Here is a 179,571-nt window from a genome sequence, read left to right as displayed (position 1 = left end):
AAACTCCGCATCGGAGCCTTTGAAGGCTCCGGCCCGATTTCTTCGAAGAAATCGGGGGATAGATGTTCCTGCCCTTCTTCCAGACCCTGCGCGAGGAAGGCGTCCCGGTCAGCCTGCGGGAGTTTCTGAGCTTTCTCGAGGCGCTGGCGGCGGGACTGGTGATCTATGATCCCGAGGGGTTCTACCACCTTGCGCGCCTGACGCTGGTCAAGGACGAACGCCACATCGACCGCTTCGACCGCGCTTTTGCGCGGGCCTTCTCGGGGCTGGAAGCCATCACTCCCGAGCAGGTGCTGGAGGCGCTGGACCTGCCACGCGACTGGCTGGAGAAACTGGCGGAACGGCATCTGACAGCCGAGGAACGCGCGGCGATCGAGGCCCTGGGCGGGTTCGACAAGCTGATGGAGACGCTGCGCCAGCGGCTGGCCGAGCAGAAGGGGCGGCATCAGGGCGGGTCGAAGTGGATCGGCACGGCGGGGACCTCGCCCTTCGGCGCCTATGGCTACAATCCCGAAGGCGTGCGGATCGGGCAGGACGAAAGCCGCCACCAGCGCGCGGTCAAGGTCTGGGACCGGCGCGAGTTCCGCAACCTGGACGGTGAGGCCGAGATCGGCACCCGGACGATGAAACTCGCGCTGCGCCGCCTGCGTCGCTGGGCGCGGGAAGGTGCGCAGGAGGAGCTGGACCTCGACGGCACGATCCGCGCCACGGCGGCTCAAGGGTGGCTCGACGTCCAGACGCGACCCGAGCGGCGGAATGCGGTGAAGGTGCTCCTCTTCCTGGATATCGGCGGATCGATGGACCCGCATGTCCGGGTGATGGAGGAGCTTTTCACCGCCGCGAAGGCCGAGTTCCGGCATCTGGAGGTCTTCTATTTCCACAACTGCGTCTACGAGGGGCTCTGGCGCGACAACCGGCGCCGCTGGGACCACCAGACGCCCACCTGGGATGTGATCCGCACCTACGGCGCGGACTGGCGGCTGATCCTGGTGGGCGATGCGGCGATGTCGCCTTACGAGATAACGCATCCGGGCGGGGCCAACGAGCACTGGAACCGCGAGGCGGGCGAGGTCTGGCTGCAACGGATCCGGGCGCAGTGGCCGCATCACCTCTGGATCAACCCGGTCGAGGAACGCGCCTGGGGCTATGCCCGGTCTACCGCCCTGATCCGGCAGATCTTCGAGGACCGCATGGTTCCGATGACGCTGGACGGGCTTGCGCGCGGAATTCGGGAGCTGCGATGAAAGCGCTTTTCATCACGTGGCGGAAGCGGCCGGTCCTGACATCGGCCTTCCTTCTGGCCTGCGCGGTGACGCTGTTCTTCGCCGGGCGACTGGTGTTCTTCACCGTCTACTGGAGCACGCACCGCGAGATGCCGGTGCAGGGCTGGATGACGGTGGGCTACGTCGCGCGGTCCTGGGGGCTTGAACCTCGCGCACTGGACGCGGCGGCTGGCCTGCCGGAACCCGAAGTGAAGGGGCGGCCGCAGCCGCTGGCCGAGATCGCGCGCGACCGGGGCGTGCCCTTGCCCGAGGTGATCGCCGAGGTCGAGGCCGCCATCGCAGCGCTGAAGGCCAGGTCGGAATGACTGACTGGCTCCTGGCACTGGTGCCGCAATACGGGCTGTGGCTTCTGGCCGCGACGACCTTCCTGTCATGCCTCGCCCTGCCCTTCCCGGCCTCGATCCTGATGCTGACCGCAGGAGGCTTTGCTGCGGCGGGGGACCTGGTGCTGTGGCAGGCGGTCCTTGCGGCCGCCACGGGCGCGGTGGCGGGGGACCAGCTGGGATTCTGGGCGGGACGCGGGTTCGGCACCCTGGTCCTGGCGCGGCTGCGGGCCGATCCGGGGCGCGACCGGCTTTTGGCGAAGGCGGACGCACTGATGGACCGCCGCGGCCTTGTCGCCGTCTTTCTTTCCCGCTGGCTGGTGAGCCCCCTGGGACCTTACGTGAACCTTATCGCGGGGAGCACGGGTTATGGTTGGCCGCGCTTCACGGCCGCCGGCGTGGTGGGAGAAGTCGTCTGGGCGGGGCTTTATGTGGGCTTCGGCTATGGCTTCGCGGGCAACCTTGAGGCGGCGACCGACATGCTGGGGTCGGTCCTGGGCATGATCGGCGGGGCCGGGGCGGTCCTTGCCCTTGGCTACTGGCTGTTCGTCCCGCCGCGCGGCGGGGTTTGAAGCCGTGCCGTCTGCGCATATATCCCGGACATGAGCGCGCTTCTTTTCTCGGTCCTGCTGGCGGTCGCCTACGCGATGCTGATGATGAAGTTTTCCGTCTGGCGGACGCGGAAGCTTCTGGATGAACGATCGAACCCGCTGCGCGACGTCCCGTTGCAGCAGTTGTCGGACCGGATGGCGACGGCGCTTGCGGTGCCGAAGATCGAGGTCCGCGTGTTCGAGGTCGAGGCGGTCAACGGCCTCGCCTCGCCCGACGGCCGGATCTACCTCACGCGCGGCTTTCTCGAGCAGCGGGCGCGAGGCGCGGTGACGGACGAGGAACTGGCCAGCGTCATCGCCCATGAGCTGGGCCATGTGGCGATGGGGCACATGCGGCGGCGGATGATCGACTTCACCGGGCAGAACGCGGTCTTCGTGATGCTCTCGGCGCTGCTGAACCGCTTCCTTCCGATCATCGGGATCTGGATCGCGAACCTGATCGCCTCGGCGCTGATGGCACGGCTCAGCCAGCGGGACGAGTTCGAGGCCGATGCCTATGCCAGTGCGCTACTGATCAAGGCGGGGATCGGGACCGGGCCGCAGAAGTCTCTGTTCCGCAAGCTCGAGGCGCTGACGCAGAACCGCGGACAGGGGATTCCCGCCTGGCTTCTGAGCCACCCGAGGACGGACGCCCGGATCGCGGCGATCGAGGCCAACGAAGCGCGCTGGATGGGGTGAGGGTCAAATTTCTTGAGTAAGAAATTTGGCAAATTCCTTGCTTAAGGAATTTGGGACCTAGATGCCCATCGCCTTGCCCAGCCGGTAAAGCCGCGCGCGTTTCAGGAGTGGCTTCAGGGGCTGCGGCTGGCCCGAGATCGCTTCGGCCTTCGCCCGCACCGCTTCGACGACCAGCGCCATCGTTTCGGGGTGGCGAGACTGCAGCTCCCACAGGAAGCCGTCGGGGTCGCGCCGGGTGATGCCCTCGGCGGCCAGGATGTGGCCGGGGAAATCCTGCGCGTTAAAGGTGACGATGGCATCCGCGCCGCTGGCGATGGCGGTGGCAAGAACGTGGACATCGTTGGGGTCGGGAAGAAGGAGACGCGCCTCGATCTGGGGGGCCCCGCGGATCAGGGCGCGCGGGAAGGCGGCGCGGAGCATGGCGGCCTCACCCTCGGCGATGGCGGGTGCATCCGGACCGAGTTTCGCGGTCGCCAGAACCCATTCCCGCAGGATCCGCTCCGAGAAGACCGGCTGGTAGAGCCCGGCCTCTGCCGCCCCCTGGAGGATCTCGCGCAGGATCGTGGGGTAAAGGACGCAGGCGTCGAGGACAGCCTTCGGCGCGCCTTGCACGGGCGTAGGGTGGGCAGGAATGCCCACCTTACCCGACCAGCCTGAAGGCCAGCGACTTGAGATAGGAGGACTCGGCCAGCTGCGGCAGGACCGGGTGATCGGGACCGGCAAAACCGGTGTGCACGATCTGCCCGCGCCGCCCGCCACGCCCGATCCCGCGCGCGCTGGCGTTGCGGAAGGCTTGCAGGTCGGCAGCATGGCTGCAGGAGCAGAGCACCAGATAGCCCCCTGGAGCGACCAGCGGCGCGGCCAGGCGCGCGATCCGCTCATAGGCGCGCAGCCCCGCTTCTAGCGCCGGTTTCGCGGGCGCAAAGGCGGGCGGGTCGCAGATCACAAGGTCGAATTGCGCCCCCTCGGCACCAAGCGTCTCGAGCACCTGGAAAGCATCGCCTTGCCGGGCGGCGAAGCGCTCGGCCATGCCCGATGCCTCGGCCCCCTGCCCGGCCAGAGCCAGTGCCGCGGCGGAGGCATCGACGGCAAGCGCACTTGTGGCACCGCCCGCCAGCGCCGCCAGCGCAAAGCCGCCGACGTGGGAAAAGACGTCCAGCACCCGCGCCCCGCGTGCCAGCCGGGCGGCGAAGGCGTGGTTCTCGCGCTGGTCGAAGAAGAGGCCGGTCTTCTGGCCACCCATCAGGTCGGCCATGTAGGTGGCACCGTTCATCGGCACCGGGATCGGCCCCTGGGGCGCGGTCCCGTGGATCACCGCCATCTCCTCGGCCAGCCCCTCGAGCCCCCGCGCACGGCCCGAGCCGTTCTTGATGACCGTCGCCACTCCCACGACCTTGACCAGCGCCGCGACAAGCGCGTCCAGATGCGCCTCGGCCCAGGCGGCGTTGGGCTGGACGACGGCCACGTCGCCAAACCGGTCGATGACGATCCCGGGAAGCCCGTCGGATTCGGCATGGACCAGGCGGTAGAAGGGGTGCGGATAAAGCCGCGCGCGATGATCCAGCGCGCGCGACAGGAGCGCGGCGAACCAGGCCTCGTCGACCTGCGCCTCGGGGTCGCGGTCCAGCATCCGCGCGATGATCTTCGACTTGACGTTGACCGTGACCAGGCCGAGCGGACGCCGCTCGCTGTCCTCCAGTACCGCGAGCGCGCCCGGCAGCAGTCCTTGCGTCCGCCGGTCGGTCACCAGCTCGTCGGCATAGACCCAGGGGAAGCCGTGGCGGATCGCCCGGGCCTCGGCCTTGGGTTTTAGCCGCACCACCGGGCGCGCGTGGCCCCGAGCTTCATCTTCCGACATGGCATTCCCTCCGGACGCATCCTCTGCCGCCCCTTAGCCGCTTTCGCGCCCGCCCGGAAGGTGACTTCAGCGCGGCGGCGTCAAAGGCCTTGCGGTGGCGGCACGGCCAAGACCGAGGGTGGCGATGCTCCGGACCGTTGTAGAATGCGCCTGCCTGGCCAATCCCGCCCTTTGTTGGCTTTTCGATCGGAAGCGGTAAACTTCGTGCCGACACCCTAGTATTGCGGTGATCTGCACATCGGTTGGCAGCTTCGGGGGGACCCCATCGCAACCCTTCGCGAAGGACTGCAGATCGCAGTTGTTAGCGCTAACAGGTGATGCTATAGCCGGACCGACATCATTTCCGCAGGGACGACCATGACATTGCACCCCACGATCGCCCGCGTCACCGACCGCATCCGTGCCCGGTCCGAGGCCGCACGCGGGCTCTACCTCGAGCGGATGGCGAAAGCCGTCTCGAACGGTCCGGTCCGCGCGCATCTGAGCTGCGGCAACCAGGCCCATGCCTATGCGGCGATGGGGGCAGACAAACCCGCGCTCGCCGAGGCGAAGGTCCCGAACCTCGGCATCGTCACGGCCTACAACGACATGCTCTCGGCGCACCAGCCGTTCGAACGCTATCCGGATTTGATCCGGGCCGCGGCGAAGAAGGCGGGGGTCACGGTGCAGGTCGCGGGCGGGGTCCCGGCAATGTGCGACGGGGTGACGCAAGGCCAGCCGGGGATGGAGCTGTCGCTCTTCTCGCGCGATGTGATCGCGCTCGCGGCAGGCGTCGCGCTAAGCCACAACTGCTTCGACGCGGCCCTGTACCTGGGCGTCTGCGACAAGATCGTGCCGGGCCTGATCATGGCGGCGGCGACCTTCGGCCATGTCCCGGCAGTGTTCGTGCCGGCAGGCCCGATGACGAGCGGAATCCCCAACGACGAAAAGAGCCGGGTGCGGAACGCCTATGCCGAGGGCAAGGCTACGCGCGAAGAGCTGATGGCGGCCGAGATGGCCAGCTACCACGGGCCGGGGACCTGCACCTTCTACGGCACGGCGAACACCAACCAGATGCTGATGGAGGTCATGGGCCTGCACCTGCCCGGCGCAAGCTTCGTGAACCCCGGCACTCCCTTGCGGGATGCGCTGACGGTGGCTGCGGTGGAGCGGGCGGCCGAGATCACGGCGCTTGGCAACGACTTCCGCCCCGCGGGCGAGATCCTGGACGAGCGGGCCTATGTCAACGGGATCGTCGGGCTGATGGCGACGGGGGGCTCGACGAACCTGGTCCTGCACTTGCCGGCGATGGCACGGGCGTCGGGCGTGATCCTGGACCTGCAGGACTTTGCCGAGATTTCCGAAGCCGTGCCCTTGATGGCAAAGGTCTATCCGAACGGCCTGGCCGACGTGAACCACTTCCACGCGGCCGGGGGGCTCCAGTTCCTGATCTCGCAACTCCTGGACGCGGGCCTCTTGCATCCCGACGCGAAGACGGTGGCGGGCGACGGGCTTGCCGCCTACCGGCAGGAGCCGGTCCTGGACGGAGGCCGCCTGACCTGGCGCGACGGGCCGAAGGCGAGCCTCAACGACAAGATCGTGCGGCCCGCCACGGACCCCTTCGCGGCTCAGGGTGGGCTGAAGCTTCTGACCGGCAACCTCGGGCGCGGGGTGATCAAGGTGTCGGCCGTGGCGGCGGAGCGGCATGTGATCGAGGCCCCGGCGCGGGTGTTCCACAGCCAGGAGGCTGTGAAGGCGGCGTTCAAGGCGGGCGAGTTCACGGGCGATACCGTCGTCGTGGTCCGCTTCCAGGGGCCGCAGGCCAACGGGATGCCGGAACTCCACTCGCTGACCCCGACGCTCTCGGTCCTGCAGGATCGGGGCCTCAAGGTGGCGCTGGTGACGGATGGGCGGATGTCGGGCGCGTCCGGCAAGGTGCCTGCCGCGATCCACGTCGCGCCCGAGGCTGCGGCGGGCGGGCCTCTGGCCAAGCTGCGCGACGGCGACGTGGTGCGGCTCGACGCGGTGGCGGGGACGTTGACGGTGCTGGCTTCGGACTTCGAAACCCGCACGCCCGAAGTCGCGGACCTCTCGGCCAACGAATTCGGGATCGGCCGCGAGCTTTTCGCCGCCTTCCGCCGCCATGCCGGGTCCGCTGACACCGGCGGCGCGCTCGTTCTTTGACCGGCGCACCCGGTCGCACCGTAGCTGCCTCCGGCGGGGATATTTTAGCAAAGATGAAAGGAATCAGAGGGTAGGATGACCGTGCGGTACAGGCGGGGACGCCGATGACCGCCAAAGGTGAAAGGCCCCCCGTCTCCCCCGGTGATCCGGCCCGAGATGGGTGTGCCAGCCCCACTCCCCTTGCCCTTTCATCTTTGTCCAAATATCCCCGCCGGAGGCTCCCGCACCAACCACCCCGCGCAACGCCGGGGCCTGAAGGAGCCGACATGACCCCCGCCCAGCAATCCGCCAAAGCCGCCGAGATCTGCCGCCTTGCCCCCGTCGTCCCCGTGCTGGTGATCGACGACCTTGCCCATGCCAGGCCCTTGGCGCAGGCGCTGGTGGCAGGGGGCCTGCCAGCGCTGGAGGTGACGCTGCGGACACCCGTGGCGCTGGACGCCATCCGGGCGATGGCCGAGGTGCCGGGTGGCGTCGTGGGGGCGGGGACGCTCTTGACCCCTGCCGACGTGAAGGCCGCGAAGGCGGCGGGGGCGACGTTTGGGGTTTCTCCCGGTGCGACGGACCGGATCATCGCGGCTTGCGAGGACGAGGGGCTGCCGCTTCTGCCCGGCGCTGCGACGGCCAGCGAGATCATGGTGCTGCTGGAGAAGGGCTATACGGTGCAGAAGTTCTTCCCGGCGGAACAGGCGGGAGGTTCGGCCTACCTCAAGTCCATCGGCTCGCCTATTCCGCAGGTGAAGTTCTGCCCGACGGGCGGGATCAGCCTCAAGATCGCGCCGGAGTACTTGGGCCTGAAGAACATCCTCTGCGTCGGCGGCAGCTGGGTGGCCCCGAAGGACGCGATGGCCAAGGGCGACTGGGCGGCGATCACGACTCTTGCAAGGGAAGCGGCCGCCCTGCCCCGCAGCGCCTAAGCGCCGAGGTTCTGGCGACCGGTGCGTCCCCCGCGGCGGCGGGGGGGCTCGGGCGCGGTCAGGGCCTGGTGCAGGACCGTGGTCATCGGGTGGTCGGGGTTGGGCGCGCCGTAGGTCGCGATCAGCGTGCGGACGGCATCTGTCACCGGAGCGCCCACGGGGATCGAGAGCGCCCAGTCCATGAAGATCGACCGGCATTCGCCGGGGGTGATCCCCTCGATCCGGTAGCTTTCCCGGACCAGGCCCTTGGGGTCCGCCTCAGCCAGTTCCATCGCCCGTCTCCCCATTCGCCGTCCCCACCAGCCGCGTCACCGCAGCCTCTGCACCCGCCACCGCCTGCGCCAGATCCTGCGCGAGCGTCGCTGCATCCTCCACCCCGGTTTCCCGGAGAAGGAAGGCGCGACCGCCCTCGCCCAGGCTGTCCCAATCCAGGGCCCGCTCGGAAAGTAGCCGCGCCGCCGCGTGCAGCCGCCACATCAGCCTGTAGGCTGACGTCAGCACCTGCATGTCCGAATCCGGCATCACGCGGCCCGCCGCCGAAGCGAGCTGGCGTTCGACGCTGCGGGCGGGGCTGCCCGATAGCAGGGCCACGGTCTGGGCGGCCAGTTCGATGTCCATGATCCGGCCGGGGCCGTTCTTTGCGTCCCACGCACCTTGCGCCGGTTTTGCGGCGGCCAGACGGGCGCGCATCTCGGCCACGTCGGGCTTCACGAGCGCCCCCTGCCCCTTCCGGACCAGAAGCTCGCGGCGGAAGGCTTCGACTTCGCCTGCGAGCGTCGGCTCTCCGGCCAGCACCCGGGCGCGGGTGAGCGCGAGGTGTTCCCAGGTCCAGGCCTCGGTTTCCTGGTAGGTGGTGAAGCTTTGGAGGCTCGTCGCCACCGGACCCGCGCGGCCCGAGGGGCGGAGGCGCATGTCGACCTCGTAGAGGCGGCCTTCGGGCATCTGGGCGGTCAGCGCCGTGACCAGCGCCTGTGTGAGGCGCGAGTAGTAGGGCCGCGTGGCCAAGGGGCGCGGGCCGTCGGAGCCTTCCGCCCCCTGGTCGTCGTAGATCACGATCAGGTCGAGGTCGGAGCCTGCGTTAAGCCGGGCTGCGCCCATCGACCCCATCCCGATGACGACGGCCCCTCGGCCTGGCATGGCTCCGTGCTTGCGGGCGAAGTCCCCTACCACCTCGGACCAGATGACCTGTACGACGGCTTCGGCCAGGTCGGCATATTGCTTGCCGGCCTCGAACCCGTCGATCAACCCGCGCAGGTGGTGCACGCCCACGCGGAAGTGCCATTCCTTCATCCAGCGCCGTGCCATGTCGAGGCGGCCCTCGTAATCCGGAGCGGTGGCGATGCGGGTCGTCAGTTCGGCACGAAGCGCGGCGGTTCCCGGCCAGTCGCCCCAGAAGCTGCCGCCGATCACGCCGTCCAGGACCGATGCATTCCGCGCGAGGTACTGTGCCAGCGCCGGGGCCGAGCCTGCGATGTCGATGATCAGGTCGATCAGCGTCGGGTTGGCCTCGAAAAGCGAGAAGATCTGCACGCCGGCAGGCAGCCTTGCAAGGAAGCCGTCCAGGGCTGTCAAGGCCTCGTCAGGGTTGGCAGCCCGTGCGAGCCCCTTGAGGAAACGGGGTCTGAGACGGCGGAAGATCGCCTGGGCGCGGTCCGACCGCAGAGCGGGATAGCTTTCCCAGGCGCGGGTGATCTCGCGCGCCTTGTCGGACAGTTCCGGCCCATCCTCGACCGCGCTCGGGGAGAAGAAGCCTTCGGTCAGGCGGTCGGTGCGGGCCAGCCGGTCCAGAAGGTCGCGGCGGAAGTCGGCCTCGGTCTGGCCGCAGAAGGCGGCGATGCGGGCAACGCCGTCCGGCGTGGTGGGCATCGAATGGGTCTGGGCGTCGTTCACCATCTGGAGCCGGTGTTCGACCTCGCGGTGGGCGCGGTAGAGGGTGGTCAGCTCCTCGGCGACTTCAGGCGGGACCCAGCCCTTGGCGGCCAAAGCAGCCAGGCCGCCGACGGTGGTGCGGTCGCGGAGCGAGGGGTCGCGGCCCCCGGCGATGAGCTGGCGGGTCTGGGTGAAGAATTCGATCTCGCGGATGCCGCCCGCGCCAAGTTTCATATTGTGGCCCTCGACCGTGATCGGCCCGTGCAGGCCCCGGTGGTCGCGGATCCGCAGGCGCATGTCGTGGGCGTCCTGGATCGCCACGAAGTCGAGGTGCTTGCGCCAGACGAAGGGGGTCAGCGTCTTCAGGAAGCGGTTCCCCGCTTGAAGGTCGCCGCCGCAGGGGCGCGCCTTGATGTAGGCGGCACGTTCCCAGGTGCGACCCTCGGCCTCGTAATAGGCCTCGGCCGCGGCCATCGAAAGGCAGACGGGGGTGACCGAGGCGTCGGGGCGCAGGCGAAGGTCGGAGCGGAAGACGTAGCCGTCGGTCGCGTCGGACAGGATCGCGGTCATCCGGCGGGTGACCTTGATGAAGGACGACCGGGCCTCCTGCTCCTCGCCCGGATAGCGGGTTTCGTCGAAGAGGCAGATGAGGTCGATGTCGGAAGAATAGTTGAGCTCCCCCGCCCCCATCTTGCCCATCGCCAGCGCCACCATCCCGCCAGCGGTGGCGGCGTCGTCGGGCGTGGCGCCGGGAAGCTTGCCGCGGCGGATTTCCTCGGCGACGAGGGTGGTGAGGCTGAGGTGGACGGCCTTGTCGGCCAGCCGGGTGAGCGCGCCCGTCACCTGTTCCAGCGGCCAGGCGCCACCGAGGTCGCAGAGGGCGGCGAGGAGGGCGACGCGGCGTTTGGCCTCGCGCAGGGCAAGCGGGAGGGCGTCGGAGGTAAGGGTATCGGCGCCGGAAAGGGTGGCTTCGAGGGCGGCTTCGGGGGCCTCCACCGCCTCGCGCAGCCACTCGGCCTCACGCAGCATGAGCCCGCGCAGGTAGGGGCTGCAGGCGGCAGTGGCGGACATCAGGTCCATCACCTCGGGTGCGAAGCCCGGAAGGTCCGCGCGCAGGTCGGCGGCGGCGGCAGGATCGAAGGGGATGGGCAGGCGGGTGATGCGGGCGGCGAGGGTCATGGGCGGACCTTGCTGCGGCGTGGCGAAAGGGTCAATGGGCGGACGGATTGACCGGGAGGCCCTTGGATGCTTGGGTCGCGGAAAAGCGGAGGTGGAGATGTCGAAATCGCTTGCGCGCGTGACGGCGGCCCTGCAGGCGGCCGGGATCGCCTCGGTCCCCGTGGAGGCGAAGGGCGAGATCCGGACGGCCGAGGCGGCAGCGGCCGATGCCGGGGTCACGGTCGACCAGATCGTGAAGTCGATCCTGTTCCAGGGTGAAAGCGGGCGGCTTTTCCTGTTCCTGACGGCGGGCGGCAATAAGGTGGACCCGGAGAAGGCCGCGGCTCTGGCCGGAGAGGCGCTGAGCCGAGCCGAGGTGGAGGTGGTGCGGGCCGTGACGGGCTTTGCCATCGGCGGGGTCGCGCCGCTGGGACACCTGACGCCCTCGCCCACTTTCATGGACCCCCGGCTGCTGGACTTCGCCGAGGTCTGGGCCGCCGCCGGAACCCCGCGCCACATGTTCAAGGTGGCACCAAGGGACCTGTGTGCCGCCACCAAGGCAAGGGTCGCGGACTTCACGGGATAAGCGGAAAGACGCCAGCCCCTTCCCAATGTGAAAATACTTCACATAGCCTCTTGCAGACATGTCAGACTGGGTCCATCTTCCCCCATGTGAAAGACGTTCACATAACTGGAGACCCGCCGATGTACATGACTTCCGACACCGCCCGGCCTGGCGGGATCCTCTACCCGCTGCGCCGCGCCGAAGCCTGGCTCGACGCCCGCGGCAAATGGGCCTGGATCGCCACGCTGATCCTTGGCTTCATCTTCGTCTGGCCCCTGGCGCTTGCGCTTCTGGCCTACATGATCTGGGGAAGAAAGATGTTCTCACGTTCCTGCGGCCACCGCCGCCACGCCAATGAGCACTCCTGGGGCCGTCACGCGATGCGGGCGGGCCAGCCTACCGGCAACCGCGCCTTCGACGACTACAAGGCCGAGGCGCTGCGTCGGCTGGAAGAAGAGCAGGAGGCGTTCGAGGCCTTCCTGCAGCGGCTCCGGACCTCGAAGGACAAGTCCGAGTTCGACAGCTTCATGGACGAGCGCGCCAAGGCGACCTCCGCCCAGGATGCCGCCGAAGCGAAGCCCGAAACCGGGGCGCGGCCGGGCGAATACTGACCGCCTGACGACGCACCCCTGCCCCGCCCGTGTCCCCGCACGGGCGGGTTTTCCTTTTGTGAAAAGCTGCGCTTGGCGGAATGGATTTGCCTTGCTAGGCTTGCGCCCATTCCAACCTCTTTCTCGGACCGATGCGCCACTCTCTTCCCCTGACGCCCCAGTTCTACGTGACGGCGCCGCAGCCCTGCCCCTACCTGCCGGGGCGGATGGAGCGGAAGCTGTTCACCGCGCTGCAGGGGGAACATGCGCAGAAGCTGAACGACACTCTGTCGAAGCAGGGCTTCCGTCGCAGCCAGAACGTGCTCTACCGCCCCTCCTGCGCGGAATGCTCGGCCTGCCTCTCGGCGCGGATCCGCGTCGCCGACTTTGAGCCGTCTCGGACGCAGAAGAAGGTCCTGAAGCGCGCCTCGGCCCTGAAGCGCAACGCGACCAGCCCATGGGCGACCGAGGACCAGTTCGCGCTGTTCCGCCGCTACCTCGACCACCGCCACGCCGACGGCGGCATGGCAGACATGGACATCTTCGAATTCGCCGCGATGATCGAGGAGACCCCGATCAAGAGCCGGGTGATCGAATACACCCGCCCGGCGACCGAGGGCGAACGCGGTCGCCCCCTGTCCGCCGTCTGCCTGACCGACGTCTTCGACGACGGCCTGAGCATGGTCTACAGCTTCTACGACCCGGACCTCACGGCCTACAGCCTTGGCACCTATGTCATCCTTGACCACGTCGCCATCGCGCGCGAGGCGGGGCTGCCTTATGTCTACCTGGGCTACTGGGTGCCCGGCAGCCGGAAGATGGGCTACAAGGCGGGCTTCTCGGCGCTGGAGATCTACAAGGGCGGCGAGTGGGTGCCGATGGGAGAGCCCTCGGACCATGCCGCCGATCTGCACCCCCTGTCGGTCGATCCGATCGCGGAGCAGGTGGCAAAGATCAGCCTGCCCGATACCCGGCTGTGACGTCGCGCATCTCGGCTCTGGCGCTGGTCGTGCCGGATTATGACGAAGCGCTCGCGTTCTACGTCGGCAAGCTGGGGTTCCGGCTGGTCGAGGATGTGGACCAGGGCCGCAAGCGCTGGGTGACGGTGGAGCCGTCGGGTGGCGGGGTGCGGCTGGTGCTTGCGCGCGCCGAGGGTGAGGCGCAGCGGGCCGCCATCGGCAACCAGGCGGGCGGGCGGGTGTTCCTGTTCCTGCAGACCGACGATTTCGCCCGCGACCATGCCGCGATGCTGGCCGCCGGTGTGACGTTCGAGGAGGAGCCCCGACACGAAGCCTATGGCAGCGTGGCAGTCTGGCGCCACCCCTTCGGCAACCGCTGGGACCTGATCGGCCCGCGCGCGGGCTGAAGGGGTGCCCGGAATTTTCGAAAATTCCGGCCCGATTTCTTTGAAGAAATCGGCTAGCCGCGCTGGCTGAGGACCAGCCCCACGGCCATCACGGCAAGACCCAGAAGCCGGGTGCCACTGACCGGGCGCGCGGCAAGGCCCATGAGACCCGTCGCGTCGATCACGGTGGAACTGACGATCTGGCCCAGAAGTACAAAGAGGATCGCGTTCCCCAACCCGAAGCGCGGCGCGACGAATGTGATCGACAGCAGGTAAAAGACCATCAGGCAGCCGGCCAAGAACAGGACCGGCGGCTGGCCGGGGGCCTTGGCCAGCGCCGCGCCCTGCCCCGTCACAAGAAGCACCGCCAGCGCGGTGATGAAGGCCACGGCACAGAGCACCGCCCCCGCCGCAATGGGCGAGCCGATCCGCTGGCCGAGCGCCGCATTCAGCGCGGCCAGAAGCGGGATCCCCATCCCGGCCGCAAACATCAGCGCCGCATGACGCAGACCGTCACCCATTCGACTTGGCCTTCGCCCGGAATTCCTCGACCGGGAGGCCACCGATCCCCCAATTCTCCAGCGGCACCTCGTCGATGACGACCACCGTCGTGGCGGGGTTCTTGTTCAGCACGCGCTGCAAAAGCTCGGTGACGCCGGCGATCAGCTCGGCCTTCTGCGCGGGCGTGGCCCCTTCGCGGGTGATCTTGATGTTGACGTAGGGCATTCACGCCTCCTTCCGGGATGACACCTTTGATAACACCTGGCCGCTCCCGTCCAGCCGAATGCGCATCCACAGGCACTGGCGGCAATCTCTGGTCCACCGGGTTACTTGCGGTAACGGATGGAATGACCTATCTCGTGGAGTGCAAACCGAAGGGTGCCCCATGACCCCGAAACAGCGCAAGAACCGGACGCCGCATCCGATGTGCCCGGTCTCGGACTGCGTGGCCTTCATCGGCGGGGCCTGGACGCCGAACATCATCTGGTATCTCTCCGCAGGCCCGCGCCGGTTCTCCGAACTGCGCCTCGACATCCCGCTTGTCTCGGCCAAGGTCCTGACCCAGCGCCTGCGCGAGTTGGAGGAGCGTGGCCTTCTGACCCGCGTGGTGATCGAAAGCTCGCCACCCGCCGTCGAGTATGCGCTGACCGATCTGGGGCAGGAGTTCATGCCGGTGGTCCGCGCCATTGCCGAGGTCGGCCAGCGGCTCAAGGCCCGGTCGGTCGCCGCCTGAGCCATCAGGGCAAAGGAAAGGGGCCGCACCTTGCGGCACGGCCCCCCCTTTGTCTGACGCCAGTCCGGATCAGCCGCGCGGACGGTTGCGGATCATGAAGGTGTCGTAGGTGTATTCGGCCACCTGGTTCCACAGGTTCGCCTCGTTGCGATAGGCCTGCTGGCTTTCGAAGATGGTCTTGAAGTCGGCGTTTTCGGCCGAGAGCTGCGCGTAAAGCGCATTCGAGGCCTCGAAGGCCTTGACCATCACGTCTTCCGGATAGGGACGGAGCTGTGCGCCGCCCGCGATCAGGCTGCGCAGGGCTGCCGGGTTCTTGTAGTCGTATTTCGCCAGCATGCTGAGGTTTGCCGTCGCGGCAGCCGTCGCCACGATCGCCTGGTAGGACTTGGGAAGTTCGTTCCACTTGGCCAGGTTGATCATGAAGTTCAGCGTCGGGCCACCTTCCCAGAAGCCGGGGTAGTAGTAGTAGGGCGCGACCCGGTTCAGGCCCAGCTTTTCGTCGTCATAGGGGCCGACCCATTCGGCCGCGTCGATGGTGCCGCGTTCCAGCGCAGGATAGATGTCGCCGCCCGGGATCTGCTGCGGCACGACGCCAAGCGCCTCCATCACCTTGCCGCCCATGCCGCCGATGCGCATCTTGACGCCCTGCAGGTCGGCGACCGAGGTGATCTCCTTGCGCCACCAGCCGCCCATCTGGACGCCCGTGTTGCCACCCGGGAAGACGTGCAGCCCTTCCTTGTTGTAGAAGGTGTTCATCATGTCGATGCCGCCGCCGTGGTAGTACCAGGCGTTCATTCCGCGGGCGTTCAGGCCGAAGGGCACGGCCGTGCCAAGCGCATAGGCCGCGTTCTTGCCCCAGTAGTAGTAGGAGGCGGTGTGGGTGATTTCCACCGTGCCGGCACCGACGGCATCCGCCGCTTCGGGCATCGGAACGATCTCACCGGCCGGGAAGGGCTGGATCTGGAAGTTGCCGTCCGTCGCGTCCGAGACGATCTTGGCGAACTCCTCGGCAGCGCCATAGATCGTGTCCAGCGCCTTCGGGAAGCCCGAGGTCAGGCGCCAGCTGATCTTCGGCGCGGTTTGCGCGATGGCGGGGGCAGCAAGGCCCGCGGCGAGGGTTCCCACGGCAGCCGTGGACAGGAAATTCCGTCTTTTCATATGATCCTCCCTTGGATTGGTGTGAAAGTTACTTCAGTCGCCGGCCGGCGCAGGGGCCGGGCCGAGGTCTAGGTCAAGTGCGGGTGGCTCAAGTCCCGGCATCGGCAGGGCATCCAGCTGTTCGCTGACTGCCGCATCGTCCAGAAGCACCTGTTCGGTGATGAAGCCGTCGACGATCCCCGGAAAGGCGATGATCAGCGCCACGAGGATGAGCTGCAAGCCGATCCAGGGGATCGAGCCGAGATAGATGTCGCGGGTCTTGATCTCGGGCGGGGCGATACCGCGCAGGTAGAAGAGCGCGAAGCCGAAGGGTGGGTGCATGAACGCCGTCTGCATGTTCACGCAGAGAAGCACGCCAAGCCACACAAGGTCGATGTCCAGCGCCAGCGCCGTCGGGATCAACAGCGGGATCACGATGAAGACGATCTCGAAGAAATCGAGGAAGAAGGCGATGAAGAAGATGAAAATGTTGACGAAGATCAGGAAGCCGAGCCGCCCGCCGGGGATGTGCGACAGGAGGTGCTCGATCCACTTGCCGCCGTTCACCCCCTGGAAGACCAGGCTGAACACCGTGGCGCCGACCAGGATGAAGATCACCATTGCGGTGATGCGCATGGTCTGGTCCGAGGCCTCCCACAGCATGGCGTTGCTGTAGCGCCGATGGGCAAGCGCAAGCAGGACCGAGCCCACGGCCCCCATCGCCCCGGCCTCGGTCGGGGTCGCAAGGCCCATGAAGATGGTGCCGAGCACCAGGAAGATCAGCACCAGCGACGGCACCATGCCCCAGGCCAGTTTCGCCGCCAGGGCTGCCCCGCGCAGAGTGCGGGCTTCCGGCGGAAGGGCCGGCACCTTCTTCGGCCGGAAGATCGAGACCAGGAAGATGAAGCCCGCGAAGAGCAGGATCTGCGCGATCGACGGGCCGATGGCACCCAGGTACATGTCACCCACTGGCACGCCCAGCTGGAAGGCCAGCACGATGAGGACAAGGCTCGGCGGAATGACCTGCGTGATCGTCCCCGAAGCCGCGATGACACCCGTGCCGATCCGCATGTCGTAGCCGTATTTCATCATGATCGGGATCGAGATCATCCCGATGGCGATGACGCTGGCGGCCACGGTCCCGGTGATCGCGCCCAGGATCGCGCCCACGAAGATCACCGCATAGGCGATGCCCCCCGGCACCGGTCCGAAGAGCTGGCCGAACCCTTCCATCAGGTCCTCGGCCAGGCCCGACTTCTCTAGCACCACGCCCATGAAGGTGAAGAAGGGGATCGCCAGCAGAAGGTCGTTGGACATGATCCCGAAGACCCGGCTTGGCAGGGCCTGCAGGAACTCCAGCCCGAAGTAGCCGACCTCGATGGCGATGAAGCCGAAGGAAAGTCCGAGCGCCGCAAGCGAGAAGGCTACCGGGAACCCCAGAAGCAGAAACAGGATCAGACCGGCGAACATCGTCGGCGCGAGAAGGCCATATTCAAGCATTCAGGCAGTCCTTCTCGTCACTGGACGGGTTTTTCGTAGCTGAGGTCGAGCGCGATATCCCCGCGCAACGCGGCAATGCGCCGGATGAACTCGGCAATCCCCTGCAGGGTCAGAAGCGTGAAGCCGATGGGCAGGAGGAACTTCGCCGGCCAGACCGGCAACCCGCCGGCATTGGCCGATCCTTCGCCGGCGCGGAAGCTGGCCCAAGCCCAGGGCCAGGCCATTTCCAGCATGATGAACATGACCGGGAAGAAGAAGACCAGGTAGCCGAACACGTCCACCCAGAGCTTCTTGCGCTGGCCGAGTGCCCCGTAGATCAGGTCGACGCGCACATGTTCGTTCAGCTTCAGGACATAGGCGGCCCCCAGAAGGAAGGTCGCCGCGAAAAGCTGCCACTGGATCTCGAGGAAAGCGTTCGACGACAGGTCGAAGAGGTAGCGGGACAGGGCGTTTCCCGCGCTGATTGCGCAGGCGACCGCGACCACGACAGCCGCGAGAATCCCGAAGCCCTTGTTCAGACGGTCAATACCGGTGGCCAGCGACAAAAGTCGTTTCAAGCCCAACCCCCCCATTGCGTGTGACCGTCTGTCGCGGTCTGTCGAAAGATAGTAGGGATGGGGTCGATCAAATCAAGCCCTATGCTTCGGTTATATTTGCACGCGAGGAAGCAACCGATGTTCAGCTATGTCTCGCTTGGCACCCGCGACCTTGCCAGCGCCCTGCGCTTCTATGACGCGGTTCTTGCCCCGCTCGGGCATGTCCGGATCGAGGACTACAACCCCGAGGACCGCTCGGCCGCCTGGGGGCTGGATGATCCCGGCCCGCATCTTTGGGTGACGCAGCCTTTCGACGGCGAACCGGCCACGGCGGGGAACGGGACGATGGTCAGCTTCCTGGCGGAGAGCCGGGCGGCGGTCGATGCCTTCCACGCGGCCGCCCTGGCGCATGGTGGCACCGACGAGGGCGCGCCGGGCCTCAGGCCGCAATACGGGCCGCACTTCTATGCCGGATATGTCCGGGACCCGGACGGCAACAAGCTGAACGCGGTCTGCTACCGTCCGGAGTAGGTCAGGCCGCCAGCCCCTCGGCCTGCAGCGCCTTCTGCACCGCCGGACGCGCGGCGATCTTGGCGCGCAGCGCCGTGATGCGCGGGAACTTCGCCAGGTCATGGCCCGCGAAGGCCGACCAGTTCGTCACCGTGAAGAAATAGGCGTCCGCCGGGGTGTACTGGTCGCCCGCGATCCATTCGCGGCTGGCCAGACGGTCCTCGACCACTTGCAGCCGTGCGTCCAGAAGCGCCATCTGCTTGGCCTTCGCTTCGCCTTCGAGGCCGTAGAAGAAGGGCGAATAGGTCTTGTGGATCTCGGTCGAGACATAGTTCAGCGCTTCGGCCAGGCGGGCGCGGGCCAGGGTCCCGACCGCGGGCAGCGAGCCGGGCGCCGCGCTGTCCATCACGTGCTGCATGATCGCCACGCCTTCGGTCAGCACCTCGCCGTTGCCAAGGTCCAGCGCCGGGACCGCGCCCCGCGGGTTGATCTGGCGGAACTCGGCCCCGCTTTCGGTCTTGCCCGCGCGGATGTCCACCTTCTCGGCAGAGAACTTCACGCCCGCTTCGTTCAGCGTGATGTGCGAGGCCAGCGAACACGCGCCCGGCGAATAGTACAGCTTCATGACAGTCTCCTTGCAGCGGGACCCTTCCCGCAGGTGGCCCCTGATACCGCCGCCCGGTCGCGCTTTCATCTGCCCATCGCCGCGCAATAACCGTGCCTTTTTGCGGGAATTGTCCGAAAGTTGCGCGCCACGGCAGCCCGCCGCAACAAAAGTTCAAAATATGCGCTATGAAGCGACATTTTCGTATTGCAAATCCGGTTGAAGCCCGGCATATCCGCCCCTACCTTACCGACCGAAACGTCAAGGGTGGTCCGAATGGCCAGACTTCTTGTCATCGTAGGAAGGAAGCGCATGGGCCGGTGACGGTTGACCATAGTGGTTCCCATGCGCCCCCGAAGGAAACTTCCGGGGGCTTTTTGTTGCGAAGGAAGCGGAGAAGAGCGATGTCGAAGCAGATGACCGGTGCGAAGATGGTGGTCCAGGCCCTGAAGGATCAGGGTGTCGAGGTCGTCTTCGGCTATCCCGGCGGCGCGGTGCTTCCGATCTATGACGAGCTCTTCCTGCAGAACGACATCCGCCACATCCTTGTCCGCCATGAACAGGGTGCCGTCCACATGGCCGAGGGCTACGCGCGCAGCACGGGCAAGCCCGGCGTGGCGCTGGTGACCTCGGGTCCCGGCGCGACCAATGCCGTGACCGGCCTGACCGACGCGCTGATGGATTCGATCCCGATCGTGGTCCTGACTGGCCAGGTCCCGACATTCATGATCGGCACCGACGGCTTCCAGGAGGCGGACACCGTCGGCATCACCCGCCCCTGCACCAAGATGAACTGGCTGGTGAAGGACACGGCGAAGCTGTCCGAGACCATCCACCAGGCCTTCCACGTCGCCACCCACGGCCGCCCGGGCCCGGTGCTGATCGACATTCCGAAGGACGTGCAGTTCGCCACCGCCGACTACACCCCGGCGGAAAAGGCCAAGGTCAGCCATTACCAGCCCCGAACCGAGGGCGACCGCGACCAGATCGCGCGCCTCGTGGAGCTGATGGAGACGGCCGAACGCCCGATCTTCTACACCGGCGGCGGCGTCATCAACTCGGGCCCCCGCGCCAGTCAGCTTCTGCGCGAGTTGGTGGCCGAGACGAATTTTCCCATCACCTCGACGCTGATGGGCCTTGGTTGCTACCCGGCCTCGGGCAAGAACTGGGTGGGTATGCTGGGGATGCACGGCCTTTACGAGGCCAACCTCGCCATGCACGGCTGCGACCTGATGATCAACATCGGCGCGCGGTTCGACGACCGGATCACGGGCCGGGTGAAGGACTTCAGCCCGAAGTCGAAGAAGGCGCACATCGACATCGACCCGTCCTCGATCAACAAGGTCATCCACGTGGACGTGCCGATCGTCGGCGACGTGACGAAGGTGCTGGAAGAGGTGCTGCGCCAATGGCGCGCGCGCGGGTCGAAGACGGACCAGCGCGGGCTGTCGCAGTGGTGGAAGCAGATCGACGAATGGCGGGCGGTGAAGTGCCTAGCCTACAAGAACTCCACCACCACGATCAAACCGCAATACGCGCTGGAGCGGCTGGAGGCCCTGACCAAGGGCATGGACCGCTACATCACCACCGAGGTCGGCCAGCACCAGATGTGGGCTGCCCAGTTCCTTGGGTTCGAAGACCCGAACCGCTGGATGACCTCTGGTGGCCTCGGCACGATGGGCTACGGCCTGCCCGCCTCCATCGGCGTGCAGATCGCCCACCCCGAGGCGCTGGTCATCAACGTGGCGGGTGAGGCGTCCTGGCTGATGAACATGCAGGAAATGGGCACCGCGATGCAGTTCCGGGCCCCGGTGAAGCAGTTCATCCTGAACAACGAACGCCTCGGCATGGTCCGCCAGTGGCAGGAGCTGCTGCATGGCGAGCGCTATTCCTCGTCCTGGAGCGAAAGCCTGCCTGACTTCGTGAAGCTGGCCGAAGCATTCGGTTGCAAGGGCATCAAGTGCGACGACCCCAAGGACCTGGACGATGCGATCATGGAGATGATCCGCTACGACGGCCCGGTGATCTTCGACTGCCTGGTGGAAAAGCACGAGAACTGCTTCCCGATGATCCCGAGTGGCAAGCCGCATAACGAGATGCTCCTCTCCGCCGACGCCGAGGCGTTCCGGTCGGGCGCAGTGCTGGTCTGATGCACAGTGTCCCCGGCTTGATCTCCGGGGACCAGTCCGCGCGCCTCAGGCAGGCAGAGAGACCATGACCCCCAGAGCCGACGCCCCCAGCCGGACGCGCGACATTTCGCTTGATGTTGCCAAGGGCGTGGGCATCATCCTGGTCGTGATAGGCCATGCCTGGCGCGGGCTGGAAGGTGCCGGGATGCTTGCCAACGCCTGGCTGTTCCGGCTGGTCGACCAGGTGATCTACAATTTCCACATGCCGCTCTTCTTCCTGCTGTCGGGGATCACCTTCCAGGACTGGGCGCTACGCCGCCCGGTGGGCGAGGCCGCGCGCAGCAGGGTGACCCGGCTCTTGTGGCCGCTGGCGCTTTGGACCTACCTCTTCACCGCCGCGCGGCTGGCGGTGGGGGATGCGGCCAACACCCAGGTTTCGGGGTTGGAGAGCCTGCTCTTCTTCCCCCTGCCCCCGCGCGACCATTTCTGGTTCCTCTGGGCGCTCTTCCTGCAGCACCTCGTGGTCCTGGCGCTCATCCGCTTCGTGACCGGCCCCTTGTCCGCCCCCGCCTGGGCGGCGCTGGCCACCCTGGTCGTGCTGGCCTCCAGCTTCACCCCTGTCGGCTTGAACGCCTGGACCGTCGGTGCCGCGACCTATGCCGGGGCCTTCCTGGCGGGTCTTGCCCTTGGCCAGACCGGCTGGAGACCTTCGGGCCCCCTCGCCTTCCTGATCGCCGCGGCGGTCTTCCTGGGCCTCCAGGCCGCAAGCTTCCGGCTTCCCCCCTCGCTTTTGACGGCGCAGGTCCTTGGCATTGTCCTGTCGCTGGCGGCGCTGGCGATGATTCATGTCCTGTCCAGCGGGCGCGCCAACGGCGGGCTGCGCCTGCTTGCCTATCTGGGCCTGTCCTCGATGGGCATCTACCTGGCCCACACCATCTTTTCCGCCGGCACCCGCGCCGTCCTGGGTCGCCTGACCTCCGACCTTTCCGCCCACATGATCCTGGGCACCCTGGCCGGGATCATCGGCCCCCTCCTCATCTACGCCGTCATCCGACGGATCGGCCGTCCCCAGTGGATCGGCTTCTGACCCCATAGCAAGAGAAGGCAGCACCCCATGTCCGCACTGAACATCAAGAAGGGCTCGACCAGCCACTCGGCCTACGACCTCCGCTCGGCGCTGTCCGAAGTCGAGGAGAGCCACACCCTTGCCGTCATCGTCGAGAACGAGCCCGGGGTCCTGGCCCGGGTCATCGGGCTTTTCTCGGGGCGCGGCTACAACATCGACAGCCTGACCGTGGCCGAGGTTGACCACACCGGCCACCGCAGCCGCATCACCATCGTGACTCGCGGCACGCCGGCAGTCATCGACCAGATCGAGGCGCAGCTCAGCCGCATGGTTCCGGTCCACGCTGTCCAGGACCTGACCGCCGAAGGCCCGTCCGTCCAGCGCGAACTTGCGCTGATCAAGGTCAAGGGCAAGGGCGACCAGCGGATCGAGGCCCTGCGCCTGGCCGAGATCTTCCGGGCCAACGTGGTCGACAGCACGCTGGAAAGCTTCGTCTTCGAGATGACCGGCACGCCCGAGAAGATCGACGCCTTCGCCGAGCTGATGCGCCCCCTGGGACTGGTCGAGATCGCCCGCACCGGCGTCGCGGGGCTGAAGCGCGGCGTCTGAGCCTAGCTGTTCCGCGCCGGATACAGGTAGTCGCGCGTCATGGGCACCGTGCCGCGCGCCTTGGCCAGCTGCAGCTGGTGGATCACCAGGTGCCCCTCGGCAAAGCCCAGCTCGGCCGCCTGCAGGTAATAGCGCCACATCCGCACGAAGCGGTCGTCCTGCAGCTGCCGCACCCGGTCGATGTTGGCGTCGAACCGCTTCAGCCACTCTTGCAGAGTTCGCTCGTAATGGCCGCGCCAGACCTCGAGGTCGGACAGGATCAGGCCTGTCCGTTCGACCACGCGCATCGCCTGGCTGATGGTCGGGCAATAGGCGCCGGGGAAGATGTACTTGTTGAACCAGGGCGAGATGGTGTCGGGCGGCGACCAGCGACCGATGTAGTGGATCAGCGCCACCCCGTCCTCGGGCATCAGGTCCGCGACCTTGCGGAAATAGGTCCGCAGATGCGGCAGGCCCACATGCTCCATCATGCCCACCGAGACGACGCGGTCGTAGGTCTCGGTCACAGTGCGGTAGTCCTGCAGGCGGAAGGTCACCTGACCCTCCAGCCCCGCCTCGCGGGCGCGGACCTTTGCCTCGGCCAGCTGGACCTCGGACAGGGTGATCCCGGTGACTTCGACCCCGTGGTCGCGCGCCAGCGTCAGCGCCAGGGTCCCGAAGCCGCAGCCGATGTCGAGGACCCGCATCCCCGGCCGCAACAGAAGCTTCCCGGCGATATGCGCCATCTTCGCGGCCTGCGCCTCGTCCAGGGTCATGTCGGGGCGGCGGAAATAGGCGCAGGTGTATTGCTTGGTCTCGCCCAAGAACTGGTCATAAAGCTCGGGCGAGATGTCGTAGTGATGGGCGACGTTGCGCCGCGCCACCCCCAGGCGGTTCCAGATTGCCCAGGACCGCGCACCTTTCGCCAGGGCCACCAGCTGCGGCAAGGGGGACGGCAGGCGGCGGCCGCGCGCGTTGCGCAAGGCGAAGGCCAGGAAGCTGCGCACATCGTCGCCGCGGATCGTCAGGCGGCCGTCCATATAGGCCTCGCCCATCGCCAGGTCGGGCCGGGCCAGGAATTTCCGAGGCAGGTCGGGATCATGCAGCGTGACAGAAGTCGCAGGAGGCCCGCCCGGGCCGAAGACCTCGGTCGAGCCGTCGGCAAAGGTCAGTTCCAGCAGCCCCGTGCGCACCCCCCGGCGCAAGAGCGCCGTCAAAGCCCGGTTCCAGTCCACCGCCCGCCCTCCTGCTTCACACGCCCAAAGCCGACAACGCGCGGGTTGCAGACCGGTTCCTAGCGGCCGGAGAACACCGGCGGGCGTTTGCCCAGGAAGGCCGAAACGCCCTCGCGGAAATCGGCGCTGGCGCCGCAGGTGCCTTGCAGCCGGGCCTCGACGGCCAGCTGCGCTTCCAGCGACTGGTCGAACGCCCCGCGCATCGCCTGCTTCAGCGCCGCATAGGTCCCGGTCGGTCCCGCCGCCAGTTTCGCGGCCCGGGCCTGGACGACCTCGGCGAAGCGGTCATCGGGGATAGCCTCCCAGATCATCCCCCAGGCCTCGGCCTGACGCGCCGTGACCGGTTCGGCCAGAAGCGCCGCACCCATCGCGCGCTGAAGGCCGACGCGACGGGGCAGGAAGCTGGTGCCGCCCGCGTCGGGGATCAGGCCGATCCGGGTGAAGGCCTGGACAAAGACCGCGCTGTCGCAGGCAATCACCAGGTCGCAGGCCAGCGCGAGATTCGCCCCCGCCCCGACCGCCGCGCCGTTCACCGCCGCGATGACCGGAACCGGTGCCTCGGTGATCGCGCGGATCATGGGCACGTATTCGTCATTCAGGATCGACTCGAAGCCCGCGGCCTCCAGCCCCGAGGCGTCGGTGAGGTCCTGGCCCGAGCAGAAACCGCGCCCTGCCCCGGTCAGCAGGATCACGCGGGCGGAGTGGCCGGCGCGCAGGGCCTCCAGCAGGTCGACGCGCATCTGCCGGTTCAGCGCGTTCATCACCTCGGGCCGGTTCATCGTGATCCGATGCACCCCGCCTTCGACCTCGATCTTCACCAGTTCCGACATCCGTCCCTCCCGCTTTTGGCCATGATGGACAAGCCCTGCACCCGCGCCAAGCCGGACGCGGCGTCACGGGAGAACGGAATGACAGTCCGTGCTGGGTGCTACTTCTTCAGGATTTCCTGCAGCCGCGTCTCTTCCTCGGGCGACAGGGCCACTTCGGGGGCGACGCGCCGCCGCCCTGCCGCGACCGCGACCGCGGTCCCGGCAAGCAGAAGCCCCGGCCCGGCCAGCCAGAGGACCAGGTTCACACCTTCCGCCGGAGGGTTGAAAAGGACACCCTCACCATAACGCGCGACGATGTAGTCCACGACCTGGTCGTCGGTGTCGCCCGCGACCAGCCGTTCACGGATGATGAGCCGAAGGTCGCGGCTGATGGGCGCGTTGCTGTCGTCGATGGTCTCGCCCTGGCAGACCGGGCAGCGGATGTCGCGGCTGATCTCGCGGGCGCGGGATTCCAGGACCGGATCGGCCAGCATCTCGTCCGGCTGGACTGCGCCGACCGGAGCGGCGGCCAGAAGGAACGCGAGAAGAAGCGCCGCGCGTCTCATTCCGCCGGAACCCCGGCCGGCACGCGACGCGCGCCCGCGGCGACCCGGTAGCGCCGGTCGGACAGGCTGAGAAGACCACCCAGCGCCATCAGGATGCAGCCCGCCCACAGCCAGTTGGCGAAGGGCTCGATATAGCTGCGGACGGCCCAGCCCCCGCTTTGCTGCCGGTCGCCCAACACCAGGTAGACGTCGCGCAGGAAGCCGTAGTCGATAGCGGCCTCGGTCGTCGGCATCTGCGCCACGGGGTAGATGCGCTTTTCGGGGTTCAGAACCGTGACGACCTCGCCGTTCCGGAGCACCGTCATCCAGCCCATCGTCGAGGTGTAGTTCGGCCCTTGCACCTCCTCGACCTTGTCGAGCCGCACTTCGTAGCGGCCGAGCGGGAAAGTCTCGCCCTCCTGCACCACGCGGATGTCCTCGATTTTCCAGGACATCATGGCCGAGACCGCGAAGATCGTGACGCCCAGGCCGAAATGCGCCGTGGCCTTGCCCCAGTCGGCCCGCGGCAACCGGCCAAGCCGGGCCAGCCGCGCGCCCAGCCCCTCGCGTCCCGTCCGGGCCCAGATGTCGGCCAGCGCGCCGAACCCGACCCAGGCGCCGAGCATCAGACCGATCGGCCCCAGTGCCGTGCGGCCCGTCTGCATCGCGAAGGCCAGCGCGCCAAGCGCCACGGCCAGGACCATGACCGGGATCAGCCCGCGCAGGGACCGCCCGATATCGCCACGCTTCCAGGCCAGCATCGCGCCCGGAGGCAGGATCAGCGCCAAGGCCACCATGAAGGGCGAGAAGGCCGCGTTGAAGAAGGGCTCGCCCACCGACAGGTCGCGGCCCAGCAACATTGTCCCGACAAGCGGCCAGATTGTCCCAATAAAGACAACAAACGCCGCCACCGTCAGCAGGATGTTGTTCGCCACCAGCGCACTTTCGCGGCTGACGAGGCTGAACACCCCCCGCGCCTCCATCACGCCGGCGCGCAGCGCGAACAGGATCAGCGCGCCCCCGGTGAAGAAGCCGAGGATCATCAGGATGAAGACTCCCCGCTCGGGGTCGTTAGCAAAGGCGTGGACCGAGGTGATGACACCCGACCGCACGATGAAGGTGCCGATGAGGCTGAAGCCGAAGGCCATGATCGCCAGGAGGATCGTCCAGGCCTTCAGGCTTTCGCGCTTTTCCACCACGATGGAACTGTGCAGCAGCGCCGCCGCCAGAAGCCAGGGCATGAAGCTTGCGTTCTCGACCGGGTCCCAGAACCAGAACCCGCCCCAGCCGAGCTCGTAATAGGCCCACCAGGACCCCAGCGCGATGCCGATGGTCAGGAACACCCAGGCCGCGAGCGTCCAGGGCCGCACCCAACGGCCCCAGGCCGCGTCCACCCGGCCCTCGATCAGCGCGGCCACCGCAAAGCTGAATGCCATCGAAAGGCCGACATAGCCGAGGTAGAGGAACGGCGGATGAAAAGCCAACCCCGGGTCCTGCAAGAGCGGGTTCAGGTCCTGCCCGTCCAGAGGCGGCATCGCCAGCCGCCAGAAGGGGTTCGAGGTGAGAAGCAGAAACAGCAGGAACGCGACCCCGATCATCCCCTGCACCGCCAGAACTCGCGCCTTCAACCGCGAGGGCAGCCCGCCCCCGAACGCCGCCACCGCCGCGCCATAGACCGCCAGGATCAGCACCCAGAGCAGAAGCGAGCCCTCGTGGTTCCCCCAGACGCCCGACACCTTGTACAGCATCGGCTTCAGCGTGTGCGAGTTTGAGACCACGACCGCAAGCGAGAAGTCCGACACGACGAAGGCCCAGGTCAGCGCCGCGAACGAGGCCGCGACCAGCACCATCTGCACCAGCGCCGCGGGCCCCGCCAGCGCCATCAGCCGCGCGTCCCCCCGGTGCGCGCCCCAAAGCGGCAGGGTCGACTGCACCAGCGCCACCATCAGCGCAAGGATCAGCGCGAAATGCCCAAGCTCGACGATCATCTGCCTCTCCTGTTGTTGGTCGCAATGATAGGCGCTGCGGCCGCCGGGGGAAAGGCCTGCGCCCTTCCGCCGCGCCGGCACGGCAGAATGACAGCCCCGGGCCGCCTCTCCCGCCGAATTGCCGGTTGCCACCCGGCGTCCGCCCCCGCTACACCCGGACCAAAGCAGGAGGACCCCATGCCCAAGACCATCCTGATCGGCGCGCCCATCGACAGCGGACAGAAGCGCCCCGGCTGCCTCATGGGCCCCGCCGCGTACCGCGTGGCCGGGATCGCCCGCGAGGTCGTGGCCGAGGGGCACGGGGTCGAGGACTGGGGCGACCTGAGCCTGTCGGACCTGAAACCCCTCACCTGCCCCAATCCTGTCGTGCACGATCTGGCCGAGACAGTCGCCTGGACCGAGATCCTGATGGACAAGGTCGACGACGCGCTGTCGCAGGGTGGCTTTCCGATCATCATGGGCGGCGACCATTCGCTGGCGCTCGGCTCGGCCGCCGGCGCTGCAGCCTATGCCGCGCGGCAGGACCGGCCGTTGTTCCTGCTGTGGCTAGACGCACATTCCGACTTCCACACGCCGATGACGACGACCTCGGGCAATCTGCACGGCACACCGCTTGCCTATATCGCCGGCCGCGATGGGTTCGACGCCTTCCCGCCCTTCCCGGCCCCCGTCCCCGCGCACCGCATCTGCATGTTCGGCATCCGCTCGGTAGACCCGGCCGAACAGGCCGCGATGCAGGAGCGCGACATCTTCATCAACGACATGCGCGTCATCGACGAGCGCGGGCTTGTCGCCCCCTTGCGAGAGTTCCTGGATCTCGTGCGGCGCGAGGGCGGGATGCTTCACGTTAGCCTTGACGTGGACTTCCTCGACCCCTCCATCGCCCCCGCCGTCGGAACCACCGTCCCCGGCGGCGCGACCTTCCGCGAGGCGCATCTGGTGATGGAGCTTCTGCACGAAAGCGGTCTGGTCACCTCGCTGGACCTCGTGGAACTGAACCCTTTCCTCGACGACCGGGGCATGACTGCCCGGTTGATGGTGGACCTGGTGGGCAGCCTCATGGGCAAGAAAGTCTTCGACCGGCCGACCCGGGCGAAATAGGCATTTGCCTAGAAATGACGGCATGTCCCTGATGTCAAAGATACATTTCGATGTATATATCTTTGTATATACAGCAGTTATCCACAACGAAAAGAACCTCGCCACACGCCATGATTGTTTCGAAAATGTGAGCTTCTTGCGCTGAGGAATTTTCGAACAATCCCTCACGGACATCGGAAATGTCGCCAAAGCGGAGACAACTTAGTGAATGCGGAACTCCCCCACGACGTTGCGCCATTCGCCGGGCGCGATCAGTTTGCGATGGGTGAAGCGCACCGAATGCAGCGGGCCCTCGATCTTTTCCTGCCAGAATTCGATGAACTGGAAAAGCTTGGGGTAATCCGGTGCCAGGTCATACTCCTGCCAAATGAAGCTGTTGAGAACATTGCGATAATCCGGCATCCGGTAGTACAACTCCGCCGTCGTCAGCCCATAACCTTTCAGCATCAGTTCCGTCTCGCGTCCGACCATACCCATCCTCCTTTCCGGTGGCCCATGACGGAATCATGACATCAGCCTGTCAAAAATCAACGAAAACAGTATGTTGGCACTCTTTGTTGATGGCTGCCAATCCGGGTACAAGCTGCCATTGCACCCCATAGCTAGGATGGTGTATCTTTCCGCCTGCTAAATCTTGATCCCGCAAGGAAGGCGCGCGCCCTCATGGCCGATACCCCGGAAGATACTGACAACAAAGAAGAAAACCCGGAGCGTCCCGTCCACCACGGCCCGCAGGTCGACATCGCGGCCGAGATGAAGACCGCCTATCTCGACTACGCGATGAGCGTGATCGTCTCGCGCGCGATCCCTGACCTTCGTGACGGGCTGAAACCGGTGCACCGCCGCATCCTCTTTGCGATGCACGAAAGCGGCAACACGCATGACAAGGCCTACCGCAAGTCGGCCCGCCCGGTGGGCGACACGATGGGGAAGTACCACCCCCACGGCGACTCGGCGATCTATGACGCGCTGGTGCGGATGGCGCAGCCGTTTTCCATGTCCCTGCCGCTTCTGGACGGTCAGGGGAACTTCGGCAGCATGGACGGCGATAACGCTGCGGCCATGCGCTATACCGAAGTCCGGATGGACAAGCCCGCGGCCTTCCTTCTGTCGGACATCGACAAGGAGACGGTCGATTTCCAGGACAACTACGACGGCAAGGACAAGGAGCCCACCGTCCTCCCCGCCCGCTTCCCGAACATGCTGGTCAACGGCGCCGGCGGGATCGCGGTCGGCATGGCGACGAACATCCCGCCGCACAACCTGGGCGAAGTGATCGACGGCACGCTGGCGCTCATCGAGAACCCCGACATCTCCATGGAACAGCTGATGGAGATCATTCCGGCCCCCGACTTCCCGACGGGCGGGCAGATCCTTGGGCGTTCGGGTGCTCGCAAGGCTTATCTGGAGGGCCGCGGCAGCGTCATCATCCGCGCCAAGACCCACATCGAGGAGCTGCGCAAGGACCGCTGGGGCATCGTGATCGACGAGATCCCGTATCAGGTCAACAAAGCCACGATGATCGAGAAAATCGCCGAGCTCGTCCGCGAAAAGCGGATCGAGGGCATCGCCGGAATCGCCGACGAATCCGACCGGATCGGCGTCCGCGTGGTGATCGAGCTCAAGCGCGACGCGACGCCCGACGTGGTGCTGAACCAGCTCTTCCGCTTCTCGACCATGCAGGTCAGCTTCGGCTGCAACATGCTGGCGCTGAACGGTGGCCGGCCCGAACAGCTGACCCTTCGCGATTTCCTCAGCCATTTCATCACCTTCCGCGAGGAAGTTGTCGCGCGCCGCACCGCCTTTGAGCTGCGGAAAGCCCGTGAACGCAGCCACATCCTTTGCGGCCTCGCCGTCGCCGTGTCGAACGTGGATGAGGTTGTAGCTACAATCCGCGCCTCCGCCGACCCGGCCGAGGCACGTGACAAGCTGATGACCCGCCGCTGGCCGGCCCACGACATCGCCGCGTATATACGCCTGATCGACGATCCATCGCACACGATCAATGAGGACGGGACCTACAACCTCTCTGAAGTGCAGGCCCGCGCGATCCTCGACCTCCGCCTCCAGCGCCTGACCGCGATGGGCGTGAAGGAGGTCACGGACGAACTGGAAGAATTGGCCGGGAAGATCAAGGACTTCCTCGACATTCTTTCCTCGCGCGAGCGGATCATGGCGATCATCTCGGACGAACTCCGCGAGGTCAAAGCCCTCTTCGCCGTCCCCCGCCGCACCGAAATCGCCGACTGGTCCGGCGACATGGAGGACGAGGACCTGATCGAGCGCGAGGACATGGTCGTCACCATCACCTCGGGCGGCTACATCAAGCGCACCCCCCTCGCCGAATTCCGCGCCCAGAACCGCGGCGGCAAGGGTCTCAGCTCGATGCAGACCAAGGACGACGACGTGGTTACCACGCTTTTCGTTGCGAATACGCATACTTGGCTCTTGTTCTTCACGACCGACGGCATGGTCTACAAGCTGAAGACCTGGCGCCTGCCGCTTGCGGGCCGCACCGCCAAGGGCAAGGCGCTGGTCAACATCCTGCCGATCCAGAACGGCATCACCATCGCCGCCCTGATGCCCGTGGATGTGCCGGAAGAAGACTGGGGCAACCTCCAGATCGTCTTCGCGACTTCGGACGGCGACGTCCGCCAGAACGACCTGTCGGACTTCACCAACGTCATGCGCAACGGCAAGATCGCGATGAAGCTGCCCGAGGGCGTCTCCCTGGTGAACGCGGCCATCGCGGATGAGAACGACGACATCATGCTCGTCACCGAAGCCGGCCGCGCCATCCGCTTCTCCACCACGGAAATCCGGGTGTTCCGGTCGCGCGAATCCACCGGCGTGCGCGGCATCCGTCTGGCGGACGGCGACCATGTCGTCTCGATGTCGATCATCCGCCACTTCGAGGCCACACCCGAGGAGCGCGAGGCCTACCTCAAGCAGCGCCGCCTGATGGCCGGGATCACCGAGGACGACACCGACGACGAGGAAGAACACGTCCCCGCCGGCCAGCTCTCCCCCGAGCGCTACGCCGAGATGTCGGCAGCCGAGGACCTGATCCTGACGGTCACGAAAGGCGGGTCGGGCAAGCTCTCCTCCTCCCACGACTACCCGGTCCGGGGCCGCGGCGGCATGGGCGTCAAGGCCATCTCCCCGGGCCCAAGGGGCGGCCGCATCATCGCCTCCTTCCCGGTCGAGACCTCCGACCAGATCATGCTCGCCACCTCCTCTGGCCAGTCGATCCGCACGCCGGTGGAGCAGGTCAGCTTCCGCTCGCGGTCGGCAGGCGGCGTGAAGATCTTCGCCATCGGCGCGGACGAGGAAGTCGTCTCCGTCGCCCGCGTCGCCGATCAGGGAGAAGAGTGATGGAGGCCTGGCTTGGCACGGCCGCCTTCGCGCTCTTCTTCGCGTTTGGCGCAATCCTCCTCGGTCGGTACCAGACGTCGAAATATCAGAAGTACCTCGGCCAGCACTCTGCGACGACGGAACAGATGCTGGAAGAGCAGCGCCGCACCCAAGAGGTCCTGACCCGGCAGACCCTGGCGCTGGAACGGATCGCCGTCGCCCTTGAAAAGCGCGCTTGAAGCCCGCCTTGCGGCCCTCGCGGCTGCGGGCGAGACCATGACCTACGGCGACCTCGCGCGGGAGCTCGGGCTGCGCATGGCCGACCTCACCGCCCGGCTGGAAACTCTGATGGAGGAGGACGCCGGCCAAGGCGCCCCCTTCCGCGCCGCGCTTCTTCGCCAAAGGCTTTCGGCTGACCACCTTCCGGCCCCCGGCTTCTTCCAGAAAGCTGCCGCCTTGGGCATCAGCGTCCTGGACCCCGTCGCTTTCGTCGCGGACCAGCGCGCCCGCCTGCGCTGATCTGCACCAGCGCACAAAAGCCCTGCCCCTGCACGGAATTTGCACAAAAGCGCATCCATGCAAGAAGCCGGCATCCGGCAATAGACCGGGACAACGCGCTCAAGGGATCATCATGGACCAGTTGAAAGCTTATTCGCCGCTCATCGCCCGCCTCTTCATCGGCGGCTTCTTCCTCCTCGCCGGCGTCGGCAAGATCGGCGATGTCGCCGGGACCGCCGGCTACATCCAGTCCGTGGGCCTGCCCGGCTTTCTCGCCTGGCCCGCGATCATCTTCGAGATCGCGCTCGGCCTGGCGCTGATCGTCGGCTTCCAGACCCGCATCGCGGCGCTGGCCGGCGCGGCCTTCTGCATCTTCACCGCCCTGTTCTTCCACAACAACCTCGCGGACCAGATCCAGATGATCATGTTCCTCAAGAACTTCTCGATCGCTGGCGCCTTCCTGATGTTCTTCGCCTTCGGTCCGGGCAAGCTTGCCCTCGACAAGGCCTAAGGACCACGGGCCGGGGCCAAGCGCCCCGGCTTCCCTTTTCCGGCAAACCGCCCTACATCGGCGGCATGACAGACCCCCTTCACATCATCGGCGGCGGCATGGCGGGCTCCGAGGCTGCCTGGGCCGCCGCGAACCTTGGCGTCCCCGTGGTGATTCACGAGATGCGGCCCAAGGTTGCCACCTTCGCGCACCGGACCGGCGATTTTGCCGAGATGGTCTGCTCGAACTCCTTCCGCTCGGATGACCACGAACGCAATGCCGTGGGCCTGATCCACTGGGAGATGCGGCAGGCAGGCAGCCTGGTGATGGAAATGGCGCACCAACACCGCCTTCCCGCCGGAGGAGCGCTGGCGGTGGACCGCGACCCCTTCGCCCGCGCCGTGACCGAAAAGCTGAAGGCGCACCCGCTGATTTCCACGTCCTATGAGGAAGTTACCGAACTCCCTTCATCTGGCCACTGGATCATCGCCACCGGTCCGCTGACCAGCCCGTCACTTGCCGAAAGCATTCGCGTAACTACAGGGGCCGACGCCCTGGCTTTCTTCGACGCCATCGCGCCTATCGTATATACAGACACCATCGACATGTCCGTGGCCTGGCTGCAAAGCCGCTACGACAAGGGTGAGACGGAGGACGAGCAGAAGGCCTACATCAACTGCCCGATGACCCGGGATCAGTACGAGGCGTTCATCGACGCGCTTCTGGCCGCCGAGAAGACCGAGTTTCACGAAGGTGAAACCGCCGGCTATTTCGACGGCTGCCTTCCCATCGAAGTCATGGCCGAACGCGGCCGCGAGACGCTTCGCCACGGCCCGATGAAGCCCGTAGGCCTGACCAATGCGCACCAGCCGGACGTGAAGCCCTACGCCGTGGTGCAGCTGCGACGCGACAACAAGCTGGGCACGCTGCACAACATCGTGGGCTTCCAGACCAAGATGAAATACGGCGCGCAAACCGCTGTTTTCAAGATGATTCCGGGGCTGGAGAACGCCAGCTTCGCCCGCCTTGGGGGCATCCACCGGAACACTTTCATCAACTCGCCCACGCTTCTTGACGCCCAGATGCGGCTGACGTCGCGCCCGTATATACGCTTCGCTGGCCAGATCACCGGGGTCGAAGGCTATGTCGAATCCGCCGCCATGGGCCTTCTGGCCGGGCGAATGGCCGCGCACGAGATACTCGGGCGCGAGCTTCCGCCGCCGCCGCCCGAAACGGCGATGGGCGCGCTCGTCACCCACATCACCGGCGGGGCCGAGGCGAAGACCTTCCAGCCGATGAACGTGAACTTCGGCCTCTTCCCGCCAATCGACGCCAAAAGCGGGCGTCGCGGCCGGCATGACCGCTACAAGGCCTATACAGACCGCGCGAAGCAGGCCTTCACCGAATGGCTTTCGTAACCCGCTTCGCGCCAAGCCCGACCGGCCCACTGCACCTGGGTCACGCCTATTCCGCGATCCTCGCGCATGACATGGCCCGCGCCGCCGGGGGCCGGTTCCTGCTGCGCATGGAGGATACCGACCTTGAGCGCTGCAGGCCCGAATGGGACGCGTTGATCCAGGAGGACCTGCGCTGGCTTGGCCTGGCCTGGGATGGGCCGATCCTGCGGCAGGCGGAGCATATCGCCAGCTACAACACCCGCCTGGAAACCCTTGAGACGAAAGGGCTTCTTTACCCCTGCTCTTGCACCCGGTCTGACATCCGCGCGGCCCTTGCCGCCCCGCAGGAGGGTGTGGCCTTCAATGTCTATCCCGGCACTTGCCGGCATCGTCCAATGGAAAGCCGCAAGTCGGGCGACGCTCTGCGACTGAACCTTGCGGCTGCGCTGGAGTCTCTTGCAGGCGTCGACCTTTGCTTCACCGAAACCGGACCCGCGCATTCCGGCCTTCACCGCGTCGATCCCGACCAGGCCATGCGCCAGATCGGCGACGTGGTCCTGTCGCGCAAGGGCGAGGACATCGTGGCCTATTTCCTTGCGTCAAGCTTCGACGATGCGGACCAGGGCATCACCCATGTGATCCGCGGCGAGGACCTCTTCGACTTCACGCCCGTCCAGGTCATCCTTCAGCATCTCTTCGGCCTGCCAACGCCCGTCTATCACCACCACCGCCTGATCCGGGACGATCACGGAAAGCGCCTCGCCAAGCGCGACGATGCGCGGGCGATCCGGAAGTACCGGGAGGACGGCGCAACCCCTGCCGACATCCGGCGCATGGTCGGGTTACCAAGTCCTTAACGCCCGCCGCCAAGTCCCTGATAGCAAAGGCAGCATCAGGAATGTCCACCGTGGACAGGGTCCATGAAGATGACCTCTTCCCCGTTCCGGACCGCCGTGTAGAAGCAGGATAGCCGGTCCGTGTGACAGGCCGGCCCCTCCTGCTCGACCAGCGCCAGCAGGCAGTCCCGGTCGCAGTCCACCCGCAGCTCCACCAGCCGCTGGTGGTGCCCCGAGGTCTCTCCCTTCACCCAGAACGCTCCCCGCGAGCGCGACCAGTAGGTCACCTTCCCCGTCTCCAGGGTCCGGCTGACCGAGGCCGCGTTCATCCAGGCGACCATCAGAACCTCGCCCGAGACGGCATCCTGCGCCACGCAGGGGATCAGCCCCGCGGCATCATACTTTAGTGTGGCCGGGTCGAAGGGCATGGGCTTCTCCTTGGCAGGCGGGCGCGCCGGGTCTACATACGAAGTCAGTCGAGGGATTACCATGAGCGACAGCGACCTCATCAAGCTCTACTCCGCCCGTATCCTGGGGCTTGCCGCCGACATCCCGCATCTCGGCCGCTTGCCCGCGCCGCAGGGAACGGCCCGGCGACGGTCGCCTCTCTGCGGGTCGACGGTCACCGCCGACGTGGTGGTCAAGGACGGCCGCATCGCCGAGTTCGCCCAGGACGTGAAAGCCTGCGCCCTGGGTCAGGCCTCGGCCGCGGTTTTGGGAGAGGTCGTGATCGGCCGCACCCTGCCCGAGTTGCAGGCCGCAAGGGATGCCCTGCGCGCGATGCTGAAGGACGGTGGTCCCGTCCCCCCCGCGCCATTCCAAGGCTATGAGGTCCTGGCCCCGGCGCGCGATTACAAGAACCGCCACGCCTCGATCCTGCTCGCGCTGGAAGCCGTCTGCGAGGCGATGGAGGCCGCACAGGCCGCCGCATGAAAAAACCGCCGCGCATCCGGGGAAGGATGGCGGCGGCAGTGGCGCGTCTGGGATGACGGTGGGCCAGGCGAGGCGGACCGTCAGCTTGGGGGACAGAGCGCGGGGCAGAAACCTCAGTGCAGGCCGGGCACGGACAGCACGGCGAAGAGCAAGACGAACAGCGACGCGACACCGACCAGATCTTCCATCGCGCCTTTCGGGGTGTGGCTCAGCAGGGTCTTCATGGCGTCTTTCATCGCGTCCTCCATGATCGTGTTGCTGAATTGTTCTCACATCCGAAACGTCCTGTAAAGAACTTTTTAAGAACATTCGTGAACAGACCGGAACGATGGGTCAGCCGACGCTCATCAGACGCAAGGCTCGGTCCTGGTCCATCAGCCACAGAAGCGCCCGTGCGGCCTTGCCACGCGGGCTGGACAGGTCCGGGTCATCCAACAGAAGCTTCCGGGCGTCGGATTGCGCCAAGGCCATCAGGCTCGCCTGCCGTTCCAGGTCCGCCACCCTAAAGCGCGGCAGACCGGACTGGGCGGTTCCGATCAGGTCACCCGCGCCGCGCATCGCCAGGTCTTCCTCGGCGATGCGGAAGCCGTCCTCGGTGTCCCGGATCGTGGTCAGCCGGCGCCGGCCGGTCTCGTTCAAGGGCGGCTGATACATCAGGAGGCAAGTCGACGCCGCCTCGCCCCGCCCGACCCTGCCCCGCAACTGGTGGAGCTGCGCAAGGCCAAAGCTTTCCGCCTGCTCGATCACCATGATCGTCGCGTTCGGCACGTTGACCCCGACCTCGATCACCGTCGTCGCCACCAGGACGGCGGTCTCACCGGCCACGAAGCGGGCCATGGCCGCATCCTTTTCGGCCGGCGGCATCTGGCCGTGCACCAGACCGACGCGGTCCCCGAGGGCCGCGCGAAGAACCTTGAAGCGCTCTTCGGCACTGGCGTAGTCGACGACCTCGGACTCCTCGACCAGCGGGCAGACCCAATAGGCCTGCCGCCCCTCGGCCACCGCCTTGCGCAGGTGGTCGACCACTTCGTCCAGCCGCTCGGCCGAGACCATCGCAGTGCGGATCGGCTTCCGGCCCGCCGGTTTCTCATCCAGGACGGAGACATCCATGTCGCCATGCGTGGCAAGCGCGAGGCTGCGGGGAATGGGCGTCGCCGTCATCACAAGGACGTCCACCGCAGCGCCCTTCGAGCCGAGTTCCATCCGTTGCGCCACGCCGAACCGGTGCTGTTCGTCCACCACGGCCAGGCGCAGATCCTTGAACGCGACGTCCTTCTGGAAGACGGCATGGGTCCCGACGAGGATCGGAATCCGCCCCATGGCGAGATCCTCGAGCTTCATCGCGCGGTCGGCCCCGCGGTCGCGGCCCGTCAGCAGCTCCAGCCGTACACCCGCAGCGCGGGCCAGCGGGGCGAGGCCTTCGAAATGCTGCCGGGCAAGGATTTCGGTTGGCGCCATCATGACGCCCTGGCCCCCGGCCTCGACCGCGATCAGCAGCGCCTGGAAGGCGACAAGTGTCTTTCCGGCCCCGACGTCGCCCTGCAGAAGCCGGTTCATCCGCAGGGGACGGGCCATGTCGGCCGCGATTTCCGAGACTGCGCGAACCTGCGCCCCCGTCGGCGCATAAGGCAGACTTTCCAGGACCTTGTCGCGCAAAGCTCCCGTGCCTTCAGTGCAGATGCCCTTGCCGCGCCGCAGGGTCGCACGGGCAATGGACAGTGTCAGCTGGTGGGCGAAAAGCTCGTCATAGGCGAGGCGCTGGCGAGCGGGATGGGTGAAGGCAAGCCCTGCCGCGCCCGTTGGCCCATGCGCCGCGTGCAGGGCCGCGGCCCAGCCCGGCCAACCCTCGCGCAGGATCAGCGCGGGATCGGCCCATTCCGGCAAATCGGGCAGCCGCGTCAGGGCCGCTTGGGCCGCCCTGCCGACCACACGCTGGGTAAGCCCCGCCGCCAGCGGATAGACCGGCTCATAGGCGGGGAGTTCGTGCTTCTCCTCCACCCGCAGGACGTGATCGGGGTGGACCATCTGGGCGATGCCGTCGAAGAACTCGACCTTGCCCGAAACGAGGCGACGCTGGCCGGTCGGCAGTAGCTTCGCCAAGGCCTCGCCCCGGGCATGAAAGTAGACCAGCAGGAATTCGACCCGCGCATCGCGGACATGGATGCGGTAGGGGCCGCCCTTCCGGCGCGGCGGCACATGCTGGCCGATCTCGACCTCGACCGTCAGGGTAGCGGGCGGCACCACCTCGCGCACGGATTGGCGCAGAGCGCGGTCGACGCCAGAATGGGGCAAGAGGTAAAGAAGGTCCTTTGGCCGGGTGATGCCCAGGCTCTCGAACGCCTTCGCGGCCTTCGGGCCGACCCCCGGCAGCGTCTCGATCCCCGCGAACAGGGGAAAAAGCGCTTCCGGCCGGCTCATCCGCCGATCAGCTCCAGCCAGGCGTCCTCGTCGATGATCTTCACGCCCAACCGTTCCGCATCCTTGGCCTTGGAGCCCGCGCCCGGCCCGGCGATCAGAAAGTCGGTCTTGGCGCTGACGCTGCCCGCGACCTTTGCCCCCAGCGCTTCCGCCCGCGCCTTGGCCTCGGCCCGGGTCATCTTTTCCAGCGTGCCGGTGAAGACGACGGTCTTCCCGGCCACCGGCGAGTCGACCTGCCCCCGTGCCGCGACGGGCTGGATCGACAGCTGCGCTGCCAGCGCGTCGATGGCTTCGCGCTCGGCGGGGTTCTGGAAGGCATCGACCAGGCTTTGCGCCATGACCTCGCCCACGCCGTTGATCGAGTTCAGCTCGGCCCATTCCGGCGTGCCCGGAGTGGCCTTGGCGATGGCGGCTTCGAACGCCTCCCACGTGTTGTAATGGCGTGCAAGAAGGCCCGCGGCGACCTCGCCCACGTGGCGGATGCCGAAGGAGAAGATCAGCCGGTCAAGCGGGATGGTGCGCCGCGCCTCGATGGCGGCGAACAGCTTTGCGGCCGAGGTTTCGCCGAAGCCTTCGCGATTTTTCAGTTTCTGCAGTGGGTTGGCGGTGTCTCTTGCAGCAAGGGTGAAGATGTCGGCGGGGGTCTTGACCGGCAAGGTCGGGTCCTTGAAGAACATCTCGACCTGCTTGGCGCCCAGACCCTCGATGTCGAAGGCGGCTCGGCTGACGAAGTGCTTCAGCCGCTCGACCGCCTGGGCCGGGCAGATCAGGCCCCCGGTGCAGCGGCGGACCGAGTCGCCCTCCTCGCGGTGGGCGGGGCTGCCGCATTCGGGGCATTCCGTTGGGAAAACATAGGGTTGTGCGCCATCCCTGCGACGGGAGAGATCCACGTCGGCGACCTTGGGGATCACGTCTCCGGCACGGTAGACCTGGACCCAGTCCCCGATTCGGATGTCCTTGCCGCCGCGGATCGTCTCGCCCCGGGAATCGCGGCCGGCGATGTAGTCCTCGTTGTGGAGCGTTGCGTTCTGCACCACGACGCCGCCCACCGTAACGGGGCGCAGTCGCGCGACGGGGGAAAGCGCCCCGGTGCGGCCGACCTGGATGTCGATGCCCAGAAGCTCGGTCCAGGCCAGTTCGGCAGGGAACTTGTGGGCGAGCGCCCAGCGGGGAGTGGAGGAGCGGAAGCCGAGGCGGGCCTGCAGGGCAAGGTCGTCGACCTTGTAGACAACGCCGTCGATGTCATAGCCCAGCGTGGAGCGCTGCGCTTCGATCAGGCGATAATGGGCCAGCATCGCGTCGGGTCCGGGGCAAAGGACGGTCAGCGGATTTGTCTGGAATCCCAGCAGCTTGAGCCGCTGGATGGCCTGGAACTGGGTGGCCGCCAGCGGTTCGGAATGGTCGCCCCAGGAATAGGCGAAGAAGCGGAGCGGCCGGGCGGCGGTGATCCGGGGATCGAGTTGGCGAAGCGATCCCGCGGCGGCATTGCGCGGGTTGGCGAAGGTCTTGTCGCCGTTGGCGGCCTGACGGGCATTCAGCGCGGCGAAGTCGGCGTGGGACATGTAGACCTCGCCCCGGACCTCGAGCACGTCCGGCACGTCGCCGGCCAGGCGCTGGGGGATGTCCGCGATCGTCTTCGCATTCTCCGTGACGTTTTCGCCCACCTCACCGTCGCCCCGGGTGGCGGCCTGCGCCAGCACCCCGCGTTCATAGCGCAGCGACAGCGACAGTCCGTCGATCTTCGGCTCGGCGGTATAGTGCAGCTCGCCCTGGAACCCGAGAAAACGTCGCACGCGGTCGTCGAATTCCGCCACTTCCTCGGCCGCGAAGGCGTTCTCGAGGGAAAGCATCCGGACGCGGTGCTGGACCTTCCCGAAGCCCTCGGCCACCGCAGCCCCCACCTGGTCCGACGGCGAATCCGCGCGCTTCAGGCCGGGGAACCGTACCTCGATGGCGGCATTCCGCCGCTTCAGCGCGTCATAGTCGGCGTCCGAGATCTCGGGCGCATCGAGCGTGTGGTAGGCGGTATTCGCAGCGGCGATGGCTTCAGCGAGCCGCGCGAGTTCCTGCCGCGCCTCGCCCTCTGTCAGCTGCTCGACCGCCTTCTCCACCATTGCCCGCCCCCTTGTTGCCCGAAGACGTTAGGCGGCGGGCCCGCGAAGGTAAAGATCAGGCGCTGGCGGCGAGACGGGCCTGCGCCCCGGCCGGATCGCGCAGCACGTAGCCGCGGCCCCAGACGGTTTCGATGTAATTGTCACCACCCGTCGCCTCGGCCAGTTTCTTGCGCAGCTTGCAGATGAAGACGTCGATGATCTTCAATTCCGGCTCGTCCATCCCGCCATAAAGGTGGTTCAGGAACATCTCCTTGGTCAGCGTCGTTCCTTTGCGCAGGGAAAGGAGTTCCAGCATCTGATATTCTTTCCCGGTCAGATGCACGGCCTTGCCATCGACATCCACCGTCTTGGCATCCAGATTGACCGAAACGCGACCGGTCTTGATGACCGACTGACTGTGGCCCTTGGACCGGCGGATGATGGCGTGGATGCGGGCGACCAGTTCTTCGCGGTGGAAGGGCTTGGTCAGGTAGTCGTCGGCCCCGAAACCGAAGCCTTTCAGCTTGTTTTCAGTGTCATCGGCGCCGGAGAGGATCAGGATCGGCGTCTCCACCCGCGCCTGGCGCACCTGGCGGAGGACTTCATGGCCGCTCATGTCCGGGAGGTTCAGGTCCAGAAGGATCAGGTCGTAATCGTAAAGCTTCGCCAGGTCGATCCCGTCCTCGCCCATGTCGGTGCAATAGACGTTGAGATTTGCATGAGTCAGCATCAATTCGATGCTGCGCGAAGTGGTAGGGTCGTCCTCAACAAGCAGAATGCGCATTCGTTAAATCTCCGCTCAGATGGTTCATCGTTAACGACTTTGGCGGTCAATGGTTAACGTTGGGTTACTATGCCAGAGCGTGAGTCGAATAACACTTAAAGTTGTCTGTATTTCTGGATCGCTGTGACTTTCAGGCCATCCTCGCCATGCTTGGCCACGGCTGAACGCCACAGGGCGAACTCTTCCTCCGACAGGGCATAGCGTTCCAGCGCCTCCTTCTCGGAAATCAGGCCATAGACCACCGCCCTGACCACCACCGCCTTGCGGCTTGCCACCCAGCGGCGGGTATCGGCGGGCGGCAGATCGGCCCGGGTAAGAATGCTGCCATCCGGCAGGGTCACCTGCCTGGGGCCATCGACACGCTTGAGAAACATCGCCGTTCCCTCTTTGGTTTCGTGGCAGGATGGCGGAACAGGCTTAATCAATCCTGAAACGGGGGATTGAGAGTGCACAGCATTTTCATATATTCCCCATCATTCCCGTAACCCGGACAATCGTCATGCCGCGCGACCTGCCGCTGAACTCCCTGGGCTTTGCCAAGCCCCCCGCCGAGACGCGGGTCGTCGTCGCCATGTCGGGCGGCGTCGACAGCTCGGTCGTGGCCGCGATGCTGGCCGAAGAAGGCTATGACGTCGTGGGCGTCACGCTGCAGCTTTACGACCACGGCGCGGCGCTGGCGAAAAAGGGGGCCTGCTGCGCGGGTCGCGACATCCATGACGCGCGCCGCGTGGCCGAGACGATGGGTTTCCCGCACTATGTGCTCGACTATGAGAACACCTTCCGCGAGGCGGTGATCGAAGAGTTCGCCGATGCCTATCTGGCGGGCGCGACGCCGGTGCCCTGCATCCGCTGCAACGAACGGGTGAAGTTCAAGGACCTTCTGGCCACCGCCAAGGACCTGGAGGCCGATTGCATGGCGACGGGCCACTATATCCAGCGCATGACGGGCGACCACGGGCCCGAGTTGCATCAGGCGGCCGATCCCGCGCGTGACCAAAGCTATTTCCTGTTCTCGACCACGCCGGAACAGCTGTCCTACCTGCGCTTCCCCTTGGGGCACCTCGCCTCCAAGGCGGAGACGCGGGCGCTGGCGGCCAAGTATGGGCTGCCGGTCGCGGACAAGCCGGACAGCCAGGACATCTGCTTCGTGCCGAACGGCAACTACGCCGCGGTGATCGAGAAGCTGCGCCCCGGCGCAGCGGACCCTGGCGAGATCGTGGACCTCGACGGCAATGTCCTGGGCGAGCACCGGGGCGTGATCCACTACACCATCGGCCAGCGCAAGGGCCTGGGGATTGGCGGCCTGGGCGAGCCTTTGTACGTCGTTAAGCTCGACCCAGAGACGCGGCGCGTCATCGTGGGCCCCAAGGCCGCGCTTTCGACCCGGATCATCCCGGTGCGCGAGATCAACTGGCTGGGCGACGCGCCCTTCGACAGCCGTCCCGAGTGGCATCTGAAGGTCAAGGTCCGCTCGACCCGCCCTCCACGCGAGGCGATCATCCGCCCGACGGGTCCGACCACCGCCAAGGTGGAACTGCTGTCGCCCGAGGACGGGGTCAGCGCCGGTCAGGCCTGCGTCTTCTACGCCCCCGAAGGCAGCCGCATCTTTGGCGGCGGCTGGATCTGGAAAGGAACCGCTTCGTGAAATCCCTGCTTCTGGCAGCGGCCCTTGCCCTGCCCCTGCCCGCCCTTGCCGAAACGCGCGAGGAGCGGGTGACAGCGGCAGCCGAATATGTCGAGCTGGCGCTGCAGGGCTTCGACATGCCCGCGATGATCGAGACGATGTACCAGCCGATCCTGCAACAGGTCGCGGCCAGCGGCCAGACCCTGACCGAGGACCAGGTGGCGCAGATCCGCCAGCTTTACCTCGACACCTTCACCGACCCGCTGACGAAACTCATGCGGGACCAGGCCGGGATCATGGCGGACATGATGACCCTGGCCGAGATCACCGCGCTGCGTGATTTCTATGCGACGCCCGAGGGCAAGTCGGTCATGGCGAAGCTGCCGCAGCTGACCGCCGCGCAGCAGCCGGGGATCATGGCGCTGATCAACGAGAACATGGAAAGTCTGATGCCGCAGGTCCTTGGCATCATCAACGGCGAGGCGCCCGCCCCGTAAGAGTGAATGAGGGGTGGTGACCCCTTATCCCTGGGGCAGGACCGACAGCACCGAACGCGCGGCGCGCAGGCCCGGGGGCTCTCCGCCCTTGCCCAGACGCTCCATCGTCAGGGCCATCGCCTGCTGCTGTGCCGCCGGGTTGGCCATCACCGCCTCCAGTGCCGGGGCGATCTTCTCGGCGCGGCAGTCCGGGCCGATGAACTCGGGCACCACGCGCGTCTCGCTGACCAGGTTCACCAGCGTCACCGTGTCGATCAGCGCTGCCCGCCGCATGAGCCAGAGCGTCAGCGGATGCATGTCGTAGGCGATGACCATCGGGCAGCCGTTCGCGGCAAGTTCCAGCGAGACGGTCCCCGAGGCCGCAAGCGCTACTGTGGCCGCCGCGAAGGCTCCGCGCTTGGCAGAGGGGTCCTGGATGATCTGCGGGCGCACGGCCCAGGTCGCGGTAAGCTCCTCGACCAGGTCCGCCACCCCGCGAACGGTCGGCAGGGCCACCCGCAGGTTCGTATGGCGCGCCTTCAGACGGGCGACGACCTCTCCGAAAACCGGCGCCAGCCGCGTCACCTCGCCCCGGCGTGACCCCGGCAGGGCAAGCAGGAGAGGCCCCTCGCCTGCAAAGGCGGCGGCCTCCGCAGCGGTGGCGAGCGGTTCGGCGACGACCGGGTGTCCCACGAAGTCGCAGGTCATGCCCGCTGCCGTCATGTAGGGTGGCTCGAAGGGCAGAAGCGCCAGGACATGGTCGATGACCTTCGCCATCCTCGCCGCCCGCCCCGGCCTCCAGGCCCAGACCGAGGGCGCGACATAGTGGATCGTCCGCATCCCGGGCTTCGCCGCCTTGACCAGCGCCGCGACGCGCAGTCCGAAATCGGGGGAATCGATCGTCACCAGCGCCTCGGCGCCGCTGGCCAGCGCGGCTTCGGCCGCCTCGCGAATGCGGCGCTTCAGGTGGAAGTATTTCGGCAGGACCTCGGCAATGCCCATCACCGAGAGCTCCTCCATAGGGAAGAGGCTCTCCATCCCTTCCGCCTGCATCAGCGGCCCTGCCACGCCGGCAAAGGCGACATTGGGCGAGAGAGCCTTCAGCCCCGCCATCAGTGCCGCACCCAAGCGGTCGCCCGAGGGCTCTCCGGCGATAAGGAAGAGCTTGCGTGGTTTGCTCATCGCAGGAATGGGTCCGCGATGCGCCGCTTCAGTGTCCGCGCGGCCCGCGATGCGCCGTCGCGGGTCATTCCCGCGACCAGAGGAACAGGCCCAGGTCGGCGGCCAGGCGCTGCATCTCGGGAAGATCCAGGCAAATGACCGAGCCCGCCTGGAAGGCAACTCCGCCAAGCCCTGCCGCCGCCGCGCCGCGCAACGTCTCGGGGCCGAGGGTCGGAAGGTCGATCCTGCGGTCCTGGCCGGGTTTCGCGGCCTTGTAGAAAAGGCCCCTGCCCCGGGCCGGATCCGGCCGGAGTGTCGTGATCCCCGCGACCTGGGCCAGAAGCGCGTCGGTGCCTGGCAGCGCCTCGACCCCCAGGCAAAGACCCTGAGCCACCACGGCGGCCTGTCCGACATCCACCGCCCCCAACGCCGCGACGATACCGGCGGCCCGCGCCGCATCGGCCTCGTCCCGCGGGGTGACGGTCCCGGCCAGGACGCCTGCGGGCGGCAGCAAGGCCGGGGCGATGTGCTCGACGCCCACGACGGTGAAGCCGAACTCCTCGAAAAGCTCGATCACCACGCGCAACGTGGCGTCATCGCCCTGCGCCATGGCCGCCATCAGGCGGGGCAGCAACCCGGCGGTCGCCTCGTCCAGAAGCGCGGGGTCCAGCCGGGGGCGCGTCACGGCACCGGCGAAGATCACCTGACCGATGCCGTCCCGTTCCAGGGCGCGCAGGAAAGGCACCAACCGTTCGACGCGGAAGCGCAGGTCCACGGTCAGCCCGTCGGGCGTGAAGCCGTCCAGGGCGGCGACGAGTGGGGCTTCCTCCATCGCGGCGGCAAGTGCAGCGGGCAGACGCCCCTGTCCGGCGATGATAGCGGTCCGCAAGGCGCTCACCGCCCGCCCTTGGGGGTCAGGAAGCTGCGGTCGGACTTCGACAGGATGAACTCGGCAATCTCGCGCACCAGAGCGCTGTCGCTTTCCTCGGACAGCTTGCGCGCCCGGTCGAGGAAACTCCCGTCTTCCTGCGCGAGCGTCTGGTACGCCGCGCGAAGCGCCGTGATCTCGGCCCGGTCGACGCCCCGGCGCTTCAGGCCGACGAGGTTCAAGCCATCCAGCTCTCCGCGCGGGCCCTGAACCAGGCCGTAGGGGATGACGTCGTTTGTGACCATCGTCACCGCGCCGATGATCGCGCCCTGCCCGATCCGGACCCATTGGTGGACACCCGAAAGCCCGCCAACGATCACGTCGTCGCCCAGGACGCAATGGCCTGCGATGGCCACGTTGTTGACCAGGATCACCCGGTCTCCGATCTGCGCGTCATGGCCGACATGGGCGCCGGTCATGATCAGGCAGTCATCCCCCACGCGGGTCACCCCGCCGCCGCCCTCGGTGCCGGTGTTCAGCGTGGCCGCCTCGCGGATGCGGCAGCGCTTGCCCACGACAAGACGGGTGCGCTCGCCGTTGTACTTCAGATCCTGCGGGACCTCGCCCACGGTGGCGAAGGGGAAGACGACCGACTCATCGCCGATCTCGGTCCAGCCGGTCACGACGGCATGGGACTTCAGCACCACGCGGGCATGCAGGGTGACTTCCGGGCCGACGACACAGAACGGGCCGATGCGGCAGCCCTCTCCGACGATCGCCCCGGGTTCGACCACGGCCGAGGGATGTACCTGTGCTGAGGGATGGATGCTCATGCCTTGGGCACGTCGAACATCGCCATGAAGGTCGCCTCGCAGGCCAGCTCACCCTCGACGTAGGCCTTGCCCTCGAACTTCCAGACCCGACCGCCGCCGCGCAGGGCCTTCACGTGAAGCTCGAGCACATCGCCCGGCACCACCTTGCGGCGGAACTTCACCCCGTCGACGCCCATGAAGAAGACCTTGGCCGCCTTGTCCACGAGATCCATCGACAGGCCGACCAGAACGCCCGAGGTCTGGGCCATCGCTTCGATGATCATCACGCCCGGGAAGATCGGCATTCCGGGGAAGTGGCCCTGGAACTGCGGCTCGTTCAACGTGATGCACTTGATGCCAACGCAGGATTCGTTGACCACGATGTCGCGCACCTTGTCGATCAGCAGGAACGGATAGCGGTGCGGGATGATCCGCTGGATCAGATCCAGATCGGCAGTCGTCACGGCGGTTGCATCCATCTTGTCGTTCCTTCGAATTTTGGCCCGGGCCTTCCGGTTTGACTACCAACTCACACTTCCCGAGACAAGTTCAGGGGTCGGGGTTCGTGGCCACGTCGCCCGGGGCTTCGTCCGACGGCGCAGTTGCCGGTTCAGCCAGGGCTGCATTCAGCTTGGCGATGGCCTCGTCGGTGATGTCGATGGCGGAAAGCGACACGATCACCAGCCGCTTGTCCAGGATCACCGTTGCCTGCCGTTCCCCCAGGATCTCGTTCAGGACGGGACCGGCAACCTGCAGGAAGGCCTTCCGCTCTTCCTCGCGTTTGGCGACGAGGGCCTGCGCCTTGGCGTCCTGTTCGGCCCGGATCCGTTCCACCTTTTCGTCAAATGCCGCAGCGCGAGAGGAGAATTCCTCGGGGGACAGGGACTTGCGCTGGTCGGTCAGCGCCTGTTCCTCGGCCACGAGCTCGGCCTGGATGCGCTGGTTCTCTTCCTCGAGCGCCGCCGTCGCGGCCCGCTCCCGCTCGATCGCGGCGCGGCCGAAATCGGATTCGAGGAAGAACTGGTCCTGGTCCAGCGTCAGCAGCGAACTTTGCACCTCCTGCGCCTGGGCTGCGGGTGCGCAGAGCAGAAGCGCGGCGGCCAGCAGCCCAAGCCCGGGGCGCGCCATCCTGCGCCACCCTGCCATCGTCAGAACCGGGTCGAGACCGTCAGGTCGAACGACTGTTCCCTGTCATAGTCTTCCTTCTGCACGGCCTTGCTGAAGTTGAAGCGCAACGGGCCGATCGGCGTGTTCCAGAAGACCGAGACGCCGACTGCTGCACGGGGAGTGAAGCTGTCGTCGATCGCCCCGCCGCCATCATTGTCCAGGCTCCAGACCGAGCCGACATCCAGGAAGGCACCGCCGGTGATCCCGTATTCCTCGGGCAGGCCAACCGGGAAGTCCGCCTCGAAGCGCGCGACGGCGAAGAAGTTGCCCCCAAGCGCATCCTGGTCCGTCGCCGCAAGGTCGCGCGGCCCGATGCCGTTCGGCTCGAACCCGCGGATCTTGCCGTTGCCGAAGAAGCGGTCGGTCACCCGCGTGGTGTTGTCGCCCAGCGAGGAGATCGCGCCGCCCTCGAAGATCGCGCGCAGGGTCACTTCCTCGTTCATCACCCGGGTCTCGGCCAGGGCCAGGGCCGTGGTCTCGATGTATTCGGTATCGCCGCCCAGGCCCGCGAAATCCTGACCGAAGCGCAAGAGGACCCCGCCCTTCGGGTTCAGGCCCGTGATGCGGTTGTCGTATTCGTAGGTATACCCGAGCGACACGGTGCTGAGCGCCCCGCGCGAGACTTCCTCGGCAATGATCGCCGAGTTGCCCGAGTAGTTGGACAGCTTGTCCTCGGCCACGCCGATGCGGAGGTCCAGGCTGGACTGTTCGCCCAGGGGGAAGCCGATCCCGGTGCTGAACCCGATGTTGCGCGTGTCGTAGGAGGCATAGTCGGATTCCGAGGTCCGATAGAAGCCGCCGATGGTGAAGCTCAGGTCACGGCCCAGAAGCGCGGGTTCGGTGAAGCTGAAGCTGGAGTTCTGGTTGTCCGATGCCGTCGAGACCGACAGCGACAGCCGCTGTCCGCGGCCCAGGAAGTTGGTTTCCGAGAAACCGACGTTGATCCCGGTGCCCGTGGCCACGGAATAGCTGAGGCCGAAGGAGAGCGAGCCGGTGGGCTGTTCCTCGACGTCGACGTTCACGACGACCTGGTCGGGGGCCGAGCCCTGATCGGCGTTCACCTGCGCGTCGGCGAAGAAGCCGAGTGCGCGGATCCGTTCGGCCGCCTGGCGGATTTCGCGCGGGTTGAAGGGGTCGCCTTCCACCGTCTTGAACTGCCGCCGGATCACCTGATCCAGCGTGGTGGTGTTGCCTTCGATGTCGATGCGTTCGACGAAGACGCGCTCACCGCGGACGATGGCAAACTGCACGTCCACCACCTGCCCGGCGGGATTGCGGGTGAGGCGCGGCTCGACGCGGATGAAGTTCAGACCCTTCTTCAGGGCCAGAGTCTCCATCCGGGTGATGTTGTTGTCGATCAGCAGCGGGCTGTAGGTCTGGCCAGAGCGGATCTTCTGCACCGCCTCAAACTCGGCGGCGTCCAGCCCTTCGACCTCGGACACGGTGGTGACCTGACCGATGTCGTAGGCCACGCCCTCGCGGATGGTGAAGGTCACAAAGGTGGCGTCCCGCTCACGCGAGAGCTCGGCGCTGGCATCCAGCACCTGGAAGTCGATGAAGCCGCGCGACAGGTAGAAGTCTGACAGGACCTTCTTGTCCAGCTCCAGCCGCTCGGCGACATAGGTGTCGCGCTGGATCAGGTTGCGCAGGAAACCGGCCTGTTTCGTCTCCAGCACCTGGCGCAGGCGGCGGTCGGTGAAGGCCTTGTTGCCGACGAAGGAGATGCGCTCGTTCTCGACGACGCGGCCCTCGGTGATCTCGAACACCAGGTCGACGCGGTTGTCGCTGCGGCGGATGATCTTCGGCGTGACCGTCGCGGCCAGACGGCCTGCCACGCGGTAGGCTTCCGCGATGGCGGCGGCGTCGGATTCGGCCTGGCTTGGCGAATAGATACGGCGCGGCTGCGACTGGATCAGTTCCGACAGACGCTCGTCCTTCAGCCGCTTGTTGCCCTCGATGCTGATGACGTTGACGATGGGATATTCCACGACCCGGATCACCAGGGTCGAGCCTTGCGGCACCAGTTCCACCGTCTCGAAGAGGCCCGAGTTCAGGATGCGCTGATAGGCGTCGTTCAGACCCCCCGCCGAGACCTCCTCGCCCCGGTTGATTCCGGCATAGTTCAGGATGGTCGCGGCATCGACCCGCTCGTTGCCTTCGATGGTCACGTTCGAAAACGAAAAGACCTGCGCAAAGGCCGGCGTGAGCATGGGTGCCGAAGCCGTTGCCGAGCCAAGGAAAACCGCAGTCGCCAGCAGACGCGCCCTAGACGTGGCCCTGAACGACCGCCCGTTGGCCGCGCTTTGGGTCATCCGCATGTTGCATCCTCGCCGTGTTTATCTGTTTCCGGATAGCTAACGGGAAAGCCAAGCTTTGTCAAAAGCCTGCGGTCCTTGTGGATAAGTTTGCAACATGTTGTGGCTTAAGGCAATCGGACGGCAGGTCAGGTGGCCCTGACCCGCCGCGCGCCGTTCCGTTACTGGCAGAGCAGATCGCGGCTGAGCCCGAAGAGCATGATGGTCAGCACAAGGCTGAGGCCCACGGTCGTGAGGATGCGCAGCGCCCGGTCCGAAGGGGCGCGGCGGGTCACCGCCTCGTAGGCGTAGAAGACGAGGTGGCCGCCATCCAGAACGGGGATCGGAAAGAGGTTCAGAAGCCCCACGCCGAAGGACAGGATGGCCAGCATCCCGATGAAGCTTTCCAGGCCATTGCGCGCCGCATCACCCGCGGTTTCGGCCATGCCGATGGCGCCCGACAGGTTGCAGCTGGAAATCGCGCCCTGGATCATGTGCCACAGGCCCGAGAAGGTGGTCGTCGTCATCAGCCACATGCTGCTGGCCGCCCCCGTCGCCGCTTCCCAGGGGCCGACGCTACGGACGGCGGGCTCGAAGAACATGCCGGAGTAAAGGCCCAGGAGATAGCGCTCGGTGAAGCCACCGTTGCCGTCGTCCACGGTCCGGATTCTGGGGGCAAGCGAGACCTCGAAGCTTTCGCCGTCGCGCCACACGGTCAGGTCCACGGGTGCGCCCTTGCTGGCACCTACGATTTCGGGCAGCTGGTCGAAATAGCGCACGTCCTGGCCGCCGGCCTTGAGGATGATGTCCCCCTCACGGATGCCAGCGTCCATCGCAGCCGAGCGGATCTGCACTTCGCCCACCACCGGCGCCAGCGGATGCGGGCCGTTCACGGTCAGCTCCTGATCGCCGCGCCGCACGGTGTAGGCCAGCTCGCCCTGCCCCTTCAGCGTGTCGGTGACCGAGCGGAAGGTTTCCCAGCTGGGTGTCACCTGACCCTCGACCGCCAGGATCACGTCGCCGGGCTGCAGGGTGGGTCCCTCGAACGGGAAGGCGCGAAGCGAGCCGACCGTGGGCTCGTCACGCGGGGCGCCCATCGCCAGCGCCAGGCCCACGAGCAGGAAGAAGGTCAGGATGAAGTTGAAGACGGGTCCCGCCGCCACCGTCGCGGCCCGTGCCCAAAGCGGTGCACCTGCCATCGTGTGCCGCCGTTCCTCGGAGGTGAGGCCCGAGACATCACCGCTGCGAACCGAGCTTGCATCGGCGTCACCCAGGAATTTCACATAACCGCCGAAGGGGATCGCGGCGAACTGCCAGCGGGTCCCGCGCTTGTCGGTGCGGCTGAAGAGGACCGGGCCGAAGCCGACGGAAAAGACCTCGGAATGGATCCCCGACCAGCGGCCGACGATGTAGTGGCCGTATTCGTGGACGAAGACGATCACCGACAGCGCGACGACGAAGAACACAAGGGTCCAGGCCGTGCCGCCAAGCGCCGCCACAATCGCTTCCATTACCGCTCTCCTGCCTGCGTCCGGGCAATTTCGCCCGCCTTTAGCCGTGCCAGATGGTCCACGGCCTGCACATCCTCAAGGGTCATGGCGTCATTTTCGTGGCCAAGATCGGGATCGAGCGCCTCAAGTGTTGCTTCGACCACGCCGCTCATGTCCATGAAACCGATCCCCCCCGCGAGGAAGTGATCCAGAGCGATTTCCTTGGCCGCATTGAAAGCCGCCCCCGCAAGCCCCCGCCGCGCCATGACGTCGCGCGCCAGCCGCAGCGCTGGGTAACGGGCGAGGTCCGGGGCGCGGAAGGTCATCTGGCCGATCTGCGCCAGGTCCAGGCGGGCGACGGGCAGGTGCGACCGCTCGGGCCAGTTCAGCGCGTAACCGATGGAATGGCGCATGTCGGGTACGCCCATATGCGCCATGATCGCCCCGTCGCGGTAGCCAACCATCGAATGGATGAGGCTTTCCGGATGGATGATGACCTCGATCTGGTCGGGGGCGACGCCGAAGTATTCCCGCGTTTCAATGACTTCCAGCGCCTTGTTGAACATGCTGGCGGAATCGATGGTGATCCGTTGCCCCATCGCCCAGTTCGGATGGGCAAGCGCCTCGGACACGGTGGCCCGGGCCAGCTGCTCCAGCGGCCAGTCGCGCAGAGCGCCCCCGCTGGCCGTGAGGATGATCCGCTCGACCGCCGACAGGTCCTCGCCCACCAGGGCCTGGAAGATCGCGGAATGCTCGCTGTCGACGGGCAGGATGCGCGCCTTGTGCCGTTCGGCCTCGGCCATCAGCAGGGGGCCGGCGGTTACCAGCGATTCCTTGTTGGCCAAGGCCAGCGTCGCCCCGTGGCGCAGCGCGCGGAAGCCCGGCGCAAGCCCCGCTGCCCCGACGATGCTGCTCATCACCCAGTCCGCCGGGCGGTCCGCAGCCTCGACAATGGCCGGGGTGCCTGCCGCCGCTTCGACGCCCGATCCGGCAAGCCGCTCGCGCAGTTCGTCAAGGCCCGAAGCATCAGCACAGACCGCCACTTCGGCGCGCAGCTCCCGCGCCATCTCGGCCAGACGCGCGATGTTGCGGCCCCCGGTCAGGGCAACGACGTGGAAGGCATCCGATCCGCCCGCCCGCCTGAGCAGGTCCACGGTCTGTTCACCGATAGAGCCGGTGGCCCCGAAGATCGACAGGCTGCGCACCCCTCAGCCCCCGAACAGCCCATGGACCGGGGCGACCAGCCCCAGCGCCAGGACCGCGACGACCGCGCCAATCAGCGCGTCGAACCGGTCGAGCACACCGCCATGCCCCGGGATCAGGTGCGAGGCGTCCTTGACGCCCGCCCGCCGCTTGACCCAGCTTTCCGCGATGTCGCCCAGCTGGCCCGCGAAGGCGACGAGGGCGGACAAAGGCACCAGCGCCCAACTTGCGCCCGTGACCAGCACCATCACCAGCCCGACCAGCGCCGCGCCGATCCAGCCCGCGATGGTGCCGGACCAGGTCTTCTTCGGGCTGACCCGTTCCCAGAATTTCGGCCCGCCGATCATCCGGCCCGCGAAATAGCCCAGCACGTCCGAGGCCACCACGACCGCCACCAGCCAGAGGATCACCGTGGTCCCGCCCGTTTCACGCAGGTCGATCAAGCCGTAGCCCGCCAGCATGATCGCCAGTGCATAGGACCCTGCCAGCCTCCGGTCCCGCCGAGGCGTCAGGATCAGCGCCACCGAGGGCACGGCAAGGAACAGCGCCGCGATGTCCGTGCGCAGAACCAGCGCCGCGAGCAGCGCCGCCGAGGCCGCCACCGCCAGCGTGACCGGCGAACGCCGCCGCTGCGGGGCGGTCATCGTCGCCAGTTCCCAGATCATCACCCCGGTCAGGGCCACCACCAGCGCAGAAAAGGCCGTCCCGCCCAGCCAGATTTCCACCGCGCCCACCAGCACCATCACGATGGCCGACAACACGCGTGTCCGCAGATCCGCCCATTTGCCCGACGGTGCGGGCATCTGGTCCATCATTTCAGGACCCCGCCGAAGCGCCGTTCGCGGTTCGAGAATCGCTGGACGATGTTGGCCAGTTCCTCGGGTCCAAAGTCGGGCCAGAGCGTCTCGGTAAATTCATATTCGGCATAGGCGGCCTGCCACGGAAGGAAGTTCGAGGTCCGCGTCTCGCCGCTGGTGCGGATCACGAGGTCCGGGTCGGGCAACCCGCCCGTGTCCAGCCGCTCGGCAAAGGCGGCCTCGGTCACGTGGCGCGGGTCGAGGATGCCCTGCGCGGCCGCCTCGGCAATCTTGCGGACCGCACGGACGATCTCGTCCCGGCCGCCGTAATTGATGGCCACGGTCAGGTTCAGCCGGTCAAGCCCCGCCGTCCGCGCCTCGATGCCGGCCATCATGCGCTGCAGCTTGGGGTCGAGCCGGCTGCGGTCACCGATGAAGCGCATCCGGACACCCGCCTTGGCCAGGCGGTCCGCCTCACGCTCGATATAGCGGGCGAAGATCGCCATCAGGCCCAGGACTTCCTCGGTGGACCGCTTCCAGTTCTCGGTCGAGAAGGCGTAGAGCGTGAGCCACCGGATCCCGAGGTCGGGCGCGGCCTTGACGATTTCCCGCACCCGCTCGGCACCCTTGCGGTGGCCGACGAGGCGCGCCCAGCCCCGGTTGGTGGCCCAGCGGCCATTGCCGTCCATGATGATCGCCAGGTGGTTCACGGGTCGCATCGCGACGCCCACCTGCAGGTCCTTCGACAATCGCCACCCCTCCACCAGCAGGTCAGACCTGCATGATCTCTGCCTGCTTGGCCTCAAGCGCCTTGTCGACGGCGGCGATCGCCTTGTCCGTCAGGTCCTGCACTTCGTCGGACCAGAATTTCTGGTCATCCTCGCTCATGCCTTGCGCCTTGGCCTTCTTGATCTGGTCCATCCCGTCGCGCCGGACGTTGCGAATCGCAACCTTCGCGGCCTCGGCATATTGCGCGGCAACTTTGGTCAATTCGCGGCGGCGTTCCTCGTTCAGCTCGGGGATCGGCAGGCGGATCAGCGGGCCGTCGGTCACCGGGTTGATCCCGATGCCGCTTTCGCGGATGGCCTTCTCGACCTTCGAGATCATGCCCTTGTCCCAGACGTTGATCACGACCATCCGCGGCTCGGGGACGTTCACGGTGCCCAGCTGGTTGATGGGCGTCATCTGACCATAGGCATCGACCTGGATCGGCTCGACGATCGAGGCCGAGGCGCGCCCCGTCCGCAGCGAGGCGAATTCCGTCTTCAGCGCCGCCATCGCGCCATCCATCCGGCGCTGGATTGCATCGGTGTCGATCTCGATCTCTTCATGGGCCATGGTGGTCTTCCACTCTCGTTCACGGTTCGACGCCCTTCATAACGGCGCGGCTGCGGAATTCAAAGGGCGACAAGAAACTGGGAACACACCACGAACCAAAGGAAGAACCAAGGGATGATCAGGACACCCAGATAGGCCCGTCCCGACCGCCGTGCGGCGCGCAGGTAATCGCTATCATACCGCATCGCCAACCATGATGCCTTGCGGCCCGTTTCGCGTCGCCACCGCTGCATCTCGTAGACGCTAAGGGCAATTGCCGGTCCGATCGCGATGAGAAATGTCAGCAGCGCGCCAAGCGCAGTCCACATCAGTCCTGCACCCGGGTATAGGTCCCCTGCCCCGCCAGGATCCCCCGGAACCCGCCGGGTTCGTCCAGCGAGAAGACGATGATCGGAAGGTTGTTGTCCCGCGCCAGCGCAATCGCGGTTGCGTCCATCACGCCCAGGTGCTTCTCGAGCACCTCGTCGTAGGTGACATGGTCGTAGCGCTTGGCATCCGCGTGTTTCTTCGGGTCCTTGTCGTAGACCCCGTCCACCTTGGTGCCCTTGAAGATCGCCTGGCAGGCCATCTCGGAGGCGCGCAGCGTCGCCGCCGTGTCGGTGGTGAAGTAGGGGTTCCCGGTCCCGGCTGCGAAGATGCAGACCCGTTTCTTCTCCAGGTGCCGGACGGCGCGGCGGCGGATGTAGGGCTCACACACCTGGTCCATCGGGATTGCGCTGATGACGCGGGTGAAAACGCCCAGGCTTTCCAGCGCCGACTGCATCGCCAGCGCGTTCATCACGGTGGCGAGCATCCCCATGTAGTCGGCCGTCGTCCGCTCCATCCCCTGCGCGCTGCCCTGCAGGCCCCGGAAGATGTTGCCGCCGCCGATGACCATGCAGATCTCGACGCCCATGTCGCGGACCGACTTCACCTCTTCGGCGATGCGCTGGACGGTCGGAGGATGCAGGCCGTAGCCCTGGTCACCCATCAGTGCCTCGCCCGAGATCTTCAGCATCACGCGGGTGTATTTGGTGGCTGTCTCCGGCATGGGACCCCTGCATCTCGTTTTATGTTTGGACTGGCGCGCAAAATGTCGCAAAACCGCGACGGGTTCAACCAGGGTTTCCAGTGCGCATCGACGGCATCTCACGCGAGGCTCCGGTTCTGATCGCGGGTCCGACCGCAAGCGGCAAGTCGGCGCTTGCGATGGAGCTTGCCGCGCGCGACGGCCGGCTGGTCGTCAACGCAGACGCCCTGCAGGTCTATGCCAACTGGAGGATCCTGACGGCCCGCCCCAGCGCGGCCGACGAGGCCGCGCTGCCCCATGCGCTATACGGCCATGTGGCGGGAGATCAGGTCTACTCGGTCGGGCACTGGTTGCGCGATGTGGCGCCGCTTCTGGACCGGCCCGTGGTCATTGTCGGCGGCACGGGCCTGAACTTCAACGCCCTGACCAGGGGCCTTGCCGAAGTGCCCGAGGTGCCGCCCGAAGTCCGGGCCGAGGCCGATGCCCGCCGCGCAGCCGAGGGTCACGCGGCTCTTCTGGCCGACCTCGATCCCGCCACCGCGGCCCGGATCGATCGGCAGAACCCGGTGCGCATCCAGCGCGCCTGGGAGGTCCTGCGGGCCACGGGACGGGGCCTTGCCGCGTGGCAGGCGGATACGCCCGCGCCGCTTCTGCCGCTTGCGGGTGTCGAGCCGGTGGTACTGGTGCCCGAGGTGGACTGGCTGAACGCCCGCATCGACCGGCGCTTTCACCAGATGCTCGCCGAAGGCGCGCTTGACGAAGCTCGGGCGAACCTGCCCGGCTGGGATCCGAAACGCCCCTCGGCCAAGGCGATCGGCGGAGCAGAGCTGATCGCCCATCTGCGCGGGGAACTGCCGCTGGAAGCCGCTGTCGAGGCCGCCACTCTGGCCAGTCGGCAATATGCCAAGCGCCAGCGGACCTGGTTCAGATCGAACATGAAGTCATGGAAGAAGGTTTCCCTTCCCTGACGGGGACTTGCACGCCGCAGTTGCAGCGCCTTTCCGCTTATCCACAGGCTTTTACACAGATTAATGGAACATCGGTGGACAACTCCGCCGGAAAGCGGTGGAATTCGCTTGGGTCTGCCAGCGGGCCCTGATTTACTGCCCCGGTCAGCGCCTCTGCCACAGGATCTGCCGCGAAATGTTGAAGTCCGCCCCTGCCTCGCAGCTTCGTCTCGTTGCCATTCCCCGCCTCGCCGCCGGGGGTCGCTGGCGCGTGGAAGCAATGCGCTCGCTGTCCGAACCCTGCCTTCTGTGGTTCACCAAGGGCCAGGGGCGCATCACGATCTCGGGGGTGACGCGCGGCTACACGGCACATAATGCGGTCTTCATCCCCGCGGGCGTCATGCACGGCTTCGAAGCCGGGTCGCAGGTGTTCGGGACGGCGGTCTTCTTCGGCCGCGATCCCAAGGTCGTCCTGCCCAAGGCGCCGCTGCACCTGCGCATCCGCGAGGTCCATGCCCAGCAGGAAGTGAACGTCCTGCTTGATTCGATCCTGCGCGAGTTGGAAAGCGACACGCCGGCGCATGAACGTGCGACCGAAGCCTATGTCGGCCTTCTGGGCGTCTGGCTCGAGCGGCAATCCAGGAAGGCCGACCCGCTGGAAAGCCCGCGCCAGGATGCGACGCGCCGGCTTGTCGCGCGCTATACCGCTCTGCTGGAGCGGAACTTCCGCACCGGCATGAACGTGGCGGACTTCGCGGCCGCGCTGGGCGTGACGCCCACCCACCTGACGCGCTGCTGCAACGCCGCCTGCGGCCGGCCGGCCAGCGCACTTCTGCAGGACCGCCGCATCTTCGAGGCCCGCAAGCTTCTGGCCGAGACGAAGATCCCCGTCGGCAAGATCGCCGAGCAGCTGGGCTTCAACTCGCCCGCCTATTTCACCCGCGCCTTCCAGCATCTGACCGGAAAATCGCCGACAGCCTTCCGGCGGGCGGGCTGACGGATTTTTTGCCCGGCCGGTAAAGGAATCGACAAATGGATGTCGGTTTTGGATGCCAAGGGTCGAAACCAGTCGTTGACGCACGGCCGAAAAAGATGCGCAATAGGCGTGGGGAGGTGCGGCCTGCATGGCTGCCGGATCATGCCGGAATCGGCTGGATCGCTGCGGGGTCATGATGGCAAGCGCTGCCGCGAACAACAGAAAAAAACCTGACAGGGAGACCAAGATGAAAGACATGATCCACGAGGCGGGCCTGCACTCGGCCGCGAAGATGTACGCCTCGGAATATGCCGAGGGCAAACTCAGCCGCCGCGAATTCCTGACCCGCACCACCGCGCTCGGCGTCTCGGCCGCCGCGGCCTATGGCCTGATCGGCCTGCCCGCCCCGGCCCAGGCGCAAGAGGCCAAGGTCGGCGGCGCGATCCGCGTCGCGATGGAAGTGAAGGGCACCAAGGACCCGCGCCTGGCCGACTGGCCGCAGATCGCCAACATCTACCGCGGCTGGCTGGAATATCTCGTCCAGTACAACAACGACGGCACCTTCGAAGGCCGGCTCCTGGAAAGCTGGGAAGCGAACGAGGATGCGACCCAGTACACCATGAAGATCCGTCAGGGCGTCACCTGGAACAATGGCGAGCCCTTCACCGCCGATGACGTCGTACGCAACTTCGCCCGCTGGACCGACGGCAACGTCGAGGGCAACGCGATGGCCTCGCGCTTCCCGGGCCTGGTGGACGAAGCCACCAAGACCCTGCGCGAAGGCGCGGTGGTCAAGGTCGACGACTCGACGATCCAGCTGAACCTCACCGCCTCGGACATCGCGGTCATCGCGAACCTGTCGGACTACCCGGCCGCCGTCGTCCATTCGTCCTTCCAGGACGGCCAGGACCCGGCAACGAACCCGATCGGCACCGGCCCCTACATCCCGCAGGAAGTCTCGGTCGGCCAGCGCGCGATCCTGGTCCGCGCACCGAACCACACCTGGTGGGGTGGGACCGCTCCCCTGGACCAGATCACCTATGTCGACTTCGGCACCGACCCGGCCGCGATGGTTGCGCTCTTCTCCTCGGACGAGGTGGACGCCAACTATGAATCCGTGGGCGAATTCATCGACATCCTCGACGGCATGGGCCTGGTGAAGGAAGAGCTCGTTACCGCCTCGACCATCGTCGTGCGGATGAACTCGTCCTCTGACCTCTACAAGGACAAGGCCGTCCGTTCGGCGATCCAGCTGGCGGTCGATCCCAAGGTGGTCCTGGAACTGGGGTACAACAACCTCGGCAAGACCGGCGAGAACCACCACATGTTCCCGATCCACCCGGAATATCCGGAGCTGCCGGCCCAGACGATCAACCCGGCGGGCCTGATGCCGGCGCTGGAAGCGGCCGGACTGAAGGATGCCGAGTTCGAGGTGATCTCGCTGGACGACGGCTGGGAATCGGCGACCACGGCTGCGGTTCAGGCCCAGCTCAAGGACGCGGGCATGAACATCAAGCACACCGTCATGCCGGGCTCGACCTTCTGGAACGACTGGCAGAAGTATCCCTTCTCCTCGACGACCTGGAACCACCGCCCGCTCGCCGTGCAGAACATGAGCCTTGCCTACACCTCGACCGGCTCGTGGAACGAAACGGCGATGGCGAACCCCGAGTTCGACGCGCTGATGACCGAGGCGCTGTCGATCGCGGATGCGGACAAGCGGCGTGAACTGGCGGCGAAGATGGGGACGATCCTTCAGGAAGAAGGCTACATCATCAACCCGTTCTCGCGGTCGCTGTTCAACCACCACAAGGAAGGCTTCCTGGGCCTCGCCCATCACCCGGCCTTCGAACATCACCACTACAAGTGGTCGATGGCCTGAACGGCCTGACCGGCTGAAAAAGACGAAGGGGCGCGCCCGTCGCGCCCCTTCCCGGGGGTGTTTTTCCAAAATCGAGGGACCGGCATGGGAGTGTTCGTGCTGAGGCGTCTTGGGGTCATGCTGCTGACCGCCATCGCCCTGACCTTTGTGGTCTTCTTCCTGACGAACCTGCAGCCGAACCTGGAAAAGCTGGCCCGGACCGAGGGCTCTGTCCGCATGACCGAAGAGGCCGTGCAGGACTGGATCGCCCAGAACGGCCATTCCGGGTCGGTCTTCCTGCGCTATGGCCAGTGGCTGGGCGTCGTGCCGGGCTGGACCTACACCGACGAGAAGGGCCAGATGCGCGGCCGCTGCTTCGAGATCGGCGATGACCCCGCAGCCGCTCCGACCTATTGCGGATTGCTGCAGGGAAACTGGGGTTATTCGACCTTCTTCAAGACGCCCGTGATGGACTCGCTGGGTGAAAAGCTCGCCGCCACCGGCTGGCTGATGCTGGCGGTGATGCTGGTCATGGTGCCGTCGTCACTAATCCTGGGGGTCCTGTCGGGGATGCGTGAGGGTTCGGCCACCGACCGGACGCTGTCGACCTTCTCCATCGCCTCGACCGCCACGCCGGAATACGTGTCCGGCGTCGTGCTGGTCGCGCTCTTCGCCACGGCGGCCACGGGCCTCTCACCGATCCTGGCCGAATACGGGCTGATCGAGCCGAAGAAGACCCTGTTCCTTGCCTCGGCCACCTCGGCGATGGACGACATCACCTTCTGGAACTTCACGCTGCCGGTCATGACCATCGCGCTTTACGGCATCGGCTACATCGCCCGGATGACCCGCGCCTCGATGACCGAGGTGATGACCCAGCAGTACATCCGAACCGCCCGGCTGAAGGGCGTGCCCTTCAAGACCGTGGTCATGCGCCACGCGCTGCGGAACGCGCTGATCGCGCCCTTCACGGTGATCATGCTGCAGTTCCCGTGGCTTCTGAACGGCGTCGTGATCGTCGAAAGCCTGTTCAACTACAAGGGCTTCGGCTGGACGCTGGTCCAGGCGGCCTCGAACAACGACATCCCGCTCCTGCTGGCCTGTTCGGTCGTGGCGGTGGTCGTCGTCCTGCTTACGCAGCTGATCTCGGACATCGGCTATGTCTTCCTGAACCCCCGCATCCGGCTGGCCTGAGGAGGTAACGCGCATGGACTTCCTCACCTGGACGGGAACGGCGGGAACGGTTCTGGTCCCCGTCATCCAGATCGCGGCACTGGTGCTGGCGGTGGCGCTGGTGGCCAAGCTGGTCTTCGTGCTCGCGGGCCTGGACGGGCCGGGGCTGCCGGGACCGGACGGCGCCGTCGCCGCCCGCGCCCCGGGCCTCTACGCCAGCCTGGTCATCCGCTACAGCTTCTTCGCGGCCCTTGCCGCCTTCGTCCTGATCCTGGCCGCCGGGGCCGTCATGCCCTCGCCGGTCGAGGCCGGCATCCTGGGTGCGATGGCCTTCCGGTTCTGGCCGGTGTGGCTTTGCCTTGCCGTGACCTTCGTCCTGTCGATCCGCTTCCGCCGTCGCCTTGGCCTTTACGGCAAGCTTTTCGATTCCACCGTGGGCATGATCGGCTTTGCCATTGTCATGTTCTGGGTCTTCACCGCGATCTTCGCCGACGTGATCATCACCCAGGATCCGTTCACGCAGCTTTCCGGCCTGAAGAACGATGTCCCCGGCGTGGCCGCGCCCGACAGCCCCTACGGCTGGTATCTTCTAGGAGGCGACCACCTGGCCCGCGACGTCTTCAGCCGCATGGTGATGGGCGCCCGCGAGGTGCTGAAGATCGCACCCGCAGCCACGCTTTTCGCCTTCATGGTCGGCATCACGCTCGGCCTGCCCGCGGGCTATTTCGGCGGGCGGCTGGACACGGTGATCTCGTTCCTTGCGAACCTCGTCCTCGCTTTCCCCGTCATCCTGCTCTTCTATCTTCTCGTCACGCCCGAGATCCGGGACACCGGCATCCCGATCGTGCTGGCGGGCCTGTTGTTCCTGTTCCCGATCATCTTCCTGACGGTCCTGTGGAACAGCCGCTACTACACCAACCCGCCGCAGCGGAACCTCTACGTCGGGATCACCCTGGTCCTTGGCCTCTGGGCCTATTCGGGACTTGCCTTCAACATGGACCCCCTCGGCGTCTGGTCGATGGAGCCGAACATGCTGAACGTCTTCGTCTCGGTCGTCTTCGTGAACTCGCCCGGCGTGTTCCGGATCGTCCGCGGCCTCGTCATGGACATCAAGGCGCGCGACTACGTGGCCGCCGGCCAGACCCGCGGCGAAGGCCCCTGGTACATCATGCTGTGGGAAATCCTGCCCAACGCCCGGGGGCCGCTGATCGTGGACTTCTGCCTGCGCATCGGCTACACCACGATCCTTCTCGGGACGCTCGGCTTTTTCGGCCTCGGCGTCTCACCGGACAGCCCGGACTGGGGCTCGACCATCGACGACGGGCGGAAGCTTCTGAACCTCTTCCCCCACCCCGCGCTTGCACCAGCCCTTGCCCTCATGAGCCTCGTCCTCGGCCTGAACCTCCTTGCCGACGGCCTGCGCGAAGAAAGCCTGAAGGATTGATGCCATGACCGATACCGCCTGGGACCCGTCGCAGCCGATCCTGGAAATCGAGCATCTCTCGATCTCGTTCTTCACACGCCTGCGGGAAATCCCCGCCGTGATGGACTTCTCCTGCAAAGTCATGGCCGGTGAGGCGATGGGGCTGGTGGGCGAATCCGGTTGCGGCAAGTCCACTGTCGCGCTGGCCGTCATGCGGGAACTGGGCAAGACCGGCCGCATCGTGGGCGGGTCGATCAAGTTCAAGGGCCGCGACCTGACCACGATGAGCGCGGAGGAGTTGCGCCACATCCGCGGCTCTGAGATCGCGATGATCTACCAGGAGCCGATGGCCAGCCTGAACCCCGCGATGAAGGTCGGCGCGCAGCTGGCCGAGGTGCCGATGCTGCATTCCGGCATGTCCAAGGCCGAGGCGTGGAAACTTGCCCGCCAGATCGTGGCCGACGTGCGCCTGCCCGACCCCGACCGCATCATCAACGCCTATCCGCACCAGCTGTCGGGCGGCCAGCAGCAGCGCATCGTCATCGCGATGGCCCTGATGGCTAAACCAGCGCTTCTGATCCTCGACGAGCCCACCACCGCGCTGGACGTCACTGTCGAGGCCGGGATCGTCGACCTGGTGAAGGAGCTGGGCGAGAAGTACGGCACCTCGATGCTCTTCATCAGCCACAACCTTGGGCTGGTGATGGACGTCTGCGACCGCATCTGCGTGATGTATTCGGGTGAGGCGGTGGAGACGGGGAATGTCGTCGAGGTCTTCGACGAGATGCGCCATCCCTACACCCAGGCGCTCTTCCGCTCTATCCCACTGCCCGGCGCCGACAAGAACGCCCGGCCGCTCATCTCCATCCCCGGCAACTTCCCCCTGCCCCACGAACGCCCGCCCGGCTGCAACTTCGGGCCCCGCTGCGACTATTTCCAGAAGGGCCGTTGCGACGCCGCCGAGGTGCCGATGTACCCGGTTCCCGACAGCGACCGGCACGAAACCCGCTGCTTCCGCTGGGCCGAGATCGACTGGGACGCGCCCCCCGCCAAGCGCGAGGTGAAAGAGAAGGCCGAGATCGGCCGCGTCGTCCTTAAGATGGAAGACCTGCGGAAATATTACTCTGTCTCGGGCGGTGCCTTCGGCGGCGGCACGAAGAAGGTCGTCAAGGCCAACGAGACGCTCAGCTTCGAGGCGCGCGAGGGCGAGACCCTGGCCATCGTCGGCGAATCCGGCTGCGGCAAGTCGACCTTCGCCAAGGTGCTGATGGGGCTTGAGACGGCGACGAGCGGCTCGATCATGCTGTTTGACGAGAACGTCCAGTCGACCCCGATCCAGAAGCGCAACACCGACACCGTCAGCCAGGTTCAGATGGTGTTCCAGAACCCCTTCGACACGCTGAACCCCTCGATGTCGGTGGGCCGCCAGATCATCCGCGCGCTGGAGATCTTCAAGTTTGGCAAGTCCGACGCCGAGCGTCACCAGCGGATGCTGGAACTTCTGGACCTCGTGAAGCTTCCCCGCGCCTTCGCCGAGCGGATGCCGCGCCAGCTGTCGGGCGGCCAGAAGCAGCGGGTCGGCATCGCGCGCGCCTTCGCGGGCGGGGCCAAGGTCGTCGTGGCGGACGAACCGGTCTCGGCGCTGGATGTGTCGGTCCAGGCCGCTGTCACCGACCTTCTGATGGACATCCAGCGCGAAAACAAGACGACGCTTCTTTTCATCAGCCACGACCTGTCGATCGTCCGCTACCTGTCGGACCGTGTCATGGTCATGTACCTGGGCCACGTGGTGGAGATGGGCACGACCGACCAGGTCTTCCAGCCACCCTATCACCCCTATACCGAGGCGCTCCTTTCGGCGGTGCCGATTGCCGACACCAAGGTGGAACGCAAGCGCATCGTGCTGGAAGGCGACATCCCCTCGGCGGTGAACCCGCCGCCGGGCTGCCCGTTCCAGACCCGCTGCCGCTGGAAGAGCCAGGTGCCCGGGGGCCTTTGCGAACGTGAAGTGCCGCCGGTTCAGGTGCTCGAGGGCGGCCACCAGATCAAGTGCCACCTCTCCCGCGAGGTACTGTCGAAGATGGAACCGGTCATCAAGATGGCCGCGGAATAGCCTGGCACGGGTACAGGGTGGGCGATCCAGCCCACCTTCCCTACCCGAGAATCGCCTTCACGTAATTCTCGGTTTCCGCATAGGGCGGGATGCCGTTGTAAGCCTCAACCGCGCCGGGACCGGCATTGTAGGCAGCAAGCGCCAGATCCCAGCTGCCGAACTTGTCGAACATCATCCGCAGGTAACGCGCACCGCCTTCGAGGTTCGCCTCGGGGTCAGTGATGTCGACGCCCAGAAGTTCCGCCGTTTCGGGCATCAGCTGGGCAAGACCCGTGGCCCCCTTGGACGACACGGCGATGACATTCCAGCCGCTTTCCTGCTGCACCAGCCGCAGGAACAGATCCTCCGGCACGCCATGCTTACGGGCGGCGGCCTTCGCCACCTCAAGATACTCGCCCTTGTAGCTGCCGCGATAGGCCGGGATCCCCTCGGCCGCCGCGGTCTCCTCGCCCTTCTTGTATTTGGGCGTGTGCTTCACGGAGCCCGAGTACTGCCGCTTCAGCTTCCGGTCGATCAGGTCGGCCTGTGATTCGAAGATCGCCGCCCGCGACTTGGTCGAACCGGAGAGGTTCAGCCCCTCGGCCATGACCGGGACGGACCCGCCAAGGATCAGCGCCGCAACCGCAATCTGGCAGACAACCTTCATCCGGACCTTCACCCCACGCGCCTGGCGCTGACGCGGCAGACTATAGCCGCTCGGCCCGGTTTTTCCAGACCGCAGTTCTGCGGCATTCCAGACCTTGCCGATGCCCGGTTGGTTGCAGCCGACGGGTAGCACGGTATAGGTTTGTTAACCATCCGCGGCGAAGCTGCCCGGGACATCTGCAAGGGAGAATCGCATGGCGGGGTCAGTCAACAAGGTCATCCTCATCGGCAACCTCGGCCGCGACCCCGAGGTGCGCAGTTTCCAGAACGGCGGCAAGGTGGTCAACCTGCGCATCGCCACGTCCGAAACCTGGCGCGACCGGGCCACCGGCGAACGGAAAGAGCGGACTGAGTGGCATTCGGTGGCCATCTTCAACGAAGCGCTGGGCAAGATCGCCGAGCAGTATCTGAAGAAGGGCAGCACGGTCTACATCGAGGGCGCGCTGGAAACCCGCAAGTGGCAGGACCAGTCCGGGCAGGACAAGTACACGACGGAAATCGTTCTGCGGCCCTACAACGGCAACCTCACCCTGCTTGGCGGCCGTGATGGCGGCGGGTCGGGCGGCGGTGGCGGCTATGACGACCGCGGCGGCTATGACGAAGGCGGCCAGGGTGGCGGGTACGGCGGCGGGTCGTCCTCGGGCGGCGGGCGCGGCGGCTTTGGCGGCGGATCCTCCTCGGGCGGCGGCGGTGGCCGCTCGGACATGGACGACGAAATCCCGTTCTGACCCACTGGTCCGGCGGCTCTGGACCTTGACCAGCCTAATCCCTATATAATCGGTCAACAACCCTTTCCGCCGGAACAAACCCATGCAGGATCAGACAGAGGGCGCGCCGCTCATCAAGCCCTCGACCACCGACCATCCGCTTTATCCGCAGATCGTCGAGGCCTGCCGGACGGTCTATGACCCGGAGATTCCGGTCAACATCTTCGACCTCGGCCTCGTCTACACGATCGAGATCGGTCAGGAGAACGAGGTCGAGATCACCATGACCCTGACCGCGCCGGGCTGCCCGGTGGCGGGCGAGATGCCGGGCTGGGTCGCGAATGCGGTCGAGCCGCTGCCCGGCGTGAAGCATGTCGATGTCAACATGACCTTCGACCCGCCCTGGGGCATGGACATGATGTCCGATGAGGCGCGCCTGGAACTCGGGTTCATGTAGGCCCATCAAGCCTTCAGACTTGATTTTTCGATTTTAAAGCCCTATGACTTGATGATCCTCGTCTCAAGTCTCAGGCCTTCATGACCCCTCGCCACAGCGCCATCCTGACCGGTGACCTCGTCGGCTCGACCAGCCGCCCCGCCAGCACGGTCGAACAGGCGATGGACGCGATCCGTGCAGCAGCGGCCGGGATCGCGGACTGGCAGGATCCCGCGCGTGATACCCGCTTCACCCGCTTCCGGGGCGACGGCTGGCAGATCGTGCTGGCCGAACCCAAGCTCTCGCTCCGCGCCGCGGTCGTCATCCAGGGCCGTCTCATGGCGCTGGGCCTCGAAAGCCGCATCTCCATCGGGGTCGGCCCGGCCCAAAGCCTCGGCACCGCCGACCTGTCCGACGCGACCGGAGAGGCCTTCGAACGCTCGGGCCGCGGGCTGGACCAGATGCCGGACAGCGCGCGCCTTGCCATCGACGGCGCCCCGGTCCTGGAAGAAGACCGCATGATCGCCGACCTCCTGGGCGAGCGCATGGGCCGCTGGACCGCCGCACAGGCCGAGGCGGCCGCAATGCAACTTGCCACGCCCGACCGCACCCCCACCCTGCAGGACATCGGCAAGACCCTGGGCATCAGCCCGCAGGCGGTGAACGACCGCGTGCGTGGCGCGGGCTGCCAGACCATTGCCTCTGTCCTGCGTCGGTGGGAAGCTGCGAAGCGCAACCAGGGGTGGAACGGGACGCCATGACCGAGACCTTCATCGCGCTGCTGTTCGCCCATACCCTGGCGGACTTCGTCTTGCAGAGCGACTGGATGGTCGCAAGCAAGCGCAATCCCCTGGCCCTGGGGCTGCACGGCCTGATCGTGGGTGCGACTGCGGTCGCGGCCACGGGCACTGTCCATCCCGCGCTTTTGGCCCTGGCCCTTGTCCATGTCGGAATCGACGTCGGCAAACTGATCCTCACATCGCAATGGAAAGGCTCTGCCGGCTTCGGGCCTTTCATGATCGACCAGGCGCTGCACCTTGTCAGCCTTGTGGCGCTGACGCTCTGGCTTCCGGACCTCTGGGCAAACGGGCTCTGGGCGCCGGGGGCGATCACCACCGGCGACGATGGGGGTATCCTTGGCACGGGCTTCTGGTCCGAGGAGATCGCCGTCCCGGTCAGCCAGCTGCCCGCCTTGATGGTCCTGATGACCGGCCTCATCCTCGCGACCCGCGCGGGCGGCTTCGCGGTCGGCCTGTTGATGGAGCCCTTCGCCCCGCATCTTGGCAAGGGGGACGCCTCGAAAAGCCTTCCCGGCGCGGGCCGAGTCATAGGCTATCTTGAGCGTGGGCTCATCTTTGCCCTGGTCCTCTTCGGCCAGGCGCAGGGCGTCGGGCTTCTCATCGCCGCCAAATCCATCCTCCGCTTCGGCGCGGTCAAGGACGACCGGAGGCTTTCGGAATATGTCATCATCGGCACCCTCGCCTCCTTCGGCTGGGCACTGATCGTGGCTTTCGCCACCCTTCACGCCCTTGCGCTTCTGCCCCCGCTTGGAATTCCGGCCGCGACGCCTTAGATTAGGCGTCAAAGGAGCACATCCATGTTCGGCATCCCCGGCAAAGCCGCCGTCACCTTGACCCCCGCCGCAACCCGCCAGATCGCGCGGCTCATGTCGCGTGAGGGGTCACAGGGCCTGCGCATCGGCGTCAAGAAGGGCGGCTGCGCGGGCATGGAATACACGATGGAATACGTCACCTCGGTCAATCCGCTGGACGAGGTGGTGGAGCAGGATGGCGCCCGGGTGATGATCGCCCCAATGGCCCAGATGTTCCTGATCGGCACCGAGATCGACTATGAGACGGGCCTTGTGGAAAGCGGCTTCAAGTTCCGCAATCCCAACGTGGTCGAGGCCTGCGGCTGCGGTGAATCGATCAAGTTCCGCGACGCCCCGGCGGCCTGACCCGCCTCTTTGGACGCATTGTTCTCGTTCTGCCGTCTTTTCCTTCGAGCGCTAACAGGCTAGGCGTTTGGCACCCTCAGAAGGATAGCAGACATGAAGAAACTCGCCGCCGGAAACTGGAAGATGAATGGCACCAAGGCCTCCTTGGCCGAGGTCACGGCGCTTCTTGCCGCCCATCCCGCCCCGGCCTGCGAGATGCTCCTTTGCCCGCCCGCCACGCTGATCGACCGCATGGCCGAGGCCGCGAAGGGTTCTCCCCTTCTGGTCGGCGCGCAGGATTGCCACGCCAAGCCGCAAGGGGCGCATACCGGCGACCTGTCGACCGCCATGCTGAAGGACGCGGGCGCGACACATGTCATCCTGGGCCACTCCGAACGGCGCACCGACCACGGCGAGACGGATGCGCTCGTCCGGGCCAAGGCGCAGGCGGTCGTGGACGCGGGCCTCGTCGCCATCGTCTGCATCGGCGAGACCGAGGCCGAGCGTGACTCGGGCAAGACCCTTGCGGTGATCGGCACGCAGATCGACGGCTCGATCCCGAACGGCGCAACGGCCACCAACCTCGTGGTCGCCTATGAACCCGTCTGGGCCATCGGCACCGGCCGCACGCCCACCCTGGCCGAGATCGCCGAGGTCCACAGTTTCCTCCGCGGTCGGCTGCGCGGCCTGATCGGGGAAGAGGCGAATGGCGTCCGGATCCTTTATGGCGGGTCGGTCAAGCCCTCGAATGCCACCGACATCTTTGCCGTTCCCCATGTCGACGGCGCGCTGGTCGGCGGGGCCAGCCTCAAGGCCTCTGATTTCGGCGCCATCGTCGCGGCACTTTCCGCCGCCTGACGACCTTGCCCTGTCGCGGACAGGCCAGCCCTGCCCGCGACCTCTCCCTAGGGTTTTCGCATGACAACTCTTGATCCGACGGCGCGACGTTCTCTCGTCGTCTCCAATCTCATATGCCTCGCCTCGATGGTGATCTGGGCCGCCGGACTTCCCGCTGCCGACCTCATCATCCCGCACATGCCGCCCGTCGCCCTGACCGCCTGCCGTGCGCTTCTGGCGGCTGCCGTGCTGCTCCCCATCTGGTGGCTGGTGGACGGCGGAAAGGCGGTCATGGGGGCCAACTGGCTGCGCGGCGCGTGGGTCGGCTTCGTGACCCTGGGCCTCGCCTCGTTCTTCGTCATCATCGCGCTTCAGTACAACGACCCGGTGACCGTCGCCATCGTCAGCGCGGTGATGCCCGTCATCGGGATCGTCCTGGAATGCGTGGCCGACAACCGCCCGTTCACCCGAGCCTTGGCCATCGGCCTCGTCCTGTCGGTGGCGGGTGGGTTGATCGCCGTGAACGGGGCCGAGGGCGAAGTCAGCTTCGGGATCGGCGTCCTGGCCGCCCTGGCCTCGGTCACCTTCTACACCTGGGGCTCGCGCGAGACGGTGAAGGCCTTCCCCGACATCACGCCGCTTGGCCGCAGCACCATCACCATCGCGGGCGGTGCCATCGTCGCGACCATCGCCGCGCTGGCCGACGGCGTGCTGCGGGATCAATGGCCCGACTGGGCGGCGATCGGCTGGGTCGAGTTCGGGGGTCTCGCCGCGTTCTCCATCGGCTCGATGGCCATCGCGCAACTCCTCTGGATCGTCTCGGTCGGCCGGATCGGCATCGGTGCCGCCTCGATGCACATGAATGCGGTGCCGTTCTACGTGATGCTGATGGTGTTCGTGGCAGGCGGCCCCTGGAACTGGTGGCAGACGCTTGGCGCGGGCATCGTCGTCACCGGAGCGGCCATCGCCCAAGGCCTGGTTGGCAAGGATCGGACATGATCGAGCTTTCGCAATCCCCGACCGAGCCCGCCTTTGTCCAGGACCCCTACCCCTTCTACGAACGCGCCCGTGCGGCCGGCCCGTTCTTCCACTGGACCGACTACAAGCTTGTCTGCACCGGCAATTCCGCCGCCGTGAACGCCATCTTCCGCGACCGCCGCTTTGGGCGCGAACCCGTCGAGCCGCCGGTCATCCCGCCGCACCTCGCCCCCTTCTACGCGGTCGAGACCCATTCGATGCTCGAGCTCGAGCCGCCCCGCCACACCCGGCTCCGCAATCTCGTCCTGCGCGCCTTCACCTCGCGCCGTATTGCCGGGCTGGCACCGGACATCACGGCGCTGGCAACGGAACTGGCCGCAGCCTGCCGTAAGGGCGAATTCGACCTTCTGACCGCCTTCGCCCAGCCCCTGCCCGTCCGCATCATCGCCCGGCTCCTCGGCGTCCCCGAGGAAATGGCGCCGGACCTCCTGAAGTGGTCCAACGCGATGGTCGGCATGTACATGGCCGGCCGCACCCGGGTGATGGAAGACAAGGCCGTCGCCGCGACTGAATCCTTCGTGGCCTTTCTCCGCGCATATGTCGAGGAGCGCCGCGCCCGCCCGGCCGACGACCTCATCACCCAGCTCATCGCCGCCGAAAGCGAGGGCGAGAAGCTCACCACCGACGAGCTGATCTCGACCTGCATTCTCCTGCTGAACGCCGGGCACGAGGCGACCGTCCACACCATTGGCAACGGCGTGAAGACGCTTCTGGAGACCCGCACTCCGCTTGCGGCCCTCGACCCGGAGAACGTCGAAGGCACGGTCGAGGAGATCCTCCGCTACGACCCGGCGCTGCACATGTTCACCCGCTGGGCCTATGAGGACATCGAGGTGATGGGCCACCAGTTCCGCCGCGGCGACCAGGTTGGCCTCCTCCTCGCCGCCGCGAACCGCGATCCGGGCGTCTGGGAGGACCCCGCGCGCTTCAACCCCGCGCGCCCGCCGAAACCGCTCGCCACCTTCGGCGCGGGCCTTCATTTCTGCGTCGGTGCGCCCCTCGCGCGCCTCGAACTGCAGATCGCCCTCCCGATCCTCTTCCAGCACCACCCCGGCCTGCGCCTGACGGCCCCCCCGGCTTACGCCGACGTCTACCACTTCCACGGGCTGAAAGAGCTTCGCGTGACCGCCTAACCCTTTCATCTTTGGACAAATATCCCCGCCGGAGGCACCTGAGGAGGAGGGCGCAAGCCCCGACGACGAGACAAAAGACTTGCGCGTCAGCGCTCCTTTTGAAACCCGCTCGTCACAGGGGCAGCACTGTCGTCGACTTGATCTCTTCCATGCTGAGAAGCGCCGTCACGTTGTAGATCCGCACTTCGGAAATCAGCGCCTGGTAGAATGTGTCATAGGCCCGCGCGTTCTTCACCCGCACCTTCAGGATATAGTCGATGTCCCCCGCCAGCCGGTGCGCCTCCAGCACCTCGGGCCGCTCGCGCAGCGCCTTCAGGAACTTCCGCTGCCACTCCGCCTCATGCTCCGAGGTCCGGATCAGCACGAAGAAACAGGCCTCCAGCCCCAGGGCCTCCGGGTCCAGGATCGCCGTCGTCCGGCTGATGACCCCCTGCTCGCGCATCCGGCGGATCCGGTTCCAGACGGGGGTCTTCGAGGACCCCACTTTCCGGGCGATTTCGTCCAGCGACTGCTCCGCATCCCCCTGCAGTTCCGACAGGATTTTCCGGTCCAGATCGTCCAGCGCGGCGCTCATTCCTGAATTCCCCTCTTTCGCGGAACACGGGTTCCCATCCCCCCCACTATCGGAACACGCGTCCTTATCTGCAAGGCTCCCTAGTGCCGGATGGGGAAAATATTCTATATTCCCATACAGGATTCCCCGACCGCCGAGGGCAAGATGAGCCGCCGCTTCACTCCGAAGATCGTGACCGCCAACCGCCTGCGCGAAGGCGATGTCGTCTACCTTACCGCCGACGACCGCTGGTCGCCCCTCCACCACGAGGCCGAGCTGATCGAGGACGAGGCCCACGCCCAGATGCGCCTCCTGCACGCCTCGGCCCAGAAACTCCTTGTGGTCGGCGCCTATCTGGCCGATGCAAAGCCCGGCGCAAAGGGCCCCGAGCCCACCCACTTCCGCGAGGAATTCCGCACCCGCGGCCCCTCGAACTACAACCACGGCAAGCAAGCCGATCTCGCAGGCTGACGCATGTATTCCTACTCCGACTTCGACGAAGCCTTCGTCCGCTCCCGCGTCGCGCAGTTCACCAACCAGGTCGAACGTCGGCTTGACGGCAGCCTGACCGAGGACGAGTTCCGCCCGCTGCGCCTGATGAACGGGCTCTACCTGCAGCTTCACGCCTACATGCTGCGCGTGGCGATCCCCTATGGCACGATCAGCCCGCGCCAGATGCGCCAGCTCGCCTATATCGCCGACACCTGGGACAAGGGCTACGGCCACTTCACCACCCGGCAGAACATCCAGTTCAACTGGCCGAAGCTGCCGGACGTGCCCGCGATCCTCTCGGCGCTGGCCGATGTAGAGATGCACGCGATCCAGACCTCGGGCAACTGCGTCCGGAACGTGACCGCCGACCACTTCGCCGGGGCCGCCGCGGATGAGATCGCCGACCCACGCCCCTATGCCGAGCTTCTGCGCCAGTGGTCGACCGACCACCCGGAATTCCAGTTCCTGCCCCGCAAGTTCAAGATCGCCATCACCGGCAGCCCGAACGACCGCGCCGTGACCAAGGCGCATGACATCGGCCTGCGCATGGTCCGCAATGCGGCTGGCGAGCCCGGCTTCGAGGTCATCGTCGGCGGTGGCCTTGGCCGTACCCCGATGATCGGCATGACCGTCCGCGACTTCCTGCCCGAGGCCGACCTGCTGCCTTATGTTGAGGCAGTTCTCAGCGTCTACAACGTGCTGGGCCGCCGCGACAACAAGTACAAGGCGCGGATCAAGATCACCCTGCACGAGACCGGCAAGGAAGAGATCACCCGCATGGTGGAGGAGGAGTTCGCCCGCCTTCGCCCGCTCTTCGGTGGCAACGACCAGAAGCTTCTGGCCGACATCCGCGCGGCCTTCGCGCCCCCGGCCTTCCGCAATGCACCGACCGACGCCTACGACGCCTTCTACAAGGCCGACCCGGTGTTCCGCGCCTGGGCGGACACCAACCTGACGCAGCACCGCAACGACCAGTATGCGATCGTCACGGTGAGCATCAAGGCGCATGGCGCGACCCCCGGGGATGCCACCAGCGACCAGATGAGGTTGCTCGCCGATCTGGCTGAAAAGTATGGCCATTCCGACCTGCGCATCAGCCACGAGCAGAACGTGATCCTGCCGCATGTCCACAAGTCGGACCTGCCCGCCCTGCACGCGGCGTTGGTGAAAGCTGGTCTCGGCACGGCGAACGTCGGGCTTCTGTCCGACATCATCGCCTGCCCCGGCATGGACTACTGTGCGCTGGCCACCGCCCGCTCGATCCCCGTCGCGCAGGAACTCGCCACGCATTTCGAGGCGCTGAAGCTGGAGCATGAGATCGGCCCGCTGAAGATCAAGATCTCGGGCTGCATCAACGCCTGCGGCCATCACCACGTGGGCCACATCGGCATCCTCGGCCTCGACCGCGCGGGCGTCGAGAACTACCAGATCACCCTTGGCGGCGATGGCACCGAGGACGCGGTGATTGGCGAAAAGACCGGCCCGGGCTTCGCCTACACGGAAATCGTCCCCGCCATCGAACGCATCCTGCGCGCCTATCTGGAACTTCGCACCGAGCCGTCCGAGACCTTCCTTCAGGCCTACAAGCGGGTCGGGATGGAGCCGTTCAAGGCCGCGCTCTACGACACGGAAGACGCCCAAGATGCCGCGTGACGGGCGCCACGAAGGCCCCGTGGCCGAACGGGTCGCCGCGCTGAACGCGCGCTACAAGCACCACTCGGCAACCGCCGTGCTGGAGCACGCGCTGAAGGACGAAGACCTGGGCCGCGTGGCGCTGGTGTCGTCCTTCGGGGCGGAATCCGTTGTGCTGCTGCACCTGGTCTCGGTCATCGCGCCCGAAACCCCGGTCCTCTTCATCGACACCCGGATGCTCTTCCAGGAAACGCTCGACTACCAGCGCGAGCTGGCCGAGAAGCTGCACCTCTGCGACATCCGCACGATACGCGCGAACCCGACCCGCGTCAGCTTCGAGGACCCGGACGGCACGCTCCACCAGTTCAACACCGACGCCTGCTGCAATGTCCGCAAGGTCGAACCGCTGGAACGCGCGCTCGCCCCCTTCGACGGCTGGATCACCGGGCGGAAGCGCTTCCAGAACGCCGACCGGGGCACCATCGACTTCTTCGAGAACGAGGGCGACTTCCGGATCAAGGTCAACCCGCTGGCCCATTGGGGGCGCGAGGACCTTGAGGAATACATGGTCGAGAACCGCCTGCCCCGGCATCCGCTGGTGGCCAAGGGCTACCCCTCCATCGGCTGCGCGCCCTGCACCAGCCCGGTGAAGCCCGGCGAGGACCCCCGTGCCGGACGCTGGCGCGGGCAGTCCAAGACCGAATGCGGCATCCATTTTATCGACGGCAAGGCCGTTCGGACCCCCAAGGAGAACGCGGCATGAGCGTGATCGTGACCGACGCGGGCTTCGCCCCCGCCCCCGAGCGTCAGGTTGTGGCGCTGGCCGACCTGACCGCCGAGGCCACTGCGGTGGACCTGTCCCACACCGATGACCCCTCGCTGCTGGAGGGCGCGCTGGACCGGCTGACGCTGATCCGTGTCGCTTTCCCGGCCTTCAACGACGGCCGCGCCTTCACGGTGGGCCGCAAGCTGCGGATGATGGGCTATAAGGGCCAGCTCCTGGCCCTTGGTCCCGTGATCGCCGACCAGTACGCCATGCTCCGCCGCGTGGGGTTCGACGGGGCCGAGATCCCGGACGAGATCGCCGCCCGCCAGCCCGAGGAGCAGTGGAAGTTCCGCGCCGCCGACTGGCAGGCGCACCACTATCAGGCCCGGCTCCGCGCCTGAGACCCACCCACCCCGAGATTTCGCCGCAGGGGGAAACCCTTCCCTTGCGGCGCCTGCTCGCTTATGGAGGCCACGAAGGCCATGACCGAGACGATGACAATGGACGCCGCCCGCCAGAAGCCCCACCTGCCCGACGCGCAGACCGTGACCTCGGTCCAGCATTGGACCGACCGTCTGTTCTCGTTCCGGGTGACCCGGCCGCAAAGCCTGCGGTTTCGCTCGGGCGAGTTCGTGATGATCGGGCTTCTCGGCGACAACGGGAAGCCACTTCTCCGGGCCTATTCCATCGCCTCGCCCGCTTGGGACGAGGAGTTGGAGTTCTACTCGATCAAGGTGCCCGACGGCCCGCTGACCTCGAAGCTCCAGCATATCCAGCCTGGGGACGAGATCATCCTGCGCCCCAAACCCGTGGGGACGCTGGTTCACGATGCCCTCATGCCGGGCAAACGGCTGTGGTTCCTGGCGACGGGGACCGGGATCGCGCCTTTCGCCTCGCTGATGCGGGAACCCGAGACCTATGAGAAGTACGACCAGGTCATCATGATGCACACCTGCCGCGAGGTGGCGGAGCTGGAGTATGGCCGGCGGCTGGTGGAAAGCCTGAAGGACGACCCGCTGATCGGAGAGCTGGTGGGCGACAAGCTGGTCTACTATCCGACGACGACCCGGGAACAGTTCCACCACATGGGGCGGGTCACGGACAACCTGTCCTCGGGCAAGGTCTTCGCGGACCTCGGCCTGCCGAAGATGAACCCCGCAGAAGACCGGGCGATGGTCTGCGGGAGCCTTGCCTTCAACGTCGATGTGAAGGCGATCCTGGAGGGGTTCGGGCTGCGCGAGGGGGCGAACTCGGACCCGAAGGAGTTCGTGGTCGAGAAGGCCTTCGTGGGCGACGGGATCTGACGCTGTCCACGGTGGACAAGATCTGATCACCCCATGAAATCAAGCCCTTGCGATTTTCTGTTAGGGTGGTGTTAACTTTTGGAAATGGGGCCGCAGGGGCTTTCCTGCGGCCCTTTTCCTTTGCCGCAATCACGCAAAGAAAAAGGCCGCGAGCATCGCCCGCGGCCTTCCGGTTTCGGCGAGTGCCGAAGGATTACATACCAAGCGCGGTCTTGACCTGCGCGATGGTGTCGGCGACCAGCGCCGGGTTGGCGCGGGCAGCTTCGACGGCGGTCTTCAGCGTGGTCTTGGTCGCGTCGTCGAGGGCCGAGCCATCGATCAGCGCCACGACGGCGTCAGCGTTGAAGTTCGCCGGGTCCAGAGCAGCGGCGGCCGCATCGGTCGCAGCGGCAGCGGCGTCGCCGGCAGCTTCCGTGGTCGCAGCAGCGGCGTCGGTCGCGGCTTCGGTCGCCTCGGTGGCGGCTTCGGTCGCAGCCTCGGTGGTCGCGGCAGCGGCGTCGGTCGCAGCCTCGGTCGTGGCAGCGGCGGCGTCGGTCGCAGCTTCGGTGGTCGCAGCTGCGGCGGCAGCGGCTTCGTCAGCGGCCTTCTGCGCTGCAGCGGCTGCCTCTTCGGCAGCCTTGGCGGCAGCCTCTTCGGCGGCCTTGGCGTCAGCTTCGGCCTGAGCGGCGGCGGCAGCAGCAGCTTCCGCGGCTTCCTGAGCCGGCTTGTAGCTGAACTGGTAGTAGCCGCCAGCGGCGAGAAGGACGACGATGGCGCCGATGATAACGGTTCTGTTCATGACTTATACTCCCATGACCGGAGCTAGCGCCCGGATGGCGCCCATATGGCAGCTTGGCCGGGAAATGAAAAGGGTGCCGCAGTGCAGCACGGCGAAAATCGCCGGAAACCTGCGGAAAACTGGAACTCCGGCGGGCTGCGCGGGTTGCAGATACGCGCGCCGACGTCTAGATTGCCGGGCGCAAATCAACCATCCAAGGACGACTACCATAGCCCGCAGACCGCACAATGCCCCGCCGCAACGCGAAACCGGTCCCCGCATCAACGACCGCATCCGCGCTCCGGAGATCCGCCTGATCGGCGCGGATGGCGAGAATGTCGGGGTGGTGACCCCCGCCCGCGCGATGCAGATGGCCGAGGAAGCCGGACTTGACCTGGTGGAGATCTCGCCCACGGCGGTTCCGCCGGTCTGCAAGATCATGGACTTCGGCAAGTTCAAGTACGAGACGCAGAAGCGCGAGGCCGAGGCACGCAAGAAGCAGAAGATCATCGAGATCAAGGAAATCAAGTTCCGCCCGGGCACCGACATCCATGACTACCAGGTCAAGATGCGGTCCGTGATGAAGTTCCTGGAGGAAGGCGACAAGGTGAAGGTCACGCTGCGCTTCCGCGGTCGCGAGATGGCGCACCAGGAGCTGGGGCTGGAGCTTCTGAACCGCGTCGCCGCCGATGTGGGCGAGGCCGGCAAGATCGAGTCGATGCCGAAGCTGGAAGGCCGGCAGATGGTGATGATGGTCGCGCCGAAGTAAACGGCCATCGAAGCCGGGACGACTGCGGGGGCTTCGGCCCCCGTTTCATTTTGCCTCGCGCAACCGTCCGCGGGTCGGGATTTCCTTCAGAAGGCCGCCGACCCCCATTCCCGCAATGTCCTGCGCGGTCACCGGAACGCCGCAGATCAGCCGTTCCATCACCCAGTCCGCCCCGTTGAGGGCCGGGCTCCGGACACATCCCGGCAGACCGATGACGGGTGTCCCCTTCAGGCTGCCGAGGAAGAGGAGGTTGCCCGGGTCCACGGGCATTCCGAAACGGTCGACCGAGCCCCCTGCCCTGCGGACGGCTTCTGGCGCCACGTCATGGGGATCCGACGTGGCCGAGGCGGTGAGGATCAGGATCAGTTCGGCCTCGACGCCCGCGAGGGTGGCAGCCAGGTCGGCTTCGCGGTGCGGGCTGTGGAGATGTGCCGTGAGGCCCGCCCCCAGCGCCTCGATACGACGGATGATGGCCTCGACACCAAGCGCCCTGGCGTTCGGGTCGGTGTGGGTCTCGACCAGGGCGACGCGCTGCAGACGTGGAGGATGAAGGCGAAGGGCCTCCCCTCCGGCGGCGCAAGCGGCGCGGACCGAGGCCTCGGCAACGCCGTAGGCGATGATCTTGACCGTCGCGGCCATTTCCCCAGCGGCAAGCCTTTGCCAGCGCGGCACGGTCGCAAGGGTGACCATCGGGTCTACGGCATTCAGCGCGTCCACCCGGTCGGCGCGCACCTCCAGCACCCCGGCACTGCGCGCATGGAGGTTGACGCGGCCCGTGCCGACGGGGCGGAGGTCGAGGCCTGCCGCTTCCGGGTCGGGGACCAGGGCCTGGGCGATGGCCAGGGCGGCGGCGTCCTCGTGCAGGTCGCTGGGGTCAAGGCGGGCGGCGATGACTTCGCTGCGGCCGATGGCCTGAAGCTGGACGATCTCGTCCGGGCCAAGGGTGCAGCCCTTCCGCAGGCGGCCTTCGGAAAGCGCGACGGAATGGGCGAGGATCGCGCCTTCCGCTTGCCAAAGGGGAACCGGGCCGAAGCGCATTACTTTCGCAGCACACTGGTGACCTGGGCCATGATCGAGACGGCGATCTCGGCCGGAGTCTTGGCGCCGATGTCGAGGCCCACGGGGGCATGGATCTTCGCGATCTGGTCGGGGGTGAAGCCCTCGGCCGTCAGGCGGTCGACGCGTTTCGCATGGGTCCGGGTAGAGCCGAGGCAGCCCAGGTAGAAAGCCGGCGAGTTCAGCGCGAAACGGATCGCGGGGTCGTCGAGTTTCGGGTCGTGGGTCAGGGTGACGATAGCGGTGCGGGCGTCGGGTCTGAGGGCCGCCAGCGCCTCGTCAGGCCAATCGTCGAGGATGGTCTCTCCCGGGAAGCGGTCCTGCGACCCGAAGGCCGCGCGGGGGTCGATGAGGGTGGGCGCGTAGCCGCAGGTGCGGGCGATCTGGAGAAGCGGCTGCGCAATGTGGACCGCGCCGATGACGATCAGGCGAAGCGGCGGGTTGTGGATGGCGATGAAGCGGCCGTCCTCTTCCATGCCAGAGCGGTCAGAGCGGAAACGGGCGTCGGCGGCGGGGTCTTCGCCGGGCTGGACGAGGCGTCTGTCCCAGGTGGAGGGGGTGGTGACGATGGCGGCGGCGTGGGGGGCGGCGCGGGCTTCGACGAGCTTTTCGAGGAGGGATGCGGGAAGTGCCTCAGAGCCGTCGCCGATGGGTTCGACCAGCACGCGGATCGTGCCCCCGCAGGCGAGGCCCGCGGCGAAGGCGGTCTCATCGTTGACGCCGAAGGTCAGCACGCGGGACTTGCGGTCCTGCAGCGCGTCGAGGGCCTCGGTGATGACGGCGCCTTCGACGCAGCCGCCGGAGACGGAGCCAAGCATCTCTCCTTCGCCCGAGATGGCGAGCTGGCTGCCCGCCTGGCGGGGGGCGGAGCCCCAGGTCTCGATCACGGTGGCAAGGGCGGCGCCTTTGCCGGCGCGGTGCCAGGCGAGGGCGGCTTCGGGGATCTGGTCGTGGGCGGCGGTCATGGCGGCGAGTATGCGTCCGGGCGGGGCGCGATGCCACCAAAATGAAGCGCCGCGGGGGATGCCCGCGGCGCGACTTTGGTATGGGGTGCGGGCTTAGCCGCGGTCGGCGGTGCGCAGGAGCGGCGTGATCACCCGGACCTCGACCCGGCGGTTGCGGGCTTCGCTTGCCTGGGTGTCGATCAGGAGCTCCGTCTCGCCATAGCCCTGGACGACCATGTTCTCCGGCGGGATGTCGAAGTATTCGGTCAGAGCCAGAGCCACCGACTCCGCGCGGCGGTCGGACAGCGCGAGGTTCATCGCCGCCTTGCCGGTTGCGTCGGTGTGGCCTTCGATCAGGAAGACCTCGCGCGGGTTCTCGTCCAGAAGCTCCTGCATGACGCGGCCGAGATCGGCGAGGTCACGCGCCTCCTCCGGCGGGATGGCGGCAGAGCCGGAGGCGAAGGTGACCGGCTCCACGTCGATGGTCGCGGCAAGCGCCCGCACTTCCGGGATCTCGCGGATCTGGCGGAGCGAGAACTTGCGGCCGGCGCTTTCGGCTTCCAGCGCGGCAAGCTCGCGCTTGAGGGCGAGGTCGTCGTCCTTGGCCGAGATCACGATGCGGCGCTTCGGCTGCGGCAGGTCGCGGATAACGACGACTTCCTCTTCGGCGAGATCGTCGATCAGCACGATCTCGCGACCAAGGTCGTCATAGGTCGCGCGGCGCAGGACGCGGCCGGTGGCCGAGCGGATGGTCACCACCTGCGTGCCGTCCGCGCGTTCCACGATGGTGCGGGTCGAGCCGTCGCGGAAGGTTTCCGTGCGCACGGTCGAGCCGGGGCGACGGATGATCGTGTCGTCGTCCTTGAGCACCCGGTAGGTGCCGTCGGGCTGGAGCACGATGACGCGGTCGCCGGTGTTCGACACGACGCGGCTTTCCCCCGGTCCCATCGTCGAGACGGTGGTCTCGGTCGCGGCGGCCTCGCGGTTGTTCTTGATGATCGCGCCGACGGCGAGGGCACCAAGCGCCAGAAGACCTGCCTTTTCGAGGTCGGAGAGACCGCTCTTGCGGCCATCGCCAAGCGCCTTGGGCGCGGCGGCGAATTCCTCGGCCGAGCTGCGGGCGGTTTCCTCGGTGATGGTCTGGGTCACGGCGGCCACGACCGATTCCGGGTTCGCTTCGGGGATCGGCGCGCCTTCTTCCGCCGGAGCGGCGGTCACCAGCTCGGCCGCGGCAAGCGTCGAGGGGTCAATTGCCGTCGGGTCGGCGGTCAGAAGTTCCGTCAGGCTTTCCACTTCGGTCTCGGTGACCTGCGGGGCTTCCACCGGCTCGACCTCGACAGCCGGGTCGGGCTCGGCAACCGCAAGACCGGCGGCAGGATCGACGATTTCGGCACCTTCGGTGAGGTTGAGCTCGGCCTCGGCTTCGGCCAACGCTTCGGCTGCAACGGCCGGGTCGACGGTTTCACCCGTGGCAGGGTCGGCGGCGACTTCGGCCTCGGCTTCGACCGTGCCCTCCACAGCAGTTTCGGCTGCGGCCGGATCTTCGGCTGCAGGGTCTTCGGTCACCGCCTCGGCCGCGGGTTCTTCGGCGGCAGGCTCTTCCGCGACGGGTTCCTCGGCAGCCGGCTCTTCGGCCACCGGTGCCTCAACGGCGGGTTCTTCCGCTACAGGTTCTTCGGCAGCCGGCTCTTCGGCCACAGGGGCCTCGGCAGCAGGTTCTTCGGCGACGGGCTCTTCCACCGCAGGCTCTTCGGCCACGGGTTCTTCCGCCACGGGCTCTTCGACCACGGCAGGCTCTTCCGCGGCGGGTTCTTCCGCAGCGGGTTCTTCGGTCACGACCGGCTCTTCGGCCACCGGTTCCTCAGCCGCAGGCTCTTCCGCAACAGTCTCTTCGGCAGCGGGTTCCTCCACGACGGGTTCTTCAGCCGGGGCTTCCTCCACGGCGGGTTCTTCCGCGGGCGCAGCCGCTTCTGCAGCCGCAGCTTCGGCGGCGGCGGCTTCGGCGGCGGCTTGCGCCTGGGCTTCCGCCTCGGCGGCGGCCTGAGCGGCGGCCTCGGCGGCAGCCTGTTCCTCGGCGGCCTTGGCCGCAGCGGCTTCCGCCTCGGCCTGGGCCTGCGCTTCCGCCTCGGCGGCGGCAGCCGCAGCGGCGGCGGCGGCGTCAGCTTCGGCCTGGGCCTGCGCCTGGGCTTCCGCCTCGGCGGCGGCAGCGGCTTCGGCAGCGGCGGCAGCCTCGGCATCGGCCTGGGCCTTGGCCTCGGCTTCAGCCTGGGCGGCGGCTTCAGCGGCGGCGGCCTCTTCCGCGGCGGCAGCGGCGGCGGCCTCGGCTTCAGCGGCGGCAGCAGCAGCGGCGTCCGCTTCCATCTGCGCGATGATCGCGTCCAGGTCGCAGGCCGCGTCAGCCGTCGGCACGCAAAGCACGGCGCCGTCCGGCCCCGTGACCGAGCCATCCTCGTTCAGCACCTGGGCGAAGCCAGGCATGGTGCCCAGGGGGCTGATCGCCACCGAAAGGGCCGTGGTGGATACCAGAAGCTTTTTCATCAAGCAGTCCTCATTCTAAGGGCGCGGGAGTAACGGACATGAATTCATCCGGTTCCCGGTGGGCCCGACACGCATCAACTAGGGGCACGGGGTGCTGATATGCCATATCACCGGCTTGCCAAGGCATAACTCGGCGGGAAGGCGCCTTACGTGCGGATTGCTGCCAGAAGCCGGTCGCGTTCGCCGTGGTCGGAAGGCTCTGAAATTGCTTGGCCAAGCGCTTCCAGCGAGGCGATGGAGTGGCCGGCGCGGAAGCTGTCGACATGGGGCAGGATCGCGCGGATGCCTTGCGCCCGGGGGGCGAAGCCCGTCCAGCGAAGAAGCGGGTTCAGCCAGATGAGCCTGCGGCAGGAGAGGTGGAGGCGTTCGACCTCCTTCGCCAGAAGCGCCGTGTCGTCGCGGTCGAGGCCATCGGTGATGAGGAGGACCACGGCCCCCTGCCCCAGCACGCGGCGCGACCAGTCGCGGTTGAAGGCGTGGAGCGATTGGCCGATCCGCGTGCCGCCTGACCAGTCCTGCGCTTCGCTTCCGGCGGCCTTGAGGGCGGCATCGACATCTCGGGCGCGGAGGTGTCGCGTGATGTTGGTGAGGCGGGTGCCGAAGGTGAAGGCGTGGACCTTCGCCCAGCCCTGGCCTTTGCGGTTGGCCACGGCGTGGACGAAGTGGAGGACCATGCGGGAGTAGTCTGCCATCGACCCGGAGATGTCGCAGAGGACGACGAGGTTCGGCCAGCGGGTGACGGGGGCCTTGTATTTGAGCCGGGTCAGTTCGCCGCCGTGGCGCATGGCCTCGCGCAGGGTGCGGCGGGCGTCGATGCGGGCGGTGAGGGTGGAGGCCTGGCTGCGCCGGGTCTTCAGCGGCTGAACCGGGAGGGAGAGCTTCGCCAGCATCCGCTTCGCCTCGGCGATTTCGGCGGCGGACATCTGTTCGAAGTCGAGCGTCTTGAGCCGTTCCTCGGCTGACATGGTGGCGGTGGCGTCGATCTCGATCTGGTCGCCTTCGGGGGTGTCGGTTTTCGGCGGTGGGGGGAGTTGCCCGTCGAGGAGCGCTTCGGCCGCGCGCTTCTCGGCGGCCTGGGCGGCGCGGTCCTCCTGCACGCCATGCACCTGGGGGAGCATCAGGGACATCATGTGGTCGAGGTAGCGCGGGTCGCGCCAGAAGAGCCGGAAGACCTGGGCGAAGAGGCTGCGCTCCTCGGGGCGGGAGACGAAGATGGCCTGGAGGGTGAAGTAGAAATCCTCGCGCCGGTCGAAGCCTGCGGCGGCGACGGCGTTCACCGCATCGAGCGTGCGGCCGGGGCCGACGGGGAGGCCCGCCTTGCGCAGCGCGCGGGCGAAATGGGCGATGTTGTGGGCGAGCTTGCCGTCCTCGGGGATCTCCAGGGCGGGATAGGTCGGGGACATGGGCTGACCCCGGGGGGGTTGAAACCCCCCCGACCCCCGGGGGGGTATTTTTGCAAAGTTGTAAAGTCATGCGGGGGCCACTTCGCGGTTGACCACGGTGAGGAGGCGTTTGGCTTCGGAGCCCTGCAGTTTCTGGATGTCGTCCTGGTACTTCAGGATCGCGCCGAGGGTGTCGGAGATGACCTCGGGCGACAGGGCGATGACGTCGAGGGCGAGGAGGCATTTGGCCCAGTCGATGGTTTCCGCGACGCCGGGACGCTTGAACAGGTCCTCGCGGCGGAGTTTCTGGACGAAGGCGACGATTTCCCGGCTGAGGGTTTCCTGCGCCTCGGGCGCGCGGGCGTGGAGGATGTCGAGCTCGCGGTCGAAGCTGGGGTAGTCGACCCAGTGGTAGAGGCAGCGGCGTTTCAGGGCGTCGTGCACTTCGCGCGTGCGGTTTGAGGTGAGGATGACGATGGGGGGTTCGGGGGCGCGGATGGTGCCAAGCTCGGGGATGGTGACCTGGAAGTCGGAGAGGGCTTCGAGGAGGAAGGCCTCGAAGGGCTCATCCGTGCGGTCCAGTTCGTCGATGAGGAGGACGGGCGCGCCGCCGGGTTGGGGGCGCATGGCTTCGAGGAGCGGGCGGGCGATGAGGTAGTCTTCGGTGAAGAGCTCGGTTTTCAGCTGGTCGCGGTCCGATGCGCCTTCGGCGGTGCGGATGGCGATCATCTGGGCGGCGAAGTTCCATTCGGCGACGGCGGAGGCGGCGTCGAGGCCTTCGTAGCATTGCAGGCGGATCAGGCGGCGGCCCAGGGCGGTGGCGAGGGTCTTGGCGATTTCCGTCTTGCCGGTCCCGGCTTCGCCTTCCAGGAACAGGGGGCGGCCGAGTTTGAGAGAGAGGAAGACCACAGTGGCCAGCGCGCGGGAGGCGACGTAGCCTTGGGCGGAGAGGAGGGTTTCGACAGCGTCGATGCTGGTGGGAAGGGCGGTCACGGGGCCTCCGGCTTTGCGCCAAGAGTGGCGGGTGGGGGTGCGGGGGTCAAGGCGGGATCGGTGGGGCGCGGGGGGGCACCTTGGTCGTAGGGAGAGAGCGGATTGTGCGGGAGTTGACTGCGGAGATGGCGGCGGCGGTGGTGGCGTTCGTGCGTGCCGTCTGGCCGGTGCAGGTGGAGGGCGAGCCGCCTTTGTCGGGATGGGACCACATGTTCTCGACCTCGTACCAGATCGCCTGCATGGCCTTGGTCGCCTTGGGCGAGGCGGAAGAGACGGAATGGGGGGCCAGACCGCGGCTTGAACCGCGCCGGCCGGAGGAGCTGCCGTTCTGGGAGGACATTGCGGTGGCCGTGCTTTGGCTGGCGCAGCAGCGGAACCTTCTGACCTACCGGCAGATGGATGGCGGCTTGCCACCCCCGCGCGGCGGAGGGTTCGTGGTGCAGCGGATCGGCGGTCCGCCTCTGCCGCCGCCAAACATCCTGGCCGGGCCTGGGTCGGGTCCCGCGCGGGCGGCGGAGGTGGTCATCCCGGCGCTGGAGGTGCTGGGGCTTCTGCGGGACGGGCGCTGGACCGTGGAGGCCGAATGCGTGTTCTGGCGCGGGGTGCCTGCGGTCTGGGGCCTGCGGTTCGACGGCGATCCACGGTTTCCTGCGGCGGTCGATGCTGCAGTGGCGTCGATGCCGATGGCGGTACGGGAAGAGATCGACGGGCTGATGCGGATCAGCGCGGCGGAGGTGGCGGAGGGCGTGGCACAGAGCGCTGCCGCAGCAGAGGAGGCGCGCGTGCGCTGGGGGCACGAAGCGCGGATCCCGCCGCCCCTGACCGAGGAGCAGGTGCGCCTGGGGTTGCCGATGCGGCGGGCGAATGCGGTGGACTGGGTCTTCTTCCGGCAGTGGCGGCTGGGGCGGGGGTGGCTGGACGCAGCGGGACAGGCGCGGAAGCTGGACATCTTCCATGACGGGCTTGCGATTGCGATGCGCAAGGCGGTCGTGGCGCGGCTTTATCCGGACGGGTTTGTCTGGGAATAGACCTCGGCCGCCAGCCATTCCCGCAGGGACCTGAGCGGCGCGCGTTCGGGGAGGGTGTTGGGCCAGACGAGGTAGTAGGAGCCCAAGGCGCGGATGGGGGGGCCGAAGATGGGGATGAGGCGGCCCTCGGAGAGTTCGCGTTCGATGAGGAAGGTGGGGATCAGGGCGGCGCCCATGCCGTGGATGGCGCCCTGGGTCAGGGTGGCGAACTGGTCGAAGAGCATGCCGGGCGGCCTGAGGCCGGGGTGGCCGTGGTGGGCGAGCCAGCGGCCCCAGTCTCCGGTGCGGCTTTCGAGTTGCAGGAGGGGGTGCGCCAAGAGGTCGGTGGCTTTCTCCAGCTTGGGGAAGCCGGGGGCGGCGACGGCGAGGACCTCTTCATCCATGAGTTTGAGGTAATCCACGCCGGGCCAGTCTTGGCGGCCGTAATGGATGGCGGCGTCGAAGGTGGAGCCTTGGAAGTCGAAGGGTTTGAGGCGGGTCGAGAGGTTGACGGTGACCCCGGGGTGCGTCTGGGCGAAGCGGGCCAGGCGGGGGGCGAGCCAGTGCATGCCAAAGGCGGGGAGGATGGCGAGGTTGAGGGAGCCTCCGGTCGGGTTGGCGCGGAGGGTGATCGAGGCGGAGGCGAGGAGGTGGAGGGCCTTGCGGACCTCGGCCACGTAGTCGCGGCCCGCGGGGGTGAGGCGCAGGCGCTGGCGTTCGCGGATCAGGAGGGGCACGCCGAGTTGTTCCTCCAGGCCCTGCAGCGCGCGGCTGATCGCGCCTTGCGTCAGGCTCAACTCCTTCGCGGCCTCCGACGCGGTGCCGAGGCGGTCAACGGCCTCCAGCGCCATCAGGGCGGGGATCGGCGGCAGATAGCGGCGGGGGAGCATTATGAGTTTCCCTCATGAACCCGTGCAAGGAGTTCGATAGCAGGCCCCTGCCCTTTCGTGCAATACTCCTGCCAACGCATGGAGGCCCAAGATGCTCGACACCCCGAAACTGAAAGCCAAGGACGCCCCCGATCTGGGCCGCTTCGACTGGGAAGACCCGTTCCGGCTGAACGACCAGCTGACCGAGGAAGAACGGATGCTGCGCGACGCGGCGCGGGACTATGCGCAAGGCAAGCTGCAGCCGCGCGTGGTGGCGGCCTACCGGGAAGAGCAGACCGACCCGGGCATCTTCCGCGAGATGGGGGAGATGGGGCTTCTGGGCGTGACGATCCCCGAGGAGTACGGCGGGCTCGGCGCGTCCTATGTGGCCTATGGGTTGGTGGCGCGGGAGGTGGAGCGGGTCGACTCGGGCTATCGCAGCATGATGTCGGTGCAGTCCTCGCTGGTGATGTACCCGATCTACGCCTACGGGACCGAAGCGCAGCGGATGAAATATCTGCCGAAGCTCGCCTCGGGTGAGTGGATCGGCTGCTTTGGCCTGACCGAACCCGATGCGGGGTCGGACCCGGCGGGAATGAAGACGACGGCGAAGAAGACTGCGAACGGCTATGTGCTGAACGGCGCGAAGATGTGGATTTCCAACGCCCCTATCGCGGATGTCTTCGTGGTCTGGGCCAAGTCCGAGGCGCATGGCGGCAAGATCAAGGGCTTCGTGCTGGAGAAGGGCATGAAGGGGCTCAGCGCCCCGAAGGTGGGGGGCAAGCTGTCGCTGCGCGCCTCCATCACCGGTGAGATCGTGATGAAGGACGTCGAGGTGGGCGAGGATGCCCTGCTTCCGTTCGTGGAAGGCCTGAAGGGGCCGTTCGGCTGCCTCAACCGGGCGCGCTATGGGATCAGCTGGGGCGTCCTGGGCTCGGCCGAGTTCTGCATGCATGCGGCGCGGCAGTATGGCCTTGACCGCAAGCAATTCGGCAAGCCCATCGCGGGGACGCAGCTGTTCCAGCTGAAGCTCGCCAACATGATGACCGAAATTTCGCTGGGGCTGCAGGCGAGCCTTCGCGTCGGGCGTCTTCTGGACGAGGCCAATGCGGCGCCGGAAATGATCTCGATCGTCAAGCGCAACAACTGCGGCAAGGCGCTGGAAGCCGCCCGCTGGGCGCGCGACATGCATGGCGGCAACGGCATCCAGGAAGACTTCCAGATCATGCGCCACATGGTGAACCTCGAGACGGTGAATACCTACGAGGGCACGCATGACATCCATGCGCTGATCCTGGGCCGGGCGATCACCGGCGTGCAGGCTTTCTTCTGATCCGGCCTACGTGCTACGTCTTTGGGCGTGGCGCGGGGTGGAGAGGGCGGATGCCTCCGGCGGGGATATTTGGGCAAAGATGAAAGGGCGGGCGCGGTGAAGATCACGGCCGTCCTTTGCGTTCGGAACGAGGGCGCGTTCCTCTTGGAATGGCTGGCGCACCACCGCGCCTGCGGGATCACGGATTTCCTGGTCTTTTCCAACGATTGTGACGACGGCACCGACGCGATGCTGGACCGGCTGGAGGAGCTGGGCTGGCTGACCCATCTCCGCAATCCGGGGCCGCATGGCGAGGGGCCGCAGTGGGCGGCGCTGAAGCAGGCGGACCGACACCCGCGGGTGAACGGGGCGGACTGGGTCCTGCCCCTGGACATCGATGAGTTCGTGAACGTCCACGTCGGCGACCGGACGATCCCTGCCCTGCTTGCGGCGCTGCCGGAGGCCACCGCGATCACGCTGACCTGGCGGGTCTTCGGCAACGCAGGCGTGGTGGAATATCGCGACGCACCCGTGACCGAGACCTTCACCCGCGCGGCTCCCCGGGTTCTGCATTGGCCCTGGCGGGCGCTTCTGTTCAAGACGCTGGTCCGGAACGACGGAAGTTATGGCAAGCTGGGCGTCCATCGGCCGCGGGCGCCGGATGCGGCAGGCATGGCCCGGCAACGCTGGTACGACGGTGCCGGCCGCCGCCTGCCGGCGGCTTTCCATCGGGGGCGCATCTTTTCCGACCTTGGCCGCGACCCCTATGGCCTGGTTCAGCTGAACCACTATCCGCTTGGCGCCGCGGAAAGTTTCGTCCTGAAGCGTGACCGGGGCCGCGCCGTCCATGCGGATGGCGGCCTTGATGCGGGCTACTGGATCGAGCGGAGCTTTGCGGCCGAGGAGGACAGGTCCATCCTGGGTCTACCGAGCGGCACCTTGCGCGCGGCGCTGCACGCGGATCCCGTTCTGGGCCCGCTGCACCGGGCGGCGGTCGCCTGGCGCAAGACCCGGTTTGCAGAACTGATGCGCGAAGACGCCTGCCGCAGCCTCTTCGGGCAGCTTCTGATGGCGGGACCGACTCGGGTCCTGGCCTCGGTCGAGGCCGAAGCGGTTTGGAAACCCTATATCGGTAGAAAATAGGCGTCGGAGAACAAATCGGGCGGAATTGCAACCGGAAGTTGTTCTCGCGCCGGATCGTTGCCACGGAATGCCCGTTCTGGCTGTGGTGACAGCAAATGTTTCCACTGCAAGGCCTTGTGGTGGCCGCAATCTGTCGCCAGAGTCACCCGGGACGAGCCCCCCACCATGCAGCACACCGACAGCTTCCCCATGACCACCGAAGTCCAGCCGCCCGACTGGCAGCGCCCGATGCTGGAGATTGCCGAGGGCGATGGTGACTTCCTGCCCCTGGGCGACAAGCATTACGCCTTCTTCGCCGAAGAACGGCCGCAGCTTCTGGTGACCTTCGAGGATGCGCAAAGCCTGCGGGAGCGCGAGGATAACCTGCCCGAGCATTTCGCGCTGGCGCAGAACCGGGGCTGGTCGATCCTGACCATCCTCGCCGAGGGCGAGACCTGGTGGCGCGACCCGGCGGTCTACCGCTATTTCGACCGGCTGGCCGATGACGGGTTCCTGGAGGATTTCGACCGCGTCGTCTTCTACGGGGCCGGGGCGGCGGGCTATGCGGCGGCGGCCTATTCGATCACGGCGCCGCAGGCGGAACTGGTGCTGGTGGCCCCCCGAGCCACGCTGGACCCGGCGCTGGCGGGGTGGGACGAGCGGCACCGGATCGCGCGGCGGATCAACTTTCGCGGCCGCTACGGCTATGCGCCCGACATGACGGAAAGCGCGTCGAAGGTCTGGCTGATCCACGATCCCCTGCACCAGCCCGATGCGATGCATGCGGCGCTCTTCCAGCGGCCCTGGGTGCATCCGCTGCACGCCCGCTACACCGGCGAGGGGACCGAGGACACCCTGCGTGAGATGAAGGTGCTGGACCGGATCCTCGAAGCGGCGATGGAGGGCAAGATGTCCGCCGAGCGCTTCTCCTGGCTCTGGCGCGGGCGGCGGTCGAACAGCAGTTACCTGCGGTCCGTCCTGGCGGCGGCGCGGCTGTCGGGACATCCGCAGCGCGAGATCAAGATCTGCCGGTCGGTCACTTCGCGGCTGAATGCCCCGAGGTTCGCGCGGCGGCTGGAAGAGCTGACGGGCGAGAAGGTCTAGTTGGCATAGGCCTCGACCATGCTGGTCAGGTGGGCGGTCCGTTCTTCGGTCAGGACCCGCATGCAGCCGTAGACGAGGAGCGGCTCGGCGCTGCCACCCTTGAAGGCATAGCCCTCGGCCTCGCAGGCCTTGTCGCGGAAGGTGATCCAGGCGCGCTGCGCCTCTTTCAGCGCCTGGGCTCCACCCTGTTCGGCGGCGGGCAGGTTGGCGTCCCAGTCCTGCAGAAGCGCCATCGCGCGCTTGTAGGCGGCGTTGAGGTCTGCGTCGGCGGCTTCCCAGTCCTGATAGGCGCAGGCGTTCAGGTCGACCTGGGCCATGGCATTGGCGCAGTCCACCTCCTGCGCAGCGGCGGGAAGGGTCAGGCAGGCGAGGACAAGGATGGGGCGCAGCATGGGGTCTCCGGTCTAGGCACGATCGTGGCTTAGTCTGCCATGCGATGCCACTGGAAACCGAGTCGGGTTTGCGTTACCTCGCCCCCATGCAACGGATCACCCTGCCCCGCCCCGACGACTGGCATCTGCACCTGCGCGATGGCGCGATGCTGAAGGCCGTGCTTCCCGAAAGCGCCCGCCATTTCGCCCGCGCGATCATCATGCCGAACCTGGTGCCGCCGGTGGTGACGCTGGACGATGCGGTGGCCTACAGGGAGCGGATCATGGCCGCCCTGCCCCCCGGCATGACCTTCGAACCCCTGATGACGCTGTATCTGACCGAGGGGACGGACCCGGCAGACGTCGAACGCGCGGCGGCCTCGGGGCTGGTGAAGGCGGTGAAGCTCTACCCCGCCGGGGCCACGACGAACTCCCATTCCGGGGTGCGGGACCTGACGAAGGTCATGCCGGTCCTGGAAACCATGGCGCGGATCGGATTGCCGCTTTGCACGCATGGCGAGGTGACTGACAGCCACGTGGACATCTTCGACCGCGAGGCGGTGTTCATCGACACCGTCCTTGACCCGCTGCGCCGCCGGTTGCCGGAGTTGCGCATCGTGATGGAGCATATCACGACCGAGGAAGGTGTCGCCTATGCGGCCGAGGGCGGGGACAACCTGGCAGCGACGATCACCACGCATCACCTGATCATCAACCGCAACCACATCCTCGCCGGGGGCATCAAGCCACACTACTACTGCCTGCCGGTGGCGAAGCGCGAGAAGCATCGGCTGGCGCTGCGGAAGGCCGCTACATCGGGTCCGCCCCGGTACTTCCTGGGCACCGACTCGGCCCCGCATGTCGACGCGCTGAAGGAACATGCCTGCGGCTGCGCGGGCTGCTTCACCGCCACGAACACGATGTCGCTGCTCGCCCACGTCTTCGAGGAAGAAGGCGCTCTGGACCGGCTGGAGGGCTTCGTCTCCCGTCACGGGCCGGCCTTCTATCGCCTGCCGGTGAACACCGCGACGATCACGCTGGAAAAGCGCGACGAGCCCTGCATCTGGCCCGAGAAGATCCTGGCCGAGCCCGGCGCCGTCACCGTCTTCCAACCCGGTTTCCCCGTCCATTGGCACGTCGTCGCCTGAGTTTCAAAGGACCGTCATGATCCCCTCCGCCTTCCCGCCCAAGGACGAAATCGCCCGCCTGACCGCCCGCGCGCTTCTGGAAATCAAGGCCGTCCACTTCAACGCCGAGACCCCCTTCACGCTGGCGTCCGGTCTGCCCTCGCCCACCTACATCGACTGCCGCAAGCTCATCAGCTACCCGCGCATCCGGTCCACGCTGATGGATTTCCTGGCCGTCACCGTGATGCGCGAGGCGGGTTTTGAGGCCTTCGACAACATCGCGGGCGGCGAGACCGCGGGCATTCCCTTCGCCGCGCTGGTGGCCGAACGCCTTTCCCTGCCAATGACTTACGTCCGCAAGAAGCCCAAGGGCTATGGCCGCAATGCCCGGATCGAGGGCGCGATGACCGAAGGCCAGCGGGTCCTTCTGGTCGAGGACCTGACCACGGACGGCGGCTCGAAACTGAGCTTCGTCGATGCGATCCGCGAGACCGGGGCCACCTGCGGCCACACGGCGGTGATCTTCTACTACGGCATCTTCCCGGACACCGAAGCGAAGCTTGGCGCGCATGGGGTGAAGCTGCATCACCTGTGCACCTGGTGGGACGTCCTGGCCGAGGCCCGCGCGCAGGGGTCGTTCGACGCGGGCACCCTGGCCGAGGTCGAAAGCTTCCTCAAAGCGCCGCGCGCCTGGCAAGAGGCCCGGAAGGGCTGATTCCCGACGGGACGGCTTCGCGGTCGGGGCGGAAGCAGCTACAAAAGTCTGTCGTGCCCCCAATTTGTGGCATCCCGCTTAATTGCGGTGGCAAGATGTGGTAGGCTGAATTCTGTGGAAAAGCGGCTTATGCACAGCTTTCCCCCAACCCATTCCACCGCGGGACGTGCTAGGCGGTGGGCACCAAAAAGCAGACAAGACGGCAGGGGGCAGAGATGACCGAGATCACCGCACTACGACCCGTGGGGTCGGGGTCCATGATTCCGTCGGCGCAGCCGCAGGCCGAGGACGTGCTGCCTCACAACATCGAGGCCGAGCAGCAGCTTCTGGGCGCGATCCTGACCAACAACGAGATCTTCGACCGGATCTCCTCGGTCGTGAAAGCCGAGCACTTCTTCGATCCGGTCCACCAGCGCATCTTCGAGGTCGCGGCGGCGCGGATCCAGAAGAACGCGCTGGCCTCTCCCGTGACGCTGAAGGCGTTTCTCGAGGATGACGCGGGCCTGAAGGAACTGGGGGGTCCGGCCTATCTGGTGCGGCTCGCTGGCGCGGCGATCTCGGCCTATGCGGCGCGGGACTATGCGCAGATGGTCTATGACCTGGCGGTGCGGCGCGAGCTGATCCAGCTGGGCCGGGACATCGCGGCGCAGGCGGCTAAGGTCGAGGTGGCGTCCGAGCCCAAGGACCAGATCATCGAGGCCGAACAGCGGCTTTACAAGCTGGGAGAACAGGGCGTCGCCGAACGGGGATTTCAAAGCTTCCTCAAGGCGGTAACGGACGCGGTTAACGTAGCCAATGCGGCCTACCAGCGGGATGGGGGTCTGGCGGGGATCTCCACCGGGCTGATCGACATGGACAAGAAGCTGGGGGGGCTGCATCCCTCGGACCTTCTGATCCTTGCCGGGCGTCCGTCGATGGGGAAGACCTCGCTTGCCACCAACATCGCCTTCAACATCGCCAAGGCCTACAAGAAGGGCCGCCTGCCCGACGGGTCGGAAGGCGCGGTGGAAGGCGGGGTGGTCGGGTTCTTCTCGTTGGAAATGTCGGCGGAGCAGTTGGCCGCCCGTATCCTCTCCGAGGCCGCCGAGGTCCCGTCGGAACAGATCCGCCGCGGCGACATGACCGAGGCCGAGTTCCGCCGCTTCGTCGAGGCGGCGAAGGCGCTGGAGGCCTGTCCGCTTTACATCGACGACACGCCCGCCCTTCCGATCAGCCAGGTCGCGGCGCGGGCGCGGCGCTTGAAGCGGACGCATGGGCTCGATGTGCTGATGGTCGACTACCTGCAGCTTCTGAAGGGGTCGTCCAAGGACAACCGGGTGCAGGAGGTTTCCGAAATCACTCAAGGTCTCAAGGCGATAGCGAAGGAACTTAACATTCCCGTCATCGCGCTGTCGCAGCTGAGCCGCGCCGTCGAAAGTCGCGACGACAAGCGGCCGCAGCTCAGCGACCTGCGGGAATCGGGGTCGATCGAGCAGGACGCCGACGTGGTGATGTTCGTCTTCCGCGAGGAATACTACCGCGAGCGGGAGAAGCCCGGCGACCACGAGCTCGAGAAGATGGCGCAGTGGCAGGCGCTGATGGAATCGGTCCACGGCAAGGCCGAGGTGATCATCGGCAAGCAGCGTCACGGGCCGATCGGGACGGTGGAACTGTCCTTCGAGGGCCGGTTCACGCGGTTCGGGAACCTGGCGAAACCCTGGCAGGGCTCGGGCGGGCCGGACGTCGGTTTCTAGGCTTTCGCGCGGATCGGATCGGCGAGGAGCCGCAACCCGTTCAGCACGACGAGGAGTGTCCCCCCTTCGTGCCCGAGGACGGCCAGGGGGAGCGGCAGTTCGAAGAACAGGCTTCCGGTCACCAGCACCAGCATCGCGCCGATGGCGATGGTCAGGTTCTGCCGGATGACGCTGGCGGCGCGCCGGGCCAGGCGGCGGGCGGCGGCGAGTTTCCGCAGGTCCTCGGCCATGAGCGCCACGTCGGCAGCTTGCAGCGCGACCTCGCTCCCCGCGACGCCCATCGCGACGCCCACATCCGCCCGGGCGAGAGCTGCGGCATCGTTCACGCCGTCGCCGATGAAGGCCACCTTGCCACGCTTGGCCGCTGCATCGACGAGCGTCACCTTGTCCCCGGGCAGGAGACCCGCATGGATTTCCGCCGGCGCAAGGCCAAGCCGTTCGCCGATCCGGGCCGCAACGGGGGCGCGGTCGCCGGTCATCATCAGGATGTCTGTGCGGCCCCCCGCCTTCAGCGCGGCAAGCGCCTCGGCGGCGGTGGTGCGGGGTTCGTCCGCCACGGTCACGGCACCCAGCACCCGCGATCCGCGACCAAGGATCACCAGCGTCTCGGCCCCGTCGGCCAGCTGCGCCAGCGCATCGGGCAGGACCGCACCCATCGCCGCAAGCATCCGCGCATTCCCGGCCCAGACCGGACCCTCGGCATCGGAGCCGGTGATCCCCTCGGAGGGATGCGCGCGGACGTCGCGGACGGGCAGCGGGCTGATCCCCCGTTCGGCCACCTCGCGTCGGATGGCCGCCGCAATGGGATGTTCCGAATGCGCCTCGAGACCGGCGATGAGCGCGAGGAACCCGGCCTCCTCGCCCTCCAGCGCCACGACATTCGTGACCGAGGCCAACCCCGTCGTCAGCGTCCCGGTCTTGTCGAAGGCGAAGGTCCGGACCTCGGCCAGCCCTTCCAGCGCCGCGCCGCCCTTGAACAGCACCCCGCCCCTGGCCGCCGCCGAGAGGGCCGACAGGATCGCTGCGGGGACCGAGATCACCACGGCGCAAGGTGAAGCCGCGACCAGAAGCGTCGCCGCGCGGTAGAGCGCCTCGCCCGGGTCATGGCCGAAATAGCGGAAGCCGAACCAGGAGAGGATGGAGCCCGCGAGGACCGCGATGGTGTAGCGCTGGCCGAACCAGTCCGAGAATCGCTCGGACGGCGATTTCATCGCCTGCGCTTCGGTGACGAGCTTGATCATCTGCGCGACGGTGCTGGTGGCAATCCCGCGCGTCACTTCGACAGTAAGGATGCCGTCCAGGTTCACCGTGGCTTCGTGCACCGGATCGCCCTTGGCCTTGCGCACCGGGGCCGATTCCCCCGTGACCGTGCTTTCGTCCAGGTGCCCCGCGCCTTCGGCCACGCGGCCATCCACCGGCACCCGCGCGCCGGGGCGCAGGATCACCCGGTCGCCGGGTTGCAGGTCCTCGACCGGGACCTCGACGACCCCTTCCGGCCCCTCGCGCAGCGCCGTTTCCGGGCGCAACTGCATCAGCGCCTCGACCGCGCGGCGGGCCTTGCCCATTGCCCGATGCTCCAGCGTCTGGGAGAGCGAGAAGAGCGCCAAGAGCACCGCCCCCTCCAGCGCCGCGCCCACCGCCGCGGCGGCCAGGGCGGCCACGACCATCAAAAGGTCTATGTCCAGCCGGTGGTCCTGCCAGAGTTCGGCCAAAGCCGTGCGCAGGGGTGGCAGGCCGCCGGTGAGGAAGGACAAGCCCAGGGCGGCCCAGACCAGGCCCTGCGGCAGCGGCTGGAGAAAGGCGTCGAGCGTCGCAATACCCAGGCCGATCCAGCACAGGATCGTCAGGTAGAGATCCGCGTCCTCGTCCGGCTGGGCATGGTCGTGGGCCAAGGCAAGTCTCCCGTGATGGCCCACCGTTGCTTAGCCCGCCGGAAAGGGCAAGCGCCCGCCCGGTGCCCGCTTTTCCCTTGACCCCGGCCCCGCCCCGGTCGAAACAGCCGCATGGCGAGTGGAACCCTGACCATTGATCTCGATGCGATTGCCGCGAACTGGCGCGCGCTGGACCGGATGTCCGGTCAGGGCGTGCAGACTGCGGCGGTCGTGAAAGCTGATGCCTATGGCCTTGGCGCAACGCGCGTGGCGCGGGCCTTGGCCAATGCGGGCGCGCGGCGGTTCTTCGTGGCGCTGGCCGAGGAAGGCGCAGCGGTGCGCCAGGCTTTGGGACGGGGACCGCAGATCGCGGTCCTGTCGGGCCACATGGCGGGCGACACCGAGATGATCCATGACCTGGATCTGACGCCGATGCTGAACAGCCTGGAGCAGATCACCCGCCACCTGGAATCGCTGCCGGGTCATCCGTTCGGCGTGCAGCTTGACACCGGCATGAACCGGCTGGGCGTCGAGATGCTGGAATGGCAGGCCGTGGCCCCGATCCTGGTCGAGGCGGGGCCGGAGCTCTTGATGAGCCACCTGGCCTGCGCGGACGAGCCCGACCATCCCCTGAACGAGTCGCAACTGGCGACATTCCTGGAGATGACCGAGGGCACCGGTCTGCCCCGCAGCCTGGCCGCAACCGGCGGCATCCTTCTGGGGCAGCGCTATCACTTCGACCTGACCCGCCCCGGGATCGGGCTTTATGGCGGCCTGCCCTACGAAGCCGCGATTCCCACCGTGACGCTGTCCTTGCCGGTGATCCAGACCCGCGAGGTCGCCCCGGGTGAGGCGGTGGGCTACGGTTGTTCCTGGGTCGCGGACCGGCCGTCGCTGATCGCAACCGTGGCCGCGGGCTATGCCGACGGGCTGCCACGGACGCTGTCGAACAAGGCACGGCTCTGGGACGGCGACACCCCCTGCCCGCTGGTCGGCCGCGTGTCGATGGACCTGATCACCGTCGACATCACCGATCTGCCCGAAGTGCCGAGGGCGCTGGACATCCTTGGTCCGAACCAGCCGGTCGATGCGCTGGCCGACATGGCAGGCACGATCGGCTATGAACTTCTGACCGCGCTCGGCCCCCGCTACACCCGCCGCTACCAGGAGCGTCCGGCATGATCGAGGCGACCCTCGGGTCCCTTGGCCGCCCGGTCCTGCAGGCTGTCGCGGCCGTCGGTCGGGTGGTGCTTTTCGCCGTCTCGGTCGTGGGGCATATCCTGCGCCCGCCCTTCTACCTGCGCGAGCTTGGGTCGTCGCTTCTGCAGATCGGCTGGTATTCCCTGCCCGTCGTCGGCCTGACTGCAATCTTCACCGGCGGGGCGCTGGCCTTGCAGATCTATGCCGGCGGATCGCGCTTCAACGCGGAATCGGTCGTGCCCTCCATCGTCGCCATCGGCATGACACGAGAGTTGGGGCCGGTTCTGGGCGGGCTGATGGTCGCGGCACGGGTGGCAAGCTCCATTGCGGCCGAGATCGGCACGATGAAGGTGACCGAACAGATCGACGCGCTGGTGACCCTGTCGACCAACCCGTTGAAATATCTGGCCGTTCCGCGCGTGGTGGCCGCGACCCTGTCGATGCCGGTCCTGGTCGCCGTGGGCGACGCCATCGGGATCATGGGTGGCTGGCTGGTCGGGATTACGCGGCTGGACTTCAACTCGGCCGCCTACCTGAAGAACACGGTGGACTTCCTGGAGGCCTGGGACATCGGCTCGGGCCTCGTGAAAGGCGCGGTCTTCGGCTTCATCGTGGCGCTGATGGGCTGCTACCACGGAATGAACTCGGCCCGCGGCGCGCAGGGCGTGGGGGCGGCGACCAAGGCGGCGGTGGTCTCGGCCTCGGTGCTGATCCTGGCGGCGAACTATATCCTGACCGAGGTGTTCTTCTCGTCATGATCGAGCTTCGGGATGTCCACAAGCGCTTCGGCGACAACCGGGTGCTGCAGGGGGTGAACCTGAGCATCGCTTCGGGTTCGTCGATGGTGATCATCGGCGGGTCGGGGACGGGGAAGTCGGTCCTCTTGAAGTGCATCCTGGGCCTGGTGCGCCCGGACCAGGGAACGATCACGCTAAACGGGCAGGATGTGACCAAGGCCGACCGCGACGCCTTCCTGGCACGCTTCGGGATGCTGTTCCAGGGCGGAGCGCTCTTCGATTCGCTCCGGGTCTGGGAGAACGTGGCGTTTCGCCTGGTCCGCGGCCCGAAGGCGCTGCCGAAGGCCCAGGCGCGCGAGGTGGCCATCGAGAAGCTGCGCCGCGTCGGATTGAAGCCGGCGGTGGCCGACCTCTACCCGGCCGAGCTTTCGGGGGGAATGCAGAAGCGCGTGGGCCTCGCGCGGGCCATCGCGGCGGAACCCGAGATCATCTTCTTCGACGAGCCGACCACGGGCCTTGACCCGATCATGTCGGGCGTCATCAACGCGCTGATCCGCGAGATCGTGGTCGAGATGGGGGCCACGGCGATGACCATCACGCATGACATGTCCTCGGTCCGGGCGATTGCCGACAACGTGGCGATGTTGCATGGGGGCGTGATCCGCTGGACCGGGCCGGTGGGCGAGATGGATGCGACGGATGATCCTTACGTGCAGCAGTTCATCCACGGACGCGCGGATGGACCCATCGAGAGTGTCCGGTGATCGGCAGGGGCGGCGATGAAGTACCTCAACCTCGCCCTGCTGATCCTGTTCCCCATCGCCTGGTTCGCGCCACTCCTGCGCGCCGCCCTTCTGCCGATCTTCGGGATGGACGAGATCAGCGTCATCACCGGGCTGCAAAGCCTGTGGGAGACGGACGCGGCCCTTGCCCTGGCCGTGACCTTCCTTGCCATCTTCGCGCCCTATGCCAAGACCATAGGCCTTGCGCTCTTGCACTGGAACCTTTTGTCGCCGAAGACCCTGCCGGTTCTGGAGATCCTGGGCAAGCTTGCGATGGCCGATGTGTTCCTGATCGCGCTCTACATCGTCATCGCGAAGGGCGCGGGCCATGTGACGATCGAGACGGCCTGGGGCCTCTACCTCTTCACCGGCTGCATTCTGGCCTCGATCCTGGTGTCCTGGAAATCGAAGACAGCGGCTTGAAACAGAACGATTTCTTTACAGAAATCGTGACGGAGCCTTCGAAGGCTCCGGTCCGGAATTTTCGAAAATTCCGGTGCTCCCAACGCCTTGATCCTGCCCAAAAGACCCGTCACTGTCCCCCACGATGAAACAGACCACCTCATTCACCTGCACTGTCTGCGGTGCCGCCTATCGCAAATGGGCCGGCAAGTGCGACGCCTGCGGCGGGTGGAACACCATCGTCGAAGAGGCGCCGCTGTCCTCGGGCCCGAAATCGCTGGGCGCGAAGGGTCGCCAGATCCCGCTCAGCGACCTTGCGACCGAGGAAGCCCCGCCGCCCCGCGCCTCGTCGGGGATCGATGAGCTTGACCGGGTCCTGGGGGGCGGACTTGTGCCTGCCTCGGCGATCCTGGTGGGGGGCGATCCGGGAATTGGCAAGTCGACTCTGCTTCTGCAGGCGGCGGCAAGTTTCGCCCGGAAAGGGCTGAAGTGCCTCTATATCTCGGGGGAGGAGGCAAGCGCCCAGGTCCGGATGCGCGCGCAGCGCCTTGGGCTGACCGACGCGGCCGTCCAGCTTGGCGCCGAAACCAACCTGCGCGACATACTGACGACGCTGGACGCCGAACGGCCTGCCCTTGCGATCATCGATTCCATCCAGACCATGTGGCTCGACAGCGTCGAGGCCGCGCCCGGCTCGGTCAGCCAGGTGCGCGCCGCTGCGCATGAGCTGGTGACCTTCGCCAAGCGCCGCGGCGTGGCAGTGATCCTGGTGGGCCATGTCACCAAGGAGGGCCAGATCGCCGGCCCTCGCGTCGTCGAGCACATGGTCGACACCGTCCTATATTTCGAGGGCGAGCGCGGCCACCAGTTCCGCATCCTGCGCGCGGTGAAGAACCGTTTTGGCCCGGCGGACGAGATCGGCGTCTTCGAGATGACCGGCGGCGGGCTGGCGCAAGTCCCCAACCCCTCGGCCCTGTTCCTGGCCAACCGTGACAACCCCGCCCCCGGCAGCGCCGTTTTTGCGGGAATCGAGGGCACCCGCCCCGTCCTGACCGAGATCCAGGCGCTCGTCGCGCCCTCGACCCTTGCCAGCCCCCGCCGGACAGTGGTGGGCCTTGACAGCGGGCGGGTCTCCACGATCCTCGCGGTGCTGGAGGCGCGCTGTGGCATCCCCTTTGCGGGGCTGGACGTGTTCCTGAACGTCGCGGGCGGCCTGCGGGTCAGCGAACCGGCGGCCGACCTCGCCGTGGCCGGTGCGCTGCTTTCCGCACGCGAGGACGTGGCGATCCCGCCCGACATGGTGCTTTTCGGAGAAATCAGCCTTTCCGGGGCATTGCGTCCGGTCGGCCAGACCGAAAACAGGTTGAAAGAAGCGTCGAAACTTGGTTTCTCACAGGCGTCCGTGCCGTCCCATTCGAAGATCGAAGGGGCCGGGGGGGTGAAGGTCCGACAGATCACCGATCTGACGGCGTTCGTGGGCGAAATGTTCGGGGCAGGATAAGCCCTTGGAAAAAAGAACGGGAATGGGGACGTAAGCGATGGAAAACCTGACCGCGGTTGATGGTGGTGCGGCACTCATCATCATCATTTCGGCCATTCTCGCCTTCTCGCGCGGCCTGGTGCGCGAGCTGATGGCGATCCTCGGCTGGATCGGTGCCGCCATCGCTGCCTACTACTTCGCCCCCGGCGTCCAGCCCCTGGTCAAGGAGCTGCCGGTGGTGGGCGAGTTCCTGTCCGACAGCTGCGAGCTGTCCGTCGTCGCGGCCTTTGCCGGCGTCTTCGTGGTGGGCCTGATCGTCGCCGCACTTTTCACGCCGCTCTTTGCCGGTGCGGTGCAGCGGTCGGCGCTTGGCGGGATCGACCAGGCGCTTGGTTTCCTCTTCGGGGCGGCGCGCGGCATCCTTCTGATCGCCATCGCCTTCATCGTCTACGACCGCGTCCTGGCCGGGCAGGAGATCGCGATGATCGACAACTCGCGCACCGCGCTGGTCTTCGCCAACTTCCAGGCCCAGATCGACCAGAACATCCCCTCGGACGCACCGGGCTGGATCGTCGACCGCTACAACGAGCTGACCAATGTCTGCGCTCCGGGCGGCGCCCCCACGATCCAGACTGCGCCCGAAGCTCCGGCGACCGAGGCTCCTGCCACCAATCCGTGATCCTGCACGTCGTTTCGGGGCGTGACAGCCCCGAGGCTCTGCCGTAAACACCGCGGCAACGCCAGAGGCACAGGATTCGGACGCATGGCCCCCTTCCGCTCGCACCCCTTCGATGACGACAAGCTGAAGGAGGAGTGCGGGATTTTCGGCGTGATCGGCGTGGCCGATGCGTCGAACTTCGTTGCCCTGGGCCTGCACGCACTGCAGCACCGGGGGCAAGAGGCGGGTGGGATCGTCAGCTACCACCCTGACCACGGTTTCAACTCGGCCCGCCGCTTCGGCTATGTGCGCGACAACTTCACCAAGGCCGAGGTGATGGACACCCTGCCCGGGTCGCTCTCGATCGGCCATGTCCGTTATTCCACCGCCGGGTCGAAGGGCGCGACTGCGATCCGCGACGTGCAACCCTTCTTCGGCGAGTTCTCGATGGGCGGCTGCGCCATCGCGCACAACGGCAACCTGACCAACGCCGCCGCGCTGCGCCGCGAACTGATCGAGCGCGGGTCGATCTTCCAGTCGTCCTCCGACAGCGAATGCATCATCCACCTGATGGCGCGGTCGATCCAGAAGAACCTGTCCGAACGCATCAAGGACGCTTTGCGCAGGGTCGAAGGCGCGTTCTCGGTGGTCGCCATGACCCGCACCAAGCTGATCGGCGTCCGCGATCCCCTGGGCGTGCGCCCGCTGGTGCTGGGCCGCCTGGGCGACTCGGGTTGGGCGCTTTCCTCGGAAACCTGCGGCCTCGACATCATCGGCGCCGAGTTCGTGCGCGAGATCGAGCCGGGCGAGATGGTGGTGATCGAGGGCAACAAGATAGACTCGACCCGGCCCTTCACGCCCGCGAAAAGCCGGTTCTGCATCTTCGAAAACGTCTATTTCTCTCGCCCTGACTCGATCATCGGCGGCCGCTCGGTCTATGAAACAAGGCGGCAAATCGGCGTGGAGCTTGCGCGTGAAGCCCCGGTGGACGCTGATCTCGTGTGCCCCGTGCCGGACAGCGGAACGCCTGCGGCCATCGGCTTCAGCCAGGAATCCGGCATCCCCTACGCAATGGGGATCATCCGCAACCAGTACATGGGCCGGACCTTCATCGAGCCCACGGACCACATCCGCAACATGGGCGTGCGGCTGAAGCTGAACGTCAACCGGGCGCTCATCAAGGGCAAGCGGGTGATCCTGGTCGATGACTCGGTCGTGCGCGGGACCACCAGCCGCAAGATCAAGGACATGATCCTCGAGGCCGGCGCGGCCGAGGTCCACTTCCGCATCGCCTCGCCCCCCACCGCCTGGCCCTGCTTCTACGGCGTGGACACGCCGGAACGCTCGAAGCTCCTCGCCGCAACGATGTCCGAGGATGAGATGCGCGACTGGATCGGCGTCGACTCCCTGAAGTTCATCTCCCTCGACGGCCTCTACCGCGCCGCTGGCGAGGCCCAGGGCCGCGACGCCGCCAACCCCAAATTCTGCGACGCCTGCTTCTCTGGCGACTACCCGGTCGCGCCTTCGGACAAGATCGAGGAAGGCTTCCAGATGAAGGCCGCGGAGTGAGCGCCGAAGTCGACGCCTACATCGCCGCCCTGCCCCCCGACCAGCGGGACGCCCTGACGACCCTCCGGGCCCGACTCAAGGCCCTTCTCCCCGACCACCTGGAAGTGATGTCCTACGCCATGCCGGGACTTCGCCAGCCCGGCCCCAAGGGCAAGATGGTCGTGGGATACGCAGCCTTCGCGCGTCACCTGGGCCTCTATCCCCATTCCGGCAGCGTGATCCCGAAGATCGACTGCGCGCCCTTCAGGACCTCGAAGTCCGGCGTCCTCTTTACCCCCGACCGACCCCTGCCCGACACGCTCCTGCGCCAGATCATCGAAACCCGCCAGGCCGAGATCGCTGCGGGATATGGTCGCAAGGCCTGAGGCCAAGCTGCCCCTTGCCCTTTCATCTTTGCCCAAATATCCCCGCCGGAGGCTTCGACGCCTGCCCAGAAGGACTGTCCCATGACCCAGAAGATCGCCCCCAGAGTTGCCCTCGTCACCGGTGCCTCGCGCGGGCTGGGGTCAGCCCTTGCCGAACAACTCGCGCTGCGGGGCTGGAACGTGGTGGCCGTGGCCCGCACCGTGGGCGGGCTGGAAGAGCTGGATGACCGGGTCAAGCAGGCCGGGCTGCCGGGCGCCGGGGCGCTGACGCTCGCGCCGATGGACGTGACCAACGACGACGCGATGCGGCATCTCTGCCGTAGCGTCCATGACCGCTGGGGCGGTCTTGACCTCTGGGTCCATGCGGCGATCCATGCGGCCCCGCTGGCCCCCACCGGGCACATCGACCAGAAGGACTGGGAGAAGTCGCTTGCCACCAATACCCGCGCCACCGGCATGCTGATCCCGATGGTCGAACCCCTGCTGCGCGCCCATGACGGCACCGCCCTCTTCCTCGACGACCCCCGCGCCGGGCAGCCCTTCTTCGGCTCTTACGGGGCCACGAAGGCCGCCCAGATGGCGCTGGCCCGCAGCTGGCAGGCGGAAAGCGCCAAGCACGGCCCCCGCGTCGTCATCGCCGAAGCGAAACCCCTGCCCACGGCCACCCGTGCCCGGTTCTTCCCGGGCGAGGACCGAAGCAAGCTTGCAGACCTGCAGGCCGAGGCGGCGCGGATTCTCGACACGCTCTAGGCCGGGGCCCCAAATTCCTTAAGTAAGGAATTTGACAATTTTCTTGCTTAAGAAAATTGGCCCTACCCGGCCAAAGCGCTGTCAATGGCCGACCAGAGGACCTCGACCGGCTCCACCCCCACCGACAGCCGGATGAACCCATCGGCCACCGCATCGCCCCAGCGCGCCCGGCGTTCGGCCGCGGTATGGACCCCACCAAAACTGGTGGCCTGTTCGATCAGCGGGCAGCGGGCGAGGAAGCTCTCCGCCGCTGCCTCACCTGCCAGTTCGAACCCGATCAGGAACCCGCCGTTGACCATCTGGCCGCCCACCGCCTTCTGCGAGGCATCCCCCGCCAGGCCCGGATAGCGCAGGCCCCGGACCTTTGGGTGCAAGGCCAGCCGCTCCGCGATCACCGCGGCCGAGGCACACATGCGGGTCAGGCGGACCTCCAGAGTCTCCAGCCCCCGGTGCACCAGATAGGCCTCGAACGGCCCGGGAACCGAGCCCGATTGCCGCCGCCACTCCCGCACCCGCGCCATCAGGTTGGCATCCCGCCCCGCGACATGGCCGAACAGCGCGTCGGAGTGCCCCGCCGGTGCCTTGGTATCTGCCGCTACCACGAGGTCCGCGCCAAGATCCAGCGGGCGCTGCAGCAGAGGGGTCATCGTGGTGTTGTCGCAGATCAGAAGCGCCCCGGCGGCATGGGCCTTGGTCGCCAGCGCCGCGATGTCGACCACGTCGAGGCCGGGATTGGACGGCGTTTCGATGTAGATGACCTGGAAACCGGAGAAGTCCGCCTGTTCCATCTCCAGCGTCGGGATCTGCACGACCTCGACCCCGTAGACCTGCAAGAGGTCGCGGCCAAGAAGACGGGTTACGTAGTAGCCATCCGAAGGAATCATCACCTTCGCGCCGGCCTTCAGGCAGCAGACCAGCGCCGCCGTGATCGCGGCCATTCCGGAGGGGAAGGAGACGACCTCGGCCGCTTCAAGGATCGAGAGCTGCGCCTCGACCGCGTCCCAGCTGGGTTGACCGGAACGGCCGTAGTAATGGGCTGCCCCCTGCGCCTGCGGCAGATGGAACGTGGTGGCGACGGAAATCGGCGGAACGACCGGCTCACCCAGCGACAGGCCCGCCTTGCGGTGGTGCAGAAGGCGGGCGATCAGTTCGTCGGTATCAGCGGTCATGTGGGCTCCTTGTCCGCGCTGGACGGGGTGGAGGCCCACAGCGAAATCAAGGACTTGACCGTGGGCATTTACCGGACCTTAACGGTCCGCCGCCGGTCACTCAAGCCGTGCCGGGAAACCGGGGGCGCGGAGGTCGGTCCCAAGCAGGTCCTCGAGCAGCTTGGCGATCATCGGCGACTGCGCCTCGCCGCCATAGGCCGCCTTGGCCGCGATGTAGGTCTGGTTCGTCATGCTGGCGAGGTCGAGTGGGACGCCAAACTCCTTCCCGAACCCAAGCGCAAACCCGAGGTCCTTCAGCGCCAGGTCGATGTTGAAGGCGATGTCGTAGGACCCGTTCAGGATCAGCGCGCCCTCGGTTTCATGGACGAAACTGTTTCCGGATGACGCCTTAATCGCGTGCCAGGCCTGGGCCAGATCAAGGCCCCCGCGCTTGGCCAGCATCAGCGCCTCCGACGTGGCCTTCAGGTGAATGAAGGCCAGCATGTTGGTGATCACCTTGATGATCGAGGACGACCCCAACGGCCCCATATGGAAGATCCGGTCGCCCATCGCCTGCATCGCCTTGTAGTGCAGGTCGTAAAGGTCCTTGTCCCCACCCGCGAGCATGGTGATCTTGCCCTGATAGGCCAGATGCACGCCGCCGGTCACGGGAAGCTCCATCATCCGAACGCCCCCTTCGGCGGCGATGGCGGCGAGCTTCAGCACCTCGTCCCGGCCCAGCGTCGACATCTCCACCCAGCTCGCGCCCGGCTTCATGTGCGGCAGGATGTTCCTCAACACCCGTTCCGAGACAGCCGGGGACGGCAGGCAGGTGATGACGTGGTCGACCTCGGCTGCAAGCGCCTCGGCGCTCCTGGCCAGCGTTGCGCCTGCCGCCAGCAGCGGCTCGGCAAGGGTCGGGTTCAGGTCGAAGACAGTGACCTGAAAGCCGTCCCTCACCAGGCAGCCTGCACAAGCCGCGCCGAGATTGCCAAGGCCGATGTATCCGTAACGCATTTCTTTTCCGCACCTTGCCTGGATTACTTGAAGTAGATGTTGAACCGCTTTCGAATAAGCGCGTCGATCTCGGGATCAATGCGCGACCCGGCCTTGGCAAGGATCGCATTCTTGCGCGCGATGGCCGTGTCGAGCAGCAGGGGCTTGCCCGCCTCGTTCCATTCCTTGGGCGACATGCGGTTGCCGACGTTGGGGTAGATGTATTCGGTCTGCATCAGTTTGAGCGTCTGCTCGGACCCGAGGTAATGCCCGGGACCACCCAGGCAGACGTCCTTCATCGCCTCGATGCTGGTCGAATCCGGCGTCACGTCGATGCCCCGCACCAGTCGCATCGCCTGACCCAGAAGGTCGTCCCCCAACACGAGCGATTCCAGGCAGAAGCCGAGGAGAGAAGCATGCATCCCGACCGCCTCGTAGCACATGTTGAGGCCCGCAAGCCCGGCGAGGGAGTTGGTGATCCCCTGCTCCCAGCCCGCCTGCATATCCGGAAGCTTCGAATCGCTGATACCCGACGCCGCCCCGCCCGGCAGGTCGTAGAACCGGTGCATCTGGGCGCATCCTGCGGTCAGGAGCGCCTGCTCCGCCGACCCGCCGGACATGGCGCCCGTTCTCAGATCGGAAACAAATGGCCAGGTCCCGAAGATCGCCGGAGCGCCCGGCTTGATCGCGTTCACATAGACGACGCCCGCGAGGCATTCGGCCACCGCCTGAACGATGGTCAGGGCGATGGGGGCCGGCGAGGTCGCACCAGCCTGACCAGCCGACAAGAGCAGCATGGGCATCCCGCGCCGGATGCAATCCTCCATCGTGATGCAGGACTCTTCGGCAAACTTCATCGGCGGAACGACAAAGCAGTTGGAGTTCGACACGAAGGGGCGTTCCAGCCACTTCTCCTCGCCGCCCGCCACCATGTAAATCATTTCGAAACAATCGGCGACATGGGACGGGTCGGAAAAGCTGGTCCCGACATGCTTCACGGTCCCTGACAGCGATCCATAAAGCGTGTTGAGATCCATCTCCCTGTTGTCGGCCACGTCGCGGCAGACCATCGTGCGCTGGTAGAAGTGGATGTTGTCCAGGTTGTCGACCAGGCGCGCCGCATCATACAGATCCTGAGCGGTCGAATCGCGGTACTCCAGCGTGATCGGATCGACGATATGCACCGCCGCGCCCGCTGTGCCGTAATGGACGTTGGTGCCGGAAAGGTGCAGGTCATGCTTGGGGTCGCGGGCATAAAGCGTGATGTTGCGCGCGGCGATGGCCAGCATGTCCTCGACCAGCGCACGGGGAAAGCGGATGCGGCCATCATCGCCCAGGATCGCCCCGGCCTCGGTCAGAATTTTGCGCCCGGATTCAGGGGCTTGGCTTAGACCAATCTGCTCCAGCGCGTCCAGGGCTGCGGCATGGATCTGCTGGACACCGGCCTCGGTCAGGGGCTTGTACTGACCTCCGGGAAGGCCCGCGCGGACCGGTTTCACATCATCGGCCAGGGGTGCGGACCGCAGGGCGACGCGCGCCTGTCGGCCACCCGCGCGACGGGTGCGCGCGGGTTCGCAGGTCTCGCCTGGCAGGTCGGAGAGGTCGGTCATGCCTTTACCCTTTCGGAGTTCGGATCGTGCATCGGAACGATGCTGGCGATGGCCGCGTGGCGCTGGCCCGCGACCTCGATTTCGTAGGTGGAACCCAGAATGTCGTCGTCGGTCTGGCCCTTCGCGGGGACGTAGCCCATTCCGACGGCCGACCCCAGGAAGTGGCCATAGTTGCCGCTGGTCACGGGGCCGACTATTTCCCCGTCACGGACAATCGCCTCGTTGTGGAACAGGAGCGGCTCGGGGTCCTTGAGCCGGAACTGGAGCATGCGGCGGTCGAGGCCGTGCTGTTCCTTGCGAAGGACCGCCTCACGCCCGAAGAAGGCCGGCTTCTTGCGACTGACGGTGAAACCGAGGCCCGCTTCCAGCACGTGGTCCTCGTCGGTGATATCATGGCCCCAGTGGCGGTAGGCCTTTTCGATCCGGCAGCTGTCCAAGGTATGAAGCCCGCAGAGTTTCAGATCGGGCGCGGCCTCCATGATCGCCTCGAAGACGTGGGCAGTCTGGTCGGTCGGTATATACAACTCCCACCCAAGCTCGCCCACATAGGTCACGCGATGGGCGCGGGCGAGGCCCATGCCGATCTCGATTTCCCGCGCTGTGCCAAAGGGATGTGCGGCGTTGCTGAAGTCGTTGGGCGAGACTTTGCCCAAGACTTCGCGCGCTTCCGGCCCCATCAGGCAGAGGACGGACTCGGCAGCGGTGACGTCGGTGATGACGGCGAAGTCGTCCCCGACATGGGCGCGCATCCAGGCGAGGTTGCGTTGCAGGGTTGCGCCGGGGACGACGGCGAGGAAGGCAGTTTCCGACAGGCGGGTGATGGTAAGATCGGCCTCTATCCCTCCGCGTTCATTGAGGAACATGGTGTAGACGATGCGGCCCACGGGGACGTCGACTTGCGCCGAGGAGATCCGGTTGAGGAAGGCGCAGGCGTCGCGGCCCTCGATCCTGATCTTGCCGAAGCTCGTCATGTCGAAGAGGCCCGCCTTCGTGCGGACGGCCATGTGTTCGGCGCGCTGGTTCTCGAACCAGTTCTGGCGTTTCCAGGAGTAGCGGTATTCCCGTTCCTGGCCTTCGTTCGCGAACCAGTTGGCGCGTTCCCAGCCCGCGACCTCGCCAAACACCGCGCCACGGGCTTTCAGATGCTCGTGGATCGGCGAGCGGCGGACGCCCCGCGACGTCACCACCTGGCGGTAGGGGAAATGGTCGGCGTAGAGCAACCCGAGCGTCTCGGAAACCCGCTCCTTCAGGTAGCGGCGGTTCTTCTGGAAGGGCTGGGCGCGGCGGATGTCGACTTCCCAGAGGTCGAAGGGCGGCTCGCCCTCGGTGATCCAGTGCGCCAACGCCTGGCCCGCCCCGCCAGAGGAGACGATGCCGATCGAATTGTATCCGGCGGCGATCCAATAGCCCTTCACTTCGGGCGCTTCGCCCAGGTAGTAGCGGTCGTCGGGGGTGAAGGATTCCGGCCCGTTGAAGAAGGTGTGGATGCCCGCGGTCTGGAACAGCGGCATGCGGTTCATCGCCTGTTCCAGGATGGGCATGAAGTGGTCCCAGTCCTCGGGCAGCGTATCGAACTCGAAGTCCTTGCGGATGCCCTCCATGCCCCAGGGCTTGGCCTTGGGCTCGAAGGCGCCGAGCATCATTTTCCCGGCGTCCTGCTTGTAATAGGCGCATTCGTCGGGGACACGGAGGACGGGCAAATCTCCAAGCCCGTCAACGGGTTCGGTGACGAGGTAAAAGTGCTCGCAGGCATGGAGCGGCAGGGTCACGCCGTTCTGCGCGGCAAGGTCGCGGCCCCACATGCCGCCGCAGTTGACGATGACGTCGGCCTCGATGTGGCCCGGCCCTTCGTCGGTCTCATAGTCCACGCCCGTCACGCGGCCACCAGAGGTCGTGACCTTGGTGACCAGCGTGTTCTCGTAGATCTTCGCCCCCCGCATCCGCGCGCCTTTTGCCAAAGCCATCGCGATGTTGGCCGGATCGCATTGTCCATCCAATGGCAACGCCACCGCGCCGACGACGCCATCGATGTTCAGGTGCGGATACTTGGCCTTCGCCTCCTGCGGGCTGATCTCATGGACCTCGACGTTGAAGATCCGCGCCACCGTGGCTTGCCGCAAAAGCTCCTCGTGCCGCTCTTTCGTGAGCGCGACCGAGATGGAGCCGACCTGCTTCATCCCCGTGGCGACGCCCGTCTCAGCCTCCAGCCCCCGGTAGAGGTCCGCCGAATACTTCGCCAGCCGCGTCATGTTCGCCGACCCGCGCAGCTGGCCGATCAGCCCCGCCGCGTGCCAGGTCGTGCCCGAAGTCAGCTTGCGGCGCTCCAGCAGCACCACGTCGGTCCAGCCTGCTTTGGCCAGGTGATAGGCCACCGAACAGCCCGAGACCCCGCCCCCGATCACCACCGCCCGCGCCTTGGTTGGAATTTCAGCCATTCCGTTGGTCTTTCATCTTTGCACAAATATCCCGGGGGTCCGGGGGCTGGCCCCCGGTCCGCCCGCCGTCACGCGCGGATGCGCTCGTTCTTCGCGTCCCAGGCCGGTCCGTCGGGCAGGACCGTGGCCTTCATCCGATCGCCGAAGATTTCCACTTCGACCTCGGTCCCCGGCACCGCGAGGTCCACCCGCAGCATCCCCAGGGCCATCGAATGCCCGACGCGGTAACCCCAGGCGCCCGAGGTCGTCTCACCCACAACCTGCCCGTTATGCCAAAGCGTCGACATGTAGGGCGCGTCGCACTCTCCGGCCTCGACCTTCAGACTGACGAAGCGCTTCTTCACGCCGCGCTGTTTCTCGGCCTGCAACGCGGGTTTGCCCGGGAAGTCATGCCCCCAGTCGATGAACCGATCAAGCCCGCCTTCCAGAAGCGTATAGTCGGTCGACAGATCGCCCTTCCAGGCGCGGTAGCCCTTCTCGATCCGCAAGCTGTTCAGCGCCTTCATGCCGAAGGGCTTGGCGCCGCCCGCGAGAAGCGCATCGTAGATCGCCGGGGCGTCGTCGCGGTCGCAGTGGATTTCCCAGCCGAGTTCCCCGGCGAAGGACACACGCACCAGCGCCACGTCGCGGCCGGCGACCTTCGCGGTGAACTGGACCGAGAGCCAGGGGAGCGTCAGGTCGGCCTCGGAGAGCCCAGCCAACAGCTCGCGCGCCTTCGGGCCGGTGACGATGAAGCAGTGGATCTTGTCCGACCAGTCCTCGAGCATGACGCCCGCAGGCAAGCCCTTGCGCAGGATGTCGGCGTCGTGCCCTTGGGCCACAGCGGCAGTGATGACGCCCACGTCGTCGTCGCTGGCGGGGATGCAGGTCATCTCGGTGACGATGCGGCCGCGGGCGTCGGCGAAGTAGATCAGTCCCATCCGCCCCGGCTGCGGCAGCTTCGAGGCCGTCAGCGAGGCCAGATGCGCCCGCGCGCCTGGCCCGACCAGCCGCAGGCGGGTGAAGCCCGGCAGGTCAAGGACGCCCACGCCATCCCGCACGGCCTCACATTCGGCCTTGATCCGCGGCTCCCACGGGCCGGCCCTGCCCCATGTCTGGGTGGACTCCCAGGAGGTGTCGTCGCCCGGCTGGGCGAACCATTCCGCCCGCTCCCACCCGTTGTAGGGCGCGAACTGGGCGCCGAGGGCTTTCAGCCGGTCATGCACCGGAGAGAGCTTCCGGTCCGGCGCGGCGGGCCAGCGGGCCATCGGGAAATGCATCCCGTATTCGTGGCCGTAAACCTCCATCCCCTTCTGGACGAGGTAGTCGTGATCCTCCCAGCCGTTGAAGCGGCGCGGGTCGCAGGACCACATGTCCCATTCCGTCCCGCCTTCCGTCACCCATTCCGCCAGCACCTTGCCCGCGCCGCCCGCCTGGCAGATGCCGAAGGTGAAGACGCAGGCCTCGAAGGCGTTGGGGACCCCCGGCATCGGGCCGATCAGCGGGTTGCCGTCCGGCGTATAGGGGATCGGGCCGTTGATGACCTTGGTCAGGTTCGCCTGCGTCAGAAGCGGCACGCGGGCCATCGCGTCGTTGATGTGCCACTCGATCCGTTCCAGGTCGTCGGGGAAGAGCTGGAAGCTGAAATCCTCGGGCATCGGGTCGTCGGGCGTGGCCCAATGCGCGCGACAGGGGTTCTCGTAAGGGCCGAGGTTGAAGCCCATCTTCTCTTGCCGAAGGTAGTAGGACGAGTCGACGTCGCGCAGGAGTGGAAGCTTGTGGCCGACCTCCTTCGTCCAGGCTTCCAACTCCGGGATGGTGTCGAAGAGGAGGTACTGATGGCTCATCACCATCATCGGCACGCGGCGACCGAACATGGCACCGACATGGGCCGCATAATAGCCGCCCGCGTTGACGACATATTCGCAGCGGACCTCGCCTTTGGGCGTGGAGAGCACCCATTCGGCACCCGTCCACTTCGCCGCCGTGACCGGGCAGAACCGTTCCACCCGCGCGCCCATCTGCCGCGCCCCGGCGGCCAGCGCCTGGGTCAGTTGCGCCGGGTCGATGTCCCCGTCATAGGGATCATAGAGCGCCCCGGTCAGGTCATGCGTCTCGACGAAGGGGTACTTCGACCGGATCTCATCGGGGCCAAGGATCGACAGGTCCATCCCCTGATAGCGCCCCATGCCGACGACGCGCTTGAACTCCTGCAGCCGTTCCTTGGAATGCCCCAGGCGCACCGATCCGGTCACGTGGTAGTTCATCGGGTAGTTCACCGCCTCGCCCAGGCCCCGGTAGAGGCTGGCCGAGTAGCGCTGCATGTTCATGATCGACCAGCTGGAGGAAAAGGTCGGCACGTTCCCCGCCGCGTGCCAGGTCGACCCGGCGGTCAGCTCGTTCTTCTCCAGCAGCAGCGCATCCGTCCACCCCGCCTTCGCCAGGTGATAGAGCGCCGAGGCCCCCACGGCCCCCCCGCCGATGATCACCACCCGAGCCTGCGCAAAATCCGCCATCGCCGCCTCCCTCAACCCCCTGCACTATCCGCCGCCACGCGCCCGCTTTCAATTCGGGCAGAGCCGGGGTATTGATCGACAAACCCGATCAAGCCTTTCACATTTGCCCAAATATCCTCTGGGGGTCCGGGGGGCGAAGCGCCCCCGGGGCCTGCCACAAGCGCCGCGGCCCATCCATGCAGATCGACCTCCTCGACACCTTCCTCGACCTCGCCGAGACGCGCAGCTTCCACCGCACGGCGGAACGCCTTCGGATCACCCAGTCCACCGTCTCGGCCCGGGTCACCGCGCTGGAGCAGGCCGTGGGCTCGCGCCTCTTCGACCGCTCGCGCGCGGGCACCGATCTCACGCCCGAGGGCAAGCGTTTCGAGCCGCATGCCCGGGCGCTCAGGCACGAATGGAACGAGGCGCGGCGGCGGATCCAGATCCCGCAGGGCGCGCAGCAGCTTCTGCGGCTCGGCATCCAGAACGACCTGGCGGCGGTCTACCTGGGCGACTGGGTGGCCGAGTTCCGCGCGGCCTTCCCGGAAACCGCCTTCTACATCGAGCCCGACTATTCCAACCAGATGTGCGCGGATCTACTGACCGGGATCCTCGACTTCGCGGTGATGTTCAGCCCCAAGCCCCATCCCGACCTGCATTTCGACAGCGTGGGCGATGTGACCTACCAGATGGTCTCGACCGACACCGCGCGGCTTGCGGACATAAGCCCAAAGCGCTTCGTCTTCGCCCATTTCTCTCCGGCCTTCGAGGAGATGCACCGCCAGACGACGCCCGAGCTGGCCACTTCGCCGGTGTCCGTTGGCCAGTCCGGGTCGGTCGTCTCGCTCCTGACGGCGATGGGCGGCTCGGGCTATGTCCTGGAGAAAACCGCGCAGGAGTTGATCGCGACGCCCCGCTTCATGGCGGTGGAAGACGCCCCGCCCCTGCGCCAACCGGTCTTTGCCGCGATCCACATCCGGCACCGCACCCTGCCGTTGCATCGCAGGCTGACGCAGCTCGTCGCCGGCCATTTCCGCGCGGGAAAGTAGGGGGGAGGTCCGCCCCTACCGTCAGAACTCCATCTGCACCCGATGGCCCGGTGCATGGGCCAGGCGGACCAGGGTGACCGGCCCGGCGACCCCGCGCGTCGTCCGTTCCGCCACCAGAAGCGCGGTCCCCGGCGGAACACCCAGCACCTCGGCCTCCCGCGCCGTGGCCGGTTCGGCAGTGAAGGCGATGTCGCCGGACACCAGGCTCACATGCGTCACCAGCCACTCATTCGCGCTCGTCCGCGCAAAGTCCGGCGGGGGCGAGGGCAGGACGGCCGGGTTCAGCCAGCGCGTCTCGAGCACGAAGGGGCGGCCCGCAGCCCGGTGGAGCGTCTCGAGGTAGCGCATCCCTTGTCCCTCTGGCAGGCCAAGCCGTGCCGCCACGGTGGCCGGCGCGGGGATCCCTTCGTCGGCCAGCAGCTGGAAGTCGTAGGCAAGGCCCCGGCCCAACACGTCGAGACGGATCACCGGGATCTCCAGCCGCGCCCGCCGTACCGGAAGGGCCGCCACCCGCGTTCCCGCCCGCTTCTTCCGCTCGATCACCCCCGCCTCGGCCAGCGCGGTCAGGGCGCGGTTCACCGTGGCCCGCGCCACGCCGAATTCCTGGGCCAGCGCCTCTTCCCCCGGGATCAGCGCACCGGGCGGCCAGTCGCGCGCCCGGATGCGACGCAGGACCTCGGCCCGGATGTCCTCCCAGCCGGTCAAAGCGCGTCCCGCAGGCGGCGCATCGTTGCGCGGAAGCGGGCCTCCACCGCGTCGCGGGCGATGTGGCGGCCCTGCCGGACGATGTGGCGGCCAGCGGACCAGAGGTCGGTCACCAGCCCGTCCCGGCCTGCGAAGACGAAGGCGTCAAGCAGCTGGTCGCCGTCGAACCCTTCCAGCCGCAGATCGCCGGCGTCCAGCGCCAGAAGGTCGGCCCACTCTCCCACCTCGATCCGCCCCCTTCCGCGACCGGCCGCCTTCGCCCCGCCTTTCGCCGCCTCCTCCCACAGAAGCCGACCCGTCGACCGCCCATCCGCCATCACCGCCCGCGCCTTGCGTCCAAGGCGTTGTGAATACTCCAGAAGCCGCAGTTCCTCGGCCAGGGAGATGCGGACATTCGAGTCGCTTCCGACCCCGAAACCCCCGCCCGCCGTCAGCCATCCCGGCCCATCAAAGATGCCGTCGCCCAGGTTCGCCTCGGTGATCGGGCAAAGGCCCGCCACCGCGCTGGTCCGCGCCAGCGCCGCGGTCTCTGCCGAGGTCATCTGCGTCGCATGGATCATGCACCAGCGCCCGTCCAGCGGCAGGTTCGCGACCGCCCAGTCCACTGGCCGCGCGCCCCAAGCGGCCTCGACCTCGGCCACTTCGGCAAGCTGTTCGGCGATGTGAATGTGGATCGGGCCTTCGGTCATCCCGGCCACCCGGTCCAGCGTCGCCCGGCTGACCGCCCGCAGGGAATGGGGTGCCATGCCAAGGACGGCGTCCGGCAAGCCGCTCATGGCTTTGCGCGCGCCCTCCAGCACCGTCGCATAGGTGTTCTGCGAGGACCCAAAGCGCAGCTGCCCGCCCGACAGCGCCCGGCCATCGACGCCCCCCTGTTCGTAGATCACCGGCAGGTGCGTAAGGCCCAGCCCGGTTTCCCCGGCCGCCGCAATGATCCGCGCCGACATCTCTGCCGGATCGGCGTAGGTGCCGCCGCCGACGGGGTGGTGGAGGTAATGGAACTCGCAGACCGCCGAGAACCCGGCTTCGGCCATCTCGACCATCGCCTGGGCCGCGATGGCCTGGACATCCTCGGGCGAAAGGCGGTCGAGGAAGCGGTACATCAGCGCGCGCCAGGTCCAGAAGCTGTCCTGCCCCGCCGTCCGCGCTTCGGTCAGGCCCGCCATCGCGCGCTGGAAGGTGTGGGAGTGCAGGTTGACCGGCGCGGGAAGGAGCACGCCGTTCCCCTGCCCCGCGACGCCCGTGGTAACCTCGGCGATCCGGCCCTGTTCGACGCGGATGCGGACGTCCCTGGCCCAGCCGTGGGGCAAGAGCGCAGTGGCAGCGTGAAGGATCATGGCGACTCGCTTGACTTGCATTATGTCTAGACATATTAGCCAATGCATCACGCATAAGGCAAGCCGATGCTCCTGACCCACGCCACCCTTGCGACAATGACCGGCGGTTACGGCCTGATCCCCGACGCCGCCGTGGCGCTGGAGGGGGACCGGATCGCCTGGGTGGGGCCGATGGCGGACCTGCCATTGGCCTATCGTGGGCTGGCCGAGCACGACTGCGCCGGGCGGCTGGTGACGCCGGGGCTGATCGACTGCCACACCCACGCGGTCTTCGCAGGCCACAGGGCGGTGGAGTTCGAGCTGCGGCTGAAGGGCGCGAGCTATGAAGAGATCGCGCGGGCCGGGGGCGGGATCCTCTCCACCGTGACCGCCACGCGGGCGGCGTCGGAGGAGGAGTTGCTGGCGCGTGCCCTGCCCCGTGTTGACCAGTTGATAGCCAGCGGCGCCACGACCATCGAGGTCAAGTCCGGCTACGGGCTGACCGTCGCGGACGAGTTGAAGATGCTCCGCGTGGCCCGCCGGATCGGGCAGTCGCGGCCGGTGACGGTGCGGACCACGCACCTCGCCGCCCACGCCATTCCGCCGGAATACAAAGGCCGCGCAACGGCTTACATCGCCGAGGTCGCGCTGCCGTCGCTCCGCCAGGCCCATGCCGAGGGGCTGGTCGACGCGGTGGATGCCTTCTGTGAAGGGATCGCCTTTTCGGTCGAGGAGCTGCAGCCCCTTTTCGCCGAGGCACGAGCTTTCGGACTGCCGGTGAAACTCCATGCCGAGCAGCTGTCGGACCTTGGCGGCGCGGCCTTTGCGGCGAGCCACGGGGCGCTGTCGGCAGACCATCTGGAATATCTCTCGCCCGAGGGTGTCGCGGCGATAGCGCGGGCCGGTACCGTGGCGGTCATCCTGCCGGGGGCCTTCTACACTCTGCGCGAGACCCAGGTTCCGCCCATCGCGGCGCTGCGTCAGGCGGGCGTGCCGATGGCGGTGGCGACGGACCTGAACCCCGGTTCCTCGCCCATGGCCTCGCTGCCGCTGGCGATGAACATGGCCTGCACGCTGTTCCGACTGACGCCGGAAGAGGCGCTGCTGGGGACCACCGCCCATGCCGCCCGCGCCCTTGGACTGGCCGACAGGGGCCGCATCGCGCCGGGTCTTCGGGCCGATCTGTGCATCTGGGATGCCGATCACCCGGCGGAACTGAGCTACCGCATCGGGGCCACGGCGCTCCACCAACGTATATACGGAGGCCGTCTTGGCTGAGATCCTCGTCCCCGGTCAGGTGACCCTCGCGCAGCTGGAGCGTATATACAGCCAGGCCCTGCCCGCCCGCCTGCATGACAGCGCCCGGCCGGGCATCGAACGCGCGGCCAGCCACATCGCGGCGGCGGCAAATGGCAGCGCGGCGGTCTATGGGGTGAACACGGGCTTCGGCAAGCTTGCAAGCATCAAGATCGCCGCGGAAGACACCGCTACGCTTCAGAAAAACCTGATCCTGTCGCATTGCTGCGGAGTCGGTGCTCCGATGCCCGAGGACGTGGCGCGGCTGATGATGGTGCTGAAGCTCTTGTCGTTGGGTCGCGGCGCCTCGGGTGTCCGGCCCGAGGTGGTGGCGCTGATCGAGGGGATGCTGGCGCAAGGCGTGACCCCGGTTATCCCGGACCAAGGCTCGGTCGGGGCCTCGGGTGATCTTGCGCCTCTGGCCCACATGACTGCGGTGATGATCGGTCATGGCGAGGCTCTGGTGGACGGTCAGGTGAAGCCCGGAGCTGAAGCGCTTGCCAGCAAAGGCCTTTCCCCGATCACGCTGGGCGCGAAGGAAGGTTTGGCTCTGATCAACGGGACGCAGTTCTCCACAGCTTACGCGCTGGCGGGCCTTTTCCAGGCCTGGCAAGCGGCGCGGGAGGCGCTGGTGATCTCGGCGCTGTCTACCGACGCGATCATGGGATCGACCGCGCCGCTGGAGCCGGAGATCCACACCCTGCGCGGACAGCCAGGCCAGATTGCCGCAGCTGCCACGATGCGCGCGCTGCTGGCGGGGTCGGAGATCCGTGAAAGCCACCGCGAGGGCGACACGCGGGTCCAGGACCCCTATTGCATCCGTTGCCAACCCCAGGTCACGGGGGCCGCGATGGATGTCCTTCGGATGGCCGCGCGGACGCTGGAGATCGAGGCGAACGCGGCGACCGACAACCCGCTTGTCCTGTCCGACGGCCAGATCGTCAGCGGTGGCAACTTCCACGCCGAACCTGTTGGTTTCGCTGCCGATATGATCGCGATGGCGGTGGCGGAGATCGGCGCGATTTCTCAACGCAGGGTCGCGCTGATGGTGGACCCGACGCTGTCCTTCGACTTGCCCGCGTTCCTGACGCCGAAGCCCGGCCTCAACTCGGGCCTCATGATAGCCGAAGTGACGACGGCCGCGCTGATGAGCGAGAACAAGCACCTCGCCCACCCGACGGTCATCGACTCGACCCCCACGAGCGCGAACCAGGAGGACCATGTCAGCATGGCCGCCCATGGCGCGCGGCGGCTGCGGCGGATGGTGAAGAACCTGAACGTGATCCTGGGCGTGGAGGCGATGTGCGCTGCGCAAGGCGTCGAATTCCGCGCGCCCTTGCGCACCTCGCCCCCCCTGCAGGCCGCGGTCCGGGCGCTGCGGACAGAGGTCCATGCGTTGGAGGAAGACCGCTACCTCGCCCCCGACCTGGCCAAGGCTGCCGCTTTGGTGGCTGAGGGGGCACTCTCGGAGGCGACGGGCGTCACATTGCCCGACCTTTCCCCATTTCATGTCTGAAAATATCCTCTGGGGGTCCGGGGGGCGACGCGCCCCCGGGGTCTCCCACCCCGCGATGGAGCCAAGAATGACGAACCCCCGCCACAACCTCCGCGACGTCTACCCGCCGACTGGCCCCGAAAAGACCGCCAAGACCTGGGCCGGCGAGGCCGCAATGCGGATGCTGATGAACAACCTGCATCCCGACGTGGCCGAGAACCCGCATGAGTTGGTGGTCTATGGCGGGATCGGGCGGGCGGCGCGGACCTGGGAGGATTTCGACCGGATCGTCGCGGGGCTGAAGGACCTGGAGGCAGACGAGACGCTGGTGGTGCAGTCGGGCAAGCCCGTGGCCATCGTGCGGACTCACACCGACGCGCCGCGGGTGCTGATCGCGAACTCGAACCTCGTGCCGCACTGGGCGACCTGGGCGCATTTCAACGAGTTGGATAAGAAGGGCCTGATGATGTACGGCCAGATGACCGCGGGGTCCTGGATCTACATCGGCACGCAAGGGATCGTGCAGGGGACCTACGAGACTTTCGCCGAGGCGGGGCGGCAGCACTATGGCGGGGACCTGAAGGGTCGCTGGATCCTGACGGGCGGTCTGGGCGGAATGGGGGGCGCGCAGCCCCTGGCGGCGGTGATGGCCGGGGCCTGCTGTCTGGCGGTTGAGGTCGACGAGACGCGGATCGATTTCCGTATTCGAACCCGGTATCTGGACGCGAAGGCCAAGACGCTGGACGAGGCCCTCTCTCTCATCGCGGAATGGACGGCGAAGGGCGAGGCGAAGTCGGTGGGCCTGCTGGGCAACGCGGCGGAGGTGTTTCCGGAGCTGCTCGCCCGGATGAAGGCCGGGGGTGTCAGGCCCGACATCGTGACCGACCAGACCTCGGCGCATGATCCGCTGCATGGGTATTGCCCCTCTGGGTGGTCGGTCGCGGAGTGGCGGGCCAAGCAGGAGACGGACCCGAAGGCCGTCGAGACGGCGGCAAGGGCCTCGATGCGGGCGCATGTCGAGGCGATGGTGGGGTTCTGGAATGCCGGGGTCCCGACGCTCGACTACGGCAACAACATCCGCCAGGTGGCAAAGGAGGAGGGGTTCGAGAACGCCTTCGCCTTCCCTGGGTTTGTCCCGGCCTATATCCGGCCGCTCTTCTGCAAGGGGATCGGACCGTTCCGCTGGTGTGCCCTGTCGGGCGATCCGGAGGATATCCGCAAGACCGACGCGGCGATGAAGCGGCTGTTTCCGGAGAACGCCCACCTGCACCGCTGGCTCGACATGGCGGGGGAGCGGATCGCGTTCCAGGGCCTGCCCGCGCGCATCTGCTGGATTGGCCTGGGCGACCGGCATCGGGCGGGGCTGATGTTCAACGAGATGGTGGCGAGCGGAGAGCTGAAGGCGCCGATCGTGATCGGGCGGGATCATCTGGACTCGGGGTCGGTCGCCTCGCCCAACCGGGAGACCGAGGCGATGAAGGACGGGTCGGACGCGGTCAGCGACTGGCCGCTTCTGAATGCGCTGGTCAACACCGCCTCGGGGGCGACCTGGGTTTCGCTCCATCATGGCGGCGGCGTTGGCATGGGGTTCAGCCAGCACGCCGGCGTGGTGATCCTGGCGGACGGGACGCCAGAGGCGGCGAAACGGCTGGAGCGGGTGTTGTGGAACGATCCCGCCTCGGGCGTGTGGCGGCATGCGGATGCGGGGTATGAGACGGCCATCCAATGCGCGAAGGACCACGGGCTGCGCCTGCCGGGGATCCTGGGGAACTGAGGCACTGGCGAACGTAGGGTGGGCGCATCGCCCACCCTACCGGGCCGCGCCAGGCTGAGACCGCGTCAAGTCCTGCTCGAAGCGCGGGCAAGCGCAGCGGAGAAAGCCTCAGCGCTCGGTCGCGCCTTTGCCGGCCAGGATCTTTGCCCTGCCCTTTTCGATGCGCGACAGCCGCGTGGCGGACGTCTTGGCGTCATTCAGAAACAGCGCCCAGCTTTTCTGGCGGCCGGGCGTCAGAGCGGCGAAAGCCTCGGCCAGGTCGGGGTCGCTGTCGAGGACTTCGACCAGTTCCGGGGGAAGGTCGACCTCGGCGGTCTCTTTCGGCGGCAGGAGGCCCTGTTCGGCATAGCGCATCGCCTGGGTCAGATAGGCGCGAATGACCGTTTCCAGGCGCGCGGGCCCGTCGGTGTCCGTAAAGCGGATGCAGTCGGCGTGACGGGTGTTCGGTCCCTGCTTTTCCAGGATGCCCTCCGGGTCCTGCATCAGGGCCGCATTCATGAAGGTAAGGCGAAAGTCGCCGCGGAAGGCTCCGAAGAGCGCAATGTTGCGGTCAGCGTGCATATAGCAGGGATGGCCCCATTTGGCGACCTCGACCAGGCCCGCCCCGCGGCAGATGCGGCGCAGGGTCAGAAGGCCCGGAAGCCAGAGACGGGTCGAGCAGTCCGGGGTGGCAAAGCGGTCGCAGCGGCCGCAGCCCTTGTCGAAGAAAATGTCAGGGTCGGTGATCATCACGCGGTCAGGCATCTGGACCTCCTGCCGGGCCAGTCTGGCAGGCTGGGGCGGGGGCGCAAGGCCCTTGGAGGGGAATCGGGCGGTTCCCGCCGCAACAACCCCCGGTTTAGCAGCCCATCGTTCGCCAAACCGCGTCATTCCACGCCAGCGCCACGATCTTTCCCCGGATTTCCCCGGAAGGGGTCACGGAGCGCACAACTTCGGCGTGTGTAAAGGTTAACAGAACCAAGTTAGGGAGAAGAAGATGGCCCGTTCCAAGTACATGCTGTCCTGGTGCTTCCGCGCAGTGTGGCGCGAGGATCCGACGCTTCGGCGCATCAGCTCTCTCGAGGCTTACCGTCAGGGTCCGGCCAAGCCGCCGGTTCCGGTCTTCGCCGCCCGCAAGACCCGTCTGGTCTGACACCGCCGTCCCGGCGGATCGGATACCTCTCCCCCCCGGGGAAAGGAGATGCCCCTGTCCTACTGCTGCGCCGGGACAGGGGCGTCGGTTTTCAGGCGACGCGCGGGTTCTTTCCCGCTTCGCGCCAGATCGGGTTCGACCAGGCCCGCCGACCGGCGGCGTCGATGACCGAGATGCGGACCCAGGGGCTGCCGAGCAGCCGGTCCAAAGGCACCTCGGCCCGGGTCATGGAATGGCCATGCACCCCCCGCGCCCCCGTCCCCCAGCCAAGCGCCACGACCGAGGCGGCGGCAGAGCATTCCACATAGGCCGTCTCGCCCTCGATCCGGACGTCATGGATCTGCGGACCCTGGCTGGCGTAGAAATCCCCCCGTTTCAGGGCGGCCAGCAGCGCTTCGGGCGTGTTCTCGGTGGCCTTGACCATGACCCAGCCGCCGAAATGGTCGGGTTCGTGGAAATGCGCGTCGTCGGTGGCGATGAGCGTGAGGCGGCGGCCTTCGGTCAGGAGGAGATCGGCAATTCCCGCCCCGTCCGGCCGGTCGCAGCCCGCGGCGCAGCCGTGGTTGTAGATCTCGACGGCATGGGCGGCTTCGATGGAGCGGGCATCGGCAAGCGTGAGGCCGGACCATTGCGGGTGCGCGATGGCAACGAAGGCTCCGGCGGCGACGGCGCGTGCGGCGATCTCGGGGCCGGTCTCTTGCCCGGGCTCTGCGATGAAGCTGGTCGTGGTGGGCGGCGCGAAGTCATCGGGCAGGCCCACGGCCAGGATATGCCAGAGTTCGCCGTTCGATTGCGCACCGGAATGAAGCTCGGCCCCGATGAGCGTGGTGAAGCCCGCGTCGCGGTAGGGGCGCGTGTCGGTCATCGGATAGCCGTAGATGCCGATGAAGTGGTCGGTGATCGCAAGGAAGTCGTAGCCCTCGGCCTTGTAGCGGCGGCAGACCTCTTCCGCCGAGAGGACGCCGTCGGAGTTGGTGCAGTGCGTATGCAGGTTGCCGCGCCAGAAACGTCCGGGCGCGGTGAAGGCGGAAGGGCGCAGCATGTTGATCCTCGTGCAACAGTTCGGCGAAACCTTGCCCGGTGACGCAAAACTCGGCAAGGGAATGTCGTGACTTCCGGTCGAAGATGCTATCTTTCTGCAATGTTTGGTTGTGTGAGGGTATCATGTCACTGGATCGTCTTCCGTCGGGCGAAGGTTCTTTCAAGGCGACGGAGGACGAGACGCGCGGTCTTGCCGCCCGAATGGCGGATCAGAGCGTGGCGGCGGCAGGCTTCCTGAAGGCGCTGAGCCACGAGGGGCGGCTGATGATCCTTTATCACCTCGCGGGCGGCGAGAAGTCGGTGACCGAGCTCGAGACGCTGCTTGGCCAGCGCCAGGCGGCGGTCAGCCAGCAGCTGGCGCGGTTGCGGCTGGAGGGACTGGTTGCCACCCGGCGCGACGGCAAGGCGATCTACTACGCGATCCGGGATGAACGGGTCATGGCGCTGCTGCGGATCCTGCCCGAGCTTTTCCCCGAGGCTGCCTGAGGCGCGCGCGGTCCTGGTGGGCGGGGTCTAGCCCCGTCCGATATAGGGCATGTCGCGGGCCATGATCGTCACGAAGGGTGTGTTCACCTCCAAGGGCAGGCTGGCCATGTGCAGGACCATGCGGGCCACGTGGTCCACGTCCATCACCGGTTCGACCCGGATGTCACCGCTGGCTTGCGGCACGCCCTTGGTGAACTTGGCGGCCATGTCGGTCAGGGCATTGCCGATGTCGATCTGCGCGCAGGCGATGTCGAAGGCACGGCCGTCGAGGCCAAGCGTGCGGGTCAGGCCGGTGACGGCGTGTTTCGACATCGTGTAGGGGGTCGAGCCAGGCCGGGGCACATGGGCCGAGATCGAGCCGTTGTTGATGATCCGCCCGCCGCGCGGGTTCTGCCGACGCATGATGCCGAAGGCTGCGCGGGCGCAGAGGAACATGCCGGTGATGTTGGTGCGGCTGACGTCGAGCCAGGTCTCGACCGGGATCTCGTCGATGGGCGCGGCGGGGGCCGAGATGCCGGCGTTGTTGAAGAGAACGTCCAGACGGTCGAGCCCGGCGAAGGCGGCTTCGACCTCGGACGGCTCGCCCACGTCGGCGGTCAGGATCCGGGCGCTGTGGCCGGCGGCGGTTTCCTCCAGCGTCTCGCGGCGGCGTCCCAGAAGGGTGACGTCCCAGCCCTCGGCCAGGAAAAGGCGGGCGGTGGCACGGCCGATGCCGGCGCCAGCGCCGGTGATGAGGATGGAGCGGGTCATGGGGCCTCTGTCAGGTATCCGTATTTGAGAAGCCAGAGTGCTGCGCGCCCCACGACGGCGGGCGGCAGTTCGCTGGCGGTGGCGATCTCGGCCTCGGTCGCGCCCTGGGGACCGGCGGCGGCATAGGCGGCGAGGATTGCAGCGATCCGGTCGGGACGGTCGACCAGGCGGCGGCGGACGGAATAGTTGCGCAGCGCAAACATCTCGGCCGGAGCGGGGGCGGGTCGGCCGGAGGCGCGGAGGCGGCGGTCAGCGGGCGCGAAGGCGGTGGGATAGTCGGCAAACATCGGGTCCCGGGCGGGCCCGCCGGGGACCCGGCCCGGCGGCACGGGCGAAAGCGCGGCCCCACCCCGCCCGCGGGCGTGGGCGAGCATCGCGGCCTGCTCGGCCCAGAGCGCCTGCATCGCGGGGATCACTGCCGACCAGTCGTAATGCTGGCGCGCCCTTGCCCGGCCCGCCGCACCCATCCGGGCCCGAAGCTCGGGGTCCAGCGCCAGCTTCACAAGCGCCCGGCTCAGCGCGCCAAGGTCCACGGGGGTCAGGGCGGAGACCTGGCCCAGGTACTGGACATAGCTGTCCGTGCCGCCGAGGTGGCGCTGGCTGAGATAGGTCGAGAGGCCCGCGCGCGGCAGTTCGGTCGGGATGCGGAAGCCCACCTCGGGCGTGACGGTGTCCTTCATCCCGTCCCAATCCGAGACGACGACCGGCAGGCCCGCGGCCATCGCCTCGATCGGGGCAAGGCCGAACGTCTCTTGCAGGTTGTCGATCGGGAAGACGAAGATGTCGCCGCCCGAGAGCGTGGCCTTGCGCTCGACCGGGTCGCCGCCGTCCAGGAGGTGATAGCTGCAGGAGGGCATGATGCGGGCGGCGGCCTCGGCGAAGGCGGCTTCCCAGAGCGGTTCCTTGAACTGGCCGCAGAAGACCAGGTGCAGCTTGCCGCCGCCCTGCGCCGAGACCTCGGCCGATGCGGCTTCGAGCGCGAGGAACAGCGGCAGGGGGTCGAACTTTTCGTCTGGCGTAAGGCGGGCGATGGTGACGGCCACCACGTCGCGCGCGCCTGCCCCGACCCGATCGCGCAGCCCCTGCCCCAAGGCCCGGTCGGGCTGGAAGTCCTTGCAGGAGATTCCAAGCGGAATGACCGGCAGCAGCGGTCGGGCGGGCAGCTCTGCCCCGGGGAAGCGCCGCGCGAGATGGGCCTCGGCCAGTTCCATCAACCGGCGGAGCGAGGCCTGGACGGCCCTGGAGGTGCAGATCACCGCATCCCAGGGCATCTGCGGCGCCGAGCGCAGGTCGAAGACAGTCTGCATCACATTGCGGGTCGCGGTGGTGTGGGTGATGCCGCAAAGCGCCCAGGCGGCGGCCCCATGCGCGGCCCGGCGCCAGCATTCGGTCGGAGTGATCGGCGCGGGGTAGGACACGATCTCGACCGGGGACAGGGCTGCCGGCGCGTCGAGCCGCACTGCCCGCACAGGGCGCGTCACGCCCTCGGACGCCGCGATGCGGGCGAAGGCGGCATGGTCGGCCTGGGCATGGGCAAGCGAGACGAACTCATCGACATCGGCATGGGCGAAGAAGCCGCGCAGGAAGCCCTCGCCTGCCACGCGCCGGCCGTTGATGCCGCGGACGGTCGGATCATATCCGTCGGACGTGTACCAGATGGCGGCGTTGGTGGCGGGCATGCGGGCCTTTTCCGGGCGGGACGCCTATTCGGTAGAGGCTGGCCTGGCATCCCGCAAGGGGATCACGCTGCGCGGGTCTGCAGCACCCGGTGCAGGAAGGCGGCGAGGAACACAGCGGTCAGGATCAGGATCACCGTGGGCGCCGGGGCGCTGTCGAGATGGAAGCTGGCATAGATCCCGGCGATCATGGCGAAAAGGCAGATCAGGGTCGCGACGATCAGCATGGCTCCGAAGCTGCGCACCAGGAGGAAGGCGATGGCCCCTGGCGCGATGAGAAGGCCGATGGCCAGGATCAGCCCCACCGAGGACAGCGTGGCCACGATGGTCAGGGACAGGATCGCGAGAAGACCGTAGTGGAGCAGGTTCGTCCGCAGCCCCGAGACCTGCGCCTGGGCCGGGTCGAAGGCATGGAGCATCAGGTCGCGCCATTTCAACGCAAGGACCAGGGTGACGGGAGCAGCGATGAGCGCGGCCGTCAGCAGGTCCGCGCCCCCTACCCCGAGCATGTTGCCGAAGAGGATGTGGTCGAGGTGGACATCCGTCGGGAAGGCGGTGATGAGGACGATCCCCGCCGCGAACATGGCCGAGAAGACGACACCCATGACGGTGTCGCGCTTGATGCGGCTGTTGTCTGCCAGCCAGCCGGTCAACAGCGCCGATCCGAGGCCGGCGGCGAAGGCTCCGACCAGGAGCGGCAGGCCCGCCATGTAGGCAAGCACGATCCCCGGCAGGACGGCGTGAGAGACGGCATCGCCCATCAGCGCCCAGCCCTTCAGGACCAGGAAACAGGACAAGAGCGCCGTGGGCGGTGCCACGATCAGCGCGATCAGGAAGGCGTTCTGCATGAACGGGAACTGGAAGGGCTGGATCAGGGTCTCGATCATGCGCGTGCCCTTCGTTTCGCGGCGAAGAGGCCGTGTTTCGGGGCGAAGAGGAAGGCCAGCGCGAAGAGCGCGGTCTGGAGAAGGACGATGACGCCCCCGGTGGCCCCGTCGAGGAAGTAGCTGAGATAGGCGCCGACGAAGCCGGTCGCGGCTCCGATCCCGGCGGCGAGGGTCAGGAGGCGGGGAAAGCGGTCGGTCAGGAGATAGGCGGTCGCGCCGGGCGTCACGACCATCGCGACGACGAGGAACGCGCCGACGGTCTGCATGGCGGCGACAGTCGAGGCGGAGAGGAGCGTGAAGAAGACGAGTTTCAGAAGGTCGGGTCGCAGGCCGATGGTGCGGGCATGGGCCTCGTCGAAGAAGGTGACCATGAGGTCCTTCCAGAGGAGAAGGAGGACGGCGGCCGAGATGCCCCCGATCAGGATCAGCTGCAGCGTGTCACCGGGCGATATGGCGAGGATGTTGCCCATCGTGATGGTCTGGATCGAGACGGAGGTCGGGTAGATCGAGATGAGGAAGAGCCCGAGGCCGAAGAAGCTGGTGAAGATGAGGCCGATCACGGTGTCCGTCTTCAGGCCGGTGCGGTTCGTCAAGAACAGCATGGCGGCGGCGGCAAGGCCGCCCGACAGGAAGGCGCCAAGCGCGAAGGGAAGGCCCAGGATGTAGGCGCCCGCCACTCCCGGCACGACGGAGTGCGAGAGCGCGTCGCCGATCAGCGACCAGCCCTTGAGCATCAGGTAGGCCGAGAGGAACCCGCAGACCCCGCCGACGAGCGCCGAGACCCACATGGCGTTGGTCATGTAGCTGTAGGCGAAGGGTTCAAGCATGGATGCCCTCGCGCGGGTCGGGGCGGTTTTCAAATTGAGCGCTGACGCGCAAGGCTTTTGTCTCGGCCTCTTGCGTGAAGGACGCAAGCGGCCTCGGAGGGCCTCCGGCGGGGATATTTGGGCAAAGATGAAAGGGCTGGGTCATTTGTCGCCCTTGCGGCCGTACTGGACGAAGGGGCGTTCGTCGTCGGTGAGGATCGAGATCTCGCGGCTGTCGTCATCCTCGTGCAGGTCGGTGCCGCCGAGGGTGAAGTGGCGAAGGACGCCGCCGAAGGCCCGTTCGAGGTTGGCGCGGGTGAAGGTGGTTTCCGTGGGGCCGTGGGCGAGGACGGTGCCTTTCACCAGCACGGTCCGGTCGCAGAAGTCCGGGACCGATCCAAGGTTGTGGGTGGAGACCAGCATCACGTGGCCCTCGTCGCGCAGGGTGCGGAGAAGGGTGATGATCTGCTCTTCGGTCTTCACGTCGACGCCGGTGAAGGGCTCGTCCAGGAGGATGATCCGGCCCTCCTGGGCCAGCGCGCGGGCGAGGAAGACGCGTTTCTTCTGACCGCCGGAGAGTTCGCCGATCTGGCGGTGGCGGAGGTCCTGGAGGCCCACGCGGGCAAGCGCCTGATCGACCTTGGCGCGGTCGATCGCGGTGGGGCGGCGGAGGAATCCCATGTGGCCGTAACGGCCCATCATGACGACGTCCTCGACGAGGACCGGGAAGGACCAGTCCACCTCCTCGGCCTGGGGGACGTAGGCGACGAGGTTCTGCCGGAGTGCCTCGCGGACCGGCATCCCGAGCAGGCGGATCCTACCGCGGGCGACGGGGACGAAGCCCATGATCGCCTTGAAGAGCGTCGACTTGCCGGCGCCGTTGACGCCGACAAGCGCGGTGATGGTGCCCCTGGGGATGGCGAAGCTGGCGTCCGTAAGGGCTGTCAGCCCGTTGCGGTAGGTGACGGTCACCCCTTCGGCGAAGATGCCTTCGCTGTCCGCCCCGCTTCGCCCTTCGTCGCGCATTTCACCCTCAGTCCGCCGGGGTCAGCCCCTTGGCGATGGTTTCGGTCGTGACCTTCAGGAGGTCGAGATAGGTCGGCACCGGCCCGTCGCCAGCGGAGAGGCTGTCGACGTAGAGGACACCGCCGAAGGCCGCGCCGGTTTCGCGGGCGACCTGTTCGGCGGGGTCGGAGGAGACGGTGCTTTCGCAGAAGACCGCCGGGATCTGATGTTCGCGCACGCCGTCGATCATCGCCTGGACCTGGCGGGGCGTACCTTGCTGGTCGGCGTTGATGGGCCAGAGATAGAGTTCGGAAAGGCCGAGGTCGCGGGCAAGGTAGCTGAAGGCCCCCTCGCAGGTGGCGAGCCAGCGGCGATCCTCCGGCAGGGCGGCGATCTGGGCTTTCAGCGGGTCGAGCGCGGCGCGAAGCTGGGCCTTGTAGGCCTCGGCATTGGCCGCATAGGTGGCGGCGTTGGCGGGATCGGCTTCGGACAGCGCCTTCTGGATGTTGTCCACGTAGATCAGCGCGTTGTCGACGCTCATCCAGGCGTGGGGGTTCGGCTTGCCCTCGTAATCCCCGCCCGAGATCGAAATCGGTTCGATCCCGTCGGTCAGGGTGGCGGAGGGGACGTCGCCGAGGTTCGTAAGGAACTGTTCGAACCAGCGTTCCAGGTTCAGCCCGTTCCACAGGATCAGGTCGGCATCCGAGGCGCCGACGATGTCCTGCGGCGTCGGCTCGTAGCCGTGGATCTCGGCCCCCGGCTTGGTGATCGAGACGACCTCGACCCCCTCTCCGGCCACGTTGCGGGCCATGTCGGCGATCACGGTGAAGGTGGTCACGACCTTGAGCGGGTCCTGCGCCTGAGCGGTCACGGGAAGCGCGGTCGCGAGGGTGGCAAGCAGAAGGAAACGGCGGGAAAGCGGCATGGGAGCTCCATCAGCCTTGTCACAGAGTAGAATGTAAATGAGAAGCATTTGCAAGAAGACAAGTCCCCCCTGCCCCTCTGTTGCCGACGGGTCAGCCGGAGGGGGGCAGGAATCGCGCGACGAGCGGGGCGAGAACCAGCACCACCAGGATCCGCGCCACATGGTGCAGCGCCACGAAAGCCACGTCGGCGTGGATGGCAAGCGCGATGAGGCCCATTTCGGTCAGCCCGCCCGGAGCGAGCGCCAGAAGCGCCTGGTCGAGCCCGACGCCGGCCACCCGGCCCATGGCAAGCCCCGCCGCAGCTGCAAGCCCCAGCGTCAGGATGGTGGCGCCAAGGCTGAGAATTCCCGCCCGGGCAAGGGTTGCCGGAGCAATCCCCAGAAAGCGGCAGCCCAGGATCGTGCCCAGCATCACCTGCGCTGCATTGACCAGAAGCGCGGGCGGCGCGCTTTCGGTTATCCCGGCCATGTGGACCGCGGCCGACAGGATCAGGGGACCAAGGAAGGTCGGCGCGGGCAGTCGCAACCTTATGCCCAGAAGTGCCCCGAGCACGGCCGACCCGATCAGGATCAGGGCATCGGCGGGCCCGAGCGCCGGCCCCGGCACCGTGGCTGCCGCACCGACGTCATGTCCCAGCACGATCCGGAACAGGAAGGCCATCAACGCGATGGTGATGACGATGCGCAGCGAGTGGGCCAGGACGATGGCCGGGACGTTGGCCCCGCGCGCTTCGCCGAACTCGATCATCTCGGTCAGCCCGCCGGGCATTCCGGCGAAGTAGGCGGTCGTCCAGTCCTGCCTCCCGACATGGCGGTAGAAGGGAACCACCAGCGCCGCCACCGCGACCAGGTAGACAAGCAGGATCACCAAGGTCAGGAGCATCTCGCCCAGTTGGGCAAGGACATCCGGCGTGAAGCGCGACCCGAGCAGCACGCCGATGACCGCGACGATGGTTGAACGGAGCCTTACCGGTCCGGCAACAGGCAGACCGGCGACCGAGGCGGCCATGGTCACGAAAAGCGCGCCCAGCATCCACGGCAGGGGCAGCGACAGCAGGTAGAACGTGACCCCGCCCAGCGTCCCCAGAGCCAGTCCTGCAGCTATTCGGGCCAAAGGCGGCACGGTCCGTCCATTGCGATTGCGAGGCGTTTGACGAAGCGCCGTGAGGTCTGCATGGCGCAAGCAGCGCGTACCACAGTCATGCCCCGCCCGCCAGCCACGCGCGCGGAGGGGCCGACACCCTACCTGAGCCACCCGTCAAGATCGCGCCCGATCAGGCTGGCCGTCTTGCGGACATCCTCGGCATAAAGCCCTGCGAGATAGCTCGCATCCTGCGCAGAAATCGACCCAAGATCCCGGCTCTTGATCGGCTGGATCACGGCCGGCGCTATGTTCTGCATGGGCCGACAGCCCAGAAAGGCGCAGATATCGTTCACGGCCTTTCCCGGTTGGACCGCCAGATCATCGGTCAGCAGGAAATGGCAATTTTCCCGCGGAAAGAGGTCAAACATGTTGGCAATCTGGCCGGCGTAAAAGCCCCGCTCGACATAGCTGTAGACGCGCCAGTCACGGGTCCTGCGTTCGCGTCCTTCCCGAATCGCCTGCGGGAACGGCAGGTCCTCGGCGTCTCGCGAAACCTCCATGCGCCAGTTTGACCATGCGCGCCGGATCGGATCACGAAGGATGGCAATCAACCGGATTTGCGGGTTGTAGACCCTGATCCGTTCCAGAAACCGGCGATGGAGCATGTAGGCCGGGGTGATCTCTCCACAAAGCTGCCCCGGCTCCGCTGCCGAAAAGACGGCGTCGTAATCGCTGTAGTCGGGGGCGGTCCAGTCACGGCTGTCGTCGTCAAAGAAGTGCACTTCCTTGGTGGCGGGCAGAAAGAGGTCGGGGTGTGTCACCAGGTGGTGGTGCAAGGTCGTCGTCCCGCATTTCTGCGCTCCGACGATGAGGAAGTCGGCCTTTGCCAAGAGAATGATCCTGAGGTGGTGCGCCGCACCAGTTGGACGGCGCAGCCTGGTGTGTGGACAGGGCAAAGCGATTCGCCAAGCCATGACGCGCGGTATATGAATGTGTTTATCTTTAGAGAGATCAATTGCCAGACCGTAGAAGGTTCAAGGCATCATGACGGGAACCACCACGCCGGCCCCCTCGGGAACGCTTTGGCTTCACGTAGGCACCCACAAGACCGGGAGCACGTCGATCCAGGAGGCTCTCTCGCGTCGCGCCGAAGGGCTGAACGAGAGGGGAAGGCGCCTTCTGCCCGAAGCCAATGCCTGGGCCCTGGCCAACCTCTTCCTGCGTCCCAATGTCTGCAGCGCCGCGCGGATGCTGGGAACCGCAGGGCCGGAGAGCCTGAAGGATTTCGACGAGGCAAGCGCACAGGTCGCCGTGGCCTTGCGGTCTGACCGGGACATGATCATCAGCAGCGAAGCGTTCTGCCTGATGCGCGAGGCGCTGGAAGCCTTCGCAATCCGCGCTTTCTTCCGCGCGCATTTTGCCCGGATCGTCCCGGTCGTGATCCTGCGGCGCGAAGAGGACTGGCGCAGATCGCGCGAGGACCAGTTGCGCAAGACCGGACTTTGGGAGCGGCAGAGAGGGCTAGCGGATCGTGATAGTGCGGATGGCAGCTGGTATTACGACAGAGGCGCCCTGCTGCGCTTCTGGTCGATGATCGGGTCTCCCCAGGTCATCGACTACGACGAGGCGATGGCCGCCGACGGGTCGATCCTGCCGGCTTTCGGACGCGCGATCGGTATGCCTGACCTGTTCGAGGGTCTGGATTTGCGGCTTAACTCTCGGTAGTAGAGGCCGCAGACTGAGGGCTTTTGCCTTCCGGCTGGCACCGCCTTGCAATCGCTGCCAGCCTGACACATGTAGAAGCGCAGGTCCTGCTGTACCCGTGAAGGAGTTCTCTTGATCCGAACACCTATCCGCCGGGCAAGAGGCACCGTCACGGGTAGTCTGCCGACAGCGTGCCGGATCTGCGGGCCGGGTGGCGGCCAGCGGCGGCCTGAAGCAGCATGAACATGCCCTTGCTGATCGAGGTAGACCCGCGCGCGCAGCCTGCCGGGATGTGCGGAACGACCGATTGTTCAGGCCCTCGCGCGGCCCGGACGACATGTGAATGAGGGTCATCGAGTGACCAAGCCTGCCGAAAACCCGTCGCTGGTTTCGGGCATCATGCGGGTCGTGCGGGAGAATTTCCCCGGCCAGCGGAAGCCCTACATCATCGCGATCCTGGCGATGGTCGTGGTGGCGGTCACCACGTCGGCGACGGCGTGGATCATGAGTGCGATCTTCGACGTCCTGTCCAAGGAGCCCCATGCCTACCCCGCCGCCGTGGTCGCGGCCGCCGTGCTGCTGATCTTCATGACCAAGGGGCTAGCGGGCTACGTGCAGCAGGTCTTCCTGAGCCGGGCCGGCAACCGGGTCGTCGCGAACATCCAGCGCAGGATCTACCGCAAGCTCCTGCAGCAGGAAGCCGCATGGTTCGACACGACAGAATCTTCCGACATCCTCATCCGGGTGACGCAAAGCGCCCAATCGGCGCGGATGGTCCTGGACACCATCGTCACCGGCTTCGTGCGCGATGCGCTGACCTTGCTGGGGCTCATCACGGTGATGGTCTGGCAGCATGCCTTGCTGTCGCTGATCTTCCTGGTGATCGGCCCTCTGGCGCTTCTGGGCGTGCGGGCCGTCCTGGGCCGGGTCCGCAAGATCATGGCGGCGGAACTGGTGTCCCTGACCGAGATCCTGAAGGTGATCCAGGAAACCTCGGCCGGGCTGCGTGTCGTGCGGGCCTTCGGGCTGGAACAGATCCTGGAGAATCGCATGGACCGCGCCGTCCGCGACGTGGAGCGGCGCTCGAACTCGATCATCCGGCTGGAGAGCGTGACCTCGCCGATGATGGATACGCTGGCCGGAAGCGCGATCGCGACCATCGTCCTTGTCAGCGGGCTGAGCCTGGGCTTCGGCGAAGCGGCTACGCCCGGCGAGCTGATGGCTTTCGTGACGGCCCTGCTGATGGCCTACGAACCGGCCAAACGCCTGTCGCGGATGCGCGTGTCGCTCGAGGCCGCCTATGTCGGCGTGCGCATGATGTTCGACATCCTGGACCGCCCGGATTCCATGTCCGACGCCGCGGACGCGGTCGATCTGTCGCTGAAGGCCGGCGAAGTCGTGCTGAAGGACGTCCATTTCTCGTACGACGGCACGCGCGAGATCCTGTCGGGCCTGTCGATCACCTTTCCCGCCGGACGCACGACGGCACTGGTCGGGCCGTCGGGCGGCGGCAAGTCCACCATCATGAGCCTTCTTCTGCGCCTTTACGATCCATCCGAAGGCAAGGTCGAGATCGACGGCGTCGATCTGCGGTCGATCACCCGCCGCTCCCTGCAGGAACAGACGGCCTATGTGGGCCAGAACACCTTCCTCTTTTCCAACTCGGTGCGCGAGAACATCCGGATGGGCCGCGGCACGGCCACGGATGCCGAGGTGGAGGCGGCGGCGCAGGCGGCCCAGGCGCACGAGTTCATCATGGCGCTGCCCAGGGGGTACGACACGCAGGTGGGCGAGAACGGGGTGTTCCTGTCCGGAGGCCAGCGTCAGCGCCTGTCGCTTGCGCGGGCCATCCTGAAGAACGCCCCGATCCTTCTTCTGGACGAAGCGACAAGCGCGCTGGACAACCGGTCCGAGGCCCTGGTGCGCGACGCCATCGCCGAGGCCACGAAGGGCCGCACGACGATCATCATCGCGCACCGTCTGTCCACGGTCATGGCGGCCGACGACATCGCCTACATCGAGAACGGGCGGCTTGTGGAACAGGGCAAGCTGGCCGATCTTCTGGCGGCGCCAAGCCGCTTTGCCGCGCTGTTCAAGTCGGAATTTGCGCATCCGTCGGAGGATCAGCAGGGGCAGTGATGCATTTTAGTCATTGAACTGCGGACATGCCGTGGGCAGCGGGCTTAACAGCGGTTCCGGTGGCTGAGATGCAGAGGCTGACAGTCCACCTAGTCCGAAGCGAGGATCTCATCGATCAGCGTGCTGTACTTTCGGCTTCTTGAAAAGAACAAGGCGAACGGCCAACGTTTAAGCTTTCGCGCAACGGTCCGTGCGGCAATCAACTTCGCCTTCGTGGTCGGATCTGGAAGTCCGCCCGCACAGCGCGCCGACTGAAGCTCGGCCTCAATAGACCGGACATGTTCACGAGCGTAGCGCGTGGCACTTGAAAGCAGATCATTCTGAAGCAGCAATCCCGAAGGATCATCCTGAAACTCCGAGTCGCGCGCCTCCCCGCGAGCGTCCTTGGCCAGATCCATGCTCTGCAACTGATTCCATATATCCAGCGCTTCCGCGCATAGCTCGCGGTTAGAGACTGGCAGGGGCTCTACTGTCTGCGTAACAATTTCCCGCTTGAACGTTTGTTCAACGTCAGCCGGAAAGAGTTCCATGCCAAACCGGTCCCGAACTGCGGCGGCAACATTGAAACCGGCTGCGAAGCCGGCGTGACTGATGACGACGGAACGGTCGGGAAACCTGCGCCGGGCATCCAGCAACTTGCGATTGTGGACAACCCAAAGCGCCAGCGCATGGTCAGGCTGGCGCAGAATTCGGGAGTTAAGATCCTCTTCCAATCCCAACGCCAATTCGCGCGCGGCTCTTCTGTATAAGGACCAACTACTCTCTACCGGCGAACGATAAAGGATGAGAGCGTTCAGGGTGGGATCAATACCCAGCCAGTGCTGCAGGAAGTGACAAACTCGGGGATCCTTGAATCCCCAGTTCAGCGTTCGGGCCGCGCGCTTCGCACAGTAATCCTTGATGAATGCGCGGTGCTTTCTGCCCATGGCGAGTTCGGTCCCCGTCATGGATGTCCAGTCCAGACCCGCTTTCTTAAGGACAGCTTCATGAAACCGCACAGGGGCCAAATCTTCGAAGTAACCGTCCGGATTGTATTTGTTCCCGCTCATCAGTTCGTCACCGGCGTGCAAACCGGACTGGCTGAGATGCTGCATGAGCGATGAAGAGCCACTTCTGTGAAAGCTCGCTACGACCAGACCCATCCCGCGTTTCTTCTCCGTGCCTTTCTGTTCATAATGGAACTGCAGCACGCGATTCAGCCCACAGGGCCAAGGCCGCCATGACTGCTGGGTATCCAGAGCACTGGTGAAACGCGCCTACTTGCGCATGATGAGACCAAACAACAGGCAACCGAACTCTACGTGGCCAGGTCGGTTCTTCGTGGCCAGGTCGGTTCTTCGTGGCCAGGTCGGTTCTTCACCACCTAAACACTAGGAAAGCCGTTCCACACGCGGGGTCGGTCGGTCACATGTTTGGCGCACCCGACAGGATTCGAACCTGTGACCTCTGCCTTCGGAGGGCAGCACTCTATCCAGCTGAGCTACGGGTGCCTGCGCCTGTCCTTAGCGGAAGGAAGCGGGGGTTTCAATGGCTATCGGAACGGTCGGGAACACCACCCGCAACGGAGGAAAAAAGAGACCAAAGCTCAGCCAGGGCAAGATGTTGACCGAATCGCAGGGTAACGGTCCTGTGGTGAAAGTCATGTCGCTTAAAGGAGTTCAAAGTGCGCCCGTTGTCCCAAAGCCTTTCCCGCCGGAAGTCTTCGCTCCTCCTTTCCCTGTCCAGCCTGGCCCTGCTCGCCGCCTGCGGGGGCGGAGAAGACGGCAACGACTTCTTCACGATCAGCCCCAATCCCGGTGGCTCCGGCATCTTCGGCAGCTACTTCATGGAGTCGATCACCGATGAGTGGCGGCAGGCCGCAGCCAACTTCCGCGAGAACAACCCGCGGTTCGTGTTTCAGAATGGCACCTTCTTCAACGGGACCGTCTTTGCCAACCCGCTGCACTCGTCGCGCGTCGACTATGCCCATGCGGTGGGTCTGACCGGCCAGGGCCAGGTGATCGCGGTGGTGGACGACGGGTTCCTCCAGGGCCATGAGGCACTGGCCGGAAAGATCGTTTCCACGACCGGCAATCCGGTGGTCGATGACCACGGCACCCGCGTCGCCTCGATCGCGGCGGGGAATTCCGAGACGATGGTCGGAGTGGCACCCGGAGCAGGCCTTATCCTGAGCGACTGGGGCTCGTCAAACTACGACAACCTTCGGCTTGCCGCCATCGAGGCCCGGAACCGCAGGGCAGTCGCGCAGAACAATTCCTGGGGCTTTGTTGACCAGGCGAAGGTTGCGTTACCAGTCACGCCCGAAAGCTTTAATGAGATTTTCGCCAATCCAGTGGGAGCTGCATGGCTTTCAGAACTGAGGTCCTACACCCTTGGTGCGCCGGGTTGGTCCGGCGGCGTTGTCGTGTTTGCTATCGACAACGTAGACAGAGGCATAGCCGGGCTCATGGATGCTCTGCCGGCGATTGACGGACAAGAGGATCTTGAACGGGGATGGATCGCCGCCGGCAACGCCATTCCGGTGTTCGATGACAACGGCGTTACTGCCGTGGCAAGCCTTGTATCCTCTCCATGTTACCAGTCCGCACCCTGGTGCATCATGGCTGATGGTTATTGGGTTTCTGCGACGGAAAGTGGCGGCTATAGCGGGAAGACGGGGTCCTCATTTGCCGCGCCTCAGGTCGCAGGTGCTCTTGCCCTGTTAGCCCAGGCTTTTCCCAATCTGACCCCGCATCAACTGCGGGCCCGCCTGCTGGCGTCGGCCGACAACACCTTCACTGGCTTCGCGAATGCCGGGACCGGCGTGGCCGACCTCGATCCCGGCGCCGGCGTGTTCAACCACACCTTCTCGAACGAGTTCGGCCACGGCTTCCTGGACATCCGCGCCGCGCTTCTTCCCATCGGCCAGACCACCCTGGCGATGGACGATGGTGCGACGGTCAAGACGCAGGACTATGCCTTCTCGACCGGGGGCGCGATGGGTGATGCGGTCCAGCGCGCGCTGGAGGGGATCGACGTGACCGCAACCGACGCGCTTGGCGGCGATTTCGAGGTCGCGGCGAAGAACTTTGCCACCGCCGCCGCGCCAAGCGATCTGGCGCAAACCCTGGCCGCGCGGTCCCTGGGCAAGGACTTCCGCAGCGCGCGGACGGCTCGGGTCAACCCGCTGTCGGACACCTTCGCCGCCCATCCCGGCCAGTCGCTGGAGCTGAACGGCCCCGACGGCGCCCGCGCCTCGGTCCTAGTGGGCGGGGCCGAGGATTATGGCATCGCGCTGTCGCAGCGGCTGGGCGATGGCGATGTCGCCGTGGATGTCGGCGTCAAGCTGGCACGCGACGGGGGCAGCCTGATGGGCTTCTCCGGCAGCGGCAATTCGGGCGGCGCCTCGATGGCGTCGCTTACGCTGGCGCTGTCGACCGACACTGGCGAGGGCGGGTTCTTCGCGCTTTCGGGCGAAATGGGCGTCGCCGATCTTGGAGCCACCACCGCGATCACCAGCGCGGGCCAGGCGCAGTTCAATGCCATCCGGCTAGACCTTGGCGGTCGGGACGTGCTGGCGTCGGGCGACAAGCTGACGGTCGGGGTGTCCATGCCGATTGCCGTGACTTCGGGCGGTGCCGAGATGCTGCTTCCCGCCTCCGGCGGGTCGGAAACCCGGTCCGTCGGCATCGACCTTGCGCCGGAAGAGCGGCAGATCGACCTGTCGATCAGCTATGCCGTGCCGATGAGCGACAACTCGGAATTCCTGATGGAAGTGGTGCGGGCCGAGAACTATGGCAACATTTCCGGCCTTACCGACAGTGCCGCGGTCATCGGGATGAAGTGGTCGTTCTGAACCGCCTGCCGGGCGGCGGGGCCTTCTGGCCCTGCCGTCAGGCGAAAAGCTCGTGCGCCAATTCCAGCGCGCTGACCAGCGCGTCGGCTTCCTCGACCGTGTTGTAAAGGCCGAAGGATGCCCGGCAGGACGCGGTGATCCCGAGGTGCTCCATCAACGGCATGGCGCAGTGGGTGCCGGCACGGACGGCGATGCCGCGCTTGTCGAGGATGGTGGAGATGTCGTGCGCATGGGCCGCCCCTTCCAGCGTGAAGGAGAAGATGGCCCCCTTCCCCGCCGAGTTCCCCTGCACGTTCAGCCAGTTGAGGCCCGCCAGCCGATCACGGGCATAGTCGCGCAGGGTGCGCTCATGCGTGGCGACATTGGCCATGCCGAGGCCCATCAGGTACTCAAGCGCTACGCCCAGCCCGATCTGGGGCACGATACCGGGGGTGCCGGCCTCGAACTTCATCGGCGGGTCGTTCCAGGTGACGGTGTCGCGGGTGACCTCGCGGATCATGTCGCCTCCGCCAAGGAAGGGGCGCATCTCGGCCTGGCGCTCGCGGCGGATGTAGATGCCGCCCGAGCCTGAGGGGCCGTAAAGCTTGTGGCCGGTGATGGCATAGAAGTCGCAGCCAAGCGCCTGGACATCGACCGGCATGTGCACTGCCGCCTGGGAGCCGTCGACGAGGACCGGCACGCCCTTTTCCCGCGCGCCGCGGCAGATCGCGGCCACGTCGACCACGGTGCCAAGGACGTTCGACATGTGGGTCACGGCGACGAGCTTCGTCCGGGGCCCGATCGCGTCGATCACCGCCTGGGGGTCGAGGTCGCCGTTCGCGTCGATCTCCACCCATTTCAGCACCACGCCCTGCCGTTCGCGCAGGAAGTGCCAGGGGACGATGTTGGCGTGATGCTCCATCACCGACAGCACGATCTCGTCCCCCGGCTGAAGGCGCGGGGCGGCCCAGGCATAGGAGACGAGGTTGATCGCCTCGGTCGTGCCGGTGGTGAAGACGATCTCTTCCTCGGACCCGGCGTTCAGGAAGCGGGCGAGGATGCCGCGGGTGGATTCGTACTTCTCGGTCGCGAGGTTCGACAGGTAGTGGAGGCCGCGGTGGACGTTGGCGTACTCGCCCTCGTAGGCGCGGGTCATCGCGTCGATCACCACGCGGGGCTTCTGCGCCGAGGCGCCGTTGTCGAGGTAGACGAGCGGCTTGCCGTTCACCTGCCGCGACAGGATCGGGAAGTCGGCGCGGATCTTCTGGACGTCATACATTGGCTATCAGGGCCTCCGGCCCGAAGAGAAGGATCATCACCATCGCCAGCAGGAAGCCTGCGGCAAGGGCGGTCAGCAGCATGACCAGGAAGACCATGCCGCGCGCGGTGAAGCCGTGCAGCTCGGCGATGAAGACGGTCATGAGCCAGAGGTAGATCCCGAAGCTGACCAGCCCGACGAGGCCTGCGACATCGGGCGAGATGGGCATGAGCACGAATTGCAGCAGCTGGAAGCCCAGCATGATCAGCTGCAGCCAGACGACGACCAGAAGCGCGTCGGCAAAGCTGCCCCGCCCACCGAAAGCGCGGCCCACCCGGTGCATGAGGAACACGGTCGCGGCCAGGAAGAGCCACTGGAACACTGCCGCCTGAATCGGGCTGCCGAGCATCAGCGCGCTGAACGGGTCCAGGCCTTCGGGGTTTCCGACATGCAGGCTTGCCAGAAGCGCCGAAAGGACGGCCACCAGCAGGAGGCCAGCGCTTCGGGCGCCCAGCGGCACGCCTTCGGCCAGAAGCGCCCGCGCGGCCCGCTGCGGGTCCTTAAGGGTCATCCGAGCCAGCTCGGCCATGCGCGCGCCAAGAGTCATCCGCGTTCCGCCTCGTGCAGGAGCGTGGCCCAAAGCCACAGGAAAGCCAGGCCGCCGATCCAGGTCACCGCCGACAGGGCCGGACCGGGGCCGATCATCCCGGCGACCAGCCCCTGCAGCAAAAGAAGCGGGCCGATCGCCGCCAGCGCCCAGAAAAGCGCGATGCGGGCCGAATACCAGCTTCCCTGCCCGCCGAATGCCCGTCCCAGAAGCCGGGAGAGCGCCGCGACCGCATAGGCGACCGGGATCAGGATCAGGACCCCGTAGGCCGTCGCAAGGATCCGGGGCAGCGCCGAAGGCTCACCCGCAAGGAAGGCGGCCCGGGCGGCAATGGGCCATTGGCCGACGAAGGCGAGGATCAGGAAGACCAGAAGCAGGCTGAATGCAAAGGGTTCGGATCGGCCGCGGGCGAGGTGCCGACGCAGCACCTCGCGCGGGCGGCGCCATGTGGCCACCATGTCCGTCGAGACGGTCATCCCCGGCCCCTCATCCTTTCGTGCCGTGGCGGGCCAGCCAGCGTTCCAGCCGGCCGATGATATCCTCGGCGATCGTCTCGTCCGCGATCTCCTGGATCGCCTCGGCCAGGAAGGCGAGCACCAGCAGCGCCTGCGCCGTCCGCCGCGGCACGCCGCGCGACTGCAGGTAGAAGAGCGCCGTCTCGTCGATGGCCCCCGAAGTGGAGCCGTGGCTGCACTTCACGTCGTCGGCGTAGATTTCCAGCTCGGGCTTGGCGAGGAACTGGCTGTCCTCGTCCAAGAGGAGCGACTGGCTGATCTGGTAACCGTCTGTCTTCTGCGCGCCGGGTTTCACCAGGATCTTGCCCTGGAAAACGCCGGTCGCGCCGTTCATCAGGACCTTCTTGAACACCTGGCGGCTTTCGCAGGCCTCGGCCGCATGGGTGATGAAGACGGTGTCGTCGTGGTGGAAGTCGCCGTCCCCGACCGTGGCGCCTGCAAGGTGGGCGCGGCCCTCGGCCCCGGCCAGTTCCACCACCGCCTCGTTGCGGGTCAGGCGGCCGTTGGCGGTCAGCGTGAAGGACCGCATCTCGGACCGGCTGCCGAGGCGGGCGAAGATATGCGTCACCGCGCGGCGCTGGTGATCGCGGCCCTGGATGCGGACATGGTGGAACTGCGCGCCGTCGGCCACGTCCACCTCCATCACCTTGGAGAAGCGCGCGGCGGCCGGGCCATTTTCCAGAAGCGTCAGCTCGGCGCCGGCCTCCAGCTTGATGCAGTGATGCAGGATCGCATCCGACGTGTCGGAGTCATGGACGTAGACCAGCGAGACCGGCTTGGCCGCCTTGCCCGTGACGTGGATCAGCACGCCGTCGGTCGCGAAGGCCGAGTTCAGGGCCGCGAAGGGGCGCGCAACCGGCGACTGACCCCGGGCCTCCAGGACGCCATAGGTGCCTTGCGCCCAATGGATGTCCTTGTTCCCCGCCTCGGCCAGCCGTTCGACGGTGACGCCGGACAGGCTCAGGTCGTCCGAGGAAGCAGGATCGAAGACCCCGTCGACGAAGACGATCTTGAGCCGGTCCATGCCATCGAAGGGGGCGGCCTCGTCCCCCGGTTCGAAACGGACAGCCACCGGCGCCTCGGGCGCATTCAGGCTGGCCGGATCGGTGTAGCGCCAGTATTCGTCGCGCCGGGCGGGCAGGCCCATGGCGCGCAGCCGGGCCAGCGCGTCGGTGCGGGCCGTGGCAAGCCACCCCTTGCCCGCCGGCAGGTCCAGCGCGGCCAGCCGGGCGGCCAGCGTGTCTTCCTTTGCCTTGGGCAGTGCCATCAGCCCACCTCGTTCAGGATGTCGGCATAGCCGTTCTGTTCGACTTCCAGCGCCAGCTCCGGCCCGCCGGTCTTGATGATCCGGCCCGCGGCCATGATGTGCACGACGTCCGGCTTGATGTGGTCGAGAAGCCGCTGGTAGTGGGTGATGACCAGGAAGGACCGCCCCTCGCTGCGAAGCGCGTTCACGCCATCCGAGACAAGCTTCATCGCGTCGACGTCGAGGCCGGAATCGGTCTCGTCCAGGATGCACATGCGGGGTTCCAGCATGGCCATCTGCAGGATTTCGTTGCGCTTTTTCTCGCCGCCGGAGAAACCGACATTGACCGGGCGCTTCAGCATATCGGCGTCGATCTTCAGGGTCTTGGCCTTTTCGCGGACAACCTTCAGGAAGTCGCCTGCGGACAGTTCTTCCTCGCCGCGCGCCTTGCGCTGCGCGTTAACGGCGGTGCGCAGGAAGGTCATGTTGCCGACGCCGGGGATTTCGACCGGGTACTGGAAGGCCAGGAAAAGACCCGCCGCGGCGCGTTCCTCGGGTTCCATCTCCAGAAGCTCCTGCCCGTCCAGAGTGGCGGAGCCTTCCGTCACCTCATAGCCGTCGCGGCCGGAGAGCACATAGGACAGGGTCGACTTGCCCGACCCGTTCGGACCCATGATGGCATGGACCTCGCCCGGGCCGATCTTCAGGTCGACCCCACGGAGGATCACCTTGTCCTCGTCCTCAAGTTTTACGTGCAGGTTGTTGATTTCCAGCATTTTTATGTCCTTCTGCGTCAGCGCGGATCGGTGAACCAGCCGATGGCCTGGGTGGCCATGTCGGGCGGGATCGCGCCGGGGGTGACGGTGAAGCGGGCCATGCGGCCCACCATTTCTTCCTTGCGGGCCAGGCGCTCGACCCCGTGGTAGTAGCGCCGCCTGAGGTAGTCATCGAAAAGCACCGTGACGGGCTTCGTCGCGCGAAGGAGCACGGCAACCAGGCAGGAGGCGCGGAACCGCCCGTCGATCAGCACCAGGTCGGGCTCGACGAAATCCGGCCGGTCCCAGACCGACAGGGCATAGCCGTGGAACTTGCGGAACTCGCGCGGCTTCATCGGGACGCCCCAAGGGCCGGTCGGGCCGACATCGGCCCAGTGGACATGCGCCTTGTCCGACAAAGAGGCGACGTGGTTGGCCATGCGTTCGGCCCAGTCCTTGTCGCTTTCCACGCTGAACACCGTCTTGCCAAGCTCTGCTGCAAGCACCGTCGAGCCGCCGCTGCCGTATTCAAGGATCGTCCCGGCCGCCTCGTAGTGGCGCACGAGGAACCGGCGCTCTTTCGGGGCGAAGGTCAGCGTGAAGCTGAGCTCCTCGGTCTCCTGTTCCATCTCTGCGTCCATGCCGCGCATGACCCTTGTTGACGGCGCCAGAACCCCTTCGTTCCGGAGCTCCCCTGTTTTCATGGCAATCTCGTCCAAGGCCGCCCGGACCAGACTGTCGACGCGGGCCTTGGCATCGGCCACGCCCGGCAATGCCATGAGCCGGTCGATTTCCCGCGTGACGGCCGCTTCCCAGTGAAGGATCGTCCGGTCCTCGGCCTCGTTGCGGTCGAAACGGTCGAAATAGGCGGGCGTGTGGCGCAGGTTCGGGCGGCGCGGGCCGGTCGAGACCATCCCCCTGCCCCGTGACGCCTTCAGGCGGAAGTGGTCCGGCGTGCGGACCGAGTAATGGTTGATCTGCGCCAGGTCCCAGCCGAATTCGCGCCGCGAGGAAAGGTTCGTGCGGCCCGTGTAGGGCTGCCGGGCAAGCCAGGGCGCGGTGCGCGGGTTCCGGGGGTCCAAGGGCTTGCCATTGCCGGCAAGGCAGTCGTCGGGTGTGACCTCCGCCCCTTCGACCAGACGCGGCAGGCCTGTGGAATTGGCCGAGAAGCCGGCGAACCTGCGGCCCGCGCGGAACAGGGGTTTTGTCTCCAGGTTGGCAACAAAGCCCAGCTTGGACGCGCCGACGAAATCCTCGGACAGATGGCGGCCAGAAAAGCTGTCGTTGCCGTTCGATCCGAAGAGCCGCCAGTTGAGCATCAGCCCATCCGCCTGGCCCAGACGCGCCACGAGGGCCTGGACGGTCCGGTCGCCGACGTGGACGTTGAGGAATTCATCGGCATCGAGCCAGAGATACCAGGTGTCGGGGCGATATCCGACCTCGGCTTCAAAGGCCTGCACGGCGGCTTCCTGCGGGGCTACGCCATGGCCGGGCGCGGTGCGCAGGAAAGTGATCTCTCCTGCCCTGGCCAGGGCCTCCAGCAGGTCATCCGAGCCGTCCGTTGATCCGTTGGAGACAATGACCACGCTGTCCACGCCGATCACGCGGTGGTAGGCCAGCCATTCCAGCACGAAGGGCCCCTCGTTGCGCATGGCCGAGACCAGAACGACCTCGGGCCGTTCCGCGTCCGGTTCCGCATGTGCAAGCGCCTGGGCCATGAAGGGTTCAGCCGACCGAGCCTTCCAGGCTGATCGCGACCAGGCTTTGCGCCTCCATCGCGAATTCCATCGGCAGGGCCTGCAGGACCTCCTTGCAGAAGCCGTTCACCACAAGGGCGACGGCCTCTTCCTCGTCCATCCCGCGCGAGCGGCAGTAGAAGAGCTGGTCGTCGTCCACCTTCGAGGTGGTCGCCTCATGTTCGACGCGCGAGGAATTGTTGCGCACTTCGATGTAGGGCACCGTGTGCGCCCCGCATTTGTCGCCGATCAGGAGACTGTCGCACTGGGTGTAGTTGCGGCTGTCCTTGGCCTTGGGGTGCATGGAAACCAGCCCCCGATAGGTGTTCTGCGCCCGGCCTGCGCTGATCCCCTTCGACACGATCCGCGACTTCGTCCGCTTGCCGAGGTGGACCATCTTCGTCCCCGTATCGGCCTGCTGGGCGTTGTTGGCGATGGCGATGGAGTAGAACTCGCCCTGAGAGTCATCGCCGCGCAGGATGCAAGAGGGGTACTTCCAGGTGATCGCGGACCCGGTTTCCACCTGCGTCCACATCACCTTGGCCCGGTCGCCCCGGCAATCGGCGCGCTTCGTCACGAAGTTGTAGATCCCGCCCAGCCCGTTCTCGTCGCCCGGATACCAGTTCTGGACGGTGGAGTATTTCACCTCGGCGTCCTTCAGGATCACGATTTCCACGACGGCGGCGTGCAGCTGGTTGGTGTCGCGCTTGGGCGCGGTGCAGCCTTCAAGGTAGCTGACGTAAGAGCCTTCGTCGGCGACGATCAGGGTGCGTTCGAACTGGCCGGTGTTTTCGGCGTTGATGCGGAAGTAGGTCGACAGCTCCATCGGGCATTTCACGCCCTTGGGGATGTAGACGAAGGAGCCGTCGGAGAAGACGGCGCTGTTCAGCGTCGCGAAGAAGTTGTCCGTGGGAGGGACGACGGAGCCCAGGTACTGCTTCACCAGCTCCGGGTGTTCCCGTACGGCCTCGGAGATCGAGCAGAAGATCACCCCCGCCTTTGCAAGTTCGGCCTTGAAGGTCGTGCCCACCGAGACGCTGTCGAACACGGCGTCCACCGCCACCTTGCGGGGCTCCGCTTCACCTTCAACTCCGGCCAGAAGCATCTGTTCCTTCAGCGGAATCCCAAGTTTCGCGTAAGTAGCCAGAAGCTTCGGATCGACCTCGTCCAGGGACTTCGGCTTCTGCGCCATGCTCTTCGGCTTGGCGTAGTAATACTGGTCCTGGTAGTCGATTTCCGGGTAGTTCAGCATCGCCCAGCGGGGCTCTTCCATCTTCTGCCAGCGGCGGAAGGCGTCGAGCCGCCAGTCGAGGAGCCATGCAGGCTCGCCGTTCTTCTGGCTGATGAGGCGCACGATGTCCTCGTTCAGGCCCTTCGGCGCATATTCCGTCTCGATCTCGGTTTCCCAGCCGTACTTGTACTTGCCGGCCATCGCCTGGACGGTCTCGATCGTCTCGCGGTCCACGCCTTCGCGCACCTCGGTTCCGTCGACAGTTTCCAAGACGTTCATCGGTTTTCCTTTCAGGCAGCCCGCGCGCGGGCCTTGGCATAGGCGGCGGCCCACACCCGGGCGAACCGCAGCACGTCGTCTTTCGTCACCCCCGGGCCGATGGAGACCCGGATCGCCTGCCCGGCAAGGGCTTCCGAAAAGCCCATCGCGGTCAGGACACGGCTGGCCCGCACCTTGCCCGAGGAACAGGCCGAGCCCGCCGAGACGGCGAAACCGGCCAGGTCCATCGCCATGACCTGAGTCTCCCCTTTCCAGCCGGGGGCAATCAGGCAGAGCGTGTTCGGCAGTCTAGGCAAACCATTCCCGACGGAAATAGTTTCTTTTGCCGCAGCCGACAACTCCGATTCTAGAATATTTCTAAGTTCGGCCACTTCGTCCCAGACGCCGTTGGCCAGATCCCGCGCGGCGGCCTCGGCGGCGGCGGCGAAACCGGCTATGCCGATCAGGTTCTCGGTGCCCGCCCTACGGCCCATTTCCTGCCCCCCGCCCTTCAGTTGCGGCGGAATGTCGATGCCCTGCCGGACGACCAGCGCGCCGATCCCCTTGGGACCGCCAAGCTTGTGCGCGCTGACAAGGCCCATGTCGCAGCCAAGCCAGTTGAATGCAATCGGGACCTTGCCGAAGGCCTGCGTCAGGTCGCTGACCGCCAGGCCCTGCGGCAGGTCCTGCAGGATGCCGGTCTCGGAATTCGCCAGCTGCAGCGCCGTCCGGGAGGGATCGCTGACCGCCACCCTGCCCTGTCCGTCAACGGGCAAAGTCGCATCGCACCAGGCGGCGACCGCGTCGTGCTCGACGGCTGCGCAGACCAGCCCGCGCCCCGCACAGGCCAGGGAGGCCGCCTCGGTCGCGCCCGAAGTGAAGACGATATCCGCCCCGTCGGCCCCCAGCGCGGCAGCAATCTTCGCCCGCGACTTCTCCATCAGCGCCTTGGCCGCGCGGCCCTCGGCATGGACCGAGGAGGGGTTGCCCACCACCTCCATCGCCGCGACCATCGCCGCCTTCGCCTCGGGGCGGAGGGGCGCGGTCGCGTTCCAGTCGAGGTAGGTCCGGTTCATTCCTCATCCACCACGCGGAAAAGCGAGGGGACGGCGGGGCAAGGGGTCAGATCGTTCTTCACCACGTCCGAAAGCCGCACCTGGTGCAGGAAGACGTAGACGTTGGCCGAAAGGCTTTCCCAGAGGCGATTGGTCAGCGACTGGGCGCGGGACCCGGACAGCCCGCCCGAAGCCCCTGCCCCGGTGTGCATCGCGTCCACCGTTTCCTCCACGGCCTCCATCACTTCACTGATGCGGATGTCGTTCGGGCTGCGCGCAAGCTTGTAGCCGCCGCCAGGGCCCCGCACTGCCTCGACAAGGCCCGCGCGGCGAAGCTTGACGAAAAGCTGTTCAAGGTAGGGAAGGCTGATGTCCTGCCGCTTGGAAATGGCCGCCAACGACACGAGGTCATCGCTTTTCGCCAGCGCCAGATCGGCCAGCGCCACCATCGCATAGCGTCCCTTGGTCGACAGCTTCATCCCGCCTCCTATCCCCACGGGGGAATCGCAATCACATTGACGCCGCGCGCGGGCGGCATTACCTCAGTCAAGCCCCGAAAGGGCGGGTCATGCCCGCTTTAGAACGGTTCTAGTTTGTCCGAGCGAAAGCGTCAAGAAATCGCTCCCGCATGAGAAGAGTGCAATGCCCGAAGTCATCTTCGCCGGCCCCGATGGACGCCTTGAAGGCCGCTATCATCCGCAAAAGGACCGCGACGCGCCGATTGCGATCGTCCTGCATCCGCATCCCGCTTACGGCGGGACGATGAACAACAAGGTTGTCTACAACCTTCACTACGCCTTCTACAACCTGGGCTTCACGGTCCTGCGCTTCAACTTCCGGGGCGTCGGTCGCAGCCAGGGCGAGTATGACCAGGGCATTGGCGAGCTGTCGGATGCCGCCAGCGCCCTGGACTACCTGCAGGCGATGAACCAGAACTCCAAGCAGTGCTGGGTCGCGGGCTTCAGCTTCGGCGCCTGGATCGGGATGCAGCTTCTGATGCGGCGGCCGGAAATCACCGGCTTCGTCTCGGTGGCGCCGCCCGCGAATCTGTACGACTTCTCGTTCCTCGCCCCCTGCCCGTCCTCGGGCCTGATCATCAACGGCACCGCCGACAAGGTCGCCCCGCCGAAGGACACCAAGACGCTGGTCTCCAAGCTGCATGAGCAGAAAGGGATCACCATCACCCATTCCGAGATCGAGGGTGCGGATCACTTCTTCAAGGATGAAGAGGCGCACATGAAGCCGATGATCCAGACGGTCAGCGACTACGTCCGCCGGAGGATGACGGAGGCGACCCGCTGATGGCCACGCTGCAGGAAATGGCCGACCAGTTGGCCGATGACGTCCTGGCCGCCGAGGCCGAGCTTGGCGACGACCGCTTCTACGAGAAGGTGGCCAAGGTTCTGATGGCCGCCTCGCCCACGTTCCAGGAGGCCTACATGACCTCGATCCGCGTGCGGCTTGCCGAACGCCGGGGGCGCGAGTTCCTGCAGCAGGCCCTGGCCGCCAAGCGCGGCGAGGTCGAGGAAGAACCGGTGGCCCCGGTCGACTTCGGCGGCATGGGCCATTGACGGACCGGCTGGAACGCCAGTTCGCCTTCCTGAACGAGGCTGACCGGCTGAAGCACGTCATGCGCGCGACGACCACCGTCGATGGCACTCGGCCGGAGAATTCGGGGGAACATTCCTGGCACCTCGCTTTGTATGCGCTGGTGCTGGCCGATCAGGCCGGGCCGGGGGTGGACATCAACCGGGTGATCCGGATGCTTCTGATCCACGACCTGGTCGAAATCGACGTCGGCGACGTGCCGATCCATTCGCAGAACGGCCAGGCGCATGGTTCTGTGGAGACGCAGGCTGCCGAGGCCAGGGCGGCGGACCGGATTTTCGGATTGCTTCCCAATGACCTCCGGGACGATCTTCGTGTGCTGTGGGAGGAGTTCGAAGCCGCTGAAACCCCTGACGCCCGCTTTGCCAAGAGCCTGGACCGCGTGCAGCCGGTGATGGCCAACCTGATGTCCGGTGGCGGGACCTGGACCACCTACAACGTGACCTTCGACCAACTGGAGGCCCGGGTGGGTTCCAAGATCGCCAAGGGCGCTCCTGCGCTTTGGGAGTGGGTCAAAGCCAAGGCCCGGCCCTGGTTCGGGTAGACTCCTCGTTCGACTTGGTCAGGGCGCCCCGGCGAGGAGTGACGCTTTCATCGACAAGCCGCCCCACAGGCTCTGCGGCATTTCGGTATACAATCGCATACCGGCCCTTCCCAGGCACCCGCTTTTCCGCTATGAGGCCGCCAGAGAATCCACAGGAGGCCGAGAATGTCGAAGATCAAGGTAGCCAACCCCGTCGTCGAGCTCGACGGCGACGAGATGACCCGGATCATCTGGGATTTCATCAAGAAGAAGCTGATCCTGCCCTATCTCGACATCGACCTGAAATACTACGACCTCGGGATCGAGGAGCGGGACCGCACCGACGACCAGATCACCATCGACGCGGCCAACGCCATCAAGCAGTACGGCGTCGGCGTCAAATGCGCGACGATCACCCCCGACGAGCAGCGGGTCGAGGAATTCGGCCTGAAGCAGATGTGGAAGTCCCCCAACGGCACGATCCGCAACATCCTCGGCGGCGTGATCTTCCGTGAGCCGATCATCTGCAAGAACGTGCCCCGCCTGGTGCCGCATTGGACCCGGCCCATCGTCGTCGGCCGCCACGCCTTTGGCGACCAGTACCGCGCGACGGATTTCAAGTTCCCGGGCAAGGGCAAGCTCACCATGAAGTTCGTCGGCGACGACGGCACGGTGATCGAGAAGGACGTCTACTCGGCCCCGTCGGCGGGCGTCTACATGGGGATGTACAACCTCGACGACTCGATCACCGACTTCGCCCGGGCGTCCCTGAACTATGGCCTGGTGCGGAACGTTCCGGTCTATCTGTCCACGAAGAACACCATCCTCAAGACCTATGACGGCCGCTTCAAGGACATCTTCCAGAAGGTCTTCGACGAGGAATTCGCCGAGGAATTCAAGAAGCGTGGCCTGACTTACGAACACCGACTGATCGACGACATGGTCGCCTCGGCGCTGAAATGGTCGGGCGGCTATGTCTGGGCCTGCAAGAACTACGACGGCGACGTGCAGTCCGACATCGTGGCGCAGGGCTTCGGCTCGCTGGGCCTGATGACCTCGGTCCTGATGACGCCAGATGGCAAGATCGTCGAAGCCGAAGCCGCGCACGGCACGGTGACCCGCCACTACCGCGAGCACCAGAAGGGCAAGCAGACCTCGACCAACTCCATCGCGTCGATCTACGCCTGGACCGGGGGCCTGAAGCACCGCGCGACGCTGGACAACAACGAAGCGCTGATGCGCTTTGCCACGACGTTGGAACAGGTGACGGTCCAGACGGTCGAGGATGGCTGGATGACCAAGGACCTAGCGCTCTTGGTGGGTCCGGACCAGAAGTGGCTGACCACCATGGGCTACCTGGAAAAGGTGGACGAATACCTGAACAAGGCGCTGAAGGGGTAAACGGTGCCACTGGCGTAGGGTGCGCTACAGCACACCATCCGGGGCCGGAGGGGAAACCTCCGGCCCTTTCCGTTACGCCCGATACTCCACCTGCACGAACCCGTTTCCCCAGGACCGCGCAGACACCAGTGTCAGGTCCACATCGCCCGCCCCGTGGCCCCAGAGCGGACGGCCCTGCCCCAGCAGCACCGGGATCAGCGTCACGATCACCCGCCGGACAAGCCCTTCGGCCAGGAAGCTCCGGATCGTCTGGCCGCCGTCGAGGTAGATGCGGCTCACGCCCTCGGCCGCCAGCTCTTCCAGCACTTCGCGAGGCGGTTTGCTGGTAACCCTGACCTGGTCCTTCAGCGCCTCGGGCACCGTCACGCGCTCCGGCGTCCGGCTCAGGACGACCACCGGGGTCTTGTAGGGCCATTCCGGGAAAGTCAGCACTTTCTCGAAACTTTCCCGCCCCATAACCATCGCGCCGATCCCATCCAGGAAGGCCGCATAGCCGAAATCGTCGCCCTCCGGCACCGGACGGCTGGTGAGCCAATGGATGTCCCCGTCGGGGCGTGCGATGAAACCGTCGAGACTGGTGGCAATGAACACTTCGGCCGATGGCAATTGCCCGGTCATGGTCGTCCTCCAATGGTGCGTTGCGAAAGACGGGCGGTCTAGCCGTGCAGCGCCAAGGCGTCAAGAACTTTACGGGAACGTAGTGCAGCCTTAGGACAGAATCATTGACTTTATTTGGGTCAGATTGTATGACCCATTTATTCGCAGGAGCCGCCGATGCCGGACCGTCCCGACCAGCTTTCCGAAAGCCCGCGCCACAGTGCGGTGGACGACGTGCAGGGGATCGCCTTCGGGGTGACGATGGCGGGCCTTGGAATGCATATCCTGACCCATATGGGCTTTGTCACGGGACAGACCACGGGGCTTGCCGTCCTGATCGCCCATTTCACCGGCCTGCCCTTCCCCGCCGTCTACTTCGCCGTCACCCTGCCCTTCCTGGGCCTCGCCTGGAAGCGCTTGGGGCCGCGGTTTGCCCTTCGGACCCTTGTCACCACCGCCGCGCTCTCCGCCCTGGTGGCGGTTCTGCCGAACTGGCTAGAGCTTGGCCGGATCGAGCCCGCCGTGGCCGCCGTCCTCTTCGGCCTTCTCTTCGGCATCGCGGCGCTGGCGGCGATCCGCCACGGCGGCAGCTTCGGGGGCCTCTCCGTCCTCTGGATCGAGCTCCAGGACCGGACCGGCTTTCCCGCGGGCCACGCACAGCTTCTGTCGGACATGGTGATCTTCGGTCTTGCGGCCCTTGTTATGCCCTTCGACACGCTGGCCTACAGCTTCCTTGGCGCGGCGGTCTTTTCGCTCTTTCTCGCCGTGAACCACCGCCGCGACCGTTACATTGCGGCCTGAGCGGGCGGGTCAAAGGTTAAGATTTCCCGAACGAAGATCGACAACCCATTGATATCTTTATGGTCCCATGGTTTGTCCACCGTGGACAGATTTGCCCCTCTGGCCAGCCGACGGAAAACCCTGTAAGGCCCCGCCAACCCTATAGGACGGACCCCATGGAACTGCGCAACATCGCGATCATCGCCCACGTCGACCACGGCAAGACCACGCTGGTGGACGAGCTTCTGAAGCAGTCGGGGGCCTTCCGCGACAACCAGGCGGTTTCCGAACGCGCCATGGATTCCAACGACATCGAACGCGAACGCGGGATCACCATCCTGGCCAAGTGCACCTCGGTGGAATGGAACGGCACCCGGATCAACATCGTCGACACCCCCGGCCACGCCGACTTCGGCGGCGAGGTGGAGCGGATCCTGTCGATGGTGGACGGGGTCTGCCTTCTGGTCGACGCCGCCGAAGGCCCGATGCCGCAGACGAAATTCGTGCTGACCAAAGCGCTGGCACTCGGCCTGCGGCCCATCGTGGTGCTGAACAAGGTCGACAAGCCCGACGCCGAACCCGACCGCGCGCTGAACGAGGTGTTCGACCTTTTCGCCAACCTCGGCGCGACGGATGAGCAGCTGGACTTCCCCCATGTCTACGCCTCGGGCCGCGCGGGCTGGGCGGACATGGAGCTTGACGGACCGCGCAAGGACCTGTCGGCCCTCTTCGACCTGATCGTCCGCCACGTCCCCGCCCCGAAGGTCCTGGCCCGTGTCGATGAGCCGTTCTCGATGCTGGCCACCACCCTCTCCGCCGACCCCTACCTCGGCCGAATCCTGACAGGCCGCGTCGAATCCGGCCGCATCGGGACCGGCACGACGCTGAAAGCCCTGTCGCGCGATGGCGAGCGGCTGGAGCAGTTCCGGGTGACCAAGATCCTCGCCTTCCGTGGCCTGTCGCAGACCCCGATCGACGAGGCCGTCGCCGGGGACATCGTGACGCTGGCCGGCATGACCAAGGCCACCGTCGCAGACACCCTCTGCGCGCTTGACGTGGACACGGCGCTGCCGTCGCAGCCCATCGACCCGCCGACCATCACCGTGACCTTCGGCATCAACGACTCGCCTCTGGCGGGCCGCGACGGCAACAAGGTCCAATCCCGCGTCATCCGCGACCGCCTGATGAAAGAGGCCGAGGTCAACGTGGCGATCAAGGTCGCCGACACCCCCGGCGGCGAGGCCTTCGAGGTCTCGGGCCGCGGCGAACTCCAGATGGGCGTGCTGATCGAGAACATGCGCCGCGAAGGGTTCGAGCTGTCGATCTCGCGCCCCCGCGTCATCATGAAGGACATCGATGGCGTGCGGCATGAGCCGATCGAAGAGGTCATCGTCGACGTGGACGACGAATACTCGGGCGCGGTCATCGACAAGCTGACCGGGGAACGCAAGGGCGACCTCGTGGAGATGAAGCCCGCGGGCGTCGGCAAGACCCGGATCATCGCGCATGTGCCGTCGCGCGGCCTCATCGGCTACCAGGGCCAGTTCCTGACCGACACGCGCGGAACGGGTGTGCTGAACCGCATCTTCCACGGCCACGCGCCGCACAAGGGCCCGATCCAGGGCCGGCGGCAGGGCGTGCTGATCTCGACCGAGGCCGGGGTGTCGGTGGCCTATGCCCTGTGGAACCTGGAAGAGCGCGGCCGCATGTTCATCGGCCCGCAGGAGCAGGTCTATACCGGGATGATCATCGGCGAGCACTCCCGCGACAACGACCTGGAAGTGAACCCGCTGAAGGGCAAGAAACTGACCAACGTCCGCGCGAGCGGAACGGACGAAGCGGTCCGTCTGACCCCGCACATCAAGATGTCGCTGGAAGAGGCGATCGCCTATATCGACGACGACGAGCTGGTGGAGGTCACGCCGAAGATCATCCGCCTGCGGAAGCGCGAGCTGGACCCGAACGAGCGGAAGCGGGCGTCGCGGAAGGAGTGACGTCAGAAATCTGTCACAAACCCGTGGCACGCTGCGGGCGATGTCAGAGACGACCGTCGAGCTTGCCAATGTGCACTCCACCGCCAAGCGGATGGTGCTGGGCGTAATTGGCCTCGGCGTCGCTGTCTTCCCGATCTGGGACCTCTGGCCGGGATTTGCCTCCCTCTCCCTGGTGTCGCCGGTGTTCTGGATCATCGGGTTGGGGGCTGCCGGCATAGGCATGGCTTTGCTTGCCGCGGCGATCTTCGGGCCTTCGGTCGTGCTCCGCATCGGGCCGGAGGGTATCGTGCTTCATCATGAGAGTCCTCTGCGCCGCAGCGCCAACCGGCTTCCACCAGAGGCTCTGGGTCCGATCCGGGTCGAGCGGCATGAGTGGAGCGAGGGGCCGGCCACCTGGCGCGTGACGGTGGGGCTCAAGGGCTCGAAGCCCTTGGTATCCGAGGATTTTCGCGATCCCGCCGGAGCCGAGCAATTGGCGGCCCGCCTGGCATCGGCCTTGGGCCGGTCGGTGTAGCAGTCAGGCCGCGGCAGCCAGCCTGCAGGGCAGGAAATCCTCGACCATCGCAGTCTCGCCGTCGAAGGTGCAGAAGCTGGCGGGCGGGACTTCCTCCCAGCCGTGCTCCTCGGCTTCCAGGGGTTCGGAGACCACCGCCCTGCCCTGCCGGCTGTCGGACCAGCGGTGATAGAGCGATGGCGCCGCGTCGTCGGTGGCGTAGCGCACGGCATAGAGGCGCTGGCCGTCCGACAAGGCCGCCGTCATCCGCAGATGCGGGGCCGTGCCCTTCTGGCGGGCGAGGCGGATGAACCTTGCCGCCGCCCGCTCCAGGGCACCACGGGGGTCGGCATCCAGCCCCTCGGCCAAGGCCACCAGGAAAAGCGCCTCGCTGTCGGTCGCGCCTTTGCGGTGCGGATAAAGATGCTCTGGGATCATCATGTCCGCATCGCGGCGGAAGGCGTCATAGCCGCCGACCTGGCCGTTGTGCATGAAGCTCCACTTGCCATGCGTGAAGGGATGGCAGTTGTTGCGGCTGGTGGCAGTGCCAGTCGAGGCGCGGACATGGGCGAGGAACAGGTGCGACTGGACCTGCGCTGTCAGGCTTTTCAGGTTCGGGTCCGACCAGGCCGGCAGGACGTCGCGGAAAAGGCCGGGTTCAGGCTTCGCGCCGTACCAGGCGATGCCAAAGCCATCGGCGTTGATCGCCGTGTGGCATTGGGTGGCGCAGTGCGACTGGTGGATCAGCGAGTGACCGGGGCGGCTCACGATCTCCTCCAGGAAGATCGGCGCGCCGGTGTAGGCGGCCCAGCGGCACATCAGCCTGCCCTCGTCGAATGGATCATCTGCCCGGCCCTTCTTTTTCCGCAAGTCTAGCAGAAATCGAACAGGCCGGGGAAGTCAGTGCCGACAATTTGAGGAAAACCTTACTCGATCTCCTCGACGACCATCAGGTCCCGGGTGCTGGCGCCCTTCGCAAAGGCCAAGGCGGCCTGGTAGGCGGGGGAGTTGTAGCACTCCACCGCCTTCTCCAGGCTCGGGAAGCGGGCGACGACGTTGCGCGGGCGGTCGTTGCCTTCCAGCTGGACATAGCGGCCACCGCGGGCCAGGAAGACGCCGCCGTGAGCCGCAATGGCCTCGGTCGCGCCCTTGGCGTATTTCGCGTAGGCCTCGGTGTCGGTGACGTGGACGTGGGCGATCCAGAGGGCGGTGGGCATCTCAGGCTCCAATCGCGGCTTCGGCCGCCTTGATGGCCGCATCGGCCTGGGCGATATCCGCGCCCCCGGCTTGTGCGAGGTCGGGACGGCCCCCGCCGCCCTTGCCGCCAAGGGCTTCGGCTGCGGCCTTGACCAGCGTCACGGCGGAGAGCTTCGCGGTCAGGTCCTGGGTGACGCCTGCGGCCACGGCAGGTTTCGCGCCGGTGTCGGCAATCAGCAGCACCGCACCCGAACCGAGGCGGGCCTTCATCTCGTCGATCAGCGCCGGAAGGTCCTTGCCCGAGACGCCCGAAAGCACTTGAGCAACGAACTTCACTCCGTTGATTTCCTTGGCTTCCGGGCCTGCGGCCTTGCCGCCCATCGCCACCTCGCGGCGCAATTGCGCGACCTCGTTCGCCAGCGCCTTCCGTTCCTCGAAGAGCGCGCGAATGCGGTCGGCAAGCTCGCTGGCCGGGGCCTTGATGATCGCCGCGATGTCGTTCAGCCGTGCGTCCTGCTGGCGCAAGTGGTCCAGCGCGGCCTGCCCGGTCAGTGCCTCGATCCGGCGGACGCCGGCCGAGGACGCGCTTTCTGACAGGATGACCATGGACCCGATATCTCCGGTGCGGGTGACATGGGTGCCGCCGCAGAGTTCCAGGGAGTAGGTCTTGCCGTCCGTGCCCTTGCCCGAGCCGTCCAGCGTACCCATCGAGACGACGCGGACTTCCTCGCCATATTTCTCCCCGAACAGCGCCTGCGCGCCGATGGCACGGGCGTCGTCGGGGGTCATGATCCGGGTCTCGACGGGCGAGTTCTGGCGGATGAAGGCGTTGACCTCGGCTTCGATGGTTTGCAGGTCCGGGGCGGAGATCGCCGCCGAATGGCTGAAATCGAAGCGCAACCGGTCGGCGGCGTTGAGCGAGCCCCGCTGGGCCACATGATCGCCGAGGGTCCGGCGCAGCGCCTCATGCAACAGGTGCGTCGCCGAATGGTTGGCGCGGATCGCCGAGCGGCGGCTGTGCGCGACCTCCAGCTTTGCCGGTTGTCCTTTCAGAACAGTGCCTTCCGTGACCTTTGCAATGTGGATGAAGACCCCGGCAGCCTTCTTCACATCGGTCACTTCGGCAGTGCCGGTCTGGGTGCGGATCAGGCCCGCATCGCCCACCTGGCCGCCGGATTCGGCGTAGAACGGGGTCTGGTTGACGACAATCTGGACGGTCTGGCCGGTCTGCGCATCGCCGACCGCCGCGCCGTCACGGACCAGCGCGGTGATCACGCCCTCGGCCGTCTCGGTGTCGTAGCCGAGGAATTCGGTCACGCCATGCTCTTCCGCCAGGTCGAACCAGATCTTCGCGTCCCCGGCAGCCCCGGTGCCCTGCCAGGCCGCGCGGGCCTTGGCTTTCTGTTCCGCCATCGCCGCGTCGAAGCCCTGGACGTCAACTTCACGCCCCTTCTCGCGCAGCGCGTCCTGGGTCAGGTCGAGCGGGAAGCCGTAGGTGTCGTAAAGCTTGAACGCCGCCGCGCCCGGCAGAGCCGCGCCTTCGGCAAGGCCGGACAGTTCGTCGTCCAGAAGCCGCAGGCCGCGGTCGAGGGTCTGCTTGAACTTGGTCTCCTCGGTCCGCAGCGTCTCTTCGATCAGCGACTGGGCGCGGCTGAGTTCCGGGTAGGCACCGCCCATCTGGCGGACCAGTGCCGGGACCAGGCGGTGCATCACCGGGTCCTGGGCACCCAGCATGTGGGCGTGGCGCATCGCGCGGCGCATGATGCGGCGGAGGACGTAGCCTCGGCCTTCGTTCGAGGGCATCACGCCGTCAGCGATCAGGAAGGAGGTCGACCGCAGGTGGTCGGCGATCACGCGGTGGTGGATTTTTCCCGGCCCGTCAGGGTCTTGGCTGGTGACGTTCGCGCTGGCCTCGATCAGGCTGCGCATCAGGTCGGTGTCGTAGTTGTCGTGCTTGCCCTGCAGCAGCGCCCCGATCCGTTCCAGCCCCATGCCGGTGTCGATCGACTGCATCTCCAAGGGAACCAGCCGCCCGTCGGCGAACTGTTCGTTCTGCATGAAGACGTTGTTCCAGATCTCGATGAACCGGTCGCCATCCTCTTCGGCCGACCCCGGAGGGCCGCCCCAGATCGACGGGCCGTGGTCGTAGAAGATTTCCGTGCAGGGGCCGCAAGGACCCGTCGGTCCCATGCGCCAGAAGTTGTCGTCACTGGCGATGCGGATGATCCGGTCGTCGGTCAGGCCCGAGACCTTCTTCCAGATCCCCGCGGCCTCGTCATCGGTGTGGTAGACGGTGACCAGAAGCTTGTCCTTGGCCAGGCCGAAGTCCTTGGTCAGAAGCTCCCACGCGAAGGCGATGGCCTGTTCCTTGAAATAGTCGCCGAAGGAGAAATTTCCCAGCATTTCGAAGAAGGTATGGTGCCGCGCGGTGTAGCCCACGTTGTCAAGGTCGTTGTGCTTGCCCCCGGCCCGCACGCATTTCTGGGCGGTCGTGGCGCGCTTGTAGTCCCGCGTCTCGACGCCGGTGAAGAGGTTCTTGAACTGCACCATGCCCGAGTTGGTGAACATCAGCGTCGGGTCGTTCCGCGGCACCAGGGGCGATGAGTCCACCACCCGGTGGTCGTTCCGGCGGAAGAAGTCCAGGTAGGTGGAGCGGATGTCGTTCAGCGAGGCCATGTGGGGGCGGTCCTTCGGGCGAAAACGGAAATTCGGTCCCCCATGTAGCCCCCCCCGCGGGGCCTGTCCACGGGTCAGCCTTTCGCTCAAGGAAAAAAGGCGTCTAGCGCAGGACTTCCACAGCGTCGCCGTTGCGGATCAGGCCGTCCTGCTCGATGGAACAGAGGACGCCGCGCAGGCGAAGCGTCGGGTGCGCACGGACCCAGTCAAAAGCGGCCTCGCCGTGGCGCACCTTCCACTTGGTGCAGGCGTCGTTCCAGACCTCGGAGACGCGCAGGACCGCCGTCCCGACCCCGAGCAACGTGCCGGTAGGCAGGTTCGCCTCGGTCATGTCGAGATCGCAGACGAAGGTATCGCCGGGATGGACCACGTTCTCGCGGTCTCGCCAGATAAGGTCCAGCACCCGGCGCGGCAGGATCGAGACCTGGATGCCGGGGTGGCCGCTGCCATCGGGAAGCTTGAGCCAGGGGGTAGTGCCCCAGCGTTCGCCGGGAATGCCCTGCGCCTTGGTGACCGTGATCTCGTCGACAAAGCGGCGCTGACCAAAGTCGGGACGCAGGCACAAAAGTTCGACCGCGCTGCCGGTTTTCGGTGCGGACAGCACCCCCGGCAGCGCGGCCATCAGCTCGTCATGGGTGACGTGACCGGTCACTCGTCCAGCACATCGCCGGAGTCTTCCCCAGCCATCGTGAAGTCCAAACCGTTGGCAGCGCGGATCTTGTCCTCAATCTCCAGCGCGACGGAGGGGTTCTGCTTCAGGAAGGACTTGGCGTTCTCACGCCCCTGCCCGATGCGTTCGTCCTTGAAGGAGTACCAGGCGCCCGACTTCTCCACGACGCCGGCCTTGACGCCGATGTCGATGAGCTCGCCAGTCTTCGAGATGCCTTCGCCATACATGATGTCGAATTCGATCTGCTTGAAGGGCGGCGCGACCTTGTTCTTGACGACCTTGACGCGGGTGGTGTTGCCGACGACCTCTTCCCGGTCCTTGATCGCGCCGATGCGGCGGATATCGAGGCGGACAGAGGCGTAGAACTTCAGCGCGTTGCCGCCGGTGGTCGTCTCCGGGTTGCCGAACATCACGCCGATCTTCTGGCGGATCTGGTTGATGAAGATCACCATGCAGTTCGACCGGCCGATGGAGGCGGTGAGCTTCCGCATCGCCTGGGACATGAGGCGCGCCTGGGAGCCCATCTGCATGTCGCCCATGTCGCCTTCGATTTCCGATTTCGGCACCAGGGCCGCGACGGAGTCGACCACGACCAGGCTGACCGCGCCGGAGCGGACCAGCGTATCCACAATCTCCAGCGCCTGTTCGCCGGTGTCGGGCTGCGAGATCAGAAGCTCATCCAGGTTGACGCCCAGCTTCTTGGCGTACTGCGGGTCGAGCGCGTGTTCGGCATCGACGAAGGCGCAGACGCCGCCCTTTTTCTGTTCCTCGGCAACGACGTGCAGGGTCAGCGTGGTCTTGCCCGAGCTTTCGGGCCCGTAGATCTCGATGATGCGGCCTTTGGGCAGGCCGCCGATGCCAAGCGCGATGTCGAGACCCAGCGAGCCGGTCGAGGTCGCCTCGATCTCCATCGCCGGGCTGTCGGCGCCAAGGCGCATGATCGAGCCTTTGCCGAACTGCCGTTCGATCTGCGCGAGCGCGCTTTCCAGCGCCTTCGACTTGTCCATATCCCGCTTGCCCCCGAGGTCGAGAAGGTTAGCCACCGCCATGTCGTTCTCCTTATTTCATAGCCGCATGATGGCGGCAACCACGCCCTGTGTTCCCCAAGTGTTCTTGCACTTATGCAAACAAAAAGGGAACATTTCAACTCAAATCTCGCAGTGGCAGTTTGGGCGCGGTTTGGTTAAGGGAGTATTGACGAAAGCCCGGGACAACCGGGCGCTGTGCGGGTTTTTTGGGGGAAAGGGCCGGTCATGCTGGTGTTCTGGGAGCAGAGGCTTGCGTTTCTGGCCACACCCAAGACCGGGTCCACGGCAATTGCCGCGGCGCTCGAATCGCTGGCGGCGGTGTCGATCCAGCGGCCTCCGCTTCTGAAACATACGACGGTCCATCGCTATCGGCGGTTCATCGGACCCTTCCTGGAGGCCGCGTCGAAGGATACGTTCACCGTGGTCGCCCTGATGCGCGAGCCGGTGGACTGGCTGGGGTCGTGGTACCGCTTCCGCCAGCGCGAGGAGACCGACGCGGGGAAGTCGACGAAGGGGATGAGCTTCGACGACTTCGTGCAGGCCTGGTGCGAGGACTCGCGGCCGGACTTCGCGGACGTGGGCAGCCAGGGCAAGTTCCTGCGGCCCCGGCAAGGGGTCGGGGTCGACCGGCTCTTCCGCTATGAGGAGATCGACAGCTTCGTCCATTTCCTGGAGGAGCGGCTGGACTGCGAGATCACCCTGCCCCGCCTGAACGTCTCTCCCCCCGGAGCGACCGAGCTGACCGCCGCGACCGAGGCGCGGCTGCGCGAGGTGGCGGCCGAGGATTTCGCCCTTTACGCGACGCTGATCCCTTAGGCGCGGGGTTGCCGGTCGGGTGTTCGGGGCATGACAGGCGCGTGGAAAGCGGCTACCTTTGCCGGCAAGGGGCCTTGAGACCCCAATGAGGCATGAAAGGGCGGTAAAGATGACCGACATGATGATGACGCGGCGCGGGCTTCTGCTGGGGGCGGGGGCTTTTGGGCTTGCCGCCTGCAACAACGGGATCGGGTCGAACGGGGCGAGCCAGATCGAGGCGAGGGTCGCGGCGACCGAGGAGTTCCTGTTCAGCCAGTATCCCGGGACGCGCGACCTGGCGGGCCGGGCGGCCGGTGTCCTTTACATGCCCCTGATGACCGAAGTTGGCGCCGGGTTCGGCGGGGCCTTCGGGCGCGGCGCGCTGCGGATACAGGGGGCGACGGTCGACTACTACTCGGCCGCCAAGGGCTCGTTCGGGCTGCAGATCGGGGCGCAGCAGTATGCCCATGCCCTGTTCTTCATGTCCCCCGAGGCGCTGGAATCCTTCCGTCGGTCGTCGGGCTGGGCGGCGGGGGCAGACATCCGCTATGCCTCGCCCGAGGAAGGGGCCTCGATCGGCAAGCAGACGACCGAGCTGGACGAGGTGATTGCGATGGTCTTCGGGCAGCAGGGGCTGATCGCGGGGGCCTCGCTGGCCGGGATCAAGTACACCCGGATCATTCCCTGAAATCTGTCCACGGTGGACATTTTCGGATTGTTCAATGACGTCCGCACGTTAAGCGCGGACGTTAACTTTTTGGAAAGGGTGCAGAGGTGGGGTGGAACCCCACCCTACTTCAGGCGCCGGATCAGGCTGGAGGTGTCGTTCCGGCCCCCGCCCATCAGCTGGACATCCTTGTAGAACTGGTCGACCAGGGCGGTGACGGGCAGCCGCGCTCCGATCTCGTCGGCGGTCTGAAGACAGATGCCAAGGTCCTTTCGCATCCAGTCCACGGCGAAACCGAAGTCGAACTTGTCCTGAAGCATCGTCTTGTGGCGGTTGACCATCTGCCAGGAGCCCGCTGCCCCCTGGGAGATCACCTCCACCACCTTTTCACCGTCCAATCCGGCCTTCTGGCCGAAAGCCAGCGCCTCGGACAGGCCCTGCATCAGGCCAGCGATGCAGATCTGGTTCATCATCTTGGCAAGCTGCCCTGCCCCGCTTTCGCCGATCAGGCGGCAGATGCGGGCGTAGGCGGCCATCACCGGCTCGGCCTTTGCATAATCCTCGGGCGAACCGCCGCACATGATGGAGAGCTGCCCGTTCTCGGCCCCCGCCTGCCCGCCCGAGACCGGCGCGTCGACGAAATGGAGGCCAAGCGCCGTGGCCTCGGCGGCAAGCTTCCGGGTGATCGTGGCCGAGACGGTGGTGTGGTCGATGAAGACCGCGCCCTTCCCCATGCCGGAGAACGCGCCGTCCGGGCCGGTAGCGACCTGGGCGAGATCGTCGTCGTTGCCAACGCAGGCCATCACGAATTCGGCACCCGTTGCGGCCTCGCGCGGGGTGACGGCGGCGCGGCCCTTGTGGCGGGCGACCCAGGCTTCGGCCTTGGCGGGCGTGCGGTTGTAGACGGTGACCTCGTGCCCCTTGGCGGCAAGATGCCCGGCCATCGGGAAGCCCATGACTCCCAGCCCCAGAAATGCAACTTTCGCCATGCGCGCCCCCCTGCTGTTGCCCTTGATCCAAGCTTGGACTAGGAACCGATCGCGTTCCCGCCGTCAAGGACAGCACCGATGTTGACCGCCTTCCGCTGGCTGATCCGGATCGTTTCGGGGGTGATCGCCCTGGGGGTCATCCTCGCCCTCATGGCCTATTACATCCTGTCGCGGTCGCTGGTGGACTATGACGAGGACTTCACCGTCCCCGGGATCACCGCCCCGGTCGAGATTGTGCGCAACAACGACAACGTCCCGCATATCTTCGGCAAGACCGACGAGGACGTCTATTTCGCCCTTGGCTTCGCCCACGCGCAGGATCGGCTGTGGCAGATGACGATGCTGCGGCGGACGGCGCAGGGGCGGCTTAGCGAGCTGTTCGGCCCGGCCACGGTGAAGGTCGACGAGCTGATGCGGCGCTATGACCTTTACGGACTGGCGCTGCAATCGGCCGAGGTGCAGGACGAGGCGACGACGCGGGCGCTGGAGGCCTATGCGGCCGGGGTCAATGCCTGGATCGGCGAGGTCAACAAGGGCGCACGGGGGCGCGGCGCGCCGGAATTCTTCCTGTTCGAGCCCGAGATCTCGGTCTGGGCGCCGGCGGATTCCATCGCGATCCTGAAGCTGATGGCGCTGCAGCTGTCGAGCGCCTTGCAGACCGAGGTGCTGCGGGCGCGGGTGTCGCTCCTGTTGCCGGACGAGCGGCTGGCCGACATCCTGCCCGATGATCCCAGCCAGGGCGTCGCGGCCCTGCCCGACTATGCCAGTCTGGTGCCGGGCGTGCCGCCCTTGATGGCACCGGTCCACTTCGCGATGGGGCCCTTCTCCCCGGTCGCCGAGCCGGGGATGGCGGGGGCGTCGAACTCCTGGGCGGCGATGCCGGAACGGTCGGCGGCGGGCGGAAGCCTTCTGGCCAACGACCCGCATCTGGGGCTGACGGCCCCGACGATCTGGTATCTTGCCCGGCTGGAGCTGGCCTCGGGTGGGGTGATCGGCGGGACGATCCCCGGCGTTCCCGTCGTTCTGGTCGGCCGGTCGGACAGACTGGGCTGGGGGCTGACGACGGCCTATGTCGACGACCAGGACGTGGTGATCGAAACGCTGAACCCGGACAATCCCGAGGAATACCAGACCCCGGACGGCTGGGCGCGGTTCGAGAGCCGCCAGTCGATCATCGAGGTGAAGGATGCCGAGCCGGTCACGGTGACCCTGCGCTGGTCGCGGAACGGGCCGATCCTGCCGGGGGGGCATTACGAGCTGGGCTCGATCACGCCAGCGGGCCATGTGGCCGCGATCAGCTGGACGGCGCTGTCGGGCGAGGACCGGTCGATCAGCGGGGCGATGGCGCTGATGCGGGCGGGAAGCATCCCCGAGGCGCTGGAGGCGGGCCGGCAGGTGGTGGCCCCGGCGCAAAACCTGATGCTGGCCGACGGGACGGGCATTGCGCTGCAGGTCGTAGGCGCGCTGCCCGCGCGCGATGCGGGCCACCCGTCGCAGGGCCGCTTGCCGGCACTGGGATCGGATGCGCGGGTGGGCTTCAAGGGCGTGCTGCCCTACGAGGACAACCCGAGGGTGGTGAACCCGACCTCGGGCCTCTTGGGCAACACCAACAACAAGACGGTGGACCGGCCCTTCCCGATGCATGTGAGCTTCGACTGGGGCGATACGCAGCGGATCCAGCGGTGGCTCACGCTGATGAAGGCGCGCGAAGTGCATACGCGGGAAAGCTTCATCGAGGCGCAGCTCGACACGGTGAACCCCACGGCGCGGTCGCTTCTGCCGCTGATCGGGGCGGACCTCTGGTTCACCGGGGAGGCGGCGCCCGAGGGCACTCCGGAACGTCTGCGGCAGCGGGCGCTGATCCTGCTGGCGGAATGGAACGGCGAGATGAACGAGCATCTGCCCGAGCCCCTGATCGCCGAGGCCTGGCTGCGGGCGCTGATGAAGCGGCTGATCCAGGACGAGCTGGGCGAGATGTCGGAGACCTTCACCCATATCTCTCCGGTCTTCATCGAGCGGGTCTACCGCAACGTGGGCGGGGCCAGCGTCTGGTGCGACGTGATCCAGTCGGCGGCGGTGGAAAGCTGCACCGATATCGCGCGGATCGCTCTGGACGAGGCACTGTTGCAGCTGACCGAGCGGTATGGCGCCAACCTGGAAAGCTGGCGCTGGGGCGATGCGCACCAGGCGACGCATGACCACCCGGTCCTGGGCGAGGTGCCCTTCCTCAAGTATTTCGTGAACATCCGGCAATCGACCAGCGGCAGCGACGACACGCTGATGCGGGGGGTCACGCGGGGTGAGGGGCCGGAGCCCTATCAGAACGTGCACTCCGCGGGGTATCGGGGGGTCTATGACTTCGCCGACCCGGACAGTTCGGTCTTCATCACGGCGACGGGCCAGTCGGGCCATCCGCTGAGCCGGCATTACGACGACCTGGGCGAGCTTTGGCGGCGGGGCGAATATATCCCGATGTCGCTTGACCCGGAGTTGGCGCGGGCGGCAGCGGCGGGGGTGATGGTACTGACACCGGAGGGACAGTGACCGGGGTTCCGACGCTGCGCACGGCGCGGCTGGTGCTGCGGCAGGCGGTCTGGGCCGATCTGGAGGCCGTGCACCGCTTCATGTCTGACCCGCGCGCGATGCGCTACTGGTCGCGGCCCGAGCATGAGACTCTGGAAGAGACGCGGCATTGGCTGGGCTTCCTGGTGGACCAGGCCCCGGACGGCCGCGACTGGCTGGTCGAGAAGGACGGCGCGGTCATCGGCAAGGCCGGGGCCTGGGCTTTGCCGGAGATCGGCTTCATCCTGCATCCCGACCATTGGGGCCGGGGTCTGGCGCAGGAGGCGATGGGCGCGGTGATCGGGCATCTGGAGGCGGAGTTTCCGGGGATCGGGCTTACGGCGGAGGTCGATCCGCGCAACGGGCCCTCGCTGCGGCTTCTGGCGCGGCTTGGGTTTCGCGAGACGCACCGGGCCGAGCGGACCCTTCTGTGGAAGGACGAATGGTGTGACAGCGTCTACCTTGCGCGGTCCCCCGGGGAGTGACCTTCGCACGTGGGTCGGAGCGGTTTTCAAATGGAGCGGCATGCGCCGCAAGCCTTTTGTCTCGCGCTTTTGCGTGAAGGACGCAAAAGCGCTCGGGAGCCTCCGTCGGGGATGTTTGGGACATGAAATGATCAGGTTCGCCGTGTTCGGGTGAACGTCCAGGTGGCCGTGGCGAGGAGGAGCAGAAGGGCGACAGGCGTGTGAACCGGGTGCAGGAAGAGGGCGCGCAGGGGCTCGGACCAGCGCCAGGTCGTGCCGAAGTCGACCGCGAAGGGCTCGATCATGACCATGGCGGCCCAGAGCCAGAGGAAGGCGATGGGTGGCAGGGCGAGCCAGCGGAGGTGGAAGCGGCGGGCGAGCGCCGCCACAAGCGGGATGGGCAGGGTCGTGGCAAGTGCGGTCAGGGCGAGGTCGGGGACTGTCACCGTGAGGCCGGGATGGAGCGGGAAGCCTTGACCCAGGTAGTCGCCGGGAATGCCGAGAAGCGCGTGGAGGAGAAGCGTCCCGGCGGCGGCGGCCCAGAGGGCGACAAGGCGAAGGATCATCGCTCCCCCTGCCCCGGTTTGTGCCCCTGGCAAGTCGCGGATGCCTCCGGCGGGGATATTTGAGCAAAGATGAAAGCGCGGGAGTTGCCGGGAACTGGGTCCCGCGCGGGTGCGGGCACCGTGGGAGTGTGACGGGGACAGCGGTTCAGGGGCACGTGGGATCGGCTGGGAACGGAGCGCGCGCTGAGCCGGTCGCGTCGCCGCATCGGGTCAGATACGGCGGAAGCGGTTCTGTTGGCGGGCGGTCCAGCGGACCGTGAGATGCCAGCCGTCCTCGGCCTCGGTCTCGTCCTGCACGACGTTCTGGTCATGGAGCCAGGCGCGCTTGCGGCCGTCGGAGAAGGGGATGGTCAGAGCCGCCTCGGTCCGGTCGGCGTCCAGCGTCGCGGTGATGAGCGTGAGTAGGCGGTCGACGCCTTCGCCGGTCAGGGCCGAGACGGGAAGGACGCGGGGGCGTTGGGCTGCCTGGGCAGCCAAGGCCTCGCGCTGGGAGGCATCAACGAGGTCGAGCTTGTTCCAGACCTCGATCTGCGGCGTATCCTCGCCGACGCCAAGCGAGGTCAGGATGTCGGCCACGTCGGCGGCCTGTTCGACCGTCTCGGGGTGCGAGATGTCCCGGACGTGGAGGATGAGGTCGGCGGAGAGCACCTCTTCCAGGGTAGCGCGGAAGGCAGCGACGAGTTGGGTGGGCAGGTCCGAGATGAAGCCCACGGTGTCCGACAGGATGATCTTCGCGCCCGAGGGCAGCGTCACACCGCGCATGGTGGGGTCGAGCGTGGCGAAGAGCATGTCCTTGGCCAGGACCTCGGCCCCAGTGATGCGGTTGAAAAGCGTGGACTTGCCGGCGTTGGTGTAGCCGACGAGGGCCACGATCGGGAACGGCACCTTGGCGCGGGCGGCGCGGTGGAGCTCGCGCGTCTTGACCACCTGTTCCAGCTGGCGGCGGAGGCGGACCACCTGGTCGTCGATGGCGCGGCGGTCGCTTTCGATCTGCGTCTCGCCCGGGCCGCCGACGAAGCCGAACCCGCCGCGCTGGCGTTCGAGGTGGGTCCAGGCGCGGACAAGGCGGGTGCGCTGGTAGCTGAGGGCCGCGAGTTCGACCTGCAACACACCCTCGCGCGTGCGGGCACGGTCGGCGAAGATTTCCAGGATCAGCGAGGTCCGGTCGAGAAGCTTGACCCCCCATTCCTTTTCCAGGTTGCGCTGCTGGACCGGCGAGACCTGCCCGTCGACGATGACGAGGTCGATGTGGTCGGTCTTGAAGCGGGCCTTCAGCTCTTCGACCTTGCCGGACCCAAGGAGCGTGCCGGGATGGGTGCGCGCGAGGCGGACGACTTCAGAGCCCTGGACGTCCAGCTCGGGCAAGGCGGCGGCAAGGGCCACGGCCTCGGCCAGCCCATGTTCGGGCAGGCGGCGCGCACTGGCGGACTTCAGCGCCGGGTGCAAGACATAGGTCCGCGTCGGCTGCGCGGCAGTGTCGCGCAGGCGCTGGCCCTCACGTTGCGGAATGAGGTCGTCGTCGTCCTGAGGCTCGCGGGAGATCAGTCTTCCCCTTCGTAGAGGCTGATCGGCGCGCCCGGCATGATGGTGGAGATCGCATGTTTGTAGACGAGCTGCGATTGCCCGTCGCGGCGCAGAAGCACGCAGAAATTGTCGAACCAGGTGATCACGCCCTGCAGCTTGACACCGTTGATCAGGAAGATCGTCACCGGGACCTTTGCTTTGCGGACATGGTTGAGGAAGGCGTCTTGCAGGTTTTGCTTGTCAGCGGCCATCGTTGTTGTGCCTTGTTTTTCTATCGCTTCACTGTCGCGTCGTGGTCGTTCTTCGTTGCCCTGTTCCTGCCGCTTGTCACGGCTGATCCGAGTATGAAGTGCCCGGGCGGGAGTTTCCAGCGCAAAAATCAGGCTGTTAGGGGGCGCAGACTAGCTGCGGCCGCGACCGGGCAGGATGAGCGCGAGAAGCGCCAGCGTTTCCAGCCGGCCGACGACCATCGCGATGCCCAGGATGATCTTCACGTGATCGCTGAGGTCCTGATAGGCGATGGGGTCTGCGGCACCAAGCTCGGCCAGCTGTCCGGTCGTCGTCAGGGCGGCAATGGCGAGGACCATCGTTGGTTCAAAATCCACCCCGGCCAGCAGCAGGAGGGCTGCCACCACGGCGATGGAGGTGGCGAAGAGCATGAAGAACACCCAGGCGAATTGCGCGCCCTCGCGCCGCATCCGGCGGGCGTCGGGTCCGCCCCGGCCGATGGAGTTCGGGTGGATGATCTTTTCAAGCTCGCGCTCGCCGTGGCGCAGAAGCGCGTAGACGCGCAGAAGCTTCACGCCCCCCGCTGCCGTGGCAGTCCCCCCGCCGATGATGGCGAGACCAAGGAGCACCAGCCCGGGCGTGCCGATGCCCGACCATTCGGCTGCGGTCTGCCAGTCCGACGAGACATAGCCGGTGGTGGTCAGGAAGGACGTGGCGGTGAAGAGGATGCCCCAGAACGAGGGCAAGGCTGCCTGGGCGTCGCCCTCGGTCTCGGTGGCGACGAACCAGTGGCGCAGGAAGAGGATCAGCGTCACGGTGAGGACAAGAAGGGCGGCAAGGCGCAGCTCGGGGTCCTGCAGGAGCGGGCGGCGGTTTTCGGCCAGGCGGGTGCCGGGGAGCGCGCGGCGGGTGATGGCGAAGGCGAAGCAGAGGAAGATCAGCATCTCGCCCGCAACGCCGGAGCCTGCGTCCTGGAAGGCGGTGCTGCCGGTGATGCCCGAGGTCGAGAGCGTCCCCATCGCATGGATGAGGGCAGAGATGCCGCTTTCACCCAGGACCAGAAGGCCGCACCAGAGGAGGAAGGTGATGGAGCCGTAGACGGGGAAGAGGAGAAGCGCGAAGCGGGTCAGGCGGAAGGCCGGGTCGGCGGCACGGGCGGCCTGGGCCGTTCCGACCCCGGTGCGACCCGGGACGCGGCCGGAGGAGACCTCGGTGCCGCCAAGGTTCAGCGGCGCAAGGATCGCATAGGCCGCGAGGATCACGAGGAAGCCGCCGAACCAGCCCACCGTGGCGCGCCAGAGATGGATGGGGTCGGCCAGCCGGTCGGGCGGGTAGACCGAAGCCCCCGTCGTGGTGAAGGCCGAGATCATCTCGAACCAGGCGTTGACCATGGAGGTGTCGGGCAAGGCCTCGCGCAGGGGAAGTGCCAGGGCGAAGGGAAGGACGGCATAGGCCAGGACCAGCGCCGCGAGGTGGCTGCGGGAGGGATCGCGGGGCGAATAGGCGGCCGTGGCGATGCCAAGCATCACGGTAAGGACCAGGAGGATCAGCGCGGAATAAAGGAAATCGCGGGCATGTTCGTGGTCGTTCACGCCGATGGCATAGACCGCCGGCACCAGCGCAATGACGCCCGACAGGCCGAGCAGCACGACCAGGAGCGGCAGTTCTGCCAGCCGGGCCAGCATCAGAAGAAGTCGATCGAGACTTGCAAGAGGCGCTCGACCTCGGGCACGTCCTTGGCCATGGCGAAGAGCGCGATGACGTCGCCGGTCTCGATCCGGAGATCCCCGGTGGGTTTCAGGACCTTGTCGCCCTTCATCACGGCCCCGACGAGGACGCCTTCGGGAAACTCGATGTCGCGGACGAGGCGGCCGGCCAGGGGCGAGGTCGACAGGACCTGCGCCTCGATCATCTCGGCCTCGGCATCGCCAATGGAGTAGACGGCGCGGACGCGGCCGTGGCGGATGTGGCGCAGGATCGACGAGACGGTGGTGGCGCGGGGGTTGATGTAGGCGTCGATGTCGAGCGGCGCCATCAGGGGCGCGAGGGTGGGGTCGTTCACCAGCGCGATGGTCATCGGGCAGCCGGCCTGCTTGGCGCGGACGGCGACGAGGAGGTTCGTCTTGTCGTCGTCGGTCACCGCGAGGATCGCGTCGGCCCGGTCGATGGAGGCTTCCATCAAGAGGTCGATGTCCATGCCGTCGCCGTTGAGGACGATGGTGCGCTCCAGCCCGTCGGCGGCGGCTTCAGCTGTGGCACGGTGCTTTTCGATGATCTTGGCGCGGATGCGGTCGGTCCGGGCCTCCAGCGCCCTGGCGACCGCCAGACCCACGTTGCCGCCGCCCACGATGACCACGCGTTCCTGCTTTTTGGTTTTCTTGCCAAAGATTTCCAGGGCGCGGTTCACGTCCTCGAAATGGGTGAAGACGTAGATCTGGTCCTCGGCATAAAGCTGGTCGCCGGGGTCGGGCGCGAACAGGCGATCCTCGCGGCGGATGCCGACCACGATGGCGCGGAGGGTGGAGAAGAGCTCGTTCAGCTGGCGGAGCGGGGTGTTGAGGACCGGGCACTCCTCGGTCAGCTGGATGCCGAGGAGCTGGGCGCGGCCGTTCATGAAGCTTTCGGTGTCAAAGGTGGCCGGCGCGGCAAGGCGCTGGAGCGCGGCCTCGGCCACCTCGCGTTCCGGGGAGATCACCACATCGATGGCCAGGCCATCCTGGTTGGTCAGGTTGCCGTAAAGCGGGTCGAGGTAGTTCTGCGCCCGGATGCGGGCGATCTTGCGGGTGACGTTGAAGACGACATGGGCCACCTGGCAGGTGACCATGTTCACCTCGTCCGAATGGGTGGCGGCGATCAGCATGTCGGCATCCCGCGCCCCGGCCTTGGCGAGCGTGTCGGGGTGGCTGGCGAAACCCACGACGCCCTGGACGTCCAGAGTATCGGTCGCGCGGCGGACGAGATCGGCGTTGGTGTCGACAAGGGTGACGTCGTTCTTCTCGCCAGAGAGGTGCCGGGCGATCTGCCAGCCGACCTGCCCCGCCCCGCAGATGATGACCTTCATCCGTTTCCCCGCGTTCCGCCGTCTGCGCCTGAATGTCAGATCGGGGCCGGAGGGTCAATGATCGGGGGCAAGGGCAGCGATGGCCTCAAGGCAGGCGGGGAGGTCGGTCAGGACGTCGCGGTTCGGCAGAAGGAGAACGCGGAAGCCCTTCTGGGAGAGCCAATGGTCACGCTCGATGTCGCGCTGGGAGCCCTGACCGGACCCGTCGGCTTCGATGATGAGGCGGTGGTCGGCGCAGTAGAAGTCCGCGATGAAAGGTCCGATGGGAACCTGACGGCGGATTTTCAGACCCAGAAAGCGGCGGTTGCGCAGCGCGGACCACAGGGCACGCTCGGCTGGGGTCATCTTCCTGCGCATATGCCTTGCGCGGGCCTTGGACAGGTCGGTCTGCTGCATGGATGCCCCCTCACCCTGACCCTCTCCCCCGGCGGGGAGAGGGGACGCCTGGGGCGAGCGTTGCGCATCTACGGTAAAGGTCCGGTTAACCCGACAGCGGCCGAGACGGGCGAATTTGCGGTGGGCAGGCTGGTGAATGACCTTTGCCACCGGGCGCAACAGGTCCCCTCTCCCCCCCGGGGGAGAGGGTTAGGGTGAGGGGGAGAGGCGCTACTCCTCGAACTCGCCGAACCCCCTGCCCCCGCGCGTGGAACCGACGACGCCCAGCGACTTCAGCTTCCGGTGCAGGGCGGAGCGTTCCATGCCGACGAAGCTGGCCGTGCGGCTGATGTTGCCGCCGAAGCGGTTGATCTGGGTCAGGAGGTATTCGCGCTCGAACAGCTCGCGCGCCTCTCGCAAGGGAAGGGTCGCGATGGTGCCGGAGAGGGAGAGGGCGCTTTCCGCCTCGGCCTTGGGTTCGTTGCCGGGGATCTCCGACGCTTCGATGGGACCGGTCCCGTCGCCGAGGATCAGGATACGCTCGATCACGTTGCGCAGCTGGCGGATGTTGCCGGGCCACGGCAGCGTCTGCAGGACGGTGTCGGCCTCGTCCGACAGGGTGCGGTTCGGCAGGCCTTGGGTCTTGTGGAACCAGTCGATGAAATGGCGGGTCAGTTCGGGAACGTCCTCGCGCCGGGCGGAAAGCGAGGGGACGGCGATGGGCACGACGTTCAGGCGGTCGTAAAGCTCCTGGCGGAAGCGGCCCTGACTGATCTCGGCGCGCAGGTCGCGGCAGGTGGAGGAGATGACGCGCAGGTCGACGCGGACCTTGTCGGCGCCGCCGACGCGGGTGAACTGCTGTTCGGTCAGGACGCGGAGGATCTTGGACTGGGTGCCCAAGGGCATGTCGGCGACCTCGTCGAAGTAGACGATCCCGCCGTGGGCCTGTTCCAGAAGGCCGGGTTCCACGCCGCGTTCCGGGGTCTCGCGGCCGAAGAGGACCTCTTCCATCCGCTCGGGCTCGATGGAGGCGGAGGAGACGGTGATGAAGGGGGCTGCCGCGCGGTTGGAGTTCATGTGGATATAGCGCGCGGCCATTTCCTTGCCGGTCCCCGGCTCTCCCGCCAGCATGACGCGGGCGTTCGACTTGGTCACCTTGTCGAGGTTCCCTTTCAGCGTCTTGAAGGCCAGCGAGGAGCCGACCATCTCGGCCGAAGTGACGTCGCGGCGGCGAAGCTCCTGGTTCTCGCGGCGCAGACGGCTGGTTTCCATCGCGCGGGCTACGACGACCATCAGCTGGTCGATGTTGAAGGGTTTCTCGATGAAGTCGTAGGCGCCCTGCTTGATCGCGGCGACGGCGATTTCAATGTTTCCGTGACCGGAGATAATCACCACTGGGATGTCAGGATTGTCGCGTTTCACCGTCTTCAGGATGTCGATTCCGTCCATCCGGCTGTCCTTGAGCCAGATGTCGAGGATCATGAGGGATGGCGGATCGGCGTTGATCTCGGCCATGCAGTCGTCGGAATTGGCGGCAAGGCGGGTCTGGTAGCCCTCGTCCCGCAGGATGTCGCCGATCAATTCGCGGATGTCCTGTTCATCGTCGACGATGAGAATGCTCATGACTGGGCCTCTTTCTCGGTGGGCTTTTCGGCTTTGAGAGGAATGTGGGTGCGCGAGCGTTTGCGGAGGGCGCGGGGCAGCCGGATCTCGGCCATCGCGCCGGGATGGTCGTTGCCGCCGAAGACGGGGGCGTCGAGAAGCGCGAGCGAGCCGCCGTGTTCCTCGATGATCTTCTTCACGATGGGCAGGCCAAGGCCGGTCCCCTTTTCGCGGGTGGTCACATAGGGTTCGAAAAGCCGCGCGCGGTCAGGGGGCAGGCCGGTGCCGTTGTCGCTGATCCGGATCACCGCTTCGGTCTCGTCACTGGAAAGTGCGATGCGGATTTCCGGTACGAAGCCTTCGGGCTTTGATTTTTCCTGATAGGATTCAATCGCTTCCCCGGCGTTCTTTATCAGGTTCGTCAACGCTTGTCCGATCATGGTGGCGTCGAGGTCAAGGTGGAGCTCTTCGTCCGGGATGTCCTTGACGAAGCGCACGCCGGGCTGGCCGTTTTCCTGCAGAAGAACCGCGCCCTTCAGAAGCGCGACGAGGTCGCAGTCGCGGCGGTCGGGTTCGGGCATCCGGGCGAACTTGGAGAATTCGTCGACGATCCGGCGCAGGTCGTTGGTCTGGCGGACGATGACGTCGGTGTATTGCTCCAGGTCCTCATGGTCGCGGACCTGGGTGGCGAACTTGCGCTTGATGCGTTCGGCGGAAAGCTGGATGGGCGTGAGCGGGTTCTTGATCTCATGCGCGATCCGGCGGGCGACGTCGCCCCAGGCGGCCATGCGCTGCGCGCTGACGAGGTCGGTCACGTCGTCGAAGGCCACCACGTAGCCCTCGAGGTCGCCGGCTTCGGACCTGCGGGTGGACATGCGGACGAGGAGGCTTTCGAGCTTGCCCTTGCGGGTCAGGCGGACCTCTTCCTGGACCGCGTTGGTGCCCGCGTCGCGGAGCCGGTCGAAGAGAGGTGCAAACTCCGGGACGGCGGCGGCCAGCGGCATGTCGGACTGGCCGTCAGCGAAGTCGAGCAACTTCTCGGCAGCGCGGTTCACGAAGTCGATGTCGCCATCGGGATCAAGGCCGATCACCCCTGCGGTGACGTTCGACAGCACGGAGTCGAACAGCCTCCGCCGGGTTTCGGTCTGGGCGTGGCTTTCGACAAGCGCCTCACGCTGGCCTTTCAGCTGGCGGGTCATCTGGTTGAAGAGACGGCCCAGGGAAGCGATCTCGTCATCGCCCTCTTCTTCGGTGACCTGCACGTCCAGGTCCCCGCCCCCGACCCGTTCGGCGGCCCCGGCCAAGCGACCCACGGGGCGCGACAGGCGTTCGGCGAACCAGAGGCCCAGCCAGATCGCGGCCAGGATCAGGATCATCGCGAAGCCGAGGTAGATCAGGCCGAAGTTGAACAGAAGCCGCCCGCGTTCGGATTCAAGCTGGTTGTAAAGCTGGACGGTTTCCTGCGTTTCGTCGAGCAGCGACAGGATCGAGCCGTCCACCGTGCGGGTGACGTAGAGATAACGGTCGGTGTAGCTTTCCAGGAAGATCAGCGCCCGGAATTCGTTGTTTGACCAGTCCGGGATCAGGACCGTGTTCCCCTCGCGCGCAAGACGCAGGTGGTCTTCGGTCAGGGGTTCGAAGTCGAAAAGGTAGGACCGTTCGCCGCGTGTCTTCAGCGCGCCGGTCCCGTCTACCAGGTAGGCCTCCTTCAACCCGCGCTGGATGACCTGCTGCGCCTGGGACAGAAGGGGGCGCAGCTGGTCGTCGCGCAGGAAGGGCGTGCGGCGCTTGGCGTCGTTGAGGTAGCCCGCGAGCGTCACTGCGTCGGCAGCCAGGTCGTCGCGCTGCACCGCCTCGTAAGCCTGGGCGGCCGAGAGCGAGGAGCCGACGACCGACCGCACGCGGTCCGAGAACCAGCCCTCGAGACCGATGTTGATCGACAGGACCGCGAAGACAGCGACGAGGACCGTGGGTATCAGCGCGATCAGCATGAAGACGCCCGAAAGCCGCAGGTGCAGCCGCGACCCGGCGGATTTGGAGCGGCGATCGGCGATCAGGCGCACGACGCGGGCCAGGACGAGGGCGGCGATGACGAGGACGTAGATCAGGTCGGCAAGAAGGATCAGCCGCAGGACCGGCGAGGCGGCGCTGGTGTTGATCGAGCCGAGGGCGAGGAAGGTCGCGACGGCGAGGACGGGGCCCAGGAAAACAAGGCCAAGCGTTACGGCCGTCTGCACCCTGCGCTGCCGCCGCAGCCGGGAAAAGCGATGCCAGACATCCCTGCGAACGGCCTGATCCACCCTGCCCCGCGCGTCACCCGGTGGTATGTCCACCCAGCGCCACTATATCTAGTTGAGTGCCCGGGTGAAACCGGAAAGACACATTCAATGTGGCTGATCTACATCAACTTGCGGCGACGGGTCACGCGGATGTCGAGATCGGTGATCTTCTTGCGCAGGGTGTTGCGGTTGATGCCCAGCAGGTCGGCGCATTTCGCCTGGTTTCCGGCGGTGGCATCGAGCGCGATCTCGATCAGCGGCAGCTCCACCTCGCGCAGGATGCGCTGGTAGACGCCGGGGGGTGGCAACTGGCCGCCATGCAGGTCGAAATAGCGTTTCAGGTGGCGCGCGACCGAGGCGGAAAGCTTGTCGCCGGACCCTGCCCCGGCCATTGGCTCGGGACTGGGTTGCTGGCCCAGAACCTGCTCGACCTCGGCGCGGGCGATGTCGGTCTCGGAGGCGGTCACCAGAAGGCGCCGGATGGTGTTTTCCAGCTGGCGCACGTTGCCGGGCCAGGAATAGGCGCGGATCAGGTCGCTTGCGCCTTGCGACAGGCGGCGGACGGTGCCCAGGTCGCGCTCGCCCCGGGTAAGGAAATGTTCGGCGAGAAGCGGGATATCCTCGACCCGTTCGCGCAACGAGGGCACATGCAGCGTGACCCCGCCAAGGCGGTAGTAGAGGTCCTGGCGGAACTGGCCGGCTTCCATGCGCGAGGAGAGGTCGGTCTGGCTGGTGGCCATGACGCGGGGTGCCTTGTCCCCCAGCATGTCAAGCATCCGCACCACCCGGGCCTGGGTGTCGGCGTCATAGTCCGCGACCTCGTCGAAGACGATCGACCCGCCGCGCGCCCGGGACAAGAGGCTGGCCGGGCCGTCCACGCCCTGCAGGTCGGCAGCCTGGGCCACGACGAAGGGAAGCGTGCGGCGGTCCGAGAAATCGTGGATCGCGCGGGCGATGAGCGACTTGCCGGTGCCGGATTCTCCGGTGATGAGGACGGCGAGTTCGGTGTTCATCACGCGGGCGACAAGGCGGTAGAGCGCCTGCATCGCCGGGGTCCGGCCGACGAGCGGCAGGTCATCCCCGGCCTCGCGCGCCGGAACCACGACCTTGGGCGCGCGGCGCTTCTGGTCCAGCGCCTTGGCCGAGCGCTTCATCAGGTCGGGCAGGTCGAAGGGCTTCGGCAGGTAGTCGAAGGCCTCGGCCTCGGCGGCCTGGATCGCGGTCATGATGGTGTTCTGCGCCGAGATGACGATGACCGGCAGGCCCGGGCGCATCTTCGATATCCGCGGCAGCGCGTCGAGCCCGTTGCCATCCGGCATGATGACGTCCGAGATCACCAGGTCGCCCTTACCCTCTTCGACCCAGCGCATCAGCGTCATGAGGGACGAGGTCGCATGGACCTTGCATCCTGCCCGCGTGAGAGCCTGGGTCAGAACGGTGCGGATCGTGCGGTCGTCGTCGGCGACAAGGATGGTGCCGTCCATCTAGCGGGACTCCTTCTTCTTTTCGCGGGGGGCCATGGGCAGGGACACGCGGAACACGGTGCGGCCGGGGGTGGAATCGACGGTGATCCAGCCCTCGTGGTCGGTGATGATCTTCGAGACGAGCGCGAGGCCGAGGCCAGTGCCGTTCTCGCGGCCCGAGACGAAGGGTTCGAAGATGTTGGCGGCGATGTCGGGCGGGATGCCGGGGCCATCGTCGATGATCTCGACGTTCAGGGGTAGCGCGCGGGACGGGCCGTCGGCCCGTCGGAGGCGCAGCGAGAGGTCGTAGAAGGTGTGAAGCCGGATCGTCCCGCCCGTCTTGCAGGCCTCGGCCGCGTTCTTGATGAGGTTCAGGAAGACCTGCATCAGCTGGTCGCTGTCGGCGAAGGTGGGCGGCAACGAGGGGTCGTAATCCTCGGTGATGGTCATGTGGGCAGCGAAGCCCACCAGCGCGGACTTGCGGGCGCGGTCCAGCGCGTCGTGGATATTGACGGGCTTCCGTTCCGGCGGGCGGAGGTTTCCGAACTGCTCCACCTGTTCGAGAAGCTTCACGATCCGGCGGGTTTCCTCGACGATGAGGTCGGTCAGCTCCTGGTCCTCGGGCGTCAGGTTCATCGACAGAAGCTGCGCCGCGCCCGAGATGCCGGCGAGCGGATTCTTGATCTCGTGCGCCAGCATCTCGGCCATGCCGATGGCAGATCGCGCGGCGGTCTTGGCCCCCATCGAGCGGCCGAGGCGGTCGGCCAACTCGCGCGGGGAGAGCATCAGCATCACGATGCCCGGGTTGTCGTGCATCGGGGCGAGGTGGATGGTGCACTGCAAGGGCGGGCGTTCGCCGGTCGTCACGTCCACGTCGTTGATGTTCAGGGCCGACTGGTTGGCGCGGACGCGGGCCAGCACCTCGTCCATGGGCGCGTCGATGGCGAGGCGGTCGAAGACGGGCTGGTCCTTCAGCGCCTTGGCCGAGGCGTTGAGGAAGGTCTCGGCCGCGGGGTTGGCTTCAAGGATGCGGGCCCCGGTGTCGATCAGGAGCGTGGGCAGGGGCAGAGAGGCCCAGATCACGCCCGGCACCGGGTATGGCATCCGGTAGGGCGTCATGCGGCCAGCTCCAGTTCGGCGAAGGCCTGTTCGATGAGCTGGATCACCTCGGCCGGGTCGGTGGAGGTGAGGATCGCCTCGCGCGCATGGGGGAGGCCCGCTTCCTCGAGGTACCAGCCAAGGTGCTTGCGGGCCATGCGCAGGCCAAGGTCGCGGCCATAGAAGGTGAGCATGTCCTCATAATGATCCAGGATCATGCGCCCCCGCGCGCCACCGTCGGGGATCTTCGGCGCGGGCGTGCCGTAGAGGTCATGGGCGACCTGGGCGAGTTTCCAGGGGGCGCCCTGCGCGCCGCGGCCGATCATCACGCCATCCGCGCCGGAGAGGCGGAGGGCCTCCTTCGCGGTGGCGGTGTCGGTGATGTCGCCGTTGGCGATGACGGGGATCGTCACGGCCTCTTTCACGGCGCGGATCGCGGACCAGTTGGCATTGCCCTTGTAGAACTGGCAGCGGGTGCGGCCGTGGATGGTGATCATCCGGATGCCAGCGCTCTCGGCGCGCTTCGCAAGCTCGGGCGCGTTGTGGAGCGTGTCGTCCCAGCCGAGACGGGTCTTCAGGGTGACAGGGACCTTCACGGCCTTCACCACCGCTTCGATCAGGGTCAGCGCGAGGTCGAGGTCGCGGAGCAGCGCCGAGCCGCAGAGGCCCGTGGTCACCCGCTTCGAGGGGCAGCCCATGTTGATGTCGATGATCTGCGCGCCCTGCCCTTCGACGAACTTCGCGCCCTCGGCCATCCAGTGCGGGTCGCGGCCGGCGAGCTGGACGGAGGTCGCCTGTTCGCCGAACCCGAGTTCCGCCCGGGCGCGGGCTTCCGGCTGGGCGCGCACGACCTCGGCGGAAGCCACCATCTCGCTGACCACAAGCCCTGCGCCGAAGCGGGCGACGAGACGGCGATACGGCAGGTCGGTGATTCCGGCCAGGGGGGCCAGGAAGACCGGAGGGGACAGCGAAAGCGGGCCGAGAGGCAGGGACAAAGCCTTATCCTTGTGCAGTTGATGAAGTGCTAGCCCCAGCCGGTGAAGGGACCAAGGCGGGGCGGTGCGATTATGACTGAAAAACATGCGCTGCACAAATTTTAGGCATCTGCAGGTGCGAAGCGCCAGATTGTCATGCAGGAGCGGCTGCATTACGCAAGGAGCAAAGGAAAGGCCAGCATGCAGACAGCCGTCATCATCGTCGCCGCCGGTCGCGGCAGCCGCATGGGCGGCGAAGTGCCGAAGCAGTGGCAGATGCTGGGGGACAAGCCGGTGCTGGCACACACGCTGGCGGCCTTTGCGGGAATGCGGGTGGTGCTGGTGATCCACCCCGACGACCGCGCCCGGGCCGAAGGTCTGGGCGTCGAGTTGGTCGAGGGCGGGGCGACGCGGGATGCGTCGGTCCTAGCGGGCCTCAAAGCGTTGGAGGGCTCGGGCGTCGAGGCGGTGCTGATCCATGACGGGGCGCGGCCCCTGGTGTCGCGCGCGCTGATCGACCGGCTGGTCAAGGCTCTGGAGAGCCACGACGGCGCGGCGCCTGCCCTGCCGGTGACCGATGCGCTGTGGCGCGGGGCGGAGGGGAAGGTTGCGGGCACGGTGGACCGGGCGGGCCTCTTCCGGGCGCAGACGCCGCAGGCCTTCCGCTTCGCGCCCATTCTGGCGGCACATCTGGCGCATCCGGGCGGGGCGCTGGATGATGTTCAGGTTGCCCGGGACGCAGGCCTTGACGTGGCGATCGTCGAGGGCGAGGAAACCAATCTTAAACTCACCTATCCCGGCGATTTCGCCCGGGCCGAGGCGATCCTGAAGGGGCAGTCGATGGATGTGCGGTTGGGCAATGGCTATGACGTGCACGCCTTCTGCGAGGGCGATCATGTCTGGCTGTGCGGGGTGAAGGTGCCGCATGGGAAGGCGCTTCTCGGCCATTCCGATGCCGATGTGGGGATGCATGCGCTGACCGACGCGATCTATGGTGCCCTGGCCGAGGGCGACATCGGGCGGCACTTCCCGCCCAGCGACCCCCAGTGGAAGGGCGCGGCGTCGCACATCTTCCTGGCCCATGCCATCGGGCTTGCCCGGTCGCGGGGCTATGAGCTTGGCAACTGCGACGTGACGCTGGTCTGCGAGCGTCCGAAGATCGGCCCGCATGCCCTTGCAATGCAAGCGGAATTGGCGCGGATCATGGGGGTGGAGGCAGGCCGCGTGTCGGTCAAGGCCACCACGTCGGAACGGCTGGGGTTCACGGGGCGCGAGGAAGGCATCGCGGCCCTGGCGACGGCCACGCTGGTGAAGGCATGAGCACGCTTGTCGCGACCTTCTGCGGGGCGGGATACCTGCGGCCGGCTTCGGGCACCTGGGCCAGCGCGATCACGGTGGCGCTGGCGGTGGCGGCCTATCAGGCAGGCTGGGCCCTGGCCGTGCCGGCGGGCGCGGTCCTGGCGACCGTCCTCGGCTTCTGGGCCGTCCCGCGCTACCTGGCGGCAAAGGGCGGCGAGGATCCGTCTGAAGTCGTGATCGACGAGGTTGCGGGTCAGCTTCTGGCGCTGTCCTTCACGGTGATCCCGCTCTGGCAGCACGGGGTTGCGGACCTGTTCCTTGGCGCCTGGCCCGGCTGGGTCGCGCCGTTCCTGTTGTTCCGTCTGTTCGACATCTGGAAACCCTGGCTCGTCGGCCGGGCGGACCGGATGGGGAACACTGCGGGGGTCATGCTGGACGACCTCTGGGCCGGCCTTTTCGCCGGAATCGTCTCGGTCGCGCTGGCCGGGGTCTATCACGGAGTGGTGCAGCCGTGGCTGGGGTAGATGTTCCCGATCTTCTGCGCCAGGCGCGCTATTGGGGATTGCGGATCGCCACTGCGGAAAGCTGCACGGGCGGGATGGTGGCGGCGGCGCTGACCGATGTGGCGGGATCGTCCGACGTTTTCGAGCGGGGGTACGTGACCTATTCGAACGCTGCCAAGGTCGAGCTTCTGGGGGTCAGCGAGGAAACGCTTGCCGAAGCCGGGGCCGTGTCCGAGGCCGTCGCGCGCGAGATGGCTGAAGGGGCACTTACCCGGTCGGCGGCAGATATCGCCGTGTCGATCACCGGGATTGCCGGCCCCGGCGGGTCCGAATTCAAGCCGGAAGGCCGCGTCTGTTTCGGGCTGGCGCGCAAGGGCCGGGAGACGCGCGTCGAGACCGTGGAGTTCGGTGCCCTGGGCCGCGCCAAGGTGCGCGCGGCCGCGACCGGACATGCGCTGGGGCTGCTGGTCGCGGCGCTGGACTAGGTCAGGGCGGACCGGAACTGCATCAGGGGTGCAGGGCGAAGAACTTCAGAATCTCGGAATTGGCGTCGATCTCTTGCGTCTTGCCACCCGACTGGCGCGCCTTGCGACCTCCGGGCCAATGGTGGGCACCCCCCTCGACCGTCATCAGCCGTAGCACGACCCGCCCCCGCGCCTGGTAATCGGTCACGAGGACCGCGGTCCCGTCATCCTTGCGGTCGATGCTGCGCGAGGTTTCGGACAGCACGCCTCTCCAGGGGGCCAGGAAGGCCTTCACGACCGACTCCACGGAGGAG

Annotated in this window: 175 protein-coding genes and 1 tRNA gene; 84 read left to right on the top strand and 92 right to left on the bottom strand. The window is 66.6% G+C overall.

All coding sequences use genetic code 11. The features are described 5' to 3' along the window. The first annotated feature begins 62 nt into the window (after nucleotides 1-62). Genes ACE3Q6_RS12620 through ACE3Q6_RS12605 form a run of 4 tightly spaced genes read left to right on the top strand, consistent with a single transcriptional unit; the run spans nucleotide 63 to nucleotide 2,895 of the window. Nucleotides 63-1,244 (top strand): VWA domain-containing protein, encoded by a 1,182-nt coding sequence (locus ACE3Q6_RS12620; protein WP_374432668.1) that lies wholly within the window; start codon nucleotides 63-65, stop codon nucleotides 1,242-1,244. Beyond that, nucleotides 1,241-1,588 carry a hypothetical protein gene (locus ACE3Q6_RS12615; RefSeq protein ID WP_374432666.1) on the top strand — a complete coding sequence of 116 codons (348 nt, stop codon included), beginning with the start codon at nucleotides 1,241-1,243 and terminating at the stop codon, nucleotides 1,586-1,588. Before ACE3Q6_RS12620 ends, ACE3Q6_RS12615 begins: the two co-directional genes overlap by 4 nt. Continuing rightward, complete coding sequence (locus ACE3Q6_RS12610; protein WP_374432664.1) at nucleotides 1,585-2,178, top strand: DedA family protein; 594 nt, start codon at nucleotides 1,585-1,587, stop codon at nucleotides 2,176-2,178. The genes ACE3Q6_RS12615 and ACE3Q6_RS12610 overlap by 4 nt, the downstream gene beginning before the upstream one ends. Nucleotides 2,179-2,208: 30 nt before the next feature. Then, the gene (locus ACE3Q6_RS12605) at nucleotides 2,209-2,895 is read left to right on the top strand and encodes a M48 family metallopeptidase (protein WP_374432661.1); all 687 of its coding nucleotides are present in this window, start codon (nucleotides 2,209-2,211) and stop codon (nucleotides 2,893-2,895) included. Between the two features lie 57 nt (nucleotides 2,896-2,952). Here the strand turns inward: ACE3Q6_RS12605 and ACE3Q6_RS12600 are convergent, their stop codons facing one another. Together ACE3Q6_RS12600 and ACE3Q6_RS12595 are read right to left on the bottom strand one after the other, a co-directional pair. Next, a complete protein-coding gene (locus ACE3Q6_RS12600; protein ID WP_374432657.1) occupies nucleotides 2,953-3,507 on the bottom strand; it encodes an RSP_2648 family PIN domain-containing protein in 555 nt (184 codons plus the stop codon). A 28-nt stretch (nucleotides 3,508-3,535) separates the two neighbouring features. Beyond that, nucleotides 3,536-4,753 (bottom strand): RSP_2647 family RNA methyltransferase, encoded by a 1,218-nt coding sequence (locus tag ACE3Q6_RS12595; RefSeq protein ID WP_374432653.1) that lies wholly within the window; start codon nucleotides 4,751-4,753, stop codon nucleotides 3,536-3,538. Nucleotides 4,754-5,110: 357 nt separating this feature from the next. On the opposite strand from ACE3Q6_RS12595, the gene edd reads away from it, so the two are divergent. Then, the gene (gene edd / locus ACE3Q6_RS12590; RefSeq protein WP_374432649.1) at nucleotides 5,111-6,916 is read left to right on the top strand and encodes a phosphogluconate dehydratase; all 1,806 of its coding nucleotides are present in this window, start codon (nucleotides 5,111-5,113) and stop codon (nucleotides 6,914-6,916) included. Between the two features lie 266 nt (nucleotides 6,917-7,182). Continuing rightward, nucleotides 7,183-7,830 carry a bifunctional 4-hydroxy-2-oxoglutarate aldolase/2-dehydro-3-deoxy-phosphogluconate aldolase gene (locus ACE3Q6_RS12585; RefSeq protein ID WP_374432646.1) on the top strand — a complete coding sequence of 216 codons (648 nt, stop codon included), beginning with the start codon at nucleotides 7,183-7,185 and terminating at the stop codon, nucleotides 7,828-7,830. On the opposite strand, the gene ACE3Q6_RS12580 is transcribed toward ACE3Q6_RS12585, so the two are convergent. Together ACE3Q6_RS12580 and ACE3Q6_RS12575 are read right to left on the bottom strand one after the other, a co-directional pair. After that, on the bottom strand, nucleotides 7,827-8,102 hold the full coding sequence (locus ACE3Q6_RS12580) for a hypothetical protein (protein ID WP_374432644.1): 276 nt from the start codon (nucleotides 8,100-8,102) through the stop codon (nucleotides 7,827-7,829). The genes ACE3Q6_RS12585 and ACE3Q6_RS12580 overlap by 4 nt on opposite strands. Then, nucleotides 8,089-10,878 carry a glutamine-synthetase adenylyltransferase gene (locus ACE3Q6_RS12575; RefSeq protein WP_374432641.1) on the bottom strand — a complete coding sequence of 930 codons (2,790 nt, stop codon included), beginning with the start codon at nucleotides 10,876-10,878 and terminating at the stop codon, nucleotides 8,089-8,091. The genes ACE3Q6_RS12580 and ACE3Q6_RS12575 overlap by 14 nt, the downstream gene beginning before the upstream one ends. A 97-nt stretch (nucleotides 10,879-10,975) precedes the next feature. Here ACE3Q6_RS12575 and ACE3Q6_RS12570 point away from each other — a divergent pair, with 97 nt between their 5' ends. The 4 genes from ACE3Q6_RS12570 (at nucleotide 10,976) to ACE3Q6_RS12555 (ending at nucleotide 13,378) form a co-directional block, all read left to right on the top strand. Then, nucleotides 10,976-11,443 (top strand): YbaK/EbsC family protein, encoded by a 468-nt coding sequence (locus ACE3Q6_RS12570; RefSeq protein ID WP_374432639.1) that lies wholly within the window; start codon nucleotides 10,976-10,978, stop codon nucleotides 11,441-11,443. Nucleotides 11,444-11,562: 119 nt separating this feature from the next. Next, nucleotides 11,563-12,033 carry a DUF2852 domain-containing protein gene (locus ACE3Q6_RS12565; protein WP_374432637.1) on the top strand — a complete coding sequence of 157 codons (471 nt, stop codon included), beginning with the start codon at nucleotides 11,563-11,565 and terminating at the stop codon, nucleotides 12,031-12,033. Between the two features lie 131 nt (nucleotides 12,034-12,164). Further along, entirely contained in the window at nucleotides 12,165-12,992 is an 828-nt protein-coding gene (locus ACE3Q6_RS12560; RefSeq protein WP_374432635.1) for an arginyltransferase, read from the top strand. Further along, entirely contained in the window at nucleotides 12,989-13,378 is a 390-nt protein-coding gene (locus ACE3Q6_RS12555; protein ID WP_374432631.1) for a VOC family protein, read from the top strand. The genes ACE3Q6_RS12560 and ACE3Q6_RS12555 overlap by 4 nt, the downstream gene beginning before the upstream one ends. Before the next feature lie 53 nt (nucleotides 13,379-13,431). Here the strand turns inward: ACE3Q6_RS12555 and ACE3Q6_RS12550 are convergent, their stop codons facing one another. After that, nucleotides 13,432-13,878, bottom strand: coding sequence for a DMT family transporter (locus ACE3Q6_RS12550; RefSeq protein ID WP_374432629.1), 447 nt, complete (start codon nucleotides 13,876-13,878; stop codon nucleotides 13,432-13,434). Continuing rightward, complete coding sequence (locus ACE3Q6_RS12545; protein WP_374432625.1) at nucleotides 13,871-14,083, bottom strand: 4-oxalocrotonate tautomerase family protein; 213 nt, start codon at nucleotides 14,081-14,083, stop codon at nucleotides 13,871-13,873. Before ACE3Q6_RS12545 ends, ACE3Q6_RS12550 begins: the two co-directional genes overlap by 8 nt. Before the next feature lie 160 nt (nucleotides 14,084-14,243). Between ACE3Q6_RS12545 and ACE3Q6_RS12540 the strand changes: the two genes are divergently transcribed. Next, on the top strand, nucleotides 14,244-14,591 hold the full coding sequence (locus ACE3Q6_RS12540; protein ID WP_374432623.1) for a winged helix-turn-helix transcriptional regulator: 348 nt from the start codon (nucleotides 14,244-14,246) through the stop codon (nucleotides 14,589-14,591). A gap of 69 nt (nucleotides 14,592-14,660) precedes the next feature. On the opposite strand, the gene ACE3Q6_RS12535 is transcribed toward ACE3Q6_RS12540, so the two are convergent. From ACE3Q6_RS12535 to ACE3Q6_RS12525, 3 genes are read right to left on the bottom strand one after another with little or no spacing between them, the layout of a single operon-like run. Continuing rightward, entirely contained in the window at nucleotides 14,661-15,749 is a 1,089-nt protein-coding gene (locus ACE3Q6_RS12535) for a TRAP transporter substrate-binding protein (protein ID WP_374432621.1), read from the bottom strand. A 33-nt stretch (nucleotides 15,750-15,782) separates the two neighbouring features. Next, a complete protein-coding gene (locus ACE3Q6_RS12530; protein WP_374432618.1) occupies nucleotides 15,783-17,228 on the bottom strand; it encodes a TRAP transporter large permease subunit in 1,446 nt (481 codons plus the stop codon). A 17-nt stretch (nucleotides 17,229-17,245) separates the two neighbouring features. Next, nucleotides 17,246-17,785 carry a TRAP transporter small permease subunit gene (locus ACE3Q6_RS12525; RefSeq protein WP_374432615.1) on the bottom strand — a complete coding sequence of 180 codons (540 nt, stop codon included), beginning with the start codon at nucleotides 17,783-17,785 and terminating at the stop codon, nucleotides 17,246-17,248. A gap of 117 nt (nucleotides 17,786-17,902) precedes the next feature. Here ACE3Q6_RS12525 and ACE3Q6_RS12520 point away from each other — a divergent pair, with 117 nt between their 5' ends. Beyond that, nucleotides 17,903-18,295 carry a VOC family protein gene (locus ACE3Q6_RS12520; RefSeq protein WP_374432613.1) on the top strand — a complete coding sequence of 131 codons (393 nt, stop codon included), beginning with the start codon at nucleotides 17,903-17,905 and terminating at the stop codon, nucleotides 18,293-18,295. A gap of 1 nt (nucleotide 18,296) precedes the next feature. Here the strand turns inward: ACE3Q6_RS12520 and gstA are convergent, their stop codons facing one another. Beyond that, a complete protein-coding gene (gstA, locus tag ACE3Q6_RS12515; protein ID WP_374432610.1) occupies nucleotides 18,297-18,899 on the bottom strand; it encodes a glutathione transferase GstA in 603 nt (200 codons plus the stop codon). Nucleotides 18,900-19,282: 383 nt separating this feature from the next. On the opposite strand from gstA, the gene ACE3Q6_RS12510 reads away from it, so the two are divergent. The 3 genes from ACE3Q6_RS12510 (at nucleotide 19,283) to ilvN (ending at nucleotide 22,682) form a co-directional block, all read left to right on the top strand. Beyond that, on the top strand, nucleotides 19,283-21,028 hold the full coding sequence (locus ACE3Q6_RS12510; protein WP_374432609.1) for an acetolactate synthase 3 large subunit: 1,746 nt from the start codon (nucleotides 19,283-19,285) through the stop codon (nucleotides 21,026-21,028). Nucleotides 21,029-21,092: 64 nt separating this feature from the next. Continuing rightward, nucleotides 21,093-22,094: an acyltransferase family protein gene (locus tag ACE3Q6_RS12505; RefSeq protein ID WP_374432606.1), complete on the top strand. Its 1,002-nt coding sequence runs from the start codon at nucleotides 21,093-21,095 to the stop codon at nucleotides 22,092-22,094. Between the two features lie 27 nt (nucleotides 22,095-22,121). Then, nucleotides 22,122-22,682: an acetolactate synthase small subunit gene (gene ilvN, locus ACE3Q6_RS12500; RefSeq protein WP_374432603.1), complete on the top strand. Its 561-nt coding sequence runs from the start codon at nucleotides 22,122-22,124 to the stop codon at nucleotides 22,680-22,682. 2 nt (nucleotides 22,683-22,684) lie between these two features. Here ilvN and ACE3Q6_RS12495 read toward each other — a convergent pair whose 3' ends face one another. From ACE3Q6_RS12495 to ACE3Q6_RS12480, 4 genes are all read right to left on the bottom strand, one after another. Next, nucleotides 22,685-23,896, bottom strand: coding sequence for a class I SAM-dependent methyltransferase (locus ACE3Q6_RS12495; protein WP_374432597.1), 1,212 nt, complete (start codon nucleotides 23,894-23,896; stop codon nucleotides 22,685-22,687). A gap of 59 nt (nucleotides 23,897-23,955) precedes the next feature. Beyond that, nucleotides 23,956-24,726, bottom strand: a complete 771-nt coding sequence (locus ACE3Q6_RS12490) for an enoyl-CoA hydratase-related protein (RefSeq protein ID WP_374432593.1) — start codon at nucleotides 24,724-24,726, stop codon at nucleotides 23,956-23,958. Between the two features lie 98 nt (nucleotides 24,727-24,824). After that, nucleotides 24,825-25,271, bottom strand: coding sequence for a cytochrome c-type biogenesis protein CcmH (locus ACE3Q6_RS12485; RefSeq protein ID WP_374432591.1), 447 nt, complete (start codon nucleotides 25,269-25,271; stop codon nucleotides 24,825-24,827). Then, nucleotides 25,268-27,238, bottom strand: a complete 1,971-nt coding sequence (locus ACE3Q6_RS12480; protein ID WP_374432589.1) for a heme lyase CcmF/NrfE family subunit — start codon at nucleotides 27,236-27,238, stop codon at nucleotides 25,268-25,270. The genes ACE3Q6_RS12485 and ACE3Q6_RS12480 overlap by 4 nt, the downstream gene beginning before the upstream one ends. A 177-nt stretch (nucleotides 27,239-27,415) precedes the next feature. Between ACE3Q6_RS12480 and rocF the strand changes: the two genes are divergently transcribed. Further along, nucleotides 27,416-28,339, top strand: a complete 924-nt coding sequence (gene rocF / locus ACE3Q6_RS12475; RefSeq protein ID WP_374432586.1) for an arginase — start codon at nucleotides 27,416-27,418, stop codon at nucleotides 28,337-28,339. Nucleotides 28,340-28,540: 201 nt separating this feature from the next. On the opposite strand, the gene ACE3Q6_RS12470 is transcribed toward rocF, so the two are convergent. After that, nucleotides 28,541-28,810, bottom strand: coding sequence for an usg protein (locus tag ACE3Q6_RS12470; RefSeq protein ID WP_374432700.1), 270 nt, complete (start codon nucleotides 28,808-28,810; stop codon nucleotides 28,541-28,543). Between the two features lie 192 nt (nucleotides 28,811-29,002). Here ACE3Q6_RS12470 and gyrA point away from each other — a divergent pair, with 192 nt between their 5' ends. The 6 genes from gyrA to gluQRS all read left to right on the top strand — a co-directional run bounded on the left by gyrA (nucleotide 29,003) and on the right by gluQRS (nucleotide 34,935). Next, nucleotides 29,003-31,714: a DNA gyrase subunit A gene (gyrA, locus tag ACE3Q6_RS12465; RefSeq protein WP_374432584.1), complete on the top strand. Its 2,712-nt coding sequence runs from the start codon at nucleotides 29,003-29,005 to the stop codon at nucleotides 31,712-31,714. Beyond that, a complete protein-coding gene (locus ACE3Q6_RS12460; protein ID WP_374432582.1) occupies nucleotides 31,714-31,932 on the top strand; it encodes a hypothetical protein in 219 nt (72 codons plus the stop codon). The genes gyrA and ACE3Q6_RS12460 overlap by 1 nt, the downstream gene beginning before the upstream one ends. Continuing rightward, nucleotides 31,916-32,212: a hypothetical protein gene (locus ACE3Q6_RS12455; protein ID WP_374432580.1), complete on the top strand. Its 297-nt coding sequence runs from the start codon at nucleotides 31,916-31,918 to the stop codon at nucleotides 32,210-32,212. The genes ACE3Q6_RS12460 and ACE3Q6_RS12455 overlap by 17 nt, the downstream gene beginning before the upstream one ends. Nucleotides 32,213-32,324: 112 nt before the next feature. Further along, the gene (locus ACE3Q6_RS12450; RefSeq protein WP_374432577.1) at nucleotides 32,325-32,702 is read left to right on the top strand and encodes a DoxX family protein; all 378 of its coding nucleotides are present in this window, start codon (nucleotides 32,325-32,327) and stop codon (nucleotides 32,700-32,702) included. Nucleotides 32,703-32,767: 65 nt separating this feature from the next. Continuing rightward, nucleotides 32,768-34,099: a methylenetetrahydrofolate--tRNA-(uracil(54)-C(5))-methyltransferase (FADH(2)-oxidizing) TrmFO gene (gene trmFO, locus ACE3Q6_RS12445; RefSeq protein WP_374432574.1), complete on the top strand. Its 1,332-nt coding sequence runs from the start codon at nucleotides 32,768-32,770 to the stop codon at nucleotides 34,097-34,099. Beyond that, a complete protein-coding gene (gluQRS, locus tag ACE3Q6_RS12440) occupies nucleotides 34,087-34,935 on the top strand; it encodes a tRNA glutamyl-Q(34) synthetase GluQRS (protein WP_374432570.1) in 849 nt (282 codons plus the stop codon). The genes trmFO and gluQRS overlap by 13 nt, the downstream gene beginning before the upstream one ends. Nucleotides 34,936-34,970: 35 nt before the next feature. Here gluQRS and hisI read toward each other — a convergent pair whose 3' ends face one another. Continuing rightward, nucleotides 34,971-35,342 (bottom strand): phosphoribosyl-AMP cyclohydrolase, encoded by a 372-nt coding sequence (gene hisI / locus ACE3Q6_RS12435; RefSeq protein WP_374432569.1) that lies wholly within the window; start codon nucleotides 35,340-35,342, stop codon nucleotides 34,971-34,973. A 61-nt stretch (nucleotides 35,343-35,403) separates the two neighbouring features. On the opposite strand from hisI, the gene ACE3Q6_RS12430 reads away from it, so the two are divergent. Continuing rightward, nucleotides 35,404-35,847: an iron-sulfur cluster assembly scaffold protein gene (locus ACE3Q6_RS12430; RefSeq protein ID WP_374432568.1), complete on the top strand. Its 444-nt coding sequence runs from the start codon at nucleotides 35,404-35,406 to the stop codon at nucleotides 35,845-35,847. 113 nt (nucleotides 35,848-35,960) lie between these two features. On the opposite strand, the gene ACE3Q6_RS12425 is transcribed toward ACE3Q6_RS12430, so the two are convergent. From ACE3Q6_RS12425 to ACE3Q6_RS12405, 5 genes are all read right to left on the bottom strand, one after another. After that, nucleotides 35,961-36,083: a hypothetical protein gene (locus ACE3Q6_RS12425; RefSeq protein ID WP_295076065.1), complete on the bottom strand. Its 123-nt coding sequence runs from the start codon at nucleotides 36,081-36,083 to the stop codon at nucleotides 35,961-35,963. Nucleotides 36,084-36,180: 97 nt separating this feature from the next. Beyond that, nucleotides 36,181-38,265 carry an ATP-dependent DNA helicase RecG gene (gene recG / locus ACE3Q6_RS12420; RefSeq protein ID WP_374432567.1) on the bottom strand — a complete coding sequence of 695 codons (2,085 nt, stop codon included), beginning with the start codon at nucleotides 38,263-38,265 and terminating at the stop codon, nucleotides 36,181-36,183. Continuing rightward, nucleotides 38,262-40,379, bottom strand: coding sequence for an NAD-dependent DNA ligase LigA (gene ligA / locus ACE3Q6_RS12415; RefSeq protein ID WP_374432566.1), 2,118 nt, complete (start codon nucleotides 40,377-40,379; stop codon nucleotides 38,262-38,264). Before ligA ends, recG begins: the two co-directional genes overlap by 4 nt. Before the next feature lie 55 nt (nucleotides 40,380-40,434). Then, nucleotides 40,435-41,142 carry a response regulator transcription factor CtrA gene (gene ctrA, locus ACE3Q6_RS12410; protein ID WP_374432565.1) on the bottom strand — a complete coding sequence of 236 codons (708 nt, stop codon included), beginning with the start codon at nucleotides 41,140-41,142 and terminating at the stop codon, nucleotides 40,435-40,437. A 95-nt stretch (nucleotides 41,143-41,237) separates the two neighbouring features. Then, entirely contained in the window at nucleotides 41,238-41,516 is a 279-nt protein-coding gene (locus ACE3Q6_RS12405; RefSeq protein WP_374432564.1) for a DUF1153 domain-containing protein, read from the bottom strand. A 125-nt stretch (nucleotides 41,517-41,641) separates the two neighbouring features. On the opposite strand from ACE3Q6_RS12405, the gene mnmA reads away from it, so the two are divergent. Both mnmA and ACE3Q6_RS12395 read left to right on the top strand, forming a co-directional pair. Then, the gene (gene mnmA, locus ACE3Q6_RS12400; protein ID WP_374432563.1) at nucleotides 41,642-42,787 is read left to right on the top strand and encodes a tRNA 2-thiouridine(34) synthase MnmA; all 1,146 of its coding nucleotides are present in this window, start codon (nucleotides 41,642-41,644) and stop codon (nucleotides 42,785-42,787) included. After that, on the top strand, nucleotides 42,784-43,263 hold the full coding sequence (locus ACE3Q6_RS12395) for a DUF2059 domain-containing protein (protein ID WP_374432562.1): 480 nt from the start codon (nucleotides 42,784-42,786) through the stop codon (nucleotides 43,261-43,263). Before mnmA ends, ACE3Q6_RS12395 begins: the two co-directional genes overlap by 4 nt. Before the next feature lie 24 nt (nucleotides 43,264-43,287). Here the strand turns inward: ACE3Q6_RS12395 and lpxB are convergent, their stop codons facing one another. From lpxB to pyrH, 13 genes are all read right to left on the bottom strand, one after another. Further along, entirely contained in the window at nucleotides 43,288-44,424 is a 1,137-nt protein-coding gene (gene lpxB, locus ACE3Q6_RS12390; RefSeq protein ID WP_374432560.1) for a lipid-A-disaccharide synthase, read from the bottom strand. 64 nt (nucleotides 44,425-44,488) lie between these two features. After that, nucleotides 44,489-45,301, bottom strand: a complete 813-nt coding sequence (locus ACE3Q6_RS12385; RefSeq protein WP_374432559.1) for an LpxI family protein — start codon at nucleotides 45,299-45,301, stop codon at nucleotides 44,489-44,491. Continuing rightward, nucleotides 45,298-46,104, bottom strand: coding sequence for an acyl-ACP--UDP-N-acetylglucosamine O-acyltransferase (gene lpxA, locus ACE3Q6_RS12380; RefSeq protein WP_374432558.1), 807 nt, complete (start codon nucleotides 46,102-46,104; stop codon nucleotides 45,298-45,300). The genes ACE3Q6_RS12385 and lpxA overlap by 4 nt, the downstream gene beginning before the upstream one ends. Further along, nucleotides 46,101-46,562: a 3-hydroxyacyl-ACP dehydratase FabZ gene (fabZ, locus tag ACE3Q6_RS12375; RefSeq protein WP_374432556.1), complete on the bottom strand. Its 462-nt coding sequence runs from the start codon at nucleotides 46,560-46,562 to the stop codon at nucleotides 46,101-46,103. The genes lpxA and fabZ overlap by 4 nt, the downstream gene beginning before the upstream one ends. 70 nt (nucleotides 46,563-46,632) lie before the next feature. Beyond that, complete coding sequence (locus tag ACE3Q6_RS12370; RefSeq protein WP_374432555.1) at nucleotides 46,633-47,211, bottom strand: OmpH family outer membrane protein; 579 nt, start codon at nucleotides 47,209-47,211, stop codon at nucleotides 46,633-46,635. A gap of 20 nt (nucleotides 47,212-47,231) precedes the next feature. Continuing rightward, on the bottom strand, nucleotides 47,232-49,562 hold the full coding sequence (gene bamA, locus ACE3Q6_RS12365) for an outer membrane protein assembly factor BamA (protein ID WP_374432698.1): 2,331 nt from the start codon (nucleotides 49,560-49,562) through the stop codon (nucleotides 47,232-47,234). Nucleotides 49,563-49,726: 164 nt separating this feature from the next. Further along, on the bottom strand, nucleotides 49,727-51,055 hold the full coding sequence (rseP, locus tag ACE3Q6_RS12360) for an RIP metalloprotease RseP (protein WP_374432554.1): 1,329 nt from the start codon (nucleotides 51,053-51,055) through the stop codon (nucleotides 49,727-49,729). Beyond that, nucleotides 51,055-52,239 carry a 1-deoxy-D-xylulose-5-phosphate reductoisomerase gene (dxr, locus tag ACE3Q6_RS12355; RefSeq protein ID WP_374432551.1) on the bottom strand — a complete coding sequence of 395 codons (1,185 nt, stop codon included), beginning with the start codon at nucleotides 52,237-52,239 and terminating at the stop codon, nucleotides 51,055-51,057. The genes rseP and dxr overlap by 1 nt, the downstream gene beginning before the upstream one ends. Nucleotides 52,240-52,242: 3 nt before the next feature. After that, the gene (locus ACE3Q6_RS12350) at nucleotides 52,243-53,049 is read right to left on the bottom strand and encodes a phosphatidate cytidylyltransferase (RefSeq protein ID WP_374432695.1); all 807 of its coding nucleotides are present in this window, start codon (nucleotides 53,047-53,049) and stop codon (nucleotides 52,243-52,245) included. Beyond that, a complete protein-coding gene (gene uppS, locus ACE3Q6_RS12345) occupies nucleotides 53,049-53,753 on the bottom strand; it encodes a polyprenyl diphosphate synthase (protein WP_374432692.1) in 705 nt (234 codons plus the stop codon). The genes ACE3Q6_RS12350 and uppS overlap by 1 nt, the downstream gene beginning before the upstream one ends. Nucleotides 53,754-53,805: 52 nt before the next feature. Next, on the bottom strand, nucleotides 53,806-54,372 hold the full coding sequence (gene frr / locus ACE3Q6_RS12340) for a ribosome recycling factor (RefSeq protein WP_374432550.1): 567 nt from the start codon (nucleotides 54,370-54,372) through the stop codon (nucleotides 53,806-53,808). 59 nt (nucleotides 54,373-54,431) lie between these two features. Next, on the bottom strand, nucleotides 54,432-54,680 hold the full coding sequence (locus ACE3Q6_RS12335) for a hypothetical protein (protein WP_374432549.1): 249 nt from the start codon (nucleotides 54,678-54,680) through the stop codon (nucleotides 54,432-54,434). After that, entirely contained in the window at nucleotides 54,680-55,402 is a 723-nt protein-coding gene (pyrH, locus tag ACE3Q6_RS12330; RefSeq protein WP_374432548.1) for a UMP kinase, read from the bottom strand. Before pyrH ends, ACE3Q6_RS12335 begins: the two co-directional genes overlap by 1 nt. Before the next feature lie 80 nt (nucleotides 55,403-55,482). Between pyrH and miaA the strand changes: the two genes are divergently transcribed. The 6 genes from miaA (at nucleotide 55,483) to ACE3Q6_RS12300 (ending at nucleotide 63,874) form a co-directional block, all read left to right on the top strand. Beyond that, entirely contained in the window at nucleotides 55,483-56,349 is an 867-nt protein-coding gene (gene miaA, locus ACE3Q6_RS12325) for a tRNA (adenosine(37)-N6)-dimethylallyltransferase MiaA (protein WP_374432547.1), read from the top strand. A gap of 175 nt (nucleotides 56,350-56,524) precedes the next feature. Next, a complete protein-coding gene (locus ACE3Q6_RS12320; protein ID WP_374432546.1) occupies nucleotides 56,525-57,325 on the top strand; it encodes a helix-turn-helix domain-containing protein in 801 nt (266 codons plus the stop codon). 226 nt (nucleotides 57,326-57,551) lie between these two features. Then, complete coding sequence (locus ACE3Q6_RS12315; RefSeq protein ID WP_374432545.1) at nucleotides 57,552-59,186, top strand: ABC transporter substrate-binding protein; 1,635 nt, start codon at nucleotides 57,552-57,554, stop codon at nucleotides 59,184-59,186. Nucleotides 59,187-59,270: 84 nt separating this feature from the next. Then, nucleotides 59,271-60,359, top strand: a complete 1,089-nt coding sequence (locus tag ACE3Q6_RS12310; protein WP_374432544.1) for an ABC transporter permease — start codon at nucleotides 59,271-59,273, stop codon at nucleotides 60,357-60,359. 13 nt (nucleotides 60,360-60,372) lie between these two features. Beyond that, entirely contained in the window at nucleotides 60,373-61,782 is a 1,410-nt protein-coding gene (locus ACE3Q6_RS12305) for an ABC transporter permease (protein WP_374432543.1), read from the top strand. A gap of 4 nt (nucleotides 61,783-61,786) precedes the next feature. After that, entirely contained in the window at nucleotides 61,787-63,874 is a 2,088-nt protein-coding gene (locus tag ACE3Q6_RS12300) for a dipeptide ABC transporter ATP-binding protein (protein ID WP_374432542.1), read from the top strand. A gap of 40 nt (nucleotides 63,875-63,914) precedes the next feature. Here the strand turns inward: ACE3Q6_RS12300 and ACE3Q6_RS12295 are convergent, their stop codons facing one another. Next, nucleotides 63,915-64,520 carry a lytic transglycosylase domain-containing protein gene (locus ACE3Q6_RS12295; RefSeq protein ID WP_374432541.1) on the bottom strand — a complete coding sequence of 202 codons (606 nt, stop codon included), beginning with the start codon at nucleotides 64,518-64,520 and terminating at the stop codon, nucleotides 63,915-63,917. A 193-nt stretch (nucleotides 64,521-64,713) separates the two neighbouring features. On the opposite strand from ACE3Q6_RS12295, the gene ssb reads away from it, so the two are divergent. The 8 genes from ssb (at nucleotide 64,714) to ACE3Q6_RS12255 (ending at nucleotide 70,606) form a co-directional block, all read left to right on the top strand. Further along, on the top strand, nucleotides 64,714-65,247 hold the full coding sequence (gene ssb, locus ACE3Q6_RS12290; protein WP_374432540.1) for a single-stranded DNA-binding protein: 534 nt from the start codon (nucleotides 64,714-64,716) through the stop codon (nucleotides 65,245-65,247). A gap of 82 nt (nucleotides 65,248-65,329) precedes the next feature. Next, nucleotides 65,330-65,683: an SUF system Fe-S cluster assembly protein gene (locus ACE3Q6_RS12285; protein ID WP_374432539.1), complete on the top strand. Its 354-nt coding sequence runs from the start codon at nucleotides 65,330-65,332 to the stop codon at nucleotides 65,681-65,683. Nucleotides 65,684-65,763: 80 nt separating this feature from the next. Next, complete coding sequence (locus ACE3Q6_RS12280; protein WP_374432538.1) at nucleotides 65,764-66,423, top strand: hypothetical protein; 660 nt, start codon at nucleotides 65,764-65,766, stop codon at nucleotides 66,421-66,423. Further along, nucleotides 66,420-67,235, top strand: a complete 816-nt coding sequence (locus tag ACE3Q6_RS12275; RefSeq protein ID WP_374432537.1) for a DUF3307 domain-containing protein — start codon at nucleotides 66,420-66,422, stop codon at nucleotides 67,233-67,235. Before ACE3Q6_RS12280 ends, ACE3Q6_RS12275 begins: the two co-directional genes overlap by 4 nt. Before the next feature lie 24 nt (nucleotides 67,236-67,259). Beyond that, nucleotides 67,260-67,619, top strand: coding sequence for a HesB/IscA family protein (locus ACE3Q6_RS12270; RefSeq protein ID WP_374432536.1), 360 nt, complete (start codon nucleotides 67,260-67,262; stop codon nucleotides 67,617-67,619). A 93-nt stretch (nucleotides 67,620-67,712) separates the two neighbouring features. Next, nucleotides 67,713-68,456 carry a triose-phosphate isomerase gene (gene tpiA, locus ACE3Q6_RS12265; protein ID WP_374432535.1) on the top strand — a complete coding sequence of 248 codons (744 nt, stop codon included), beginning with the start codon at nucleotides 67,713-67,715 and terminating at the stop codon, nucleotides 68,454-68,456. 60 nt (nucleotides 68,457-68,516) lie between these two features. Continuing rightward, the gene (locus ACE3Q6_RS12260) at nucleotides 68,517-69,434 is read left to right on the top strand and encodes a DMT family transporter (protein ID WP_374432534.1); all 918 of its coding nucleotides are present in this window, start codon (nucleotides 68,517-68,519) and stop codon (nucleotides 69,432-69,434) included. After that, nucleotides 69,431-70,606 carry a cytochrome P450 gene (locus tag ACE3Q6_RS12255; RefSeq protein ID WP_374432533.1) on the top strand — a complete coding sequence of 392 codons (1,176 nt, stop codon included), beginning with the start codon at nucleotides 69,431-69,433 and terminating at the stop codon, nucleotides 70,604-70,606. Before ACE3Q6_RS12260 ends, ACE3Q6_RS12255 begins: the two co-directional genes overlap by 4 nt. 112 nt (nucleotides 70,607-70,718) lie before the next feature. On the opposite strand, the gene ACE3Q6_RS12250 is transcribed toward ACE3Q6_RS12255, so the two are convergent. Then, complete coding sequence (locus ACE3Q6_RS12250) at nucleotides 70,719-71,180, bottom strand: Lrp/AsnC family transcriptional regulator (protein ID WP_374432532.1); 462 nt, start codon at nucleotides 71,178-71,180, stop codon at nucleotides 70,719-70,721. Between the two features lie 144 nt (nucleotides 71,181-71,324). On the opposite strand from ACE3Q6_RS12250, the gene ACE3Q6_RS12245 reads away from it, so the two are divergent. The 5 genes from ACE3Q6_RS12245 (at nucleotide 71,325) to ACE3Q6_RS12225 (ending at nucleotide 75,353) form a co-directional block, all read left to right on the top strand. Beyond that, a complete protein-coding gene (locus tag ACE3Q6_RS12245; RefSeq protein ID WP_374432531.1) occupies nucleotides 71,325-71,630 on the top strand; it encodes a DUF2849 domain-containing protein in 306 nt (101 codons plus the stop codon). 3 nt (nucleotides 71,631-71,633) lie between these two features. Continuing rightward, nucleotides 71,634-73,304 (top strand): nitrite/sulfite reductase, encoded by a 1,671-nt coding sequence (locus tag ACE3Q6_RS12240; protein WP_374432530.1) that lies wholly within the window; start codon nucleotides 71,634-71,636, stop codon nucleotides 73,302-73,304. Further along, complete coding sequence (locus ACE3Q6_RS12235; RefSeq protein ID WP_374432529.1) at nucleotides 73,294-74,046, top strand: phosphoadenylyl-sulfate reductase; 753 nt, start codon at nucleotides 73,294-73,296, stop codon at nucleotides 74,044-74,046. The genes ACE3Q6_RS12240 and ACE3Q6_RS12235 overlap by 11 nt, the downstream gene beginning before the upstream one ends. Beyond that, on the top strand, nucleotides 74,043-74,450 hold the full coding sequence (locus tag ACE3Q6_RS12230) for a DUF934 domain-containing protein (RefSeq protein WP_374432528.1): 408 nt from the start codon (nucleotides 74,043-74,045) through the stop codon (nucleotides 74,448-74,450). The genes ACE3Q6_RS12235 and ACE3Q6_RS12230 overlap by 4 nt, the downstream gene beginning before the upstream one ends. An 81-nt stretch (nucleotides 74,451-74,531) precedes the next feature. Then, nucleotides 74,532-75,353, top strand: coding sequence for a ferredoxin--NADP reductase (locus ACE3Q6_RS12225; protein ID WP_374432527.1), 822 nt, complete (start codon nucleotides 74,532-74,534; stop codon nucleotides 75,351-75,353). A 193-nt stretch (nucleotides 75,354-75,546) separates the two neighbouring features. Here the strand turns inward: ACE3Q6_RS12225 and ACE3Q6_RS12220 are convergent, their stop codons facing one another. Further along, on the bottom strand, nucleotides 75,547-76,131 hold the full coding sequence (locus tag ACE3Q6_RS12220; protein WP_374432526.1) for a hypothetical protein: 585 nt from the start codon (nucleotides 76,129-76,131) through the stop codon (nucleotides 75,547-75,549). Nucleotides 76,132-76,339: 208 nt separating this feature from the next. On the opposite strand from ACE3Q6_RS12220, the gene infC reads away from it, so the two are divergent. Beyond that, the gene (gene infC / locus ACE3Q6_RS12215; RefSeq protein WP_374432688.1) at nucleotides 76,340-76,879 is read left to right on the top strand and encodes a translation initiation factor IF-3; all 540 of its coding nucleotides are present in this window, start codon (nucleotides 76,340-76,342) and stop codon (nucleotides 76,877-76,879) included. 45 nt (nucleotides 76,880-76,924) lie between these two features. Here the strand turns inward: infC and ACE3Q6_RS12210 are convergent, their stop codons facing one another. The 5 genes from ACE3Q6_RS12210 to ACE3Q6_RS12190 all read right to left on the bottom strand — a co-directional run bounded on the left by ACE3Q6_RS12210 (nucleotide 76,925) and on the right by ACE3Q6_RS12190 (nucleotide 83,792). Beyond that, nucleotides 76,925-77,917, bottom strand: a complete 993-nt coding sequence (locus ACE3Q6_RS12210; protein WP_374432524.1) for a molybdopterin-binding protein — start codon at nucleotides 77,915-77,917, stop codon at nucleotides 76,925-76,927. Further along, entirely contained in the window at nucleotides 77,917-78,900 is a 984-nt protein-coding gene (locus ACE3Q6_RS12205) for an XdhC family protein (protein ID WP_374432523.1), read from the bottom strand. Before ACE3Q6_RS12205 ends, ACE3Q6_RS12210 begins: the two co-directional genes overlap by 1 nt. A 93-nt stretch (nucleotides 78,901-78,993) precedes the next feature. Continuing rightward, nucleotides 78,994-81,417 (bottom strand): OmpA family protein, encoded by a 2,424-nt coding sequence (locus ACE3Q6_RS12200; protein WP_374432522.1) that lies wholly within the window; start codon nucleotides 81,415-81,417, stop codon nucleotides 78,994-78,996. 146 nt (nucleotides 81,418-81,563) lie between these two features. After that, nucleotides 81,564-82,820 (bottom strand): VWA domain-containing protein, encoded by a 1,257-nt coding sequence (locus ACE3Q6_RS12195; RefSeq protein ID WP_374432521.1) that lies wholly within the window; start codon nucleotides 82,818-82,820, stop codon nucleotides 81,564-81,566. 66 nt (nucleotides 82,821-82,886) lie between these two features. Further along, nucleotides 82,887-83,792, bottom strand: coding sequence for an AAA family ATPase (locus ACE3Q6_RS12190; RefSeq protein ID WP_374432520.1), 906 nt, complete (start codon nucleotides 83,790-83,792; stop codon nucleotides 82,887-82,889). 104 nt (nucleotides 83,793-83,896) lie between these two features. Here ACE3Q6_RS12190 and ACE3Q6_RS12185 point away from each other — a divergent pair, with 104 nt between their 5' ends. After that, nucleotides 83,897-84,820 (top strand): hypothetical protein, encoded by a 924-nt coding sequence (locus ACE3Q6_RS12185; RefSeq protein ID WP_374432519.1) that lies wholly within the window; start codon nucleotides 83,897-83,899, stop codon nucleotides 84,818-84,820. Here the strand turns inward: ACE3Q6_RS12185 and ACE3Q6_RS12180 are convergent. Continuing rightward, complete coding sequence (locus ACE3Q6_RS12180) at nucleotides 84,793-85,689, bottom strand: LysR substrate-binding domain-containing protein (protein WP_374432518.1); 897 nt, start codon at nucleotides 85,687-85,689, stop codon at nucleotides 84,793-84,795. The genes ACE3Q6_RS12185 and ACE3Q6_RS12180 overlap by 28 nt on opposite strands. Nucleotides 85,690-85,780: 91 nt before the next feature. On the opposite strand from ACE3Q6_RS12180, the gene ACE3Q6_RS12175 reads away from it, so the two are divergent. The 3 genes from ACE3Q6_RS12175 to ACE3Q6_RS12165 all read left to right on the top strand — a co-directional run bounded on the left by ACE3Q6_RS12175 (nucleotide 85,781) and on the right by ACE3Q6_RS12165 (nucleotide 89,206). Next, entirely contained in the window at nucleotides 85,781-87,001 is a 1,221-nt protein-coding gene (locus ACE3Q6_RS12175; RefSeq protein WP_374432517.1) for an acyl-CoA dehydrogenase, read from the top strand. Between the two features lie 96 nt (nucleotides 87,002-87,097). Then, the gene (locus ACE3Q6_RS12170) at nucleotides 87,098-88,123 is read left to right on the top strand and encodes a glycosyltransferase family 2 protein (protein ID WP_374432516.1); all 1,026 of its coding nucleotides are present in this window, start codon (nucleotides 87,098-87,100) and stop codon (nucleotides 88,121-88,123) included. A gap of 165 nt (nucleotides 88,124-88,288) precedes the next feature. Then, complete coding sequence (locus tag ACE3Q6_RS12165) at nucleotides 88,289-89,206, top strand: phosphoadenosine phosphosulfate reductase (RefSeq protein WP_374432515.1); 918 nt, start codon at nucleotides 88,289-88,291, stop codon at nucleotides 89,204-89,206. Here ACE3Q6_RS12165 and ACE3Q6_RS12160 read toward each other — a convergent pair. Beyond that, nucleotides 89,203-89,598, bottom strand: coding sequence for a lysozyme inhibitor LprI family protein (locus ACE3Q6_RS12160; RefSeq protein WP_374432514.1), 396 nt, complete (start codon nucleotides 89,596-89,598; stop codon nucleotides 89,203-89,205). The genes ACE3Q6_RS12165 and ACE3Q6_RS12160 overlap by 4 nt on opposite strands. Before the next feature lie 86 nt (nucleotides 89,599-89,684). Between ACE3Q6_RS12160 and pyrC the strand changes: the two genes are divergently transcribed. The 3 genes from pyrC (at nucleotide 89,685) to ACE3Q6_RS12145 (ending at nucleotide 93,152) form a co-directional block, all read left to right on the top strand. Beyond that, complete coding sequence (gene pyrC, locus ACE3Q6_RS12155) at nucleotides 89,685-90,725, top strand: dihydroorotase (protein WP_374432513.1); 1,041 nt, start codon at nucleotides 89,685-89,687, stop codon at nucleotides 90,723-90,725. 16 nt (nucleotides 90,726-90,741) lie between these two features. After that, complete coding sequence (locus tag ACE3Q6_RS12150; protein ID WP_374432512.1) at nucleotides 90,742-91,419, top strand: orotate phosphoribosyltransferase; 678 nt, start codon at nucleotides 90,742-90,744, stop codon at nucleotides 91,417-91,419. Between the two features lie 215 nt (nucleotides 91,420-91,634). Further along, nucleotides 91,635-93,152: a replicative DNA helicase gene (locus ACE3Q6_RS12145; RefSeq protein WP_374432510.1), complete on the top strand. Its 1,518-nt coding sequence runs from the start codon at nucleotides 91,635-91,637 to the stop codon at nucleotides 93,150-93,152. On the opposite strand, the gene ACE3Q6_RS12140 is transcribed toward ACE3Q6_RS12145, so the two are convergent. Continuing rightward, nucleotides 93,149-95,044 (bottom strand): heavy metal translocating P-type ATPase, encoded by a 1,896-nt coding sequence (locus ACE3Q6_RS12140; protein ID WP_374432509.1) that lies wholly within the window; start codon nucleotides 95,042-95,044, stop codon nucleotides 93,149-93,151. The two genes, ACE3Q6_RS12145 and ACE3Q6_RS12140, sit on opposite strands and share 4 nt — an antisense overlap. Before the next feature lie 111 nt (nucleotides 95,045-95,155). On the opposite strand from ACE3Q6_RS12140, the gene alr reads away from it, so the two are divergent. The 9 genes from alr to ACE3Q6_RS12095 all read left to right on the top strand — a co-directional run bounded on the left by alr (nucleotide 95,156) and on the right by ACE3Q6_RS12095 (nucleotide 102,966). Then, entirely contained in the window at nucleotides 95,156-96,205 is a 1,050-nt protein-coding gene (gene alr, locus ACE3Q6_RS12135) for an alanine racemase (protein ID WP_374432508.1), read from the top strand. Beyond that, nucleotides 96,202-96,981 (top strand): MlaE family ABC transporter permease, encoded by a 780-nt coding sequence (locus ACE3Q6_RS12130; protein WP_374432507.1) that lies wholly within the window; start codon nucleotides 96,202-96,204, stop codon nucleotides 96,979-96,981. Before alr ends, ACE3Q6_RS12130 begins: the two co-directional genes overlap by 4 nt. Further along, a complete protein-coding gene (locus ACE3Q6_RS12125) occupies nucleotides 96,978-97,724 on the top strand; it encodes an ABC transporter ATP-binding protein (RefSeq protein WP_374432506.1) in 747 nt (248 codons plus the stop codon). Before ACE3Q6_RS12130 ends, ACE3Q6_RS12125 begins: the two co-directional genes overlap by 4 nt. 15 nt (nucleotides 97,725-97,739) lie before the next feature. Further along, the gene (locus ACE3Q6_RS12120) at nucleotides 97,740-98,165 is read left to right on the top strand and encodes a paraquat-inducible protein A (RefSeq protein WP_374432505.1); all 426 of its coding nucleotides are present in this window, start codon (nucleotides 97,740-97,742) and stop codon (nucleotides 98,163-98,165) included. A 124-nt stretch (nucleotides 98,166-98,289) separates the two neighbouring features. Continuing rightward, complete coding sequence (radA, locus tag ACE3Q6_RS12115) at nucleotides 98,290-99,645, top strand: DNA repair protein RadA (protein WP_374432502.1); 1,356 nt, start codon at nucleotides 98,290-98,292, stop codon at nucleotides 99,643-99,645. Nucleotides 99,646-99,682: 37 nt separating this feature from the next. Continuing rightward, nucleotides 99,683-100,303: a CvpA family protein gene (locus tag ACE3Q6_RS12110; RefSeq protein ID WP_374432500.1), complete on the top strand. Its 621-nt coding sequence runs from the start codon at nucleotides 99,683-99,685 to the stop codon at nucleotides 100,301-100,303. An 84-nt stretch (nucleotides 100,304-100,387) separates the two neighbouring features. Next, on the top strand, nucleotides 100,388-101,851 hold the full coding sequence (gene purF, locus ACE3Q6_RS12105; RefSeq protein ID WP_374432499.1) for an amidophosphoribosyltransferase: 1,464 nt from the start codon (nucleotides 100,388-100,390) through the stop codon (nucleotides 101,849-101,851). Then, a complete protein-coding gene (locus tag ACE3Q6_RS12100; RefSeq protein WP_374432497.1) occupies nucleotides 101,848-102,216 on the top strand; it encodes an iron chaperone in 369 nt (122 codons plus the stop codon). The genes purF and ACE3Q6_RS12100 overlap by 4 nt, the downstream gene beginning before the upstream one ends. An 81-nt stretch (nucleotides 102,217-102,297) precedes the next feature. Further along, a complete protein-coding gene (locus tag ACE3Q6_RS12095) occupies nucleotides 102,298-102,966 on the top strand; it encodes an SDR family NAD(P)-dependent oxidoreductase (RefSeq protein ID WP_374432496.1) in 669 nt (222 codons plus the stop codon). Nucleotides 102,967-103,028: 62 nt separating this feature from the next. Here the strand turns inward: ACE3Q6_RS12095 and ACE3Q6_RS12090 are convergent, their stop codons facing one another. From ACE3Q6_RS12090 to ACE3Q6_RS12070, 5 genes are all read right to left on the bottom strand, one after another. After that, entirely contained in the window at nucleotides 103,029-104,135 is a 1,107-nt protein-coding gene (locus tag ACE3Q6_RS12090) for a cystathionine gamma-lyase (protein WP_374432494.1), read from the bottom strand. Between the two features lie 96 nt (nucleotides 104,136-104,231). After that, nucleotides 104,232-105,131, bottom strand: a complete 900-nt coding sequence (locus ACE3Q6_RS12085; RefSeq protein ID WP_374432493.1) for an NAD(P)-dependent oxidoreductase — start codon at nucleotides 105,129-105,131, stop codon at nucleotides 104,232-104,234. Nucleotides 105,132-105,154: 23 nt separating this feature from the next. Further along, a complete protein-coding gene (locus tag ACE3Q6_RS12080) occupies nucleotides 105,155-106,720 on the bottom strand; it encodes a trimethylamine methyltransferase family protein (RefSeq protein WP_374432492.1) in 1,566 nt (521 codons plus the stop codon). Further along, nucleotides 106,717-109,155 carry an FAD-dependent oxidoreductase gene (locus ACE3Q6_RS12075; RefSeq protein ID WP_374432491.1) on the bottom strand — a complete coding sequence of 813 codons (2,439 nt, stop codon included), beginning with the start codon at nucleotides 109,153-109,155 and terminating at the stop codon, nucleotides 106,717-106,719. Before ACE3Q6_RS12075 ends, ACE3Q6_RS12080 begins: the two co-directional genes overlap by 4 nt. 68 nt (nucleotides 109,156-109,223) lie before the next feature. Next, on the bottom strand, nucleotides 109,224-111,650 hold the full coding sequence (locus tag ACE3Q6_RS12070) for an FAD-dependent oxidoreductase (protein ID WP_374432490.1): 2,427 nt from the start codon (nucleotides 111,648-111,650) through the stop codon (nucleotides 109,224-109,226). 176 nt (nucleotides 111,651-111,826) lie between these two features. Here ACE3Q6_RS12070 and ACE3Q6_RS12065 point away from each other — a divergent pair, with 176 nt between their 5' ends. Continuing rightward, the gene (locus tag ACE3Q6_RS12065; protein WP_374432489.1) at nucleotides 111,827-112,681 is read left to right on the top strand and encodes a LysR family transcriptional regulator; all 855 of its coding nucleotides are present in this window, start codon (nucleotides 111,827-111,829) and stop codon (nucleotides 112,679-112,681) included. A gap of 21 nt (nucleotides 112,682-112,702) precedes the next feature. Here the strand turns inward: ACE3Q6_RS12065 and ACE3Q6_RS12060 are convergent, their stop codons facing one another. Together ACE3Q6_RS12060 and ACE3Q6_RS12055 are read right to left on the bottom strand one after the other, a co-directional pair. Then, on the bottom strand, nucleotides 112,703-113,386 hold the full coding sequence (locus ACE3Q6_RS12060) for a GntR family transcriptional regulator (RefSeq protein ID WP_374432488.1): 684 nt from the start codon (nucleotides 113,384-113,386) through the stop codon (nucleotides 112,703-112,705). Next, nucleotides 113,383-114,723, bottom strand: coding sequence for a formimidoylglutamate deiminase (locus ACE3Q6_RS12055; RefSeq protein WP_374432487.1), 1,341 nt, complete (start codon nucleotides 114,721-114,723; stop codon nucleotides 113,383-113,385). The genes ACE3Q6_RS12060 and ACE3Q6_RS12055 overlap by 4 nt, the downstream gene beginning before the upstream one ends. Before the next feature lie 66 nt (nucleotides 114,724-114,789). Here ACE3Q6_RS12055 and hutI point away from each other — a divergent pair, with 66 nt between their 5' ends. The 3 genes from hutI to hutU all read left to right on the top strand — a co-directional run bounded on the left by hutI (nucleotide 114,790) and on the right by hutU (nucleotide 119,267). After that, nucleotides 114,790-115,980: an imidazolonepropionase gene (hutI, locus tag ACE3Q6_RS12050; protein WP_374432486.1), complete on the top strand. Its 1,191-nt coding sequence runs from the start codon at nucleotides 114,790-114,792 to the stop codon at nucleotides 115,978-115,980. Next, on the top strand, nucleotides 115,973-117,514 hold the full coding sequence (gene hutH, locus ACE3Q6_RS12045) for a histidine ammonia-lyase (RefSeq protein WP_374432485.1): 1,542 nt from the start codon (nucleotides 115,973-115,975) through the stop codon (nucleotides 117,512-117,514). The genes hutI and hutH overlap by 8 nt, the downstream gene beginning before the upstream one ends. Before the next feature lie 67 nt (nucleotides 117,515-117,581). Further along, a complete protein-coding gene (gene hutU, locus ACE3Q6_RS12040; RefSeq protein WP_374432484.1) occupies nucleotides 117,582-119,267 on the top strand; it encodes a urocanate hydratase in 1,686 nt (561 codons plus the stop codon). A 108-nt stretch (nucleotides 119,268-119,375) separates the two neighbouring features. Here hutU and ACE3Q6_RS12035 read toward each other — a convergent pair whose 3' ends face one another. Beyond that, nucleotides 119,376-120,011: a YdeI family protein gene (locus tag ACE3Q6_RS12035; protein ID WP_374432483.1), complete on the bottom strand. Its 636-nt coding sequence runs from the start codon at nucleotides 120,009-120,011 to the stop codon at nucleotides 119,376-119,378. 232 nt (nucleotides 120,012-120,243) lie between these two features. Between ACE3Q6_RS12035 and ACE3Q6_RS12030 the strand changes: the two genes are divergently transcribed. After that, nucleotides 120,244-120,399, top strand: coding sequence for a hypothetical protein (locus ACE3Q6_RS12030; protein ID WP_374432482.1), 156 nt, complete (start codon nucleotides 120,244-120,246; stop codon nucleotides 120,397-120,399). A 91-nt stretch (nucleotides 120,400-120,490) separates the two neighbouring features. Here ACE3Q6_RS12030 and ACE3Q6_RS12025 read toward each other — a convergent pair whose 3' ends face one another. Then, on the bottom strand, nucleotides 120,491-121,441 hold the full coding sequence (locus ACE3Q6_RS12025; RefSeq protein WP_374432481.1) for a CehA/McbA family metallohydrolase: 951 nt from the start codon (nucleotides 121,439-121,441) through the stop codon (nucleotides 120,491-120,493). Nucleotides 121,442-121,641: 200 nt separating this feature from the next. Between ACE3Q6_RS12025 and ACE3Q6_RS12020 the strand changes: the two genes are divergently transcribed. Next, nucleotides 121,642-121,926, top strand: a complete 285-nt coding sequence (locus ACE3Q6_RS12020) for an ArsR/SmtB family transcription factor (protein WP_374432480.1) — start codon at nucleotides 121,642-121,644, stop codon at nucleotides 121,924-121,926. 27 nt (nucleotides 121,927-121,953) lie between these two features. Here ACE3Q6_RS12020 and ACE3Q6_RS12015 read toward each other — a convergent pair whose 3' ends face one another. From ACE3Q6_RS12015 to ACE3Q6_RS11980, 8 genes are all read right to left on the bottom strand, one after another. Beyond that, the gene (locus tag ACE3Q6_RS12015) at nucleotides 121,954-122,676 is read right to left on the bottom strand and encodes an SDR family oxidoreductase (RefSeq protein ID WP_374432479.1); all 723 of its coding nucleotides are present in this window, start codon (nucleotides 122,674-122,676) and stop codon (nucleotides 121,954-121,956) included. Next, nucleotides 122,673-124,355: a glycosyltransferase family 4 protein gene (locus ACE3Q6_RS12010; RefSeq protein ID WP_374432478.1), complete on the bottom strand. Its 1,683-nt coding sequence runs from the start codon at nucleotides 124,353-124,355 to the stop codon at nucleotides 122,673-122,675. The genes ACE3Q6_RS12015 and ACE3Q6_RS12010 overlap by 4 nt, the downstream gene beginning before the upstream one ends. Nucleotides 124,356-124,417: 62 nt before the next feature. Then, nucleotides 124,418-125,239, bottom strand: a complete 822-nt coding sequence (locus tag ACE3Q6_RS12005; protein WP_374432477.1) for a metal ABC transporter permease — start codon at nucleotides 125,237-125,239, stop codon at nucleotides 124,418-124,420. Beyond that, nucleotides 125,236-126,066 carry a metal ABC transporter permease gene (locus tag ACE3Q6_RS12000; protein ID WP_374432476.1) on the bottom strand — a complete coding sequence of 277 codons (831 nt, stop codon included), beginning with the start codon at nucleotides 126,064-126,066 and terminating at the stop codon, nucleotides 125,236-125,238. The genes ACE3Q6_RS12005 and ACE3Q6_RS12000 overlap by 4 nt, the downstream gene beginning before the upstream one ends. 141 nt (nucleotides 126,067-126,207) lie before the next feature. Next, nucleotides 126,208-127,071 (bottom strand): manganese/iron ABC transporter ATP-binding protein, encoded by an 864-nt coding sequence (locus ACE3Q6_RS11995; RefSeq protein WP_374432474.1) that lies wholly within the window; start codon nucleotides 127,069-127,071, stop codon nucleotides 126,208-126,210. Between the two features lie 7 nt (nucleotides 127,072-127,078). Next, nucleotides 127,079-127,975, bottom strand: coding sequence for a metal ABC transporter substrate-binding protein (locus ACE3Q6_RS11990; protein ID WP_374432473.1), 897 nt, complete (start codon nucleotides 127,973-127,975; stop codon nucleotides 127,079-127,081). A gap of 91 nt (nucleotides 127,976-128,066) precedes the next feature. Next, nucleotides 128,067-129,089, bottom strand: coding sequence for an AbrB family transcriptional regulator (locus ACE3Q6_RS11985; protein WP_374432472.1), 1,023 nt, complete (start codon nucleotides 129,087-129,089; stop codon nucleotides 128,067-128,069). Nucleotides 129,090-129,217: 128 nt separating this feature from the next. Next, the gene (locus ACE3Q6_RS11980) at nucleotides 129,218-129,949 is read right to left on the bottom strand and encodes a sulfotransferase (protein ID WP_374432471.1); all 732 of its coding nucleotides are present in this window, start codon (nucleotides 129,947-129,949) and stop codon (nucleotides 129,218-129,220) included. Between the two features lie 154 nt (nucleotides 129,950-130,103). On the opposite strand from ACE3Q6_RS11980, the gene ACE3Q6_RS11975 reads away from it, so the two are divergent. Then, nucleotides 130,104-130,784, top strand: a complete 681-nt coding sequence (locus ACE3Q6_RS11975) for a hypothetical protein (protein WP_374432470.1) — start codon at nucleotides 130,104-130,106, stop codon at nucleotides 130,782-130,784. A gap of 336 nt (nucleotides 130,785-131,120) precedes the next feature. Continuing rightward, the gene (locus tag ACE3Q6_RS11970; protein WP_374432469.1) at nucleotides 131,121-132,902 is read left to right on the top strand and encodes an ABC transporter ATP-binding protein; all 1,782 of its coding nucleotides are present in this window, start codon (nucleotides 131,121-131,123) and stop codon (nucleotides 132,900-132,902) included. A gap of 89 nt (nucleotides 132,903-132,991) precedes the next feature. Here the strand turns inward: ACE3Q6_RS11970 and ACE3Q6_RS11965 are convergent, their stop codons facing one another. Together ACE3Q6_RS11965 and ACE3Q6_RS11960 are read right to left on the bottom strand one after the other, a co-directional pair. After that, nucleotides 132,992-134,092, bottom strand: coding sequence for a hypothetical protein (locus ACE3Q6_RS11965; RefSeq protein ID WP_374432468.1), 1,101 nt, complete (start codon nucleotides 134,090-134,092; stop codon nucleotides 132,992-132,994). 223 nt (nucleotides 134,093-134,315) lie between these two features. Then, nucleotides 134,316-134,392 (bottom strand) — tRNA-Arg (locus ACE3Q6_RS11960). Nucleotides 134,393-134,565: 173 nt separating this feature from the next. Here ACE3Q6_RS11960 and ACE3Q6_RS11955 point away from each other — a divergent pair. Further along, the gene (locus tag ACE3Q6_RS11955) at nucleotides 134,566-136,737 is read left to right on the top strand and encodes a S8 family serine peptidase (RefSeq protein WP_374432467.1); all 2,172 of its coding nucleotides are present in this window, start codon (nucleotides 134,566-134,568) and stop codon (nucleotides 136,735-136,737) included. A gap of 37 nt (nucleotides 136,738-136,774) precedes the next feature. On the opposite strand, the gene ACE3Q6_RS11950 is transcribed toward ACE3Q6_RS11955, so the two are convergent. Genes ACE3Q6_RS11950 through ACE3Q6_RS11910 form a run of 9 tightly spaced genes read right to left on the bottom strand, consistent with a single transcriptional unit; the run spans nucleotide 136,775 to nucleotide 145,856 of the window. Further along, a complete protein-coding gene (locus ACE3Q6_RS11950; RefSeq protein ID WP_374432466.1) occupies nucleotides 136,775-137,995 on the bottom strand; it encodes a cysteine desulfurase in 1,221 nt (406 codons plus the stop codon). Beyond that, the gene (locus tag ACE3Q6_RS11945) at nucleotides 137,988-138,563 is read right to left on the bottom strand and encodes a YIP1 family protein (RefSeq protein ID WP_374432465.1); all 576 of its coding nucleotides are present in this window, start codon (nucleotides 138,561-138,563) and stop codon (nucleotides 137,988-137,990) included. The genes ACE3Q6_RS11950 and ACE3Q6_RS11945 overlap by 8 nt, the downstream gene beginning before the upstream one ends. 14 nt (nucleotides 138,564-138,577) lie before the next feature. Further along, nucleotides 138,578-139,057, bottom strand: coding sequence for a YIP1 family protein (locus tag ACE3Q6_RS11940; protein WP_374432463.1), 480 nt, complete (start codon nucleotides 139,055-139,057; stop codon nucleotides 138,578-138,580). A gap of 10 nt (nucleotides 139,058-139,067) precedes the next feature. Continuing rightward, complete coding sequence (gene sufD / locus ACE3Q6_RS11935) at nucleotides 139,068-140,363, bottom strand: Fe-S cluster assembly protein SufD (protein WP_374432462.1); 1,296 nt, start codon at nucleotides 140,361-140,363, stop codon at nucleotides 139,068-139,070. Further along, nucleotides 140,363-141,118 carry a Fe-S cluster assembly ATPase SufC gene (gene sufC / locus ACE3Q6_RS11930; protein ID WP_374432461.1) on the bottom strand — a complete coding sequence of 252 codons (756 nt, stop codon included), beginning with the start codon at nucleotides 141,116-141,118 and terminating at the stop codon, nucleotides 140,363-140,365. Before sufC ends, sufD begins: the two co-directional genes overlap by 1 nt. A 17-nt stretch (nucleotides 141,119-141,135) precedes the next feature. Next, the gene (locus tag ACE3Q6_RS11925) at nucleotides 141,136-142,815 is read right to left on the bottom strand and encodes a glycosyltransferase family 2 protein (protein WP_374432460.1); all 1,680 of its coding nucleotides are present in this window, start codon (nucleotides 142,813-142,815) and stop codon (nucleotides 141,136-141,138) included. A 7-nt stretch (nucleotides 142,816-142,822) separates the two neighbouring features. Continuing rightward, complete coding sequence (sufB, locus tag ACE3Q6_RS11920; protein ID WP_374432459.1) at nucleotides 142,823-144,343, bottom strand: Fe-S cluster assembly protein SufB; 1,521 nt, start codon at nucleotides 144,341-144,343, stop codon at nucleotides 142,823-142,825. Between the two features lie 11 nt (nucleotides 144,344-144,354). Further along, on the bottom strand, nucleotides 144,355-145,398 hold the full coding sequence (locus ACE3Q6_RS11915; protein ID WP_374432458.1) for a cysteine desulfurase family protein: 1,044 nt from the start codon (nucleotides 145,396-145,398) through the stop codon (nucleotides 144,355-144,357). Beyond that, nucleotides 145,395-145,856 (bottom strand): Rrf2 family transcriptional regulator, encoded by a 462-nt coding sequence (locus tag ACE3Q6_RS11910; protein WP_374432457.1) that lies wholly within the window; start codon nucleotides 145,854-145,856, stop codon nucleotides 145,395-145,397. The genes ACE3Q6_RS11915 and ACE3Q6_RS11910 overlap by 4 nt, the downstream gene beginning before the upstream one ends. A gap of 163 nt (nucleotides 145,857-146,019) precedes the next feature. Here ACE3Q6_RS11910 and ACE3Q6_RS11905 point away from each other — a divergent pair, with 163 nt between their 5' ends. The 4 genes from ACE3Q6_RS11905 to ACE3Q6_RS11890 all read left to right on the top strand — a co-directional run bounded on the left by ACE3Q6_RS11905 (nucleotide 146,020) and on the right by ACE3Q6_RS11890 (nucleotide 148,909). Continuing rightward, nucleotides 146,020-146,679 carry an alpha/beta hydrolase gene (locus ACE3Q6_RS11905; protein ID WP_374432456.1) on the top strand — a complete coding sequence of 220 codons (660 nt, stop codon included), beginning with the start codon at nucleotides 146,020-146,022 and terminating at the stop codon, nucleotides 146,677-146,679. Beyond that, a complete protein-coding gene (locus tag ACE3Q6_RS11900) occupies nucleotides 146,679-146,948 on the top strand; it encodes a hypothetical protein (protein WP_374432455.1) in 270 nt (89 codons plus the stop codon). Before ACE3Q6_RS11905 ends, ACE3Q6_RS11900 begins: the two co-directional genes overlap by 1 nt. Then, nucleotides 146,945-147,529: an HD family hydrolase gene (locus ACE3Q6_RS11895; RefSeq protein ID WP_374432454.1), complete on the top strand. Its 585-nt coding sequence runs from the start codon at nucleotides 146,945-146,947 to the stop codon at nucleotides 147,527-147,529. The genes ACE3Q6_RS11900 and ACE3Q6_RS11895 overlap by 4 nt, the downstream gene beginning before the upstream one ends. A gap of 165 nt (nucleotides 147,530-147,694) precedes the next feature. Further along, nucleotides 147,695-148,909, top strand: a complete 1,215-nt coding sequence (locus tag ACE3Q6_RS11890) for an NADP-dependent isocitrate dehydrogenase (RefSeq protein WP_374432453.1) — start codon at nucleotides 147,695-147,697, stop codon at nucleotides 148,907-148,909. A 72-nt stretch (nucleotides 148,910-148,981) separates the two neighbouring features. On the opposite strand, the gene ACE3Q6_RS11885 is transcribed toward ACE3Q6_RS11890, so the two are convergent. Then, nucleotides 148,982-149,527, bottom strand: coding sequence for a dihydrofolate reductase family protein (locus ACE3Q6_RS11885; protein WP_374432452.1), 546 nt, complete (start codon nucleotides 149,525-149,527; stop codon nucleotides 148,982-148,984). A gap of 156 nt (nucleotides 149,528-149,683) precedes the next feature. Here ACE3Q6_RS11885 and ACE3Q6_RS11880 point away from each other — a divergent pair, with 156 nt between their 5' ends. The 3 genes from ACE3Q6_RS11880 (at nucleotide 149,684) to ACE3Q6_RS11870 (ending at nucleotide 152,794) form a co-directional block, all read left to right on the top strand. After that, nucleotides 149,684-150,307 carry a YitT family protein gene (locus ACE3Q6_RS11880; RefSeq protein WP_374432451.1) on the top strand — a complete coding sequence of 208 codons (624 nt, stop codon included), beginning with the start codon at nucleotides 149,684-149,686 and terminating at the stop codon, nucleotides 150,305-150,307. A gap of 155 nt (nucleotides 150,308-150,462) precedes the next feature. After that, on the top strand, nucleotides 150,463-152,280 hold the full coding sequence (gene typA, locus ACE3Q6_RS11875) for a translational GTPase TypA (RefSeq protein ID WP_374432450.1): 1,818 nt from the start codon (nucleotides 150,463-150,465) through the stop codon (nucleotides 152,278-152,280). Nucleotides 152,281-152,320: 40 nt separating this feature from the next. Continuing rightward, the gene (locus ACE3Q6_RS11870; protein WP_374432449.1) at nucleotides 152,321-152,794 is read left to right on the top strand and encodes a hypothetical protein; all 474 of its coding nucleotides are present in this window, start codon (nucleotides 152,321-152,323) and stop codon (nucleotides 152,792-152,794) included. A gap of 3 nt (nucleotides 152,795-152,797) precedes the next feature. On the opposite strand, the gene ACE3Q6_RS11865 is transcribed toward ACE3Q6_RS11870, so the two are convergent. The 5 genes from ACE3Q6_RS11865 to recA all read right to left on the bottom strand — a co-directional run bounded on the left by ACE3Q6_RS11865 (nucleotide 152,798) and on the right by recA (nucleotide 158,365). Continuing rightward, on the bottom strand, nucleotides 152,798-153,592 hold the full coding sequence (locus ACE3Q6_RS11865) for a class II glutamine amidotransferase (RefSeq protein ID WP_374432448.1): 795 nt from the start codon (nucleotides 153,590-153,592) through the stop codon (nucleotides 152,798-152,800). A gap of 107 nt (nucleotides 153,593-153,699) precedes the next feature. After that, nucleotides 153,700-153,990: a DUF1330 domain-containing protein gene (locus ACE3Q6_RS11860; RefSeq protein ID WP_374432447.1), complete on the bottom strand. Its 291-nt coding sequence runs from the start codon at nucleotides 153,988-153,990 to the stop codon at nucleotides 153,700-153,702. A 1-nt stretch (nucleotide 153,991) separates the two neighbouring features. Continuing rightward, nucleotides 153,992-156,646 (bottom strand): alanine--tRNA ligase, encoded by a 2,655-nt coding sequence (alaS, locus tag ACE3Q6_RS11855; protein ID WP_374432446.1) that lies wholly within the window; start codon nucleotides 156,644-156,646, stop codon nucleotides 153,992-153,994. A gap of 103 nt (nucleotides 156,647-156,749) precedes the next feature. After that, nucleotides 156,750-157,268, bottom strand: a complete 519-nt coding sequence (locus ACE3Q6_RS11850) for an MOSC domain-containing protein (RefSeq protein WP_374432685.1) — start codon at nucleotides 157,266-157,268, stop codon at nucleotides 156,750-156,752. Between the two features lie 26 nt (nucleotides 157,269-157,294). Then, nucleotides 157,295-158,365, bottom strand: a complete 1,071-nt coding sequence (gene recA, locus ACE3Q6_RS11845; protein WP_374432445.1) for a recombinase RecA — start codon at nucleotides 158,363-158,365, stop codon at nucleotides 157,295-157,297. A 204-nt stretch (nucleotides 158,366-158,569) separates the two neighbouring features. Here recA and ACE3Q6_RS11840 point away from each other — a divergent pair, with 204 nt between their 5' ends. Both ACE3Q6_RS11840 and ACE3Q6_RS11835 read left to right on the top strand, forming a co-directional pair. Further along, on the top strand, nucleotides 158,570-159,160 hold the full coding sequence (locus ACE3Q6_RS11840; protein WP_374432444.1) for a hypothetical protein: 591 nt from the start codon (nucleotides 158,570-158,572) through the stop codon (nucleotides 159,158-159,160). 118 nt (nucleotides 159,161-159,278) lie between these two features. Further along, nucleotides 159,279-159,827: a YSC84-related protein gene (locus ACE3Q6_RS11835; RefSeq protein WP_374432683.1), complete on the top strand. Its 549-nt coding sequence runs from the start codon at nucleotides 159,279-159,281 to the stop codon at nucleotides 159,825-159,827. A 104-nt stretch (nucleotides 159,828-159,931) separates the two neighbouring features. On the opposite strand, the gene ACE3Q6_RS11830 is transcribed toward ACE3Q6_RS11835, so the two are convergent. After that, the gene (locus ACE3Q6_RS11830; RefSeq protein WP_374432443.1) at nucleotides 159,932-160,795 is read right to left on the bottom strand and encodes an NAD(P)-dependent oxidoreductase; all 864 of its coding nucleotides are present in this window, start codon (nucleotides 160,793-160,795) and stop codon (nucleotides 159,932-159,934) included. Between the two features lie 78 nt (nucleotides 160,796-160,873). On the opposite strand from ACE3Q6_RS11830, the gene ACE3Q6_RS11825 reads away from it, so the two are divergent. Further along, nucleotides 160,874-163,339, top strand: a complete 2,466-nt coding sequence (locus tag ACE3Q6_RS11825) for a penicillin acylase family protein (protein ID WP_374432442.1) — start codon at nucleotides 160,874-160,876, stop codon at nucleotides 163,337-163,339. Then, on the top strand, nucleotides 163,336-163,842 hold the full coding sequence (locus ACE3Q6_RS11820) for a GNAT family N-acetyltransferase (RefSeq protein WP_374432441.1): 507 nt from the start codon (nucleotides 163,336-163,338) through the stop codon (nucleotides 163,840-163,842). Before ACE3Q6_RS11825 ends, ACE3Q6_RS11820 begins: the two co-directional genes overlap by 4 nt. A gap of 131 nt (nucleotides 163,843-163,973) precedes the next feature. On the opposite strand, the gene ACE3Q6_RS11815 is transcribed toward ACE3Q6_RS11820, so the two are convergent. The 11 genes from ACE3Q6_RS11815 to dusB form a co-directional block, all read right to left on the bottom strand. After that, nucleotides 163,974-164,387 (bottom strand): hypothetical protein, encoded by a 414-nt coding sequence (locus tag ACE3Q6_RS11815; RefSeq protein WP_374432440.1) that lies wholly within the window; start codon nucleotides 164,385-164,387, stop codon nucleotides 163,974-163,976. A gap of 210 nt (nucleotides 164,388-164,597) precedes the next feature. Then, a complete protein-coding gene (gene hflX / locus ACE3Q6_RS11810; protein ID WP_374432680.1) occupies nucleotides 164,598-165,896 on the bottom strand; it encodes a GTPase HflX in 1,299 nt (432 codons plus the stop codon). A 32-nt stretch (nucleotides 165,897-165,928) separates the two neighbouring features. After that, the gene (gene hfq / locus ACE3Q6_RS11805; protein WP_008028786.1) at nucleotides 165,929-166,162 is read right to left on the bottom strand and encodes an RNA chaperone Hfq; all 234 of its coding nucleotides are present in this window, start codon (nucleotides 166,160-166,162) and stop codon (nucleotides 165,929-165,931) included. Between the two features lie 150 nt (nucleotides 166,163-166,312). After that, the gene (locus ACE3Q6_RS11800) at nucleotides 166,313-167,824 is read right to left on the bottom strand and encodes a potassium transporter TrkG (RefSeq protein ID WP_374432439.1); all 1,512 of its coding nucleotides are present in this window, start codon (nucleotides 167,822-167,824) and stop codon (nucleotides 166,313-166,315) included. Beyond that, on the bottom strand, nucleotides 167,824-169,200 hold the full coding sequence (gene trkA, locus ACE3Q6_RS11795) for a Trk system potassium transporter TrkA (protein WP_374432438.1): 1,377 nt from the start codon (nucleotides 169,198-169,200) through the stop codon (nucleotides 167,824-167,826). Before trkA ends, ACE3Q6_RS11800 begins: the two co-directional genes overlap by 1 nt. Nucleotides 169,201-169,254: 54 nt before the next feature. Next, complete coding sequence (locus tag ACE3Q6_RS11790; RefSeq protein ID WP_374432437.1) at nucleotides 169,255-169,596, bottom strand: endonuclease domain-containing protein; 342 nt, start codon at nucleotides 169,594-169,596, stop codon at nucleotides 169,255-169,257. Nucleotides 169,597-169,806: 210 nt separating this feature from the next. Continuing rightward, nucleotides 169,807-171,198 (bottom strand): sigma-54-dependent transcriptional regulator, encoded by a 1,392-nt coding sequence (locus ACE3Q6_RS11785; RefSeq protein WP_374432436.1) that lies wholly within the window; start codon nucleotides 171,196-171,198, stop codon nucleotides 169,807-169,809. Beyond that, complete coding sequence (locus tag ACE3Q6_RS11780; RefSeq protein WP_374432676.1) at nucleotides 171,195-173,477, bottom strand: ATP-binding protein; 2,283 nt, start codon at nucleotides 173,475-173,477, stop codon at nucleotides 171,195-171,197. The genes ACE3Q6_RS11785 and ACE3Q6_RS11780 overlap by 4 nt, the downstream gene beginning before the upstream one ends. 98 nt (nucleotides 173,478-173,575) lie before the next feature. Beyond that, on the bottom strand, nucleotides 173,576-174,940 hold the full coding sequence (locus ACE3Q6_RS11775) for a response regulator (RefSeq protein ID WP_374432435.1): 1,365 nt from the start codon (nucleotides 174,938-174,940) through the stop codon (nucleotides 173,576-173,578). After that, nucleotides 174,941-176,038 carry a nitrogen regulation protein NR(II) gene (locus ACE3Q6_RS11770; protein WP_374432434.1) on the bottom strand — a complete coding sequence of 366 codons (1,098 nt, stop codon included), beginning with the start codon at nucleotides 176,036-176,038 and terminating at the stop codon, nucleotides 174,941-174,943. It lies immediately after the preceding gene. Then, on the bottom strand, nucleotides 176,035-177,006 hold the full coding sequence (gene dusB, locus ACE3Q6_RS11765; RefSeq protein ID WP_374432673.1) for a tRNA dihydrouridine synthase DusB: 972 nt from the start codon (nucleotides 177,004-177,006) through the stop codon (nucleotides 176,035-176,037). The genes ACE3Q6_RS11770 and dusB overlap by 4 nt, the downstream gene beginning before the upstream one ends. Before the next feature lie 186 nt (nucleotides 177,007-177,192). Between dusB and ACE3Q6_RS11760 the strand changes: the two genes are divergently transcribed. The 3 genes from ACE3Q6_RS11760 to ACE3Q6_RS11750 are packed head-to-tail and all read left to right on the top strand — an operon-like array spanning nucleotide 177,193 to nucleotide 179,278. Beyond that, complete coding sequence (locus ACE3Q6_RS11760) at nucleotides 177,193-178,311, top strand: bifunctional 2-C-methyl-D-erythritol 4-phosphate cytidylyltransferase/2-C-methyl-D-erythritol 2,4-cyclodiphosphate synthase (protein WP_374432433.1); 1,119 nt, start codon at nucleotides 177,193-177,195, stop codon at nucleotides 178,309-178,311. Continuing rightward, on the top strand, nucleotides 178,308-178,814 hold the full coding sequence (locus ACE3Q6_RS11755; protein ID WP_374432432.1) for a phosphatidylglycerophosphatase A: 507 nt from the start codon (nucleotides 178,308-178,310) through the stop codon (nucleotides 178,812-178,814). The genes ACE3Q6_RS11760 and ACE3Q6_RS11755 overlap by 4 nt, the downstream gene beginning before the upstream one ends. Next, the gene (locus tag ACE3Q6_RS11750) at nucleotides 178,802-179,278 is read left to right on the top strand and encodes a CinA family protein (RefSeq protein ID WP_374432431.1); all 477 of its coding nucleotides are present in this window, start codon (nucleotides 178,802-178,804) and stop codon (nucleotides 179,276-179,278) included. Before ACE3Q6_RS11755 ends, ACE3Q6_RS11750 begins: the two co-directional genes overlap by 13 nt. Before the next feature lie 22 nt (nucleotides 179,279-179,300). Here the strand turns inward: ACE3Q6_RS11750 and ACE3Q6_RS11745 are convergent. Further along, nucleotides 179,301-179,571 (bottom strand): hypothetical protein (locus ACE3Q6_RS11745; protein ID WP_374432430.1); only part of this gene is annotated, 271 nt, incomplete at its 5' end.

The organism is Tabrizicola sp., assembly GCF_041913445.1.
In the GTDB taxonomy this organism is placed as follows: domain Bacteria; phylum Pseudomonadota; class Alphaproteobacteria; order Rhodobacterales; family Rhodobacteraceae; genus Tabrizicola.
Note: the sequence above shows the minus strand (reverse complement) of the source record. Positions and strands in the feature narration are given on the sequence as shown.

Bases quoted from the DNA above. Each gene is read 5' to 3' on its own strand.
- ACE3Q6_RS12620 (WP_374432668.1), top strand. From the start codon at position 63: ATGTTCCTGCCCTTCTTCCAGACCCTGCGCGAGGAAGGCGTCCCGGTC.
- ACE3Q6_RS12615 (WP_374432666.1), top strand. From the start codon at position 1,241: ATGAAAGCGCTTTTCATCACGTGGCGGAAGCGGCCGGTCCTGACATCG.
- ACE3Q6_RS12610 (WP_374432664.1), top strand. From the start codon at position 1,585: ATGACTGACTGGCTCCTGGCACTGGTGCCGCAATACGGGCTGTGGCTT.
- ACE3Q6_RS12605 (WP_374432661.1), top strand. From the start codon at position 2,209: ATGAGCGCGCTTCTTTTCTCGGTCCTGCTGGCGGTCGCCTACGCGATG.
- ACE3Q6_RS12595 (WP_374432653.1), bottom strand. From the start codon at position 4,753: ATGTCGGAAGATGAAGCTCGGGGCCACGCGCGCCCGGTGGTGCGGCTA.
- edd (WP_374432649.1), top strand. From the start codon at position 5,111: ATGACATTGCACCCCACGATCGCCCGCGTCACCGACCGCATCCGTGCC.
- ACE3Q6_RS12585 (WP_374432646.1), top strand. From the start codon at position 7,183: ATGACCCCCGCCCAGCAATCCGCCAAAGCCGCCGAGATCTGCCGCCTT.
- ACE3Q6_RS12580 (WP_374432644.1), bottom strand. From the start codon at position 8,102: ATGGAACTGGCTGAGGCGGACCCCAAGGGCCTGGTCCGGGAAAGCTAC.
- ACE3Q6_RS12575 (WP_374432641.1), bottom strand. From the start codon at position 10,878: ATGACCCTCGCCGCCCGCATCACCCGCCTGCCCATCCCCTTCGATCCT.
- ACE3Q6_RS12570 (WP_374432639.1), top strand. From the start codon at position 10,976: ATGTCGAAATCGCTTGCGCGCGTGACGGCGGCCCTGCAGGCGGCCGGG.
- ACE3Q6_RS12565 (WP_374432637.1), top strand. From the start codon at position 11,563: ATGTACATGACTTCCGACACCGCCCGGCCTGGCGGGATCCTCTACCCG.
- ACE3Q6_RS12560 (WP_374432635.1), top strand. From the start codon at position 12,165: ATGCGCCACTCTCTTCCCCTGACGCCCCAGTTCTACGTGACGGCGCCG.
- ACE3Q6_RS12550 (WP_374432629.1), bottom strand. From the start codon at position 13,878: ATGGGTGACGGTCTGCGTCATGCGGCGCTGATGTTTGCGGCCGGGATG.
- ACE3Q6_RS12545 (WP_374432625.1), bottom strand. From the start codon at position 14,083: ATGCCCTACGTCAACATCAAGATCACCCGCGAAGGGGCCACGCCCGCG.
- ACE3Q6_RS12540 (WP_374432623.1), top strand. From the start codon at position 14,244: ATGACCCCGAAACAGCGCAAGAACCGGACGCCGCATCCGATGTGCCCG.
- ACE3Q6_RS12535 (WP_374432621.1), bottom strand. From the start codon at position 15,749: ATGAAAAGACGGAATTTCCTGTCCACGGCTGCCGTGGGAACCCTCGCC.
- ACE3Q6_RS12530 (WP_374432618.1), bottom strand. From the start codon at position 17,228: ATGCTTGAATATGGCCTTCTCGCGCCGACGATGTTCGCCGGTCTGATC.
- ACE3Q6_RS12520 (WP_374432613.1), top strand. From the start codon at position 17,903: ATGTTCAGCTATGTCTCGCTTGGCACCCGCGACCTTGCCAGCGCCCTG.
- gstA (WP_374432610.1), bottom strand. From the start codon at position 18,899: ATGAAGCTGTACTATTCGCCGGGCGCGTGTTCGCTGGCCTCGCACATC.
- ACE3Q6_RS12510 (WP_374432609.1), top strand. From the start codon at position 19,283: ATGTCGAAGCAGATGACCGGTGCGAAGATGGTGGTCCAGGCCCTGAAG.
- ACE3Q6_RS12505 (WP_374432606.1), top strand. From the start codon at position 21,093: ATGACCCCCAGAGCCGACGCCCCCAGCCGGACGCGCGACATTTCGCTT.
- ilvN (WP_374432603.1), top strand. From the start codon at position 22,122: ATGTCCGCACTGAACATCAAGAAGGGCTCGACCAGCCACTCGGCCTAC.
- ACE3Q6_RS12490 (WP_374432593.1), bottom strand. From the start codon at position 24,726: ATGTCGGAACTGGTGAAGATCGAGGTCGAAGGCGGGGTGCATCGGATC.
- ACE3Q6_RS12485 (WP_374432591.1), bottom strand. From the start codon at position 25,271: ATGAGACGCGCGGCGCTTCTTCTCGCGTTCCTTCTGGCCGCCGCTCCG.
- ACE3Q6_RS12480 (WP_374432589.1), bottom strand. From the start codon at position 27,238: ATGATCGTCGAGCTTGGGCATTTCGCGCTGATCCTTGCGCTGATGGTG.
- rocF (WP_374432586.1), top strand. From the start codon at position 27,416: ATGCCCAAGACCATCCTGATCGGCGCGCCCATCGACAGCGGACAGAAG.
- ACE3Q6_RS12470 (WP_374432700.1), bottom strand. From the start codon at position 28,810: ATGGTCGGACGCGAGACGGAACTGATGCTGAAAGGTTATGGGCTGACG.
- gyrA (WP_374432584.1), top strand. From the start codon at position 29,003: ATGGCCGATACCCCGGAAGATACTGACAACAAAGAAGAAAACCCGGAG.
- ACE3Q6_RS12460 (WP_374432582.1), top strand. From the start codon at position 31,714: ATGGAGGCCTGGCTTGGCACGGCCGCCTTCGCGCTCTTCTTCGCGTTT.
- ACE3Q6_RS12450 (WP_374432577.1), top strand. From the start codon at position 32,325: ATGGACCAGTTGAAAGCTTATTCGCCGCTCATCGCCCGCCTCTTCATC.
- trmFO (WP_374432574.1), top strand. From the start codon at position 32,768: ATGACAGACCCCCTTCACATCATCGGCGGCGGCATGGCGGGCTCCGAG.
- gluQRS (WP_374432570.1), top strand. From the start codon at position 34,087: ATGGCTTTCGTAACCCGCTTCGCGCCAAGCCCGACCGGCCCACTGCAC.
- hisI (WP_374432569.1), bottom strand. From the start codon at position 35,342: ATGCCCTTCGACCCGGCCACACTAAAGTATGATGCCGCGGGGCTGATC.
- ACE3Q6_RS12430 (WP_374432568.1), top strand. From the start codon at position 35,404: ATGAGCGACAGCGACCTCATCAAGCTCTACTCCGCCCGTATCCTGGGG.
- ACE3Q6_RS12425 (WP_295076065.1), bottom strand. From the start codon at position 36,083: ATGAAAGACGCCATGAAGACCCTGCTGAGCCACACCCCGAAAGGCGCG.
- recG (WP_374432567.1), bottom strand. From the start codon at position 38,265: ATGAGCCGGCCGGAAGCGCTTTTTCCCCTGTTCGCGGGGATCGAGACG.
- ligA (WP_374432566.1), bottom strand. From the start codon at position 40,379: ATGGTGGAGAAGGCGGTCGAGCAGCTGACAGAGGGCGAGGCGCGGCAG.
- ctrA (WP_374432565.1), bottom strand. From the start codon at position 41,142: ATGCGCATTCTGCTTGTTGAGGACGACCCTACCACTTCGCGCAGCATC.
- ACE3Q6_RS12405 (WP_374432564.1), bottom strand. From the start codon at position 41,516: ATGTTTCTCAAGCGTGTCGATGGCCCCAGGCAGGTGACCCTGCCGGAT.
- mnmA (WP_374432563.1), top strand. From the start codon at position 41,642: ATGCCGCGCGACCTGCCGCTGAACTCCCTGGGCTTTGCCAAGCCCCCC.
- lpxB (WP_374432560.1), bottom strand. From the start codon at position 44,424: ATGAGCAAACCACGCAAGCTCTTCCTTATCGCCGGAGAGCCCTCGGGC.
- lpxA (WP_374432558.1), bottom strand. From the start codon at position 46,104: ATGAGCATCCATCCCTCAGCACAGGTACATCCCTCGGCCGTGGTCGAA.
- fabZ (WP_374432556.1), bottom strand. From the start codon at position 46,562: ATGGATGCAACCGCCGTGACGACTGCCGATCTGGATCTGATCCAGCGG.
- ACE3Q6_RS12370 (WP_374432555.1), bottom strand. From the start codon at position 47,211: ATGGCGCGCCCCGGGCTTGGGCTGCTGGCCGCCGCGCTTCTGCTCTGC.
- bamA (WP_374432698.1), bottom strand. From the start codon at position 49,562: ATGACCCAAAGCGCGGCCAACGGGCGGTCGTTCAGGGCCACGTCTAGG.
- rseP (WP_374432554.1), bottom strand. From the start codon at position 51,055: ATGGAAGCGATTGTGGCGGCGCTTGGCGGCACGGCCTGGACCCTTGTG.
- ACE3Q6_RS12350 (WP_374432695.1), bottom strand. From the start codon at position 53,049: ATGGACCAGATGCCCGCACCGTCGGGCAAATGGGCGGATCTGCGGACA.
- uppS (WP_374432692.1), bottom strand. From the start codon at position 53,753: ATGCGACCCGTGAACCACCTGGCGATCATCATGGACGGCAATGGCCGC.
- frr (WP_374432550.1), bottom strand. From the start codon at position 54,372: ATGGCCCATGAAGAGATCGAGATCGACACCGATGCAATCCAGCGCCGG.
- ACE3Q6_RS12335 (WP_374432549.1), bottom strand. From the start codon at position 54,680: ATGTGGACTGCGCTTGGCGCGCTGCTGACATTTCTCATCGCGATCGGA.
- pyrH (WP_374432548.1), bottom strand. From the start codon at position 55,402: ATGCCGGAGACAGCCACCAAATACACCCGCGTGATGCTGAAGATCTCG.
- ACE3Q6_RS12320 (WP_374432546.1), top strand. From the start codon at position 56,525: ATGTTGAAGTCCGCCCCTGCCTCGCAGCTTCGTCTCGTTGCCATTCCC.
- ACE3Q6_RS12315 (WP_374432545.1), top strand. From the start codon at position 57,552: ATGAAAGACATGATCCACGAGGCGGGCCTGCACTCGGCCGCGAAGATG.
- ACE3Q6_RS12310 (WP_374432544.1), top strand. From the start codon at position 59,271: ATGGGAGTGTTCGTGCTGAGGCGTCTTGGGGTCATGCTGCTGACCGCC.
- ACE3Q6_RS12305 (WP_374432543.1), top strand. From the start codon at position 60,373: ATGGACTTCCTCACCTGGACGGGAACGGCGGGAACGGTTCTGGTCCCC.
- ACE3Q6_RS12300 (WP_374432542.1), top strand. From the start codon at position 61,787: ATGACCGATACCGCCTGGGACCCGTCGCAGCCGATCCTGGAAATCGAG.
- ACE3Q6_RS12295 (WP_374432541.1), bottom strand. From the start codon at position 64,520: ATGAAGGTTGTCTGCCAGATTGCGGTTGCGGCGCTGATCCTTGGCGGG.
- ssb (WP_374432540.1), top strand. From the start codon at position 64,714: ATGGCGGGGTCAGTCAACAAGGTCATCCTCATCGGCAACCTCGGCCGC.
- ACE3Q6_RS12285 (WP_374432539.1), top strand. From the start codon at position 65,330: ATGCAGGATCAGACAGAGGGCGCGCCGCTCATCAAGCCCTCGACCACC.
- ACE3Q6_RS12280 (WP_374432538.1), top strand. From the start codon at position 65,764: ATGACCCCTCGCCACAGCGCCATCCTGACCGGTGACCTCGTCGGCTCG.
- ACE3Q6_RS12275 (WP_374432537.1), top strand. From the start codon at position 66,420: ATGACCGAGACCTTCATCGCGCTGCTGTTCGCCCATACCCTGGCGGAC.
- ACE3Q6_RS12270 (WP_374432536.1), top strand. From the start codon at position 67,260: ATGTTCGGCATCCCCGGCAAAGCCGCCGTCACCTTGACCCCCGCCGCA.
- tpiA (WP_374432535.1), top strand. From the start codon at position 67,713: ATGAAGAAACTCGCCGCCGGAAACTGGAAGATGAATGGCACCAAGGCC.
- ACE3Q6_RS12260 (WP_374432534.1), top strand. From the start codon at position 68,517: ATGACAACTCTTGATCCGACGGCGCGACGTTCTCTCGTCGTCTCCAAT.
- ACE3Q6_RS12255 (WP_374432533.1), top strand. From the start codon at position 69,431: ATGATCGAGCTTTCGCAATCCCCGACCGAGCCCGCCTTTGTCCAGGAC.
- ACE3Q6_RS12250 (WP_374432532.1), bottom strand. From the start codon at position 71,180: ATGAGCGCCGCGCTGGACGATCTGGACCGGAAAATCCTGTCGGAACTG.
- ACE3Q6_RS12245 (WP_374432531.1), top strand. From the start codon at position 71,325: ATGAGCCGCCGCTTCACTCCGAAGATCGTGACCGCCAACCGCCTGCGC.
- ACE3Q6_RS12240 (WP_374432530.1), top strand. From the start codon at position 71,634: ATGTATTCCTACTCCGACTTCGACGAAGCCTTCGTCCGCTCCCGCGTC.
- ACE3Q6_RS12235 (WP_374432529.1), top strand. From the start codon at position 73,294: ATGCCGCGTGACGGGCGCCACGAAGGCCCCGTGGCCGAACGGGTCGCC.
- ACE3Q6_RS12230 (WP_374432528.1), top strand. From the start codon at position 74,043: ATGAGCGTGATCGTGACCGACGCGGGCTTCGCCCCCGCCCCCGAGCGT.
- ACE3Q6_RS12225 (WP_374432527.1), top strand. From the start codon at position 74,532: ATGACCGAGACGATGACAATGGACGCCGCCCGCCAGAAGCCCCACCTG.
- ACE3Q6_RS12220 (WP_374432526.1), bottom strand. From the start codon at position 76,131: ATGAACAGAACCGTTATCATCGGCGCCATCGTCGTCCTTCTCGCCGCT.
- ACE3Q6_RS12210 (WP_374432524.1), bottom strand. From the start codon at position 77,917: ATGCGCTTCGGCCCGGTTCCCCTTTGGCAAGCGGAAGGCGCGATCCTC.
- ACE3Q6_RS12205 (WP_374432523.1), bottom strand. From the start codon at position 78,900: ATGACCGCCGCCCACGACCAGATCCCCGAAGCCGCCCTCGCCTGGCAC.
- ACE3Q6_RS12200 (WP_374432522.1), bottom strand. From the start codon at position 81,417: ATGAAAAAGCTTCTGGTATCCACCACGGCCCTTTCGGTGGCGATCAGC.
- ACE3Q6_RS12195 (WP_374432521.1), bottom strand. From the start codon at position 82,820: ATGTCCCCGACCTATCCCGCCCTGGAGATCCCCGAGGACGGCAAGCTC.
- ACE3Q6_RS12180 (WP_374432518.1), bottom strand. From the start codon at position 85,689: ATGCTCCCCCGCCGCTATCTGCCGCCGATCCCCGCCCTGATGGCGCTG.
- ACE3Q6_RS12175 (WP_374432517.1), top strand. From the start codon at position 85,781: ATGCTCGACACCCCGAAACTGAAAGCCAAGGACGCCCCCGATCTGGGC.
- ACE3Q6_RS12165 (WP_374432515.1), top strand. From the start codon at position 88,289: ATGCAGCACACCGACAGCTTCCCCATGACCACCGAAGTCCAGCCGCCC.
- ACE3Q6_RS12160 (WP_374432514.1), bottom strand. From the start codon at position 89,598: ATGCTGCGCCCCATCCTTGTCCTCGCCTGCCTGACCCTTCCCGCCGCT.
- pyrC (WP_374432513.1), top strand. From the start codon at position 89,685: ATGCAACGGATCACCCTGCCCCGCCCCGACGACTGGCATCTGCACCTG.
- ACE3Q6_RS12150 (WP_374432512.1), top strand. From the start codon at position 90,742: ATGATCCCCTCCGCCTTCCCGCCCAAGGACGAAATCGCCCGCCTGACC.
- ACE3Q6_RS12145 (WP_374432510.1), top strand. From the start codon at position 91,635: ATGACCGAGATCACCGCACTACGACCCGTGGGGTCGGGGTCCATGATT.
- alr (WP_374432508.1), top strand. From the start codon at position 95,156: ATGGCGAGTGGAACCCTGACCATTGATCTCGATGCGATTGCCGCGAAC.
- ACE3Q6_RS12130 (WP_374432507.1), top strand. From the start codon at position 96,202: ATGATCGAGGCGACCCTCGGGTCCCTTGGCCGCCCGGTCCTGCAGGCT.
- ACE3Q6_RS12125 (WP_374432506.1), top strand. From the start codon at position 96,978: ATGATCGAGCTTCGGGATGTCCACAAGCGCTTCGGCGACAACCGGGTG.
- ACE3Q6_RS12120 (WP_374432505.1), top strand. From the start codon at position 97,740: ATGAAGTACCTCAACCTCGCCCTGCTGATCCTGTTCCCCATCGCCTGG.
- radA (WP_374432502.1), top strand. From the start codon at position 98,290: ATGAAACAGACCACCTCATTCACCTGCACTGTCTGCGGTGCCGCCTAT.
- ACE3Q6_RS12110 (WP_374432500.1), top strand. From the start codon at position 99,683: ATGGAAAACCTGACCGCGGTTGATGGTGGTGCGGCACTCATCATCATC.
- purF (WP_374432499.1), top strand. From the start codon at position 100,388: ATGGCCCCCTTCCGCTCGCACCCCTTCGATGACGACAAGCTGAAGGAG.
- ACE3Q6_RS12095 (WP_374432496.1), top strand. From the start codon at position 102,298: ATGACCCAGAAGATCGCCCCCAGAGTTGCCCTCGTCACCGGTGCCTCG.
- ACE3Q6_RS12090 (WP_374432494.1), bottom strand. From the start codon at position 104,135: ATGACCGCTGATACCGACGAACTGATCGCCCGCCTTCTGCACCACCGC.
- ACE3Q6_RS12085 (WP_374432493.1), bottom strand. From the start codon at position 105,131: ATGCGTTACGGATACATCGGCCTTGGCAATCTCGGCGCGGCTTGTGCA.
- ACE3Q6_RS12080 (WP_374432492.1), bottom strand. From the start codon at position 106,720: ATGACCGACCTCTCCGACCTGCCAGGCGAGACCTGCGAACCCGCGCGC.
- ACE3Q6_RS12075 (WP_374432491.1), bottom strand. From the start codon at position 109,155: ATGGCTGAAATTCCAACCAAGGCGCGGGCGGTGGTGATCGGGGGCGGG.
- ACE3Q6_RS12070 (WP_374432490.1), bottom strand. From the start codon at position 111,650: ATGGCGGATTTTGCGCAGGCTCGGGTGGTGATCATCGGCGGGGGGGCC.
- ACE3Q6_RS12065 (WP_374432489.1), top strand. From the start codon at position 111,827: ATGCAGATCGACCTCCTCGACACCTTCCTCGACCTCGCCGAGACGCGC.
- ACE3Q6_RS12055 (WP_374432487.1), bottom strand. From the start codon at position 114,723: ATGATCCTTCACGCTGCCACTGCGCTCTTGCCCCACGGCTGGGCCAGG.
- hutI (WP_374432486.1), top strand. From the start codon at position 114,790: ATGCTCCTGACCCACGCCACCCTTGCGACAATGACCGGCGGTTACGGC.
- hutU (WP_374432484.1), top strand. From the start codon at position 117,582: ATGACGAACCCCCGCCACAACCTCCGCGACGTCTACCCGCCGACTGGC.
- ACE3Q6_RS12035 (WP_374432483.1), bottom strand. From the start codon at position 120,011: ATGCCTGACCGCGTGATGATCACCGACCCTGACATTTTCTTCGACAAG.
- ACE3Q6_RS12030 (WP_374432482.1), top strand. From the start codon at position 120,244: ATGGCCCGTTCCAAGTACATGCTGTCCTGGTGCTTCCGCGCAGTGTGG.
- ACE3Q6_RS12025 (WP_374432481.1), bottom strand. From the start codon at position 121,441: ATGCTGCGCCCTTCCGCCTTCACCGCGCCCGGACGTTTCTGGCGCGGC.
- ACE3Q6_RS12020 (WP_374432480.1), top strand. From the start codon at position 121,642: ATGGCGGATCAGAGCGTGGCGGCGGCAGGCTTCCTGAAGGCGCTGAGC.
- ACE3Q6_RS12015 (WP_374432479.1), bottom strand. From the start codon at position 122,676: ATGACCCGCTCCATCCTCATCACCGGCGCTGGCGCCGGCATCGGCCGT.
- ACE3Q6_RS12010 (WP_374432478.1), bottom strand. From the start codon at position 124,355: ATGCCCGCCACCAACGCCGCCATCTGGTACACGTCCGACGGATATGAT.
- ACE3Q6_RS12005 (WP_374432477.1), bottom strand. From the start codon at position 125,239: ATGATCGAGACCCTGATCCAGCCCTTCCAGTTCCCGTTCATGCAGAAC.
- ACE3Q6_RS12000 (WP_374432476.1), bottom strand. From the start codon at position 126,066: ATGCTTGAACCCTTCGCCTACAGCTACATGACCAACGCCATGTGGGTC.
- ACE3Q6_RS11995 (WP_374432474.1), bottom strand. From the start codon at position 127,071: ATGCGCGACGAAGGGCGAAGCGGGGCGGACAGCGAAGGCATCTTCGCC.
- ACE3Q6_RS11990 (WP_374432473.1), bottom strand. From the start codon at position 127,975: ATGCCGCTTTCCCGCCGTTTCCTTCTGCTTGCCACCCTCGCGACCGCG.
- ACE3Q6_RS11975 (WP_374432470.1), top strand. From the start codon at position 130,104: ATGACGGGAACCACCACGCCGGCCCCCTCGGGAACGCTTTGGCTTCAC.
- ACE3Q6_RS11950 (WP_374432466.1), bottom strand. From the start codon at position 137,995: ATGTATGACGTCCAGAAGATCCGCGCCGACTTCCCGATCCTGTCGCGG.
- ACE3Q6_RS11945 (WP_374432465.1), bottom strand. From the start codon at position 138,563: ATGGCCGAGCTGGCTCGGATGACCCTTAAGGACCCGCAGCGGGCCGCG.
- ACE3Q6_RS11940 (WP_374432463.1), bottom strand. From the start codon at position 139,057: ATGACCGTCTCGACGGACATGGTGGCCACATGGCGCCGCCCGCGCGAG.
- sufD (WP_374432462.1), bottom strand. From the start codon at position 140,363: ATGGCACTGCCCAAGGCAAAGGAAGACACGCTGGCCGCCCGGCTGGCC.
- sufC (WP_374432461.1), bottom strand. From the start codon at position 141,118: ATGCTGGAAATCAACAACCTGCACGTAAAACTTGAGGACGAGGACAAG.
- ACE3Q6_RS11925 (WP_374432460.1), bottom strand. From the start codon at position 142,815: ATGGCCCAGGCGCTTGCACATGCGGAACCGGACGCGGAACGGCCCGAG.
- sufB (WP_374432459.1), bottom strand. From the start codon at position 144,343: ATGAACGTCTTGGAAACTGTCGACGGAACCGAGGTGCGCGAAGGCGTG.
- ACE3Q6_RS11915 (WP_374432458.1), bottom strand. From the start codon at position 145,398: ATGAACCGGACCTACCTCGACTGGAACGCGACCGCGCCCCTCCGCCCC.
- ACE3Q6_RS11910 (WP_374432457.1), bottom strand. From the start codon at position 145,856: ATGAAGCTGTCGACCAAGGGACGCTATGCGATGGTGGCGCTGGCCGAT.
- ACE3Q6_RS11905 (WP_374432456.1), top strand. From the start codon at position 146,020: ATGCCCGAAGTCATCTTCGCCGGCCCCGATGGACGCCTTGAAGGCCGC.
- ACE3Q6_RS11900 (WP_374432455.1), top strand. From the start codon at position 146,679: ATGGCCACGCTGCAGGAAATGGCCGACCAGTTGGCCGATGACGTCCTG.
- ACE3Q6_RS11890 (WP_374432453.1), top strand. From the start codon at position 147,695: ATGTCGAAGATCAAGGTAGCCAACCCCGTCGTCGAGCTCGACGGCGAC.
- ACE3Q6_RS11885 (WP_374432452.1), bottom strand. From the start codon at position 149,527: ATGACCGGGCAATTGCCATCGGCCGAAGTGTTCATTGCCACCAGTCTC.
- ACE3Q6_RS11880 (WP_374432451.1), top strand. From the start codon at position 149,684: ATGCCGGACCGTCCCGACCAGCTTTCCGAAAGCCCGCGCCACAGTGCG.
- typA (WP_374432450.1), top strand. From the start codon at position 150,463: ATGGAACTGCGCAACATCGCGATCATCGCCCACGTCGACCACGGCAAG.
- ACE3Q6_RS11870 (WP_374432449.1), top strand. From the start codon at position 152,321: ATGTCAGAGACGACCGTCGAGCTTGCCAATGTGCACTCCACCGCCAAG.
- ACE3Q6_RS11865 (WP_374432448.1), bottom strand. From the start codon at position 153,592: ATGTGCCGCTGGGCCGCCTACACCGGCGCGCCGATCTTCCTGGAGGAG.
- ACE3Q6_RS11860 (WP_374432447.1), bottom strand. From the start codon at position 153,990: ATGCCCACCGCCCTCTGGATCGCCCACGTCCACGTCACCGACACCGAG.
- alaS (WP_374432446.1), bottom strand. From the start codon at position 156,646: ATGGCCTCGCTGAACGACATCCGCTCCACCTACCTGGACTTCTTCCGC.
- ACE3Q6_RS11850 (WP_374432685.1), bottom strand. From the start codon at position 157,268: ATGGCCGCGCTGCCGGGGGTGCTGTCCGCACCGAAAACCGGCAGCGCG.
- recA (WP_374432445.1), bottom strand. From the start codon at position 158,365: ATGGCGGTGGCTAACCTTCTCGACCTCGGGGGCAAGCGGGATATGGAC.
- ACE3Q6_RS11840 (WP_374432444.1), top strand. From the start codon at position 158,570: ATGCTGGTGTTCTGGGAGCAGAGGCTTGCGTTTCTGGCCACACCCAAG.
- ACE3Q6_RS11835 (WP_374432683.1), top strand. From the start codon at position 159,279: ATGATGATGACGCGGCGCGGGCTTCTGCTGGGGGCGGGGGCTTTTGGG.
- ACE3Q6_RS11830 (WP_374432443.1), bottom strand. From the start codon at position 160,795: ATGGCGAAAGTTGCATTTCTGGGGCTGGGAGTCATGGGCTTCCCGATG.
- ACE3Q6_RS11825 (WP_374432442.1), top strand. From the start codon at position 160,874: ATGTTGACCGCCTTCCGCTGGCTGATCCGGATCGTTTCGGGGGTGATC.
- ACE3Q6_RS11815 (WP_374432440.1), bottom strand. From the start codon at position 164,387: ATGATCCTTCGCCTTGTCGCCCTCTGGGCCGCCGCCGCCGGGACGCTT.
- hfq (WP_008028786.1), bottom strand. From the start codon at position 166,162: ATGGCCGCTGACAAGCAAAACCTGCAAGACGCCTTCCTCAACCATGTC.
- ACE3Q6_RS11800 (WP_374432439.1), bottom strand. From the start codon at position 167,824: ATGCTGGCCCGGCTGGCAGAACTGCCGCTCCTGGTCGTGCTGCTCGGC.
- trkA (WP_374432438.1), bottom strand. From the start codon at position 169,200: ATGAAGGTCATCATCTGCGGGGCGGGGCAGGTCGGCTGGCAGATCGCC.
- ACE3Q6_RS11790 (WP_374432437.1), bottom strand. From the start codon at position 169,596: ATGCAGCAGACCGACCTGTCCAAGGCCCGCGCAAGGCATATGCGCAGG.
- ACE3Q6_RS11785 (WP_374432436.1), bottom strand. From the start codon at position 171,198: ATGAGCATTCTCATCGTCGACGATGAACAGGACATCCGCGAATTGATC.
- ACE3Q6_RS11775 (WP_374432435.1), bottom strand. From the start codon at position 174,940: ATGGACGGCACCATCCTTGTCGCCGACGACGACCGCACGATCCGCACC.
- ACE3Q6_RS11770 (WP_374432434.1), bottom strand. From the start codon at position 176,038: ATGACGCCCTACCGGATGCCATACCCGGTGCCGGGCGTGATCTGGGCC.
- ACE3Q6_RS11760 (WP_374432433.1), top strand. From the start codon at position 177,193: ATGCAGACAGCCGTCATCATCGTCGCCGCCGGTCGCGGCAGCCGCATG.
- ACE3Q6_RS11755 (WP_374432432.1), top strand. From the start codon at position 178,308: ATGAGCACGCTTGTCGCGACCTTCTGCGGGGCGGGATACCTGCGGCCG.